A 224972-nucleotide genomic window follows, 5' to 3' on the forward strand; every position below is an offset into this window, starting at 1 on the left:
CGCTCCTTCGCTCAACTGCCTCTCCAAAGAATCCTTTCTCAGCCTAAACTCAACCCCAAAATCGCCATATGCGATTCCCCTGCCCCTCAAGGGGGGAGATCGTCAGCGTCGCGCGCTTACCGTCAGCTCCGGCTTCTGGCTGATGGTCTGGAACACGACGCAGTAGCGCTCGGTCAGCTTGAGCAGCGCATCGATGCGCTCCTGCGGCTCGTCGGTGTCGAGGCCAAATGTCAGCCGGATGGCGCGGAAGCCAACCGGCGCATCCTTTGCCACGCCAAGCGTGCCGCGAAAGTCTAGGTCGCCTTCGGCCTCCACCGTGGCGGCCCCAAGCTTGAATTCCAGCGCCGTGGCCACCGCCTTCAGCGTGACGCCGGCGCAAGCCACCAGTGCCTCCAGCAGCATGTCGCCGGAGCAGAGTTCGAGCCCGGTGCCGCCGGTCGCCGGATGCAGCCCGGCAATGGCGATCGCCCTGCCTGTCTCGACCTTGCAGGCGATCGATTGGTCGTCGATCGAGCCTTTGGCGCGGAGAGTAATCAGCGCGCGCGAGGCGTCGTCGCGATAGGCCACCTTCAGCGGCGCCTGCATGGCCTTCAATGCGATCGCGTCCATTTCGTTTCTCTCCCATAGTTGCCTGGCTTCGCCGCCTAACGGCGATGCCGTCTGCCCAAACGCAAGTCTCCACTGGCGTAGCGCTTGGCAGGGTTTCGCCCGTATAGCCTGACGATACGGGGAGCATCCAACGCCTTCACACCGTCTCTCGCAACACATTCGTAAGGCCGCCGGACATATGGCCGACATCGCCATCGTGGAAACCCGCGAACGGGTTCTTGCCGGAATCCTGTTCACCGGGGCTGCCTACCTGCTGTTTTCGATGCAGGACGCCTCAAGCTGACACTATGGTGTGTCAGGAAGGGGCAGCGTAGGCTGGTGAGATGACGGGATCGCTGGACATGCCATGCACAGTGGGAAGCGCCCGCGAGCGTACCCTCGGCATCATCCTGGTCTCGGCATCGGCGGCCGTCTTCGGCCTCACCGGCGTGCTGACCAAATCGATCCATGCCGACCCGCTGACCATTACCTGCTGGCGCGGCTTCGTCGGCTCGATCCTGATCAGCCTCTATGTCCTATGGCGCCGCCAGCGCTCCGGCGGTCGCGACAGCTTGCGGCTCGGCTGGCGAGGCTGGCTGCTGGCGATCGAGGGCGCGCTCGCGAGCATCGCCTTTATCTCGGCGTTCAAGTTCACCTTTGTCGCCAATGTCGCGATCATCTATGCCACGGCCCCGTTCGTCACCGCGCTGCTGGCCCTCCTGTTGGTCCGCGAGCCGTTCCGGCTGCAGACGCTTGCCGCCGCTGCTGTGTCACTATGCGGTGTGGCAATCATGGTCTGGTCCGGCTTCGGCACCGGCCATTTGTTCGGCGACGGGCTGGCGCTGCTGATGACGATCGGCAGCGCGCTCTACATGATCATGGTGCGCGCCTTCCGCGACACGCCGGTGGTGTGGGCGGGTGCGGTGTCGGCATTCCTTCTGTTCGTGCTCGGCTGGTTCGTCGCCGATCCGCTGGCTGTCTCGGCCAGGGACGCTGTGCTTCTAGCCACCTTCGGCGCCTCGTTCGCGCTGGCTTCGATCCTGTGGACGGAGGGCACCCGGCTTATTCCGGCGGCCGAGTCCGGATTGCTGGGTTCAGCTGAAGTGCCATTCGCGATCCTGTTTGCCTTCCTGTTCCTGGCGGAGATCCCGCCGGCAGCCAGCATGGTCGGTGGCGCCATCGTGCTTTGCGCGGTGTTCGCTCACGCCGGCCGCGACTGGCTGATGGCCAGGCAGCGCGCAGCGGATGCATGACCAATCCTCGCCGCGTCCGAGCGCGAGTTGGTGGTCCGATCACGAGAAATCCGGTCCTGAAAATTAATTTGAAAAGTCATGGAACCATCATAGGGCTCAGGCATTATGGCTGCGACGGGCCACCCCAAGTCCCCCCAAACCCCTCGGCCCGTCCTACTCAGAAGCCGACCGCAAGGTCGGCTTTTTCTTTGCTGGCTCAATTGACCAAGGCCAGGTTGCCGCTGAACAACGCGGCCAGATCCTGCGCCGGCCGGTCGGCATCCTCACGCAAGCGGACGGCGAATTCGGCGACCGGCACCGGTGGCAGATCAAGATCGCGCGGCGCCTCGACGATGCCGGAATGAGCGAAGCGCGCCGTCCTCAACGTCAAGGCGATGCCGGCGTGCACCGCCGTGCGCAGGCCGGCAAGGCTGGCACTGCCGGCAGCAATGCGGTAGCGACGGCCGGCCGCATCGAGTGCACTGGTCGCCGCTTCGCGAAACCCGCAATGGGGATCGAGCAGCGCCAAGGGCAGTTCGTCGTGGCGGGTGGCCAGCCCGTTCTGTGAGCAAAGCCAGATCATTGGTTCCTTGAGCACACCGACCTCGTCCCGTGTCGGCACCTGCCGCATGGCAATGGCCAGATCAAGGGTGCCGGCCTGCAAAGCCTGCGCCAGTTCGGCGGAACGGCCGACGCGCAGTTCGATCCTGACGCGCGGATGGCTGACAGCAAAAGCCCTGAGAAGCTGCGGCAAGCCGCTGTCGGCGAAATCCTGCGTGGTGCCGATGGCGACGCGCCCGTCGGCGTGCGCGCCTTTGAGGGCCAGCCACGCCTCGCGGTGCGCGGCAAGGATGCGACGCGCGTGAACGATCAGATCCTCGCCTGCCGGCGTCAGGCCGCGCCCTCGCCCCTGCGGCACCAGCAGCGGTTCGCCGACAACATCCTCCAGCCGCTGCATCTGCGCGGTCACTGCGGACGGCGAGCGACCGACGATCGACGCGGCCCGCGCCAGGGAACCGCCATCGACGAAAGCGAGGAAAGTCTTGAGGAGGTCGGGATCGAACATCTGCACAATTCGATACTATCAAAGTGTTTATCAAAAACAATTCGATTTTTTTGATCAAAGGACGATGGCATGATTTTCTCGACGGCGAAGAGGCGCCGCTTGAAACCGAGGAGAAGAAATATGCCGATCATCAATGTCAGCGTTACCGGCAAGCCCGATGCCGCTTTGTCCGCCGCCATTGCCAAGGAAGTGACCGAACTGACGGCCACGCATCTGCGCAAGGACGCGACGATCACAGCTGTTGCCATTTCCTATCACGACCCCGAGCACTGGTTCGCCGGCGGCAAGTCGCTGGCCGTGCATGGCACGAACACGGCCTGGCTCGACATCAAGGTTGTCGACGGCACCAACACCAAGCTCGAACTGGAGGCGTATCTGCAGGCAATTTTCGCGGCATTCGGCCGGCTGCTGGGTAAGGTGCATGAGGAAAGCTACGCCCTCGTGCATGAAGTGCCTGCAGCCGCCTATGGCTTTGGCGGCAAGACGCAGGAATTCCGCTTCATCAGCGGAAGGATGAAAGCGGCGTAGCTGCGATAGGCAGCCGAGCCGAATCAAACATAGGAGAGAAGGAAAAATGGAGCCGCATTGACGTTGATCCAACTTCGGCTAGGTTCTCACCCGAAGCGGCCACTGAAGAGCCGCGACGTGAGATCGTTGGGAGATGCGGCGATGATCCTGACACTGGCGCTGCTTGCGGGTCTTGTCGCGGCCTGGCTGCTGATCGGCGTGGTGGAGAAGTTCCGCCTCGGCCTGCGTTTGAGCCAGGCGCTGCTCTACGTGCCGTTCAAGCTCGCCTACCGGATCAGCGACGAGCGCATCAAGATTGCGCGCAGGTCGGTGGCCCCGGTCATCTATGTCATCTGGCATCAGTCACGCATCGAGCCGGCGCTGATGCTGTCGCTGCTGCCGGAGGACACGCTGCACATCCTCGACCAGGCTTCGGCCAGATCGCCGTGGCTGGAGCCGTGGCGCGAGCTCGGCCGCACCATCGCCTTCAACGCCGAGCATGTCTTCGTCAGCCGCAGATTGGTGCGGGTGCTGAAGGGCAAGGGCCGGCTCGCCGTTTACCTGCCGGATGCGGTCGAGCCAGACGTCAAGTCGTTTCGGTTGTTTCGCGCCATCACCCGTATCGCCATGCAGGCCGACGCCCGTATCGTGCCGGTCTTCGTTGCCGGCGCACGCAGCCTGCCGGCCTCGCTGACGCCGGCGGACAAGGCGCCGCGCCATTGGTTTCCGCAGCTGTCGATCAGCGCGCTGGAGCCGATGACCATCGCCGAGCTGGTGGCGCGGAACCCAGATCAGGCCTCCAACACCAATGCGCTGTTTGATCGCTTCGCCGAGGCCAGGCTTTTCGGCAGTGATCTCGACCGAGGGCTGTTCCTCGCCATGCGCGATGCGGCCGACCGTGTTGGCGCTTCGCACCCAATAATCGAGGACGTCATTAGCGGTGCCCTGAGCTACCGGAAAGTGTTCATCGGCGCCAGGGTTTTGGGCCGACGGTTCGAGGCAATAACAGCGCCGGGCGAAGCGGTTGGGCTGCTCCTGCCCAACGCCAATGGCGTCGTGCTGTCGTTCGTCGGACTTTTGTCGGCTGCGCGGGTGGCAGCAATGATCAACTATACCGCCGGCCCGGCCAGCGTCACCGCCGCCGTCCGCACGGCGATGATCCGAACCGTGGTCTCCTCACGCGCCTTTGTCGAAAAGGCCAACCTCGCCGACATCGTCGAGGCGGTGGAAAAGGGCGGGGCGAAACTGCTGTGGCTGGAGGATGTCCGCGCAAGCGTGACCGTGCTGGACAAGGCCGCAGCCGGCTTGCTGTGGCGCTGGCCGTTGCAGCGCCAGGACGCAGCCAAGCCGGCGGTGATCCTGTTCACCTCCGGCTCGGAAGGCACGCCCAAGGCCGTGGTGCTGTCGCACCGGAACCTTCTTGCCAATGCGATGCAGGCGGAAGCTCGCATCACCATCTCGCCGGCCGATATCCTGCTCAACGTGCTGCCGGTGTTCCACTCGTTCGGGCTGACCGGCGGCACCATCCTGCCGCTGGTCACCGGAGCAAAGCTGTTCCTCTACCCGTCACCGCTCCACTACAAACTTATTCCGGAGGTGGCGCGCAAGGTCCGGCCGACGGTGATGTTCGGCACCGACACGTTCCTCGCCAACTATGCCCGCACCGCCAAGGACGGCGATTTTTCCAGCCTGCGCTTCGTCGTGGCCGGTGCCGAGGCGGTGAAGCCGGAGACGCGCCGGGTTTACCGCGAGCGCTTCCAGGCTGAGATCATCGAAGGTTTTGGCTTGACCGAGGCCGCACCAGTGGTTGCCGTCAACACCGCCATCCACGGCCGCGACGGAACGGTCGGGCGGCTGCTGCCGGCCATGCGCATGAAACTCGAACCGGTCGAAGGCATCAGCGACGCCGGCCGGCTGTGGCTCGACGGGCCGAACCTGATGATGGGCTACATGACCGGCGACCGGCCTGGCGAGTTGCAGCCGCTCGAAGGCTGGCACGACACCGGCGATATCGTTTCGGTCGATCGCGAAGGCTTCATCACCATTCGCGGCCGCGCCAAGCGCTTCGCCAAGATAGCCGGCGAGATGGTATCGCTTGGTGCGGTCGAGATGCTGGTGCAGTCGCTGTGGCCGGAAGAGCATCACGCCGTGGTGGCAGTGCCGGACAAGCGGCGCGGCGAGCGCCTCGTTCTGGTCACCACCGCCGACAATGCCGACCCCGACGAATTGCGCGAATTCGGCAAAAAAGCCGGCGCGGCCGAACTGATGGTGCCGAACGACATCGTCAAGGTCGAGGAGATCCCTGTACTGGGCTCCGGCAAGACCGACTATGTCTCGACTAAAAAGCTGGCGCTCGAGAGGCTGGGACTGAGCGCAGCCGCCTGAGGTTTGCTGTCGAGAACTCTAAAGCGCGTCGCGTTCGACCGGCCTTGTGCGACGCGCTTTAGATTCTTGCTTTTATGCATGCCGTTATCGCAAAACCGCTGCACACTTTTGCGCGAATGCATTAGAAGACCACCACCGACAACAGCAGAATGGCGCCGACGCCCATCATCAGCAGGCCCGGCCAGTTCTGCGACAGGCCGAGAAAACGGAGCCCGCGCCGCCGCGGCTCCAGGGTCGGACCTGGTGTTGCGAGATTAGGCGTCGGACTATCCGGCGCGGTGGAGACAGCGGCCGGCTCACTAAGCCGCCCGCGCATGATGGCCGCAACCGCCATATAGACGAGGCCGGTGACAGTCAGTAACGCGCCGATGAGGATGACAGCCATTTCTCCTCGTTTTCCGATGGTTCTGCGTCCGATGCGGCAGCTTGCGCTACGTTGACGACGTATCACAAGCAGCCGCTCAAGCGGACCTACCAACACAAACGGTCTAGCCGCCCAGCAAGTTCCGAAAACGGGGTTTTTGAGGTGCGTTCCACAGCGCCGCGCGCTGTGTGAGCCGGTCCTGATTCTAAACGGACGACGCTTTTCGGAATCGTGCACTGCCAGGCGCAACGCGAACTGGCACCAAATCCGTCAGCCAATATCCGAGGACGGCACCTTCTCGCCTTCGCGCTTGGCGCGTCTCGAATAGGCCCGCACGCTGAACGGCAAGAAGACCAGATAGCCGGCAACCGAGGCCGTCAGTGTATACCAGGGATAGGTCATCAAAAGCAGGACGTAGAGGACGACTGCGAGGATGATCGGCAGCACCCTGTCGCCCGGTATCCTGACGCTCTTGCCGGAATAGACGGGCAGTCTGCTGACCAGCAGGAACGCCACCAATATTGTAAAGCCGGTGGCAATGAAGGCTGCCAGGCGGCTGGGTTCAAGCCCAAGCCTGAGGAAGAACAGATAGAGCGGCAGCATCACAAGCACCGCACCCGCCGGCGCCGGCACGCCGACGAAATATTCGGTCTGCCACTGCGGACGGTCGAGCTCTTCGTCGAGCACGTTGAAACGGGCAAGCCTCATCCCACAGGCGATTGTGAACAGCAGCGCGGCGATCCAGCCCGGCGAACCTGCCCTGTCGAGCAGAAAGGCATAGAGCACGAGCGCCGGTGCCACGCCGAAATTGACGATATCGGCCAGCGAATCCATCTGGGCGCCGAATTTGGAAGTCGCCTTCAGCATTCGCGCCAGACGGCCGTCGATACCATCGAGGAAGGCCGCGAGCAGCACCATCACCACCGCTGGCTCGAAGCGGCCCTCGAAGCCGAAGCGAATACCGGACAGTCCGGCGCAGATGGCGAGCACCGTGACCAGATTGGGCAGCACCATGCGCATCGGGATTTCGCGAATGCGCGGGCCACCGCCGCCATGCGCCTCGAATTTCTTGAACGGCGGCGCCACCGGTCAGGAGATCCGCACGAGCGGCGTTGCGGCAACGCCGCCGAATTCCGCCAGCACCGTCTCACCGCCAACCGCGGTCTGGCCGACGGCGACACGCGGCGTCGCGGTCGAGGGCAGGAATACATCGACGCGCGAGCCGAAGCGGATCAGCCCGAAACGCTCGCCGGTGCCGATGGCGCCGCCGGGCTCGGCCCAGCAGACGATGCGCCGCGCCACCAGGCCGGCGATCTGCACCGCGGCGACCGTTCCATTGGGGCTTTCGATGACCAGCCCGTTGCGCTCGTTCTCGGTGCTTGCCTTGTCGAGTTCGGCATTGAGGAATTTTCCTGGCCGATGCTCGATCCTGGAAATGCGGCCACGCACCGGAGAGCGGTTAACGTGGCAGGAAAAGACGTTCATGAATACCGAGATGCGGGTCATTTCGCCGCCGCCGAGGCCAAGCTCGCGCGGCGGCACGGCCGGGCCAACCGCCGAAACGATGCCGTCGGCCGGGCTGACAACCAACCGGTCGTCGATCGGCGTGACACGCTCGGGATCGCGGAAGAAATAGGCGCACCAGGCCGTCAGGATGAGACCGATCCAGAACAGGGTCGAGGAGAAGTAGCCAAGAAAGAGCGTCGCCGCGCCGAATGCAGCGATAAAGGGATAACCCTCGCGATGGATCGGAACGAACGCATTCTTGATCGTGTCAACGAGGCTCATGGGATGAGGGCAACCTTGGTTCCAAGTCCGGCCTCAATAGCGGAAACACCCCGCGGTCGCAACGCGACAATGAGAGCGCTCGTGGGGTGGCGGTCGCCGCCGTTTCAGGATGCCGTTAGCAGCATCCGGACTGCCGAAGCGATCAACCGGAAATGTTCATTGCGATTGTCGGAACGCAGCACTCTCGCCCGTCCTTGGCAAGACAGCGCCTCTCATCGGCCTTTCGGCCATGACGATTTGCGCAAACCCGGAGGTTCTCGGCCCATGCAGAAATCAGCAGCTAGGCAAGTGCAAGTGGTGATGAACGGCTTGGCCTTCGGCGAGTCACCGCGCTGGCACGATGGCCGGCTGTGGTTCTGCAACTGGGGCACAGGCCAGATCATCGCCGTTGACGCCCTAGGCAACAGCGAGATCGCGCTCACCGTGCCGGCCATCCTGCCCTATTCCATTGACTGGCTGCCGGACGGGCGCCTGCTTGTCGTCTCCGGCTGCGAAGGGCTGATCCTCAGGCAGGAGGCAGACGGGAGGCTGGTCACCCATGCCGATTTGAGACACCTGTCGAAGAGCCCGTGGAACGAGATCGTCGTCGATGGACGCGGCAACATCTATGTCAATGGTGGTGGGCCTGCTCCGGGTCCCGGCCAGCATTTCGGCCCCGGCGCCATCGTGCTGGTCGCGCCTGACGGCTCGGTTCAGCAGGTGGCTGAGAACCTCGCCTTCGCCAATGGCATGGCGGTGACGCCTGACAACAAGACGCTGATCGTTGCCGAGTCCCACGCCAACCGGCTGACCGCCTTCGACATCGCTGCCGATGGTGGCCTTTCCAACCGCAGGGTCTGGGCCGATCTCGGCAACGGTTTTCCCGATGGCATCTGCCTCGATGCCGAAGGTGCGGCCTGGTATGCCGACGTTCCGAACCGGCATTGCGTGCGGGTGCGCGAGGGCGGCGCGATGCTCGAAAGTGTCGATGTCGACCGCGGCTGCTTTGCCTGCATGCTCGGCGGCAGCGAGGGAAAAACGCTGTTCATCGTCGCAGCCGAATGGCGCGGCTTCGAACATATGATCAGCGATGCCCGTACCGGCCAAGTGCTCAGCGTCGACGCTACTGCGCCGGGCGCCGGCTGGCCGTAGAGAGCTTACATCCCGGGAATCCGCTGATAGTTGGCAATATCGGCCTTGACGCCAAGTCGCGAAATGGTCTCCTGAGGATTGAAGCCGATGCGCTCATGCGCAGCCTTGATGATCGGCACGACCTTGTCGACGGCGGCCTGCCCTTCCCATTCGACAATAGTCACGAGGTTGAACTCGCCCGGCCCCGAGAATTGCTCGAGCAGGAAATCCTGGACGAACCCTTGCTGCTGGCGCAGCAAATCATGCGTCATCCGGACCTTGGCAAGAATCTCCTCGCGGGCGTTGGCCGGAACGACAAACTTGTCCACCCGGAATACACTGCCGCCACTAACTGCCTGATTTATCCCATTCATATCGATTGTCTCCGTTTTTGAACGACGCATCTTGCTGCGATCCAAAACGGCCTACGATCTCAACTTAAGTTGAGGTCAAGCACGAATTTTCAGCTCACCTCCGAGGTGCGGCGGCGGACGACGACGCCGAACTCGTCGCTTTCGCGGGCAATGCGCAGCCGCTCCTCGGCCTCGCTTGCCTCGCGCTGGCGGTCCCACATCGATGCATAAAGGCCGCGCTTGGCTATCAAGGCGACATGGGTGCCGCGCTCGGCGATCTGGCCATCCTGCAGGACGATGATCTCGTCGGCCGAAATCACTGTGGACAGCCGATGGGCGATGACGAGGGTGGTGCGGCCCTGGCTGACCAGGTCGAGTGCCGCCTGGATCTCCTGCTCGGTGTGGCTGTCCAGTGCCGAGGTCGCCTCGTCGAGCATCAGGATCGGCGGTGCCTTCAAAATGGTGCGGGCAATCGCCACCCGCTGCTTCTCGCCGCCGGACAGTTTTAATCCGCGCTCGCCGACCATTGAGCGATAGCCGTCGGGCAGCCGCTCGATGAACGGTCCGATCTGGGCCAGTTCTGCCGCCTTGCGCACATCCTCCTCGCTGGCGCCGACGCGGCCGTAGCGGATGTTGTAGGCGATGGTGTCGTTGAACAGCACCGTGTCCTGCGGCACCATGCCGATGGCGGCGCGCAAGCTCTCCTGCGTCACGTCGCGAATGTCCTGGCCGTCGATCAGAATCTTGCCGCGCTGGATGTCGTAGAAGCGAAACAAAAGCCGCGAAATGGTCGACTTGCCGGCTCCGGAGGGGCCGACGATGGCCACCGTCTTGCCGGCTGGCACCTCGAAGCTGATGCCCTTCAGGATCTTGCGGTTCGGGTCGTAGGAAAAATGTACGTCGCGGAACTCGACCCTGCCGGCATCGACGACCAGCGGCTTGGCGCCCGGCCGATCAACGATCTCACGCTTGACGTCGAGCAGATCGAACATGTTTTCGATGTCGGTCAGGCCCTGGCGAATTTCGCGGTAGATCATGCCGATGAAATTCAGCGGCACCGAAAGCTGCATGAGCATGGCGTTGACGAAGACGAAATCGCCGACGCTTTGTGTGCCCGCCTTCACCTCGAGCGCCGACATCACCATGACGACGGTCATGCCGATACCGAAGATCACACCCTGGCCGAAGTTCAGCCAGCCAAGCGAGGTCCAGGTCCTGGTCGCCGCCAACTCGTAGCGCGCCGTGGACCGGTCGAACCGCTCGGCCTCCATGGCTTCGTTATTGAAATATTTGACTGTTTCGTAGTTGAGCAGCGAGTCGATCGCCTTCGTGCTGGCTTCATTGTCGCTTTCGTTCATCTCACGGCGGATCGAAATACGCCAATCGCTCGCCCTGACGGTGAACCAGACATAGAGCCAGACCGTGACCGCGATCACCAAGACGTATAGCCAGCCATAGGTGACGGCGAAGATGCCGGCGGTGAGCGCGAATTCGACGATTGTCGGCGCCGTCGCCAGCATGGTGAAGCGGACGATCGTCTCGATGCCCTTGGTGCCGCGCTCGATGACGCGCGACAGTCCGCCGGTGCGCCGTTCGAGGTGGAAGCGCAGCGACAGTTCGTGCATGTGCACGAAGGTGCGGAAGGCGAGCCGGCGCACCGCATGCTGGCCGACCCGTGCAAACAGGGCGTCGCGCAACTGGTTGAAGCCGAGCTGCACCAGCCGCACGGCATTGTAGGCGACGACCAGCATGACCGGCGCCAGCAGCAGGGCGGGCAGCGGCGGCGGCGATTTGCTATCGCCGGCCAGTGCGTCGGTCGCCCATTTGAAGAAATAGGGTCCGGCCACCAGGGTCAGCTTGGCGACAACCAGCAGTACGGTTGCCCACACCACGCGCGCCCTCAGGTCGGCGCGGTCGGCCGGCCACATATAGGGCCAGAGATTGCGCAACGTTCTGAAGGTCGAGCCGGAATCTGCGGAAACGGTTTTCTCGGCCATTCTTGTTTACCTTTATGATTTTAGCGGCCGGAGCAGCAGGAATCGACCAGCGCGGCCAGCGATGCCGAAACATCGGCGAGCGCGGCGCGGTCGAGCTCATAGCGCGAGCGCTGGCGGTCAGGCTCGAAGCGGATCAGCCCGGCCTCGACCAGGATCTTCAAATGCTGGGAAACGGTGGACTGCGCCAGGTCGAGATGCTCGACGACCTCGCGACAGCAGCAGGAACGGCTTGCGGAAAGGTGTTTGAGAATTTCGATCCGCGCTGGATGCGAAAGGGCCGCGAGCCGGACAGCGACAGCGCGGCTATCCGGCGTGCAGTTGGCCGGCGTGCAGTTGGCCGGCGCGCGTTCATCTGCCGCGCGGCTTCGGTCCGTTACGAGGGGGGATTCGGTCATCGTCCATCGGCGATAAACGATGACTGGCGCTGCCGCAAGCTATCCTGATGGGCAGAACGGCTACTCGGTCTTGACTGGCGCCGTCGTCATCTGGTCGCCCATTGCCTTGAGATCGGCGGGCTCGCCTTCCTTCGATTTCTCCGGCACCTTGAACACCTGCCCCGGCCAGATGCGGTTCGGATTGCTGATCTGGTCCTGGTTGGCGAGATAGATGGTCGAGTAGCGCATGCCCTGGCCATAGACCCGCCGCGAAATCCGCCACAGCGTGTCATGGCGGCGGATGATGACTGCGCCATCGGCATGTTCGAGCTTTGGCGCCACGGTCTCGGGAGTTTCGCCCGGAGGCGTTGCGACAGCCATTTCGGCCGGGGCCTCGGTTGCAGGAGTGGGGGCAGTTGCGGGCGTTTCGGTGGCCGTTGCCGGTGCGCCTTCGGTCGCCGGAGCATTCGGCTCGGCTGGTTTTATCCCGGCAGGCTTCTGCTCGGCCGGCGCCACGGCCGCAACCGCCTCACCAGGCTCGCGCTCGAACGGCACAGCCGCACGGGCAACCACCGTCACGCCGTCGGCATCGAGCGCATCGACGTGGATGGTGTAGGTGCCGACCGGGATGTCGCGTGTCGCTTCGACCAGGAAGTGGCGGTCGGGCGAGGTCTTCGCGTCACCGAGCAGGATATCGTTGGCATACGCACGCACCTTGCGGCCGGGATCGGCGACGCCGGCAACGAAAATCTTGTTGCCGTCGATTTCGACAGCTTCGACGACGATCTTCGGCTCCGCCGCGGAAGTAGCGGGCGCTGCCGGTGTGGCGGGCGCTGCCGGAGCCGGCGCGGCTTCAACAGCGGCCGGCGCGGCAGGAGCAGACGCTGCTGGAACATCAGCCGCCGGGGCGGCTGGCGCCGGCGCTGCGGCAGCCGGCAATTCGGTGCCGGTTGCGGGTGGCTGAACGGCCGCCTGTTCGCCGACAGGCGGCGAGGCGTCAGATTTCGCCTGAGGGGCCGGAACAGTGAGCAGTTCGGACGGCTTGCCCGGCTCCTCGACCATTGCCAGCACTTGGCCGGTGGAATTCTGGGGGATCGAAACGACGGCGGTCTGCGCCGAGGCGGTCACGACATTGCCAGCCGTCGAGCGCAGTGTGATCGTGTAGTCGCCGGGCTTCAGCGGATCGTCGAGAATAATGGCAAAGGCGCCGTCAGGGCCGGCGACCGTCGAGCCGAGCACAGCCGAACCGTTGAGAATCTCGACCTTGGCGTTGGGCGCCGAATTGCCGGCGACGACGATCGAGCCGTTGCTTTCGACGCGCACGATGTCGAAGGTCGGCACGATTGCACCTGCTGCTGCCGGCGCGGCGGGCGCTGCGGCATCGGTGGACGCGGCGGGCGCAGGCGGCAGCCGGCCCTCGGTCGCCGGAGCGGCCGGTTTCGAAGCCGGCGGCGTCAGCGCCGCGACCTCCGCAGGCCGGGTAGAATTGAGATACGGGTCGAGCGCGCCCGATACATAGGCGGTTCCCGCCGCGGCGACAGAGCCGCCAGCCGCGAACAAAAACGCCTTCAATGGATTAATTGCCATGTTTCCCTGCCCCTTAGCCACCTAATTTCGGTCTAGCCTGTTTTACCAAAGCCGACAAGAAAAAGCCCGCCCCAGGGCTTGACCATGCCAATAGTCCCTATCACCAGTCATAACATGAACACGATTCGATCTGTCTGCGTCTATTGCGGCTCGTCCCCGGGCCGAGATGAAACCTATATCAAGGCCGGACACCTGCTTGGCCGCTCGATCGCCAAGTCCGGCCTGCGTCTGATTTATGGCGGCGGCACTAAAGGTATCATGGGTGCCGTCGCTGAAGGGGCATTAAAGGCCGGTGGCAAGGTAACCGGCATAATTCCGCGTTTTCTGATCAACAGGGAGGCGACCGAAACCGCGCTTAACCGGCTCGACGAGCTCGTCATCACCGACAACATGCACCAGCGCAAGCACAGGATGTTCGAGAAATCCGACGCCTTTGTGGCGTTGCCCGGCGGCATCGGCACCGTCGAGGAGATCGTCGAGATCATGACTTGGGCGCAGCTCGGCCATCACCGCAAGCCGATCGTCTTCGGCAACGTCGGAGGGTTCTGGGATCCGATGCTGGCGTTGCTCGACCACATGGCAGCGGAGGGCTTCATCCACACGGCGCAACGGGTCAAGCCGCTGGTGGTCGAGGATCCGGAAGCAATCGTCGCCGCTATCATGGTGGCAGGATCCTCCGTCGATGCACCGACGGAGGGCGTGCAGTCGGTGATTGATAAGATGTAGAGTGAATGGTGAATGGTGAAGTAGAAGACTTTCCAAACCGGCGCCTGTCTATTCACTATTCACTATTCACTCCTTCCCTACTGCCTTCCTCAAGTCTCCGATGACCGCACGCTTGTCCTGACGCCGCCAGGCGAGATGGATCGAGACGGTGCGTTCGAACCACAGCAGATCGCGAAACACGATCTGAGGCGGCGCGGCACTCCGCAGGCTGGCCTGCACCGTCGCCAGCCCAAGCCCGGAGCTGACCAAGCCCAACGACGTCAACGGATCGGTCGTCTCATAGGCTATGTCGGGCAGGAAACCGGACTTCGCACAGGCGGCGAGAAATTGGCTGCGGTTGGTGTCGTCAGGCTGGCGCACCACCGTGATCCAGGTACGGCCGTCCAGTTGCTGCGGCAGTATCTCCGCGATTTCTGCCAATGGATCGCCTTCCGGCATCGGCAGAACCAGCGGCTCGCGCATGATGAGCATGGCGGCGATGTCGGGATCGTCGGCAGAAGGAGGCGTGTAGACAAGGCCCAGATCGAGCGATCGTTCGCGCAGCGCTTCGATCTGAGCGGCGGAACGCTGACCCTTCAGTTGAAGATGAAATTCGGGCCGGTCGCGGCGAAACTGGCGCAGCATCCGAGCGACAAGCCCGGCATGGACCGCACCTTCCACATAACCGATGGCGAGACGGCCGACCGTACCGCTGGCGAGATTGCGGCCGAGCTCCTCCAGCCGTTTTGCATGGGCCAGCAGCGCACGCGCCTCGGCAAGAAAAGCGCGGCCCTCGGCATTGAGATGAACACGCTGCCTCGCCCTCTCGAACAGTGCGACGCCCAGCTGCTCCTCCAGCTGAATGATCTGACGGCTGAGCGGCGACTGCGAGATGTGCAGCAATTCGGCGGCACGCCCGACGTTGCCGGTTTCGGCCACCGTGATGAAATAGCGGAGCTGGCGCAGGTCGAACATTGTTGCTTCGATGCTCAAGTCCCGTGAGGTCTCAAATTTAGCCTAATCAGTCTTGGACTGTCTGGCCAGGGAAGCGAATATTTCCGCCATTCCAACGGCCAACATCAGGAGATTCCGATGCAGTTCTTTGCCCTTCTTGCGCGCAACACCGAAAAGTTCACCGACGCCGATTTCGCGCCGCTGCTGCCTGGCGAGGCCGAGCAGCGCCGCACGCTCTATGCCGAAGGCGCCGTGCGTCAGGTCTGGAATCGAGGCGACATTCCCGGCAGCGGCATGATGTTCGAAGCCGGCAGCGATGCCGATGTGCGCCACCATCTTGCAACTTTACCGCTGGTCAAGGCCGGCATGATGGATATTGCCGCCGTCGTGCCGCTGCAGCCATATCCCGGCTTCGGGCCGAAGCGCTGAGCGCTCGTGAAAGACGCGGCTGCCGGCATTAAGACCGGCCAGCCGCCTTTCTTCGTTACGCGGCTCGAGCTGATGCGGAAACGGTCTTGCGCGCCGAAGAAAACATCGACCAGGAGTACATCGCCAGTGCCGCCCAGATCAGCCCGAAGGCTATGGCCTGAACACTGCCGAAGGGTTCGCCGAAAATCAGCACCGCGATCAAAAAGACGATCGTCGGCGCGATATATTGCATGATGCCGATGGTGGAGAGGCGCAGCAGCCTGGCGCCGAACGCAAACAACAGCAGAGGCACGGCGGTGACCGGACCGCAGCCGATCAGCAACGCGGTGTCGTTCAGCGAGCTGGAGACGAAATGATCCTGTCCTGTGGCGATCAGGACGATGATGTAGCCGAGTGCCGGCACCGACAGCAGCAGCACTTCAAGCAGGAAGCCCTGGCTCGGGCCGATTGGCAGCGTCTTGCGGAAGAAGCCATAGGCGGCAAAGGAAAAGGCCAGCACCAGCGACACCCAGGGCAGCTTGCCGGCGTCGATGGTCAGCACCGCGACCGCGATTGTCGCCAGCACCACCGCCGCGATCTGCAGGCGGTCGAGCCGCTCGCCGAGGAGCAGCGCGCCGACAACGACGCTGACCAGCGGGTTGATGTAATAGCCGAGCGCGGTCTCGATGGTGCGGTCGACCGCGATCGCCCAAACATAGATGCCCCAGTTGACCGAGATCAGCGCCGCCGTCAGCACCGCCATCGAAATGATGCGCGGCGAACGAACTGCCGCTTTGAAATCGGCAGTGCGGCCGGCCCAGACCAGGACAGCGGCCGCGATCGGCACCGACCAGACGATGCGGTGGGCAATGACTTCGGCCAGCGGCAGATGCGCGACAGCCTTCATGTAGAAGGGCAGCAGCCCCCAAAGCAGGTAGGCGCCGAGCGCCAGCAGGAAGCCGCGACGAGCTTTGGTGTCGGCCTCGATGTGAAGTGCTTGGGTAGTCATGGCCCAAGGCTATGCGCCAGCGGCTTGCCCAAAACCATCGCAAATTGCTGATGGATCAATGGAGTCTCGCTGATGGTTCAACGCTACTCCGCCGCCGCCAATCCCGCCATGTCGCGGTTCTTCATCAGCTTGTAGACGATCGAATCCATCAACGCCTGGAAGGAAGCGTCGATGATGTTTTCGGAGACGCCGACCGTCCACCAGCGCGCGCCGGTGCCGTCATGCGATTCGATCAGCACGCGGGTGATCGCCTCGGTGCCGCCGTTGAGGATACGCACCTTGAAGTCGGCCAGCTCGAGATCGGCGATCTCGCTCTGGAATTTGCCGAGATCCTTGCGCAGCGCAATGTCGAGCGCGTTGACCGGGCCATGGCCTTCGGCGACCGACATCTTCTCCTCGCCCTCGACCAGCACTTTCACGATCGCCTCCGAGACCGTCTTCAGCTGGCCGTTGGCATCGAAGCGGCGCTCGACCATGCAGCGGAACGAAGTGACGCGGAAGAATTCCGGCAGGCCATGCAGCATCTTGCGCGCCAGAAGCTCGAAGCTGGCGTCGGCGCCTTCGTAAGCGTAGCCCTCCGCCTCACGTTCCTTGACCACGGCGATCAGCGCGTCGAGGCGATGGTCATCCCGGGGCATGTCGATGCCGCGCCGCTTCAGCTCGGCGAGGAAATTGGCCTTGCCACCCTGGTCCGAAACCATGACGCGGCGGCGGTTGCCGACAGTCTCTGGCGGCACATGCTCGTAGGTCGCCGGCTCCTTGGCCAGCGCCGAGGCATGGATGCCGGCCTTGGTGGCGAAAGCGGAGGCGCCGACATAGGGCGCCTGCGCTTCGGGCGCGCGGTTCAGCAACTCGTCGAAGGCGCGGGACAGGCGCGATATACCGGTCAACGCCTCTGCCGAAATGCCTGTAGCAAAGCGGCCCGAAAAGGCCGGCTTCAACGCCAATGTCGGCACGATCGAGATCAGGTTGGCGTTGCCGCAGCGCTCGCCGATGCCATTCAGCGTGCCCTGGATCTGGCGGACGCCGGCCTCCACGGCGGCAAGCGAATTCGCCACCGCCTGGCCGGTGTCGTCATGGGCGTGGATGCCGAGATGGTCGCCCGGTATGCCAGCGGCGATCACCTTTTCGACGATGACGCGCACCTCGGAGGGCTGCGTGCCGCCATTGGTGTCGCACAGCACCACCCAGCGCGCGCCGGCATCGTAGGCCGTCCTGGCGCAGGCCAGCGCATAATCGGGATTGGCCTTGAAGCCGTCGAAGAAATGCTCGCAGTCGACCATCGCCTCCTTGCCGGCAGTGAGCGCCGCCTCGACCGAGGCCTTGATCGCCTCGAGGTTCTCCTCATTGGTGCAGCCGAGCGCGACGCGGACATGGTAGTCCCAACTCTTGGCGACGAAGCAGATGGCGTCCGACTTCGACTGTACCAGCGCGGCAAGCCCAGGATCGTTCGAGATCGACACTCCTGCCCGTTTGGTCATGCCAAAGGCAACGAACTTGGCATCGGCCGTGCGACGCTCGGCAAAGAAGGCGGTGTCGGTTGGATTGGCGCCGGGGTAGCCACCCTCGACGTAGTCGATGCCGAACTCGTCGAGCAGCTTGGCGATGGCGATCTTGTCCTCGACGGAGAAGTCGATACCCGGCGTCTGCTGACCATCGCGCAGCGTGGTGTCGAACAGATAAAGGCGCTCGCGAGCCATGGTCATTTCCCGGCAAACATGTCCGTTGCGCGGATCAGCCTGTCGAGGATGCCCGGCTCCGAATAGGCGTGGCCGGCGCCTTCGATCAGATGGAAATCCGCTTTCGGCCACGCCTTGTGCAGCGCCCAGGCGTAGCGCGCCGGGCACGGCATGTCGTAGCGGCCGTGAACGATGGTACCCGGGATATCCTTAAGCTTCCATGCATCGCGCAGCAGCTGTCCCTCTTCCAGCCAGCCGGCATGGACGAAATAGTGGTTCTCGATGCGGGCGAAAGCCAGGGCATAATCATCCTGGCCGAAGGGACCGCTGGTTTCCGGTTCCGGCAGCAGCGTGATCGTCTCGCCCTCCCACAGGCTCCAGGCGCGGGCGGCCTCGACCTGCGCCACAGGATCGCTGCCGACCAGCCGTTTGCGGTAGGCGGCCATCATGTCGCCGCGCTCGGCCTCCGGGATCGGCGCCAGAAACCGCTCCCACTTGTCGGGGAACATCTCCGACACGCCGAACTGGTAGTACCATTCGAGTTCGGCGCGGGTCAGCGTGTAGATGCCGCGCACGACCAGTTCGCTGACCCGCTCGGGGTGGGTCTCGGCATAGGCCAGCGCCAGCGTCGAACCCCACGAACCGCCGAACACCAGCCATTTGTCGAAGCCGCACATTTTTCGCAGGCGCTCGATGTCGGCGACCAGGTGCCAGGTGGTGTTGCATTCAAGCGAGGCATTGGGCGTCGATTTTCCGCAGCCGCGCTGGTCGAACAGGATGACATCGTACAGCTTCGGATCGAACAGCCGCCGGTGCTTTGGCGAAATGGTGCCGCCCGGCCCGCCATGCAGGAAGACAGCCGGCTTGGCCCCTCTGGTGCCGGAGCGCTCCCAATAGACCTGATGGCCATCGCCAACGTCGAGCATGCCGGACTCGAAAGCCTCGATCTCGGGATAGAGGGTACGGAATTCGCTGCTCATAATTTCAGGCCCTGCTGCGGCCAGTTGGCCGTCTCGTGATCGGGATGCTGGAAGGAGATGATGGATTCCTGTCGCGCGTAGAAATCCGGGTCGTCATGGATCGGCGCGTCGAAGATCGTCTCGACCCAAGGCAGCCTGGCGGCGTAGTTAACCTGGATCTGCGGCGCCAGATCGGAACGGTCGTCGAAGGCGCCGATGGCGATCTCCAGCGCGCCGGGCTGGCGGTAGGTCAGCGGTGTGCCGCAGCGGGCGCAGAAGCCGCGATCGATGTTGACCGACGACTGAAAGTAACTCGGCTCCTCGCGCACCCATTCGACGCCGTCGCTCGGCACTGTCACCAGCGCGCCGAAAAACGACCCGAACTGTTTCTGGCACATGCGGCAATGACAAATGGACGGGCGGCCGAGCGCCCCGTGGATGCGGAAGCGCACGGCGCCGCACTGGCAGCCGCCAGTACGAACGGTTTCGGTCATGATTTTTCCTCCGGCGGCCATTGTTCGGTGTCGTGGTCGGGATGTTGGTAGGAGACGAGATCGGCGAGATAGGAGGCCGACGAGACGTCGGCCATCGTTTCCTCACCTGGCAATTCGTGGACGTGATCCACGTACGGGAGCTTGGCTTCGACACCCCATTGGATGGTCGGCGCGATCTCCTCGGGGTGGTCGAATGTGGCGATGGCGAGGGCCACCCCGTCGGGCGCTTCGAAGGTCAGCGGCGTGCCGCATTCGGCGCAGAAACCGCGCAAAGCCGCGTTGGACGAGCGGAAGCGTTTGGGCTCACCGCGCGTCCAGTCCAGCCTTGCGCCGCGCACCGAGACCAGCGGCAGGTAGAAATTGCCGCTCGCCTTCTGGCACATGCGGCAATGGCATACGGAAGCATCGCCGAGAGCTCCTTCGACGCGGAAGCGCACCGCGCCGCACTGGCAGCCGCCTGTATAGACCGGTCTGTTGTCGAGGCTCATCGCGCACTACTCCGGGGCATGGCAAACCGCCTCGACATTGTTGCCGTCGGGATCGAAAACAAAGGCGCCATAATAGTTCGGATGGTAGTGCGGGCGCAGGCCCGGCCGGCCATTGTCCTTGCCGCCGGCGGCAATCGCCGCGGCGTGAAAGGCATCGACCTCGGCGCGGCTGCGAGCGGTGAAGGCGACATGCTGATGATCCTTCGGCTTGTCCTTGCCGGCATGCAGCCAAAACACCGGCCGGTCGCGGCCGTAGCCGCCGACCTTGGCGCCGCCGGTATATTCCTGCGGCACCATGTAGAGCAGCGAGGCGCCGAGCGGCGCCATCGCCTTGTCGTAAAAAGCCTTCGACGCGTCGAAATCCGAAACGGTGATGCCGAGATGATCGATCATCTTTTTACCTCCCAGGTCGTGATGCGTTGGCCGGTGACGGGGTCCTTGCCGTCCTTCAACTGGATGCCTTGCGTCAGCAACTCGTCGCGGATGCGGTCGGCCTCGGCCCAGTTCTTGCCGGCGATCAGCGCGAGGCGTTTGGCGATCGCCTTGGCAATGGCGTCTTCATCCACCTTGGCTGTTGCGATGTCGAAGCCGAGGAACAGAAGCGATGCCTTCAGTGAAGCGGCAGCATCGTTGTCTTCGGCGGCTGCGTTGCCGCTACCTGCGTTAAAGTCAACAGCATCACCAGCCAACTGCGTCAGCAACTGGAATGCGGCGTAGGTGGCAAGGTCATCCGACAGCGCTTCGATCACATCCGCCGGCACCGGCTTTGCCGTCGGCGGCGCCAGATCGGCCGCCCGCTTCCATTTGCGCAGCGTATTCTCCGCCTCTTCCAGCTTGCGCACGGAAAAGTCGATCGGCTCGCGATAGTGCGTCATCAGCATCGCCAGCCTGAGCACCTCGCCCGGCCATTTGCGGCCGCCAAAGGTATCCGTCTCCAGCAATTCGGTGATCGAATAGAAATTGCCCAGGCTCTTGGACATCTTCTGGCCCTCGACCTGCAGGAAACCGTTGTGCATCCAAATCTTGGCCATCGTTTCGGTGCCGTGGGCGCAACGCGATTGCGCGATCTCGTTCTCGTGGTGCGGAAAGATCAGGTCGATACCACCGCCATGGATGTCGAACACCTCGCCGAGATAGGCGGCCGACATCGCCGAGCACTCGATGTGCCAGCCGGGCCGACCCCTGCCCCACGGGCTGTCCCAGCCCGGTTCCTCGGGCGAAGACAATTTCCACAGCACGAAATCCTGCGGGTTCTTCTTGTGCGAATCAACGGCGACGCGGGCGCCCGCCTGCTGCTCGTCGAGATTGCGCTTCGACAACTGCCCGTAGTCCGGCATGGAAGCGGTGTCGAACAGGACTTCTCCAGCAGCGACATAGGCATGGCCGCGTTCGATCAAGCGTTGAATCAAGAAGATCATGTCGACCTTGCCGTCGGGCCTGGGCTCGACGAACTCGGTGGCGCGCGGCTCGACCGTCGGTTCCAGGCAACCGAGCGCCGCAACGTCCTTGTGGAACTGGTCGGCGGTCTTTTCGGTGACCCGCCTGATCGCTTCGTTCAGCGACAGCCTGCCAGAGGCAATCTCGCCGCCGAAATCGCGCAGTGCGCGGGTGTTTATCTTGTCGTCGACGTCCGTAATGTTGCGGACGTAAGTGACGTGCGCTTGCCCGTAGAGATGGCGCAGCAAACGGAACAGCACGTCGAAGACGATCACCGGCCTCGCATTGCCGATATGGGCGAAGTCGTAGACCGTCGGGCCGCAGACATACATGCGCACGTTGCGCGGATCGATCGGGAAGAAATCGTCCTTGCTCCGCGTTAGCGTATTGTAGAGGCGCAGGCTCTTCGATGCGTCAGACATACGTGCGTTCCCGGTGCGTTACTTTGGCATGATCTTTTGGGATCGTGCTCTGGATGGAGTCGGTTACGCCGAGGCGCAAATCGGGGTCCAGCCTGCTGGCCGGGGCGTTTGTCCAATCTGGGAGGAGATGAGGCGAAAACGTCCAGGACCAGCGCGAGGCTAGCCGATAATGCAAATGCCACAAATGGCGAAAGACGTTTTCATGGCCGGCTTTATCGCCTTGCCCGGTGTTGCCGTCAAGTCGCTACCTTCGCCAAAAATATCGTTGGCTCACAGGAATTGAGCCACTGAAACATTTTATTAAACAGGTCGGCACTGTGATGAAACATTCGCCGGCTAGATCAGCAAGCGTCACGATTTGGTCGGATTCGGCCAGCAAACGCAGACATGAAGACGTTACCAGGGAAGAGAACAATGCCTAAGCAAGAATCCAACCGCGCCAAGCAACCGGCGCTCGCCAGCCATTACCGGGCGATCGGCCCGGCAGCAATCGTCGCAGCTCTTCTGCACACCGCGAAGAAGAAGAAGCCGGCGCAGAAGATCGTTTCGCCGCGCGCTGCCTGAGAATGCCGTCGGGAAGATTGAGGCGCTCACGGCGAACCAGTAATAGTAGCTTTTGCTAAAATAAACTCATCTGACTGTCGTTCGCGCCGGACTTCCGGCGCTTGACCTTGTCGGGCTCAAGCTCGACGACGCCCTTCTCCTGAATCTCCGGCCCGGTATTGGCGACCTTGTTGACGAGGTCGGAAACCGGGATCGCTTCGAAGAAATCGAGCTGGGCGGGTCTCAGCAGATCGGCCACGTCGCGCGGCTCGAGCGTGCGGCAATCCAGCCAGCGCGCGAAATCTTCGGGATGGATCACCACCGGCATGCGGTCGTGGATATGGGCAGTATCGGCATTGGCGTGGGCGGTCAGAATGGCGCCGGTGTCCATTTCCGAGCCGCCCGGCTCGGCATAGGTCTCAATCAGCCCGGCGAAGGCGACAAGCCCGCCACGCCTTGGCCGCACCCAATAGGGCTGCCCTCTTCTGCCACCGGTTTGGTGCCATTCGTAGAATCCCGAAGCCGGTACCAGAGCGCGGCGATGGCGCATGGCAGCGCGAAACGACGCCTTTTCCGAAGCCCCCTCAGAACGCGCGTTGAACAGCAGCGGGAAGTTACGCGTATCCTTGACCCAAGCCGGGATCAGGCCCCAGCGCACCAGCATCGAGCGGCGGTCGGGCAGGTTCGAGCCCGGCGCCTGCGGCAATCCGGCGAGCGCCATCAGCACCGGCTGCGTCGGCGCGATGTTGTAGCGGGCCGGAAACTCCTCAAGTTCCGCCAGGCTGAGAAAGGCGGCGGTCTGGTCCGGAGTGGCGGTCAAGGCAAAGCGTCCGCACATGAATTCAGCTCTCGAATTGGTGGCATGTGAAAGTGGCCATGGAACCCGCCTTTCGCAACCGCTAAAGCTGTTCGCCGACGGCCGGTCCACAACGGGCTATGCCAATCGAGCGATCCGAAGCCCATGGAAGCACGCAAGATCATTCCGGCAGTCTCGGTCTGCGTCGTGCGCGAGAACACGGTGCTGCTGGTCAAGCGGGCCAGGCCGCCCTCGCAAGGCCTCCATGCCTTTCCCGGCGGCAAGGTCGAAGCCGGCGAGACGCTGGAACAGGCAGCACGGCGCGAATTGCTGGAAGAGACCGGATTGCAGGCGCGCAGCTACCGGCCGCTGCGGGAAATCCACATCGACGGCAGCGGCGACGGGCATCCGGTCGACTACTGGCTGACGGTGTTTGGGGCCGATTATGCTGGCGGCGAGGCGGTGGCCAGCGACGACGCCGAAACCGCGGCTTTCTATACGCTGGCCGAAATGACAGCGATGCCGCTCGCCGATGCGGTGTTTGAAATTGCGGACGATCTACTCGGTCCCAACAAAGACGGCGAGACCTGAGCCAGAGAATCGCCTTGCAGGCGACAAATTGTTTCAGCACAAGGACTCATGAGCCGCACGTCTTCGTTTCTCGCCGCATGCCTCGCCGTCAGTGTGGTTGTCGGTGCGCGCCCGGCGATTGCCGCCGAAGCACCGTTCGAGCCCGGGCTGATGCGGCTGGCGGAAGTGCTCGGCTCGCTGCATTTCCTGCGTAATCTGTGTGGCGAGAAGGGCGATCGGTGGCGAGCCGAGATGGAAAAACTGATCGCATCGGAAAATCCGAACCCGGAGCGGCGCGCCCGCTTCATCGCCAGCTTCAACCGCGGCTACCGGTCGTTCGGCGGTACTTATACGCAATGCACCGCCTCGGCGACGGAAGCCATCAGCCGCTACATGAAGGAAGGCGAGACGCTGTCTCGCGACATCGCTTCGCGCTACGGAAACTGACGACGGCAGCCTGCTTTCCGGAAAAGCCGCATCAAGGGTCGGCGCCGTTGCGGCGGACGCGTTCGACACTTCTCCGCTTGCCTCGGGTGAGGTCTTGGTGCAAACCTGATGTTGCACTTTTGCAACTATGTTAACGAAACGTTAGCGTGCGAATGTGAAATTAACTCAAACTGAAGGTTTCCGTCCCCTTGGCCGGCCTAATCGGCTAAGTTTGAAACGGATCGGACGCAGGTTTGCTGGACGCGACGGAATTTGTAGAAGACGACCAAAAAAATGTCGCGTTTACAAATACTTACTGCGCCTGCGTGTAAAAGGGACAACTCAAGCTTGATCCCTGTCCAACGGATCACCGCTTGAAAGGGTGGAAATCGCAATGGAACATGGCGTCAACGACATCGACGCGCTGGTCAGGGAAGAAAAGCGCCTGACCGCCGTGGAAAGCCACAGCGAAGCCTGGGCAGAAGGATTGTCGGCCGGGATCGAGCCGGAAATCATCGCCGAGGCAGCCCTCGAAACGGCATTCGGCGAAATGCTGCGCACCAATGGCGAGACCTCGGCGCTTGCCCTGCTCGATCGCATGCGTGAAAAGGTGATTGCCGGGGCCTTCGAGCCCGAAAGACTGCGGCACTGACCCCGGTTCTTTGACGACGGCGCGCCGCCCGGACATCATATCCGGGCACATGGATGGGCTGGAACCAGGGAGTAGCAGGCGGTGAATTTTTCGATATCAGGCAAGCAGAGCGGCCTGGTCCTCGGCATTTGGCTTACTGCTTCCTGCGCCACGATTCCCCTTGCACTGTTCCTTGCGAGCAGTCCCGCTCACGCCCTCAGCGAGATCAAGCGCGAAGACCTGCCTTCGCCGGTCACGCCGCCGCCCGACGGTGACATGTCGCCGCCTGGAAGTACCGTGCCGATGCCCGGCCCGCTCGGCACGACGCCACCACCGGCCAGCCAGCCGACGCCATCCGACGAGCCGGAACAAACCGAACCGAAAGGGCCGGCCAATGATGGCGGCGTGGCCAATCCGCATGTCGATCCCGACGCGCCTGTGCCCGAAGTCGTCTACGACCTCGCCAAGTTGCCGGAACCGGTCAGGCGCATGCACGATCTGATAGTCGAGGCGTGCAAAAGCGGCGACATCGAAAAGCTTCGGCCGCTGATCGGCACGGGAGACACGATGACCCAATTGTCGCTGGGCGACATGGAGGGCGACCCGATCGCCTTCCTGAAGGGCCTTTCGGGCGATACGGAAGGCCAGGAGATCCTCGCCATCCTGGAAGAAGTGCTCAGTGCCGGTTTTGTCCATGTCGATGCCGGCACGCCGCAGGATCTCTATGTCTGGCCCTATTTCTTCGCCCTGCCGCTGGACAAGCTCGACGCCAGACAACGGGTCGAGCTGTTCAAGATCGTCACCGCCAGCGACTATGACGACATGAAGCAGTTCGGTGCCTACATTTTCTACCGCGTCGGCATCACGCCGACCGGACAATGGACGTTCTTCGTCGCCGGCGATTAAGTGGCTAAGCATGGTCTCTTGGAGACAGGAGCTTAGCCCGCCAACGCCTCGGAAAACTCCACCGCCCTACCCTGGCCCGGCGTGACGATCTCGCCTTCCCACATCACGCGCCGGCCGCGCACGATGGTGCCGACCGGCCAGCCGGTCACCTGCCTGCCGTCATAAGGCGTCCAGCCGGCCTTGGAGCCTTGCTGGGCGTTGGCGATAGTCTCGCGGCGCTTCAGATCGACGATGGTCAGATCGGCATCGTAGCCGGCGGCAATGCGGCCTTTCCTGGCGATGCCGAATATGCGTTGCGGGCCGTGGCTGGTCAGGTCGACAAAGCGCTGCAACGTCAGCCGGCCGGCGTTGACATGATCCAACATGATCGGCACCAAAGTCTGCACCCCGGTCATGCCGGACGGCGATGCCGGATAAGGCTTTGCCTTCTCGGCCAGCGTGTGCGGCGCATGGTCGGAGCCGAGCACATCAACGATGCCTTGCGCAACGCCGTACCAGACCCCGTCGCGATGGCGCGTGGCGCGCACCGGCGGGTTCATCTGGATCAGGGTGCCCAACTGCGCATAGTCATCGGCGCTCAGCGTCAGATGATGCGGCGTCGCCTCGCAAGTCGCGACATCCTTATGCTGTTCGAGGAAGCCTATCTCCTCGGCGGTCGAGATGTGCAGCACATGGATCCGGGCGCGGACCTGGCGCGCGATTCGCACAAGGCGCTCGGTGCAGCGCAACGCAGCGATCTCGTCGCGCCACACCGGATGTGAGGACGGATCGCCCGCGATGCGCTCGCCAAGCCGCTCGCGCAGCCGGAACTCGTCCTCGGAGTGAAAGGCGGAGCGGCGGCGTGTGTTCCTCAGGATCGAGGCAACGCCTTCGTCGTCCTCGACCAGTAGGTCGCCGGTGGACGAGCCCATGAAAACTTTTATGCCGGCCGCACCAGGCAGCCGCTCGAGATCGCCAGCGTCTTTTGCATTGTCGCGGGTCCCGCCGACCCAGAAGGCAAAGTCGCAATGCATGCGGCCGGTGGCACGCCGCACCTTGTCGGCAAGGGTTGCCTCACTGGTGGTCAGCGGATTGGTGTTCGGCATCTCGAAGACGGCGGTGACGCCGCCGAGCACCGCTGCCCGCGAGCCCGTCTCCAGATCTTCCTTGTGCTCCAGGCCCGGCTCGCGGAAATGCACCTGGCTGTCGACGACGCCCGGCAGGATGTGCAGCCCACGGCAGTCGATCGTCTCACCGGCCGACGCCTCGCGGAGTTCGCCGATGGCAGCGATGCGCCCACCATTGATGCCGACGTCGCGAAAACCCTGGCCGTCGTGATTGACCACGGTGCCGCCTGTCAGGATGAGATCGTAGATGGGGGCCATACGGATCCGGTCTCTTGCGGGGGAAGTGCCAGCGGCTTACGTAATGGCCGATAGTTTTGCAAGATCAGGCTCGTTTTCCTACCATGCCCTTTGCCTCGCTCAGAGATCGCGCACTCGTTTCCGTGTCCGGGCCGGATGCCGAGCACTTTTTACAGAACATCCTGACCACCGACCTCGACGTGCTCGGCAGCAGCGAAGCAAAGCCCGGCGCGCTGCTAACGCCGCAAGGCAAGATCCTTTTCGACTTCCTGATCTCGCGCGCCGGCGAAAATGCTTTCCGACTTGAATGCCGTACCGAGACCGCCGATGATTTCATGCGACGGCTGACGCTCTACAAATTGCGCGCCAAAGTCGAAATTGCCAAGCTGGATCAGCCGGTTGTGGCCGTCGCATGGGGAAGCGATTCAACCACTTCGCAATTTGAATCAGCACCGTTTGCTGATGCGCGGTTTGTCGATACTGCCGTCAAGCGCTTCTACGATCACACCGCAGATGGCGGCGACCTTGCCACATGGCAAGCCTTTCGCATCGCCCATGGCATTGCCGAAAGCGGTGCGGACTACCAGCTCGGCGACGCTTTTCCGCATGACGTGTTGCTCGACGAGATCGGCGGTGTCGGCTTCAAGAAAGGCTGCTACGTCGGCCAGGAGGTCGTCTCGCGCATGCAGCATCGCGGCACTGCCAGGCGTCGGGTGTTGATTGTCTCGGCCGAACGCACCCTGCCCACTTCGCGCGCAGAGTTGACCGTGGAGGGGCGACCGGTCGGCACGCTTGGCTCGACCGCGGCCAGGACAGGCCTTGCCATTGCCCGCATCGACCGGGTCAAGGCAGCGCTCGACGCCGGCCTGCCGGTCCTGGCGGAGGACGTCGCCGTGTCGCTCGCTATCCCGTCCTGGGCGAAATTCAGCTTTCCGCAGGAAGCCATCGGCGCGGAGGATGCCTGATGGCTGCCGATCGCGCCGGGGCGCCGCCGCGCGCCTGGCAGCGCATGCTGTCCGGCCGACGCCTCGATCTGCTCGATCCCTCGCCGCTCGACATCGAGATCTCCGATATTGCCCATGGCCTTGCCCGCGTCGCACGCTGGAACGGCCAGACCAGAGGCGAGCACGCCTTTTCTGTCGCCCAGCATTCGCTGCTGGTCGAAACGCTTGTCGGCGAGCTGATGCCGGATGCCGACGCCGACGCGCGGTTGGCGGCGCTGCTGCACGACGCGCCGGAATATGTCATCGGCGACATGATCTCGCCGTTCAAATCCGTGATGGGCGGCAGCTACAGAGATTGCGAGATCAGGCTGCAGCGCGCCATCCATCTGCGCTTTTCACTGCCGGCCGAACTCGACGCGGGACTGCGCAAGGAGATCAAGCGAGCGGATCAGATCGCCGCTTATTTCGAAGCAACGCTGCTTGCGGGTTTTTCGACGGCAGAGGCGACGGAGTTCTTCGGGCGGCCGCGCGGCTTCAACGCGGAGCGCTTCGACGTCACGCCGCGCTCGGTGACTTGGGCGCAGAATGCCTTTCTCAAACGCTTTGCGACGATCGAAAAGTCGCGACGCCAGACTGCCGTTCCAGCCGGCTGAAAACGGTAAATTAACCGGCAGGGACAACAGTGCCATGGTTAACCATGGTCCATAGGCTTGCCTCATGCCCGTCGCCGGTATCAAGGCTGGTTCGTCCGTCCGCCGACGGAGGGCCAAAGGCGTTGGTCAGCCGCAACCTATTGAAGACGAGCTACGCGAACAGAACGAGCGTTTTTCGGCAGCGGTCGAGAACATGTCGCATGGCCTGTGCATGTTCGATGCCGATGAACGGATGATCATCTGCAACAGGAACTACATCAGCATCTTTCGGCTCGACGCCGAAGTGGTGCGGCCCGGCATCCGGTTTTTCGACATCCTCCAGCACAGCGTGGATATCGGCATCGCCTCGCAAAGCGCTGAGCAACTCTATGCCATCCGCAAGCCCTATATCGACCAGGCAAAACCTTCCACCTATGAGGAAACGCTTGCAGACGGGCGTATCGTCAACATTTCGCACCGGCCGCTGGCGTCAGGCGGTTGGGTATCGATCTACGAGGACATCACCGACCAACGGCGCGCCGAGCAGGAGTTGAAGGAGCAGCACCGCCGTTTCGACGCGGCACTTGCCAACATGTCGCAAGGCCTTTTGATGTACGATGCGGATGGCAAGCTGATCGTGCGCAACGAACGTTTCCTGGAACTTTATCATGTCAGGCCGGCCGACTTCCCGCTTGGCATGAGTCATCATGATGCGTTCAAGCGGCTGCTGGAACTGGGCATTTATACAAAGCTCGACCCCGACAGCGAAATCTCGCAAATCGAAGCCTGCCTGCGGGCGGGGAAAACACACGTAACGCATCGCCATCTCGCTGACGGCAGGACGCTGCTGGTTGCGCGGCGGCCGATGAGCGGCGGCGGCTGGGTCGCGACGTTCGACGACGTCACCGAGCGCAGGCGCGTGGAAGAGCGCATGACCCATCTTGCGCACCACGACACACTGACCAACCTGCCCAATCGCTCGATGCTTCGCGAACGGCTCGACCAAGCCCTGAGTGAGACGAGAGACGGATCGCTGGCGATATTCTCGCTCGACCTCGATCACTTCAAGGCGGTCAACGACACTTGGGGCCATCCTTCCGGCGACTGGCTGCTGAAATGCGTGGCCGAACGGCTGCAACGGTGCCTGCGCAATGAAACGGACGTTGTCGCCCGCTTCGGCGGCGACGAATTCGTCATCATCCAGTTCAATCTCAAAAGCCCGGGCGACGCGGAAAAGCTGGCCAAACGCATCGTCGAGATCATCGGAAAGCCGTTTCGCGACAAAAGACACGACATGCGTGTCGGCATCAGTCTCGGCATCGCGCTGTTTCCGAATGACGGCAAGGACGCCGACACTTTGCTGAAAAATGCCGATATGGCGCTCTATCGGGCAAAGAGCGAAGGGCGCAACCTGTACCGCTTCTTCGAACCAGCCATGGACGCGATGGTGCGGGCACGCCGGGCGCTCGAAATCGATCTCAGGGCCGCGCTGTCGCGCCGGGAATTCGAGCTGGATTTCCAGCCGATCATGAACATCGCCTCCGGCGAAATCGTCGGTGCCGAAGCCTTGATGCGCTGGCGTTCGCCGGTGCGCGGCCTGGTACGGCCGGACGACTTCATTCCGGCCGCCGAGGAGACTGGGCTGATCGTGCCGCTTGGAGAATGGGCGCTGCGAAAAGCCAGCACGACCGCGGCAGGCTGGGCGGCTTGGCGCATCGCAGTCAATGTCTCCGCCGTGCAGATCAAAAGCGGTACCTTTGCCCGCAGCGTTATCTCGGCACTGGCGTTCTCGGGCGTGCCGGCCAACCGGCTTGAACTGGAAATCACCGAAACGGTGCTGATGGACGAGAGCGATCTGGTGCTCAAGACACTCAGGCAGCTACGCGATCTGGGCGTCCGCATCGCGCTGGACGATTTCGGCACCGGCTATTCGTCGCTGGGCTACCTCAGGCGCTTTCCCGTCGACAAGATCAAGATCGATCGCTCTTTCACCCGTGACATCGACAGTCGCGATACCGCGGCGATCGTGCGCACCATCATCGGGCTTGGCGCACAGCTGGGCATCACCGTCACCGCCGAAGGTGTCGAGACCGAAGCGCAGCTTGAATTCCTGCAAAAGGAGGGTTGTGTCGAGGCCCAGGGCTATTTGATCGGGGTGCCGTCAAAGGCGTCGGACATTAATCGGCTGCTGAAGTCGAGCGCGACGATCCGGCAGTCCGGCTAAGTGCGACAGTCTCGCGGAAGCGCGGGCAACCGGCTTAGATCTCCTTGAGATGACGCTCGATCCGCGTGTTAATTCCTTGATAGGAGAAGGCGGCATTCAGGTGTGGCGAACCAGGAGGTTCCCAACGGGTCAGAGATGTTCGCTCAATGCCTCCACCATCTCCTTGTTCGTCGCCACGGGAACGATCTCGAATTCGACCAGATCCGCCCATTCGATGACCCACCGCTGCAGGAGCGTGACGTCATCGGCCTCCACCAGCAGGAAGCAGCGGCTCATATCCGCTGCGATCCAGCTGTGGTGCACCAGAAGCGCGTCCGGCTTCAGGCGGCCCTGGTCGCGGAAACGGCGGTAGATCTCCTTGCGGTCACAGCCGCGAAAATCTTCGGTTACGAAGAACAGCATCTTTTTCCCCTCAGTTCGGATATTATCGCCCCGGCCGGTCCAGCCGCTCCAGGAACCACTGCGTCAGCCGCACCCAGACCTCGTCTTTTTCGCCGGAGTCTTCCCAGCCGTGGTCGAGGTTGGGGTTGTCGTTGACCTCGATGACGAAGACGCCGTCCCTGGTTTCCTTGAGGTCGACGCCGTAGAGGCCGTCGCCAATGCAGCGCGCCGCGCTCACCGCCGTCTCGACGACATGGGCCGGTGCTTCCTTCAGGGTGAAGGTCTTGATGCCGCCCTGGTCGGGCTTGCCGTTGGCCTTATGATTGACGATCTGCCAATGTTTCTTGGCCATCAGATAATGGACGGCGAACAAGGGCTGGCCGCCGAGGACACCGACGCGCCAGTCATATTCCGTCGGAATGAATTTTTGCGCGATCAGGAGGTCGGAATCCTCCAGCCATTCGGTTGCGAGCGTCTTCAACTCTTCAAAGGTGCCGCATTTCTTGACGCCGCGCGAAAACGAGGAGTCCGGGATCTTCAGCACCAGCGGGAAGCCCAGCGTCTGTGCCGCAACTTCCAGGTCCGAGGTGCCGGCAATCATCACTGTCGGCGGCACCGGTACCTTGTTGTAGGTCATCAGCTCGTTGAGATAGACCTTGTTGGTGCAGCGGATCATCGACAGCGGATCGTCGATGACCGGCATGCCTTCCTGCTGGGCGCGGCGGGCAAAGCGGTAGGTGTGGTTGGAGATCGAAGTGGTCTCGCGGATGAACAGCGCGTCGTAGTTGGCGAGCTTGGCCAGATCCCGCTTGGTGATCGGCTCGATTTCGACGCCCATCTTTTCAGCGATCTTGGCCCAGTGGCGCAGCGACGAAATCTCCGACGGCGGCAGTTCCTCATGCGGATCGACCAGCGTTGCGAAAGTGTAGCGCGCCGGCGTGCGGCCCTTGGTGTCGCGCCACTCGCGATTGGTGTAGGTCTCCAGGCACTGGAGAAAGTGCGTTTCCTCGTCCTCGGTCATCCTGGCCAGGGGATGGAACCCGATCTTGCGGATCGAGGCCCATTCGGCGCTGTCCCTGATGTGGAGCTCGAGCGCCGGGGCACGGAACCAGTCGAACAGAAGTTTTGCGAAGCGGTCCCAGATCCTGGATGGTCCGATGCCGAAGAAGATGCAGACCTTCTGCGGGAAAGCGCCGCCCAGGTCCTTGCGGCACTTGTTGAGTGCGAGTTCGAGTTCCGGCAACGCGTGCTCATAGAGCTTGCGTTCTGACAGGTCGATCATCGTTTCGACCGTCGGGATGACCTTATGGCCGCGCGAACCGGCAAGGAGCGACGCGTAATAGCCGCGGCTCTGGTAGCCATAATTGTTCGACAGGTTGATGACCTTCGGCCGCTGACCGCGAAACAGTGCCGGATGGGCAAGGTAGTCGCGATTGGTGATGATCTTGTGCGGCGTCGCCACCTGGTCGAGATCGTTCTGCCGGCCGGTAAGGATGACCCAGGTCATTGGCTGTCGCGCTTTCCGAGAGTGATGGCGGCGCGCAATCCGTCGCGGCCGAATTGCGCCATGTTCATGAAGATGCCGTAAGGCACGGGAATGTTGGCAGCATCGAGGATCGTCTCCTGCCGCTCGTCCTCGACCCAAGGGTCGTGGATCAGGATATGATCGCCGTCGTCACCGATGGCCAATACCCAGTGCGGAACCTTCTTGCCGAACATCAGGAAGCCGCTGATCAGGACCAGCACCAGTTTTCCCTCTGCGATCGCGGTGCGAATGTCGTCAAGCCCGAATGAACGGTAATTCACCGGGATGCCGTAAAGTTCCGCGCGGCGGCGAAAGTCGACCTGCGCCAGCTCCATGACCCGGCGCTTGTCCTCGCTGCGCACCGACTGCAGGAACAGCGCGCCGTAGAAGGAGACATAGATCTCAGCAGCAAGCCCGCTCTCATAACCGGCGACGGCCAGCCCGAACGGTTCGCAGCCGCCCGGCCCCGACATCATGAAAACAGTCGTCGCCTCACGCCACAGCCGGATTTCCATCACCGGATCCGGCACGAATCCGGGGTCGAAGTTAGCCATCGCCATCATCAGGCAGCATGGTCCGCAGGTGAATTCGCAAGTCTGCTGATAAAACGGCACTTCGGTGGCGACCGGAATGTCGCCGCGCAAGGTCTTCTCATAGCGCAGCGCCGTGGCGCCGTCCTCGTAATAGTCCGGTTCACGGCCGATCTTACGGTAGCCGCTCTGCTCGTAGATCTGGATGGCGCGCGGATTGTCTTCGCGGACTTCCAAACGAAGCATCATGCGGCCGTGCTCGAAAGCGGCGGCTTCAGCCTCTTCCAGCAGCAGGCGGCCAACGCCACGGCCGCCGAAAAATGGACCGACGGCGATCGAATAGAGTCGCGCGACGCCGCTGCCCTTGCGAAACAGCACGACCGCATAGCCGGCGACGTGGCCATCGTTCTCGCCAACCAGCAGTTCGGCGGTGTCGCGTTCGATCAGTTGGCGAAAGGAGCGGCGAGAAATGCGGTCGCTCGAGAAAACAGCTTTTTCGATGGCGGCGAGGTCATCGACGTCGGACGCGCGGGCCTTGCGAATCTCGGCAGGCATGCGGGCTCAGAAAACCTCGATTGGGTTGTGGAAACGGCCCTAGTCTAAACATCGGTCACACCAGCCGAAGTGCCAGCATTCAGCAAGCGCTATCGCACCTCGATTAGGGCCGAATTGTGACAGTTTTCAAGGCAGGCAGGTCGCGCAAAGGCTTTGAAACGACCTTCGTGTTTCGGCATCGGCGCGGCTATAGAAAAACGAGCTCCTGCTCAGCTTTTCAAGCCCGCCAGAAGCTGGCCATAGGCGCTCTTGGCCACCGCAGCCAGCTGCTCGCGCGGCAGCGATCCGACGACGGCGCAGCCATAACCCTTGTCCAGCCAGTAGACGGCCTCAGGACCATTTTCCTCGGACCCATAGGTGCCCTTGGCCTTGGCCGCCGATTCGGCGATTACGAAGAGCGAAATGCGCTCGCCCTTGTCGTCCTCGTAAAGCAGCATCGCGGCCTTGCCCTGGCCGGCAGGCAGCAGCCGGCCACCGACCAGTTGGAATCCCTGCGCCGCCAGATCTGGCGCGACGAGCTTCAAACCTACCTGGTTCGACAGCCAGTTCTGCAAATGATCCTTGTCGCTTGCCGGCACTTCCACAGCATGCCGCTTTTCAGCGGCATAGATGACGTGGGCGGCAATCGCCTCTTCGGCAAGCTGGTCCTCGGCCGTATTTTCCAGGCCGAGGCCGCCGATGCCGGCAAGATAGCCGCCAGCACCGCCAATCACCAGCATGGCGGCAGCGGCGGCCGCAAGCCACCAATGCGAGCGCGATGGCGACACTCTGACCACCGGCGCCTCGCCAAGCACCACCTTGCTCAGCCGCACCGGGACGGGTTCGTCCAGCACGCCGTTAAAGGCTGCGCGCAATGCTGCCCGGTCGGCGGCGTAGCGTGCGCTCTTGGCCTTCATCTCGGCATTGGCCTCGAGCCATGCCTCATAGGCCGTCCGCTCATCGCCGGGCAACTCGCCATCGAGAGCCATGTGGATGTCGCGTTCGGAGAAATCGCGCCGGCTCATTTCTCGACGATCCTTATCGATCGGCGGCGCGCGGTATCATCCAGCAGCGCGCGCAGTTCCTCACGCCCGCGCGCGATGCGCGACATCAAGGTGCCGGCGGGAACCCCAAGGATGTTGGCGGCTTCGGCATAGGAAAACCCTTCGATGGCGACCATCACAAGTGCCGCGCGCCGGTCAGGGCTTATCGCCTGCAGCGCGTCGACGATCTCGCGCGAAGCGATGCTCTCGATCTGCTCGGCGGGTGCTGCCTGCGCCTCGCTTGCCTCGAGCGGCAGCATCGCCGCCTCGCCGCGCCGGTTCACCTTGCGCATCTGATCGATGAACAAATGATGCATGATCGTAAACAGCCACCTCCTGGGGCTTTCCCCTGTCTGCCAATTGTCGAGCCGCACGAGTGCCCGCTCGAGACAATCCTGGACGAGATCGTCTGCGGAATCGCGGTCGCGCAACAGTGAGCGTGCATAGCGGCGCAGACGCGGTATTTCGCCAAGGATTGCTGCCTTCTTTTCGTCCATGACCGCTGGTTCTGGAGCCCTGTCCGTGGTGATTGAACGCGCCTTCGCGGCGCGGCGCAAGCGGCCAGCGCGAAGCGGTCCGCCGCCCCGGTCACCCAAGCAACTGAATAACGCTGCCAGCGGCAGGTTTATTCCCGGCCGATCCCCACCTGAAGACCCCTCTACAAATTCCCCTTCGAGAGGTGCTGAACTTCAAATTGCAATCCGGCCTTTTCGACTGATACCGCAGCTGCGGTAAAGAACCATTGTACCTCGGCTGGCATAATAGACAACAATGCCACCGAAATCATAACGGGTCGCCCCACAGCATCCGGATGTTCTTTGTAGCCCATCTAAAACGAAAACACAATATAGATTCAGTTTATTCTCTAGAAGCACAAGATGATTTTCTACATCATCCCAATCGAGATCATCTACAATGCTGAGCAAATATTCACCATTTTTGCCTTTTGCGACAATATCCACGACGTCCGTATGCTGAACAGCCATCTGTCAATAGCCTTTTCCCGTGATCATAGACTCACACTAATTTACCTCTCTCGCCGCCCTTGTCAGCAGCCGCTGATAGAACAGGCCGATGCCGATGAGCACCGCGCCGAGGCCGATGAAGGACAGCGCCCGCAACACGCCTTCCAGTTCGGACATGTCGAAGATGAAGACTTTGAGCACGGCGACCGAGATCAGCGCCGCCGACGCTATGCGCAGCACCTGGGACTTCAGCCAGACACCGGCGGTGAGCAACATCACGCCGATGACCAGCCAGAGCGCCGAATAAGTATAGGTCTCGAGCTGGCCGAGACCGCTCCAAAGGCCGATGAACTCGCCCTTGAACAAGCGCCTTACCGACAGCGTAGCATAGGCGAAGCCGAGCACCGCCGCCACAACCGCCAGCATGGCCGCATACCATTTCGGCCGCTTGTCGCGGGTATAGAGCGCCAGTGCGCCTGTCGCGACCGCCGGCAAGAGGTAGGCGAGCAACAGAAGGTTGAACACCGGAATGCTGCCGGTCGATTCGTCCGTCAGCAAGGGGTTCAGCGCCAGAAAATGCTGGAGGACGATGAACGCGACCGAGACCACGCCCGCTGCAATCGAGCCGTAGCGCAGCACCGAACTTGGCGAGCGCATGTCGATGGCGACCAGGATGGCACCGGCACCGATGGCGATCAGCGTGTAGATCGCCTGTTCGGCAAGCGTCGCAGCAGCCGTATCGATGACGCCGCCATGCATGGCATGGCGCACCAGCATCGCGACGGTGAGCAGGGCAAACAGCGCGGCGCCGGCCTCCATTGCGAGGCGCGGTCGGCCGTTGGTGGTTCGGGCAAGCTGCCAGGCGGCAAAACCGAAAGCGAGCGCCGGCACGCCATATCCAAGCAGCAGCCAGTTGAACACCGGCGTCTTCGACAGGAACTCGGCACCGACGATGGTCGGGTCGAAGGCAGCGCGGCCGAGCACTGCAATCACCGCACCAACGGAAATCCAGCCAAGCACCGGATAGCTGCGCCAGCGCGTCGCCAGCGCCGGCACGACGGCGGCTGCTCCGAGCAGGATGGTTGTCCAGCCTGAACCGAAGGCCATGTGCAGCATCAGCAGGCCGGCAATCGCCGCGCCGCCGAGCGCGAAGGAGACGGCAGCGCCGCCGGTCAGCGGCGGCGCTTCGCCGCGCGCTATCCATTCGCCGCCGGCGACGAAGACGCCGACCAAAACGGCTGCGACCGCCGCATAAGCAAGGTCACGGTCGAGATTGCCGAAGGCAGACCAGAGCGCCAGCAGGATGACCAGTGGCGCGACAGCGCTCCAGGCCGCCCATGCGGCGGCGCGCAGCCAGCCAGAGGCCGCAAAACGGCGCGCCGCCCAAAAGCCGGCGCCGATGAAGACCAGGCCGAGAGCGATGCCGACCCTGAACATCAAGGCATCGGACGCCACGACCGGCATGCCGTCGACGCCGAGAGCGCCACCCGAAAAATCTGAAACGATCGTGGTCGGCGGAATGATGCCGAGATAGACCAGTACCGTCGCCAGCCCGGCGGTGTGCAGCAGTGCAAGCGCCCGCGGCCGGTAGAGCGCCACCGCCACCAGGGCTGCGACAAGGGCGGCCCCCGGCAATGCACCGCGGATGGCGACGAAGGCCGGATCGACAAACAGGGCCAGCGCCGAAAGGCCGACGAAGAAGCCCGGCGCGATCGACGGCCAGTCGAAGCCGCTGCCGGCGCCCGCATCGTCGCGGCGGCCAAGCCAGACGAAGGCGAGCACGGCCAGTGTCACCCCGTCGATAAAGAGGATGACGGCAAGGTTCGCCCCCGGCGCGTCGGTCATATAGAAGATGGTCCAGATCCCCGTGGCGACGAAGGCTGCGGCCGTCAAAAGCCTCCAGTCGCGGATGCGGGCAATGACGCAGGTGGCGGCGAGCACGATCGCCAGATAGCCGAACAGCGCCCACGGATTGGGCGCCTGCGAGGCGACCAGCAGCGGCGTCACCATGGCACCGAGCAGGCCGACGCCGGCCAGCGCCTGACCGTGGACCAGGCTTGCCGCGATCGTCGCCACCCCGATGGCGCCGAGCAGCGTGAAAGCGAGCGTCGGGCCGATGAAGCCGTAAATGCTGTACGCGGCGTAGACGGTACCGAACAGGATGAAAGCGCCGGCCGCCGTCAGGATCGCCGGGATATAGGCACCGGCAGCACCTTGCACCGGCACCCTGAAGCCGGTGCGCCGGATGAACTCGCCGCCGGCGACCAGCACCAGCCCGAGTGCCGCCGCCATGACAAGCCGCACGCGTGGCCCGAAAATGCCGGCCTCGATGGTGTAGCGGATCAGAAACAAGCCACCTAGCGCCAGCGCGATGCCGCCGACCCAGACCGCCCAGCGGGTACCGAGCGCCGTTTCGACGTCGGACTGGCGAGCTGCCTTCGCCGCTGCCGCCGGTTGCGCCGACTCCGGCGCGGACGGCGCCGTTCTATCGGCATCGGCCTCTGTAGCTGACACGACCGCTGCGGGCCGTGGCGATACGGCCATGTCGGCTGCGACCGCAAGCGGGATTGCGGCATCCGCCGGTTTGCTGTCGTTTACAGCCGGTTCCTTGGCTTGCGGCGGCAGCGCAGGCGTGCCCGAAAGCACAAGGCTGCGCAAGGCGCCAAGCTCGCGCTCGATCAGGCCGATGCGGCTCTGCTGGCGTGAAATGATGACGAACAGCGCGATGATGGCGACGAGGCCAATCAGGCTTTCAAACATGGCGGTTCCCCCAAACCAGGCCAGTTGTCACTGACATTCAATGTTCAGTGACATTCAAATGCGGCGGCCAAACGGCCGGTCCATTCAACGTGCCGCCAGATTGGCCGGAAAGATCGAGCATGTTTCGGTGCCGAAAGCCAGGAGCTTGCCGTTGGCGTCCTTCAGCGCCGCTTCCGAAACCGTCAGCGTGCGGCCCTTGTGCACCACTTTGCCGTCGCACACCACCTCGCCCGTCCTTGGCGTGATCGGCCGCGTCAAATTCACTTTGAACTCGGCCGTCGCATAGGCCTCGCCCACCTGCGAAATGGTGCCAAGGCCGAGCGGCGAAACGTTTTCGGGATCAGGTTCAACTTCGCTCATCTGGTGGTTTCCCCGGTGGCGGCTTCCCCGGCGCTTGCCTTGCCGGATTCACGGCCGGGTGAATGATGCCTGCGCAAGGCGGCGAGAAACCCGGCGCGGGCGCCGGGAGGCTCGATGCCGCGCGGTTCGTAGACATGGCGGGTCAAAAAGAAGCCGGTCAGCCGGAAGGCGTCCTCGATCGCCGCCGGATCGGCGCGCAGCCCGGAGCCGCGCTGCAGGAAGGCAGGCAGCGCCAGCATCTTGTCGCGCCACGGCGCGCCCGCCGCGCGCGACACGGCGCGGCCGGATTTCGGCGAGACATAGGCAAGGTCCTGCCTGGTGCCGGTCGCCGCACACTGGCTGAGATCGAGGCCGAAACCGAGTTCGTCGAGTACCAGCAGCTCGAAGCGGGCCACCAGCTCGCCGGCGGCATCGGCATCGTCGAGATGAGCGATCATCACCGCAAGCGTCTCGTAAAGGCCGCCATGGGCGTCACGCTCAGGCAGAAGACGCAAATGCGCGGCCATCGTCTGCAGGCCGTAGACGGCAACGGCGCTGTCCATCAGCCGGGCGGCGTTCATCTCGATAGCCTCGACCTGGAAGGTGCCGAGATGCTCGTCGAGCCGCGCCCGCCACAACAGGTCGACGCGATTGCCGGGCTGCAAGACAGGCTGCTGTTTGCGCGAACGGCCGCCGCGCACGAGACCGAGATGGCGGCCATGCGCGCACGTCATCACCTCGAGAATGGCGCTGGTTTCGCCATGCTTGCGGGTGCCGAGAATGATTCCCTCGTCGCGCCATTCCATTACGAGAGCTTGTCACCGGTTGGATGGCGAAATCAAGATGTGCGACGTATCCGCCGCCAAACCAAAACGGCCCGTAGCGTATCGCTACGGGCCGTTTTTTGCGAGATCGTTGTTTGATCAGAACGAGCGCTGGAAGCGGAAGATGCCGCCGATTGTGTCGGCATCGTCGGCATCGAAATTGTCGTAATAATCGACTTCGGCGGTGATCGTGTAACCAGGAACGATGGTGTAGGCGACATTCGCCGCAACGGCGAAGTCTTGGTCGTCGGTATAGGAGACCTGGGCGTTCAAAGACGTCTTCTTGTTGACGGCATAGCTGCCGCCGCCCCAGACGGCAAAGTTGCCAGTCCACGGCTTGTAGAAGTTCTTCGCGAGGTTGTCGTCGCTGCCGTAGCCCGCCATCACGAACAGGGTCAGGTCAGTAATCGGCTTGACGTCGAGGCGAGCTTTGCCGGCCCATTCTTCCGACGTGCTGTTATAGGCGCCGACCGCGGTGATCGCACCCCAGTCGCCCTTGTATTTCACGCCGCCGACGACAAACGGAACGTACGTCGATCGACTGGTCAGCGCCGGAGCCCGTTTCGACCGAGGCGACTGCCGTAAAGCCATTACCGCCGTCGAAGTAGTAACTGATCAGGTTGGTGTCCTTGGTGCCGTAAGGAATGATAGTGTCCTGGACGACGTTGCCGGCGTAGCCGATGAACGAATCATAGACAGTTTCATCCTTACCGACGCGGAAACCTCCAAGCTGGATCCAGGCGAAGTTCAGGGTAACCGCCTTGTTGTCCTGCACGCTGAAATCAACACCGCTCACGGTGCGTTTGGTATTGCCGAAGTTGAAACGGGTCTCGGTATAGGTCTTCAACGTGCCGAGCTCGGTTTCCTGGCCGGTCCACGTCTTCAAATTGAAGCGGGCATTCTTGTTCCAGGTCTGCTGCTCGTCACCGTCCAAAAGGTCGTGTGTCGTCGCGCCATCGAAAACGCGGCCGGCGTCGCCGAAGCTGGCGTCATAGCGGACATAGCCGCCGATGCGCAGGCAGGTCTCGGTGCCGGGAATGTAGAAGTAGCCGGCGCCGTAGACGTCGCAAATCTTGACGTATTCGGCGGGTTCCGGCTCGGCGACCACAACAGCGTCGGCGGCGCGCGCACCGGAGACCGCGACGAATGCCGCGGCTGAGCCGAGAAGAAGGCTCTTGATATTCATTTTCTGACCTCTCCAGTCAAAGTTAAAAATGGCTTTGGATTCATGGGTTGAACGGCTGAACGCCTCACCCACGTCGAAAAAGGCGCGCACCGCACCCCCTCTTCAGGCGGCGAACATACTCATCCGCATTCCAGTCTCAATGACGATTACAAAAATAATCAATGTTTGTATAACAGAATAAATCCATGTTGCACAAATATCACTTCATATTTGCTTCACATTTGCCATCGGCACAAACGAGACACTGTCACAATTGTACAAAAATATACTTATGCCATTAGCCGGCAAACCGATCGGCACCCGACATACATTCCTTCTACGTGTTCTTTTTTTGGAATAGACTTCTAACGTTGGCAGCGAGATCAAGCCGACTTCGCCATCGCTGCGTTCTGTGCGGCAAGAACGACTTCCGCCACCAGATCCCGTTTGAGCATTTCAATGGGAATACGTCCGGCGAGGCCGGGCGCGGGGCCGATCAGCCACGACCAGGCATGCCGTGGATCGGGCATCGCGGATAACACTTCCTTGACACCCGGCGCCGGCCTGCCGTCGATGAACTGGGCCAGGGGAAATACATGTTTGCGGCCACCGGTGCGCAACGCAACGACCGTGCCGCTCCGCTGCCAGCGATGCAGGGTCGAGCGCGATATGCCGAGATTTTGCTGCAGGAACGTCGACCCGGCGACCCGACCGGCCCAGTCCTCGACCCGCATCGCGTCGAGGTCGCCCGTTCCGGCCAGGCGTTGGATGTCTGCCCCTTGACCTTCGTGCGCCGTCGACAGATGCGTCCGGGCACGGCGTTCCGCAGCTTCGGCTGCCAATATCCGCACGAAACGCGACGCCATGCCGGGTAATCTTTCCTGCATGGTGTCGATCGCACTGATGTCGGTCGGCGCAAGCAAAGCGACGGCGGCGGCAACGGCGCCGGCGACCCTGCCCGCTGCAACGACCGCATCGCTGTTCGTCACCTTGCCTTGCCGCGCCAGCACGCGCTCGATCTCAACAGCGACGGCGTTTGCAAACTCGATCTGACGGATGGGGTCGATGCGATTCCAAGTCCCGGTCATGTCCTGATCTGGCTGTTTGCCTGCCGGTTCCGGTTTGCTCGGAAGCGGGTCTTTCGCACAGCCTATAGGCAGGGTGTATGACGGAGAGACGACAAACGGGAACCACGCACGGTCGCAGTATCGGCAGGAGTTCCATTCGATCCACTGGACGATTTTGCATGAAATATCGGAAATTTCTCAGAACCCGCTCAGGATTTCCCGTCGCGCCGGTACCAATAAGGAACGGGTCGGCTCGACATGGCTGGCGCATGGCCTCCCGGATTGATTCGGCGGCTGTTCAAGATGCAAGTCGACCGATCGGGCACCCCGGCGACCGCTCAGAATCCTGAGGCGGCCAACAGGCCGCTCTGCGGATCGCCCAAACAGGCTCAGTGCGGAAATTCGAGCCCCATTTCACGGTAGCGCTCGGGATCGTCGCCCCAGTTCTCGCGCACCTTGACGAACAGGAAGAGGTGCACCTTCTGCTCGAGTATGCCTGCGATTTCCATGCGCGCGGCCTGGCCGATGGCGCGGATCGTCTCGCCCTTATGGCCGAGCACGATCTTCTTCTGGCTGTCACGCTCGACATAGATTGTCTGGTCGATGCGCACCGAGCCGTCCTTCTTCTCTTCCCATTTCTCGGTCTCGATGTGGGAGGAATAAGGCAGTTCCTGATGCAGCCTGAGATAGAGCTTTTCGCGGGTGATCTCGGCCGCGAGCTGGCGCATCGGCAGGTCGGAGATCTGGTCCTCCGGATAGTACCAGGGGCCGGCCGGCAAGGTCTCGGCGAGATAGTCGAGCAGGTCCTTGCAGCCGGACCCGGTCAGCGCCGAAACCATGAAGGTGCGCTTGAACGGCACCCTTTCGTTGGCTGCCGCCGACAATGCCAGCAACGTCTCGTGCTTGACCCGATCGACCTTGTTGAGGATCAACACCATCGGCTGCCGGACATCCTTCAGCCGCTCGAGGATGGCGTCGGCATCGCCCCGGATGCCGCGCTCGGCATCGATCAAGAGAAGCACGATATCGGCGTCCTTGGCACCGCCCCACGCTGTGGTCACCATCGCGGTGTCCAGCCGGCGCTTCGGCTTGAATATGCCCGGCGTGTCGACGAAGACGATCTGCGCGTTGTTGTGGGTGGCAATGCCGCGCACGATAGCGCGCGTGGTCTGCACCTTGTGCGTCACGATCGACACCTTGGCGCCGACCAATTGGTTGACCAGTGTCGATTTCCCCGCATTGGGCGCGCCGATCAGCGCGACGAAGCCGGAGCGGGTAGCGGGAGCTTCTGTTGCCGGAGCTTCGGTGGCGGTCATGCGGCACTCCCTTGATTGAGCCAGACGCCTTCCCGCTGCAGAAGTGCCGCGGCTGCAGCCTGCTCCGCCTCGCGCTTGGAGCGCCCGTTGCCGGTCGCCGGCGGATAGGCGCCGACCTTGACACTAACGGTGAACAGCGGATCGTGGTCCGGTCCCTCGCGGCTGTCGATTATGTAAACCGGCACTGCGCCTGCCGCCTGATGCGCCCATTCCTGGAGTTCGGTTTTCGCATCGCGACGGGCGGCGTCAATGGCTTGCGAGCGCGGCTGCCAGTATTTGTGGATGAAGGCACGGGCCGCTTCCAACCCTCCGTCGAGATAGAGCACGGCGATCAGCGATTCCAATGCATCGGCGCGCAGATTGACGCGCTTGCGCCCGTCGAGGCCGCGTACGTCCGAACCGGCGCGAATAAGTTCCGGCAGGCCGATCTCCTCGGCAATTTCCGCCAGGGCTTCAGCGTTGACCAGAGCGTTCAATCTCAGCGACAGCTCACCCTCGGCTGCGTCGGGAAATGCCGCCAGCAGCATATCGGCAACGACAAGGCCGAGAACGCGATCGCCCAGGAATTCGAAACGTTCGTAGTCGATGCCGGCGTGACTGCCGCGAGCGCTGGCATGGGTCAGCGCCCGCTGCAGGCGCTGATGGTCGCCAAAACTGTGGCCGGTGCGCTCCCTGAGCGCCTCGGCGAGCGCATCGGCGGTCAGCCGTTTCGTCGCCGCCATGGCCCTAATTGACGAAATGGAACAGGCGCGAGGCGCGCATCAGTGACGGCCATTTCCAGATTTCGAGCGGGCTGGCGCTGCCGCCGATCGAGAAGAAAATGAGGTTGGCGCGGCCGACCAAATTCTCGTCCGGCACGAAGCCGACGGTGAAGCGGCTGTCCGACGAGTTGTCGCGATTGTCGCCCATCATGAAATAGTGACCGGGCGGCACCTTGAACTCTTTGGTATTGTCGCCGATCGAAGCCTGCGTCAGGTCGAGCGTGTCGTAGCTGACGCCGTTCGGCAGCGTCTCGCGATAGACATCGACCGGCCCGTTCTCCTCGGTGATGTCGTGGTTGTCGATCTGCCCGACCTTGACGCGCGGCACACCCACATCGTTGATGAAGAGCTGGCCATCCTTGACCTGGATCTTGTCGCCCGGCAGGCCGACGACGCGCTTGATATAATCGACAGAAGGATCCGGCGGAAACTTGAACACCACCACGTCGCCGCGCTTCGGCTCTGAGCCCCAGATGCGGCCCGAAAAGATGTTCGGCCCGAACGGCAGTGAATAGCGGGAGAAGCCGTAGGACCACTTGGTGACGAAGAGATAGTCGCCTTCGAGCAAAGTCGGCCGCATCGACCCGGACGGGATCGAGAACGGCTGGAACAGGAGCGTGCGGATGACCAGCGCAAGCAGCAGGGCCTGGACTATGACGCTGACGGTTTCGCCAAGTCCGCCGGATTTCTTCTGGGTTTTTTCAGCCACGCTCATGTCGTCCTCGATTGTGCGTTGGATGGTATAGAGTCTCGGCGCGCGCTGGGCAACGTCATGCCGGTGGTCAGATGCAATCAATGTGGCGCTTCTTCGACCGGCAACGCTTCAATGATCACAAAGGCTTGAGCGAGCGGAAAATCATCGGTGATGGTGAGGTGGATCACCGCGCGGTGCCCTTCAGGCAGAATTTCGTCCAGCCGCGCTGCCGCCCCATTGGTCAGCGCCATGGTCGGCTTGCCGCTGGCCAGGTTGACGACCCCCATGTCGCGCCAGAACACACCCTGCGCCAGACCGGTACCCAGTGCCTTGGCGCAGGCTTCCTTGGCAGCGAAACGCTTGGCGTAGGAGGCCGCACGCGCCGCGCGGTTTTCGGAGCGCGCCTGTTCGATCTCGGTGTAGATGCGCTGGATGAAGCGCTGGCCATGGCGTTCCAGCGACTTCTCGATGCGTCTGATGTCGATGAGGTCGCTGCCTATACCGATAATCATTCGGCAGGAACTTCCGGCCCGGTTTTTCCAGCCTTTGCCGCTCTTTCGGCCAGCCGCTTGCGGCGCTGCTCGTGGAAAGTGACCATGCCCCAGCGGGTGATGCCGTAAAACAGCAGGCCGAAAACCAGGCCGAGCGGTATTGCGCCGATCGTCATCGGCTTCAGCACCGGTCCCCACAATTGCGCAAAGGAAAGATTATGCAGCATGTCGCCGAGATGCGCGGGCGGGCCATGCGCCGGCAGGTGTTCATGCAGGATCAGCTTGCCGACCTCCCAGGAGGCGGCCCATAGCAGCGGAAAGGTCAGGGGGTTGCCGAAGACCGTGCCGAGTGCTGCCGCGACCAGATTGCCGGCGATCAGCCAGCACAGGATGGCAGCAATGATGAAGTGAAAGCCAAGCGGGAAAAACGACGCAAATACGCCCGCCGCAACACCTGCGGCCACGGCATGCGGCGTGGCCCTAAGCCGCAGGATGCGCTTGGAAAAATACCGCAGCGAGCGCGAGAACGAGCGGCGCGGCCACAAATAAGTGCGCACCCGCTCGAAAAAACCATCAGGCTTGCGCCGTCGAAAAAGCACTCTGTTCCTGTTCCTAGTTCCGTCAATAGCTTCACGCCGGCTTCTCCAGCCGGGCGCGACAGCCCCATGCTGCGCTCTGCGGTCGCCGAAAAGCAACTACGACTTTGATATAGCGATGCGCTGGCCGAAGAACAACGAGGCCGACGGCATCCGCTCGGTGGCCGCTCGCGCCGGCCCTGGGTGTCGCCGTTCTGAACAGGGCATGATCGCGGCGAATTTAAGGAGCGTCACTTAGGATCGATATTCGCTGACCTCGACGAGGTTGCCGTCCGGATCGCGGAAATAGACCGACATCATCGCGCCCCGAGCGCCGACACGCTCGACCGGGCCGACCTCTATCACCACACCATTGGCGGCGAGGTTGGCACATATCTCGGCGAGCGGCCGGGCAGCAATCAAGCAGAAATCTCCGGAGCCCGGCGTCGGCGCCTTGGCCTTCGGCTCGAAGGTACGCCCGACCTGATGCACATTGATCTTCTGCGTTCCAAACAGCAGCGCCGTTGGTCGGTCCGGCTCGTCGAGGCGCTTGAAGCCAAGCACGCGCTGATAGAAGGCGCAGGTATCTTCCACCGAACGAACTGTCAGCACGAAATGATCGATGCCGGCAATCACGGCAGCGCCTCAGTCATATATTGCGGCTGCCCGGCTTGATCGCCGGTATGGCGGCGAGCTCGGGCGGCAGCATGTCGGCAGGATAGGCCGGAACTTCATATTCGGCGAGCGCGATCAGCGGCACGCCGACATCGGTCTTGCCGGCCGAGCGGTCGATGATGCATGCGGCGGCAACGACTTCGGCGCCAAGGCCGCGCAGGCAGTCGATGGTCTCGCGGATCGACAGGCCGGTGGTGACGATGTCCTCGACAATAACAACGCGCGATCCCTTGGCGATCTCGAAACGGCGCAGCCTGAATTCGCCCCCTTCCCGCTCGACCCAGATCGCCGGCGCACCAAGATGGCGCGAGGTCTCATAGGCCGGGATCAGCCCGCCGATCGCCGGGCCGACGACGTAGTCGATCCTGCCGGGCACGCCAGTGCGGATCTTTTCGGCGAGCGCCTTGCACAAGCGCTCGGTCTTGTCGGCATGCATGAAAACGCGCGCCTTCTGCAGGAAGACCGGGCTGCGCAGGCCCGACGTCAGGATGAAATGCCCTTCGAGAACGGCGCCGGCCTCGCGGAAAATGCCTAGCACTTCATCGGTGTTCATCGTTCACTCCATGTCCATGGTGAATGGTGAATGGTAGTGAGAGCACCCTCTTCACTATTCACTATTCACTATTCACTATTCACTATTCACTATTCACCCATTCACGCGCCTTGCATCGCTGACGCTCGAATTGTCCTTTAGCTGCGACAGCAGCCGGTTCAAGTGCTTGAGGTCCCACACTTCAAGATCGATGAGCATTTCGGTGAAATCGGGCGCGGTGCGCACCATCGACAGAGTGTGGATGTTGGCGTCGTTGGATGCGACGACCTGTGCAATGTCGGCCAGCGAACCCGGCGCGTTGATGGCGGTGACCGAGACGCGCGCCGGGAACCGCTCCTTGGTGCGCTCGTCAATATCCCAGCGCACGTCGATCCAGCGCTCGGGCTGGTCGTCAAAGGCCTGCAGCGCCGGCGACTGGATCGGATAGATGGTGATACCGGTTCCCGGCTGCACGATGCCGACGATGCGATCGCCTGGCACTGCCCCTTCCGGCGCGAAGCGCACCGGCAGATCGCCGCGCACACCGCGGATCGGCACCGCGTCGTCGCGCGGCTGGTTCTTGTCCTTGCGTGCGGCGCGGCCCGGAATCTGGAACAGCATGCCGGCGGCGTTGCGGATCTTCGACCAGCCCTCCTCGCGCTGCTTGGGCGCGACCAGCGTGACACGCTCGTCCTTGTAGTCGGGAAACACCGCCTTCATGACATCGGTGGAGGCAAGTTCGCCTCGGCCGACCGCGGCCAGTACATCCTCGATGTCCTTGCGCGCCAGCCGGTGCAGCACCGGCTTCAGGCTTTCTTTGGTGAAGGTCTTGCCAGAGCGTTCGAAGGCGCGCTCCAGAATGCGGATACCGAGACCCGAATATTGCTTGCGAATGGCGTTCTTGGTGGCGCGGCGGATGGCCGAGCGTGCCTTGCCGGTAACGACCACCGATTCCCACGCCGCCGGCGGGACCTGCGCCTTCGAGCGGATGATCTCGACCTCGTCGCCGTTCTTCAGCTCCGTCATCAGCGGCATGATGCGGCCATTGACCTTGGCGCCGACGCAAGTGTCGCCGACGTCGGTGTGGACGGCATAGGCAAAGTCGATCGGCGTGGCGCCGCGCGGCAGCGCGATCAGCATGCCCTTCGGCGTGAAGCAGAATACCTGGTCCTGAAACAGTTCCAGCTTGGTGTTTTCGAGGAAGTCCTCGGGATTGTCGCCTTCGGCAAGCTGCTCGATGGTGCGCCGCAGCCAGGCATAGGCATTGGTTTCCTTCGAGATCGCATGGGCGGCACCATTCATCTTGCCACCGGTATCCTTATAGATCGAATGAGCCGCGACGCCGTATTCGGCGATCTTGTTCATTTGATAGGTGCGGATCTGCAATTCGACGCGCTGGCGCGACGGGCCGACGATGGTGGTGTGGATCGAGCGGTAGTCGTTCTGCTTCGGCGTCGAGATATAATCTTTGAAGCGGCCGGGCACCATCGACCAGGTGGTGTGGATGGCGCCGAGCGCGCGGTAACAGTCCTCGACCGTCTCGACAACGACGCGGAAGCCGAAAATGTCGGACAGCTGCTCGAACGACAGTGCCTTGGCCTCCATCTTGCGGAATACCGACCACGGCTTCTTCTGCCGGCTCTTGACCTCGGCCTTGATCGAATATTTGTCGAACAGCGTGGAGAGCGCCTTCTCGATCTCCGACAGCACGCCCTTGTTGCGCTCGAAGATTTCGGCCAGCCGTGCGGTGACGGCGCGGTAGGCTTCCGGATTGATGAAGCGGAAGGCAATCTCCTCCAGCTCCTCGCGCATGCCTTGCATGCCCATGCGGCCGGCCAGCGGCGCGTAGATGTCCATCGTCTCTTCGGCGATGCGCAGGCGCTTGGCTTCCGGCACATGGTCGAGCGTGCGCATATTGTGCAGGCGGTCGGCGAGCTTGACCAGAAGCACGCGCACGTCTTCCGAGATCGCCAGCAACAGCTTGCGCAGGTTCTCCGCCTGCTCGGCCTTCTTCGAGACGAGGTCGAGCTTCTTCAGCTTGGTCAGGCCCTCGACCAGCTTGCCCATTTCCGGGCCGAACAATTCGTCGATCTCGGCCCTGGTCGCCGTGGTGTCCTCGATCGTGTCGTGCAGCAAGGCAACGGCGATCGTCGCCTCGTCCATGTGCATTTCGGTGAGGATGGCGGCGACTTCGAGCGGATGCGAGAAATACGGGTCGCCGGAGGCGCGTTTCTGGTGGCCATGCTTCTGCATGGCGTAAACATAGGCCTTGTTGAGCAGCGCCTCGTTGACGTCAGGCTTGTAGCGCTGCACGCGCTCGACAAGCTCATACTGACGCATCATGGGCGGGATCTCGCAATGCTGAAATGAATCATGCGCCGCACTGGCGTACGGCGCATGTCATAGATAGCCACGAAACTGCCGACGCGAAAGTGTCGGCAGTTGTCGGTAAGATCAATAATCGTCGCTTTTTTCCGGCGGCACCAGGCCTTCGATGCCGGCCAACAGGTCTTCTTCGGTCATGCGATCGAAGGTGACGTTGTCCTCGGCGTCGTCGGCATCGGTGGCTGCAACGGCGCTGCCGGTCTGGTCGGCAATCGCCTCGCCATCGGCTTCCGGCTCATCGACCTCGACATGCTTCTGCAGCGAATGGATGAGATCTTCCTTGAGGTCGTCCGGCGACAGCGTCTCTTCGGCGATTTCGCGGAGCGCAACGACCGGGTTCTTGTCGTTGTCGCGCGGTACGGTGATCTGCGCGCCCTGGCTGATCTGACGGGCGCGGTGGCCGGCCAAGAGCACCAGCTCGAAGCGGTTGTCGACCTTGTCGATGCAATCTTCAACGGTTACGCGGGCCATGAGTTGCCCCTTTCATGCCTGGATTTGATGGAAAACAGGCGCGGTCCATAACCCGAACGCCGCCAAAATACAAGCTTTTATGGCGGTGCGCAGCTCTGACGCGGGCCGCCTGCGACGACACAGCGCCGATCACAATTGCTTGCGGTGCGGCATGGTGCCTTGGATTGCCGTAAAACTGGCGTTATCTCGAACGATGAAGGCGAACAGGTCTATTATCAGACCGGCCGATAGTCGCCACCCATTTAGACGACCGCTTATTTCGAAAAAGGACATTTTCCATGTTCGATCCTCGTGAAAAAATCGCTCTCTTTATCGACGGTGCCAATCTCTACGCCACCTCGCGCGCGCTGGGCTTTGACATCGATTACCGCAAACTTCTGGCGAGCTTCCAGAAACGCGGCTATCTGCTGCGCGCTTATTACTATACCGCGCTGGTCGAGGATCAGGAATACTCCTCGATACGGCCGCTGATCGACTGGCTCGACTATAACGGCTTCAAGGTGGTGACCAAGCCGGCCAAGGAATTCACCGACTCGACCGGCCGGCGCAAGATTAAGGGCAATATGGATATCGAGCTGACCGTCGATGCGCTCGAGCTTGCCGATGTCGTCGACCATTATGTCATCTTTTCGGGCGACGGCGATTTCCGCACGCTGGTCGAGGCGCTGCAGCGGCGCGGGCGCAAGGTGTCGATCGTCTCGACCATGGCTTCGCAGCCGCCGATGATCTCCGACGATCTGCGCCGCCAGGCCGACCATTTCATTGACCTGATGACACTCAAGAACGAAGTCGGCCGCGATCCGTCGGAGCGGCCGGTGCGCCGGCCCGAACCGGCCGAGGCCGACGAGGAAGACTATTGACGATCGTCGCCTTGACCGCGCCGCCGGCCGTCTCTCCCGAGCCCGATCGCGACTGCCCGCTCTGTCCGCGGCTGCATGATTTCAGAGCCGAATGGCGGCAGCGTGAGCCGTCCTGGTTCAACGCGCCGGTGCCGACCTTTTTGCCGCCGGAAGGCGAGGATGCGGTGCGGTTGCTGATCGTCGGGCTGGCGCCGGGCCTGCGCGGCGCGAACCGGACGGGACGCCCCTTCACCGGCGATTTTGCCGGCGACCTGCTCTACAACACGCTGATCGCGCACGGCTTTGCGCGCGGCGAATTCAAAGCGCGACCAGATGACGGGCTGGAGCTTGTCGGTACGGCGATCACCAATGCGGTGCGCTGCGTGCCGCCGGAGAACAAGCCGGTTGGCGCCGAGATAGCGACTTGCCGGACGTTCCTGGTGCCGACGATCGCACGGTTTTCAAATCTGCGCGCGGTGCTGGCGCTGGGCTCGATCGCGCACCAGTCGACCGTGCGGGCGCTCGGCCAACGCGTTGCCGCCTATCCGTTCCGGCATGGTGGGCAGCAGCAGGCCAATGGCATCGCGCTGTTTTCCAGCTACCATTGCTCGCGCTACAACACCAATACCGGCGTGTTGACGGAAGCGATGTTCGTCAACGTCTTCAGTCAGATAGAAGCTTTTCTGAAGACATAGAGTCGGACGACGCCCGCCAGGGCACGAGCCCTAGATTCGGGCGATCGCGAACAACCAGGCGAGGAGATCCAGCAACCACAGAAACAGTGCAAGCTGCAGCGCGACGCGCAGGCGTTGGATGATCCGCCAATTGCTGGCCATGTCGGATTTGATGCGCAGCGCAAGCGCTCGGTGCATCCCGTCCAGGGTTGCGGGAGGGTGCTGATCGACGAAGTCCTGGAGCAGCTTCTCTGGATCGAAACGGAACGTATAGTTATAATACGGCCACACCATAATCGCGACCAGCAGCCCGATAAGAAAAAGCAATGTCAGCGCCAGCCAGTCCCAAGGCCCTACGCCATCCAGGAGCGCCCTGCCTCCAAGGAGAGAACTCGCGAACGCGGTTGCAAAAATCAGATTTCCAGCGCGCGTATTGAGACTTTCAACCACGCCCTGCTGGTGCTGGAGGCCACGCACCGCCTCCGCATAGACAAATGCCAGGCGGGGGTCGCCGCCGTCCATCGCAGCAGGCGGGGCGTTGCTGTCATTGGTTGATGAAGGTCGCTCCGGCATCAAATGTACTTAGCACGGCGCCGCCTGCGATATGAATAGCCACATGGGGAACGCTTCGTCGCTCTGTCTTCGTGCCATCGAGGGTGTTTTGGTGGACAGGAATAGCATCAATCCGATGCTGTCGCTTCAGGCGCTGCGGCAAACAATGCGGCCAGCGTCGCAGGTCCGCCCTGGAGAACATTCAGGTCGACGTCGCCGCTGATGCCGTCGACGCGGCCCCGGTTGTGATACTGCCAGTAGATCCAGTTGTCATGGCCCGGCCGCAGCGCCAGCGAACGCAGCCAGCGCGGGCGGCTGGCTAGCTGCCCGGCATAGGCTTGCGCCGCCTCGTCGGTCACATAGAGGATCGCCGTCTTGCCGAACGCCGCCTCGACCGGGCCGAGGAAGGCGGAAAGCTCGGCGTTCAGCTGTTCGGGAGTTGGCCGCTGCGGGCAATTGCCGCCGAACTCGATGTCTACCACCGGCGGCAGCAAAGGCTGATCGTGCGGCACCACCGAGATGAAGTTGCGTGCCTGATCCGCACCCGGTCTGCAGAAGGTGAAGAAATGATAGGCACCGACGGCAAGACCGGCGGCGCGGGCCGCGCGCAAATTGGCGGCGAAGGCATCGTCGACATGATCGCCGCCTTCCGTCGCCTTGATCACGGCGAAGGCGACATCGTCGGCGGCAACACGCCGCCAGTCGATCTGCCGCTGATGATGGGAGACGTCGATGCCCCTGACCGGATATTTGCCGCGGTCCGGAGAAAACGTCTGGAAGTAGGTATAGCCGCCGGCCAGAACGAGGCCCGCCACGAGCAGACCGGCCGCGCCCCATAAGACGATCCGGTTTTTCAAACGAGACCTATCCCTTTTGGTCCGCCCTGCCCGCCGCTATGGCTCCGGGCGTTCGTCGCTCGAAAAGCCAAATCGCTGGCTTTTCCTCCGCTTCGCGGACCGCTCCTCACCCTCGCTCCTTCAGCAGCCGGCCCTTCTCGCGCGACCAGTCGCGCTGCTTTTCGGTCTCGCGCTTGTCGTGCAGCTTCTTGCCTCGGCCAACGGCGAGCAGCAGCTTGGCACGGCCTTGGTCGTTGAAGTAGATCTTCAGCGGCACCAGCGTCATGCCTTCGCGGTCGACGCTTTGCGCCAGCTTGGCCATCTCGCGCTTGTTGAGCAGCAGTTTGCGGCGGCGGCGCGGCTCATGGTTGAAGCGGTTGGCCTGCAGATACTCCGGCAAATAGGAGTTGATCAGCCAGATCTCGCCGCCCTCGACCGAGGCGTAGCTGTCCTGGATGTTGGCCTGGCCCTGGCGCAGCGATTTCACTTCCGTACCGGTCAGCACCAGGCCGGCCTCGATCGTGTCGAGCACCTCATAGGAAAACCGCGCCTTGCGGTTTTCCGCAACGGTCTTGTTGTTGGGATCGGCTTTTCTGACTTGATTCATGATGCGGAGAGGTGGCGCCTCATCCCTAGTTTATCAAGCCGGCGTGCTTCATCGCCGCGTCGATCTTCTCGGCGGTCGACGGCTCGACCGTCATTAGCGGCGAGCGCAGCACGTTCTCGACCTTGCCCAGCTTCGACAGCGCATATTTCGCGCCGGAAACGCCGGGCTCCATGAAAATCGCCTTGTGCAGCGGCAACAGACGGTCCTGCAGGTCGAGCGCCTTGGCGCAGTCGCCGGAAAGCGTTGCCTCCTGGAATTCAGCGCAAAGCCTGGGTGCGACATTTGCCGTCACCGAAATACAGCCGACGCCGCCATGCGCGTTGAAGCCGAGCGCCGAGGCGTCTTCGCCGGAGAGCTGGATGAAATCCTTGCCGCAGGTGGCGCGCTGCTCCGAAACCCGCTCGACCTTGCCGGTGGCATCCTTGACGCCGACGATGTTCTTGAAGTCGTGCACCAATTGCCCCATCGTCTCCGGGCTCATGTCGACCACCGAGCGCGGTGGAATGTTGTAGATGATGATCGGCAGGCTGGTCGCCTTGGCGACGGCGGCGAAATGCGCATAGAGGCCGCGCTGCGTCGGTCTGTTGTAATAAGGCGTGACGACAAGGGCCGCGTCGGCGCCCGCCTTCTCGGCATACTGGACCAGGCCGACCGCCTCGTCGGTGTTGTTGGAGCCGGCGCCGGCGACGACCGGAACCCGGCCCTTGGCGACCTCGATGCAAACCTTGACGACTTGGCGGTGCTCGTCATGCGACAGCGTCGGCGACTCGCCGGTGGTGCCGACCGGGACCACGCCCGTCGTGCCTTCGGCGATCTGCCAGGCGATGAACGCGCGAAAGGCTTTCTCGTCGAAACGGCCGCTCTTTTCGAACGGTGTGACGAGCGCGGTCAGCGAGCCTCTTAGCATGTCGTCCAACTCCTTGGGACTAGCGCATGACCCCGAAAATCGCAGTCGATTTCGGAAAGGATCATGCGCCAAATTTAAATTGCTACAGCGTCCTTTGCGCGTCTGAGAAGACGCGCGGCGCTGTAGGTGTTTGTCGTGCGCGCCTTCTAGCCGAAAGCGAAGCGGCGCACCATAGTCTCGACATTGTTGCGCGGCAAGCATTGCGCCAGCAATTGCAATTCGAACGACCTCGATAAGGTTTTCTTTACGGGCCCTTCATCACAGACGAATAGACTGCAGTTCATCTGTGCCCGTGGTAGCATCGAAGAATAGGAAATGACCAAATCCATGCCGACCAGGCGGCTTCATCTTTTCGCGCTTCTCGGCGCGATCGTTGTGCTGATCCCCGGCGCGGCGATCGGCGGCAGCGTCGATGGGCAGGTCACGTCGGCGATCCCGATGACGGAGCCGCAGAACGATGCACTGCAGCAGTCCCCTTCGCCATCCGCCAGCGTCGCGGCGCTGAAGAGCGGTCTCGATGCGCTGGCGGCAAACGACATTCAGCGCGCGCGCCAAGTGCGCGAAACGCTGCCGGCCAAATCGCTCGATCGGCACATCCTTGCCTGGGCGATTGCGCTCTATGGCGGCGACCAGGTGCCGAGCGGCGAAATCGCCGATGCCGCGAAGATGCTGCCGAACTGGCCGGGCACGATCGCCTTGCGCAAGAACAGCGAGCGCGCGCTCTATCGCGAGAACCCCGCGCCACAGGTCGTGGTGCGGGCGTTCGACGGCAGCCAGCCGCTGACCTTCGAGGGCGTGGTGATCCTTGCCCGCTCCTATGTAGCGCTGGGCGATACGAAGGCGGCGCGCTCGGTGCTGTCGCCATTCTGGCGCACCGAAAAGCTCGAAGCCACGGACGAGGCGGCGGTCATCCGCGAGTTCGGCGCGCTGATCCCGGCCGCCGACCATCGCTTCCGCATGGAGCGCATGTTCTATGCCGATCGGGTCGCTTCGGCGCTGCGCGTCGCCGGTCTCGCCGGCGCCCAGCAATTGGCCGATGCCTGGGCGGCAGTCACCAAAGGCGACAAGAACGCGGCCAAGCTGCTGAAGGCGGTGCCGGCAGCGCAGCGGGCGGCCGGCTATCTCTTTGCCGAAGCCGAATATCTGCGCAAGCAACAGAAATTTTCAGATGCCGCCGCGCTGGTGCTGAAGGCGCCGGGCGACCGCGACGCTCTGCTCGATCCGGACGCCTGGTGGGTCGAACGCCGGGTGCTGTCGCGCGAGCTGGTCGACCAGGGCGACATGAAGACCGCCTACAGAATAGTCGCCGCGCATGCCGCCGAAAGTCCCGCCAATGCTGCCGAGGCGGAATTCCATGCGGGCTGGTACGCGCTGCGCGGCCTCAACGACCCGAGCACCGCCGCCAAGCATTTTGCGCAAATCGCGGAGCTCGCCCAAGGGCCGATGTCGCTGTCGCGCGCCTATTACTGGCTCGGCCGTGCCGCCGAAGTCGGCGGGCCCGGCAGTGCCAAGGATTATTTCAGCCGCGCCGCCAGCTACGGCACGACCTTTTACGGCCAGCTCGCCGGCGAGCGCGTCGGCCGGCAGATCCTCAACATCGTCTACCCGCAGCCAAGTGCCGCCGACCGCCGGAATTTTGCCACCCGCGAGGCGGTCAGCGCCATCAAGCGGCTGCAGGAAGCCGGCTATGACCGCTATGCCGAGACGCTCTACCGCGACCTTGCCGGGCAGCTGAACAGCCCCGGCGAAGTTGCGCTGCTTGCGGCGCTGGCGGAAAGACAAGGCAACCATTTCATGGCGCTGAAGGTCGGCAAGATCGCCGGCGCACGTGGCATCGATGTCGGCGCGCTGTTGCATCCGCTCGGCGTCATTCCCGACACCGCCAACATTTCCGGCTCGGGCAAGGCGCTGGCCTATGCGATTGCCCGCCAGGAAAGCGAGTTCAACATCGGCGCCGTCTCCAGCGCCGGCGCGCGCGGGCTGCTGCAACTGATGCCGGGCACGGCCAAGCAATTGGCGAAGAAGGCCGGCATGACTTTCTCGCAGGCGCGGCTGACCACTGATGCCGGCTACAATGCGACGCTGGGCGCCGCCTTTCTCGGCGAGCAGCTCGGCCGCTTCGACGGCTCCTACGTGCTGACCTTCGCCGGCTATAATGCCGGCCCCACCCGCGCCGCCCAGTGGGTGGCGAAATACGGCGACCCGCGCGGCAAGGACGTCGATGCAGTCGTCGACTGGATCGAGCGGATTCCCTATACGGAAACAAGAAGTTACGTTCAGCGCGTGATGGAGAATTACGAGGTCTACAAGATGCGTATCTCCGGCAAGTACGATATTGTCGGAGATCTGGTGAACGGCCGGGGTTAGCCTTTCCTTCTCTCCTTGTGGGAGAAGGTGGCGGAGCGAAGCTCGGTCGGATGAGGGGTGCTCCAGCTTGGTTCCGACAGCGCTCCGTCCAACACCCCCAACCGTCTCGGCGCTAACGCGCCGATCCACCTTTTCCCACAAGGAGAGAAGGAAGAGCCCCCGATTTGACCGCCCCTGCCCTCGCCTGTAGCAGTCGCAAACGATCTGGCAGCAGCACGGAATCGAGTGTACATGCCAAACGACGAAGGCTTCTCCGATTTCTTCTACGCCGCGCCGGACGGGCTGTCCCTGCACGCCCGCATCTACGGCGAAGCGAATTCCGGCCACTGGCCAGTCGTTTGCCTGCCCGGCCTGACCCGCAATTGCCGTGACTTTCACGAATTGGCGCTTTATCTGTCGACGCAGGCGAAGCGCAGGGTTGTCGCCTTCGATTATCGCGGGCGCGGGCAGTCCGCCTACGATGCCGATATCGCCCATTACAATAACGGCAGCGAGGCGGGCGATATCCTTGCCGGGCTGGCGGCGCTGAACATCGAGAAGGCAGCCTTCATTGGGACGTCGCGCGGCGGACTGATCATCCATGTGCTCGGGGCGATGCGGCCGGCCGTGCTGAAGGCCATCGTCTTCAACGACATCGGCCCGGTGATCGAGGCGCAAGGTCTCGCCCATATCCGCTCCTATCTCGACCTCGCGCCCAGGCCGAAGACGTACGCAGAGGTGGTCCGCGGCCTGCGCAGCACCCATGGCGCGGATTTTGCGGCGCTGACCGATGCGGATTGGGAGCGGATGGCATCAGCCCTCTACCGCGAGACCGAGGAGGGATTTCTGCCCGATTTCGATCCGAAACTGGTCGAGACGCTCGCGGGGCTCGATCCCAGCCGGCCGCTGCCCGATCTTTGGCCACAGTTCGACGCGCTGGCGGCCATCCCGATGCTCGTCATACGCGGCGCCAATTCGAAGCTGCTGTCCGCCGAAACGCTCGAGCAGATGCGGACGCGCCATACCGATATCGAGACGATCACCGCCGACGGCCAGGGCCATGCACCGTTTTTGGAGTCCGGGATCCTGCCGGGCAGGATCGCTGGTTTTTTCGATCGGGCGGAGCGGCGGGGTGGCAGGAAGTAAAGCTCGACCGAGCGAAGTAATTCACGCGCAGGTTTTGCGTCGGTCAAAGCATTCCGACGGCCGTTGACAGTTCCGTTGGAATTAGCGGTGAAATACTTTTTATCGATGTCGGCGCTGCCCCTCATCCGCCTGCCGGCACCTTCTCCCCGTATAGCGACGGGGAGAAGGGAGGTGTCTGCAACGCTGGGGATTAGCGACTCTTTCGCAAGGACGCCTTTCTCCCCGTCGCTATACGGGGAGAAATGCCCGGCAGGGCAATGAGGGGCAGCGCAACCCTGAGCGGGCTGATGTCTCACGTCAGATCCGTCAGGACTTGGCGTTTCTCTTTGCGGGCTTTGGGGCCTTGCTTCCGGCCGGCTCGCTTTTTGGCTCTCGCCTCGCCGGAGGTGGAGAAGACAAAGCGCTTGCACCGCCTCTGTCCGCGCCACTGCACCGCGGCGTTTCCAGCACGGTGACGCAGCCATCGAGATCGTTGGTGGCCAGATGGGCGTAGCGCATGGTCATCGACAGCGTCTGGTGACCGAGCCACATCTGCACACGCCTGATGTCGATGCCGCCCTGGACGAGACGCGAGGCGCAAGTATGGCGCAATATATGCGGCACGACCTGATCGTCGGCGCCAAGCCCGACTTCGGCCTTGGCATCGTTCCAGATGGCGCGAAACTGCGCCTGGCTGAGCTTGGTGAACGGGCCTTTGGGCCGGCGGCCCTCGGTGGCCGGCAGCTTGATCACCTCTTTTACCCGCTCGGTCATCGGAATGGTGCGGCTGCGGCCGGATTTGGTGATCCAGAAACTGACGCGGTGCTCCTGGATATCGTTCCAGATCAAACCCAGCGCTTCGCCGAGGCGGCAACCGGTGTCGACGAGAAAGACGGAAAGCCGATAAGCGTCCTCGCTGCGGCTCTTGATGGCAGCGAACAGCCGGGCCTCCTCGTCCCTTTCGAGGAAACGAATCCGTCCCGCCCGCTCCTTCTGGCGGCGGAACTCGGGCAGGCTGTGGATATCTCCCATCTTGTGAGCCTTGCGCAGCAGTTTGCTGAGGGCAGCCATCTTCCGATTGATGGTTGCGTTGCTGTTGCCGCGCTGGCGCAAGGTGCCGATAAGATTGTCGAGGGTGCTTTGGTCAAAGGCGCTGAAACGCTCCCCAAGGAGGATCTCGTCTATTTCGCCGATGAAGGAGCTGACATTGTATTTATGCCGCCCGTCATCCCAAAGTATGTCCCGGTATGCTGAAAAAAGTTCTCCGATCCTGTGCGACTTTACTTCTCGTATCTTGTTGTAACTGTATTTTATTTTTCCAGTTTGAGAAGAAAACATCGAAAAATGATCAGAGGTTCCTCCCTCTTGAATCGCATCGTTCGTCATTATTCGCCACACCCCCGAGTGGATAGGCCTAGACCTACCTGCTTGGCGGTGCCCTTTCAAGAGTTTTAAGCGTTGTGGCCGATTTCATCCACCAGTGGCGGATCCCAACGACATCGTTCCACAACCCTGTTCAGCTACCGAACCCCCTTTCCTTCTGTTTGCGACCAGTCGCGAAAACAAAAACAGCCCGGGCGTTAAGGCGCCCGGGCTGGATTTCACTTGCCTTAAGTCCAGCCCTTAGAACGAGCGCTGGAAGCGGAGGAAGCCGCCAACGGCGTTTTTCTTGTCGCCCGGGATGCCGGTCCAGTTGTATTCATAACCGGGCAGCGAGTCGCTATCGATGTGGTGGCTGTTATGAGCCCAGTCCACTTCGGCCGTGATCGTCATGCCGGGAACGATATCGTAGGCGATATTGGCCGCGACGCCAGCTTCCTTGGCTTCGTCATACGACGCCTGCAGGTTGAACGAGGTCTTCTCGTTGATGGTGTAGGTGCCACCACCCCAGACTGCCCAGTTACCGCCCCACTGCTTGTAGAAGTTGCGCGGGAGATTGTCGTCAGAGCCGTAGCCGGCCATCAGGAACAGCGACAGGTTCTGCATCGGCGTCACGTCGAGGCGAACCTTTCCGGCCCATTCTTCCAGGCTGCTGTCATAGGCAACAACACCGCTGATGGAACCCCAGCCCTGCGTGTACTTCACGCCGCCAACGAGATACGGAACATAGCTGTCGACCGAGTCGTGACCGAGAGTGATGGCAGTATTGGCGCTGTTAAGGATAAAGCCTTCACCGGTTTCCAACGACGCCACGGCCGAGAAGCCGTTGCCGGCATCGAAGTAGTACTGGACGACATTGGTGTCGAAGCCGCCGTAGGGAACGATCGTATCCTGGATGACGTTGCCGGCGTAGCCGGTGAACGTGTTGAAGGCTGTTTCGTCCTTACCGACGCGAAGACCACCGAGCTGGATCCAGGCGAAATTCAGCGAAACGCCTCTGCTACCAAACCTGGAAAAGTGCTCGTCGAACCCAGGCACGTCTTGATAACCGGTTCCCCAGTTGAAGCGGGTCTCGGTGTAGGTCTTCAAGGTGCCCATCTCGGTTTCCTGGCCGGTGTAGGTCCTCAACGTGAAGCGAGCCTGCTTGTAATAGCCGTCGTTGACGTTGTCTTCACCATCCAAGGCATCCGACAGGTCCTGGTACCTGGCGCCGTCGAACGAGCCAGCCTGGCCCACGGAGATGTCATAGCGGACATAGCCGCCGATGCGCAGGCAGATTTCGGTGCCGGGGATGTAGTAGTAGCCAGCGCCGTAGACGTCGCAGATCTTGACGTATTCAGCGGGTTCCGGCTCGGCGACGACGACGGCGTCGGCGGCGCGCGCACCGGAAACTGCGATCAGTGCCGCAGCGGAGCCGAGAAGAAGGCTCTTGATGTTCATTTTCTGACCTCCAGTCAGAATCGGGACGGTGGCCGGCGAAAAGCAGCTCGTTGGGTCCGTTTTTATTTATATTTCAAATAGATAGTCCTAAGGCCGTCAGTGAGGCCCTGTCGGCCAAAAACGTTTACTCGCAAAGGCCTTGGCCCGAACCGGTCTTGAAATATCGCTCGAGTTGCCGCGCGTTGGCCTCGGTTTCAACCCCGATGTAGGCCTTCAAGATTACAGGCAGATAAGCCTTAGTCGAAGTCACATAGCCTGATCGGTGCGAATCAAAACGGCGTCGAAGATCGTTGGTCGATCCGACATCGCCGTTACGGAGTTGCAGAAATTAGACGTACCACATGGTCCCCCTACGCTACTTCGTAGCTTCGGGCGACACCCTACGCCCAAAATGCGGTTTCGGGTGGCCTGCCACCCAAAGCCCGCAGGGCGTAGGGTGGCGGAGAGGATGGGATTCGAACCCACGAGAAGCTTTTGACCTCTACTCCCTTAGCAGGGGAGCGCCTTCGACCACTCGGCCACCTCTCCGTTGCGCCGGTGGATAAAGAAAAGCGCCGGCACAATCAACAAGCTGACGCTATTATCCTTGAAAAATCGACCCTTCGCCAAAGCGCCGCGCGGCGATATGGCGATTCTGCGGCAATTCCCCGGTTCGCGACTCGGGCCATGGTCACATTTCGGGCCGACCATCGCCGGAATCCGCCGTTTGCAACGGCTTGCGAAGGGCTGTTGGTTAACGGGAGCTTTCGGAGTGAGGCCAAATCGTGTCATTTGTGCAACAACGCTGGGGTATAGCGCCAACACAAACCTTTTGCCGGTACGATCGTGGTTGAACGCCGCCGTCTCATGGGTAATGTCGGGTTTGAAGGAGCGGCGCGGTGCGCATCTTTTTCGGTAGTGGGGATGGGGCAGGGAACGCTGTCCTTCAGCAAAGAATACCCAGACCCGTTTTTTAACTTTTGACTGGAGGTCAGAAAATGAACATCAAGAGCCTTCTTCTCGGCTCCGCTGCGGCACTGATCGCAGTTTCCGGTGCGCGCGCCGCCGACGCCGTCGTTGTCGCCGAGCCGGAACCCGCTGAATACGTCAAGATTTGCGACGTCTACGGCGCTGGCTACTTCTACATCCCCGGCACCGAAACCTGCCTGCGCATCGGCGGTTATGTCCGCTATGACATCGGCATCGGTGACGTCGGCTCATTCGACGGTGCAAAGACCACCGATCAGCAGGACGGCGACTCGCAGGATACCTACTACAAGCACGCCCGCTTCACGCTGAAGACCTGGACCGGCCAGGAAACCGAGCTCGGCACCCTGAAGACCTACACCGAGACCCGCTTCAACTGGGGTAACCACAACGATTACCTTGATGACAACTTTAACGGCGGTACGAGCGTTTCGCTGAACTTTGCCTGGGTCCAGCTTGGTGGTCTGCGCGTCGGCAAGGACGAATCGGCCTTTGATACCTTCATCGGCTACGCCGGCAACGTCATTCAGGATACGCTGGTCCCCTACGGCGGCTTCGACACCAACGTCGTCCAGTATTACTTCGATGCCGGAAACGGCTTCTCGGCCGTGGCATCGTTGGAAACCGGTTCGGGCAGTGCCGCTGCGGATCCTGGCATTTTCCAAGACAGCAACAGCGGCAATGATTCCATCGACAGCTATGTCCCGTATGTCGTCGGCGGTATCAAATACACGCAGGGCTGGGGCTCGATCACCGGTGTCGCCGCCTATGACAGCACCTGGGAGGAGTGGGCCGGCAAGGTTCGCGTCGACGTTACGCCGATACAGAACCTGACACTGTTCCTCATGGCCGGTTACGGTTCGGACGACAACATCGACCGCAACTTCTACAAGCAATGGGGCGGCAACTGGGCAGTCTGGGGTGGTGGCACTTACACCATAAACGAGAAGACCTCGTTCAACCTCCAGGCGTCGGCTGACGATGACAAAAACTACGGCGTCGCCGCGAACATTGCCTACGATATCGTTCCCGGTCTCACGATCACTGCCGAAGTCGATTGGGCCCGCGACGGCCAGTTTGACAAAGCCTACGATCGCAACTGGACCAATGCCGACGACAAGGACAGCGTCGGCGGCATGCTCCGCTTCCAGCGCTCATTCTAACAGTCCGAGCTAGATTGAGATTGAACCCGGCGGGCAACCGCCGGGTTTTTCGTATCGGCGCGACGCAGCTGTCAACTCTCGATGCATAATGCAGGCTGCTGCTGAGCAGCCGATCGCAGGGCTGGTCGAATGCAATGCTCGCTCCGCACGCTTGTTCGTGCAAAAGAAAAACTTGGGCCGATCTGAAGAGCTGGCCTACCGGATCAATGTATCTCGACAGCAAGTCACGATCGACCTCGGCCGATCGGGCGCATCCTACTTGTTCAAATTTCAGCCAGATCGCCCAAGGCGTCAATCAGCGGCTGAATTGCGCTCTCATACTTTTTCCAGCGTTTGACGGATGAACTATAGATCGGCTGCCGGACCTGCCAGCGGCTGGGGGTATTGACCGATCCGCTCCTCTCGAAAAAGCGCAGGCAGGAATCGTCCCAAAGCAAGCCGAGATGATCGATGAGACGGCGCGATTGCGTCTCCTGATCCGCAACCAGCGTCTCATAGCGGCTTTCGAAAATACGTCCGGGAAAGACCTTGTCCCAGTGCCGCATCAAGCGATCATATTCGCGGTAGTACAACCCGAGTGTCTCAAGGTCGGCGTTGTAGCCGTGGTCCTTGGTGAAATGCAAGACGAAGCAGGAGACGCAATTGTCGATGGCATCGCGCCGGCAATGAATGATGCGTGCGTTGGGAAAGAGAATTCCAATGACGCCGATAAACTCGAAGTTGTGCGGCATCTTGTCGACGATGCGGGGCGCGGCAGGCGCGTGCTGGCGCAGATAAGACAGGTATTCTTCGGCCAGCGCCCTCGACTGATCCCTCGTCATCGACATAATCGAATTGCGCAGGTCTTCATCCGACAGTGTTCTAAAGCCCATCGAGTTCGCGATTCGCCGCAGCTTCGTAAGCTCCCCGGCGCCATGGACATCCGGATGGCTCGCGCAGATCTGCTCCGTCAGCGTCGTCCCCGACCGGGGCATGCCCAGCACAAACACAGGCACTTCAGACGGACTGCCGTGGCCAGCCTTGGCTTCCAATAGTGATGGGCTGAATATCTCGATCATGGAATCGACGCTTCGGCGGTAGTACTCCAGGTCGAAATCGTGACCAGCGGCCTTTTTCGCCCTCTTGAAGTGGTCTATCGCCTCTTCATAGCGCTGAAGATCGTTCAGCACTTTGCCTGCCGCGTGGTGGAGCTGCGATGCAGCAACGGGTTCGAGCCTGGGATTGGAGAGTTCGCGCAGGATAGAGTCGAGCTCGGCAGGTTTTTCGGTGAACTTTTGCGTGTCGACCAGGTAATTGTAGGCTGCCCCAACATCGACGCGACGTTCTATTGCCTGATCGAGATAGGCTCTGGCTTCGTCCATGCGGCCGAGGCTGGTGAGCGCACCAGCCAGACCAATCCGGACCATGGGATGGTCGCCGTTGATCTTTAGCGCCTTCTCGTAAAGGGGCAAAGCCATCTCGGCCTTGTCGAAGTTGACGTAGGCACGCGCCAGTCCGCAAAGCGCTTCCACCAGATCGGGTTTCAATTCGCAGGCGCGCTGCAGGTGCCTGATCGCAAGCAAGCTGTCGCCAAGCTTCAGACCGGCCTCTCCCAGGCTAAGGTGGAAATATGGATTCTGAGGCGTCTGGCTTACTGCCCGCGCAAAATATTTGAGAGCCAACTCGTCGTCGATACCGAGCCCCAACGTGCCGAGGATGTAGAGCGAAAGCGGGTGGTTGGGCGTGCGGGCGAGAACGCGATGGCATAATTCCTCCGCCTCCGGGAGCCGCTTGGCTTGCTGAAGTTCGAGCGCCTGTCGCAGCAGCATGTCGTCAGCTTGCGCGCGCGAGGGCGATTTCACTTTCGACGGCTGCACTTTCGGCGCCGAGCGGGACTTTATGTGTTTGGACCAAGCGGGCGGCAGTCGGTTGCTCATCATGTCTCGCTAGCAAAATGGTCCGGGAGAATCCAGCCTGGCCTGAAGGGCTGGCCTATCCTGTCGGGCGCCCTCCTTGTTCAAAGTTCGGCTAGGTCGCCCAAGGCGTCGATCAGCGGCTGGATCTTGCCCTCATAGTTTTTCCAGCGCTTGACAGATGACCTGTAGATCGGCTGCCGGACTTGCCAGCGACTGGCCGTGTTGACCGATCCCTCCTTGTCGAAGAAGCGCAGGCAGGCATCGTCCCAGGGCAATCCAAGATAATCGATAAGACGGCGCGATTGTGCCTCCTGATCCGCAACCAGCGTCTCGTAGCGATTTTCGAAGATGCGTCCTGGAAAAACCTTGTCCCAATGCCGCATCAGGCGATCGTATTCACGGTAGTACAGCCCGAGCGTCTGCAGGTCGGCGATGTAGCTGTGTCCCTTGGAGAAATTCAGGAAAAAACATGAGAGGCAATTGTCGATGGCGTCGCGGCGACAGTGAATAATCCGCGCGTTGGGAAAGAGAAGGCCTATGAGACCGATCAGTTCGAAATTCTGGGGCATTTTGTCGACGACGCGAAGTGCGGTCGGCGCACGCTCACGAAGGTAGGACAGGTGCTCCTCGGCCAGGATTTTGGACAGGTCAGGGGTGATCGGCACTATCGATTGGCCCAAAGCCCGTGCCGAAAGCCTGGTGAGGCCGGTAGCATTTGCGGCTCGCCTTAGCTTGCTCAGTTCTCCTGCGCCGTGAACATCCGGGTGGCTCGCGCAAATCTGCTCGGTCAGGGTGGTCCCCGACCGGGGCATTCCCAACACAAACACGGGCACTTCCGATGGGCTTCCATGACCCGCCTTGGCAGCCACCATGTCCGGGTTGAAGAGTTCGATCGTAGAGTCGACCCAGCGGCGATAGGCTTCCAGGTCAAACTTATAGCCTGCGGCCCGCTTGCCTTTCTTGAAATGATCTATCGCGTCTTTGTAGCGCCCAAGGTCGTTCAGCACCTTGCCGGCTGCGTGATGAAGTCTCATCGCACTTTCGGGGTCAAGTTTTGGGTAGCCCAGTTCGCGCAGAATGGACTTAAGTTCGGCCGGCTCTTCGGTGAATTTGCGCGCATGCACAAGCTCGTTATAGGCAGCGGGCATCGCGATGCGACGTTCGATCGCTTCTTTCAGATAGACTTCGGCTTCGTCCACGCGACCGAGACCGGTGAGTGCGCTGGCCAGTCCTGTCCGAACGCGAGGATGATCACGGTTGATCTTGAGCGCTTTCTCGTAAACCGGGACAGCCATGTCAGCCTTGTCGAATTCGACGTAAGCGCGTCCCAATGCGCAAAGCGCCTCCAGCAAATCGGGCTTCAACTTCAATGCTTGCTGAATATGCCTGATTGCGGGCGAATATTCGCTGACTTTTAGATAAACTTCACCCAGACTAAGGTGATAAAAGGGGTTTTGAGGCTCCTCGCCGACGGCTCGGGCCAAATATCGCAGCGCCATTTCATCGTCGAGCCCGACGAATAGCGTGCCCATGATGTACGAAGCCAAGGGATGGTTGGGCGTGCGCTCCAGCACGCGACGGCACAGTTCCTCAGCCTCGGCCAACCGCTTGGCCTGCTGCAAGCCATACGCCTGTCGCAGCAGCGCATCGTCGGCCTGCGCGCGCGACGGCGGTTTCGCTTTCGGCGGTTGCACGTTCGGCGCCGGGCGGGACTTTATGTGCTTGGACCAAGCGGGCGGCAGTCGGTTGCTCATGATGTCTCGCTAGCAAAATGATCCGGGAGAATCCAGCCTGACGTTCCCGCCTGCCGCGGAACTTGCGCAGGCCAAGCCGGCAGGCTAGCAAGAAGGCCCCTTTTCGAATGAGCCTTTGCCATGCGCCCTCCCCTTACGCCGCTCATCGCCGCGCTTCCCTCCACGGTGCCGTTTGTCGGCCCTGAGGCGCAGGAGCGCGACCGCGGCCGCGCCTTTCGCGCCCGTATCGGCGCCAACGAGAGCAGCTTTGGCCCTTCGCCGCGCGTCGTTGCCCGTATGGCCGAGATTGCCGGCGACATGTGGATGTACTGCGACCCTGACAATCACGATTTGAAGGTAGCCGTAGCTAGGCATCTCGGTGTCGGCGCCGAAAACGTCGTCGTCGGCGAAGGGATAGACGGGCTGCTCAGCCTGGTTGCGCGCATGTATGTGGCGCCGGGCGATGCGGTGGTGACCTCGCTAGGCGCCTATCCGACCTTCAACTTTCATGTTGCCGGCGTCGGCGGCCGGCTGGTCGCAGTGCCCTACGAGAACGATCGGGAAAACCTCGACGGCCTGCTGGCGGCAGTGGCCAGGGAAAAGGCGCCACTGGTGTACCTGTCCAATCCGGACAATCCGATGGGCAGCTGGTGGGAAGCCGCCGAGCTCAGCCGCTTCATCGAAGCCTTGCCGGAGACCACAATGCTGGTGCTCGACGAAGCCTATGGCGAATTAGGGCCAGCCTCAGCGCTGCCGCCGATCGATGTCGCGCGGCCGAACGTCATCCGCATGCGCACCTTCTCCAAGGCCTATGGGCTGGCCGGCGTACGCTGCGGCTATGCGGTGGCCGAGGCCCAGGTGATTCGGGACTTTGAGAAGATCCGCAACCACTATGGCGTCAGCCGCATGGCGCAGATCGCCGGTGTCGAGGCGCTTGCCGATCAGGCCTGGCTGGATAGCGTGGTGGCGCGGGTCGCCGCCGGCCGCGGGCGTATCGCCGCAATAGCCGAAGCGAACGGGCTGAAGCCGCTGGCTTCGGCGACCAATTTCGTCACCATCGACTGCGGCCGCGACGGCGCCTTCGCACTGAAAGTGCTGCAGGCGCTGTTGTCACGCGACGTCTTCATCCGCAAGCCGATGGTGCCGGTTCTCGACCGCTGCATCCGGGTCACTGTCGGCCTCGACCACGAGCTCGACATCTTTGCCGAGGAACTGCCTGGCGCACTGGCGGCAGCGCGGGGGAACTGAAGAGCGCAACGCCGGGATTCCAGTGCTGCCCGCTATTTCTCCCCGAGCAGGCGCATGACGCGCTTCAAGGTGTCCGATAATTCGGCAGCCGCGTCATCGGCGAGGCCGGCCGTCAGCCGGGCGAGGTCGCGATCCGCCGCAGCCTGAAGCCTGGCGAGCTCAGCACTTCCGCGAGCGGTCAGCGACAGGATACGTCTGCGCCGATCGGCTGGGTCAGAGCGTGTCTCGGTCAGGCCAGCGGCGGCGAACCTCCTCAGGACGCGTGTGACATAGGCCGGATCGAGCCGGAGTTCGGCAGCGATTTCGGAGGCCGCCGGCCGGAGATCGAGGTGGAACGCCCGTGCAAGAAACCCTGCCTCACCGCCGCTATTGGCGACAGCGCGGGATCGGCCGCCCAATTCGAACAGCAGCCGCGCCTCGCCCAGCGTATAGGCGCTGTGCGTGAAGGTCAGGTTGAGCAGCCCGATCAGGCGCGTGTAGAAGCGATTGAAGCCACGTATCTCCGCGACAAGGGCATTCCGATCGGCCGGCATGTCGACCTCCTTCTGACGGACCGCTCCGTCAGGGCCATGATCGCCTATTATTTGACTTAGTCAATCATTAATGGAGACGCCGCCTATCTCGCACGTGAAGCTGGCCGATAGCGACCGGAGAGAGACCTTCGATGCACGTTGCGCGGTTGAATTTGCACGGCGATGCGCCAGACTCGACTCAGAGGATGGAGAGCGCGATGACCGATCGTACGGTGCAGGTACGCATATACGGCAAGGTGCAAGGCGTCAGCTACCGGGTCTGGGCGCGGCGCGAGGCGTCGGCGCTTGGCCTTGCCGGGTGGGTGCGCAACGAAGTTGACGGCTCGGTGACAGCCTTGATCGCAGGGACCGGTGCGGCGGTCTCGACAATGATCGAACGGCTTTGGCAAGGGCCGCCGGGGGCAGCGGTTTCGAAGGTCGACGTCGAGGAGATCGAGGTTCGCGATATGTCCGCGGGTTTCAGGATTGTTGCCTAGCAAGGCATGATCCTGCTCATTCGCTTCCATCGCACAAAATTCTCCAGGGCGCAGATAGAGCAAATCTGAAGCCACCCTGCCCGGACATGCCTCGGTCCTTGAATTAATTGAACGTTTGTTTTATTGTCCGCGAAAAGGCGGCTTGTCATGGCGCGTACGACCGGTTCCGACGGAGAGAAGACCGAAGCTGCGGTCCGCGAGGCGGCGGTCAGCCTGATTGCGCGTCTCGGCTACGAGGCGATGTCGATGCGCCAGCTGGCGGCCGAGGTCGGCGTCCAGGCAGCGGCGCTGTACCGCTACTTCCCGACCAAGCAGGATCTTCTGTTCGTGCTGATGCATGAGCATATGGAAGGCTTGATCGAGGCGTGGCGCGCAACACGCCCTGTCGGTGCCGATCCGGCAGCGCGGCTTGCCGCTTATGTGGAAAACCACATCGCTTTCCATATCGAACGCCGCCACTCCACCCATGTCTCGAACATGGAGCTGCGCAGCCTGTCGCATGAAAAACTCACGCAGATCCTGCGCATGCGCACGGCCTACGAGAAGGAGCTGCGCGCCATCCTGCGCGACGGCGTCGAAGCGGGGTTATTCAGCATCGAAGACACCGGGCTCACCGCCATGGCGCTGATCCAGATGATGACCGGCGTCATCGTCTGGTTCCGGCCGGGCGAACGGCTGTCGATCGCCGAAGTCACCGCTACATATCTAGCAATGACAATGCGCCTTGTTGGAGCAAAGAGCGATGGCGCGAGGACGAGCCACGGCGCCGTGCGTCCATTCGAGCGCGCAACGGACGCTGCAGCACTTTGATTTCGCGCATGATCCCGATTTTCGCGGTCGTGCGCCGGGAGGAACGGCATGTACACGCATACGCTCAACTTCGGGCTTGACGAAGACATCGAGGCGCTGCGCGACCTGGTGCGGCGCTTCGCCCAGGAAAAGATCGCACCGATCGCCGCCGAGATCGACCGCTCGAACGAATTCCCGGCACATCTGTGGGCGGAGCTCGGCGGGCTCGGCCTGCTCGGCATCACCGCCGATCCCGATTTCGGCGGCAGCGGCATGGGCTACCTCGCCCATGTCGTGGCGATGGAGGAGATTTCGCGCGCCTCGGCCTCGGTCGGCCTCTCCTACGGCGCCCATTCCAACCTCTGCGTCAACCAGATCAACCGCTGGGCAACGCAGGCGCAGAAGGAAAAGTATCTGCCTTCGCTCTGCAGCGGCGAAAAAGTCGGCGCACTGGCGATGTCGGAATCGGGTGCCGGCTCCGATGTGGTGTCGCTGCGCCTGCGCGCCGAAAAGCGCAACGATCGCTATGTGCTGAACGGCACCAAAATGTGGATCACCAACGGGCCGGACGCCGAGACGCTGGTCGTCTACGCCAAGACCGATCCGGAACTCAATTCGCGCGGCATCACCGCTTTCATCGTCGAAAAGGCTTTTGCCGGTTTTTCCGTGGCGCAAAAGCTCGACAAGCTTGGCATGCGCGGCTCGAACACCGGCGAGCTGGTGTTCGAGGATGTCGAAGTGCCGTTCGACAATGTGCTGCACGAGGAAGGGCGCGGCGTCGAGGTGCTGATGTCGGGCCTCGACTACGAACGCGCCGTGCTGGCCGGCGGCCCGATCGGGCTGATGGCTGCGTGCCTCGACGTGGCGATCCCTTACGTGCACGAACGCAGGCAGTTCGGCCAGCCGATCGGCGAGTTCCAGCTGGTGCAAGGCAAGCTAGCCGACATGTATGCGACGATGAACGCGGCGCGCGCCTACGTCTATGCCGTGGCCGCCGCTTGCGATCGCGGTGAGACGGCCCGCAAGGATGCTGCCGGCTGTATTCTCTTCGCCGCCGAAAAGGCAACGCTGATGGCGCTCGACGCCATCCAGCTTTTGGGCGGCAACGGCTACATCAACGACTACCCGACCGGCCGGCTTTTGCGCGACGCCAAGCTCTACGAGATCGGCGCCGGCACCAGCGAAATCCGTCGCTGGCTGATCGGGCGGGAAATCATGGTGGAGGGCGCCTGATGGCGTCTTTTTGAGATTTTGCCAGAAGCCGCACGATGTGGCACACTTCGGAATATGTGCCACAACACGGGCGAGACGGACCATGGCTGGCAAAACGGGAAAGTCCGGATTTGACGAAGATCCGCAGGCACGGTTCGATGCCGGCGCTCGCCAACCACAGCTTCGTGCTCCGGCGAAACGCGAGCGTGTCAAGCTTGGCGAGGGCGGGCGCTTCGTCATTCCTGCCGCGATGCGCGAGGAGATGGGCGTGAAGCCTGGCGAGGACATGATCCTTCATGTCGAAAACGGCGAGCTGCGGGTAAGATCGTGGCTGCAGAATCTGCGACGCGTCCAGGCCGAATTGTCAGCGTTGAAACAGCCCGGTGAAAGCGTCGTCGACGAATTTCTGAAAGAGCGACGGGAAGAGCAGCGTCGAAGCGACAAGCGTCTCGACCGGCTTCACGCCGAAGGGACAACGGGAAAGCGGACGAAATGAAGCCCTACGTCATGGACAGTTCGGCGGCGCTCGCAATCCTGCTCAACGAGCAAGGCACCGACAATGCTTTGGGGTTCGCGCCGGACGCACAATGCAGTTCAGTCAATGCGGCCGAAATCATCGCCAAGCTGATCGACAAGGGACGCAGCATGGAACAGGCCGCGGACGACCTCGCCAGTCTCGGCATGCCGATCGCCGTTTTCGACGACGCGATGGGCATCGCCGCCGGGCAGCTTCGCCAATTGACGCGGCATCGCGGCTTGTCGCTGGGCGATCGGGCTTGCCTGGCGCTGGCAATTCGCGAGAATGCCATTGCCGTCACCGCTGATCGCGATTGGGGCGACCTCGATGTCGGCTGCAAGATCGAGCTGATCCGGTAGCGCCATGGCCCCCCTCACCTCTCAGATGTTGTCCGCCTCCGATTTCTTCCGCACCAATGCCGAGCGCATGCGGGCGCTGGTCGCCGATATTGCTGAAAAAGCCGCCGCCATCGAGCGCGGTGGCTCGGAAGAGGCGCATGAGCGGCACGTCTCCCGCGGCAAGCTCCTGCCGCGGCAACGCCTAGCCCAATTGCTCGATACAGGCTCGCCCTTCCTCGAAATCGGCCAGTTCGCGGCATGGTCGATGTATGGCGAGGACATCCCTTCGGCCGGCCTCATCGCCGGCATCGGCCGCGTCGAAGGCACCGAAGTGATGGTCGTCGTCAATGACGCCACGGTGAAGGGCGGCACCTATTATCCACTGACGGTGAAGAAGCATCTGCGTGCACAGGAGATCGCATTGCAGAACAATCTGCCTTGCGTCTATCTGGTCGACAGCGGCGGCGCCAATCTGCCCAACCAGGACGAGGTGTTTCCCGACCGCGATCATTTCGGCCGCATCTTCTACAACCAGGCCAACATGTCGGCCGCCGGCATTCCGCAGATCGCCTGCGTCATGGGTTCGTGCACGGCCGGCGGCGCCTATGTGCCTGCGATGTCGGACGAGACAATCATGGTGCGCAACCAGGCGACCATCTTTCTCGGCGGGCCGCCGCTGGTGAAGGCGGCCACCGGCGAGGACGTCACCGCCGAGGACCTCGGTGGCGCCGACGTGCACACAAGGCTTTCCGGCGTTGCCGACCACTATGCGCTCGACGACGAGCATGCGCTGGCCATATGCCGGCGTATCGTCAAAAACCTGAATCGGAACAAGACTGTAAGCCTTGCCTTACAGAAATCGATTCCGCCGCTTCACGATCCACATGAACTCTACGGCATCGTGCCGACGGATCTGCGCCAGCCCTACGACGTGCGCGAGGTAATCGCCCGCACCGTCGACGGTTCCGAGTTCGATGAGTTCAAGCAGAATTATGGCACCACGCTGGTCACCGGTTTCGCCCATCTCAGCGGCATGCCGGTCGGCATCGTCGCCAACAATGGCGTGCTGTTTTCGGAAAGCGCGCTGAAGGGCGCGCACTTCATCGAGCTGTGCTGCCAGCGCAAGATCCCGCTGATTTTCCTGCAGAACATCACCGGCTTCATGGTCGGGCGAAAATACGAGGCCGGCGGCATCGCCAAGGACGGCGCCAAGCTGGTCATGGCGGTCGCAACGGCCAAGGTGCCGAAGGTGACCGTGATCATCGGCGGCTCGTTCGGTGCCGGCAATTACGGCATGTGCGGACGCGCCTATTCGCCACGCTTCCTGTGGATGTGGCCGAATGCCCGCATTTCGGTGATGGGCGGCGAGCAGGCGGCAACGGTGCTTGCCGTGGTCAAGCGCGAAGGCATCGAGCGCAAGGGCGGGGAATGGAGCGCCGAGGAGGAAGCGAAATTCAAGAAGCCGATCCTGATGAAGTACGAGCACGAGGGACACCCGCTCTATTCGTCGGCAAGGCTCTGGGACGACGGCATCATCGACCCGGCCAAGACCCGCGAGGTGCTGGCGCTCAGCCTTTCGGCCGCGCTCAACGCCGAGATCGAGGAGACAAAATTCGGCGTGTTCAGGATGTGAGATGAGCGAAATCGGCCAGAGGATTCGCATTCAAACCGGCGACATCACGAAGCTGGCGGTCGATGCCATCGTCAACGCCGCCAACACCTCTCTTCTCGGAGGCGGCGGCGTCGACGGCGCTATCCACCGCGCGGCCGGCCCCGAGCTTGTGGCAGAATGCCGGACCTTGCATGGCTGCAAGGTCGGAGACGCAAAAATCACCAAGGGCTACAGGCTGCCCGCGCGCTACGTCATTCATACGGTCGGGCCGGTCTGGCAAGGTGGCAGCAAAGGAGAAGCCGAACTGCTCGCCTCCTGCTATCGCCGGTCGCTCGAAATCGCCGCCGCAAAGGACTGCCGGACGGTGGCGTTTCCTGCGATCTCGACCGGGGCCTACCGCTATCCGAAGGATCAGGCGACGCAAATTGCTGTCGGGACCGTGAGCGCCTTCATCGGCCAGAACATCGTTCCGGAAACCGTCATTTTCTGCTGCTTCGACGAGCCGACGACCGAACTGTATCAGCGGGTAGTTGCTGCACTCGGCAGGGTGTGACCCTGCGCGGGCGACAACCCACCACATCTCCAGACTATTTTTTGCTTCTCGATCTGGCCAGACGAAAGAATAACGGCTATTGATCATCGCAAATACCAATGGGGATTGGGCGAAGATGAGGCGGCGGGTTTTTCAGAGAACAACTGGGCATATACTTGCGGCGTTGCTTATATTAGCGACGCCTGGCATCAGTGCGGCGGAGTCGCTGGCGGGAAGCAAGGGCGAGACACGTTTCTATCCCTATTTGCCGCAGAGCCCGAAGGATCCGTGTACCAGGGCCTACAAGGCCTATGTAGCGGCCGGCGGCCATTCAGCCTATGCAACCACTCCGTATTCCCGGGTGCGTTTTCTGTACATCATCTGCGGCTCGCGCTTGAATGCACCGTCACAGCAAGCTGCCGAAGAATTGGCGTTGAAATCCTGTCAGGCCGCCCGCAGCAGTTACAGAGTTACAACAGGCGGCGGCTGCGAAATCGCTGCCTCCAAGTAGGCGAATATATTTCAGTGTTTGGGGTTTAAATGGGTTTGGCAATGAAATCTTTATCAATCAAGCGAGCAACCATGTCGGTGCTTGCACTGCTTGTGGCTTCTGCACCGAATGTCGGCGCCGCCGAATCGCTGGCTGGAAGCAAGGGCGACAGCCGCTTTCCGGTCTATTTTGCGCCGGGTACAATCGGAGGCTGCGGCCAGAATTACAAGGACTATGTGGCGGCTGGCGGTCACTCGGCCTATGCGATGACGCCATTCAACTGGGCAACCGAATTCACTATTTGCGGTGCTTATCTGAATGCAACATCCCAGAAGGCTGCGGAGGCGCTGGCGTTGAAATCCTGCCAGTCCGCGCGCAGCAAGTACAAGGTCACGACTGCAGGGGCCTGCGCCATAGCTGCCTCCAAATAGACCGACACTCGTCGGCCTTCGACGTATTCAATGGGTGGGAAAGATGAAATCTATAAGCGTCAAACAAGCAGTCTTCTCGCTGATAACCGGGTTGCTTCTAATCTCGAGCCCCAATGTCGGCGCGGCGGAATCGCTGGCTGGAAGCAAGGGCGACGTCCGCTTCTACCCGTATTTTCCGGCGACCGCGGATCGGCCATGCACCAAGGCATATAAGGCCTATGTGGCGGCCAGCGGCCATTCAGCTTATGCGACCACTCCGTATTCCCGGGTGCGTTCGTTGTACATCCTGTGCGGCTCGCGCTTGAATGCGCCCTCGCAAAAGGCTGCCGAGGATATGGCGATGAAATCCTGCCAGGTCACCCGCGACCGTTACAGGGTCACGACCGGGGGAGCTTGCGAAATCGCGGCCTCAAAGTAGGCAGGCCTCGCTTGCCTACCCTTTGACCGCCAGACTACAAAGCAGGGCATTGCCGCAGTTCGCGTGACGAGAATTCGCGCCGTTGGCGGCAGCTCTGCCTGTGGAGGCCCGATGTTCGCCAAGATCCTGATCGCCAACCGTGGCGAGATCGCCTGCCGGGTGATCCGCACGGCACGCAGGATGGGTGTGCGCAGCGTCGCCGTCTATTCCGACGCCGACGATCGCGCCTTGCATGTCGAAATGGCCGACGAAGCGGTGCATATCGGCGCCTCTCCCGCCAACGAAAGCTATCTGCGCGGCGACAAGATCATCGCGGCGGCCTTGGCCACAGGTGCCGAGGCCATCCATCCGGGCTACGGCTTTCTTTCGGAAAACCCCGAATTCGTCGACCAGGTCGCGGCGGCTGGGCTGATCTTCATTGGGCCGTCGGCGGCCTCGATCCGTGCCATGGGACTGAAGGACGCCGCCAAGCGGCTGATGGAAAAGGCCGGCGTGCCTGTCGTTCCGGGCTACCATGGCGAAGCGCAGGAGATCGTGTTGCTCGCCTCCAAGGCGCGCGAGATAGGCTACCCCGTCCTGATCAAGGCGCGCGCCGGCGGCGGCGGCAAGGGCATGCGGCGTGTCGAGCATCCCGATGATTTTTCTGAAGCACTGTCGGGCGCGCGGCGCGAGGCGAAAGCCGCGTTCGGTGATGACCGCGTCTTGGTTGAAAAATATGTCGACAAGCCGCGCCACATCGAAGTGCAGGTGTTTGGTGACAATTTCGGCAACGCCGTGCATCTTCACGAACGCGACTGCTCGGCGCAGCGCCGCCATCAGAAGGTGATCGAGGAAGCCCCTGCCCCCGGCATGACGCCGGCACTGCGCAAGGCGATGACGGAGGCGGCGGTGAAAGCCGCCAAGGCAATCCACTATTCCGGCGCCGGTACCATCGAGTTCATCGTCGATGCCTCGCAAGGTCTGAAGGCCGACCGTTTCTGGTTCATGGAAATGAACACCCGTCTGCAGGTCGAGCACCCCGTCACCGAAATGGTTACCGGCATCGACCTGGTCGAGTGGCAGTTGCGGGTAGCCGCCGGCGAAAAACTGCCGAAGACGCAGAGCGAGATCGCGCTCTCCGGCCACGCCTTCGAGGCGCGCATCTATGCCGAGGACGCGGCAAGAGGGTTTTTGCCGGCGACCGGCACCTTGCACCATTTGAAATTTCCGCAGCCGGCACCGGAGGGTGCGACCATGCGCGTCGAAACCGGTGTACGCGCTGGCGATGCGATTTCGCCGTTCTACGATCCGATGATCGCCAAGCTGATCGTTCATGGCAAGGACAGACGGACGGCGCTCACAGCGCTTGGCGCGGCACTGTCGCAGACCGAAATCGCCGGCTCGACGGTCAACACTGGCTTTCTTGCCGCGCTGGCCGCTGATGCGGATTTTGCGGCGGGCGATGTCGATACCGGCCTGATCGCCAGGCACCAGCAGGCGTTGACGGCGGTTCCGCCGCCGAGCGGTGAGACGATTGCCGCCGCGGCACTTGCCGCGTCCGGTGCGCGCGACTTGCCGTCCTCGGACGATCCCTGGTCGTCACTGGCCGGCTATGCGCATTTCCACGCTGTAGCGCGGAGCACCCTGCTGAAGTTTGGCGAGCAGGAGATCGGCGCGCGCGTGTCGGTGCGGCCGGACGGGCGGTTCGAGGTGGCGCTGGATGCGCCCTATGACAGCGTCAATTCGCGGGATCTCCGCGCGGCGCCTCGCCTCGCCCGCTGGCCGGGCCACGTCACGGTCTTCGATGGTGCAATCGGCTACGGTTTTGCCGTGCCGGATCCGCTGGCCCGAGCCGACGAAGCCGCCGCCGCTTCCGTCAGCCTGCGCGCTCCAATGCCCGGCCTGGTCAAATTGGTGCGTGCAGCCAAAGGCGAGTCCGTGATCAAGGGCCAGCCGCTGCTGATCCTGGAGGCGATGAAGATGGAGCACACCATTGCCGCGCCCCATGACGGGGTTATCGCCGAGATTGCTGCCGAAGGCGCGCAGGTAACCGACGGCACCGTGCTGGTTCGCTTTGCCGAGGAATCTCAGTTGACTGCTGTTTCCCTATCCACGAAGTGATCTCGAACGCGTGACAAAGGCGTCGCCAAAAACAATATGGCCGGGTTTGACCCCGGCCATGTTCGATTACAGCAGCGCGTCTTACGGCGCCGCGGCCATCACGGCTGGATCGGCGCGTATTTGCCGTCATGCCACTGGTTGATGTCGTAGCTCGCGTTCTTGAGGTCGCCCTTCTCGTCGAAGGTGACCGAGCCGACAACCGTGCTGATCGGCTGACCGTTCTTTAACGCTTCGGCGACTCTTGCCGGATCGTCGCTGCCGGCGCGTTTGATGCCTTCGGCGAAGGCCTGGATCACCGCATAGGAAAACAGCGTGAAGCCCTCCGGCACGAAGCCGCCGGCCTTGATCTTGGCGATGGCTTCCTTGGCTTCGGGCTTCGCCTGCGGGTCCGACGGGAAGACGAACATGGTGCCTTCGCCGGCCGGACCGGCAACCTGCCAGAATTCCGGCGAAGCGATCGAGTCCGGCATGATCAACTGGAACTTGAGGTTCTGCTCCGCCGACTGGCGCAGGATCAGGCCGGCTTCGGGGTGATAGCCGCCGAAATAGACGACGTCGGCTTTCAGCTCCTTGAGCTTGGTAACAAGAGCGGAATAGTCCTTCTCGCCGGCGTTGATGCCCTCGTAGAGGATCTCTTTGAGACCGTTCTGGTTCATCGTTGCCTTGACGGCATCGGCCACACCCTGCCCATAGGCGCTCTTGTCGTGCATGATGACGACGTTCTTGCCGGCATATTTCTTGGCGATCCATGGACCGATGAAAGCGCCCTGCGCATCGTCGCGCGTATAGAGGCGCATGATCGTCGGCCAGCCGGCCTTCGCCGCTGCGTCGGTTAGTACCGGGTTCGAGGAAGCCGGACTCATCATAAGCGCACCGGCTTCGGCGTAGACGGCGGAGGCCGGGATGCTGGAGCCCGAGCAGGCGTGGCCATCGATGAACTTGACACCATTGGCGATGATGCGGTTGGCGACCGAAACCGCCTGCTTCGGATCGCACTGGTCGTCCTCGATGTCGAGCTTGATCTGGCGGCCGTCGACGCCGCCCGCCGCGTTGATCGCGTCGGCGGCGGCTTGCGCGCCCTGCTTGAACTGATCGCCGATGGTGGCAAGCTGACCGGTCATCGGTCCGACCACCGAAAAGGTGATGTCGTCGGCGAAGGCGACCGGCGCGGTCATCATCAGGCCAAATATGGCTGCGCTCAAAATACTGAATTTCTTCATGGTGACACAACTCCTCCATTCTCGCGCGACCATCCCGGCCGCGCCTCTTCCAGAGTGGCGGGAGAATTTCATCCTTCACCGGGGCTGTCTAGACGCATCGTCGGCACTCGATTGGGCCTGCAATACGCAGTCCCAAAGACAAAGCCGCGCCAGCCTTGTTCCGGCCGGTCGCGGCTTTTGCCATGAGCTTCCCAACGCATCGGCGCCAGGACCCGCTCGCCTTCCCTGTCTATTGCACAGCTTGCCGCCGTGTTCTTGATCTTGTTGGCTCAGCCGTCTTGCGCCGCCTTGATTTTTCGAGCCCGGCCCTCTGCGCGGCCTTGACCCGAAGCGTCCCTGTTGTGAGGTCAGTACCCTTGTGAAGTCGATGCCGGCGAATTCAGTGCATCGTCATCCATTCGCGAGCTTCGCGCAGCGCCTTGGCGATCTCGACCTTCGACATGGCGGCAGACAATTCGGAGCGCAGTTCCGCGGCGCGGGCCGAACCCTTGATCGCGGCGATGTTGAACCATTTGTGGGCGGCGACGACATCGGTCTCGCAATCGCGGCCAGTCGCATACATCATGCCCAACTCGAAAAGAATATCGGCCTGGGCAGTTGCCCCCATGGCGCCGAAGCCGGCTTCAAGCATTTCAAAACGTGCCATTTCAAATCCCCTGTTCTGGCTCCCGAGAGCTGTCTCCGTCTGTCCCTCGGTGTCCTTGATTACCGTCGGGGGCGGCCGCTCTTTCGATGCTTTCGAGAATGCCCCGGAGGCTTGAATCCGTCGTTAAATGGCGTGCTTAATTTGAGGAAAACAAAGCTAAAACAAGAGGTAAACGCGAAAATTCGTTAAGGATACAAAGCCAGCAATCGCGCCGGTTTGCACAAGATTTGAAGAAAACTTGCGAGGCGCGGATCAAGACTCCGCTAACCACAGAAGACAAAGACGTGTGCGGCCCGTTTCATTTTTCGCCGGCGCGGCCGTTCGGGAGCGGGCAAAAACCCGCAACCCTTCCGTCGCGGCACCGCTTTTGTTTTTCCAGGAGCTGGACTAGCTTACGTTTGCGTAAGGGGCAGACACCCGGGACGGAGCCCGATTGGACTTACCTGAGGGAGGAAAGACATGTTTCGACAAGTGAGCCTGGCCCTCGCGGCCGCAATAATGATGACCGGCGCGGCATGGGCCGATCCGATCGAAGGCAATTGGAAAACGCAAGCCGGATCGACTGCCGCCATTTCGGGTGGCGGCGGGGCATTTTCGATTACGCTCAAATCCGGCAAATTTGCCGGCAAGAACATCGGTTCACTGAAGGTTGCCGGCGACAACAAATATGCCGGCACCATAACCGACCCGGAAACCGACAAGACCTATTCGGGCAAGGCTTCGCTTTCCGGCAGTTCGCTCAAGATGAGCGGCTGCGTGCTCGGCGGGCTGATCTGCAAGAGCCAGACCTGGCACAAGCTCTGATCGTGCCCTTCCTGCCGGGGTGAGCGGGGCCAGTCGGCCCCGTTTTCATGTTATCGGTCTCGCAGCCATGGCGTCGCCATGGGTCGCTGCACTCAAAGCGGACCCTCTCAGAGATCATCAGCCATTTTTGAACCGCAGATGAACGCCGGGATCAGAGCCGGTTCAGCCGGGGCAAGGCATTGTCATGCGTGTTGAAGGAGACACCGCGCAACGCTTGCCCGCCGCTTCACCATCGTCTGCCTGCTGATGAGCCTGTTCGGCATGTTGTTCGCCGTCCTTGTCGCCGAAGCCGGCCGGCCGTCCCGCTCCTGGGACGTCGCCAGTTCCTGCCGACTCGGTTGCTTGAACCATCTTCACCACTGAAACGACAAAGAGCTGAACCTTTAGAGAAAAGCAAAACGCCAATGAACCGCCTCGCCGCCAACACCCTCAAGACGCTTCGGCTGCTGCCGCGCGCGGCGCTCATCGTGACTGTTCTTTCGGTACCGGTACTGGCCGTGCCGACGATGCGCACCAATGCCGGCTCGACGATCGAGGCGCCTGCGTTGAGGAAGTCAGGCCTCGGCTTTGTGCTGCTGGTTAGCCTGCAGCGCGGTTAGCAGACCGAAAAACGCCGACAGCGCGTATTGAGGCCGCCTTACCCCTCCCAACCGCGCGTCCAACTCTCTATATTGGGTCATGGAAAAGCGAATCTATCCCCAAGCCATTGAATCGGTGGTCACGCCGGAGCCGTTTGGCCGGCAGAGCTTCAACGACGCCAAGAAGGCCGTCGCGGCCCTACAGGTGCTTTACGACCGCAACACCAAGTTCCTGCGCGATTCATTTGCCGCGCTCGCCGCGGGCGGCGACAACAACAAACGCTACCGGGCTTTCTATCCGGAGATCGGCGTCACCACGAGTTCCTTCACGCAAATCGACTCGCGGCAGGCCTATGGCCACATGCCGACGCCGGGGCATTTCTCAACCACCGTCACCCAGCCTGCTCTTTTCGAAAGCTACCTCACCGAACAGCTTCGGCTGATCATGCGCAACCACGGCGTTCCCGTCACGGTTTCGGAATCGACCACTCCCATCCCGCTGCATTTCGCCTTCCTCGAAGGCACGCATGTCGACGGCACTGCTGCCGAGCGCATCAAACGGCCGATCCGTGACCTGTTCGACGTGCCGGATCTCGACGGCACCGACGACCAGATCGCCAACGGCACGTTCGAAGTGGCATTGGGCGAGGCACGGCCGCTGGCGCCGTTCACCGCGCAACGGATCGACTATTCGCTGCACCGGATGTCGCATTATACGGCGACCAGTCCCCAGCATTTCCAGAACTTCGTGCTGTTCACCAACTACCAGTTCTACATCGACGAATTCGTCGCCCGTGCACGCGAATTGATGGCCAATGGCGGTGACGGATATGTCGAGTTCGTCGAGCCGGGCAACATCGTGACCAAAGCAGGGGACGGTGCGCCCGGTGAGGGTGCTGCGCCCCCTCGCCTGCCGCAGATGCCGGCCTATCATCTGAAGAAGCCGAATCATGGCGGCATCACCATGGTCAATATCGGCGTTGGGCCTTCCAACGCCAAGACGATCACTGACCATATTGCGGTGCTCCGGCCGCATGCCTGGGTGATGCTCGGCCATTGCGCCGGCCTGCGCAACACGCAGGCGCTCGGGGATTATGTGCTGGCCCATGCCTATGTACGAGAAGACCATGTCCTCGACGACGATCTTCCGGTCTGGGTGCCGATCCCGCCGCTAGCCGAAATCCAGGTGGCTCTGCAGGAAGCGGTCGCCGAGGTCACCGGGCTTTCCGGATATGATCTCAAGCGCATCATGCGCACTGGCACCGTCGCCACTATCGACAACCGCAATTGGGAGCTGCGCGACCAGCGCGGGCCGGTCCAGCGGCTGTCGCAGTCGCGGGCGATCGCGCTCGACATGGAATCGGCGACGATCGCCGCCAACGGCTTCCGCTTCCGGGTGCCCTATGGCACGCTGCTTTGCGTATCCGACAAGCCGCTGCATGGCGAATTGAAGTTGCCGGGCATGGCGACCGAGTTCTACAAGCGGCAAGTAGCGCAGCACCTGACCATCGGCATCAGGGCGATGGAGAAGCTGGCTGAAATGCCGATGGACCGACTGCATTCGCGCAAACTCAGGAGCTTTTCGGAAACTGCCTTCCAGTAAATGCCGAATCGCATGTGTCTGTCCAGGTCAGGACATTTCGTCATCTTGATTGAGCCGCACTTCTGCCGATAGACAAAGCGATGGCACGTGTTCGGGACATGACGGTTGCGCTGGCATTCGTCGCAATGCTTGCACTCTCGGCCGCTCTGGTGGCCGGGTCCTTCGGATCGCTGCATCCGGCCCTCGATTCCTTTGCTCATTTCCGCGTCCATTTTTCGGTGCTGATGGCGCTTTGCGCGCTGCCGCTGCTCGCCACCTCGTTTCGCCTGCAGGCCGCGGCCGCATTGCTGTTTGCGATAGCCTCCTTTGCCACCACGTCGAATGCCTTGCCGCTTTCGCGGCTATGGCAGGTGCAGGCCGCCTACGAAGCCAAACCCGGTGACGAGCCAGTCTACCGCCTGCTGCAGATGAACCTCAGGTTCAACAATCCAACGCCTGAGAAGGTGCTGTCGCTGATCGGCCGGACCCAGCCTGATGTGATCACCCTCGACGAGGTGTCCGAGATGTGGAAGGCAAAGCTTGGGCCGCTATCCGGCGCCTATCCCCACCGGATCCTCTGCCCATATCCCAATGGCGTGTTCGGCGTTGCGCTGCTGTCCAGACGACCGTTTGCCATAGGCACGGAGCCGCACTGCGACAGCCGCGGCGCGATGGCGATCGCCACGGTCGATTTCGGCGGAACCGACGTCGATGTCGCCGCCATCCACCTCACCTGGCCATGGCCGCACAACCAATCACGGCAGATTGGAGGGTTGTCTGACGAAATCGCCTCGCTTGGCGAGACGTCGATCCTGGCAGGCGACTGCAACGCAGCGCCATGGAGCGCCGCCGTCCGACGCGTCGCATCGCTTGGCAAGCTGACTGTAATGCCATCGGTCGGGCCGACCTGGCTCTACAGAAGGCTGCCGGATTTCCTGCGCTTCGCCGGACTGCCGATCGACCAGGTTTTCAGCAAGGGTGCCATCGTTATCCGTTCGGCGTCGACCCTTGAGGACACCGGCTCAGACCATCTGCCGGTGCTGGTGGAGTTTTCGCTACGGTCGGATGAACAAAAGCCGCTCGACGAGCACCAGACGGCGACCGCGCTTGCGGCGCTGCCTGGCGGGACGCGAAGCTGAAAATCGGCAGTCCAATCTCGACCTGGCTTATTACTGGCCCACAAAAGCGCGGATGAGGTGCTCGACAGGGCCGCCGTCGCGATGCTCGTGCGCATCGAAGGCGATCTGCTTTGCCTCGTATTCGGCATAGATGGCATTGATCCGGCGCTTTGCCTCGCGACGTGCCTCGAAACAGTGCGGGTCATCACCGACTGTCAGCCCTCGAACCGACTTTTCGGTGGCCCGCATCATCTGTCTGGCGATGCGGCCATGGCTCTCTTCATGGGCGCGGACGCCAGCGAAGAACCGCTTCCAGCGCTTCTGCAGCGCAGGCGACGTGGCTGAGACTAGTTTGGGATAGGTATAGAAGAGATTGAGCGTCCCGTTGGCCTGGCGCAGGCGGCAGACGCCGTTTTCCCGATGGGCGTCGAAGGTCCAATCATCGACGCTGTAGCCGGTCTGCGCGATGGCGTGGGTCATGAAGCCGTGCTTCGGCCCACTGCGATCCATGGCCTCGATCAGGGCCGCGCCGGTGGTTCCGGCAATGCTGTAAGTTCGTGTCTTGACCAGCACCTTAGTGCCGGCCAAGGCTGCAGGGGCGCACAATGCCCCGATCGCCACAACGCTCGTCAGAACTGCCAGGCGCATTTTTCCTTCCTCCCTGTCGCCGCAGAAAGGAAACACAGGCAGGCGGTTTATTCAACAATCCTACGGTTGCGCTGCTCCTCATCTTGTTTAGTCCGGAGCAAACCTTGTGACTTACATGTTCTGGTAGACCGGGCCCTCGCCGCCCTGTGGCGGCACCCAGTTTATGTTCTGGTTCGGGTCCTTGATGTCGCAGGTCTTGCAGTGCACGCAGTTCTGCGCGTTGATGACGAAGCGCACATCCTTGGCTGCGGGATCGGCGGCGGCATTGCCGTCCTTGTCGACCCATTCGTAGACTGCGGCTGGGCAATAGCGGGTCGAGGGCCCGGCAAAGACATCATGCTCGGAGCGCTTCTGCAGGTCCATGTCGGCGACGAGCAGGTGCACCGGCTCGTTTTCCTCGTGATTGGTGTTGGACAGGAACACCGAGGACAGCCGGTCGAAGGTCAGCACCCCGTCCGGCTTCGGGTAGGCGATCTTCTGGTGCGCGGCGGCCGGTTCCAGCGTCGCGTAGTCGGCCCTGCCGTGCTTCATCGTGCCGAAGGGCGAGAAGCCGAACAGCGTGTTCAGCCACATGTCGAGGCCGCCAAGGCCGACGCCGACAATGGTGCCGAAGCGCGACCATAGCGGCTTGACGTTGCGCACTTTCTTCAGGTCCTTGCCGATATCGGTGGCGCGCCAGGTGGCCTCGTAGGAGGCCAGCTCGTCATTGGTGCGGCCGGCGGCTATCGCATCACAGACATGCTCGGCCGCCAGCATTCCGGAGAGCACGGCATTGTGCGAGCCCTTGATGCGCGGCACGTTGACGAAGCCGGCCGCGCAGCCGATCAGCGCACCGCCGGGGAAGGACAGTTTCGGCACCGACTGCCAGCCGCCTTCGGTGATGGCGCGGGCACCATAGCCCAGCCGCTTGGCATCCTCGAACGTGCCGCGGATCGCCGGATGGGTCTTGAAGCGCTGGAACTCGTCAAAGGGCGACAGATAAGGGTTCTTGTAGTTCAGGTGAACGACGAAGCCGACTGCCACCTGGTTGTCCTCGAGATGGTAGAGGAAGGAGCCGCCGCCGGTCTTCATATCGAGCGGCCAGCCGAAGGAATGCTGGACAAGGCCCGGCCGATGGTTTTCCGGTTTGACCTGCCAGAGTTCCTTGAGGCCGATGCCGTATTTTCCGGGCTCACGACCGTCGGAAAGGTGGTATTTGGCGATCAGTTGCTTGGCCAGCGAGCCGCGCGCGCCCTCGCCGATCAAGACATATTTGCCCATCAGCGCCATGCCCGGCGCAAAGCCCGGACCGTGCGTGCCGTCCTTCTCGACGCCCATGTCGCCGGTGACGACGCCGGTGACCGCACCGACCTCGTTGTAGAGCAGGCCGACCGCGGCAAAGCCCGGATAGATCTCGACGCCCAGCGCCTCGGCCTTGGTCGCCAGCCAGCGGCAGACATTGCCGAGCGAGACGATATAGTTGCCGTGATTGTTCATCAGCGGCGGCATCAGGATATTGGGCAGACGGAACGAACCGGCGGGGCCGAGAACCAGGAAATGGTCGTCGGTGACCGGTGTCCTGAAGGGATGACCCTCCTCTTCGCGCCAGCCGGGCAGCAGCCGGTCGATGCCGATCGGATCGACGACGGCGCCGGACAGGATGTGCGCGCCGACTTCGCCGCCCTTTTCCAGCACGACGACGGAAAGCTCGGGATTGACCTGCTTGAGACGGATCGCGGCGGCGAGGCCGGCCGGGCCGGCGCCGACGATGACCACGTCGAATTCCATGCTTTCGCGTTCGATATCGCTCATCGATCCCTCACTGGCTCGCTATTCCCGGCATCCTGCTGGCTCACGCGCTGCATAGCGCATCAAATAGCGACGGGAAACCGGCGCGGACGTGACAATACCGATTTCGTCAAAAAGTCGCGTCCTGCCGCACAGATTCGCGGTGACGAGCATCAATCTTCAATCCTATTCCGTTTGCACAGATATGTCGCACTGATGTTTTTAATTGTTCGACGGCTTGCTTATCGGCCATACTTCCCGCCATGCGCATATTCGGGCCGGCTGGCTTTTCATCGACGCGCTTTTTTTTCACGCCCGGCCGGTTTTGCCGTGCGGCGCTCTTGGCGCTTCTGCCACTGATGGCCCTCGATGCCCGTGCCGAGCAGCAACTGGTCTGGGCGACCGGCGCCTATTCCTTTTCCGACGAGCGCGGCGGTTTCCGCATCACCGGGGCTTCCGGCATCGGCACGAAGGAGGATCCGCTGGTCATCACCGAAGAGCTGAATTCAGCGACGCCGGTAACGCTGGCCATTCGCACGACAAGGCCGATCCAGCCGTTCGGCAAGGCGGGAGACTTCGCCAATGGTCTGATGTATATGCGCATCGACGTGCTCAACAATAGCGGCCAAGCCTGGGTCGAGTTCCAGTTCGAACTCCAGGAGATCCTCGACCAGCCGAGCGTGTTCGGCGACGGCCTGTCGTTCGACCAGCGCAACAAAACGCCCGAAAATATCTGGTCGAGCAGCTACGCCGATTTCGACCGCAATTTCGAACCGTACGACCGCCTGCTGTTCAAGAACGGCAAGATCGACCCGCTGAAGACCGCCAGCTTCTATTTCCTGATCACCGACTACACGCCGCGCTGGACGTTCTATCTGGTGCAGGATCCGCGCATACCGTCGAGCTGAACTTGCAAATTCAAGCTCCGCGGCCGAATGTGAAACCATGACTGCCGCCCCCCACACTAGCCGAGCCGATCTCGCCGAGCTGCTGGCCTTCTACGCCAGCGCCGGCGTCGACGAGGCACTTGAAGAACAGCCGGTAAACAGGTTTGCAGAAGCCAGGCCGCCGGAGCGGGTGCCTGCGGCGGCCGCTCTGCCGGCCGGTGAAAATGCATCGCCTCATCGCTCGACGAGCGTGTCGCGCGCCGAAATGGGCGAGAGACCGAATACGGCACCGGCAGTGCGAACGTCCCCGGCCATGTCAACGGTGCCCGACGAGGCGCAGGCGGCATTGGCGCGGCAACTGGCGAGATCGGCGGCAAGCCTCGACGAGCTTCGCCAGCACATGGCGGCATTCGACGGCTGCAATCTTAAATTCACCGCCAAGAACCTGGTGTTCGCCGACGGCAATCCGACTGCCGCGGTGATGCTGGTCGGCGAAGCACCGGGCCGCGACGAGGACATAGAGGGCTTGCCGTTCGTCGGCCGCTCGGGCCGGCTGCTCGACCGCATGCTGGCCGCGATCGGTCTTGACCGGACATCTGCCTACATCGCCAACGTGATTCCCTGGCGGCCACCGGGCAACCGCACGCCGACGCCGCACGAGACCGAGATCTGCCGGCCGTTCATCGAGCGGCAGATCGAACTGGTCAATCCGAAGGTGCTGGTCAATCTCGGCGGCCCGTCGGCAAAGACCCTGCTCAACACCTCCGAAGGCATATTGCGGCTGCGCGGCAACTGGCGCGTCCACACGACCCCGTCTGGCGTCGCCATTCCCGCCATGCCGACCCTGCATCCGGCCTATTTGTTGAGAACGCCGGCGCACAAGAAGCTGGCGTGGCGGGATTTCCTCGAAGTGAAGGCGAAGTTGCGGGCACTTGGGTAACGGTGCAGAACGCGTCTTCCGTCCTCTCCTTGCGAGGAAGGAAGGGCGGCATCATGACCTAGCAGGTAATTGAAATGCGCCCACTTCCGGCCTAGTCATCTCGTCATGACAGCAGCCCAGATTTCCGCCGGCAGTCTCATTCGCGAATGGCGTACACGCCGGCGCATGAGCCAACTCGACCTTGCTATGGAGGCCGAGATCTCGCAGCGGCATCTGAGTTTCGTGGAAAGCGGCCGCGCCGCACCCTCGCGTGATATGGTGTTGCATCTGGCAGAGCAGCTCTCGATCCCGCTCAGGCAGCGCAACCAGCTGCTGCTGGCCGCCGGCTTTGCCCCGAGCTTCAGCGAACGACCACTTGACGATGCCTCGATGGCACCGGCGATGGCGGCGGTCGAGACCGTGCTCAAGGCGCACGAGCCGTTCCCGGCGCTTGCCGTGGACCGGCATTGGGACCTGGTGTCGGCGAACGCCGCCATCGGCCCGTTCCTCGCCAATGTCGCCGACGCCTCCCTGCTGAAGCCGCCGGTCAACGTGTTGCGCCTCAGCCTGCATCCCGGCGGCATCGCGCCGCGCATCGTCAACCTTGCGGAATGGCGGACGCATCTTCTGGAGCGGCTGAAGCGGCAGAACGACGCTGCCGCCGATCCGGTTCTGGTCGAGCTCGAGCGCGAGCTTCGGGCCTATCCGTCCGGCCTTAAAAGCAGCCGGCCGGCGCCGGTCGAACCGAACGCGATTGTCCATCCGCTCAAGCTTGCCCATGGCGACGCGGTGCTGTCGTTCATCAGCACCATCACCGTGTTCGGCACGCCGCTCGACGTGACGCTGTCGGAGCTGGCGATCGAATCTTTTTTCCCCGCCGACGAGCAGACGCGGGCGGTGCTGATGCGGCTGGCGAAAGGGCGGACCGACGCAGCGGGCTGATCACCCTTCCGGCGCGACGGCCTTGCGGGCGCGGGTGCGTTCGAGACCCAGCTGGCGCTCGCGCCAGATGATGAAAATCCCCGCCGCAACCACGATCACGCCGCCGACCAGCATGTTGATCCTGGCGACGTCGCCAAAGACCAGATAGCCGACGACGACGCCGAGGATCATCGAAGTGTATTCGAAAGGTGCTACGACGGAAGCCTCGGCATGGCGATAGGCCGAGGTCATCAGGATCTGGCCAAGCCCGCCGCAAAAACCCGCGGCAATCAGAAGCACCGCCTGTGCTGGCGTCAGCGCCTGCCAGCCGAATGGCAACGAAAGCAGCGCCATGACGCTCGCGGTTACCGAAAACCACAGCACGATGGTCGCCGTCCGCTCGCTCTGGACGAGGTTGCGAACCAGGAGCATGGCGATGGCCGAGATCGCCGCGGCTATGAGGGCGGCGATGACGCCAAGCACCTCCTGATCGCCAAGGGCAGCGCCCGAACTGAGCAGCGTCAGTTCCGGCCACGAGATGATCAGCACCCCGACCAGGCCGACGGCAACCGCACTCCAGCGATAGATGCGGATGGCTTCGCCGAGGAAGATCGAACTGAACACCACGACCAGCAGCGGCTGCGCGTAGTTCAGTGTGATCGCCTCCGGCAGCGGCAGCCGCGTCAGCGCGAAGAAGCCGAGCCCCATGGCACAGACACCGACGACGCCGCGCGCAATGTGGTTGAGCGGGCGCTTTGTCGAAAAGGCGGTTCCGAGTTTTCCCTGGAAGGCGAGGAAGGCGATGATCGGAAAAATGGCAAAGAAGGAGCGGAAGAAGACGATCTGGCCCGCCGGCACGGTGCCTGCCGCCTTGATGCAGGACGACATGCCGACGAAGACCGCCACCGATACGATCTTGAGCAAGATCCCGGTCAGCGTGCTGTGCTCGCCTGCAAGGTCGCCAGCTGCAAGCACTGGCAAATCCGGTCTGGCTGTCACGCCCCTTTTGCTTCCTCGATCGCCGCCCAGATGCACGCCGGCGTTGCCGGCATGTCGATATGCCTGATGCAGTAGGTGCGGTAGTGCGCGTCGGTCACCGCATTGAGCGCGGCAGGCGTCGACCCGATCGTACCCGCCTCCCGCGCGCCCTTGATGAAGGCCACATCCTCGCGACGCAACACAGAGGCGCTCGTTCCGAATTTCGGCGTGACGACGGTCATGGAAGCCTCGCGATAATGCTTGGGAAATGATCGCCTGAAATAGACGTCGCTGCAGTTTTGTCGAGGGAACGTTTCGTGTAAAGAGCGCAGACTTCAAATTATTTGGACCAGCGGACCGCCCGCCGCTCCCGGATCGACAGGAAAAATCAAGGAATGCGCACAGATACCGGCCAGGTCTTCAAGCTCGAAGACTATCGCCCCAGTGATTATCTCATTCCGGAAACCAGCCTGACTTTCCGCCTTTCGCCTGAAGCAACGCATGTGACCGCCGTGCTGACGGTCGAACGCCGCGACGGGATTGCGGCGTCGGTGCCACTGGTGCTGGATGGCGACGGGCTGACGCTCCGCAGCATCGCCATCGACGGCCAGGAACCGAGCCCTGCGGATTTTCTCGCCACGCCCGATCAACTGACAATCATCAGCCCCCCTGCGACAAGGTGCTTCCAGCTGAGAATTGAAACCGTGTTGGCGCCGGCGCAGAACGAAGCGCTAATGGGCCTCTATCGCTCGAGCGACGTCTATTGCACACAATGCGAGGCCGAAGGCTTTCGCCGCATCACTTATTTCCTCGACCGTCCCGACATCCTGTCGGTCTACACGGTCCGCATCGAAGCTCAGCGCCGTGAGGCGCCGCTGCTTTTGTCCAACGGCAACCCGGCCGATGGCGGCGAGCTTGCCGGCGGCTGGCACTATGCGGTCTGGAACGACCCCTTCCCCAAGCCGTCCTATTTGTTTGCGCTGGTGGCGGGCGACCTCGGCAAGATCTCGGACAGTTTTGTCACCCTGTCTGGCCGCAAGGTCGAGCTCGGAATCTATGTCGAACCGGGCAAGGAGAGGCTCGCCGGCTACGCCATGGACGCTTTGAAACGGTCAATGAAATGGGACGAGGAGGCATTCGGCCGCGAATACGACCTCGATGTCTTCAACATCGTCGCCGTGTCCGACTTCAATATGGGCGCAATGGAGAACAAGGGCCTCAACATCTTCAACGACAAGTACGTTCTTGCCGACCAGGAAACTGCGACCGACGCCGATTTCGCCAATATCGAAGCCATCATCGCGCATGAGTATTTCCACAATTGGACAGGTAACAGAATCACTTGCCGCGACTGGTTCCAGCTTTGCCTGAAGGAAGGGCTGACGGTTTTCCGCGACCACGAATTCTCGGCCGATCAGCGCTCGCGCGCCGTCAAGCGCATCGCCGAGGTGCGTACGCTGCGCGCCCATCAGTTTCCCGAGGACCAAGGGCCGCTGGCGCATCCGGTCCGGCCTCGCCGCTACCGCGAGATCAACAATTTCTACACGGCGACGGTCTACGAAAAAGGCTCGGAAGTCGTGCGCATGATCCATACCATCCTCGGCGCCGAGACGTTTCGCGCCGGCATGGACCTCTACTTCGAACGTCACGACGGCCAGGCGGCGACGATCGAAGACTTCATCAAAGTGTTCGAAGACGTCTCAGGTCGCGACCTGTCGCAGTTTTCGCTGTGGTATCATCAGGCCGGTACGCCGAACCTGACCGTCAGTTCGGCGTATAATCCGGCGGCGCGGGAATTCACGCTCGAAATCGAGCAGTCGGTGCCGCCAACACCGTCAGAAAGCCGCAAGCGGCTGATGCACATTCCGCTTGCCTTCGGCCTGGTTGGCGCCGGTGGCGAGGCAATAGCCCACAGCGGCGCCGAAGGGGCGAATGTCGAGGACGGTGTCATCCATATCCGCAAACGCCGCCATGTCGTCAGGTTTTCCGGGATTGCCGAGCGTCCAGCCATGTCGCTCAACCGCGGCTTTTCGGCGCCGGTGACGCTTTCGGTCGAGCAGCGGCCCGACGACCAGTTTTTTCTGGCTGGCCACGACAGCGACGCCTTCTCGCGCTGGCAGTCGTTCAACACTCTTTTGACCGATGCGCTGATTGCAGCCTTCCGCCAGATCCTGGACCACAGGCAACCCGAGTTCAGCGCCCGGCTGACCGGGCTTGCCGGCAAGACAGCCGGCGACGAAGCGCTCGAACCCGCCTATCGGGCGCTGGCGCTGGCGCTGCCCGGCGAGGCCGATATCGCCCGCGACATCGGCAAGAACATCGACCCCGACGCCATTTTCGCGGGGCGCGAGGCGCTGGCGGTTGCGATCGCCGAGGCCAACCGCGAGATATTCTCCAACCTTTACGATCGGCTCGCCGACAATGGCCCGTTCAGCCCGGACGCGGCCAGTGCCGGGCGGCGGGCTCTGCGCAATGTCCTGCTGGACTATCTCTCCTTGCTGCCGGGAGGTGCGGGACTCGCTGCCGGGCACTTCCAATCGGCGACCAACATGACGGATCGTGCCGCGGCGTTGACCGTTCTTGCGCACCGTCACCATGGCTCACCTGAGGCGACCAAGGCACTGGCCGATTTCGAGGCGAAATATGCAACCGATCCGCTGGTCATGGACAAATGGTTCCAGACCCAGGCCAGCGTGCCCGGCCCGCAAACCGTGGACGCGGTGCGCGCCTTGACCAGCCACCCGGCGTTCTCGATGGCCAACCCGAACCGGGTACGGGCACTCATCGGTACGTTTTCCAGCGCCAACCAGACCGGCTTCCATCGCGCCGACGGCCAAGGCTACCGGCTTTTCGTCGAAACGGTGCTGCAGGTCGAAAAACGCAACCCGCAGGTGGCCGCCAGGCTGGCGACGGCGCTCAGGTCGTGGCGCTCGCTCGAACCGGTGCGGCAGGCCAAGGCAAGGGAGGCGTTGCTTTCGATCGCCAATACCGAGAAGCTGTCGGCCGATTTGCGAGACATCGTCGAGCGCACCCTGGCGTAAGCGACCTCCCGTTCTCCCCTTGTGGGAAAAAGGGAAGACCACCCGAAAACCCCATTATTTTAGTCGATTTTTAATCTTTTTTCGCCGCGCCTCTGGACAAGGCGAATCACCTTTGATTCTTTAGGGACGATTCGGAAGTGCGGCGTTGCCGGATCGTCAAGCGGGACAGAAAATCGGGGAGTGCCATTTATGGCGAAGGCGGACGCGTGGGGCGCGCCCGGTGGGACGGCGTTTGAGCGTCGCGAGGCGCGAAGCGACGGTCTCGCGGGCAATACGCGGCTCATTGCCGAACCTGCCTACCGACGGCTGCTGGCAGCCGAGCCGCTGTTGCGGCGATCGATCCCGGCCCTCATCATCATGTTTCTGTTGATCATCGCAGTACTGCGCTTTCTGTCGCTGATGAACGAGCGCGACGAGATCGAGCGCGACGCCAAGGCGATCCTTGCGCTGGCCGCCGGCCACCTGGCCAGTTCGATCGCCGACGCGACCATGATTTCCGCGCCCGGCGCGATCCAGGACCTGCTGGAGAGCACCGGTCGTCAGGGCGCGATGGGCCGAAGCCACGTACTGGCGATCACCGATAGCGCCTTCAAGATCATTGCCGTATCGCCGCAGTCGATGCACTGGGAGGGGCGATCGCTCGATGGCGTCGTGCAGGGCGGGCAGCCGCTGTTCATGTTCGGCGACCGCGCCGGGGTAATGGAGGTCAACATCGGCGGACAGGACTGGTACGCGGCAGTGAGCCTGGCGAATGGCCGAAGGGGTGCCGCGGCAGCGTTCGTGCCGCAGGAGGCAGTTTTTGACGCCTGGCGCAAGACGGTCTCACTCAACGTCACGCTGTTCGTGCTGACGGCCGGCGTGCTGATCATCATCCTCTACGCCTATTTCGGCCAGGCGGCGCGCGCCCAGGCCGCCGATCGCATCTATCTCGAAGCCCACCAGCGCATCGACATGGCGCTGGTGCGCGGCCGCTGCGGCCTGTGGGATTGGGACATGGTGCGCGGCAAGATGTACTGGTCGCGCTCGATGTACGACATGCTGGGCTACGAGCCTTGTGACACGATGCTGTCGTTCGGCGAAGTCGATGAAATCATTCATCCCGAGGACGGCGATTTGTTCGAACTCGCCAACAGGATCGTCGCACGCGAGATCGACCATATCGACCAGGTGTTCCGGATGCGCCATGCCGACGGGCAATGGGTTTGGATGCGCGCAAGAGCACACGTTATCGACCCGGAAGCGCCGGAGATCCAGCTGATCGGCATCGCCGTCGACGTCACCGAGCAGCGGCATCTGGCGCTGCGCTCCGAAGCGGCGGACCTGCGCCTGAGGACGGCCATCGAAAACATCAACGAATCTTTCGTGCTGTGGGATTCGTCCGAGCGCCTGATCATGTGCAATTCCAAATACCAGCAGGACAACGGCCTGTTGGATCGCGACGTGATGCCGGGCGCTCCGCGCGCCGTTCTGGAGGAACGCATGCTGGCCTTCGCCTCGGAGCGGCGGCTTGCCAACACCAACGGACCGCAGGGAGGCGTGACCTTCGAGCGCCAGCTTGCCGACGGCCGCTGGCTGCAGGTGAACGAGTTGCGGACAAGGGACGGCGGTACCGTCTCCGTCGGCTCCGACATCACCCAGATCAAGCTGCACCAGGAGAAGCTGGTCGACAGCGAGCGCCGGCTGATGGCGACAATCCATGACCTCAGCCTTGCCCGCCGCGCGGAAGAAGAACGGGCTCGTGAGCTCGTCGAACTCAATCGCAAATACATGAAGGAAACCGAGCGCGCCGAAGCGGCGAACCGGGCCAAATCCGAATTCCTGGCCAACATGTCGCACGAGTTGCGCACCCCGCTCAACGCGATCATCGGCTTCTCGGAACTGATGGAACGGGGGCTGTTCGGGCCGCTGGGTTCGCCGCGCTACGAAGAGTATGCCACCGACATCAACGGCAGCGGCAAATATCTTCTCGGTGTGATCAATGACATCCTCGACATGTCGAAGATCGAGGCCGGCCAGTTCGCCCTGGATCAGGAAGAAATCGATCTCTGCCCGCTCATCAGGGAGACGGTTCGCGTCGTTTCTCTGCAGGCGGCGGAAAAGTCGATCACCGTCGAAACCCGCATCGCCGATTCGCTGACGCTGTTCGCCGACCGCAGGGCGATCAAGCAGATCCTCATCAACCTTCTGTCCAATGCGGTGAAGTTCACCGGGCAAGGCGGCCACATCTCGGTCAGAGCCCGCAGCATTTCCAGCGCGCTGATCCTGACGATCGAGGACAATGGCTGCGGTATCCCGAAGGCGGCGCTGAGCAAGCTCGGGCGGCCATTCGAACAGGTGCAAAACCAGTTCTCCAAGAGCCATGCCGGCTCCGGGCTCGGCCTCGCCATCTCGCGCTCGCTGGCCGAGCTTCAGGGTGGCGCGTTGAAGATCCGCTCGACCGAAAGCGTCGGCACGATCGTCTCGGTACGCATCCCGATCAAGAAAGCCGCGCAGGCGGTCAGGGCGGCTGCCTGAATGACAAAATAAGTCTCCGGCGGCTCGCACCGCCGGAGCGTTATCAATTCTCACTGCATGCCGTCAGTGCCATCATTGCCCTCGCCGTCCCATTGGCGGTGACCGCCGGGACCCTTCGGCAGTTCGTTCTTCTCGATTTTCCCGTCATTGTCACGGTCGAGCATGGCGAAGACCTTCTTCTGGCGGCTTGTGATGTCGTCGGCGGTCAGCGTGCCGTCGCCCTTGGTGTCGTAACGGGCGATGATGCGCCTGGCCATCTGCTCGAAGCGTGCTTTCTCCAGCGCGTCGGCGAGCTGTGCCACGGTCAGCTTGCCGCCATTGTCGGCGACCATCTTCTTCAGCCGCGCGTTCATGGCGTCGGAGAACTGGTCGAAGGTGATGATGCCGTCATTGTCGTTCATGACCTTGCCGAGGCGCATCATCATGCCGTCGCGCGGCCCGGCCCCGGAGTGCTCGTCTGCATAGGCAGCGGTGCCGACGGCGCCGGCCAGGGCTGCGAAAACGAGTGCAAGTCTGGTTGTCTTTCTCATGGTCTTCTCCTGTTGCATCGTCACCCCCGATGCTAGAGCGGCGGACCTTCAATCCCCCGCTCTATCTCTTTGATTGAACATCGGAACCTCCCAAAGCAGGTCGCAATTTTGGGTCCGATGCTCTCGCCCGTACGGCTGGTTGCCGTCACGGTTGTTTCGCACGAAGCAGAAGGTCGAAATCCTTTCTGACCTTCTGCGACGTCTCCTTGAGGTGCGCTTCAAGCACCCCGAAATCCGGCAGGTCGGTGACGGCCAGAAGCAGATCCGAAAGCCCTGGCGGAACGTCGTCGCGTTCGAACGCGCCGGTGAGGCAAAGCCGTATCATCTGGGTCAGCGCCAGATAGAGCGAATAGGCATCCACCAGTTCCTGCCTGACCTGGGCGCTGGCGAAATCCGGCGCCAGGCGCGACAGGACCTCAGCCGTGCCGGTGGCCCTGCGGCCTGCCTCGATCTTTCCGGTGATCAGCGCAACCTGGGCAATGAATTCGAGATCGATGAGGCCGCCCGGGATCAGCTTGATGTCCCAGGGATCGCGCGGCGGCTTCTCCTTGTCGACCATGGCGCGCATCTCGGATGCCTCGGCCATCACCTTGGCTGGATCGCGCGGCAGAGCGAGCACTGCGGCAACCTCTCCCTCGACCTCGCGGCAGAGCTCGGCATCGCCGCCGATCGTGCGGGCGCGCGCCAGCGCCATGTGCTCCCATGTCCAGGCGTCCTGGCGCTGATACTTCTTGAAGGCGTCGACATGGGTGGCCACCGGCCCCTTGTTGCCGGACGGCCGCAGGCGAAGGTCGAGCTCGTAGAGCACGCCCTCGGCGGTCGGCGCGGAAACGGCGGCGATCAGCCGCTGTGTCAGCCGGCTGTAGTAATGCGATGGGGCAAGCGGCTTGTCGCCGTCGGACTCCTCCGCATCGGCGTCGTGATCGTAGAGCAGGATGAGGTCGACGTCGGAGCCCGCCGACAGTTCGCGGCTGCCGAGCTTGCCCATGCCGAGCAGCGCGACCCGGCCGCAGGCAATATAGCCATGACGCAAAGCGAATTCCGCCATCACCGCCTGCGATGCCGCCTCGATGGTCAGGTCGGCGAGATCGGAAAAAGCGCGGCCGGCGCGCGGCGGGTCGATCGACCCGGCAAGCAGCCTGACACCGATCAGGAATTTTTGCTCCGAAGCAAAGATGCGCAGCCGGTCGAGCACGTCTTCATAGGCTCTGTCGCCTTCGAGGAAGGCGGCAAGGCGCGCCGACAGATAGGCGCGGTTTGGCAGTTCGCTCAGCAGCGCCGGATCGAGCAGCCCATCGAAGACATGCGGCCGGCGCGTGATGATGGCGGCCAGCCGCGGTGCCGCGCCCATGATAGTCGCCATCAGCTTCAGCAAAGCCGGATTCGACTGCAGCAGCGAAAACAGCTGGATGCCGGCAGGCAGGCCGGCAAGGAATTCGTCGAAGCGGATCACTGCCTCGTCCGCCCGCCGCGTCTGGCCGAACGCTTGCAGCAGCGCCGGCGTCAGTTCGGTCAGCCGCTCGCGCGCTTCCGCCGACCTGGTGACGCGGTAGCGGCCGAAGTGCCAGCCGCGGATAACCCGGCAGATGTCGCTCGGCCGCTGGAAGCCGAGCCGCTGCAAGGTCTGCAAGGTATCGGGATCGTCGACGTCGCCGGTAAAGACCAGATTGCCGATGCCGGCCGAAAGCTCCGGCGCGGTCTCGAACAGCGCTGCATAGTGGCGCTCGACCTGGTGCAGCGCCGCGCGGAACGTTTCGGCAAAGCCTGCCGCATCGGCAAAGCCCAGCATGCGGGCGACGCGCTCCAGCCCCTCTTCGTCCTCCGGCAGGATATGCGTCTGCTGGTCGGCAACCATCTGGATGGCATGTTCGACGCGGCGCAGGAACCAGTATTGCCTGGTGAGCGCATCGCGCGCGTCGGCGGTGATCCAGCCGCGCGCGGCGAGCTCGCCGAGCATCGGCACGGTCTCGCGGCCGCGCAGTTCGGGAAAGCGGCCGCCGGCGATGAGTTGCTGGGTCTGGACGAAGAACTCGATCTCGCGGATGCCGCCGCGGCCGAGCTTGACGTTGTGGCCTTTGACCGCGACCTCGCCATGGCCCTTGTGGGCGTGGATCTGGCGCTTGATCGAATGGACGTCGGCAATCGCCGCGTAGTCCATGTATTTGCGCCAGATATAGGGCTGCAGTTCCTTCAGGAACGCGGCGCCGGCGGCAACATCGCCGGCCACCGGGCGCGCCTTGATCATGGCGGCGCGCTCCCAGTTCTGGCCGCGCGCCTCATAGTAGCGCAGCGCCGCCTCGACCGGGATCGCCAGCGGCGTCGAGCCGGGGTCGGGACGAAGCCTGAGATCGGTGCGGAAGACGTAACCGTGCTCGGTGCGGTCCTGCAGAATGCGGACCAGCCGGCGTGTCAGCCGCGAAAACAGCTCGGTTGCATCGAGCGGATCGACGACAGCAGGCGCATCGGGGTCGAAGAAGGCGATGAGGTCGATGTCGGAGGAGAAGTTCAGCTCATGCGCGCCGAGCTTGCCCATGCCGAGCAGAATCCAGCCCGAGCGTCGCGCCGGATTTTTGGCATCCGGCAATCGGAGCTTGCCCTGCTCATGCGCGTCGCGGAGCAGGAAATCGACGGCCGCACGCGTGCAGGCGTCGGCAAGGTCGCTCAGTCGCTGCACCGTCAGCGAGGTCTCGGCTTCGCCGGCGAGATCGGCCAAGGCGATCAGGAAATGCGCCTCCGCCTTACATTGGCGCAGCTCCATCATCAGGCTGCTTTCGGAGACGGCCTCTGCGCGTGATGCCTTGTCGACCACGGCGCCGATCGATGACAGCCGCGCCTCGATGGTCTCGTTGAAAAGCGCATCGAGTATCCGCGGCCGGCGGCGCGCGGTATCGCGCAGGAACGGCGACAGGTCGAACACGGCGGCGAGGAAATCCTGGACGACCCCCTTGCCGGCGAGAAATTTCGCCAGTCGCGGCAGTTCCTTTTGCCGCGCGGCGTCGGCGATCTCCGACAATTCCTGCCTGGCGCGGCTTGCATCCAGCGGAACGAGCTCTACCGCCGGCTTCAACAGCCAGTCCGTTTCGAGGCGTCGCACTGCCATCCTCGCTACCATCAGCGATCCTCCCGCCCGGGAAAACTCATGACGACCGACAATCCGGGATTGCCGGGCAGAAGCTCAAGCCGTCCATTGTGGAATGTCATGATGGCCTTGGCGAGACTCAAGCCAAGGCCGGATCCCGGCTGCGAGCGGCTCTTTTCCAGCCGCACGAAACGTTCGGTCACCCTGGCACGGTCGACATCGTCGGGAATGCCCTGGCCGTTGTCGGAGACGGCGAGTCTGATCTCGCTACCGACACGCTCCAGCGTCACGCGAACCATAGGCCTGGAGGTCGAGTCGGTCGAATATTTGATCGCGTTGTCGACGATGTTGGACAGCGCCTGGCCAATCAGCTCGCGATTGCCGTTGACGGCGAAGGAACCTTGCACCGAAGTTTCGAGCGTCACGCCCGCCTCCTCCGCTACCGGCTCGTAGAGTTCGACGACGTCGTGCACGGCAGCGGCCAAATCAACCCTGGTGGTGCTTTCCGAGGAATAGCCGGCTTCCAGTCGCGAGATCATCAGGATGGCGTTGAAGGTCTTTATCAGCTGATCGGATTCGGCGATCGTTCCTTCCAGCGCCTGCCGGTAGTCGCTGGTGTTGTGCTTGCCGGAAAGCGTCGCCTCGGCGCGATTGCGCAGCCTGGTCAGCGGCGTCTTCAGGTCGTGGGCGATGTTGTCGGAGACCTGCTTCAGGCCCTCGTTCAGCGTGGCGATCCTGGCCAGCATGGAATTGAGGTTTTCCGACAGCCGGTCGAACTCGTCGCCGGCGCCGGTGACCGGCAGCCGGCCGGAAAGATCGCCGCCCATGATACGGCGGCTCGCCTCGGACACGCTGTCGATGCGCTTCAGCGCCGCGCGCCCGACGAAGAACCAGATCAGCAGCCCACCGACGCCCATCATGCCGAGCGCCAGCATCAAGGCGCGGCGAATGACGGCGCGGAAGCGCTCCGGCTCGCCGAGGTCGCGGCCGACCAGCATGATCATCTGGTTGGGCAGGCGCAGCACCAGGGCAATGGCGTTGTGGCCTTTCTCGCCTTCGGCCTGGACTTCGCTCTGGGCGGGCTCGTTCGGGTCGGAGATCGGGTTGCGCTGCCGCTCGAGCTCGCCCTCGCCGAAGCGGCGGTAGGAGAACGGTTCGGTGATCCAGCCCTCGGCCTCGATCACGCCCGGCTCCAGGCTCTGCACGTTGCCGGTCAGGATCTGGCCGTTGGCATCGGCGATCAGATAGAGATTGGCGCCGGGCTGGCGGGAGCGCTGCTCGACGACACGGACCAGCAGCGGCAAGCCGCCGCGCTGATAGGCGCGGGCGAGGCCGAGCACCTCGTCGTTGATCGTGTCCTGGGTCTGGCCGGTCAGCATGCGCGCCGACAGCGAGGTCATGTAGAACACGAGCAGCACCGCGCAGATGGCGAACAGCAGGAGGTAGAGCGCCGAAAGCCGCGCTGCCGTCGTCTTCATGATGGCCGGCACGGAAAGAGTCATGGGGTTCTAGCCGCTTTTCAGCATGTAGCCGGCGCCGCGAACCGTGTGCAGGATCGGCTTGTCGAAGCCCTTCTCGATCTTGCCCCGCAGCCGCGAGATATGAACGTCGATGACGTTGGTCTGCGGATCGAAATGGTAGTCCCAGACATTCTCGAGCAGCATGGTGCGCGTCACCACCTGGCCGGCATGGCGCATCAGATATTCGAGCAGGCGGAACTCGCGCGGCTGCAGCGTTATCTCGCGCCCGGCGCGGCGCACCGAGTGCGACAGCCGGTCGAGTTCGAGATCACCGACCCGGTAGACGGTTTCGGCTTCCCTGGCGCTGGCGCGGCGGTTCAGCACCTCGACGCGGGCGAGCAGTTCGGAAAAGGCGTAGGGTTTGGTCAGATAGTCGTCGCCGCCGGCGCGCAGACCGGTGACCCGGTCGTCGACTTCGCCGAGCGCCGACAGGATCAGCACGGGCGTCGTATTGCCCCGGGACCTGAGCCCGGCAATGACGGACAGGCCATCGCGGCGCGGCATCATGCGATCAACGACCATGACGTCATAGTCGCCGGAATCAGCGAGTGCGAAGCCGGTTTCGCCGTCGCCGGCGACATGGGCGGTATGGCCGGCCTCGGCGAACGCCTTCTGCAGGTAGTCGGCCGCCTCGCGATCGTCTTCTATGACGAGAATCTTCATAGAACCGTTATACGCGATTTCGCTGGAAGATTGAGTGGCCGGCATATGCATCGTGGCCTTCTCCATGGCATGTCGCGAACAAAGTGATTCAGGGATACGCGGTAAGTCTTTGTTTTAGCATGTCGTTGGCCTAAAACCGCTTCACGCCTTGAGCGGCATGTTCGAGCGGCAGCGGCGATGGGAAGCCCGCTGCCGCTGGGGCGGAACACGATGACTGACTAACGTATTCAGGCCCCGTGCTTTCCCGTGCGGCGGCTCGGGGGTGTTGAAAACCGCCGCACCGGAAAAGTCGACCACTAGAGCGCCGCGCGTCCTCTTGGACGCGCAAAGGACGCTCTAGCACCTTGAATCGGCGCATGAGCCTTTCCGAAAACGGAATACGTGTTCGGGGTCATGCGCTCAGCCCTTGGCGACAGGCAGTGCGACGAAGCGGTTGCTGTCGTCGCGGGTGATCTGCATCAGCACCGCCTTGCGGCCGGACTTCACCGCGTCGGCCATCGCCTTGTCGACGTCGCCGGTGCCGGTCACTTCCGCCGAATTGACGGAGGTGATGACGTCGCCGGGCTGGATGCCGCGATCGGCGGCATCGCTGTCGGGGTCGACATCGGTCACCACAAGGCCCTTGCCATTGTCAGACTTGGTGACGGTCAGGCCGAGATCGGCGAGCGTGTCGGTCTTCGGCGCGGGGGCAGGCTGCTGGTCGGCCGAGGCCTGCTTGTCGCTCGACGGCAGCTTGCCGAGATCGACCTTAACCGCCTCGCTCTTGCCGTTGCGCCACACCGTGACGTCGACAGATTTGCCGGGCGGGTAAGCGCCAATCAGGCGGGCGAGTTCCTTGGGCGAAGCAACGTCCTTGCCGTCCACCTGGGTGATCACGTCACCGGCGGTGATGCCGGCCTTCTTGCCGGGACCGTTGTCCTGCGCGCTGGCAACGAGCGCGCCCTTGCCGGACCCAAGGCCAAGCGACTCGGCGATTTCGGGGGTGACCGGCTGGATCTCGACACCGAGCCAGCCGCGCTGCACGGTGCCGTTCTTCATCAGATCCTGCACGACCTGCTTGGCGGTCGAAGCGGGAATGTCGAAGGCAATGCCGACGCTGCCGCCCGAGGGCGAGAAGATCGCGGTGTTGATGCCGACAACCTGGCCGTTGAGGTTAAAGGTCGGGCCGCCCGAATTGCCGCGGTTCACCGAGGCGTCGATCTGGATGAAGTCGTCATAGGGACCGGCGCCGATATCGCGGCCGCGGGCCGAAACGATGCCTGCGGTAACCGTGCCGCCGAGGCCGAACGGATTGCCGACAGCCACCACCCAGTCGCCGACGCGAACCTTGGAATCGTCGGCGAAGTCGACATAGGTGAACTTGCTGCCGTCATCGACCTTGAGCACGGCAAGATCGGTGCGCGGGTCCGTGCCGATCAGCTTGGCGTCGAGTTCCTTGCCGTCATTGGTCACCACGGTGAAGGCGGTGCCCTCCTCGACGACATGGTTGTTGGTGACGAGATAGCCGTCATCGGAGATGAAGAAACCGGATCCCTGCGCCACCGGCCGCGGCTGGTCGTTGTTGCGGTCACGGTGTCCAAAACGGCGCATTCCGTTCGGGCCTTGATCGCCGCCTTGATCGCCAAAGCCGCGGAATTCGCGGAAGAACCGGCGCAGCTGCGGGTTGTCGGGAAGATTGCCTAAGCCGTCCTCGTCGTCCATCTGGCCGGAACCGTCATCGGCCGTCGACTGGATCTTGGCCTTGACGCGCACGCTGACGACCGCCGGCGAAACGCGATCGACCACATCGGCGAAGCTCGGGACCTGCGGTGCCTCGACACGCACGGCGTCGGCCAGCACCGGGGCTGTCCCGGTGGCAACAGCACCAAAGCCGATCGCGCCGGCAATGGCCAGGGATGCGGCTGCGGCCAGAAGGCGTTTGCGGGTGCGTAGATATGAATTGGGGGCAACATTCATGGTTCTCGTATCCTCTTTTCAAGGGACGCCCCTTGATTGGCATCCTCGACAAAGGAAATAGAGGGCCGCACATTACGGCGCCATTTCCGGTACATGAAACTTTCGTAATGTATCGATCAATCGCGGCGGAGCATCTTGTCCAGCGCCGCCTGTTCCTCGGCAGTTAATGCAGCGGTCACCGTCGAACGGCGCGAACGGGCGGCCAGCAGGATGAATGTCCCGCCAACGAGCAGCAGAAGAACTGGCGTCCCCCAGAGCAAAACATTGCGCAGATTGAAGCGTGGCTTCAGCAGCACGAATTCGCCGTAGCGCGAAACGACATAGTCCATCACCTGCCGGTCGGTATCGCCGGCGACCAGGCGCTGGCGCACAAGGATGCGCAGGTCGCGGGCGAGGTCGGCATCGGACTCGTCGATCGACTGGTTCTGGCAGACCATGCAGCGCAGGCCTTCCGACAAAGCGCGCGCCCTCGCCTCGAGTGCCGGGTCGGCGAGCACCTCGTCGGGCTTGACCGCCTGCGCGGCGCCGGCGAACAACAGCGCCAGCAGCAGGACCAGCGAGGCCAGCGTGACCCTTTTCATTGCGGGCTCGCCGATGGCACGCCGGCCGCAGCCTTGCGGCGCGACGGTGCGCCGACGCGCAGGCGGCGGTCGAGCAGCGACATCGCCGCGCCCGCCATCATCACCAGTCCGCCGCCCCAGATCAGCGTCACCAGCGGCTTCCACCACAGACGAACGACCACAGAGCCATCGCTGCCCTCGTCGCCAAGCGAAAGATAGAGCTGGCTGAAGCCGATCGTCCTGATGCCGGATTCGGTTGTGGTCATCTGGCGCACCGGATATGAGCGCTTGGCCGAGGTGATCTCGCCTGCGACGCTGCCGTCGGCGCCTAGCAGGGCGAAGCGGCCGCGATCCTCACTGTAGTTAGGCCCCTGGGCCGGATAGAGCCCCTCGAAGCGCAGCTTGTGGCCGGACAGTTCGACGGTCTCGCCGGCATGCATCGCCAAGATTTTTTCGGTGCCGAAGCAAAGCGTGCCGACAATGCCGAGCGTTGTCAGCCCGAGGCCGAGATGCGCAAGCGCTGTGCCGAAGACCGAGCGCGGCAGGCCGGCGAAGCGCCTGAGCATGGTGGCGGGCACGACGGTGCCGAAGCCGGATTTGACGGCGAGATCGGTGAGCGCGCCGCAGATCAGCCAGAAGGCAAGGCCGACACCGAGTGCCGCCAACACCGAAGCGCCATCGATGAACAGGGCCGTCACCAGCACGGCGAGCAGCGCCGCCGCGAAAGCCGCCATCAGGCGCTGGGCGACGGCGAAAATGTCGCCGCGCTTCCAGGCGAGGAGCGGCCCGAACGGCACGACGACCAGCAACGGCACCATCAGCGGGCCGAATGTCAGGTTGAAGAACGGCGCGCCGACCGAAATCTTGTCGGCAGACAGGGCTTCGACGACGAGCGGGTAGAGCGTGCCGACCAGCACGGTGGCGGTGGCGGTGGTCAGGAACAGATTGTTCAGGACCAGCGCGCCTTCGCGCGAGATCGGGTGAAACAGGCCGCCGGCCGTCAGCCGGGAGGCGCGCAAGGCAAATAGCGCCAGCGAGCCGCCGATGAACAGCGTCAGGATGCAGAGGATGAACACGCCACGCGTCGGATCGGTGGCGAATGCGTGCACCGAGGTCAGCACGCCGGAACGCACCAGGAAGGTGCCGAGCAGCGACAGTGAGAAGGTCAGGATCGCCAGAAGCAGCGTCCAGATCTTCAGCGCCGAGCGCTTTTCCATGACGATCGCCGAATGCAGCAGCGCCGTGCCCGCCAGCCACGGCATGAAGGATGCGTTCTCGACCGGATCCCAGAACCAGAAGCCGCCCCAGCCGAGCTCGTAATAAGCCCAGTAGGAGCCCATGGCGATGCCGCCGGTGAGGAACATCCAGGCAACCAATGTCCACGGCCTTACCCAGCGCGCCCACGAAGCGTCAATGCGGCCCTCGATGAGGGCAGCGACAGAGAAGGAAAAGCAGATCGAGAAACCGACATAGCCGAGATAAAGCAGCGGCGGATGGATGGCGAGGCCGAGGTCCTGCAGGATCGGGTTGAGATCGCGGCCCTCGATAGGCGCCGGATTGAGCCTGACGAACGGGTTCGACGTCGTCAGGATGAACAGGAAGAAAGTGGCGCCGATCGCTCCCTGCACGGCAAGCACATTGGCCCGGAGCGTCGCCGGAAGATTGCCGCCGAAGACGGCGACGAGCGCGCCGAAGAAGGTCAGGATCAGCACCCAGAGCAGCATCGAACCTTCGTGATTGCCCCAGGTTCCGGTGATCTTGTAGATCAGCGGCTGCAGCGAATGCGAGTTCTCCCAGACGCTCTCAACCGAGAAGTCGGAGCCGGCGTAGGCGGTTGTCAGCGCCACGAAAGACAGCGCCGTCAAGGCAAAGCCGGTCAGCGCGGCCGGTGCGCCGACGGCCATCATCTTGTGGTTGCCGGTGCGCGCACCGAACAGCGGCACCATCGTCTGCACCAGGGCCAGCGCAAACGCCAGGATCAGGGCGAAATGTCCGGTTTCAACCATTGTCACCGCACCCGCTAGTCACTCTTGCTCTCCTGCCATACGCCCTTGGCCTTGAGGCCGTCGGCCACTTCCTTGGGCATATAGGTCTCGTCATGCTTGGCCAGCACGCTGTCGGCGACAAAGATTCCGTCAGGGCCAAACGAGCCTTCGGTGATCACGCCCTGTCCTTCCCGGAAGAGGTCGGGAAGAATGCCGGTATAGGTGACCTTGACGTCCTTCTGGTTGTCGGTCACCGAAAAGGCGACGGTGGCGCCTTGGCTACGCTCGACCGTGCCTTTTTCGACGAGACCGCCGAGCCTGATGCGCTGGCCCGGCTGAAGGCTGGCGGTGGCCAGATCGGCCGGCATGTAGAAATAGGAGGCCTTCTGGCCAAGCGCATAGAAGGTCAGCCCCGTGGCAACACCGAGAAACCCCAGCCCCGCTGCGATCACCGACAGTCGTTTCTGCTTGCGCGTCATCGTCTACTCCGTCGCCGTCACGCCAAGCGAGGCGGCAAAGGCGGTGAATTTCCTGGCCTGGTCGCTGTCCGCGCCAAAGACGGCGATACCGCGATTGAGCGCATCACGCGCCTGATCTGTCTTGCCCAGCACGGCATAGGAACGAACGAGCTGCATCCACCCTTCCTCGTCGCGCGGATTTTGCCGAAGCCTTTCGTCGAGGCCGGCAACCATGGTGCTGATCATGGCTTGCCGGTCCTGCGGCGACATCGAGGAGGCAGCATCGATATCCTCGGCGGTCGGCCCTTTCGCGGGCGCCTCCGAAGCGACGCTGCGGGCGGCGGATTCGGCCAGCGCCTGCTCGACGGCGCCGCGCCACGGCGAGCCCTGCGGCAAGGCGGCAAGCATCTTTTGCCAGGCCGCCGTGGCTTCAGCTATGCGGCCTTCCTGTGCCATGCCCATGGCGAGATAGAACGAGGCCTTCGGATTGGCCGGATCGAGCTTCAACGCCGCCTCGAAAGCCGCCTGCGCTTCGGCGGAGACAATGCCGCCGGCCGCATTGGCGATCGCCTCGCCAAGACCCGCCTGGCGGGCGGCGCTGTCGCCGTCGAGGCGGATGGCGTTGCGATAGGCGGTCACCGCATCGGCGTATCGCTGCATGCGCAGATAGACCGGCGCCAGCACGTCCCAGCCGCGGCCATCGGATGGGTTGGCCGCCAGGTGCGCCTCGGCGCGGGCTATCAGCTCGTCGACCGAGCTGTCGGCGGGGTTCTTGGCCAGGCGTTCGCTGAGCGGCTGCGACGGCAGGTCGGGTGAGCCGAGCTGGCCATAGAGGCCCCAGCTGACCAGCGGAACCAGCAGCACGGCCGCTGTCGCCACCAGCCTTGTCGACCGCGACGGCGGCGTCGCCGTGTCGTCGGCGTGGCCGGCATTGCTCAGGCGAAGGATGCGGCGGGCGATTTCGGCGCGTGCCTCTTCGGCCTCCATTGGCTGGATCAGGCCACGCGCCATATCGCGGTCAAGCTCGGCCAGCTGGTCGCGATAGACTTCAAGGTCGTGATCGCCAGCAGCGGACGCGTTCTTCGATCCGCCGGCCAACGGCAGCAGCACCGCCAGGCTTGCGCCCAGCGTCAGGATTGCGGCTATGACCCAGAACAGCATGGCTCTTCCAATAGAACGAGACCCTTGCCCTGCCAACACAAGCGTGCTGCGACGCTTTGGCGGGGCCGCTCCGATCGATAATGCATGTCGCGCAAAAGTGTGCAGCGGTTTTGCGACAACGACCATGCATCAAAACAAGAACCTAAAGCGCGTCGCATGAGGCCGGTCGAACGCGACGCGCTTTGGTGCCGGACCGGAATCGGCGGATCGACGACCGGCCAGCTACGTCAGAGGCGTCCAGCTGCCGTCGGCATTGCGGCAGGCGGTTCCGCGCGCGGTGGCGCCGGCGGTGCCGGTAAACACCGTATGGGTGTATTGCCGGCAGTCCTGCGAGCCGACGCGATAGGGCTGGGCGGCGACCACTTCGCCGCGATGGGCCGAACCGTCGCTCTTCCAAGCCACTTTCTGGCCGCTCGCCGTGTATTCAAGCGCCTTGTATTCCGCCTCGAGCGCGCTGCGCTTCTCGGTCTCGCTCAGGCCGGCGCCGATAGAGCCGCCGACGAGGCCGCCGCCCATGGCGGAGATGATCGTCGTCGCCACCTTGGCGCCGCTGGGGGGCGTCGCGGCCGGCGTCACCGTAACGGCCGGGCCCTTGCCGAGCGTTGTGCAGCCGGAGACGGCGAGCAGGGCGGAAACGAGCGCGACGCGAATCTTCATGCCAATACCGGCTTTCTTGAGCTGGACCGCCGCGCTGTCAGCAGCTGGCGCGGCCATAATGTCGATGTTTGTCGGAAATTTGGCCGCAGCCGGCCACCTGGAAAAGCAATCTGGAAAAGCATTACTGAAGGCTCCGCAATCGAACCATCGCCTTCAATCCACCCATGACGGATCGTTCCAGCGCCAGAGAGCCTCCATACTCGTTGACAAGGTCGGCGACAATGGCAAGTCCGAGCCCGCTGCCCGGTTTTGTCTCGTCGAGACGCCGGCCGCGCTGCAACACCTCGCGCGCCTTGTCGTCGGGAATGCCGGGGCCGTCATCCTCGATGCTGATCTCGAACAGGCTGGCTGCGCCTTCCGTGCCAGCGCCACCCTTGCTGGAGATTGGCTTGACCGAAACGGCGACCGCGCTCCTTGCCCATTTCATCGCATTGTCGAGCAGATTGCCGAGCAGCTCCTCCAGGTCCTCGCGTTCGCCGGCAAAGACGATGTCGGTGGCCGGCAGTGAGAGCGACAGCGCCGTCTGCGGGTTGAGCTTCTGCAGCACCCGAACCATGCGCTGGACCAGCGGCGCCACCGGCGTACGGTAGACGAGGCTGTCGCGCTGCGCGGCGACGCGGGCACGTTGCAGATAATGGTCCACTTGCTTTTGCATGGAAGCGGCCTGCTCGGCGATCAGCTGGCCCTTGGCGCCACCCAGCGCCCGTCCCTCGTTGAGCAGCACGGCAAGCGGCGTCTTCAGCGAGTGAGCCAGGTTGCCGACCTGCGTGCGCGACCGCTCGACGATACGCCTGTTGTTCTCGATCAGCGCATTGGTCTCGTTGGCGAGCGGCTCGATCTCGGCCGGGAAACGGCCGTCTAGGCGCTGCGCGGTTCCTTCGCGCACCATGGCAAGCGCATTCCTGACCCGGCGCAGCGGCTGCAGGCCGAGCAGGATGGCAATCGCATTGATGGCGATCATGCCGACGCCGAACAGCGACAGATAGGTCAAAAGGCGCCGCTGGAAGGTGGCGATTTCCTGCTCGAGCTCGGTCTGGTTGCCCATGACGCGGAAGCGCGCGGCGCGGTTTTTCGCATCGAGCACGAACTCGCTCTCGAACACCTCCAACTGCTCGCCTTCGATGCCGTCCGCTGAATAGCTGCGCTGGAAGCTGGCATTGAAGGGCACCTCGGCAACGCTTGGCGACGGGATCGCCTTGGTCATCGACGACGAATGGAGATCGCCGTGCACGCCTTCCGAGGCAGGCTCGACCGACCAGTACCAGCCGGAATTCGGTTCCGAGAACCTCAAATCACCAAGGTCGGGGGCGCCGGTCAATTGGCCGCTTTCAGAAACGCCGACCGAGCCGATCAGGTTGAACAGATGCGCCGAAAGCAGGCTGTCGAAACCGCGCTCGCTGGCCTGGCGATAGAGCGTGGTGATCAAGGTGAAGATGACGACCAGAGTGAGGATCGCCCAGACCGTGGAAAAGGCGATGACGCGAAACGCCACCGAACGCGGCCATGACCGCAGCGACGGCGTGTTCGAGACGGCGGGTTTTGTAGGCAGCGGTTCCGCGTTACGCCTCCGGCTTACGCATGCGGTAGCCCATGCCGCGAACGGTTTCGATCATGTCGATGCCCATCTTCTTGCGAAGCCGTCCGACAAAGACCTCGATCGTGTTGGAATCGCGGTCGAAATCCTGGTCGTAGAGATGCTCGACCAGCTCGGTCCGGGACACCACCTCGCCCATGTGGTGCATCAAATAGGCAAGCAAGCGGAATTCGTGCGAGGTCAGCTTCAGCGGCACGCCGTCGACGTCGGCCTTGGAGGCCTTGGTGTCGAGGCGGAGCGGCCCGCAGGTCAGTTCGGACGAAGCGTGCCCGGCAGCACGCCGGATCAAGGCCCGCACCCTGGCCAGGATTTCCTCGATGTGGAAGGGTTTGGTGACGTAGTCGTCGGCGCCGGCGTCGATGCCGGCAACCTTGTCGCTCCAGCGGTCGCGTGCCGTCAGGATCAGCACCGGCATCTTGCGGCCGCCGCGCCGCCAGCGCTCGACCACGCTGATGCCGTCCATCTGCGGCAGGCCGATGTCGAGCACCACGGCATCGTAGGGCTCGGTGTCGCCGAGAAAGTGCCCTTCCTCGCCGTCGAAAGCGCGGTCGACGACATAGCCGGCATCGACCAGCGCGTCGCCGATCTGCCGGTTGAGATCCTTGTCATCTTCGACGACGAGTACGCGCATGCGGAAGGCCTGTTGAAGCTGTTCAGATATAGGCCGATTCCGGCAGACTGGGAAACGGCACGGTTCAGTTCAGCGGAACGACGATCTCCGAGCGACGGGGACGCTGCCCGTCCTTGCCCGGAACGAGCACGACGATGACGCAGACCGGCTGGCCGCCGCGTGTCGACTGCGAGGCCTTGGCCAGGGTGCCGCCATTCTGCTCGGCCACCTGCTGGCCGATCGCGTAGCAGTCGGACGCGGCGAGGACGACCGGCTGAGTCCACTCGGGCACGACAGCGGGGATCGCCATCGCCTGCGACGCAAGCAGACCGGCGGCTGACAGCGCCAGTGCCGCGGTCCGGAAGTGGGAGCGAAGGGTTTTCATGGTCAGCGTTCTAACGCGCCGGTGCTGAACGTGATATGAACGGTGAACGCTCGAATGCATGCCCGCCACACCCCTGAAGCGCGAGATTACCGGATTGCCATTTCGCCGCCCGGCTCCGCGAAATCGCCAATGTTTAACCTAGCCCTCCAATCCTTCGCCGACAACCGGGCATCGTTTGGCGGTGAAAGGCAATCGCTTCAGGTTTGCCCCGACTTCGACAATCGATCCGGCAACCGAAGGCAGATTCAGGCGAACCGACCGGAAATAAAAACCCGCCTCTGCGGCGGGTCGCTGGCGCCATCAGCACCATAGGGAATTAGTAGCATAGCTGCCGGCACAAAGCAAGAACAAAATTGCCCGATTTGCAAAAAGTGCCCGGTGGTCAGCCCTCTTCCTTGATCACGGCACGGAAGCGCAGCAGCCCGTGATGGGCCGAAAGGTCCTCGTCGTAGCGGGCTTCGGCGAATTCGAGCTTGAGGTAGGCGCGGCGATGTTCGCCGAGCGAGAGAGCCGTATCGCGCAGGCGGGTGCTAACAAGGTCCATGATGTCATTGGTTTCCTTGCTGGCCTCTGATTTCGACCAGACATGCAACGTCAGCAACTGTTCTGCGTCGTTCTCCATCCCCGTTGCCCAATCGTAGACGCTGGTGCGGCCGAAGGTCATGTGGGGGAACGCAACATTTTCCGGCGCACGGTCGAACAATCTTGCGTCGCCCAATGCCGCCGATAAATCGGGATCGCCATTCACAGCATCGAATATGGCCTTCTGCAATTCGACGGCCGGCGCGGTCATCGCCTTTCCCCTCGCCCGTCGCGTCGACCTCCCGGCTGCGTAGCTGCGTTGCATGAAGACATCCCGGCAAAGCGCGAATCAGCGCGTCTCATGCGGATTATGAACCTTCATGATCTCGGCAATAAGCCCTGCTCCTGGGATGCGCGACACCGCGGCAGACGAAGCGGATGCGTTTGCTTCCTAGCTGCGGCTAGGGTTGGGAAGTGTCAGGCTCATGATTTCGCCTGCGTCGATGCGGAGACGGCCTGCTTGAGTGCCCGCGACGCCCGCTTCTTCTTCGGGGCGACCGGATTCAGAGCTGCCGCCGCGCGGTCCGCCTCTTCCTTGGCCAGTCGCAATTCCCTCAGCCTTGCCGTCTTGATGGTCCTGGCCTTCGCCTCCGAGAGATATTCGGCAGTTGCTTTGTTCCGCTCCGCCGTCTTCTTTTGATTTTCCATGAAGCGAGCCTCAGATTTTCCCATGATGTTCTGATTGCCTTGGGCCATCCGTAAAATCTCCTTGCAGCTAAAGTCGAAAACGTGAATTTCACTGTAAGATAGGTGTTTCACAGCGGAAATTCAATTCTCAGGCATTTGGCATGACCCAACTGTGGTGAGAGACCTGGCGGAAATAATACCTGTTAATATTATCACGCAAGATTCTCTGGCGCTCCCGCAAATCGAGTATCCAGCGAGTCTTCCGAGAGAACCAACGCCGGACGATACGGTGCGACCCGCAAAGAGCGGGACAAGCGTCCCGTGTGACGACTGCCAATCCTCGGCACCTCGCGCAAGCGGCTGCACCATGCCCCTACTGCGTCTCGCCGCTGATCACCTCGGCATGGTCCTTGATGATGGTAGAAACGAAGCGGATGACGGCGCGCACCGGCGCCTCCGCCCCGATTTCACGGCGATAGACGAGCGACACCGGATGACTGCCGAGAATGTCGGGGGCAAGGCGCACCATCCGCGGTTCAGCTTCGGCCAACATGCAGGGCATTACCGCCAGACCGGCGCCACTCAGAGCCGCCGCCAACATTTCCGTCATTTCGGCAACGCGAAGGACAATTGTCGCGCCGGCGCCGTGCGCCTCAACCCATTTGGCGCCGGGGACGCCGGCAAGGCTTGCGTGAAATCCAATGATCTCGTGTCCGGCCAACTGGCGAGGGTCGATGGGCATTGGGTGATGGTCGAGATAGCGCTGGGACGCATAGATCGACCAGCCCGCAACACAAAGCTTCTGCGCGATCAAATCGTCTGCGGCGACGGTGCCGATCCGGACCGCAAGGTCGGCCTCGCCGTGCTGCAGGTCCACTGGCCTGCTGCCGCTCGTCAGTTCCAGGTTGATATCTGGGTGGGCCTTATGGAACCCGGCCATACGCTCGGCAAAAAGGGGGCTGAAGCCCGACGGCAGTGCCAGCCGAACGCTATTCTTGCCCGAACGCACAAGCGCCGTCAGTGCTTGCATGGTACGTTCAAGCTCATCACCGAGCGGCAGCAATGTCTGGCCAAGCGGCGTGATCTCGATACCTTGCCGCGTGCGCACGACAAGCGAAACCCCGAGTGCCGCCTCAAGAGCAGCCAGGCGCCGGCTGATCGTCGTGTGACGCACGCCGAGCACGCGCGCTGCTCCCGACAACGTTCCCGCGCGGGCGGCAGCGAGAAAGTAGCGCAGATCGTTCCAGTCCGGTTCGCCGGTCTTGGTCACGAATCTAGTCTAGATCAATTCCTCGCCGCGCACCTGTGCAGTTTTGCACAAGCATGCGCGGAAATTGCAAATCGCCTGAATTTGACGTCCGCGCGAGAATAGGCCTGATCCAATTCAGGGAAGCGATCGATGGATATCGAAGGTTTGCGAACGGTGGTGGCGCGGCACGCGACGTCGGCCAATGCGTTGGTGGCGCTCGGTTTGGCGATGGAGGCGCGTATTTCCGGCACGCCACTCGAGGGCAGTGTGGCCCGGCGCACAGGGGCCGTGCTTGCCGAACTCGGCGCCTCCGACATCGTGGCAAGTGCTGGCGTCATCGAACTTACGCCGGTGCTGGCCAGCATCCGGGTCGACCTGCTTTCAGGTGGCAAGCTGCTGTCGCGCTCCTCCGAAAGCGTCGAGGCCCTGGAAGCCCGTTTACGCCAGGCCTTCGGCGACGTTTCATCTGGCTTCCCGGCGTTGCTGAAGCGGCTGATCGCGCCACAACTGGCCGGTTTGCCGGAGAGGCTCGCCGCACCGGGCGCAGCCTTCCTGGATATCGGCGTCGGCGTCGGCGCCCTGTCGGTGTCGATGCTGCGGCAATGGCCCGGCCTGAAGGCGGTCGGTGTCGATCCCCTGCCTGAGGCCATCGCGCAGGCCGCTGCCAACGTCAAGGCAGCCGCGCTCGAACATCGCATCGAACTGCGCACCGGGCTGGGCCAGGATATCGCGGACACGGACGCGTTCGACCTTGTTTTCGTACCAAGCGCCTTCATCCCCGAGCCGGATGTCAGGGCCATCGTCAAGCGCAGCCACGCCGCGTTGCGGCGCGGCGGCTGGCTGCTGCTGGCAATGGTCAATCCTGGACCGGATGCACTGGGAGACGCCCTCGCCCGCTTCCGCACCACAATGTGGGGCGGCACGGTCTTTGAAAAGGGCGCAGCCCAGGACCTGGTCGATCAGAGCGGCTATGCCGACAGCCGGTTGCTGCCCGGCCCGACCGGGGCGCCTGTCGCCTTCGTCGCCGGGCGTAAGCGGGGCTAACGGTTTCCAGGAGCGGACGATGAAACTGCTGATCTTCGGCGCTTCCGGTGCGACGGGTCGACTGCTTGTCTCGGCGGCGTTGGCGAAGGGCCATGCGGTGACCGCCTTCGTCCGCACGCCGGGCAAGCTTGCCATCAGCCACGAAAATCTGAAGGTGATCGTCGGAAACGTCGCCGATCGGCAGGCAGTCGAACGCGCCGTTGTTAGGTATGATGCGGTTTTCAGCTGTCTTGGGGTGGGCGTGCCGCTGAAACGCGATCCGGCCGTCGTTGCCGGCATCGGCTTCATCGTCGCGGCGATGCAGCAGGCCGGCCCCGAACGGCTCATCTATCTTTCATTCCTTGGAGTTCGCGACAGCCGGCGACAACTGGGCCCCCTGTTGGGCAACATCATCGCCCCATTGGTGCTGCGCAATGAGGTGGCGGACCACGAAGTGAAGGAAAGCCTGATCGTTCAATCCAATCTCGACTGGACCATCGTGCGGCCGCCCAAGCTGAGCAATGGAGCGGCAACGGGTGAATTCCGCCACGGCAATGGCATCCGGTCGGCGTCGTTGCTGCCGACACTGGCGCGGGCCGACGTAGCGGCGTTCATGCTCGCCCAGCTCGACGACACCACCTACTCGCGCAGGGCAGTCAGCATCCTGCGCTGACGCCGCACGGGAGCCGTCTTCCCCGCGACAAACCTCCCGCTTATCTTCATCGCCCTTATCTTCATCGCCCCTATCTTCATCGCCCTTGTAGGCAGCGCCAAAATGGACGAATAGTCATAGTGGCGCGCCGCCGTGAGATTGCCGGTGTGCGGTTTCTCAGTTGGCGGCATCGCCGCAGCCGGATCCTGGAATGGCCAGTCCTTTGGAACCACGCAAGAGAAGAGGTCCGGTCGCCGCAAGGCTGCTGGCGGTGGATGCGTGGATCGATTCCTCGGTCTACGAAATCGGCTTCAGGGCGCGCCAGTTCTGGGAGGCGGCGACCATCTTCTCGCGGCGTTTCCGCGTCGTCGGCTGGCGCCGCGGCATGATCGAACTGTTGAGCGAAGGGTTTACGCTCGGTGCCGGCGGCATCGTCGTCCTTTTAGCGCTAGCCTTGCCGGCCTTCCAGATAACCGCCGGCGACTGGCGCACGCAAGGCGACTTCGCCGTCACCTTCCTCGACCGCTACGGCAACGAGATCGGCCAGCGCGGCATCATCCAGCGCGATTCGGTGCCGGTCGACGAGATGCCCGACCATGTCATCAAGGCGGTGCTGGCGACCGAAGACCGCCGTTTCTTCGACCATTACGGCATCGATGTGCTCGGCCTGTCGCGCGCCATATTCGAGAATGTGCGGGCAAATTCCGTCGTCCAGGGTGGCTCGAGCATCACCCAACAGCTGGCCAAGAACCTGTTCCTGACCAATGAGCGGACATTCGAGCGCAAGATCAAGGAAGCGTTCCTGTCGCTATGGCTCGAAGCCAATCTGTCGAAGAAGGAAATCCTGCAGCTTTACCTCGACCGCGCCTATATGGGCGGCGGCACCTTCGGCATCGAGGCAGCGGCCGATTTCTATTTCGGCAAGAGCGTCAAGGACCTTAACTTAGCCGAGGCGGCGATGCTGGCCGGCCTGTTCAAGGCGCCGACCAAATATGCGCCGCACATAAACCTGCCCGCCGCCCGGGCGCGGGCCAACGTGGTGCTGTCCAATCTGGTCGATTCCGGCTTCATGACCGAAGGCCAGGTGCTGCAGGCAAGGCTGCACCCGGCCGAAATCGTCGACCGCGGCGAGCAGAAGAGCCCCGACTATTACCTCGACTGGGCCTTCGACGAGGTCAAGAAGATCGCCGCCAAAGGCGGCCCGCACTCGCTTGTCGCCCACACCACCTTCGATGCCAACATCCAGAAGGCGGCCGAAGAATCGATGGAGTTCCACCTCCGCCAGTTCGGCAAGGAATACAACGTCACCGAGGGCGCCATCGTCGTCATCGAGACCAATGGCGCGGTCAGGGCGATCGTCGGCGGCCGCGACTACGGCGCCAGCCAGTTCAATCGCGCCACCAAAGCGCTTCGCCAGACCGGCTCCTCGTTCAAGCCCTATGTCTATGCGACGGCGATGGAGCATGGCTTCACGCCGGATTCGGTGGTTTCCGGCGGACCCATCTCCTGGGGCAGCTGGTCGCCCCACAATTACAATGGCGGGTCGGCCGGCAACGTCACGCTGATCACGGCGATGGCCAAATCGATCAATACGGTGCCGGTGCGGCTGGCCAAGGATTATCTCGGCATCAAGCCGATCAAGGCGATGGCCGAGGCGATGGGCATCGAGTCGCCGCTGGAATCGCACAAGACCATGGTGCTCGGCACGTCGGGCATGACCGTGATGGACCAGGCGACGGGTTACAGCGTATTTGCCCAGAACGGCCTTGCCGGAACCCGGCACGGCGTCAGCCAACTCTTCACCCGTACCGGCGAGGTGGTCTACGACTTCGCCAAGGATGCGCCGCCGCCGCATCGGGTGCTGTCGGAGCTGGCGCTCAAATACATGAACACCATGCTGGCGGCGGTGCCGGTGATCGGCACTGCCCGGCGCGCAGCCCTTCCAAACATCGTCGTCGCCGGCAAGACCGGCACGACCCAGTCCTACCGCGATGCCTGGTTTGTCGGCTTTACCGGCAACTACACGGCCGCCGTCTGGCTCGGCAATGACGACTTCACCGCGACCAACAAGATGACCGGCGGCACGCTGCCGGCCATGGTGTGGCAGCGGCTGATGGTCTATGCGCACCAGAATATCGACCTCAGACCGATCCCCGGCCTCGATCACCCCTTCGTCGATGCCGAAATTGCCGCCAAGGCCGAGGAAGCGGAAAAGAAGAACGCCGAACAGGCAGCAGCCGATGCCGCCGCCGAGCGTCCGCCGGTGCTGTCCAGCCGGACCACCCAGACCCTGAAGGAACTGACCAGGCTGTTCCAGGCGGCACCCGTGCTCGACGCGCCCGCTGCGCCGGAGACCCTGTCGGCGCTGTGACGGCCAATTGCGCGGGGCCGCTTGCCACAAGGCCCTGCGCCGCGATATCCCCGAGCGGCAATCTTTCAGTCCCGGCCTTCGGTTCCCTGCCTCCTCATGCTCAAGAACGCCTTCCTGACACTGCTTTCGCTTGCCATCGCCGTCGTCGGCGGTGGCGGCAGCGTCTGGTATGCACTGAAGCTGCAGGATGGCGTCGGCGCCATCAGGATCGGCCAATGGACCGCCTTCCCCGATATCGGCACGCCGACGGCAGATCCCTATTCGAAGGCCCGCGTGGCTCGCGAAGGCGTGCTGGCGCTCGGACAGGCGGAAGGACTGTCCTTCATAGCCGAGCGCGATTCCGGCGGCGAACAGCTCAAGCGGCAATGTGCCTACAAGATTGCGGGCGGCTTTCCCACCGCCCGGTTCTGGACGCTTTATGCCGCCGACCAGTCGCTTGGCGTGGTCGAGACCGGCAAGCCGAGGCCGGCTGCGCTGCAGTCCTATCAAGTGCTGCGCCAGGCCGACAATTCGGTGGTCATTTCCGTCGGCAGCCGCCCTGCGCCCGGCAACTGGCTGCTGACCAGCGGCGCCGGCAAGATGTACTTGGTGCTTACGTTCTACGACACGCCGATCGCCAGCAGCACCGGTCTCTCGGACGTCACGCTGCCGCAGATCCAGAAGGTCGGCTGCAATGCGTAGCCTGCTGCATGCCGTGCTGCTCGGCCTGCTCGGCGCCGGCATCGTGCACATCATCGTGCTGCTGCTCGTCCCCGAGTTTTCCGAACGCGACGCCTGGTCGCGATTGGCCATGGCTTCGGATCTCTACAAGATGACCCGGCTCGACGCGGAAGCCGGCGGCGCGCCGGTGGTGAAATCGGTCGATCCGCTGTTTTATGCGGCGGCATGCCGCTTCGATCTTGCCGAGGGGATGGTGCGGGTCAAGGCACCGGGAAAGGTGCCGTTCTGGTCGATATCGGTCTACGACCGCGGCGGCCACAACATCTACTCGTTCAACGACCACAGCGCGACCGCAGGCGTGCTCGACACCGTTGTACTGACGCCGGCCCAGATGATCGAGGTCCGCAAGGATATTCCCGAGGAACTGCAAGGGGCCATCTTCGTCGAGGCGCCGATAGAGGAAGGCGTATTCGTCATCCGTTCGTTCGTGCCCGACGACAGCTGGAAGCCGATCGTCTCGCGGTTTCTCGAACAGAGTTCCTGCGAACTGCAGGATTTTTAAGCCGGTTCCGATGCTCAGTGATGCGGTACCGGCAATGTTCCCGAAGGTCCCGGCTTGTCGGGGCCGGCCGGCCGCGTTTCGCCCGTCAGCGGCCGCTGCTCGTAGCGCACCCCGGGAAAGATGATCACTGCCGCCGGCGCGGCTTGTTGTGCTCGATTGGTTGCCGCCGTTCGCGGCACGAAAGACAGTACCATGCCCATGGTTCGCGTATTCCTCTCGGTTGCCCCGGAGCACAACGCAACGCCTCCATAGTCGATTAAGAAGGCAGTAGGTTAACGGAGCGCTAACGGATCGCCGCTAAATTGATCTTTGTTCTTGGGAAACGCGAAACCGGTACAGCCCGGCAGAGCGCTGTCCAGATCGTGTCGAGTGTCGGGCGTATCCTTCGTGTCAGCTTCGGATTTCAGGCAAATCGCAGCAGGAGCTGAATCGGGAAAGGCCGAAAGGCTGTTTCGCGCCGCGGTATCGGCGTTCTGCTCGCTCACCCGGCCTTCGCGCCGGGAAATCGCGCAGCTCGAAGACCTGACGCTGCCGCTTTTCGAGAATGTCTCGGTCGAATCGCGCCGCTACGTCGCGGCAGCCCTTTCCGAATGCGAATATGCACCCGCCGCGCTGGTGCGGCGGCTTTGCCAGGAGCGGGTCGACATCGCCGCTCCGCTGCTCATCCGCTCGCGCGCCCTCAGCGACGTCGACCTGATCGCGCTGATCGGACGTCACGGCCTGCCGCATGCCCGTGCCATTGCCCGCCGCAAGGATCTCAATCAAACGATCGCGGATCTCATCAAAGTGCTCGAAAGGCCGACGCTGGTGCGGTCGCAGCAGCAGCCGGAAACAACCGCCAAAGCCGCGTCCGAAAACGCCGAAGTGGTTGCGGGCGAGGTCAACAGGCAAGAGGCTTTCGATGCCGCTGAAACTGTACGCCGCCGGTTGCGATTCATGATGCGCGCCGAGAGCGGCGGCGCTATCGGTCCGTTCGTCGAGCCACAAACCTATGTCAAGCTGCGCGAGACCGCGCTGACCGGCAATGCGGCATTCTTCCAGACAGCGCTCGCCGATGCGCTCGAAGTCGATTTTTCAACGGCGCGGACGCTCACCGCGAGCCACAATTACACACCGCTGCTGGCCGCCTTGCGCGCGCTCGACCTCAGCGAAGACAAGGCGTTCCTGATCACGGCCGCCATCTATCCGACCGAGTTTCCGCACCCGCAGGCGATCCGCATCTTCCTCGACCGCTACCGCCTGCTGCACCGCGACGCGGCGTTGGACAGGCTCCGCGGCTGGAAGGCCGACACCGTGTCGAAAATCGTTCGCAAGCCTGGGCGCGTCGCCGCAAACGCCGACCTGCGCAAGCCGAACAGCGCCGATATGACCGCCAGCCCAAAGGCGCGTCGCATCTGAGGCTTGCCGTTACGACGCCTTGACCGAGATAAGCTCCTCGACGGGAATGGCGCCCGCCTCGATCTCGACCACCCAGATATCCGGATCGAATCTCTTCTCGCGCTCCAGCCGCGCGTCGAAGATGGCGGCATCGTCGCCTTCGCCAAGCAGGCTGAAAAAACGGTCGTCCGGCCTGGCTGAATCGTAACTCGTCTGCGGCGCCGGCCCGAACAGCGCCATCTCCCCTTGCCTGCCCCGCGCCAGCACGAAAACCGCGCCGGCTTCCGTCGCGCCGCGCTTGACCACGGCGGCAAAGCCGCCGGCGCTGAAAACCCGGCGCAACAGCGCCGACACCCACAGATCGGTGGTTACCCGCATGGCGCGACCCTGCACGATTTCGGTTTTGTGGCGTCGAGATTGTCACTTATTCGCGAGCAACGGTTGGCTATCATAGCGAGTCCCGGAATGCGACGATCTACGCCAAGACCTAACAAATCTTGTTAGCCCCTATGAAAAATGCTATAGCGTCCGGTATGAAAGCCCAGCCCATGCGCACTCTTACTGTGTCGCTTACGCCCAAGCAGGCCGCCCGTCTACAAGACGCCGTGAACAGCGGAGACTATGCTTCCAACAGTGAAATTGTCAGGGAAGCACTACGTCTATGGGAGCAGCGCGAGGAATTCCGCACTCTTGAACTGGAACGTCTCAAAAGGGCGTATGACGAAGGGATGGCAAGCGGCGAGGGCCAGCACGTGGATCGCACGGCTTTCTTACGCGCTCTGAAAGCCGAACGCACAGCCCGTGGCTGAATACCGGCTCACCCCCCGAGCTTCTCAGGATTTGCGAGATATTTGGCACCACATTGCCGTCGATAACGAGAAGGCGGCTGACAAGCTGATCGGACGCATTTTCGACAGGCTGGAATTGGTTTGCGAGCACGCCAAAATGGGCGCAGCTCGACCGGAATTGAGCGCCACCGCCCGCATTCTAGTCGAGGGACGCTACATCGTGATTTATGAGCCTGTGCCCTACGGCGTGTTAGCCGTGGCGATAGTCCACGGAATGCGTGACCCGGAGCAATGGCTTAAATAGACCGGGAGACTGGGGTTCGACCCTCAGTTGGTCAGGCCGATCTCGCGCATCTTGACGTAGACGATCTCGTCGGGCTCGCCGGTCTCCGGCAAGCCGAACAGCGCCTGGAATTCTTTGATCGCGGCCTTGGTGCGCGTGCCGACGACGCCGTCCAATTGCATGTCGTCATTGCCGAACGCCTTCAGTCCGGCCTGGATCTTGACGATGCGGGGATCAGGCGTTTGCGCCACCGCATTTGCCGGTGCGGACGCTGGAATGGCGGCCGGAACAACGGCCGTTTCGACCGGCCGCGGCACCGGATGCGGCACTACGGCCGCGGTCTTTGGCGTGGCGCCCAGTTGATCCAGCAGGACGCTGTCGATCTCGCCGGAGGCATTCAATCCGACCTTCTGCTGATAGGCCTGGATGGCCTTGCGCGTATTCGGTCCGGGAATCCCGTCGACGGTGCCGGAATAGAAATCGAGATCCTTCAATATGCCCTGGACCTGCTCGACGACCGGGTCGCTCTTGATCGGCGCAGCGGCCGGACGCACGATATTGATGGTGGTTTCGGGCTCGTCGCTGTCCGCCCGCGGAAAGCGCTCGATGCTCCTGGTGGCGAAAAACGCGCCGGCATGCGGAAAGGGCTGGTACCAAAGCGCGTTCGCCGAGACGTAGAACAGCGTCACCAGGAACGCGGTGGAGCCGCCGACCACAACAGGATTGCGCGAGATCAGGCTGCCCAGCGCCATCGCTCCGTGCTCGAAGGCATTGCCGCGGCGTTTGACCGCCCTAGGCTGTTTTGCGGAGCGACCCATTGCTCTCCCCTTTGCCACCGTCCGCCTTGGCTTTGACTGCGGACATCGGCACCACGCCGGCCTTCTCCGCCGAGCGGCCCGTCGGGCCGTTCACGGGAAGGCTGATCGTCACCGTGGTGCCCTCGCCCGGCATGCTTTCGATCGACATGGTGCCCTCGTGCAGCGCCACCAGCCCCTTCACCAGCGAAAGCCCGAGCCCGGTGCCTTCGAAACGGCGGGTATAGTCGTTCTGGATCTGCATGAACGGCTTGCCGAGATTGGCGAAATCTTCCTCGGCGATGCCGATGCCGGTGTCCCGGACCCAGAAATGCAGCCGCGAGCCGATCCGCTTGGCGCCGATGACAACATTGCCGCCTTCGGGCGTGAACTTGATCGCGTTGGAGACGAGATTGATCAGGATCTGCTGCACGGCGCGACGGTCGGCATTTATTTCGCCTGCGTCCGGCGCGATCTGGGCCTGCAGATCGATGGCCTTTGCCTCGGCTTGCAGGCGCATCATCGATTGGCACATCTCGACCGCTTCGCGGAAGCGGAACGGTTCCGGTTCGGTCGCGTAAGCGCCCGATTCGATCCGCGATACGTCGAGTATCGAAGTGACGACGGCAAGCAGGTGCTGGCCAGAATCCCTGACCAGCCCGACATATTCCTTCTGGCGCGGATCCTTGAAGCTGCCGAACATCTCGTGCAGCAACATGTCGGAAAAGCCGATGATGGCATTGAGCGGGGTGCGCAACTCATGGCTGACGACGGCAAGGAAGCGTCCTTTCGCCACCTCGGCGGAGGCAGCCGCCTCATTGGCAGCGGCAAGCTCCTGGCGCAGTCCGGCCAGTTCGTCGTTCTCGCGCAGAAGAAGCGTGAAGACAGTCTCCTGCCCCGGCGCGCGCATCATCTCGAGCGAGAACGGCCGGTAATTGTCGGCCGTCACGCCGCTGCTCTGCGGCAGCCGGACGCGAAGGTCGAGCCGGCGCGACAGGGTGCCATCGCGCATATCGGCCAGCGCACTGAGATACGGGACGCGGTCGGACAGATGGATGCGATCGAAAAGTCCGGTGCCGAAAAGCAGCTCCGGCGGCAGCCTCAGCATAGTGCGTGCCTTAGCCGAGACGTCCAGAACCTCGCCATGCGCAGCGATTCGCAGCACGACGGCGTCGATCAGGTCTTCGAGCCGGTGGCTGCCGGCCGGATCGAGCTGTGCGTTGGCGGCGCCGCGAAGTGGAGCGACACGCGGAATGAGCGTGAGTGCCCAGGCCAGCGGTACCAGCCAGTGCCATGCGGCGATTTCGGTCTGGCCGAGCGGCAAGACCGAACCGGCGAAAGGCTGCAGCAAGACTGCGACCAGGGCCGATATGGCGCCCCAGATCACGGCACGGCGCGACTGGCCGATCCACCAGGCTTCAAACGGCAGCGCCACCGCAAGCAAGGCAACCGGCGAGGCCACACCGCCGGCGGCAGCGATAAGGGCACCGAGGGCAACGCTGCCGACGACCAAGGCGAGTTGGCCGGCCAGGGTCATCTTGCCCGATGCCGCCACCAGCAGGGCGGCGAACCAGCAAAGGCCAAACGCCGCAAAAATCGCAGCCACAGTCAAGGCGGCGCCCATGCCCGACGTGACCAGCGTCACCGCTGCACCCGCGCTGAAGAAAGGCGCCGCCAGCATGACGCCAATGAACCGGCTGTGGCGGCGACGATCGCTCTGGCCGAGCACGGACGGATGAACCATCCGTTCGCAACCGGCGGCTATCGCGCCCGGCAACTCGGCGTATCTGGCCTTGATCGCACTCAACTCAACGCACCCGGTCGTGAACGGCCCTGCTTTGCAGGCGGCTTTTGTCGATCCGAAACTCGCATCCAGCGTTTAAGGAATGGATAAGGCTGGGCCGATCGTCCCCCCGGCAGGCTGCAAATATCGGGATACCGGCGGGGAAAAACCGGGGCAATTGCCGCCATAGTAAACGGAGCGTTATCCACACCGCCCGCGCCTGCACCTACGACCGATGGCATCAACCTGTCGCCGATTAAGAAAATGATCATGAAAAACAATAGGTTGGATGGTTATTATTTGCTGAATAAAATCTGAACCATTCGAGGCAAATGAACTTCAAACGCTTCGTTTCGAATCTGCCTAAAATTTGAGGAAAACTGTTGCTTTCGGGACAAGCCGTCCTTTGCCCGTCTGTGTCAGTATCGCGGTACAAGGGCGTGCGGTTCGGATGCATGACGTCATGAAGGACAGACAGATGGGCTTTCTGATAAGAGCTGCTTTCTGGTTTTCGCTGGTGCTTCTGGCGCTGCCGCTGGGTGTCGGCGCCGATGATGCGGGCCGCGAAAGCGTCGGGCCGCTCCAGGCGCTGTTTGCGGCGCGCGAAGCCGTCGGCGATATCGCCGGCATCTGCGAGCGCAAGCCGGACGTGTGCGAGACCGGCAAATCGGCAATGCACACCATCACCGCCCGGGCCAGGGAGACCGCCAAGATCGCGGCCGCCATGCTGGACGACAAGGCCGCTGAACCCGATACGGTGACGACCACCGGCGGCGTGCCCGGGGAAATCGTCTTGCCGGCGAAAGTCGATCTGCCGGCGAAAGTGCACTTGCCGGCGAAGAACTGAGACTGTTTCGGCCGAATTCATCGCTAAACCGCAAGGCTCTCGCTCTCGGCACCTGCGGCGTTTCTCCTCTTTTTCCGTGACGTGGCAGCGCCGGATGACTATATCCGGGGGAATGACGACGACGATCCAGACCATCCGCGACGACTTTTCCCTGCTCGACGAGTGGGAAGACCGCTATCGCTATGTGATTGAACTGGGTGAAGCGCTGCCGCCGTTTCCCGACGAGCAACGCATACAAGCCAACAAGGTGCCCGGCTGCGTCAGCCAGGTCTGGCTGACCACTGAGCAAGGCGGGGGTGTCGACCCCGTTATCACCTTCAAGGGCGATTCCGACGCGCATATCGTGCGCGGCCTGGTCGCCATCATGCTGGCGCTGTTTTCGGGACGGCCGGCCAGCGAAATCCAGAGGACCGACGCAGAGGCCACATTGAAGGCGCTCGGACTTGACGAGCACCTGTCGCCGCAGCGCGCCAATGGTCTTCGCTCGATGGTCAAGCGCATCAAGCGTGACGCCGAGGCAGCGCTGAAGCAGACCGCCTGACCGCACGGCAGTTGCTGGCGGCATGAAGAACTAGCGGCCTGAGCTTGGTCTCCCCACAATGCGAAAACGGCGCCTGCAGGCGCCGTTTGAGTATCAAACCGGAAGAGCCGCTTGTCAGCGTCCCTTGCGCTTGCGGCCGAGACCCATCTTCTTGGCGAGCTGCGAACGGGCGGCCGCGTAATTGGGCGCAACCATCGGATAGCTCGGGTCCAGGTTCCACTTTTCACGATACTGGTCGGGCGTCAGATCATAGTGGGTCATCAAGTGACGCTTGAGCGACTTGAACTTCTTGCCGTCCTCGAGACAGATGATGTAGTCGTCATGCACCGACCGCTTCGGATTTACCGCCGGCTTCTGCTTGTCGGCAGGCGGCTGCTCGGCGGCCCCGCCGACACGCCCGAGAGCGGCATGGACATCGGCGATAAGGTTCGGCAGTTCGCCGACCGGTACGGGATTGTTGCTGACATAGGCAGCCACCACGTCGGCGGTGAGCTCGATCAGCGCGTCACTGTTTCTGGAAGGTGTTTCGGTAATATCCATGGCGTTCAGGTCCCAACGAGAATTGTTTCTGTCTACGCCCTATTTTTGGCAGGCAGGGCATCGCGCGAACTTGTGCAGGAAAAAGCCTCCGCGATTCGCGTCGCGGCATCTTAATGAGCCTGAGCGCCAAGTAAGTCAATTCGCTTCTTGCGGTCTATTCAGCGATACAAGTCAAATATTCCTCATTCAGCTTCACTCTTTCGTGCAAAGTGTAACCTTGCCGTTTTTTCTGGTCAGACCAGCATCGACTGACGCGGCGGCAAGCAGCCATTACACAAACGGCAGCAGGTAAATAGAGTTCGATGCTTGACCCTGCCGGCGGCATTACAGCCTGGATGATCGGTGGATTCAGTAAAATCATAGGTTGCGAAGCGTTACTGTTGCTCGCGAGCCGTCGCCGGAGCGGTGCGCTGTGTTATTGAAATGGGGTAATGTATTTCCGTAGACCCAGCCATATCGGCCACTTGCCAAGCCGCGAAGGCAGTTGCATGAGATTGACCGGCACTGGCAGGGTCATCGCAGCGACGGCGAGAACCGCGGCAGTCCGAGAAGAAATATTCGTTATCCGCTCCTCCAGCCCGTCCTCTCGAGCCACCACGACAATAGATCATAGCCCTTGAACCCGCGCTGCTCGGCGTGTTCATTCGCCATTCAAGTAGCTTCCACAGCGAGACGCAATGACCAGAACCCCAGTGTTTCCGACCGCCACGCCGCCGCAGCCGGAGAAGCGGCCGATCTTCGACACGCATCACGGCATAACGCGGACGGACGATTATGGCTGGCTGAGGGCCGCCAATTGGCAAGAGATGTTCAGGGATCCGTCCCTGCTCGACGGCCAAATCCGCGCCCACCTCGAAGCCGAGAATGCTTACCAGGCGGCGCTGATGGCCGATACGGTCCAACTGCAGAAGCAGCTTTTCGCGGAAATGAAGGGACGCATCAAGGAAGACGATTCTTCCGTGCCGATGAAGGACGGACCTTACGCCTACGGCTCCTCCTTCAAGCTTGGCGGCCAGCAGCCGCGTTATTTCCGCACGGCGCGTGACGGCGGCGACAAGCAGATATTGCTCGACGGCGATGCCGAGGCCGAGGGCAAGCCCTATTTCCGCCTGGGCGGCGTCGATCATTCGGACGACCACAGCAAGCTGCTCTGGGCCTTCGACGACAAGGGTTCCGAATTCTACACGCTGCGCGTCCGCGATCTGGCCGGCGGCAACGATCTGGCGGACAGGGTCCCGGACACCGGCGGCGGCGGTGTGTGGGATGCCGGCAATGACGGTTTTTTCTACACCCGCCTCGACCCCAACCACCGTCCTTCCAAAGTGCTGTTCCATGCGCTTGGCGACGGTCCTGAAAACGACCGGCTGATCTACGAGGAGACCGATCCCGGCTTTTTCATGGATGTCGGCGGCACGCGCTCCAACGAGTGGATCATGATCGGCATCAACGACCATGAGACCTCGGAATACCGTATCATGAGCGCCAACGATCCGTTCGCAGAGCCGAAGCTGGTTGCGGCGCGCCAGACGGGCCTGCAGTACGAACTCGAGGAAGGCGGCGACATCTTCTTCATCCTCACCAATGCCGATGGCGCCAAGGACTTCAAGATCATGACTGCGCCGGCCCATGATCCGGTGCGCGCCAATTGGCAGGAACTAGTGCCGCACGAAGCGGGCCGGCTGATCCTTTCGGTGATCGGCTTCAAGGACCACATGGTCCGGCTCGAGCGCAAGGAAGGCCTGCCGCGCATCGTCGTGCGCGACCGCAAGAGCGGCGAGGAGCACCTGATCTCCTTCGACGAGGAAGCCTTCTCGCTCGGCCTGTCCGGCTCCTACGAATACGACACCGAGATCATGCGCTTTTCCTATTCGTCGATGACGACCCCCGCGCAGGTCTTCGATTACAACATGCGCACCCGCGAGCGGGTGCTGCTCAAGACCCAGGAAGTGCCGTCCGGCCACGACCCGGAGCACTACGTCACGCGCCGGCTGATGGCGCCTGCCGCCGACGGCGAACTGGTGCCGATCTCGCTCCTCCATCACCGCGACACACCGCTCGACGGGTCCGCCCCTTGCCTGCTTTACGGCTACGGATCTTACGGCATAGCCGTACCCGCCGCGTTCAACACCAATCTGTTTTCGCTGGTCGACCGCGGCTTTGTCTACGCGATAGCCCATGTTCGCGGCGGCAAGGACAAGGGCTATGGCTGGTACGACGACGGCAAGCGGGCGAACAAGATGAACACGTTCACCGATTTCATCGCGGTCGCCCAACACCTCGTCGCCGAACGCTATACACAGCATGACCGCATCGTTGCGCAGGGCGGTTCGGCCGGCGGCATGCTGATGGGCACGGTCGCCAACATGGCGCCGCAATGCTTCGGCGCCGTCGTCGCCGAGGTTCCCTTCGTCGACGTGCTCTCCACCATGCTCGACGCCAGCTTGCCGCTGACGCCGCCGGAATGGCCGGAATGGGGCAATCCGATCGCGTCGGCGGAGGATTACCGGACCATCGCCGCCTACTCGCCCTACGACAATGTCGCCGCACTCGACTATCCGCCGATCCTGGCACTGGCCGGCCTGACCGACCCGCGCGTCACCTATTGGGAGCCGGCCAAATGGGTGGCGCGGCTGCGCGACCGCAAGACGGGTGAAAATCCGGTGCTGTTCAAGATCAACCTGGATTCAGGCCATGCCGGCGCCTCCGGCCGGTTTTCAAGACTGGAGGAAATCGCCTTCACCTATGCCTTCGCGCTCAAGGTGACGGGCAAGGCCGAGCTTGCGGCGTGAACATCGGCGGATGAGCGGTCATTGTCTTCCGTTCCGCGACGTGGCTTCATTGGCGGTGAGAGTTGCGGAGCCCACCAATGATCGATCTCGCCACGTTGATAGCTTATGTCGCGGTTGTGCTTGGCTTTGTCTTCATCCCGGGTCCCGCCACTCTTCTGACGGTGGCGCGGGCAACCAGTTCCGGAACCAGGGTGGGCATTGCGACCGGCGCCGGGATCGCGGCCGGCGACGTGGTTCACACCTTCATGGCGATCGTCGGCATTTCGGCGATCATTGCCACGTCGGCGGCGCTTTTCAGCATCGTGAAGTACATCGGCGCAGCCTACCTCATTTATCTCGGCATTCGCGCGATCATCGAGAAAACGCCGGCCTATCCGGCCGCCGGCGCACTTGCGATCCCCGCTGCCAAAGCATTTCGGCAGGCTGTTTTGACCGAGGTTCTCAATCCCAAGACCGCGCTTTTCTTCCTCGCATTTCTTCCGCAGTTCGTGCGGCCTGAAAACGGATCGGTGATGCTTCAACTGGCGATATTGGGCGTCATCTTTGTTCTGTTGGGCCTCGTCAGCACGGTGGTTTTCGCCGTGGCTGCGGGCGGCCTCGGTGCATTCCTGCGCCGAAACCCGACGGTGCTGAGATGGCAAGGCAAAGCTGTCGGCGGTATCTATTGCGCCTTAGGCATCCGGCTGGCGCTGCAACAGCGCTAGGGTCTCGACAGGCGACGAGCCGTACGAGGCTTCGGATAATGGGCAGGCACAGCTGATTTTCCGCTCGCAATTGCAAAGGCCGCGCGCTACCCAGTGCGCGGCCTTTTCACAGCCGCGCCAACACACAATCACCCAAGGATCTGCCATGTTGCTCGTCGATGTCTATCTCGACAAATCGCCCATCCAGGGCATCGGCGTCTTTGCCAAGAACCACATTGCCCGCGGCACGCTGGTCTGGAAGCTCGACCCGAAATACGACCGGCGCATCGAGGTAGCGGCCTACGAGCGGGAAACCGGGCCGGTCAGAACCTATCTCGACCGCTACGCCTATCCGGACCGGCGCGACCCGAACTACATCGTCTTCGAAGCCGACGATGCGCGTTACATGAACCATGCCGACAGCCCGAATTGCGACGTCTCGCAGCCGGAGGAGACCTATGCCTTGCGCGACATTGCGCCCGGCGAGGAAATGACCTGCGACTACAATCACTTCTTCGAAACCGGCTTCGACTTTCTCGGCGACCGCTGACGCAACGGCCGTCAGCTCGACGGCTTCTTGCGCGCCGGATAGCCGTTGGGGTGCGGCGGCACGGCTTTCAGGTAGGCGGCGATCGCTGCGCGGTCCTCCGGGGTCAGCACGGCCATGTTCCGCTGCACGTCGACCATTGCGCCGCCGACCGTATCGAAATCCGGCGTGAAGCCGGTTTCGAGATAGTTGGCGATGTCGGCCTCGGACCAGTTCGCGATGCCGCCCTCGCCCGACGTGATGTTCGGCACGATGCCGCTGCCTTCGGCGGCGGCCGCCCCTGCCAGCCATTGGCGCTTCCTGGTGCCGCCGGCAAGATCCCGCGGCGTGTGGCATTCGCCGCAATGGCCGGGGCCTTCGACCAGATAGCGGCCTGTCACCACCGGATCCGGTGTGCCGTCGGGAAAGGAAACGACCGGCTGGTCACTCAAATAGAGCAGCTTCCACAAGCCAAGACCGCGTCGGACGTTGAAGGGAAACCCCAGCGAATTGGCGGGCGCCTTGCCGGCGACCGCGGGTAACGTCTTCAGGAATGCATAGAGATCGGCAATGTCGGCCGGCTTCATGCGCGCGTAGGAAGTATAGGGAAATGCCGGATAGAGATGCTCGCCCGACGGTGACACGCCCTTCAGCATGGCGTTGGCAAGATCCTCGACCGACCAGGCGCCGATGCCGTCCCTGGTATCCTGCGATATGTTCGGCGGCACAAAGGTGCCGAATGGCGTCTTGAGTTCAAGGCCGCCCGCCAGCTGAAGGCGGGCGTCGCCTTGCGAGCCAGGCTTGGCATGACAGGATGTGCAGCCGCCGGCGTAGAAGATGCGCTTGCCCCTGGCGGCGTCGCCGGGACCAAGCTCAGCCAGCGTTGCGGCATCGAGCCTGACCGGAGCCGACAGGAACCAGCCGGCAATCGCGGCCGCCCCGCCCAGAACGAGGGCGCCGCCGACAAGTTTCTTCAGCAAGCGCATTGCCCGCTATCAGCCTTTTTTCACCCTGTAGTTTTGATGACAGTTGCCGCAGCCGCCGCCGATGGTGTTGAACTGCGCCTTCAACGCGTCGGCATCCGCAGGTGCTGCGGCGACCGCCGCCTTGACGTCGGCGAGGTACTTGCCTTCAGCCGTCTTGAAGCCGGCCATGTCCTGCCAGATTTTTGGGGACGCCGTGGTGTCGCCGGTGTCGCTGCCCGCCGGGAAAAGCGTGTCGACGCCGGCATGGAATTTCTCGGCATTGACCTGCAGTGCCTGCAACGCCGTCAGCACCGAAGCTGCGTCGTAGGGCGTCTCGCCCTTGACCACTTTCGACAAGCCGGCGGCGATCTTGCCACGTTCCTTCATCAGGGCCTGCCGGTCGGCTACCGGGTCGGCAAATGCCGCCGAGCCGGCGAAGGCGAGCATCGAGATGGCGAGGATAAGCTTTCTCATTCACTTGGCTCCATGTTGAAGGCAATTCAGGATGCGGCCCCACTCCGATGACAAACGGCAAGGATGGCTTAAAAATTCCGACGCTTCGCCTCACGCTTGCGTGAAATTTTTGCAGCTGTCGTTCTGATGCTGAAAAAGAAAAGCCCCGGTTCTGCCGGGGCTTTCTGGAACGGATCAGGCCTTTTCGTAGAGCTCGAGCACATAGTCCCAGTTGATGAGACTGTCGACGAAGGCTTCGAGGTATTTCGGCCGGGCGTTGCGGTAATCGATGTAGTAGGAATGTTCCCAGACATCGACGCCGAGGATCGGGGTCGCGCCATGGACGAGCGGGTTCTCGCCGTTCGGCGTCTTCGAGATCGCCAGCTTGCCGTCCTTGACCGAGACCCAGGCCCAACCCGAACCGAACTGGGTGGTGCCGGCGGCGATGAAGTCGGCTTTGAACTTGTCGTAGCCACCAAGATCGCTGTCGACCGCCTTTTGCAATGCGCCCGGCAGCTTGTTGCCACCGCCGCCCTTCTTCATCCATTTCCAGAAATGGATGTGATTGTAGTGCTGGGCGGCATTGTTGAAGAGGCCCGCATTCTTGCCGAAGGACTGTTTGACGGCCTCTTCGACCGACAAATCGCCCATGCCCGCCTCGGCGGCCAGCTTGTTGCCGTTGTCGACATAGGCCTTGTGGTGCTTGTCGTGATGATATTCCAGCGTTTCCTTGGACATGTAAGGCTGCAAGGCCTCGTAATCATAGGGCAAGGCGGGCAATTCAAAAGCCATCGGTCGTACTCCCTCGTGGAAAAATCCGGTGTCGATACCGGACTAACATAGGACTGGATTGGTCTGGAACAACTCCGGAAACGAAGCGCCGGCCGCTTTTTAGCGGGTCAGCCGGGCGAAGTCGAATGCGCCCATTCCCAATAGAGTTCGCGCGCCTTCTTGGCCACCGGTCCGGGCTGCAGATTGCGATCCTCGATACGGGTGACCGGCACGACTTTCGAGTGGTTTCCGGTCGAGAAGATTTCGTCCGCCTCCAGGAAATCGCGGATCGACAGCGTCTTTTCCGTCGTCGTGAAACCGTATTCGCCTAGCAGGGCCATGGTGCGCGCGCGGGTAATGCCGGACAGGAAGGTGCCGTTCGGCGCCGGCGTCAGGACATGGCCGTCCTTGACCAGAAAAATATTCGAGGTGCCGGTCTCGGCGACATTGCCCAGCATGTCGAGCACGAGCGCATTGTCGAAGCCGCGCATCTTGGCTTCGAGGATGGAACGGCCGTTGTTGGGATAAAGGCAGCCAGCCTTGGCGTTGGTCGGCATGGTCTCGATGGTCGGGCGCCGGAACGGCGAAACCGTCACCGAAAACCCCGCCGGCGAGATCATCGGCGATTCGTAGAGGCAAAGGCAGAAACGCGTCGAGGCCGGGTCGGCCGGCACGCCCATATAGCCGCCATGCTCGGCCCAATACATCGGCCTGATATAGACCGCCGTGTTGCCGTCGAACTTCTTCAGCCCGTCCCAGGTCAGGCCGACGATCTTGTCGGTGCTCATCGTCGGTTTCAGGCCGAGCGCGATCGCCGAGGCATTTACCCGCGCTGCATGGCGATCGAGATCGGGAGCGACGCCCTCGAACCAGCGGGCGCCGTCGAACACGCTGGTGCCGAGCCACATGGCGTGGCTGCGCGGCCCTAGAATGGCAACGTTGCCCTCGTACCAGTCGCCGTCGACGAAGGTCCATGTCGCGGATTGCGCCGCAGTCGCCAGTGTCATTGCCAGGTTCCGTTCGATGCTTGTTGCGGCGCATTGGAAGATGCTTTGGCGGCCGCCGTCAACCGGCTTGGCTGAGATTTGTTGAGGCCAGCGGGCTGGCGGACTGCAATCAGCGCTTGCGCCATGCCTTACGCGGCCTCAAAACTGTCGAATGCAGTTCGCGGCTTACGTTTTCGACGCCTATGGCACGCTGTTCGACGTGCATGCGGCCGTGCGCCGTCACGCCGACCAGATCGGGCCGGACGGCCAGTTGCTGTCCGATATCTGGCGCGCCAAGCAGCTGGAATATTCCTGGGTCAGGACGCTGATGGGGGCCTATGCCGATTTCTGGCAGCTCACCGAGCAGGCCCTCGACTTCGCCCTGCGCAAGGTTCCATCCGCGGATGCCGGGCTGAGGGCGAAGCTGCTCGAGGCCTATTGGCGGCTGGACTGCTATCCGGAGGTGCCGGCCGTGCTCAAGGCGCTCAAGGCATCGGGGGCAAGGCTGGCGATCCTGTCCAACGGTTCGCCTGAGATGCTGCAAGCGGCCGTCAAATCCGCCGCGCTCGACCAGGTCCTGGACGACGTCTTTTCCGTCGACAGCGTCAGGCGCTTCAAGACCGATCCGTCGGTCTACGACATGGTCACCACGGGATGGCGCCTCTATCCGGGCGCTGTCTCTTTCCAGTCATCCAACCGCTGGGACGTCGCCGGCGCCACCAAATTCGGCTTCAGGACGGTGTGGATCAACCGCGCCAATCAGCCAGAGGAATACCGGGATTTTCCACCGGCCCTGATCCTGCCGTCCCTTGAAGGTCTGGTCGCCGGGGGGTGACACCGGAAATGTTGCGTCGGCGCAACAGTGACGATCCAGTCACAGCTTTGCCTTTGTTTGTCCACCCTGCGGCCAGAATTGGAACCGCCTATCGCGCCGAGCATTGCTCGGGCAACCGCGCGCAACCGGACGCATTTATGCTTTGTTGCGATTTGAGACTTAAAAAAGGCAATCATGTTCACACCCCCATCGTCCTCTTTTCGCCTGAGCCGTCGCGGTTTTCTCAACGCAGCAGCCCTTGGCGCCGCCTCGGTCGCGGTCTCCAGTTGCACCACGCTGTCGCAACAACCGGTCGAGCCGCCGCCGCCGACCTATGTCGAGCCGGCGCTCGGCGACTATGTGACGATGTATGGGCCGATGTCGGATGGCGGCTTCGAGCTGCCGGCCATACCGGTCGACAAGATCGACCCGCAGTTCCTGCGCCAGATCGTGGACGATCCGACCGGGCAGCAGCCGGGTACCATCGTCGTCGACACCACCAATCACTTCCTCTATCTGGTGCGCCCGGGCGGCCAGGCGATCCGCTATGGCGTCGGCCTCGGCCGCGCCGGCTTCGAATGGTCGGGCGATGCGGTGGTCCAATGGAAGCAGAAATGGCCGAAATGGACGCCGCCGGACGACATGATCGCCCGGCAGCCGGAGTTGAAGCCGTACAGCGCCGACAATGGCGGCATGCCCGGTGGGCTCAAGAACCCGCTTGGCGCACGGGCGCTTTATCTCTTCCAGGGCAACCAGGACACGCTCTACCGCTTGCACGGTTCGCCGGAATGGCGGTCGATCGGCAAATCGGTGTCGTCGGGCTGTGTTCGCCTGATGAACCAGGACATTATCGATCTCTACGACCGAGTGCCGAACAAGACCCCGGTCGTGGTGACGGCCGACATCGGCCAGCCGATGGTGGCGACAGCAAACCGCAAAGCCATCCCGATCGACGCCGGCGTGCCGGAAGGATCGATCCTGCTCGGCCCGATAAAATCGGTGACCAACTCGATCTTCTGAGCTGGGCGAAAAGCGCGGGGGCGGAATTGCTCACGGCTCCTGCTGGTTTTGCCGAGCGTCGGCTTGCCCGTTCCGGTGCCCGCCTTCAGGTGCGGTGTTTAAGCCAAGCAGCGGATTTTGCCGCGCTCTGTGCAGACGCCGCCGGTGGACAGATCATGACCCAAATCCGTCTTCCGAAGGCCAAGCGGTCGGATGACCGCTTTGCGCCCGATGTCGGACGTTGAGGTTGGCTTGTGCGTGAGCTGAAAGCGGACATTCTGATGGGGTCGAAGAACGCCCGAAGGGCGACCCCTAGCTGACATTTGCCTCAGATATTTTCCGGCGTGACTATTTCGAAAGGAATTGACCGCTGAAGGGTGGCGAACGGTGCTTGTGGTCCAATGACATCAATCATGGTTTGGACAAGAAAGGCCGAGGTTGCGTCGAGCGGATGACAGAGAGCTGCAGTGATCAACCCTTCAGACAGTCCCTTTCGGGTTTCGGGTCCAATATCACGGCAAACCAGCTTGATCCCCGAACGCTTCTCGAGAGTTGCCTCCCTTAGCGCACGGAGGACGCCGGTTATTCCGCCGCCGACGATCAGAATGCCCACAAGGTCGTCAGTCGCCTTCAGCAACTCGGCCACCATGCGGTACGCCTCACTCGATTCCTCATGGGTCGGACGACTTTCCTCCACTGTTAGCCGCGGAGCATGCTCGCGCAAATAGGACCGGAAGCTGGCGTCTGCGACGTCCTGGCATTGATAGCGGTGGTTCCCTATGAACACCGCAATGCGACCAGGGCCATGTGTGGTCTGGGTGATCAGGAAGGCTGCGGTGCGCCCCAGCTTCCAGTTATCGGTGCCTACATACGCCGCCCGTTCCGGCGCTGATTGGTCGGTAATGTAAGAGACGACGGGTTTCCCGATCTCCTTCAGAGAACGGATGGCCTGGCCAATGATCGGATGATCTGCGGCGACCACAGCGACAGCGTCGCACGACTCGCCGAGCGCGACGAGGCGGCTCGAGATCGTCTCCGGTGTCAGCAGATCCACAAAGTCGATAACCGGCTCGATCACCTCGTCCCGGCGATCGCGACAGGCGGCAACGATTTTCTTGCCGAACAGCTGGTAGAGATCGCGAGTGGACTGCTGAAGTAGGAAACCCAACCGATAATGCGGCGATATCTGACGGGCTCGGTTATCAATCGCGCCGATGCCGTAGAACCCTATTTCTTCAGCCGCGCTTTGAACGCGCTGGATGGTTTTCGGACGTACGGAAACCGAGCCACTCAGAATTCTGTTTACGGTCGCTGTGGATACGCCTGCGGCAATAGCGAGATCGCGAATTGTCGGCCGAGTCATGAACCTCACCTTCGTTTGTATCATGATGATTGAGCCGAAATGATACAAATGTCATTTTGATATTATTTTCGACTACTACAAATATCAACCCTCCGATATGAAATGTGCCAGCTAGGGATATGATCTGATGATGGCTCCCGGCGGCTAGACCCACACGCTCAAGACTGATCCGGGCACGGAGGTGCTGTTACGATGGATGACCTTCAGTATGGGACACGCGACAAGCGCGGCAATTGGGCGCCGCACCGCCGCGCCGAACCGGCGCCGTTGTGGCATCGTCCGTTCAATGCAAGAAAGGTCATCGCCTGGCTCCCTGATTTTTTTTGGCCGTGGAATGCTTTCCACATCGCCACATCGCTCCTCTGGGTGAATTTTCTCATCCCGAACTGGCAGAGCCTGGCAAGCTTGTCGGTGCTCAACTATTTTTGGCTTTACGGTCTGAACGCCGCCGGCATTTTCCTGTTTTATGGCTTCTTCGAGCTGCGCTTCTACGTTCATCGCCGGCAGGGCACGCGCTTCAAATACAATGCCAAATTTCCGTCTGATGTGCCGTCCGATGTTTTCTGGTTCCAGCGCCAGAACCTAGACAATTTCCTGCGGTCCTTCTTTGTCACCATTCCGCTGTGGACGGTGGTCGAAATCGTGATGCTGTGGGTCTACGCCAACAGCTGGGCGGTCTGGCTGCCCTGGACGACCAATTGGCTCTACTTGTCTTTCCTGGTGTTGCTCGCGCCGTTTGTTCACGAGGTTTATTTCTTTCTGCTGCACCGCGCGATCCACTGGCCACCTGTCTATAAGTGGGTCCATTCGGTTCACCACAATTCGATCAACCCCAGCCCATGGTCGTCTCTTTCCATGCACCCCGTGGAAGGCTTCCTGTATCACGCCGAGGCGTGGCTGCACCTGCTGATCCCGTCCAACCCGGTCTGCGCCTATTTCACGCTGCACGGCGCCGGCTTTGGCGCGGTCAACGGTCATCTTGGCTTCGAAACGTTTGAACTGACCGACAAGTTGAATCTCGATAGCCACTCTTATGTGCATTACCTGCACCACAAGTACTTCGAGGTGAACTATGGCGGAGACGGTCTCGTGCCGCTCGATAGGCTGTTCGGTACCTGGCACGACGGCAGCAAGGAGGCCGACGACGCGATGAAGGCGCGCTTCCTCAAAAAGAAAGAGAAGCTACGCGCCAAGCAGCAAGCCCCTGGGGCAGGCTCGGGTATGCCGGCGGAGTGACGAAAGGCATCAGCGCCTATGAGGAGAGGGCGCGGGGCAGCAGAACTTAATTTGAACAACTGCAGAGCGGGTGAAACCTGGGAGGACTACTGTGAAGCTTTTAAAGACACTCATATCGGCAACGGTTCTGACTGCATTCAGCACCGGGGTGACACTTGCCGCCAACATCTTCGTGATCGGCGGCAAGCCGGACGATCCGTTTTGGTCGATCGTCAAGCGGGGCGCCGAAGACGCCGGCAAAGTGGTCGAGGCCCAGGGCGGTAAGGTCACTTGGCTCGGTCCCCAGAACTATGACAATCTGGGTGTGGATGCTGCCGAGCTGATCCGGCAGGCCATCGACCAGAAAGCCGATGCCATTGTCGGTCCGGACTGGGTGCCAGAAGCAATGGATCCTGCGTTCAAGGCCGTCAAGGATGCCGGCATTCCACTGGTCATCTACAATGCTGGCGGGTTGAAGGCGGCCGATCGCCTCGGCGCGCTGAACTACGTCGGCTCTGACGACTACAAGGGTGGCGTCGCGGGCGGCGAGTACCTGGCCAAAGCCGGCAGCAAGAAAGGCGTCTGCATCAACACCCTCCCGGGTGCCGCCAATATCGAAGCTTATTGTGGTGGCTTCAAAGAGGGGATGAAGAATGGCGGCGGCGAGGCCGACGTGTTGCCCTTGCCCGCCACGTCGTTCGGTTCAGCTACAGCTGTTGCGCAGGCTGTGAAGGCCTATTTGCTGCAGCACTCGGACGTGACCGCCGTGTTCACCATCGGTAACGTTGACGCCAACTCCGCCATGAACGGCCTCACCCAGGCCGGAAAAAGTGATAAGGTTCATCTCTGCGGCATCAACTTCGACGAGACCATCCTGAACAACATCAAGGATGGGAAACAGGCCTGCGCGATTGATCAGCAAGGCTACCTGCAGGGCTACCTCGCCGTGGCGATCCTGAACGGCAATGTAAACTACGGCCTCACCGTGCCCACTCGTGAGATCCTGACTGGACCCGGCATCATCGATAAGGCTTCCGTAGATGCTACCATCGCTGGTGTGAAAGCCGGGACGCGATAGCCCTTTGTTCAGTGCCGCCCTCGCATGGAGCGGGGGCGGCCATTCCATCTCCCTGCGGCGGCCTCATCGTGGCTGGCCGCCCGCTCGCGGATTACCCAATGGCACATCCCGTGACTTCCACATCGATCCCGGCGGCGGACCCCACGCGGTCCGGACTCGCCCTCGGCCGGCTGGCGCGTCGACCAGAGTCGGGCTCATTCCTCGGCCTGGTCGCGGTTCTGCTTTTCTTTGGCCTGTTCGGCGGAAGCGGCTTCCTATCGGCAGCCGGCACGGCCAGCTGGTTGAACATCGCGTCCGAGATTGGGATCATCGCAATGCCGATAGGGTTGCTGATGATCGCCGGGGAACTCGACATCTCGGTCGGCGCCGTGATCCCCGCAGCGTCGCTTACCGCTGCCATCATCTCGGGTCACTATGGGCTGCCCGACTGGCTTGGCATAACGGCCGCGCTTGGCCTCGGCCTCGCTGTCGGCCTCCTCAACGGGCTCTTCGTGACGAGAACGACCATCCCGTCACTCATAATCACAATCGGCACCATGTTCCTCACGATGGGCCTGACGCTAGGTCTCACCGTCAAGATCGCCGGCAGCACCGGCGTGTCACTGGTGCCAGACCCGCTTACCAAGGCAATCTTCGGCGACTATCTCGGCGGCATGTTCCAAGTCACGATCCTGTGGTGGGTGCTGTTCGTGATTGGCCTGTTCTGGCTGTTGCACATCTCCCCACTGGGCAACTGGATCTATGCACTCGGTGGCGACAAGGAAAGTGCGCGCAACGTTGGCATTCCGACCAAACGGCTGACCATCGGCCTGTTCATGCTATCCGGCTTCAATGCCGCTTTCGTCGGGGTCAGCGAGGTGATGGTCTATCAGAGTGCGCAGGTTCTGGCTGGTCAGTCCTTTATCTTCAATTCCATCATGTGTGTGGTCATCGGGGGCGTTCTGCTCACGGGTGGCTTTGGCTCGATCGTTGGCATCGTGTTTGGCACGATTACCTTCTCGATCGTGAACCAGGGCATCTACTTCACCAGCCTGGATCCCAACATCGGAAGCATCATAATCGGCGCGCTTCTTTTGATCGCGGTGCTGACAAACGACACCTTCCGGCAATTGGCACTCAGCTATTCTTCGAAGAGAGGAAAGCAGCCATGATGGACGTGATCAAATCCGTACTGCGTCGTCCCGAAGCCGGCTCGATCCTCAGTCTTATTGGCGTGGTGTTGTTCTTCGTTCTATTCGGCGGCGCCCACCTGGGTACGCTCGTTGGCGCGGCGAGTTGGGTCAATTTCGCGGCCAATCTCGGCATCGTCGCCATTCCCGTCGGGCTGCTGATGATCTCAGGTGAACTAGACATTTCCATCGGCGCTCTGATCCCAGTTGGTTCGATGACAACTGCCATACTCACCGGTTACTACGGACTGCCAATAGGGGTAGGGATAGCTGGAGCGCTGGCAGTCGGCGTGGCGGTAGGCCTGGTCAACGGTCTGCTGACGATCCGTACCTCCGTGCCCTCGCTCATCATTACTCTGGCCACCCTGGTCGCCATGCAGGGGGTGGTGCTCAGTGCTTCGGTGCTTCTGACCGGTAATGCCAGCGTTGCCCTGACCGCACCGGATTGGGCCAAATTCCTCTTCGGCCAGTTGATCGGCGGCAGTCACCAGGTCATCATAATCTGGTGGGTCGCCTTCGCTGTTGTCACAGGCTTCGTTCTGCACAAGACCCGTTACGGGAACTGGCTATTTGCAATGGGCGGCGACCGCGTCAGCGCCCGCAACGCCGGCATTCCGACAGACCGCGTGACCATTGCGTTGTTTGTGTTGTCCGCGGTCAGCGCCACCTTTGTCGGGATCTGTCAGGCGATCCTGTTCAATTCCGCCCAGGTCTCCGGTGGCATGAGCTTTATCTTCAACGCCATCGTGTCCGTGGTCGTGGGCGGCGTGCTGCTGACCGGCGGTTTCGGGTCGGTCGTGGGTATCTTCGTCGGCACCATCACCTTCGCCATCGTCAGCCAGGGCATCTATTTCACCCAGATTGACCGAAACTGGTCGAATCTGATCATCGGCGTGATGCTTCTGGTGGCGGTGATGATGAACCAGTCCTTCCGCGACCTGGCTCTGTATTTCAGGCCGCGGCGCGAGCGAAGCGTGCCGCGGGAGCCAGCAAACCCATGAAAAATGATCTGCTACAGCAGCTAAGCAATGGGCTCGCATCGATTAACGAGCATCGACCTTCAATTTCCTCGCCGATCAACAGTGTCAGGCCAGCCGGATCGCAGATGGGAGATGTGCCCGCCATGAACGACAAACCTGCCATTCTAGAACTGAGGAACGTCAACAAGTCCTTCGGACCAATCGACGTCCTGCACGATATTTCGCTGAGGGTACGCGCCGGCGAAGTGCTTTGTCTGCTCGGTGACAACGGCGCCGGCAAATCAACTCTCATCAAAACGCTCGCCGGTGTCCACAAACCCACCAGCGGCCAGATACTGATGGACGGTCAGCCGGTTACCTTCTCTGGACCTCGGGAGGCCCAGGCACAAGGAATCGCCACAGTGCACCAGTTCGGCGGCACCTTCCCGCTGATGAGCATCGGGCGGTCCTTCTTCGTCGGCGTAGAGCCGACCAAAGGCTGGGGACCGTTCAAGATCTACGACCGCAAGCGCGCCAACGAAATCGCAGTGAAAGCGGTACGCGATTTCGGAATCACCCGCATCGATGACGGTGACCGCCTGGTTGGGGGACTGTCCGGCGGCGAGCGCCAGTCGCTCGCCATTGCCCGTGCTGTGTATTTTGGAGCGCGCTTACTGATCCTGGACGAACCGACCGCAGCGCTCGGCGTCAAGCAGGCCTCGCACGTGCTGCGTATCGTCAACGAGGCGAAGAGGCGCGGCCTGGCCGTGGTCTTCATCACCCACCAGGTCATGCACGCCATGGCCGTCGGCGATCATTTCGCGGTGCTGATCCGCGGCGCCATCGCCGCCGATTTCCGCAAAGGCCAACGGTCCCGCGAGGAGATCACAGATCTGATGGCAGGCGGCGAGACCATGGCCGACCTCGAAGCCCAGGTCGAGGGTTACATGGCCGAGCATGAAGGCCATCCGCCGTCCCTCCAGGTGTTGGGAGGCCCAGCCGCTCAGTAGATTTCTTAAAAGGCGCCAACCAGGCGTGGCTCCATGCCGCTGAGTTGGCCGTTGCCCTAATCCGAAGAGCAAAAGCAGGACACAAATGACAATCCGCATTGCAGTGATCGGCGCCGGTTTGATGGGCGCGGATCATGCCAAGATAGTTGCCGAGGAACTGCCCGGCGCAACCCTGCAATTGGTCTGCGACATGGATGAGCAGCGCGCTCGTTCTGTTGCCGGCGCGTATGGCGCTATCGACATTGCCACTGACCCCCAGTGCGCCATCACGCGGCAAGACGTGGACGCCGTGATCATTGCGAGTCCCGATTTCACGCATGCGCCGCTTTCGATGGCCTGCATAGCCGCCGGCAAGCGCGTCCTATGCGAAAAACCGCTGTCACAAGCATCGGCTGACTGCATCGCGGTGATGGAAGCCGAACAGAAAGCGGGGGCGAAATTCGTCCAGCTCGGCTTCATGCGGCGTTACGACCGCTCCTATCAGGAAATGAAGCAGGCGCTCGATAATGGTCATCTCGGTCGGGCGCTGATGATGCACAATTTTCACCGCAATGTTGAAACGCCTGCGGCCGACTTCACCGGCGCGATGGCTATCACCAATTCGGCCCCGCACGAATTCGACGTCGTGCGTTACGTGCTCGGCACCGAATATGCTGCCATCTCTGCATTCCAGCCAAGCCGCTCGGACGCGCGTGTGGCACCTGTCGTCATGGTGCTGGAAACGGTGGATGGGCAGCTCGTCAACATTGAGATCAACAACAACGCCGCCTATGGCTATGACGTTCGCGCCGAGCTGATTGGCGAGAACGGCGCCGTGGCAACCAACAACGTTGCCTACACCCGCACGGAGGCAGCGCTTACCCAAAGCACAAGCTACGACGCCGACTGGCGCACCCGCTATTACGATGCCTATCGCCGCCAGAACCGCGACTTCCTTCGCTTCGTCATGACTGGTGAGTTCCCCGCGACCGCCTCGGACTGCTGGGACGGCTACTGCGCCGCCGTCGTTGCCGAGGCCGGCGTGGTAGCGCTGAAGGAAGCCCGTCGTACGCCTGTCCAGATGATTGCAAAGCCGGAGTTCTACGCGTGAAGCTGGGTTTCGTTTCAGACAGTCTCGGCAATCTGCCGTTCGACGCGGTGCTTGATCATGCGCAGCGCATGGGGGTATCCGGCATCGAGGTGAACACTTGCGGCTGGTCGACCGCCCCGCATTTCCGGCTTTCGTCCATGCTGGGTAACAGGGAAGCGCAGAAGCGGATTGCTGCAGCCTTCGAGGAACGCGGCCTGGAGATCATAAGCCTCAACGCCAACGGCAATCCGCTGCACCCAACTGATCCGGCCCAGGGCCAAGGGTTGAAAGACACGATCCGCGTGGCCGGCGAGATGGGCATTCGCACCGTCTGCACCATGAGCGGTCTGCCGGCCGGCAGCGCTAGCGACAGCATGCCGAACTGGGTCGTCTCGTCCTGGCCGCCGGAAACGCAGACCGTCCTGAAATATCAGTGGGAAGAGAAGCTGATCCCGTTCTGGACCGGGATCGTGGCGCTGGCGAAAGAAAACCGCGTCGAGCGCATTGCGCTCGAGCTGCATGGCAATCAGTGCGTGTACAACGTGCCCTCGCTCCTGAAGCTTCGAGCAGCGGTAGGACCTGTCGTGGGCGCCAATCTGGACCCGTCGCACCTGTTCTGGATGGGTGCTGATCCCCTCGCTGCTGCCGAAGCGCTGGGCGCGGCCGTTTATCATGTCCATGCCAAGGACACGATGCTGAACCGGCCAGTCCAGGCAACGACCTCGCTGCTTGAGAATGGCAACCTGATGGACATTCCGGCCCGCTCGTGGAGCTACATCACGCTCGGGTTCGGCCATGGTGAGGAGTGGTGGCGGCAATTCTGTTATCGGCTCAAGATGGCTGGCTACGACGGCTGGCTTTCCATCGAGCACGAGGACGTATTTCTGAACTCGCTGGAGGGGCTCGAAAAATCCGTCGCGCTCCTCCAGAGCGTGATGCCGTCAGCTCCCGCAGACTTCAAACCGCAAGATATCTGAGGAGGGATTCAATGCCCTGGGTTGACGCTTGTGCCGCTGACGAAATCGAAGCCGAGGAAGCCAAGCGCTTCGAGAATGGCGGCCGTACCTTCGCGATCTTCCGCAACGACGCGGATGAATACTATTGTACAGACGGGCTTTGCACGCATGAGAAGATCCACCTCGCCGACGGTCTTGTCATGGGTAATACGGTTGAGTGCCCCAAGCATGCTTCCGTTTTCGACTTCACGACTGGCGAAGTAGAGACGCCCCCGGCCTGCGAGAACCTCAAAACTTACAAGACGAAGGTCGAGAACGGCCGCGTCATGGTCGAGGTTTGAGCCATCATGAGCCAACCCTTCCAGTTGGCCGCCTGCGCCGAGATGCTTTGGCTTGATCGTCCGATGGCTTGGCGCGTCGCACGTCTGCATGAGATGGGTTTCGGCGTCGGATTGTGGAATTGGCCGGACCATGACCTCGCAGCGCTCGAGAAGTCGGGGGCGACCTTCACGATCATGAACGGCTACCTCGAAGGAAGGCTCGCCGACGACGAGGGCGCCGACATGCTCTTGAAGTCCGCCCTGGAGACCGCAAGAGTCGGAAAGCGCCTCGGCATTGCCAGGCTCAACCTGCACGGCACCGGTCTCGGCGAAGGCGGTATTCCTATTGTGAAGTCCGAACTCGAGACCGGCCTCATGTGGCTGAAGGCGCGGGACACCTTGAACTGTATCTGCGACATGGCCGAGGCCGAACATGTCGTCTTCACGCTTGAAAACCTGAACCTGCTTGACCACCCGGGCTGCCCCTTCGGCTCGACGGCAGCGGTGCTGGCATTGGTGTCATCGATCAATAGACCCCAACTGCGGATCAATCTCGACCTCTATCACACTCAGATCGGCGAGGGCGATATCGTGCGCTGGTGTCAGAAATGCCTGCCCTTCATCGGCGAGGTGCAGGTGGCCGATAATCCGGGTCGTTGCGAGCCGGGAACAGGCGAGATGAACTGGCCCAACATCGCGAGAGCTCTGTTCGACATGGGGTATCGCGGGCCGGTGGGTCTGGAAGCCTTTGCCCAAAACGATCCGGAGGCAGCGCTGGTCGCTTTCCGGCGGGCTTTTACGGTGTGAGCCATGCGGGGATGCTCATCGGCGCGATGCGGGGCGGGCGTCATGATCAAGGGCGGCCCTGTCCGACCATGCTTTCCGATCGAGCGCTGCTCGCAGATTCCTTTCAAGTCCACCTGACCTGCAGTGGAGGCTGATTATGGCCATGTATCACAACCGTCCTCATGTCGAGGATATCCGAAAGATGAAGAGGAATGGACAGAAGATATCCATGCTCTTCGTCAGCACGCCCGACGAGGCAGCCGCCGCTGCCGCGGCAGGCATTCACATGCTTTCCATCGAGGGCCGATACTTTGACCAGGAAATGCGACAGGCAGCCGGCGACTGTTTCGTTCAAGTCGGTCTGCCTTACGGCGGCTGGGGCAGCTTTGCTGGCCGTCCGCTGGCTACGGCAGAAGACTATCTGCGTGCGGCTTTCCACTTTGCCGGCATTGGTGGCGACGCCTTCTACTGCTCCGCGTCCTACGACATCCAGAAGGCGCTCTGCGACAACCACCTCCCTGTCGTCGGGCATATCGGCCTGATCCCTTCGTACATCACCTGGACCGGTTGGCGCGCAGTCGGAAAGAGCGCGGAAGAAGCGATACGCCTCTGGCGGCACACCCAGAAACTCGAGGAGATTGGTGTCTTCGGGGCGGAACTGGAAGTCGTCCCCGACCGGGTGGCGAAATTCCTGACCGAAAACTCGTCGCTGGTCATGCTTGGCATGGGCGCCGGCAAGCATGCAGATGCGCAATACCTCTTCACAGAGGATGTCTGCGGCTATGGCAAGAATCATAAGCCGCGGCACGGAAAGATTTACCGCAACCTCGGCCCTGAGCTGCAGAAGATCCAGGACGAGCGCGTGGCGGCGTTCAGGGAATACAAAGCCGACGTCGATTCCGGGCGATACCCCGGTTACGAGCACACAGTTCCGATTGGGGGCGCTGACTTCGACAGCTTCATGCGAGCAGCCAAAGGGTGACAACCATGCGTGCGGGGCTATCCGATTCCTCAGGAGCGGGTGTTAGTCAAGTCGAAGTCCGCAACACGAAGGCGCCAACGCTTGCTGAACTCAAAATGCTGATTGCCAAGAGGGAGCTGATCCTTCCGGCGAAGTTGGAAACTCTCGCTCGCGTGATGTTTGCAGAGCCAGACTGCGTTGCCTTCGAAAATTCCGCCTCGATCGCTCGCCGGTGCAACGTGTCAACGACAACCTTATCTCGCCTCGCTCCGCGCCTTGGCTTCAGGTCTTTTAAAGAAATGCAGAACTGCTTCCGAAATCACATCCTTGATCGAAAGGCCCAGCGCAAGCCGAGTTGATAACGCGGCACATCGATCACTGAGAACTCAGATCCGCGCCTCGAGCAAGCCCGCGGGCCAAAGTTCAGTTTTCTAGCCCGGTATTCCCGGAAGCTGCCTTTCCGCTTGCGGCCCAGATCAGACGTTCGGCGCATCGCCGCCAAGCGGCCGCTCTTTCCGCATAGCCGCCGTCCGCTGTCCTCCAGATCTGGCTACTGGCGCTTGATGCCAAGACAGAATTGCCAACACCGATGCCCGCCCTTCGGTCCGATGCCCCTCACCGCCCTCTGGACAGACTGCCCAGTATCCCGCGGACGATCGCCCGTCCGACCGACGAACCGACCGAGCGCACGATGGATTTGATCGCCGCCTCCGCCACGGTCTGACGGTTGGAGGGGCGCGGCGCGCGGCGGCCGCCGGTCGGCTGAGGATCGTCATTGCCGAAGCCGGGAATGGTCCAGCGCGAACGGCCTGCGTCCTGTTGCTGCGCCTGTGCCTCCTGGGCGTCCTTGGCCTTCTTCTGCAGCATCTCGAAGGCCGATTCGCGGTCGATGGTCTGATCGTACTGTCCGGCAACCGGGCTCTCGGTGATCAGCTTGCGGCGCTCGTCGGGCGTGATCGGGCCAAGCCGCGAGGACGGCGGGCGGATCAGCGTTCGCTGCACCATGGAGGGCACGCCCTTGGCTTCCAGCGTCGAGACAAGCGCCTCGCCGGTGCCGAGCTGCGTGATCACGGTTGCGCAGTCGAAATCGGGATTGGGCCTGAACGTCTCGGCCGCCGTCTTGACGGCCTTCTGTTCGCGCGGCGTGTAGGCACGAAGTGCGTGCTGCACGCGGTTGCCGAGCTGGGCCAGCACCGTTTCAGGGATATCCAGCGGATTTTGCGTGACGAAATAAACGCCGACGCCCTTCGAACGGATCAGCCGGACCACCTGTTCGACGCGGTCGATCAGCACCTTCGGGGCGTCGTCGAACAGAAGGTGCGCCTCGTCGAAGAAGAAGACCAGCTTCGGCTTGTCCGGGTCGCCGACCTCGGGCAGTTCCTCGAACAGCTCCGACATCAGCCATAGAAGGAACGTCGCATAGAGTCGCGGATTCATCATCAGCTTGTCGGCGGCGAGCACGCTGATGGCGCCGCGTCCATCGCGCGTGGTGCGCATGATGTCGGCGATCCGCAATGCCGGCTCGCCGAAGAAATTGGCGGCGCCCTGCTGCTCCAGAACCAGCAGCGTGCGCTGGATCGCGCCGACCGAAGGTTTCGTCACATTGCCGTAGCGGGCGCCGATCTCTTCGGCGCGGTCGGCGATATTGGCAAGCAGTGACTGCAGGTCCTTCAAATCGAGCAGCAGAAGGCCTTCCTCGTCGGCGATGCGGAAGGCGATGTTCATGATGCCTTCCTGCGCCTCGGAGAGGTTCATCAAGCGCGACAGAAGCAGTGGGCCCATCTCCGAGATGGTTGCGCGGATCGGGTGGCCCTGCTCGCCGAACAGATCCCAGAAGATGACCGGGAATTCCTGGAATTCATACGGATCGAGCTTGACCTGCTCGGCCCGCTTGACCAGGAAATCCTGCGCTGTGCCCATCATGGCGATACCCGACAGGTCGCCCTTGATGTCGGCGCAGAATACCGGCACGCCGGCATTGGAGAAACCCTCGGCCAATATCTGCAGGGTCACCGTCTTGCCGGTGCCGGTCGCGCCGGTGACCAGGCCGTGACGATTGCCATATTGCAGCAAAAGCTGTTCGGGCCGCTGATAGCTGTCGTCCGGCTTGCGGCTGGCCCCTATGAAGATACTGGTATCGTCGGCCATGTGTCCGGTCTCCGCAAACCTATAGGGTTGAATGCCCTGATCCCTTGAAGAAAAGGGAGCCCCGCCGCAGGTATAGTGAGGCCATTGCGCAGCGACAATGGGCGTTGTCGAAAATGGCTTTTGGAGCTTGCGGAACCTGCCCATGTTTGGCAATCGGTTGACGGTCACAATCACGGAAGGCGCGTTGCACGGGCGTGTGCTGCATTGTGATATCGGGCCGGGGACCGTAGACTGACATAGTCGGCCGCTGCGGCCGCTAGAACGAGGAGAACCGATGGGCGCCGGTGCCTTGACCCAGGATGCCGAACTTCCGAACGTCGACCGGCAACGATGGCTGGCGCTGGCGGAGAAGGCGCTGGCCGGCGGGTCCTTCGAGGAAAAGCTCGTCTCGCATACGGACGACGCCATCCGCATCGAGCCGCTCTACGAGCGTTCGGTAACCGCCGAGCCTGTCGTGCGCGCCAACCCGGGATCACCGTGGATCGTCAGCCAGCGCATCGACGATCCGGACATAGGCCGGGCCAGTGCGCAGGCGCTGGAAGACGTCGCGCAGGGTGCCACCGGACTGTCGCTTGTCTTCGAGGGTGCGCCGAACGCCTTCGGCTATGGCTTGCCGAGGACGGCGGAGGCGCTGGAGGGCGTGCTCGACGGCGTGCCGCTCAACCGCATCCAGATCCGCATCGACGCCCATCCCTGGAGCCGTGCCGTGGCCGACTGGCTGGTGGCGTTTTTGACCAAGCGCCGCTCCGACCCGGCAAAGCTCAACCTCTCCTTCGGCATCGATCCGGCGGCGATATTTGCCGGGACCGGCAGGCTGCGCATGTCGATCGAGGCTTTACAGGCTTCGATGCCGCAATCGCTGGCGCATTTCTTTTCGATGGGTGTGCCCGGCGTGCTGCTGGAAGCCGACGGGCGGGTGTTCCACAATGCCGGCGCCACCGAGGCGCAGGAGCTTGGCACCATGCTCGCCTCGGCCGTCTCCTATTTGAGGCTGTTCGAGAAGGCGCGCCAGCCGCTCGTCTACGCGGCGCCGCATATCGGTTTTGCGCTGAGCGTCGACCAGGACCAGTTCGTGTCGACGGCCAAGGTCAGGGCGTTGCGCAGGCTGTGGGCGCGTGTCCAGGAGGCCTGCTCGATACCGCCCTCCACCGCCAGCATCCATGCCGAAACCTCCTTCCGGATGATGACGACGGCCGACCCGGAAACCAACATCCTGCGCACCACCATCGCCGCTTTCGCGGCTGCCGCCGGCGGCGCGGATTCGATCGCCATCCTGCCGCACACGATCGCGCACGGCCTACCCGCGGGCTTTGCCCGCCGCGTTGCCCGCAACGCGCAACTGATCATGGCCAGCGAAAGCCACGTCGACCACGTCGCCGATCCGGTTTGCGGTTCGGGCGCCGTCGAAGCGCTGACTGCGGAGCTCTGCGCGGCGGCCTGGCAGGAGTTCCAGCAGATCGAGGCGGAAGGCGGCGTGCTGACCAGCCTTGAGCAAGGCCACATCCAGAGGCGCGTCCAGACAGCTTCCGCCCGCCGCAACGCAGCCTACCAGGCGGGCGAACGGGCGATCGTCGGCACGACGCTGCACCCGTCGAAGACCGAGCGTCCGGTCGAGACGCTGGCGGCGGAGCGGCGGCCTGCCTTCACCGAAGGCGTTGCGGTGTGCGAGCCGCTATTTCCGATCCGCATCGATCAGTCGATCGGAGCCGCGCCATGATCCCGGATTTCAGCCAGATCGCCTGGTCGCCGCCACGGCGGGCGCCGGTCGAGATCAAAGGCCAGCGGATGACGCCGGAAGGCATCGCCGTCAAGCATCTCTACAACCAGGGCGATCTCAAGGGCTTGCCGCACCTCGATACCTATCCAGGCCTGCCGCCTTTCGTGCGCGGCCCCTATCCGACGATGTATGTCCAGCAACCCTGGACGATCCGGCAATATGCCGGCTTCTCGACTGCCGAAGAGTCCAACGCCTTCTACCGTCGCAACCTTGCCGCCGGCCAGAAGGGCCTGTCGGTCGCCTTCGATCTCGCCACGCACCGCGGCTACGACAGCGACCATCCGCGCGTCGCCGGCGATGTCGGCATGGCCGGCGTCGCCATCGATTCCATTCTCGACATGCGCCAGCTGTTCGACGGCATCCCGCTTAACGAGATGACGGTATCGATGACGATGAACGGCGCGGTGCTGCCGATCATGGCGCTCTATATCGTCGCAGCGGAGGAACAGGGCGTCGCGCAGAAGGATCTCACTGGGACCATTCAGAACGACATCCTGAAAGAGTTCATGGTGCGCAACACCTACATCTATCCGCCAAAACCTTCGATGCGGATCGTGTCGGACATTTTTTCCTACACGTCGAAGCACATGCCGAAGTTCAATTCGATCTCGATCTCCGGCTACCACATGCAGGAGGCGGGAGCGACGGCGGACCTCGAGCTCGCCTACACGATTGCCGACGGTATCGAATATGCCCGCGCCGGCGTCGCGGCCGGCCTCGACATCGACCGTTTCGCGCCGCGCCTTTCCTTCTTCTGGGCGATCGGTATGAATTTCTTCATGGAAGTCGCGAAGCTGAGAGCAGCGCGCCTTTTGTGGGCCAGCCTGATGCTGAAGAACTTTTCGCCGAAAGACGAGCGCTCGCTGTCGCTGCGCACCCATTGCCAGACTTCGGGCTGGTCGCTGACGGCGCAGGACCCCTACAACAACATCATCCGCACCATGATCGAGGCGATGGCCGCCACTCAAGGCCATACGCAGTCGCTGCACACCAATTCCTTCGACGAGGCAATGGCGCTGCCGACCGACCATTCGGCCCGCATCGCCCGCAACACACAGCTCATCCTGCAGAAGGAATCCGGCACGACGCGCATCATCGACCCGTGGGGCGGCTCCGCCTATGTCGAACGGCTGACACATGATCTGGCGGCGCGTGCGCTTGCGCATATCGAGGAGGTCGAGAGCCTCGGCGGCATGGCCGCGGCGATCGAAAAGGGCCTACCGAAGCTGCGCATCGAAGAGGCTGCCGCGCGCACCCAGGCGTGCATCGATTCCGGCAAACAGATCGTGGTCGGTGTCAATGCTCACCGTCCCGGCACGGACATCGAAGTCGACGTGCTGAAGATCGACAATGCCGAAGTCAGGGCGCGGCAATTGTCGAAGCTGCAGCGGCTGAAAGGCACGCGTGACGTCGCCGCCGTCGAGAGCGCGCTCGATGCGCTGACCCGTGCTGCCGGGAGTAACGCAAACCTGCTGGAATTCGCCATCCGGGCCGCACGCGCCAACGCCACGGTCGGCGAGATTTCGCTGGCGCTGGAAAAGGTTTTCGGCCGCCATGTCGCCTCGGTGCAGACGATCTCCGGCGTCTATCGCAACGCGCTCGGCGACAATCCAGTGGTCGACCGGCTGCAGGACAAGATCGTCGCGTTCGAGGAAAAGTCCGGCGGCAAGCCGCGCATTCTGGTCGCCAAGATGGGCCAAGACGGCCATGATCGCGGCCAGAAAGTGATCGCCACCGCCTTTGCCGACCTAGGCTTCGACGTCACCGTCGGGCCGATGTTCCAGACGCCGGACGAGATCGCCAGGCTGGCCGTCGAGCATGACGTGCACATCGTCGGCGCCTCGTCGCTGGCTGCGGGCCATTTGACGCTTATTCCCGAACTCAAGCATGCGCTGAAGAAGCTCGGCCGCGACGACATGCTGATCGTCGCCGGCGGCGTCATCCCGCCGCAGGATTACGACGCCGTCCGGCAGGCAGGCGCCACTGAAATCTTCCCGCCTGGCACGGTCATCCCGGAAGCGGCGGACCGACTGATGGATCGGCTGCTGCAGGCCGGCTGACGCTGTTGTAACGAGAAACACGCTGAGTTATAATCAGCGTTGCAACAGGATGCCTCACGATGAACACGACCATTCGCAAGATCGGCAATTCCGAAGGCGTGATCCTGCCGAGGGAGCTTCTCGATCGTCTGAACCTGAAGGCCGGCGACCAGCTTCAAATCGTTGAAACAGGTGACGGTCTTGCGCTGAAGCCGGTGGACGACAGCTTCGAGCGGCAAATGAAAGCTGCCCGCGAGGTCATGGACAAATACAAGGTCGCGCTTCAGAAGCTCGCCGAATGAGCTGGGAGTTTCTGACGCGGCGTGCAGTCGAAGCCATGCACGCGGAGCAGTTGCGCCGACACGGCGGAGCACAAGGCTTGAGGGATGAAAATGCGCTCGAATCGGCGCTCGCTCGCGCCGAAAACAAGGCCAACTACGGAGACCCGTCGGTTGAGGAACTCGCAGCCGCCTATGTCTTCGGCATTGCCAGAAATCATGCCTTTGTCGACGGTAACAAACGCACGGCCATTGTCGCTGCCGGCGCATTTCTGATTGTGAATAGTTATGCCCTGACGGCCAATAACGGCATGCTTTACGAATTCGTCATGGGCGTCGCCGCCGGCGAAATCGACGAAGCTGGTGCCGCGGCGTTCTTCCGCGATCATGTCGTCAAGCTCGAAGACTAACTGTCGGAGAGCTTGACGATCTCCCATTCCTTGCCGTTGACCACGGCAATTTCGCCGATCTTCTTGCCGAACAGCGCCATCGCCATCGGCGACATATGGGAAATTGTCCCTTTGCCCGGATTGGCTTCGTCCTCGCCGACGATCTTCCAGTGCACCTTCTTGCCATCGTCGCTTTCCAGGGTGACACCCATGCCGAAACGAACCAGGTCGCTGCCCGGTTCCGGCACCGAAAGCTCGGCGCTTTCCCGCCGTGCAGTCCAATAGCGGAGATCGCGCGAGACCAGCGCGATGCGCTCGCGGTCGGCCCTCTTCTCGGCTCTGCCCAGTTCGTCGCGCAGAGCGGCCACCTCGGCATCGATCAGCGCCATGCCGCGTTCCGTGACCAGATTGCGGTGATGGCTGATCGGCCGCTCGCCGATGCCGGCAATGGCGTTTTCGCTGTCTTCCTCGCGGGTGAAGGCCCTGCTCATCTGACGAACTTAGGCTTGGAATGGCGACTTCACAAGCCATTGCTGATGAAGAGGCTAATGGTGAAGATCTGGGTTCAGTACCCGAGATTAGACAGCTGCTTGGGGTGTAAAGCTGACCATGCGAATGCCTCAACTTGGCGCACTATCGCGCTTCGAGGGCCGCAAGGCTAAGGTCCGGTTGCGCAACTAGGTAGCGGAGCCCCTTGGTTCCGACGTCGCCTTGCTCAACGATATTGAAGCCGTGCCGGCCGAGATCCGCTGCAACTTTGTCCAAATCGACGTAACCATGCCGGTGGAGCCGAAAGGTGCTCTTCCGGCGCGGCGGTTTCGCAAAATCGACGATAAGCACACGACCGCCCGGCCTCAGGACGCGGAAGGCCTCTCTGCCGAATTCCTCGCGGCCCTTCTTTGGAAGATGGTGGAACATCAGCGTGCTGAGGACGACATCAAATTCCCCATCCTTGAAAGGCAGTTCCTGAGCGGTGGCGGTCGAGAACCCGACTTGTAGCCCGGCTCGCCGGGCCTTTGCCGTCGCGCGCGCAACCATTTCGGCTGAGGCGTCGACGCCGTCCACACGCCCCTCCGGCCCCACCTTCTGTCTGACGAGGAGCGCGGTGGTGCCGGTGCCGCACCCGACATCCAGGACCACTTCTCCCGGTTTCAGCTCCGCAAAGCTTAATATCCTTTCGCGAAAAGCACGTTCGCGACCGAAGGTCAGAAGCCACGCCAGCATATCGTACAGGGCGGCGGAATGAAGCGTGATGCCGACATGCGGCGCCTTCTCCTCGCCGGCGGCCGGTCTGCGGTCCTTGGCGGACAGCCGCCCGTGAGCGCTTTGCCATATCAACAAGCTCGCGACTACGACGAGTGCACCAGCATGAAGCAGGAGGACGGGAACTCCCAAGGAAAAGACCGCATTTGCCTGTCCCAACGAGAAAAATGCCGCGAGCACCACGGCCACTTTGACGAGCGCGACTAACGCATGCCCTCCGACTATTGTTCCGAAAAGACGTTGGTGCATTGCTTTATCTCCGGCCAGCCGGGCATCGCGCTGGGCCTTCCGCAAGAGCATAGGATACTGGACAGTGTGTCCAGTATCAGTTTTACTGGCCACGTCGCACCGGCGCGCCCAATACTGGACGGTTTGGTGTCCTATGACCGGAAAAGGACGTTGCCGATGCCAGCCGGATCGATCGATCGGCGGGTCGCCAGAACCCGCAGCCGACTGCAGCAGGCGCTTTTCAGACTGACCGCCGAGAAGGGGTATACGGCGATCACGGTCGAGGATATCTGCAGGGAAGCCGATGTCGGCCGCTCGACTTTCTACACACACTATCCCGACAAGGACCGCTTGAGGAAAGCGACGATCGACGACCATCTGAAGACCTTGCAGGCGCACGGTGCCGAACGCTATTCGCAGCGAAACGCCAAGGGCTTTTCCTTCAGCGGTCCGGTGTTCGAGCATGCTCTTGCCACGCGGGAGATGCACCGTGCGCTGATGGGCGGGAAAAAGCGCGAAATGCCAGAAGAGATCCGCGGCTGGATAAGCAGGCAGGTTCGCCATGAATTGGCGAATATCCAAGGTGATCAAGGCGGGGCCAGACTTGAGATCGCCACACGCTTCATCGTTGGCGCGTTCTTTGAAGTGATGCACTGGTGGCTTGAGAGGGATACGAAGCTGTCCCCCGCGGAGATCGACCAGACATTCCTGCAACTTGCCTTCAACGGGGTAAATGCGGTGATCGCTGAGCCAACGAGGATCGAAGAGAGGCTCAAGAGGGGCTTCGTTTGATCGCCCACAGAAGGGCCGAAAGCGATATTCCGTCCTGGCTGGCAAGCTTCAGATTTTCACCACGGGTTCGACCGGGCTAGTCTGGCACGAATCCTGCGGCGTGAGCGTTGGCCGCAAGGGATCTGTGCCGATGTTGAACAGAAGAACGCTGCTTGCGCAGACCACCGGCTTTGCCATCATGGGGCTTTCGCTTGGCAAGGCAGCGGCGAAGAACCTGCCCGGCATCGAGAAAGCCGCGATGCGTGGCGCGATCAACGCGACCGAGCGCGGCGTCCGGCCCGGCGCGCTAGACGATCAGAGCAAGGCTTTCACCAAGCTGCTGCGCGACGCGCACGACCGCGACATGCCGGTGTTCCTGCCGCCGGGGATCTATATCGTTTCCAACCTGTCACTGCCCGGCCGGGTGCGCCTGTCCGGCGTGCCGGGCGCATCGCGGATCGTCTATGGCGGCAATGGCCATCTCATCATGGCCGAACGGGCCGAGCATATCGAACTCAGCGGGCTGGTGTTCGATGGCAGCAACCGCTGGATGGGCGACTACACGCAAGGCCTGCTCGATCTGCGCCGCATCGCCCATCTGGTCGTCGACAACTGCCAGATGACCGGCAGCGGCAAGAACGGTCTGGCGCTCGAACAAACCTCGGGCCGCATCCAGCGCTCGGAGATATCCGGTGCGGCCGATGCCGGCATCTATTCGGTCGAGGCCGATGGCCTGGAAATATCAGGCAATAGCGTCTCCGACTGCGCCAATGGCGGCATCCTCGTGCACCGCTGGCGGGCAGCGGAAGACGGCACCATCGTCAGCGGCAACCGGATCGAACGCATCCAGGCGCGCGGCGGCGGAACCGGCCAGAACGGCAACGGCATCAATGCCTTCCGCGCCGGCAACGTCATTATCTCCGGCAATATTGTCTCGGATTGCGCGTTCTCGGCGGTCCGCGCCAACAGTTCCAGCAATTTGCAGATCACCGGCAACACCTGCTCGCGTTCGGGCGAGACGGCCGTGTATTCCGAATTCTCGTTCGAAGGGGCGATCATCGGCAACAACATCGTCGATGGTGCTGCGAACGGTATTTCGATCGTCAATTTCAACGAAGGCGGCCGCATGGGCGTCTGCTCCGGCAACGTAGTCCGCAATCTGGCGACCAGCGGCCCCTACCCTGCGGACGCGCCCGGCTTCGGCGTCGGCATCAGCGTCGAGGCAGACACCACAGTTTCCGGCAATGTCGTCGAGAATGCACCGCTCTACGGCATGCAGATCGGCTGGGGACCGTTCATGCGCAATGTGGTCGCCACGGGAAACGTCATCCGCAAGGCGGGGACCGGCATCGTCGTGACCGTGGTCGAAGGTGCCGGGACGGCAATCATCTCCGACAATGTCATCGACGGAGTCCAGAACGGCGCGATCGTCGGCCAACGCTGGGCCGAGCCGGTGACCGGCGACCTCGCCGCATCAGGCAATGCCGGCTACGCGCATTTGACCGTCGAGCGCAACCACGTCAGTTGAAGGTGGCCGTCGGCCGGAGCGCGCCGACTTTGGCACCGATCCGGCTTTCGATGGGCGGATTTGCCTGTTCGATCAATTTCGCAGCGAGCGCCTGGTCGGCGTGCAGCAGCTTTGCCAGCACGGCCGCGACCATCACTTCAGCGGCGCGGCCGGCGCCATCGTCGCATTTCAGCGCAATGCCAAGGCCGAGCTCCGGAAGGGCGGCGCAAAAAACACCTTCGGCGCCTCCCTTGACGAAAATCCGGCCCGGCGCGGCCTCCATCATCGCTACATCGGACCTGCCCGTGCCGGCGACGAAAAACGGCTCGGCCATGCAGGCGGAAAGCAGCCGCTTCGCCGCCCGGGCGCGCACCGGCTCGAAGCCGGCACCTGTCGCCATGCGGGCAAAGCCAAGGGCAAAGCTGCGCAGCGGCACGGCATAGGTCGGAATCGAGCAGCCGTCGGTGCCGCGGTGATCGGCGTCATGGGCAGCACCGGTCACCGCCTGCATCGCTTCGCGCACCATCTCCTGCGAAGCATGGCCAGCCTTGACGTAACCACGATGGGCGATGCCGCTGTGAACGCAGGTGCATAGGAAGCCTGAGTGCTTGCCGGAACAATTGTTGTGCAAGGTGTTCGGCGCACGGCCGGCGCGGGCAAGCGCCAGCGTCGCCCCGTGGCTCGACGGCCAATGCGCGCCGCATTCGAGTGCCGTCTCGTCGAGGCCGGCTTTCGCCAGCATGGCGCGCGCCAGCTCGACATGCGGCGGCTCGCCGGAATGGGAGGCGCAGGCCAGCGCCAGCTCCCGGTCACCGAAGCCGTAGGCATCGGCAGCGCCGCTCTCGACCAGCGGCAACGCCTGGATCGCCTTGACCGCCGAGCGCGGGAACACCGGCTGTGCCGTGTCGCCGATCTCCCAGACGGGCTTGCCGTCGGCGTCGAATACGGCAACAGCGCCGCGATGGGCGCTCTCGACGAGAGCGTCGCGCAAAACTTCGACCAGAACCGGATTTGTCATGTCACCTCCCGCAAATGCGGGCGGGTTTATCTGATCCGGTCGAGAATGGAAACGTAGTTGGCGACCGCGGCACCACCCATGTTGAAGATGCCGCCGAGTTTTGCTCCCGGCACCTGGATGCCGCCCGCCTCGCCGACAAGCTGCATGGCGCTCAGCACATGCATCGATACGCCGGTGGCACCGATCGGGTGGCCCTTGGCCTTCAGTCCACCGGACGGATTGACCGGCAGCCTTCCATTTTTCGCCGTCTCGCCATCCAAGGCCAGCTTGGCACCCTCGCCCGGCTTGGCCAAGCCCATCGCCTCATACTCGATCAGTTCGGCGATGGTGAAACAGTCATGCGTCTCGACGAAGGACAGGTCGCCGAGCGTCACGCCCGCCTGCTTCAGCGCCTGGTTCCAGGCCTGCTCGCAGCCTTCGAAGGCGAGAATGTCGCGCTTCGACATCGGCAGGAAATCCTGAACATGCTCATTGGCGCGGAAGGCGACGGCGCGGCGCATCTTCAGCGCCGTGGCCGTGTCGGCAAGGACAAGCGCGGCGGCACCGTCCGACACCAGCGAGCAGTCTGTGCGCTTCAGCGGACCGGCGACGAAGGGGTTTTTTTCGCTTTCCTGCCGGCAGAACTCGTAGCCGAAATCCTTGCGCATCTGCGCGTAGGGATTGTCGACGCCGTTCTTGTGGTTCTTGGCGGCGATCATCGCCAGCGCATCCGACTGGTCGCCGTAGCGTTGAAAATAGGCTTGGGCGATCTTGCCGAAGACGCCGGCGAAGCCTGCCGGCGTGTCACCGTCCTCCGGCAGATACGAGGCCTTGAGCAGGTTCTTGCCGATCTCGGGACCGGGCGTCGTCGTCATCTGCTCGGCGCCGACCACCAGCACGATACGGGCGGCATTGGCGTCGATGGCGCGGATGCCTTGCCTGACCGCCGCCGAGCCGGTGGCGCAGGCGTTCTCGACGCGGGTCGCCGGCTTGAAGCGCAGCCGGTCGTCGGCCTGGAGTACCAGGCTCGCGGTGAAATCCTGGGCGGAAAACCCGGCGTTGAAGTGGCCTAGCACGATCTCGTCGACGTCATCCGGACCGATGCCGGCATGATCAAGCGCCTCGACTGCCACCTTGGTGATCAGGCTCTCCAGCGTCTCGCCTTCGAGCTTGCCGAAGCGCGAATGCGCCCAACCGACGATGCATGCTGTCATGGCGATCTCCATCCTGTGGACCCGGGCTACGCGATACAGCGCGCGCATCCGCATTGTTCAAGCATGAACCGTTTCGCCGGCCTCGTGAAGGGGCCAGAACCGCACAATCGCTTGATCTTGATCATCTGGTCATAGTGCCTGGCTTTTGCCAGCAAATCAGGCCGGATTTTTGTTGATTGATGCGTCAATAAAAAATAATCTTGTCGCAACAGGCCGGAGCAGGAATGCCGAAACTCGGAATGGAGCCGTTGCGCCGCAGGGCGCTCATCGACGCAACGATCTCGGCGATCGGCGAGCGCGGTTCGCTTGATGTGACGATGTCGGAAATCGCCGGCCGCGCCGGCGTGTCCTCGGCGCTTGCCCACCATTATTTCGGCGCCAAGGACGAATTGCTGTTGGCGACGATGCGGCACATCCTGAGCGAGCTCACCGCCGATACGCGCCGTGCACTTCGCGCGGCCGGCACGGCGCGCCAGCGCGTCTCGGCGGTGGTCGCGGTCAACTTCTCCGACATCCAGTTCCAGCCCGAAACGATCGCCGCCTGGCTCGCCTTCTATGTCGAGGCGCAGAAATCGGCAGCACTCCGCCGGCTGCTCAAGGTCTATGCGCGCCGGCTGCATTCCAATCTGCTCAGCGGGCTGGCCGGCATCCTGCCGAGAAGCGAGGCCGACCGGGTCGCCGAAGCGACCGCGGCGCTGATCGACGGGCTCTATATCAGGCGCGCGCTGAAGGACGGTGTTCCCGATGCCGCGACCGCGATTGCACTGGTCGAGGACTATCTCGAAACGAAGCTCAGCGGACGGCAGAAGCAGTGACATCCAAGCGACCCAACATCCTGATCGTCATGGTCGATCAGCTCAACGGAACGCTATTTCCAGACGGGCCGGCAGACTTCCTGCACGCGCCGCATCTAAAGGCGCTCGCCGCGCGTTCGGCGCGTTTTTGCAACAATTACACCGCGTCACCGCTCTGCGCGCCAGGCCGGGCCGCATTCATGAGCGGCCAATTGCCGTCACGCACCGGGGTCTATGACAATGCCGCCGAATTCACCTCGTCGATCCCGACCTTTGCTCATCATCTGCGTGCCGCCGGCTATCACACCTGCCTTTCCGGCAAGATGCATTTCGTCGGTCCGGACCAGTTGCACGGCTTCGAAGAGCGGCTGACCACCGACATCTATCCGGCCGATTTCGGCTGGACACCCGACTATCGCAAACCCGGCGAGCGCATCGACTGGTGGTATCACAATCTCGGCTCCGTCAGCGGCGCCGGTACTGCCGAGATCACCAACCAGCTGGAATATGACGACGAGGTCGCCTTCCATGCGGTGCAGAAGCTCTATGATTTTGCCCGCGTCTCCGACGATGCCGCACATCGGCCCTGGTGCTTGACGGTTTCCTTCACCCATCCGCACGATCCTTACGTCGCACGGCGGCAATACTGGGACCTTTACGAGGATTGCCCGGCGCTCGAGCCCGAGGTCGGCTTCATTCCTTACGACAGGCAGGACCCGCATTCGCAGCGGCTCTACCGCGCCAGCGACTATGACAGGTTCGACATCACCGCTGAGCAGATACGCCGCGCACGGCGCGGCTATTTCGCCAACATCTCCTATCTCGACGACAAGCTCGGCGAATTGATGTCGGTGCTCGAGCACACACACATGCTCGACGACACGGTCATCCTGTTCTGCTCGGATCACGGCGACATGCTCGGCGAGCGCGGCCTGTGGTTCAAGATGTGCTTCTTCGAAGGTTCGGCGCGGGTGCCGCTGATGGTCGCCGGCAAGGGCATCGCCGCCGGCCTGATCGACACGCCGGTCTCCAATCTCGACGTGACGCCGACGCTTTGCGACCTCGCCGGCATCGACATCAGCGCGATTGCGCCGTGGACTGACGGCCAGTCGCTGCTGCTGTTGCTGAACGGAAAGAAACGCTCCGCGCCGGTGCTGATGGAATATGCCGCCGAAGGCTCCAACGCGCCGATGGTGGCGATGCGCGAGGGCCGCTACAAATTCATCCATTGCGAGATCGATCCGCCGCAACTGTTTGATCTTGAATCGGATTCGCAGGAATTGACCAATCTCGCCGCCGATCCGGCCAATGCGGCATTGGTGGCCGCTTTCACCGACAAGGTGCGGGCGCGCTGGGACATGGCGGCCTTCGACGCGGCGGTGCGTGCCAGCCAGGCACGCCGCTGGATGGTCTACCCGGCGCTGCGCAACGGCACCCATTATCCCTGGGAATTCCAGCCGCTGCAGAAGGCATCGGAGCGCTACATGCGCAACCACATGAACCTCGACCTGCTCGAAGAGCAGAAGCGCTTTCCGCGAGGCGAATGATGGCAGATAGTCTCGTCCCCTCGCTCGACCATCTCAGGCAGGCCTATGCCGTCACCTCCAAGGCGACGCAGGTCACGCCGCTGCTGGAATCGGCGGCACTCGCGCGCGAGACCGGCGCCGCCCGCGTCTTCGTCAAGGCCGAATCGCTGCAATGGGCAGGATCGTTCAAGGTGCGCGGCGCCTACTGGCGGCTGAAGAAGCTCTCGCCTGACGAAGCCAAAAAGGGCGTCGTCGCCTACTCCTCCGGCAATTTTGCGCAGGGGCTAGCGGCGGCTGGCCAAGCGCTTGGCATTCCCGTCACCATCGTCATGCCGATCGACGCGCCGGCCGCCAAGCGCGACGCCACATTGGGTTACGGCGCGCGCGTGGTGCTGACTGACCATGGCGAGCGCGCGCGTGAGGAAGTCGCCGCCGCCAAGGCGCGCGAGATCGCTGCGAGCGAAGGCCTGGCGCTGCTGCACCCGTTCGACGATCCGGAGATCGTCGCCGGCCAGGCCGGTGCCGGGCTGGAGGCACTCGACCAGATCGCCGCCAGGCAAGCGGAGGCCGATCTCTTGTTCTGCTCGGTCGGCGGCGGCGGCCTGATCGGCGGTGTTTCACTGGCCTTTCACTACCTGTCGCCAGCCACGAAGATCATCGGCGTCGAGCCGGAAGGTTTTGACGGCATGGGCTCGTCGCTGGCGCATGGCGCCATCGAAACCATGCCGATCGGGCCGAAATCGATCTGCGACGGGCTGATGTCGCGGCGGCCCGGCGACGCGCCGTTCGCAGCGGTGAAGGCCGCCGGCGTTCGCGGCGTCACCGTCGACGATGCTTCGGTGCGGCGCGCCATGCGCCTCGCCTTCGAGCGGCTGAAGCTGGTGCTCGAGCCATCCGGCGCTGCTTCGCTGGCGGCGTTGCTCGGCGGCAAGGTCGACGTCACCGGCAAGACCGTTCTCGTAATGGCAACCGGCGGCAACGTCTCGCTGGCCGATTTCATTGCGCATATGAACCACGGGCGCGCATGAACCATGCTTGAAGCGGATTTCGTCATCATCGGCTCCGGCTCGGCCGGTTCGGCCATGGCCTACCGGCTCTCGGAGGACGGCAAGCATTCGGTGATCGTCATCGAATATGGCGGCAGCGATATCGGCCCGCTGATCCAGATGCCGTCGGCACTGTCGATCCCGCTCAATATGAGCCTCTACGACTGGGGCTTTGCCAGCGAGCCGGAGCCGCACCTCGGCGGCCGCGTGCTGGCGACGCCGCGCGGCAAGGTCATCGGCGGCTCGTCGTCGATCAACGGCATGGTCTATGTGCGCGGCCATGCCCGCGACTTCGACCATTGGGCCGAACAGGGCGCGACCGGCTGGGGCTTTGCCGATGTGCTCCCGTACTTCAAGCGCATGGAGGACAGCAATGGCGGCGAGAATGGCTGGCGCGGCCATGGCGGCCCGCTGACTGTGCAGCGCGGCTCGAGGACGAACCCACTCTACGGCGCCTTCGTCGAGGCAGGCCGTCAGGCCGGTTTCGAGCTGACCGACGACTATAACGGCGCGAAGCAGGAAGGCTTTGGGCCGATGGAGCAGACCATCCGCGGCGGCCGTCGCTGGTCGGCCGCGAGCGCCTATCTGAGGCCGGCGCTGAGGCGGAAAAATGTCAGCCTGGTCAAGGGTTTCGCCCGGCGGGTAATCATCGAGAATCAACGCGCCACCGGCGTCGAGATCGAAGTGCGCAAACGGATTCAGGTGGTCAGAGCGCGACGCGAGGTGATCGTTGCCGCGTCCTCGATCAACTCGCCCAAGATCCTGATGCTGTCCGGCATCGGCCCCGGCCAGCACCTTAGGGAGAACGGCATCCCGGTGATCGCCGACCGGCCCGGAGTCGGCCGCAATCTGCAGGACCATATGGAACTTTACATCCAGCAGGAATCGACAAAGCCGATCACGCTGAACTCCGTCTTGAACCCGTTCTCGAAGGCGCTGATCGGGGCACAATGGCTGTTCTTCAAATCCGGCCTCGGTGCCACCAATCATTTCGAGGCGGCCGCCTTCGTGCGCTCGCGCGCCGGCGTCGACTATCCCGATATCCAGTATCACTTCATCCCGGCCGCGGTCCGCTATGACGGCAAGGCGGCGGCCAAGGCGCATGGTTTCCAGGCGCATGTCGGGCCGATGCGGTCGAAGTCGCGCGGTTCAGTCACGCTGCGCTCGCCCGATCCCAAATCGAACCCGGTGATCCGCTTCAACTACATGTCGCATCCGGACGACTGGATGGAGTTCCGCCACTGCATCCGGCTGACCCGCGAGATCTTCGGGCAAGCGGCCTTCGATCCGTACCGAGGCAAGGAACTGTCGCCGGGCTCGCATGTACAATCGGATGAAGAGCTCGACGCCTTCATTCGCGACCACGCCGAAAGCGCCTACCACCCTTGCGGCACCTGCAAGTTGGGCCGTGCCGATGATGCGATGAGCGTCGTCGATCCGGAATGCCGCGTCATTGGCGTCGAAGGGCTTCGGGTCGCCGATTCCTCGATCTTTCCACGCGTCACCAACGGCAATCTCAACGCGCCGTCGATCATGACCGGCGAGAAGGCCGCCGACCACATTCTCGGGCGTACGCCGCTGCCACCGTCCAACCAGGAACCATGGATCAATCCGCGCTGGCAGGTGTCGGACAGATAGGCCATGATCCGGCGGACGCATATTCCGCATGCCGCGACAAGACGATTTGGAGAACAGTCATGCGCGCCCAGCCAACGGCATCGCATTATGTCAACGGCCGCTATATCGACGACGAGCGCGGCGCAGCGCTGCCGGTTATCTATCCGGCAACCGGCGAGACCATCGCCATCCTGCGCTCGGCGACGCCGAACGTGCTGGAGCTCGCGATCGAGGCGGCGCGTGCAGCACAACCGGCCTGGGCGCGGCTGAAGGCGGTCGAACGCGGCCGCATCCTGCGCCGCGCCGCCGACATTTTGCGCGCGCGCAATGCCGATCTGGCGCGCATCGAGACGCTGGATACCGGTAAGCCGATCCAGGAGACGCTGGTCGCCGATGCCCCGTCGGCGGCCGACTGCCTGGAATATTTCGGCGGCGCCGTCGCCGCCTTTAATGGCGAGGCCGTCGATCTCGGCGGACCCTTTGCCTATACCAGGCGCGAGGCGCTCGGCGTCTGCGTCGGCATCGGCGCCTGGAATTACCCGATCCAGATCGCCGGCTGGAAGTCGGCGCCGGCCCTCGCCATGGGCAATGCGATGGTGTTCAAGCCCTCGGAGAACACGCCGCTTTCAGCGCTGGCGCTCGCCGAGATCTACACCGAGGCCGGGCTGCCCGACGGGCTGTTCAACGTCGTGCAGGGTTTTGGCGATGTCGGCGCCGGTCTTGTCGGACATGATGTCGTCGCAAAGGTCTCGGTGACCGGCTCGGTGCCGACCGGCCGCAAGGTGCTGTCGCTCGCCGGCTCGAAGATGAAGCACGCGACGATGGAGCTCGGCGGCAAGTCGCCGCTGATCGTCTTCGAAGACGCCAACCTCGAAAATGCCATCGGCGGCGCGATGCTCGGCAATTTCTATTCGACCGGCCAGATCTGCTCCAACGGCACGCGGGTCTTCGTGCAGAGCAGCATCCATGACCGTTTCGTCGAGAGGCTGACCGAACGGACGAAGAAAATCCGCATCGGCGATCCGCTCGATCTGGACACGCAGATGGGGCCGCTGGTCTCGAAGGCGCAGCACGACAAGGTGGTCTCTTACATCGAGGCCGGCAAGCAGGATGGCGCGGTGCTCGCCTGCGGCGGAAACGTGCCTTCGCTGCAGGGCTTCCAGGGCGGCTTCTTCGTCGAGCCGACGGTGTTCACCGGTGTCACCGACACGATGCGCATCGCGCGCGAGGAGATTTTCGGGCCGGTGATGAGTGTGCTGAAATTCGACAGCGAGGACGAGGTGATCGAGCGCGCCAACGATACCGAATTCGGCCTCGCCGCCGGCGTGTTCACGCGCGACCTGGCGCGCGCCCATCGTGTCATCGCCGAACTGCAGGCCGGCACCTGCTGGATCAACGCCTACAATCTGACGCCGGTCGAAATCCCGTTCGGCGGCTTCAAGCAGTCCGGCATCGGCCGCGAGAATTCGCTCGCGGCACTGGCGCTCTATTCGCAGCTGAAGTCGGTCTACGTCGAGACGGGTGATGTCGCCAGCCCGTACTGATCCTTGGGCGCAGTGCCGTCCAGATACTGCGTCAGCGCGCAGACGAGATGATAGAAGATGCTGGCCGGCACCTCGCTCGCCAAGGAGCGGCCACGCTCGTCAATGCGGTCGATCCACAGGCCGAGCGGTGCCGGATTGATGTGCCAGCGGAACAGCCGGCCGACACGCGCCTCGATTTCCGGCTTCAGGTCGGGACCGCCCGAACCGTCCAGCGCGATCGCCGCCTTGATCGCTTCGGCCTGCGGCCAGCTGCGCGAGACGCGGTCGAGCGGCAGTCCTTGCCGCGAGACGGCGCCGTAGGCGAGGCCCGTGGCGCGGTTCAGGCCATTGGCAATCGCCGACGCGTAAAGCTTCCGGGCAAGACCGGTCAAGCCGCTCTGGCCGCTGCGCCCGGCGAAGTCGACCAGCAGCGAGGCCCATTCGAAATGATGGCCAGGTTCGGTCCACGTGCCCTTCTCGCCAGGGGCCGGCCGCCATTCATGGTCGAAATACTCACCCAGCGTCCAGCTTTCCGGGTCGAAGAAATGGCTGCGAAACAGATCGACGATGCGCGCGGCGCGACGAAGATAGGCGCGCTCGCCCGTCGCCTGATGCCAGGCCAGGAATGCCTCGAGCAGATGCATGTGCGGGTTGGAGCGGCGCTCGCCCTCGCCGCTCGAGGTCTCGCGGAAGCCGGTCAGGCGTTCGTCCTCGAGATGCGCGTCGATGAACGCAAAGGTCTCCTGGCCAAGCCGCAACGCATCGGGATTGCCGCACATATGGGCATGCGCCAGCGCCAGGAGCACGCAGGAATGGTCATAGGCATCCTCGGCGGCGTCGGCGACGGTGCCGTCGACGTTGAGCGTGCGTACCCAGCCGCCATTGTCGGTACGTCCGTGCCTGGCCATGAATTCGAGGCCGTGGCTGATCAGCCGATCGGCCGGGCCGTTCCAGCCGCGCGCCTTGGCGACGGCGAAGGCGTAGATCTGCCTGGCCTGCGTGCGCATGCGCTTGGGTTTCATCAGCGGGGCGGCATCGAAGCCGAGCGCTTCGTGGAAACCGCCATGGCGCTCATCGACGCCGACCGTCGACCACAACGGCACCGTCTCCTCGAACAGCCAATGGTGCACGCGGCGCTGCCAGGCGCCGCTTTCGATGACGCGGTCGTCGGCGGGCGTGAACCTGGTCTCAAGGCGGCCGCTTTTTTCGAGCTGCTCGACTATCTTCTTGACGTTCTGGCTGTGGCTGACCGGAGCAACGAAAGTGGCGTCGGCGGTCGACACGATGGCGACGTCCTTCAGGCCTATGGCCGACAGCAGGCGGCCGTCGCTGCGGATATAGGAGTTCTCGCAATCGATGGCAACGACATCGCCGACAATGACATTGCCCTGCGTGTCGGAGGGGCCGACGTCGAGCAGCGATTGCCAGGAGCCGAGATCATTCCAGCGAAAGCCGGCCGGCACCATGGCGATGCCGCTGGCGCGCTCCATGATCGCATAGTCGATCGATGTCGATGGGATGGCGGCATAGAGCTCCAGAGGCATGTAGAGGCCGGAAAGATCCGATGTCGCAGCCTGGTAGGCAGCCTCTGTGGCGCTCCAGATGTCGGGCTGGAAGGCCATGAACGCGTCGCGCATGGCACTGGCGCGAAACAGGAAGATGCCGGTGTTCCAGTAGAAATTGCCGGCCTCGAGATAGCTCTGCGCCGTGGCGAGATCGGGTTTTTCGACGAAACGCGAGACATCGCAGATGCCATCGCGCTCGCCGGCCACCTCGATGTAGCCGTAACCGGTCTCGGGTTGGGCGGGCTTGATGCCGAACACCACCAGCCTGCCTTGGCGCGCGGCCGCAGTGCCAGCCTCGATGCTCCGCCAGAATTGCTGTGGCGTCGCGATCTCATGATCGGACGGCACCACCAGCACCAGGCTGTCGCCGAATTCCGACAGCGTGCGCAGGCTTGCCAAGGCGACGGCCGCGGCGGTGTTGCGTCCGGTCGGCTCGAACAGCGGGCCGCCGCCGGAAAGCTCGTGACCGGCAATGTCGGCATGAACGCGGTCGGCATGCCTTTCCGAGGCAATCAGGAAAACCGGCGTTTCGCCTTCCAGCCGCGCGGTCAGCCGGCGCAGCGTCTTGGCCAGCATTGAGCCATCGCCGGAGAAATCATGGAACTGCTTGGGATTGTCCTCGCGCGACAACGGCCACAGCCGCGAGCCGACGCCGCCGCTCATCACAAAACTGACGATCCGTTCGGTCATGAAAACAAGCCTCGTGCTCAAAAGGTCTGATTGTAGGCGCCGACTTCGGGGCTGCGGCGCAGCACCGCATCGACGGCTTCGAACATCTGCCGGCGCCGCTCGGACGATACCGGGCTCTCCACCACCACCACAAGCTCCGGCTTGTTCGATGATGCGCGCACCAACCCCCAGGTACCATCCTCCGCCACGACCCTGACGCCGTTGACGGTGATCAGTTCGGCGATCTTCTGGCCGGCGAACACCGTGCCCTCGTCCTTCATCTTGCGAAAGTCGCCTACGACGCGCTCGACGACGCCGTATTTGAGCTCGTCGGCGCAGTGTGGCGACATGGTCGGCGTGCCGAAGGTCAGCGGCAGATCGCGATAGAGGTCGGCCATGCTGCTTTGCGGGCTGCGATCCAGCATCTGGCATATGGCGATGGCCGTCACCAGGCCATCGTCATAGCCGCGGCCGATCGGCGGATTGAAGAAGAAATGGCCCGATTTTTCGAAACCGGCGGCGGCGCCGAGTTCGGCGACGCGCCGCTTGATATAGGAGTGACCGGTTTTCCAATAGTCGGTGACCGCGCCATTTTCCCGCAACACCTTGTCAGTCATGAACAATCCGGTCGACTTGACGTCGACGACGAAAGTCGAGCCGGGATAGAGGTGCGAAATGTCGCGCGCCAGCATGACGCCGACCTTGTCGGCGAAAATCTCGTTGCCTTCATTGTCCACCACGCCGCAGCGATCGCCGTCGCCGTCGAAGCCTAGCCCGACATCGGCGCCCGTTTCCAGCACCTTGTCGCGAATGGCGTGCAGCATCTGCATGTCTTCGGGGTTGGGATTGTAATTGGGAAACGTATGATCGAGCTCGACGTCGAGCGGGATCACCTCGCAGCCGATCCTTTCCAGTGCCTCGGGAGCGAAAGCCCCGGCGGTGCCGTTGCCGCAGGCGGCCACCACCTTGAGCTTCCTGGAGATACCCTTTCCCGCTGTCAGATCGTCAAGGTAGGTTTTGCGGAAGTCCGCAACGAAGTCATAGGAGCCGCCACCGACAAGATCAAAATCGCCTGAGAGCACGATTGCCTTCAACGCGCTCATCTCCTCCGGACCAAAAGTCAGCGGGCGCGCCGCGCCCATCTTGACGCCGGTCCAGCCATTCTCGTTGTGCGAGGCAGTGACCATGGCGACGGAGGGCGTGTCGAGCGCGAACTGGGCGAAATAAGCCATCGGCGACAGCGCAAGCCCGACATCCTTGACCCGTGCGCCGGCCGCCATCAGCCCGGAAACCAGGGCCAGCTTTATGGCAAGCGAATAGGAGCGGAAATCGTGACCGGTGACGATGTCGGGTCCGGCACCCAGGCGACGGATCAGCGTGCCGAGCCCCATGCCGAGCGCCTGGACGCCGATCAGATTGAGTTCCGGCGTTTCGTTCGAGCCGGGATGGCCGAACCACCAGCGCGCATCATATTCGCGAAACCCAGACGGCTTGATCAGCGCCGAGGTTTCAAACTCAAAAGTGTTTGGTCTGACATCGCTAACGATCTTCATCGACAAGGCTGCAAACTCCAGGCGGCTGAATCAGGTGCTTCGAAGCAAGTGGACGGTTACCCAGAAGCCCTTTAAGCCGTGTTTGTGCGACAGGAAACTGAAACCTGTATGACGTGGCGGCGAAAGCGAAAGAAATGCGACAGAAGCGCTGCCATTGGCGCTTGCAGTAACCAAACGCGGCGGCTATAAGCCCGCGGTCTGGTCACGGAGTGTAGCGCAGCCTGGTAGCGCACATCGTTCGGGACGATGGGGTCGCAGGTTCAAATCCTGCCACTCCGACCAGAAAAAACAGCGGCTTAGCTGTTTTTGTTCCCGGAACAACCACCATCCGCCGCAGTTCTGACCAATCGCGCTATGCGCTCAGGCGAAATCGCGTCACGTCGATGGCCGCGGCCATCAGTGTCTGCGTATAGGTTGCCTGCGGATTGCTGAAGATTGCCTCGGCCGGTCCCTCCTCGACGATCTTGCCCTGCTTCATGACGATGATGTAGTCGGCCATGGCGCGCACGACGGCGAGATCGTGGCTGATGAACAGATAGGACAGCTCGTGGTCGGCCTGCAGCTTGCGCAGCAATTCGACGATCTGCTTCTGCACGGAGCGGTCCAGCGCCGAGGTCGGCTCGTCCAGCACCACCACTTTCGGCTTCAGTATCATGGCGCGCGCAATGGCGATGCGCTGCCGCTGACCGCCGGAGAATTCATGCGGATAGCGGTTGCGCGTGTTCGGGTCGAGCCCGACTTCGAGCAAGGCATCGACCGCGCGGAGATCGCGCTGCCTGCCCGACAGATTGGGCTCATGGACCAGAAGCCCCTCGGTGATGATCTGGCCGACGGTCATGCGTGGCGACAGCGAGCCGAACGGATCCTGGAAAACCAGCTGCAATTCGCGCCGCAGCGGCCGCATCGCCTGGCGGTCGGCGTGGGAAATGTCGCGGTCACCAAGCCGGATGATACCGTCGCTGGGCAGGAGCCGCAGCAAGGCGCGGCCGAGCGTCGATTTTCCCGAGCCGGATTCGCCGACGATGCCGATCGTCTGGTTGCGCTTCAGCCGTATCGAAATGCGATCGACGGCGCGCAGCAGCAGCGGCTCGCCGCCAAGAAATCCGCCGCCGATCTTGAAGGTCACCTCGACGTTCCTGCCTTCAAGCAGGACAGGGGCATTCGGAGGCGGCGGCGCCTTGGTGCCGGTCGGTTCGGCGGCAAGTAGCATCTTGGTGTAGCCGTGCTGCGGGTTGGCGAAGATCGCTTCCGCCTCGCCCTCCTCGACCACCTCGCCATAGCGCATCACATAGACCCGATCGGCAAAGCGCCGGACGATGCCGAGATCGTGGGTGATGAAGACGATCGCCATGCCGAGCTTGCGCTGCAATTCGGCGAGCAGCATGAGGATCTGCGCCTGGATGGTGACGTCGAGCGCGGTCGTCGGCTCGTCGGCGATCAGTATGTCGGGGTCGTTGGCCAGCGCCATGGCGATCATGACGCGCTGGCGCTGACCGCCCGATAACTCGTGCGGATAGGATTTCATCCGCCGCTCCGGATCGGGAATATGGACCAGCCGCAGCAGCTTGAGCGCCTCCTCGCGCGCCGCGGCGGCGCCAAGTCCGCGATGCTTGCGGATCGGCTCGATCAGCTGGTTGCCGATCGAATAGAGCGGGTCTAGCGACGTCATCGGCTCCTGGAAGATCATGCTGATCTTGCGGCCGCGGATCTTGTTGAGCTCGGGCTTGCTCAAGGTCAAAAGATTGCGGCCGCGATAATCGACGGTGCCGGTGGCTTCGCCGTTCGAGGCGAGCAGGCTCATCGCCGCCATCATCGTCTGGCTCTTGCCGGAACCGGATTCGCCGACGACGGCGACGGTTTCGCCTGATTTGACGTGGATATTGATGCCCTTCACCGCCTCCACCACACCGTCGAGGGTGCGGAAGCGGACCCGAAGGTCCTTGACGCTGAGGATGGTTTCGGAAGCGGCCATCTCAACGATCCTTCGGGTCGAGCGCGTCGCGCAGCCCATCGCCGACGAAATTCAGCGCGAACAGCGTGGAGACGAGAAAGAAGGCCGGGAACAGAAGCAGCCAGTTGGCCGAGCCGATGTTCTGGGCGCCAACCGAGATCAGCACGCCCCAGCTGGTCATCGGCTCCTGGACGCCGAGCCCGAGGAACGACAAAAAACTCTCCAGGATAATGACCTGCGGCACCAGCAGCGTCATGTAGATCACCACCGGCCCGAGCAAATTGGGGATCACATGGCGCAGCAGAATGCCGCGCTGGCCGACGCCCATCGCCTCCGCCGCCTGGACATATTCCTGCCGGCGGATCGACAGCGCTTGTCCGCGCACGATGCGCGCCATGTCGAGCCACAGCACCGCGCCGACCGCCAGGAACATCAGCACGAAGTTCCTGCCGAAGAACACCACCAGCATGATGACGAAGAAGATGAACGGCAAAGAATAAAGCACGTCGACGACACGCATCATCACCTCGTCGACCCTGCCGCCGGCAAGGCCGGCGGTGGCGCCATAGAGCACGCCGATGACCACGGCCACAATGCCGGCAAGCAGGCCGATGGCTAGCGATATGCGCCCGGCCATCAGCGTTCGGGACAGGAGATCGCGGCCGGTATTGTCGGTGCCGAACAGGAAATATTGCTGCTTGATCGAGGCACTCATCACCATTTCGAGACCGTCCGGCGATTTGCTCTCGATCTTTGTGTCATCAAAGGTATCGGAACGATCAAGGTAGCGAATATTGCGGTCGTCGATCGGCTTGGACGATTTGACGGTAACGAACACACGGCTGCCCTCCTGCCGCCACTCCTTGATGTCGACGCGCATACGCCTGATCGCCTCATCGAGAGCGCCTTCGATCATGTCGGCCTTCGGATAGGCGGAGAAGCTCGGCGGCGTACGGACATAGTCGGCATAGATGGTGGTGTATTGGTGCGGCACGAGATAGGGCCCAAACACGCTGATGACGGCGATGAAGGCAAGATAATAGAGGCTGAACATGGCCGCGCGATTGGCCTTGAGGCGCGCCCAGGCGTCACCCCACAGGGACCGGCCGACGACCGGTGCGGCAACTGCGATATCAGTCATAGCGCACCCTCGGATCGACGACCCCATAGAGGACGTCGACGATCAGGTTGAAGACAATGGTGAAGAGCGCGATGACCACCACCGTCCCCATCACCAGTGTGTAGTCGCGGTTGAGTGCAGCAACGACAAAATGACGGCCGATGCCCGGGATAGAGAAGATGGTCTCGACGATGACCGAGCCGGTGAGAAGGGCTGCGGCTGCCGGACCGGTGAAGGAGACGATCGGCAGGATGGCGCCGCGCAGTGCATGCTTGACGATGACCGACCAGTCGGACAGGCCGAGAGCGCGCGCGGTGCGGATGTGATGCGAGTGCAGCGATTCGATCATCGAGCCGCGCATCAATCGGGCGACGATGGCGATCTGCGGAAGAGCGAGCGTCAGCACCGGGCCGACCTTATTGATGAGGGCTCCATCGCCCCAGCCGCCGATCGGCAGCAGCCTCCAGGTCAATCCGAATGCAAGCTGGATCACCGGGGCGATGACGAAGGTTGGAATGGTGCTGCCGGCGGTCGCCAGCGCGATCACCGAATAGTCGGCAAGCTTGTTCTGGTTGAGCGCGGCAACAGTGCCGAGCACGCTGCCGAGGAGCAGCGCCAGAACGAGCGCCGAAGCGCCGAGCTGGATTGAGATCGGCAGGCCCTCCTTGAACAACTCGCCGACGGTGAAATCCGGCATGTTGTAGCTGGGGCCGAAATTGCCGCGCAGAAGATTGCCTAGATAGTGGAGGTACTGCAACCAGAGCGGATCGTTGAGGCCGAACTGGGCTTCGAGATTGGCCCTGATCTCGGGGCTCAGGCCCCGCTCCTGGTTGAACGGGCCGCCCGGCGCGACGCGTATCAGAAAGAACGCCATGGTCACGATGACGAACAGCGTCGGAATGGCGGTCAGAAGCCGCCGGAATACGTAACGCAGCATCGGTGCCCCGCTTGATCCAGAACAACGCGCGTCCGGCTGGACGATTGCGCTCTAGCCTTCAAATCTTCGCATCGGGCTTTCCGAAAATCGATCCGATTCACGGAGGTCCGATGCGACGGCAAGCCACCGCGCATTCGATGCGCGGTGGCCCGGCCAGGGATCAGTCCTTGCTGATGAAGCGGGACGGGTGGATGTCCATCACATTGTCGTCGAAGCCATGCAGCTTCGAGGAAACGATATCGTGGTAGCTGTAGTAGAGAAGCGGGATCTCGCCGACGTCATCGATGAGGATGCGCTCGGCCTCGGCGAGTTCCTTCATGCGTTCTGCAGGGTTGCCGCCGGCGGCCGCCGCCTTGTCCATCGCCGCCTCGTATTTTGGGCTGTTGTAGACCGAATAGTTGTTGCCGCTGGCTTTGCGGGAGATGCCGAGGAAGGTTTCGGGATCCTTGTAGTCGGCGATCCAGGCGGCGCGCGCCACGTCATAGTCTCCCTTCTGCTCGAGGAAGGAGTAGTGGGTCTTGGTGTCGGTATTGAGGAGTGTGATCTCGACGCCAAGCGGCTTCAGCTGTTCCTGGATCGCGACTGCCGTATTCTTGTGGTTCTCCGAAGTGTTGTAGCGGATCTGCATTTTCAGCGGATGCTCGGGTGTATAGCCGAGTTTCTCGAGGATCTTCTTGGCAGCGTCCTCGCGGTCGATCTGCGGCATGTCGGCGTATTTGGCCATTGCCGGCGTATAGCCCTCGATGCCGGGAGGCACCATGGAATAGCCGGGCAGCATCGAATTCTGCCAGACTTTCTCCGCCAGGAAGTCGCGATCGATCGCCATCGAGATGGCGTTGCGCAGCTCGACATTATCCCACGGCGCCTTATCGGTCTTGATCGCATAATAGTAGATGCCGAGATATGGCCCGACACGGACCTGGTCGCCGAATTTGGCCTTAAGGTCGCCGAGCTGTTCCGTCGGCAGGTCGCCGTAACTGTCGAGTTCGCCGGCCTCGAAGCGCTTCATCGCCGACGAGCGATCCTCGGTCGGGATGTAGTTGACCACGTCGAACTTGACGCTCGCGGCATCCCAGAATTTCGGATTCTTGACCAGCTTCAGATGGTCGTTGGGAATCCACTCCGCCGCTGTAAAGGCCCCGTTGGAGACCAGCTTGCCTGCCTTGATCCAGTCGGCGCCAAGCTTTTCGATAGACGCCTTATTGACCGGATAGGTCGCCTGGTGGGTCAGCATCTCCAGGAAATACGGCGTCGGCGCCTTCAGCGTCACTTCCAGGGTGTTAGCATCGATCGCCTTGACGCCCATGTCCTCCGGCTTGCCCTTCTTGGTATTGACCTCCTCCGCATTCTTGACGGGATAGAGCATGGAAGCGTATTCGGCAGCGGTGGCCGGATCTTCTAGCCGACGGAAAGAATAGACGAAGTCGTCAGCCGTCACTGGGCTGCCATCCGACCAGAGGCCGTCCTTGCGCAGCTTGAATGTATAGACCTTGCCGTCGTCGGACACCGTCCAGCTTTCGGCGGCGCCCGGAATGAGATTCGTCTTCTGGTCATGCATGACGAGGCCTTGGAACAGGTCGCGTATGATATCGGCTTCGTAGACCGTCGAGGTCTTGTGCGGATCGAGCGTCTCCGCTTCGGCGGCGGATCCGCGGTTATAGACGGTCTCGGCGAAAGCCGGCGTGTAGAACGTACCGGCGGCCAAGACCATGGTCGTGGCGAGTACCGTCGCCTTCAGCACATGTTTCAGCATGGAGTTCTCCCTAATGACGTCGCCCTTCGGCCACGTCTCTAAGTGTTGACGCCCCGAAACCGATTGGTTGGTTCCTTTCGAGCGCGCAGCCGGTTCCCTTTCCGGCAGCTGGTGGCCAAACAGTAACGTGGAGATTTTTTATTTCAACAGACTCTCGGGGTCACCCAAAGTAAGGGGGCCGGGGCAGTCGTTTTGCGGGCGGCCAATCAATGGTCGAAACCATGAGTTTGACTGGGTTTCCTGGCCAGAACGCCGATCTGGGAAATAATCTGGCCGATCATTTCAGTTTACCGGATTGTATTAATTGGTTCTTAGGCAACCAAGGGTTACAAATTTCGATGGGATCGGCACATCGACCTTGGGTTCCAACGGGCAAGGGCAATGAACAAGATAGACAGTAATACTGTCGCATTGAAGCGTAAAATATTGCGCCAAGTACGGACGAATCTACGCAAGATTGGAGAAGAGTCCGGAACTTCCGCGGTCGAGTTCGCCCTGCTTTCCCCAATCTTTATCCTTCTTTTGCTCGGAATGGTTGCATATGGTATCTATTTTGGTGCAAGCAACTCCTTGCAGCAAATCGCCGCCGATGCCGCACGCACCGCAATTGCCGGATTGAATCAAACCGAGCGCCAGGCGCTGGTGGCGAGTTTCGTCAAAAACAATGCCAGTGGATACCCGTTCGTCGATTCCGGCAAGCTGACCTATCAGGCGACGGACAGCACGGCCGACGGAAATCAGTTCGTCGTATCGATCCAGTACGATGCCAGCAACCTGCCGATATGGAACCTGTTGCCCAGCCTTGCGATGCCGCAAACCACGATGTCACGCAGGTCGACCATCAGGATTGGAGGCATTTGAAATGTCGCAGTTCTTGCTGAGGGGCATCGGGCGGATCGCTCGCTCGATGGTTGGCGACGAGAAGGCGAACTTTGCCGTCATGACGGCGCTGATAGCACCGTTCGCGCTGGGGTTGGCGGCCTTCGCTGTCGACGAAGGTTCGATCTACACGGAGCGCAGGGAAGCCCAGGCGATGACCGATCTGGCGGCGATCACCGCGGCGTCGAACATCAACAATATGGAAGCCGCGGCGGTAACCACGCTCAGTGACAACCGAATGCCCGGCATCATTGTTCAAAAGGCAGGTCAGACAATTGTTCCCACGGTTGGCAAAACCGTCGTGTCGATCACCGGCGGCCGATACTCAGCGGCGTCCTCCGTTGGTGTCGACAAGCGCTTCGAAGCCGGCAAAACGCCTTACAATGCCGTTCGCGTCACTCTGCAAAAAATCCCCGCCCGCTATTTCGCCAGTTCGCTCATCCCTACTCCGGTTGTCGGCACCGAAGCCATTGCCAGTGTGACCCCGCAAGCGATGTTCTCGGTCGGGTCCAGGCTCCTCAGCGTCAATGGCGGCATCCTCAACGCGCTTCTCAGCAAGTTGCTGGGCGCCAACATTTCGCTCAGCGTCATGGACTACAACGCGCTGATCTCGGCCGATGTAAACGTGCTTTCGTTCGTCGATGCCCTTGCCGTACAGTTGCAACTGACAGGTGTCAGCTATTCCGACGTGCTGGCGTCAAAAGCGACGGTAGGCCAGATCGCGACCGCCATGGCCAATGCGTCCGGGTCGGGCAGCGCCAGCAAACTTGTGCTGCAGACGATCGCGTCGAGGGCCACCAACACAGTCAAGATACCCCTCAGTCATCTTATCGATCTTGGCTCGATCGGTAAGCTCGGCCTCGGACAAAAGTCTCCCGGCTTTTCCGTCGACGCAAGCGCGATGGGCATGCTGGGTGCCGCCGCCTCGCTGGCCAATGGGTCAAACCAGGTCCAGGTCGATCTCGGCGCCACTATTCCGGGACTTACCTCCACCACGCTCGCCATCGCCATCGGTGAACCGATGCAATACTCACCCTGGCTGGCCGTCGGGGAAAAAGGCACCGTGGTGCGCACCGCGCAGACGCGCATCAAGCTGGTCACCACAGTGGGCATCGGCAATTCCAATCTCGGCGGCGGCATCAGTCTGCTGTCCGTCAACCTGCCTCTGCATGTCGAAGTCGCCTATGCGGAAGCCAAGCTAACCGACATCAGCTGCCCGACGGGCCGGCCGGATAGCATCAAGGTCTCGATCGCCGCGCAGCCTGGCGTGGCCTCGCTGCACCTTGCCACCAGCGACGCCGACAACAACCCATCGGCCTTCGCCGATTTCAGCAATCCGCAATCGTTCTCCGATGCCACGATTGCACAGGTAAGCGTAAAGCTTCTGCTGCTCACCCTCAATCTGCTCGATGTGAAGGGTTCGTCATCACTTGCCATCACCAACAACGATCCGACCGCATTGACGTTCGACAGCACCGATATCGCCAACAAGACGATAAAAACTGTCGCCACAAAAAACCTGACGCAATCACTCACGACATCGCTGGTCAGCGGCCTCTCGCTCTCGGTCAATGCACTGGGCCTCGGGCTGGACGTGACGGCCCTGCTCGGAACGGTTAAACCGGCGGTGGTAACGGTTCTGAACGGCGTGACGGCGCCGGTCGACGAACTGGTCTATAACGTGCTTGCAGCTGTGGGCGTGCATGTCGGCGAGGCTGATGTGCGGGTTGTCGGCGCGACTTGCGGGCGCTCCGTGCTCGTTCAATGAGATAATGAAATAGAGTTCAGCCGATCCGGCCGAGGAAGCAGCCCAGCGGCGGCAGCGACAGAGTTTTTTCCTGCAAGACGCCGGCAGCACCGCCAAGATCTCTCGGCTCTATCGCTTCCAGATCCGGTGGCAATTGCCAGCCGGCCGGCACGTCGGCGAAATTGAAAACACACAGCAGCTTTTCGTCACCGCCTTCGCGAATGAAAGCAAGGACGTCGCCTTCGGCATCGAGGAACCGGATCGAGCCTCGAACCAGCGCCGGATGCTGCTTGCGCAAGGCCAGCATCGCCCGGTAGCTCGCCAGGACGGAGGTTTGCTCGCCGTCCTGGACGTCGACCGCCTGGGCGCGATGGCTTGCCGGGACCGGAAGCCACGGCTTGCCGGTCGAAAAGCCGGCATTGTCGGCGCCAGCCTCCCAGACCATCGGCGTTCGGCACCCATCCCGTCCCTTGATTGCCGGCCAGAAGCGGATGCCGAAGGGATCGCGCAAATCCTCGAACGCCAGTTCGGCCTCCTCCAGCCCGAGTTCTTCGCCCTGGTAGAGGCAGATCGATCCGCGCAGGCAGGAAAGCAGCACGATCGAGAACTTCGCCACCCTGTCCGGATCGCCGCCCGGACTTGTCCATCGACTGACATGGCGCACGACATCGTGGTTGGAGAACGCCCAGCAAACCCAGCCGTCGAATACCTTACTCTCGAAGGCCTCGACACAGCCACGCACATGCGACGCCGAGAATTGCGGGCCGAGCAGGTCGAAGGTATAGGACATTTGGAGCTTGTCGCCACCGCCGGTATAGGCGGCGAGTGTCTGCAAGGAACGAGTTTCGTCGCCAATCTCGCCGACAGCGACGCGGCCTTCATATTCGTCAAGCAAGGCCCGGAAGCGCCTGAGGAAAGCAAGGTTTTCCGGCTGGCTCTTGTCGAACAGATGCTCCTGATAGAGATAGGGGCTGGTTGCCGTATTGGTGCCGGCGACGCTTTCCGCCAAAGGCGGGTTGCTGCGCAGCCAGCGGTCGTGGACGTAATAGTTGACCGTATCCAGCCGGAAACCGTCGACGCCGCGCTCGAGCCAGAACCGCACCGTTTCCAGCAAGGCGTCCTGCACCTGCGGGTTGTGGAAATTCAGGTCCGGCTGCGAGGCGAGGAAATTGTGCAGGTAATATTGCCTGCGCGTTGCGTCCCATTCCCAGGCCGGGCCGCCGAAAAGCGACAGCCAGTTGTTGGGGGCGGTGCCGTCGGGCTTCGCATCGGCCCAGACGTACCAGTCGGCCTTGGGGTTGTCGCGGCTCGTGCGGCTTTCGACGAACCATTCGTGCCGATCCGACGAATGCGACAAGACCTGATCGATGATCACCTTCAGGCCGAGCCGGTGTGCCTCGGCAACCAGCGCGTCGAAATCCTCTGATGTGCCGAACATCGGATCGACGGCGCAGTAATCCGAAACGTCGTAACCCATATCGGCCATTGGCGACTTGAAGAAAGGCGACAGCCAAACCGCGTCGACACCGAGCGATGCGACATGGGCCAGCCTCGAGGTGATGCCGCGGAGATCGCCGCTGCCGTCGCCTGTCGTATCCTGGAAGGAGCGCGGGTAGATCTGGTAGATGACGCAGCCGCGCCACCATTCGGCATTGTCAGCCATCATGGCTCTCCCCTGCGCCCGCCCGCGCTGTCCTGCTTTCGATCATGAACAGGACCGTTCGCCCAGGCACCGGCCGCGAGATATCGCTACTATCCGGTTCGATAGCTGGGCGCCAAAGAAAACCCGCCCGTTCCGGCAGCGTGAACATGCAGGCCCGGCGGTCGCCGTTGATGATCACCGCAAGGCGACTGTTCTCACCGCTCCCGAGAATCATGACCAGCCGGTGCCGCCTGGCATCGTGCCAGGCGGCCTCGTCGAGCGGCATGCCGGTTTCCGTCAGCCAGGCTACGTCTGGGATTTCCGAGCCCGCAGGCGGTTCTCCGGTCAGGAATGTTGTGTCCAAGAGCGCCGGCACGGCACGACGCATCTTGGCGAGCAGAACCGTGTACAGCTCCAGCGCCCGGTCGCGCCCGGCCCAGTCGAGCCAGGTGATGTCATTGTCCTGCGCGTAGGCGTTGTTGTTGCCGCGCTGCGTGCGGCCGAACTCGTCGCCGGCCGTCAGCATGATCGTGCCGCGCGAGGCAAAGAGCGTCGCCAGCAGCGCGCACTGGTCATCGAAACGGGCCGTAACGATTGACTGGTCGCCGGTCTCGCCCTCGAGGCCATTGTTCCAGGACAGGTTGTCGTCGTGGCCATCGCGGTTCTGTTCGCCATTGGCCTCATTGTGCTTGTGCTCATAGGCAACGATATCGGCCAGCGTCATGCCGTCATGCGCGGCGATGAAATTGATGCTGCGGCTCGTTGTCTGGCCTGGTTTGGCAAAGACGTCGGACGAACCGGCAAGCCGCGTCGCCAAGGCACCGATAATGCCGCCGTTGCCGCGCCAGAAACGGCGGATATCGTCACGGCATTTGTCGTTCCATTCGAGGAAGGGCGGCGGAAAATTGCCGAGCTGATAGCCATCCGGTCCGATATCCCAAGGCTCGGCGATCAGCACCCGGTCGCCAAGAACAGGATCTTTGCGAATGGCGTTCAGCAGCGGCGCATCGGCGTCGAAAACGCCGTCGACGCGGCCGAGGATCGGCGCCAGGTCGAAGCGGAATCCGTCGACACCGGCGCGCTGGACAAAGTGGCGAAGCGTGTCGAGGACCATTTCCCGGACGACCGGATGCTCGCAGGCGAGCGTATTGCCGGTTCCGGTGTCATTGACCAGAGCGCCGTCCGGCTCGTGCCGATAATAGGCGCGGCTGTCGAGGCCGCGCAGCGACAATGTCGGGCCGAGCCGGTCGCTTTCGCCGGTGTGGTTGAACACCAGGTCGAGAATGGTGCCGATGCCGGCCTGGTGCAGCGCGGCGACCGTTCCGCGCAGCTCGGCCAGACCGCCGGGCGCCAGTCGCGGATCGAGCGCCATGAAGGTCACCGGATTATAACCCCAGGCGTTGCGCAGCCCGAGCGGCGGCAAATGCCGTTCGTCGATCGATGCAGTCACCGGCATCAACTCAATGGCTGCCACGCCGAGTTTTTGCAGATGCTCGACAACAAGGGGGTGAGCGAGCGCTGCAATGGTGCCGCGTTGCTTCTCGGGAATGTCCGAATGCAGCTTTGTGAAGGCGCGTACCGGCACTTCGTAGATGAGGCCGCCGGACCGAAACAGCGGCGGCAAGGCAGGCAAGGGTTCCGGCAAGGCGCCGGCGATGGCCTTCGGCATCAGCGACGCCGTGTCGGCCCCTGCGCCACGGCGCGCGGCTAGCCGGCCGTCATAGGCATAGGGCCTGTCGATCTCGACGGCATAGGGATCGGCCAGCAGCTTGTCGGGATCGAACCAGGAACCGTGTTCCGGCGCGTAGTCGCCATCGGCACGGAACCCGTATCGGGTGCCGGCGGCGAGACCGGCAACAAAAAGTGCGTGGACGCCCTCGCCTTCCGACTGGAGTTCCAGCCGGTCGATTTCGCGGTTGCCGCGCGCGTCGAAGATCGAGACCCAGATGCGCCGAGCCAACGAGGACCATGCGGCGAAGCGGATGCCGCCCTCCCCGGCAAGCCCGCCAAATCGCGGACGATAGCCGGCGGATAGTCCCGACGACATCAGGTGATGACGCTCGGCTTGGCGCGGCCGGCGTGGCTGCGAATCCCGGCAATGTCGTCGGCCGCCGCGATCAGATCGGCAAGCGCCTCCTGGGTGTCGAGATCGTGGCGGTTCGTGTCCGGCTCGTAGCGCTCGACATAAAGCCGTAGCGTCGCGCCCGAGGTGCCGGTGCCGGACAGGCGGAAGACGACGCGTGAGCCGCCTTCGAACAACACCCTGATGCCCTGGTTCTTGCTGACCGAGCCGTCGACCGGATCGTGATAGGCGAAATCATCGGCGCTGGCGATCGTCATGCCGCGCACGCTGGTGCCAGGCAGCGAGCCAAGCTTGGCCCGCAGTTCGTCGACAAGCGCGTTGGCACGGTCGGTCTCGACCTCCTCGTAGTCGTGGCGCGAATAGTAGTTACGGCCATAGGCCGCCCAATGCTGGGTGACGATCTGCTTGGCGCTTTCGCCGCGCACGGCAAGGATGTTAAGCCATAGAAGCACAGCCCACAGGCCGTCCTTTTCGCGGACATGGTTGGAGCCGGTCCCCGCACTCTCCTCGCCGCAGATCGTTGCCATGCCGGCATCGAGCAGATTGCCGAAAAATTTCCAGCCGGTCGGCGTCTCGTAGATGCCGATGCCGAGCTTTTCGGCGACCCGGTCGGCAGCACCGCTGGTCGGCATCGAGCGGGCGATGCCTTTCAGCCCGGCCTTGTAGCCCGGCGCCAGATGGGCGTTGGCGGCGAGCATCGCCACCGAATCAGACGGGGTGATGAAAATTCCCTTGCCTATGATCAGGTTGCGGTCGCCGTCGCCATCCGAGGCGGCGCCAAAGTCTGGCGCATCCGGCCCCATCATCTCGTCGTAGAGGTGTTTCGCATGCACCAGATTGGGATCGGGATGATGGCCGCCGAAATCCGGTAGCGGAATGAAATTGCGGGCGGTGCCGTTGGGCGCGCCGAGCCGGTTTTCGAGGATCTCCTTGGCGTAGGGGCCGGTCACCGCATGCATGGCGTCGAAGCGCATGCGGAAGCCCGACTTGAACAGCGCCCGCAATGCGTCGAAATCGAACAGGCTTTCCATCAGTTCGGCATAGTCGGCGACAGGATCGATGATTTCGACGGTCATGTCCCCCGTCTTGACCGTGCCGATCGTGTCGATGTCGACCTGCCCGATATCGGCGATCTTGAAGCTTGAAATCGCCTTGGTTTTTTCGAAGATCGCGTCGGTCAGCTTTTCCGGCGCCGGGCCGCCATTGCCGGCATTGTACTTGATGCCGAAATCCTCATGCGGGCCACCCGGATTGTGGCTGGCCGACAGGATGATGCCGCCAAAGGTCTTGTATTTGCGGATGACATGCGAAGCGGCCGGCGTGGACAGGATGCCGCCCTGCCCGACCATCACCTTGCCGAAGCCGTTTGCCGCGGCCATGGCGATGGCCTTCTGGATGACCTCGCGGTTATAGAAGCGGCCGTCGCCGCCGATCACCAGGGTTTTGCCCTCGAACCCGTCCAGCGCATCGAAGATCGACTGGACGAAGTTCTCGGCATAGTGCTCCTGCTGGAACACCGGGACCTTTTTACGCAGCCCGGAGGTGCCGGGCTTCTGGTCGGGATAGGGTTTGGTGGCGACGGTGCGGATCATCAGTCAGGCAGCCCTTTTCGAAAGCAGCAAGCGATAGTGTTGGACATATTTTTCGGCGCTTTTGTCCCACGAAACGTCGGCCTTCATGCCTTGCCGCTGCATCGACGTCCACACTGCGGGATTGGCATGCGCCTCGACAAGGCGGCGGACGGCGTGCAGCAAGGCGCCGGCATTGGCGGGCGCAAACTGGAAACCGGTCGCCACGCCGGCAGAGATGGCGGCTTCGTTGGCATCGATGATCGTGTCGGCAAGGCCGCCGGTGCGCGCGACCACCGGCACGCAGCCATAGCGCAGGCCGTAAAGCTGTGTCAGCCCGCAAGGTTCGAAGCGCGATGGGATAATGATGGCGTCGCTGCCGCCCTGCATGGTGTGGGAGAGTCCCTCGTCATAGCCGACGACGACGCCGATGCGGCCGCGATGGCGGGCTGCGGCGGCAAGCAACGCGCCTTCCAGCCCAGCGTCGCCAGACCCAAGGATTGCCAGCCGTGCACCTGCCGCGACGATGCCGTCGACGGCCGCAGCCAGTATGTCCATGCCCTTTTGCCAGGTCAGCCGGCTGACGACGCAGACGATCGGGCTGTCATCGCGATCGAGGCTGAAACGGTCCTCGACCGCGGCCTTGTTGGGCATTCGCGCCTTCAGCGTCTTTGCGGTGTAGTTGGAGGGTAGATGCTTGTCGGTTTCCGGGTTCCATATCTCAGTATCGATGCCGTTGACGATGCCATGGAGATCGACGGAGCGCATGTTGATCAGGCCGTCGAGGCCCATGCCGAATTCGGGCAAGCGGATTTCCTGCGCATAGGTCGGGCTGACCGTGGTGATCGCCCAGGCGGCCTGCAGGCCGGCCTTGAGGAAGCCGACGCCGCCGTAATATTCGACGCCGTCGAGCGCCATAGCCGCCGCCGGCAGGCCAAGCTCGCCAAAGATGCCGGCGCCGAACTGACCCTGGAAGGCGAGGTTGTGCACGGTGATCATCGACGGCGTGCCGACCGCCTTGCCGTAGCGCATGTAGGCAAGCGTCATTGCCGACTGCCAGTCATGGGCATGGACGATATCCGGCAGGTAGCCCGAGATCGCACCGCCGGCAATATCACCGCCTACCTGGCTCAGGGCCGCGAACCGCCGCCAATTGTCCGGCCAGTCGGCGCCTGTCGCGTTGCCGTATGGGCCGCCGGGACGGTCGAAAAGATGCGGCGCGTCGAGCACGAACAGGTCGAGGCCGGCGATCTGGACGGCGTGCACCGACGCCTTGCCGCCCTGCAGCAGCGGATATTGCTGAACCGCCTTCTTTTTCTTGAAGGCGCCCATCACCTGCGGGTAGCCGGGGACGAGCGTGCGCATGGTGACGCCCTTGCCGGCCAATGCCATGGGCAAGGCGCCGGTTACGTCGGCGAGCCCTCCGGTCTTGACCAGCGGAAAGATCTCGGGCGCCACCGACAGAACCTGCATGCACTACGATCCCAGCCTGTTGATCATGTCCTGCGTGACCAGGCAGATGCCTTTTTCCGAAACGCGGAAACGCTTGGCGTCGAGGACGGGATCCTCGCCGACCACCAGCCTCTCCGGAATCCTGACGCCGTGATCGATGACTACGCGCTTCAGCCTGGCGTTGCGGCCGACATGGACGTCGGGCAGCATGACGACTTCCTCCAGCGTCGAATAGGAATTGATGCGCGCGCCGGTGAAGATCAGGCTTCGCTTCAGCGAAGCGCCCGAAACGATGCAATCGCCCGATACGAGAGACGACACGGCCGACCCGCGGCGGCCATCCTCGTCATGCACGAACTTTGCCGGCGGCTTCAACTCGGCATAAGTCCAGATCGGCCAGTCGCGGTCGTAAAGGTCGAGTTCCGGCGTGATGTCGGTCAGGTCGATATTGGCCTCCCAATAGGCGTCGACCGTGCCGACGTCGCGCCAATAGGCCTCGTTCTCGGCGGTCGAGCGCACGCAGGATTTGGCGAAGCGATGGGCGATCGCCTTTCCGTGCTCGACGATGTAGGGGATGATGTCCTTGCCGAAGTCGCGGCTCGAGCCGGGCTCCGCCGCATCGCGACGCAATTGCTCCATCAGGAACTTGGTCTTGAACACATAGATGCCCATCGAGGCCAGCGCAAAATCCGGCTTGTCGGGAATGCCTGGCGGATCGGCGGGCTTTTCGATGAAGGAGATAATGGTGTCCTTGGGATCGACATGCATGACGCCGAAGCCGGTAGCTTCCATGCGCGGCACTTCGAGGCAGCCGACGGTGACGTCGGCGCCGGCCTCGACATGCTGGCGCAGCATCATTTCGTAGTCCATCTTGTAGATGTGGTCGCCGGCCAGGATGACCATGTATTCCGGCCCGTAGGCCTCGATGATGTCGATGTTCTGGTACACGGCGTCGGCGGTGCCCTCGTACCATTGCGTTTCCGACACACGCTGGCTGGCCGGCAGGATATCGAAACTCTCATTGCGCTCGGGCCGCAGGAAGTTCCAACCGCGCTGCAGGTGGCGGATCAGCGAATGCGCCTTGTACTGGGTGGCGACGCCGAGGCGGCGGATACCGGAATTGAGCGCATTGGACAGCGCGAAATCGATGATGCGGGTCTTGCCGCCGAAATAGACCGCCGGCTTGGCGCGGCGGTCGGTCAGTTCCTTGAGCCGGCTGCCACGGCCGCCGGCCAGCACATAAGCCATGGCGTCGCGTGCCAGCGGCTGTGTTCGTTTTATTTCAGCCATTCCTATCCTCCCAGGTTAGATGCTCCAGACATAGCTCAGTCCGGGACGAATTCGAGCATGATCGTCGACAGCGGCGGCAAAAGCATCGTCGCCGAAATGCCTCCTCCTTCCGCCTGAGCCTCGACGCCGCCGCTATTGCCCTTGCCGGAACCGCCATAATCCGTGGCATCGGTGTTGATGATCTCGCGCCATTTTCCGGCGTGCGGCAACGGCACGCGGTAATTGTCGCGCGGCACCGGCGTGAAGTTGGAAATGACGGCGACCGGGTTGCCGCCCGGCGCGCTGCGCAGCCAAGCAAATACTGAGTTCGCGCTGTCGTCGACGATCAGCCAGGAAAAGCCCTCCGGCTCGCAGTCGCGGGCATGCAGCGCGGGGCGCGAGCGGTAGAGATAGTTGAGATCGCGCACCGTCTGCCAGACGCCGCGGTGGAGCCGGAAATCGAGCAGGTTCCAGTCGAGCGCGCGCGCCTCGCTCCACTCGCGGCGCTGTGCGAACTCCTGACCCATGAACAACAGCTTCTTGCCGGGATAACCCCACATGAACGCGTAATAGGCGCGCAGCGTCGCGAATTTCTGCCAGTCGTCGCCGGCCATCTTGTTGAGCAGCGTGCCCTTGCCGTGCACCACTTCGTCATGGGACAGCGGCAGCACGAAATTCTCGCTGAAGGCGTAGACCAGACCGAAGGTGATGTCGTTGTGGTGATGCTTGCGGAAGATCGGCTCCTTGGAGAAATACTCCAAAGTGTCATGCATGAAGCCCATGTTCCATTTAAAACCGAAGCCCAGTCCGCCTTCATGCACCGGCTGCGAGACTTTCGGCCACGAGGTCGATTCCTCGGCGATGGTCATCACACCTGGATGGTGGCCGTAGACCTCCTTGTTCATACGCTGCAGGAAGCTGACCGCTTCGAGGTTCTCCCGCCCGCCCTTCTCGTTGGGAATCCATTCACCGGCCTTGCGCGAATAATCGAGATAAAGCATCGAGGCGACCGCATCGACGCGCAGTCCGTCGACGTGATATTTCTCGGCCCAGAACAGCGCATTGTTGACCAGGAACGAAATCACTTCGCGGCGCCCAAAATTATAGATCGCGGTGTTCCAGTCGGGATGGAAGCCCTTGCGCGGATCGGCATGTTCGTAGAGCGCGGTACCGTCGAACTTTGCCAGACCGTGTTCGTCAACCGGGAAATGCGCCGGCACCCAGTCGAGGATGACGCCGATGCCTGCACGGTGGGCGCCGTCGACGAAGCGGGCAAAACCGTCTGGATCGCCAAAGCGGGCAGTCGGCGCATAGAGACCCGTCGTCTGGTAGCCCCAGGACGGGTCATAAGGGTGTTCGGAGATCGGCATGAATTCGATGTGGGTAAAACCGGTCTCGACCACGTAAGGGATCAGCCTGTCGGCGAGCTCATCCCACGACAGGAAGCTGCCGTCGTCGTGAAGCCGCCATGACCCGGCATGGACCTCGTAGATCGATACGGCTTCGCGCCTGTGGTCGGCATTGCGCCAGTAGTTCCGGTGCGCCTCGTCACCCCATTCATGCGCCGGCGGCAATGCCGTCACCGAGGCGGTGGCCGGGCGCAGTTCGGACTTGAAGGCGAACGGATCGGCTTTGAGCGGCAATCTCACGCCATCCGGCCCGATGATTTCATACTTATACGGGCGGCCAGCGCCGATGTCGGGAATGAACAGCTCCCAGATGCCGGTGTCGCGGCGGACGCGCATGGTATGCCTGCGGCCGTCCCACTCGTTGAAGTCGCCGACCACCGAGACGCGCCTTGCATTGGGCGCCCACACCGCAAAATGCACACCCGATGCACCTTCATGGTCGATGAGATGGGCGCCGAGCTTGTCGAACAGCCTGAGATGCGATCCTTCGGCGATGTAATAATCGTCCAGCGGACCGAGCACGGGGCCGAAGGAATATGGATCGGTCAGCCACCAGTCACCGCCGGAATTCCTGGCGTGATAGCGCAGCGGCTGGCGTTTGCGCAGCGACAGTTTGCCTTCGAAGAAACCGCGGTCGTCGCGTCTCGACAGCTCGCCGGCCTTCTTGCCGGTCAGCGTATAGGCGGTGACCAACTCGGCATGAGGGACGAAGCAGCGGGCGACAAAGCCCTTTCCCGCCTCATGCACGCCAAGCACGGCAAACGGATCGCCGTGCGTGCCGGCGACAATCGCCGCGACATCGCCGGCTGGCGCCAGTCCGTCCGGCCCGCTTGTCGCAACGGTCGCGCGCGGCTTGCTCATCAGGCAGTGACCCTCCCCGGGCACCAAGTGTATGTTTCTAGTGGAGTTTTGAATTCGACATTCGTATGCCGCCTTACCCTCCAAGGGATGCGAGGGTCAAATCCACTCCACTAGGACCACATTGTTCGTGGCCACATGCAATCATATCAGGCGGGCACGTGCCATATGTCTTTCGCATATTGGCGGATCGTTCGATCGGACGAGAACCAGCCGACGCGCGCGACATTGCGGATGGCTCTGGCGTACCAGTCCGGGCTGTTGCGCCAGACGGCATCGACGTCGCGCTGGGTGGCGGCGTAGGCATCGAAATCCGCGGCGACCATGAACCAGTCGCTCTGGTAAAGACCGTTGATCAGGTCGCGATAACGGTCCGGATCGTCAGGTGAAAAGACTCCGGATGAAACCGCGGCCAGCGCCTGCGCCAATTCAGGCGATCCCTCGATCACAGCGCGCGGATCGTAACCATTGTTGCGTCGCTCGGCGACCTCATCGGTGGTCAGGCCGAAGATGAAGATATTGTCGTCGCCCACGCATTCCTTGATCTCGACATTGGCGCCGTCGAGCGTGCCGATGGTCAGCGCGCCGTTCAGCGCGAACTTCATGTTGCCGGTGCCGGACGCTTCCATGCCGGCGGTCGATATCTGCTCCGAAAGATCGGCGGCCGGCATCATGATCTCGGCAAGGCTGACATTGTAGTTCGGCACGAACACCACTTTCAGCAAACCGCGCACCGCCGGGTCGCGGTTGATGACCCGGGCGACGTCATTGGCAAGTTTGATGATCAGCTTGGCGTTGTGATAGCTGGGCGCCGCCTTGCCGCCGAAGAATTTGACGCGAGGCATCCAGTCGCGCTCCGGATGCGAGCGGATCTGGTCGTAAAGCGCGACCGCTTCGAGAATGTTCAAGAGCTGGCGCTTATATTCGTGGATGCGCTTGACCTGGATGTCGAACAGCGCCGATGGGTCGACCTTGATGCCGAGCCGGTCGGCAACGAGCTTGGCAAGCCTCGTCTTGTTCGCCCGTTTGACAGCGGCGAACTTGTCGCGGAAGGCTGCGTCCTCAGCGAAAGGATCAAGCCGCTTTATCTCGTCGATGTCGTCGAGGAAGCGGTCGCCAATCGCCTCTCGGGTGAGTGCAGTGAGGCCGGGATTGCACTGTATCAGCCAGCGCCGCGGTGTGATCCCGTTGGTCTTGTTGTTGATGCGATCCGGGTAGAGCCTGTGGAGGTCGGCAAACACCGTCTCCTTCATCAATTCCGTGTGCAGGGCAGAGACGCCGTTGATCGAGTGCGAGCCGACAAAGGCCAGATTGCCCATGCGCACGCGGCGATCGCCATTTTCCTGGATCAGCGAGATGCGGCTGATTTGTTCGTCCGAGAACTGGTCGGAGGCGCGCGCCTCGAGCAGCACTTCGGCGTTGATGGCGTAGACGATCTGCATGTGGCGCGGCAACAGCCGCTCGAACAGCGGCACCGGCCAGCTTTCGAGCGCTTCGGGAAGCAGCGTGTGGTTGGTGTAGCCGAAGGTGCGCTTGGTGATGCTCCAGGCCTGGTCGAAATCCATGCCGTGGACATCCATCAACAGGCGCATAAGCTCGGCCACGGCGATGGCGGGATGAGTGTCGTTGAGATGGATCGCCGCCTTGTCGGGCAGCGACTGCAGGTCGCCATACTGGCTGAGATGGCGCTGGACGATGTCCTGCAGCGAGGCGGTGGAGAAGAAATACTCCTGCCTGAGCCGCAGCTCCTGGCCGGCCTTGTGGGAATCGGCCGGGTAAAGGACGCGCGACAACGCATCGGCCTTGTTGCTTTCGGCGAGCGCGCCGATGTGATCGCCGGCGTTGAACTTGTCGAGCAGGATCGGATCGACCGGCATGCCGGACCACAGCCGCAGCGTGTTGACACGGTTGGCCCGCCAGCCAACCACCGGCGTATCGTAGGCAACGGCCAGAACATGTTCGGTCGGCTTCCAGACATGGCGCTCGAGCCTGCCGTCCTTCGAGGTAATCGATTCCACCGAGCCGCCGAAGCCGACCTCGAAGGAGCGTTCGCGGCGCTCGAACTCCCAGGGATTGCCGTGATCGAGCCACGTCTCGGGCAGCTCCACCTGCCAGCCGTCATGGATCTCCTGCCGAAACATGCCGTTGGCGTAGCGGATGCCGTAGCCATGCGCGGGGATATTGACGGTCGCCATGCTTTCCATGAAGCAGGCGGCGAGCCGGCCAAGACCGCCATTGCCAAGGGCAGCGTCCGGTTCGAGCGCAGCAATGATGTCGAGGTCGACGCCAAGCGACGACAGCGCCTCGCGCATATTGTCCATCAGGCCGAGATTGGAGAAGGCATCGCGCATCAGGCGGCCGATGAGGAATTCCAGTGACAGGTAGTAAACGCGCTTTTCCTGCTGGGCGTAGGCCTCTTGGGTCGCCTGCATCCAGTGATCGACTATGCGGTCGCGTACAACCTTGATCGAGGCGGTGAGCCAATCGTACTGGGTTGCAACGTTGGTGCCCTTGCCGACCCTGTATTTGAGGGCTTGCAAGACTTCCTCGGCGAGCGTCTTGGGATCCGGGTTTTTGAGCGTGGGCAGAGGAGCTTCGGTTGTCATCGCGCGCGTCATGCTGCCTCTCGTGACGTTGCCAGGATCATGCGGCTTTCACCATCTCTGCCAATGCTAGTGCATCCCACCGGATGTTCAATCGATTCGGGTGATCGCAAGCCGGGTTGCCCTGCGGCAATTTGGCATTTGGAAACAGCGCGTTCGGGTCCCTCGGCGATGGGCCTCAAGTTCTTGCTCAAGCCGCCAGCGCCGCTTCCGGCGGCACCTTGGCGCCAGTCATGAAGGCGACGGCGTCGGACATCGTATACTGCTTCGGATCGATGACACACAGGCGACGGCCGAGCCGATGAATGTGGATGCGGTCGGCCACCTCGAAGACATGCGGCATATTGTGTGAAATCAACACGATCGGCAGGCCTCGGCGTTTTACGTCGAGTATCAGTTCGAGCACGCGGCGGCTCTCCTTGACGCCGAGCGCGGCCGTCGGCTCATCCATGATGACCATCTTCGAGCCGAAGGCGGCGGCACGCGCCACCGCCACGCCTTGGCGCTGGCCGCCCGAGAGCGTTTCCACCGCCTGGCTGATGTTCTGGATCGTCATCAGGCCAAGTTCGGTGAGCTTGTCGCGGGCACGCTTTTCCATCGCCGGACGGTCGAGCATGCGCAGCCATTCGCCGAGGAACCCGGGCTTGCGGATCTCGCGGCCGAGGAACATGTTGTCGGCGATCGACAGCGCCGGCGATAGCGCCAGGTTCTGGTAGACGGTCTCGATGCCGGCCTCGCGCGCCTCCATCGGCGATTTGAAGGCAATAGGCTTGCCTTCAAGCCGTATCTCACCTTCGTCGGGGGTGACCGCTCCGGAAATGGCTTTGATAAGCGACGACTTGCCGGCGCCGTTGTCGCCAATGACAGCAAGGATTTCGCCCGGATAGAGGTCGAAGTCTGCGCTGTCGAGAGCGGTGACGCGGCCGTAGCGCTTGACCAGGCTGCGCGCGGTAAGGATCGGTTCGTGAGTCTGGTTCATGCCGAGATCTTCCTGATCCACTGGTCGATACCAACAGCGATGATGATAAGAGCGCCGACGGACAATTGCGTCCATTGCGGATCTGTCCCCCAAAGCCTGAGGCCGAGCGCGAACACGCCGACGATCAGCGCACCGAAGATGGTCCCGAGGATGGAGCCGCGGCCGCCGAACAGCGAAGTGCCGCCGATCACCACGGCGGTAATCGAATTGATGTTCTCGAACTGCCCGGCCTGCGGCGAGACCGATCCGATGCGTCCGATCAGGGCCCAGCCGGCGATGGCGCAAATGATACCAGTCAGCGTGTAGACCGCGACCAGCATCCGGCTGACGCGCACACCCGACAGCTCCGCGGCCTCCGGGTCGTCGCCCACCGCATAGACGTGCCGGCCCCACGCGGTGTGATTGAGCACATACCAGGCAATTGCCGCCATGATCAGCACCAACAGCACGCCATAGGTGAAGACGGCGCCGCCGATCCTGAACGATCCGCCGAAAAACTGCAGCAGCGGCGCCGTCGTCTCGAGATCCTGGCTGCGGATGGTCTCGTTACCGGAATAGATGAAGTTGATGGCAGCGTAGATCGACCAGGTGCCGAGCGTCACGATGAAGGGCGGCAGTTTCACCCAAGCGATGAGAATGCCGTTGATCAAGCCGCAAATCGCGCCGACAAGCAGCCCGACGGCAACGGCCACCGGCGCTGGAACACCGTAATGCATGGCAAACTGGCCCATGACGACCGAGCTCAGCACCATGATGGCGCCGACGGACAGGTCGATGCCGGCGGTGAGCACCACCAGTGTCTGCGCGATGCCGACCATGCCGGTTATCGCCACCTGCTGGAGGATCAGGGTGAGGGTGAAAGGAGAAAAGAAGCGTCCGCCGACGACCACTGCGAACAGACCCACCGAGATGATCAGGATGATCAGCGGCACCATGGCAGGGCTTTTGTGCAAGCGGTGCTGGATGCTCTCCAGCGTCGAGCGGGAATGCGTCTCGAATGAAGCGACGCTGGTGTCGCTAGTGGCCAGGACCGTCTCGAATTCCTGCGGTCCCTTGCTCCTGGTTGTTTCGACGCTCAAGTCGACCTCCCGCCTGTGATGTGGAGCGGCCGAAACCGCTCCACATTCTCTATTGTTCTTTTGAAGTTGAGCCGATCAGGGGATCAAATCAACCCCAGCACTTGCTGAGGCCTTGCTTCGTGTCGATGGATTCGATGCCGGCGGCAGGCTTGTCGGTGATCAGCGTCACGCCGGTGTTGTAGAAGTTCAGACCGGGCGACGGCTCAGGCTTCTTGCCGCTGTCGGCAAAGGTCTTGATCGCCTCGATGCCGAGCGAGGCCATGAGCAGTGGATATTGCTGTGAAGTGGCACCGATCACGCCCTCGGCAACGTTCTTGACACCCGGGCAGCCGCCATCGACCGAGACAATCAGGACGTCCTTCTCCTTGCCGACGGCCTTCAGCGCCTGGTAGGCGCCCGCGGCCGCGGGTTCATTGATGGTGTAGACGACGTTGATATCCGGATCCTTCTGCAGGCAGTTCTCCATGGCAGTGTGCCCGCCATCCTCATTGCCGCTCGACAGATCGTGACAGACATTGCGTGCGTCGGTTTCGTCGCCGATCTTGTTGGGGTCGCCGAGGTCGATGCCGAAGCCCTTCATGAAGCCTTGATCACGCTGCACGTCGACGGAGGGCTGGCTGGCGATAAGATCCATGTAGGCGATGTGCGCGTCCTTGGCCTTGTCGCCCAAGGTGGCCTTTGCCCAGGAGCCGATAAGCTCGCCGGCCTTGAAATTGTCGGTCGCAAACGTCGCATCGGCGGCGTCGGCAGGCTCGAGCTGGGTGTCCAGAGCGATCACCAGCACCCCTGCATCACGCGCCTTCTTCACCGCCGGCACGATGGCCGCAGTGTCGGTGGCGGTGATCAAAATACCCTTGGCGCCGTCGGCGATGCAGGATTCGATCGCCGCAACCTGGCCCTCATTGTCACCTTCCGCCTTGCCGGCGTAGGCCTTCAGATCGACACCAATTTCCTTGGCTTTCGCGGCGGCACCTTCCTTCATCTTGACGAAGAAGGGATTGGTGTCGGTCTTGGTGATCAAGCAGGCGCCGACCCCGGCGGCCGATGCCGTCGACGCAAAGGCCATCAGGCTCAGTCCGGCCGCGGCAAACACGGTGGATTTCAACAGTTTTGACGTGGTCACGATTTTCCTCCCATGGAACCATTTAGGACGCCGGCCAACCGGCATCTGCAGCGCGTCCGACGAAATCTCCCAGTGTCGACGCCGATCTCAAGAGACACCAGTCCGCCAGCACTGTCAATAATTAAATCACTCTTATTTATTATTGACATCGCAGGATTGTTCACCCACTCTAGACCAAAAGCATTGAGGGGAAACGACGGGAGGAACAAGGGTGGAGACCGGCGTTACGAGGCACGGTTCGCCCGATGCGGCCGAAAGCCGCCTGCACCGCGGCACCAATCAAAGCGGCATGCGGGACCACAATGAGCGGCTGGTGCTGTCGCTGGTGCGTCAGCACGGCAGCCTGGCCAAATCCGATATTGCGCGCATGACGGGCCTTTCGGCGCAGACAGTGTCCGTCATCATGCGCGAGCTGGAGGAGGACGACCTGCTCGTTCGCCAGGCGCCGTTGCGCGGCAAGATCGGCCAGCCCTCGATACCCATGGCGCTCAATCCCGACGGCGCCTATTTCATCGGCCTGAAGATCGGCCGCCGCAGCGCCGAGCTGGTGCTGATCGATTTCCTCGGCAATGTGCGCTCGATGCTGCAGCATTCATACCGCTATCCGGCGCCGCGCGAGACGGTGGAATTCGTCACAAGCGGCATGAAGAAGATGCGCGGCGAACTCACCCCGGCGCAGGACAAACGCATTGCCGGGCTTGGCATCGCCATGCCGTTCGAATTGTGGAACTGGGCCGACACCGCCGGCGCGCCGCGCGAAATCATGGACGAATGGCGCCATCGCGATATTCGCGCCGACATCCAGGCGCAATGCGAATTTCCAGTCTATCTGCAGAACGACGCCACCTCGGCCTGCGGCGCCGAGCTCGTGTTCGGCCACGCGGCGGGTGCGGCACGCGATTTCGTCTACTTCTATATCGGCGCCTTTGCCGGCGGCGGCATCGTGCTGAACGGCCGGTTGTTTGGCGGCCCAACCGGCAATGCCGGCGCGCTGGGCTCGATGCCGGTGCCAGGGCCGGACGGCAAGCCGACGCAGTTGATCGACGTGGCGTCTATCGCCATGCTGGAAAAGGCGCTCAACGCGCGCGGCATCGAGGCCTCGCATCTGTGGACATCACCGGGGGACTGGGGCGAGATCGGCGCCGAGCTTGACGACTGGATCGCCAGCGCCTCGCAGGCGCTTGCCTATGCCATCGTTTCGGCCTCGTCCGTCATTGACTTCGAAGCCGCGGTGATCGACGGATGGATGCCGCTTGCCGTGCGCAGGCGGCTTGTCGATGCCATTATCCAAGCCATCGGCCGGATCGACGGCGAGGGCCTGAGGCTGCCGGCCGTTCGCGAGGGAACCGTCGGCATCCATGCGCGGGCGCTGGGTGGCGCCAGCCTGCCGCTGTCGGAGCGCTTCCTCATCGGCTCGACCACGATTTCCCGGAGCTTCTGAGCATGCTGATCGGCATCCCGGCGCTGCTCGGCCCCGAGCTTCTGGCGATATTGCGCGCCATGGGCCATGGCGACGAGATCGCCTTGGTCGACGGCAACTACCCGGCCGAGCAGCAGGCACAGCGGCTGGTCCGCGCCGACGGTCATCATCTCGTCCCCGTGCTCGATGCGGTATTGAGCGTATTGCCGGTCGACGACGCCGTGCCGCAGGCGCTGTTTCGCGCCTCGGCCAAAGGCGATCCCCTGCTCGCCGATCCGGTTCACCATGAGATGGAAGCGATCTGCGCCAGGCGTGCGCCGGGCCGCAAGGTGGTTGCGCTTGCCGGTGCCGACTTCTATGCACGGGTCAAGGCCGCGCACGCGATCGTCGCGACGAGCGAGCCGCGGCTCTACGCCAACATCATCATTCGCAAGGGCGTGATCTATCCGCCGGAAAGCAAGACTTCATGATCCTCTGCTGCGGCGAAGCCCTGATCGACATGCTGCCGCGGACCACGACGGAGGGCGAGCCGGCCTTTGCCCCCTATGTCGGCGGTGCCGTCTTCAACTCGGCCATTGCGCTAGGCCGGCTCGGCGCGCCCGCTGCCTTTTTCTCCGGCCTGTCGTCGGATCTGTTCGGCGGCCAGCTCAGGGAGGCGCTGAAGGCCAGCAAGGTCAGTTCCACCTATGCGCACACCTCGCCGCGTCCGACTACTCTCGCCTTCGTGCGGCTCACCAACGGCCAGGCGACCTACACCTTCTACGACGAGAACACCGCCGGGCGCATGCTGACCATCGAGGACTTGCCGGAACTCGGCAGCGAGATCGAGGCCATGCTGTTCGGCGCCATCAGCCTGATCTCGGAGCCGGCCGGGTCGGCCTATGAAGAGTTCATGCGGCGCGAGCATGAGCGCCGCGTGATGATGCTCGACCCCAACATCCGGCCAAACTTCATTCCCGACAAGGCCAGGCACCTCAGGCGCATCCGCAGCATGATGGCGATGGCCGACGTCGTGAAACTGTCGGACGAGGATTTGAACTGGTTCGGCGAAGCCGGCTCGCATGAGGACGTCGTCCGCAACTGGCTGGATCGCGGCCCGAAGCTGATCGTCGTCACCCACGGCAGCGAAGGCGCGGTCGGTTACAGCAGCCAGCACCGGGTCACCGTCGTGCCGGACAAGGTCGAGGTGGTCGATACGGTCGGCGCCGGCGACACATTCAATGCCGGCATTCTTGCCTCCTTGCACGAACAGGGTCTGCTGTCGAAGACGGCAATCGCCAGTTTGCCGGAAGACGCCATCCACAAGGCGCTGACGCTCGGTGCCAAGGCGGCGGCGGTGACGGTATCGCGGGCCGGCGCCAACCCGCCATGGCGGCATGAAATCGCTTGACCGGCTGGTGCGCAGCCCATGGACTGCTCACCGACGATCACTTTATGTTTCGTCCAGCCTGGCGGGCGGGATGCGAAGCCTGTATCAGGCCGGCCGAAGCCCGGATTTCCCCGCGTTTAAGAGGGCAGATCGGAAATCAGAGGTAACAGGCTGCGACACTTGAGCAATTCAGGGTTTTTGCCCTGCGGCTTTCTCGGCCGTACCAAGTCTGCTACCAGCGGCCGGTTATCTGACTAAAACCGTTTGAGGCCGACATGCAGTTCATCGATCTTGGCGCGCAGCGCGAACGCATCCGCGACAGGCTGAAAGCGGCAATCGACCGGGTTGTCGACGAAGGCCGCTATATTCTCGGACCGCAGGTCACCGAATTCGAAAACAAGCTCGCCGCCTATATCGGCACCAAGCACGTGGTCGCTTGCGCCAACGGCACCGATGCGCTGCTGCTGCCGCTGTTTGCCGCCGGCATCGGCCCGGGCGACGCGGTGTTCGTGCCGAGCTTCACCTTCGCCGCCACGGCCGAAGTGGTGGCGCTGACCAAGGCCGAACCGGTGTTCGTCGATGTCGATGCCGACAGCTACAATATCGATATCGCCAGCCTCGAGGCGGCAATTGCCATGATCAAGGCGGAGGGCCGGCTGAGGCCGAAGGCAATCATTCCCGTCGACCTGTTCGGCCTCGCCGCCGATTACGAGGCGATCATGGCCATCGCCGATCGCGAAGGCCTGATGGTCATCGAGGATGCGGCGCAGGCGACCGGCGGCTCGGCTGACGGCAAGATGTGCGGCTCGTTCGGCACCGTGGGCTCGACCAGCTTCTATCCGGCAAAGCCGCTCGGCTGCTATGGCGACGGCGGTGCGATGTTCACCAATGACGATGCGCTGGCCGAACAGCTGCGCTCGTTCGCCTTTCACGGAAAGGGCGAAACGCAATACGACAATGTCCGCGTCGGCATCAATTCACGGCTCGACACGCTTCAGGCGGCGATCCTGATAGAGAAGCTGGCCATCCTCGAGGACGAGATGGTGGCGCGGCAAGCGGTCGCCAATCGCTATGCCGAAGGTCTCGGCGATATCGTCAAGGCGGCGCGCAATCTGGGCGGCGGCCGCTCGGCCTGGGCGCAATACGCCATCGAAACGCCGAAACGCGACGGGCTCAAGGCACATCTCGGTGAAAAGGGCATTCCGTCGGTCATCTACTATGTGAAACCGCTGCACAGCCAGATTGCCTATCGCGATTATCCGCGCACGCCGACCGGCCTTGCCGTTTCGGAAGAGCTGCCGAAGCGCATCCTGTGCCTGCCAATGCATCCCTATCTGAGCGAGGCTGACCAGGACCGGATCATCGAAACGATCCGAAACTATATCGGCTCGAATTCGGCGCATGTAGCGGCGGCATAAATTCGAAAGCTTCGAAGCATGGTCGCGGAATACATCGACGAGTTCATCATGTTCTGCGCCGGGTTGTGGATGGCTGGCGTCGGCTTCGGATTTCTCGCGGACCCGTTCCAAGCTCGCCCCGGCCAGCAGCAAGCATGGTGAACCAACTTTGGGACTCGCTTCAAATGGATGGGACCGCTGTTGATCCTCATCGCGATAGCGCTCGCATTCGCGGCACCTTCCTAGGCTGGCGTCCGACGGCAGCTCGGCACGGTCGGCCATCGTTGATCAACAACCGCCGATTCAAGCTTTGCGCGTCAAGGCAGGCGGCCATCGGCACCGATTTTGCGATGCTTTGCTGCGCGCCGCAGCATAGTCTGCACCTGGCTCCCCTTTAGGCTGGTTCTCATGAAGAAGATTGGTTTCCTCTCGTTCGGGCACTGGACGCCCTCGCCGCAATCGCAGACGCGGACGGCATCCGACGCGCTTTTGCAGTCCGTCGAGTTGGCGGTCGCGGCCGAGGAGCTGGGTGCGGACGGCGCGTATTTCCGCGTGCATCACTTCGCCCGTCAACTCGCCTCGCCCTTCCCGCTGCTGGCGGCGGTCGGCGCAAAGACCAGCCGAATCGAGATCGGCACGGCGGTGATCGACATGCGCTATGAGAACCCGCTCTACATGGCCGAGGACGCCGGCGCCGCCGACCTAATCGCCGGAGGGCGTCTGCAGCTGGGCATCAGCCGAGGCTCGCCGGAGCAGGTGATCGAGGGATGGCGCTACTTCGGCTACGCCCCGCAAGAGGGCGAGAGCGATGCCGACATGGCCCGTAGACACACCGGAGTGCTGCTCGAAGTGTTGCTGGGCAAAGGCTTTGCGCAGCCCAACCCGCGGCCGATGTTTCCCAACCCGCCTGGCCTGCTTCGCGTCGAGCCGCACTCGGAGGGCCTGCGCGAGCGCATCTGGTGGGGCGCCGCCACCAACGCCACGGCGGAATGGGCGGCGAGGCTGGGGATGAACCTGCAGAGCTCCACGCTCAAATTCGATGAAGGCGGAAAGCCGTTTCACATCCAGCAGGCCGAACAGATCCGGGCCTTTCGTGAGGCCTGGAAGGCGGCCGGACACACGCGCGAGCCGCGGGTGTCGGTGAGCCGGAGCGTTTTTGCACTGGTCGACGATCGCGACCGGGCCTATTTCGGCGGCAACCAGAGCGGAGATCATTTCGGTTACATCGAGGCAGACAGACGCGCGGTGTTCGGCCGCTCCTATGCCGCCGAGCCGGACATCCTCATCGAGCAGCTAAAGGGCGACGAAGCCATCGCCGAGGCCGATACGCTGCTGCTTACCGTCCCCAACCAGCTCGGGGTCGACTACAACGCCCATGTCATCGAGGCGATTCTGACCCATGTCGCCCCAGGCTTGGCCTGGCGCTGACGAGTTTGAACAATCGACGCCGCAGGCAGGAACCTGCCCCTCCTGACCTGCTCAGGAGCCGAACAGGCGACTGTCCCAATATACGGGTTGATGCAGGCTGGCTGTGATCAAGGCAAACTCCGGATGGGTCGGATTGATCAACACGTTGTTGTCGAGGCGAGCCACGACGTTTGGCACGATCAAGATCGCGCTGCGGCGCTCGACATACCACGTCTCGCCGAATTCCTTGCTCACCTTTGCCGGCATCATATCCCACCCCGGCAGCGACGGCTGCGAAAATATCTCGTAGCTTAGCCCGCGCGGAACCATGATCTGGACGTAGTGCTGGTTGGGCGGCAGTCTGCCGCTGCCGTGCACCAGCTTTTCCAGCAACGCTGTCGAATAGTGCTCGCTGGTGTAAATCACTGGGCTGCCAAGCGTGTTCCAGCGGCCGGGCGCGATCGTCGAGCCCGTCGCGTCAAAGATCGGATAGATGCCGGCAGGATCGCCGATCCTGAAGCACGGCAGCGTCCGATCGAGTATCTGCGCCGTCAAGCGGCAGTGCCGTATTTCAGGCCTGCAAGGATATCGATCACCAGCTCGGCGCCGATCTCGTTTTGGATGACCATTTCGATCGGGCGTCGGTCTTCCAGCATGGGATGAGGTCGAAATAGAAAGTCACGAGCCTGATCTTCGATCTTCCAGACGTCGAGGGCCAAGTCCCATGCGCGAGCCACCCGTGCTACCCGCATGCCCTCCTCCGAAGACAGTCGAAGAGCGCCCCTCTTGCGACGTTCATAGGTTGCCTTTGGAACGAGGCGGTATTTGAATTGGGCATCGGCCGGTGCCAGCAATTGTGAGACGCGTTCCAGCGCGCCGATTGGCAATCCGCCTTCAATTCGAGCCATCAGCCCGAATGGCGACCGTGCAGCCGTTTCCTTGGGCGACAGCCCCAGCACGTCGGCTATATTTCCAAATGCTAACATCTCTGCTTCCCATTCATATGAAGCAGTATATAGCCTCACATGAGGCTGAATTCAAGCGTTCTTGCGGTCTCACGGCTGCTTGCCGTCGGCTCGTTTAAGCATCGCAAATGCACGACTGATCCGTTGTAGCGCTGTGGCGTTGGCCAGCACTGCGTACAGCGCGAACCCACCCGCCAGAATCCAGGGCGAAGCCGCGCCCATGGCGGTAGCAACTCCGTCGGCGGCGAGCAGCACGCAAATGAACACCAGACGTTCCATCCGCTCGAAGAAATCCGGCCAACCGTCGTTTTTCACAGGGATTTCCAGCGCCGTCCGCGCCTTGGCGTAACTGGTGAGGATCCCGCCCGCAAATGCGAACATTGCGATCGCCCACAGATCGGCGACCCAGCCGATAGCCGCAAAGACGGCCAATTCTTGATAACGGTCGACGACGGCGTCGAAATAGCCACCGGCCTTGGTGCTCATATTTGTCCGGCGGGCGACCGCACCGTCCAGCGCGTCGAAGGTGAAGGCAAACGCCAGGCAAAGGCCAAAGGCAAGACTTGAATGGTGATAGACATAGGCGGCCGACGACAAGGCGACGAGCACGAGCCCGCTAGCCGTAACCTGGTTCGGCGTCATGCCGATCCCGATCAGCGGAGAGGCGGCCTGCTCCCATAGCGGGTCGATGCGACTTTTCATGAGACCGGCGATCATGGCGGCTCCTCTGATGATGTCGTTTCACCGAGCTTTACCAGCAATTTGCGGGTTTGTTCCACCGTCGCCACCGTTCGAGTTGGTCAACGCAGACGGAGAACTGGCTCAGCAACGTTCTCAACCCGCCGCAAACAGCGATTTCTTTTTGGCGGATGCGGCCGGCGGATTAAGGCGCTCGCCAAAGCTGACGGAGCAAATCGACCGGCGGTCTGGCGGCCGCACCCGAACGATGTGACTATGATTGCTTGCCATCCGTCGGAAGCCGGCCGAAACTCGATGCATAAATTTTCACCCAAGTTTGCCTACCTGCTCGCGACCTCTCTTGGCGCGGGATTATCTCCAATATGGCCGGGCACGGTCGGCGCAATGGTTGGAGTGGCTGTTGCCGCGGCTCTGATACCCGCATCACCTTGGCTGACGGTGCTTGCCTATGCGGCCCTGTTCGCCGTTGGCGTATGGGCGTCATCGCATGTTATCTCCGGTACCGGGACGGAGGATCCGCAGATCGTCGTCATCGATGAGACCTTCGGCGCCGCCGCGACACTTTCCATGCTTCCGATCGACCCACTCTGGTGGGCAGCAGGCTTCCTTGCTTTCCGGTTTTTCGACGTCGTCAAGCCTTGGCCCATCCGTATCATGCATGACAAGGTAAGGGGTGGGGCCGGCATTATGCTGGACGACGCGGCCGCGGCTGTCGTCGCTGGGGCGTTGCTGCTCCTGCTGAACGGTTTGATTGACCATTTGCGGTAATGGGGGCATTCGGCCCCACTGCCAAAGGCCAGCACGATGGTCCATGCGAGTTTAGCGCCACAAGAGGAGGACTGGACCAATGCGAAGCTATAGGATCGCGGCCATTCCAGGCGATGGGATCGGCAAGGAAGTCGTAGCGGCCGGCCTTCGTGCGCTGGCCGCCTGCGCCACGCGCGACGGCGGTTTCAGTCTCGAGGTGCAGCATTTCGACTGGGGCTCGGACTACTACAAGCTCAACGGCGTGATGATGCCCAAGGACGGCACCGAGCGGCTGAAGGCCTTCGACGCGATCTATTTCGGCGCCGTCGGCGCGCCAGACGTGCCCGACCATCTGACGCTTTGGGGGTTGCGGCTCGCGATCTGCCAGTCCTTCGACCAATACGCCAACGTGCGCCCGACCCGCATCCTGCCCGGTATCGAGAGCCCGCTTCGCGGCGTCACGGCAGGGGATCTCGACTGGGTCATCGTTCGGGAGAATTCGGAAGGCGAGTACGCCGGCCAGGGCGGGCGCTCGCATCTCGGCCTGCCTGAGGAAGTTGCAACCGAGGTCTCGATCTTCACCCGCGCCGGCGTCACGCGCATCATGCGCTTCGCCTTCGAGATGGCGCGGTCACGGCCGCGAAAGCTGTTGACGGTGGTCACCAAGTCGAACGCCCAGCGTCACGGCATGGTGCTCTGGGACGACATCGCGCATGAGGTCGCGGCTGATTTTCCGGATGTCGCATGGGACAAAATGCTGGTCGACGCGATGACGGTGCGCATGACGCTCAATCCGTGCTCGCTCGACACGATCGTCGCGACCAACCTTCACGCCGACATCCTGTCGGATCTTGCGGCCGCACTTGCCGGATCGATCGGCATCGCGCCGACTGCGAACCTCAACCCCGAGCGGCGGTTTCCGTCGATGTTCGAGCCGATCCACGGCTCGGCCTTCGACATCACCGGCAAGGGCATCGCCAATCCGGTCGGCACGTTCTGGTCGGCGGTGATGATGCTGGAGCATCTCGGCGAGCCGGCTGCCGCGGCGCGCCTGATGCGCGCCATCGAGCGCGTGACGGCGGACGCCTCACTGCACACGCCCGACCTCGGCGGAACCGCCACCACCGACAAGGTCACCGAAGCGGTTTGCACGGCCCTACTCGGCGACAACGAGTAGGAAAAGGAGCAAGCGCCTGGCATCGCTGTCATTCCGGCAAGGAAGTCATGCCCGAAGGCGGGAGGCATCCGCACTCGCCGCCGTTCACCGATAGTGTTCGTGCGCCTCCGTGCGGGAACCGAACCCATCAAGTGTTTCGATCAGCACCTGTACAGGATCAAGCACACCGTGCGTTGACCGCCACGCGACAAAGCCGTCCGGCCTGACGAAGGCGGCACCGCCGCTACGTATACTCGGAAGCGTATAAAGACTAAAATACGCTAGAGCGTATAATCTTAGATCCCCATGGACCTTCACAGCCATGCTTTCAGCTTGTCCGGCCGCCGCCGGCCAATGTGACCGAAGCGAATAGTCGGCACGCTCATAAAGCTCCAAGGCAAAGCGAGGTCAGTCCTAGCAGACTGAGGCAACGGATCGGTTTTTCAAACGGATCGTGCGGCACTCAGCCAATCGAGTCGTGCGGCAGGGACAAGGCCGTAATTGTAAAAATTGATGCCGTCGACATCCGGCGCCATCGCAGGTTTCACCTTGGCGGTGAGGATATCGGGGCCTGCCATTTCCGGATAGAACAGCCGGTAGCCGGCGCCGAGGAATTTTTCCGCGCCAAGGGCTGCGCGTCCGGCTGCCATCAGTCTGGCGACCTCGCCGGGCTGCATGTCGTAGGCACACAGGATTGCCCCGTCACAGACCTTGCCGAGCGCCGCGAGATCGCAGCCGCCAAGCCAACCGTCTTTCAAATCGATGATGACAACGCGGGTCGCCGGATTGGCCACCTCGCGCAGTTCGGCGACCAGGCTGGTCACCGGTTCGAACCGCCACTGCAGGTAGCCATGGAGTTCCGGCCATGGCAAAAAAGTGTCGAGGCCGCTCCCCGGAAAATCTGGAAAGCGCCGTTCGGGCACGGCGCGCTCGCAGGTCTCGACGATCCATTGCCCGACGAGCTTGCGCGCTACTTCGCCGTCGACGCGGGCCCCGGCCGCGCGCGCAAGGCAGGACGGACAAAAACATATCGACAACAGAAAATCGTCTTCCGGCGTCAGCCCGACACCATCTTTCTCATGATGGTATTCGTGGGCGAAGCCCATGAAGGAAGGGCTTTCAAGCTCGATCCGGTCTGGCCTGTAGCTGTGCGAGATATCGGCGATCAGCGCGCGGACATAGGCGCGCGCATCCGGATGTGATGGGCAGAGATTGTAGTAGTTGGGATCGCCGAAGGCGTTGCGGGTTACGGCCTGCGGATGAAGCATGCCGAGCCGGGTGTTGTGCAAGCAGACCGTCCAGCACGAAACGCCGAGCCCGCCCACCTCGCGCCGGCGGACAAGGTCGCCAAGCACATCGCCGCCTTCCATGATCACGTCCGCCACCTTGGGCTGGATGGCAAGGTCGGCCCAGCGTGCCGCATCTGGCTTGAAATAGATGGTTCCGTCTTCCGGAAAATAGGCTTTCCGGCGCGGGCTGCGCGGCTGCAGGAACCGGCCAGCGTGATACGAAGTCGCCAGACTGATCATGTTGAGCCCGGCACGCTCGACAAGATCGCGCTCGACCGTCTCCAAGCCCAGATCCTGGACATCCCAAGGATAGGTCCACATGGACAGTTGCATCCGGTTATCCTCAGTCTTGATCCCGATATGGGCGTATGGTCGGGAGGGCTTCTTATCAGTCGACCGGCTCGGCGACCTGAATGAGGCAGTCTCCCGCCTCGCACATCGTGTGCAGCCGGCGCGAAAGCACAATGCCGCTTTCGACGAAGTGCAGGGCTTGCTCGGCGAGGTCGAGCCGTTCGAGGTCGTGGTACCAGCCCGCCAGTTGGCCTGAAGTCACGCTGTCGCCCAGCCTGACTGCCGGCTCGAACCAACCACGGCTTGTGGCATAAAGGCCCTGACTGTGCCGAGACAACGAAAGAAGCCGCGTCGGCGCCGAAGGCCCGGTTGCCGGTGCAAGAACCGGCGCCTCAACCACTCCCAAGGCGGCCATCAGGGCGTCGAGTGCGCGGGCGGTAATCTCCATAGTATCGACCGTGACAGTGCCACCGCCGCCGAACTCTCCGCTGACGCCGATGGCGCCGGCCCGGCGCGCCGCACCCATGGAGGTCGGTGAGGCCTGGCCGTTGTCGGCCACGAACCCATAGGGCATGCTGAGCGTCCGCATCAGCTCCACACCGCGCCGGTGCCGGTCGGGATCGGTATTGTGCTCGACCAGCGCGGTCGGCAGATGCTCCATCGAGGTGCCGCCAGAATGAATGTCGAAGATGACGTCGTGGCGGGGAAACAGTTCCATCTCCAGGAAATTGGCAAGCCGGCTTGTTGGCGTGCCTGACGGGTCGCCCGGAAAGGCGCGGTTGAGATTGCCGCCGTCGAGTGGCGAGCAGCGCTTTGCGGCGATCACCGCCGGCACGTTCGCCGTCGGCAGGATGGTGACGCGACCCTTGATCCGCTTGGGATCGAGCCGGCGCACCAGCTTTGCCAGCGACAGCTCGCCTTCATATTCGTCGCCGTGACTGCCGGCCATCAGAAGCACCGACGGGCCTTCGCCGTTGCGGACAAGGCAGATCGGGACCTTGACCTGGAAATAGGGCGAACGGTCGATCGAAAACGGAATGCTGAGATGGCCGAGTGTCTTGCCGTCCCGGTCGAAGTCGAGCGTATGGCTGAGGCCGGTGTGCATGGCGGCGGCTCAGACAGCTGCGATCGCAGTGACCTCTATGCGGAGGTCGGGATCGGCGAGACGCGCCTCGACACAGGCGCGCGCCGGCAGGCGCGCAGGATCCACCCAGGCATCGTAGATGCTGTTCATGGCATCGAAGTCGGCGATCTGCGGCAGGAAGATATTGATCGCCACTAGCCTCGACTTGCTGCTGCCGGCCTCAACAAGGAGCGCCTCGACCTTGGAGAGCACGTCGTTCGTCTGACCCTCGATGCCGGCCTTGCGGTCGTCTGCCACCTGGCCTGCGATGTGCACAAGGCCGCCATAGACGACCGCCTGAGACATGCGGGAGCCGGACTGGAAGTACTTGATCATATCAGATCCTTTCGAGGTTCTCTTTTTTGGAAGTGGCCGCGATATCTGCTCAGCCGAAATAGGTAGGAAAGGCGTGGCGGACATACCCGGCCGCGTCGGCGCCGAAGATCACGCGATAGCGATCGAGGCAGGTGCAGGGGTGCGAGATGCCGAATTCAACGACGTCACCAACGGCAATATCGTCGCCCGACGCAATTGTCAGGAAGGCGTGCTGGTCGTTGAGCTTGAAGACCTCGGCACGCGCTTTCGGCAGCTGCTTGCCGGCACGAAAGATGGTCACGACCTTCGGAAAGCCCTGGTCGAACGACACGTCGCGCATGCCCATACCGCAGATAGCAAGGCCGGGCTCCGGCCGCGACAGTACCTCGGCCCACAGGCGCAAAGCCGGATGGAAGGAATTTCGTGCGGAAGCACTGACGCCGCCGATCGCAAAACCGTCGCGGGCATCGAGTGCGCCAAGCGACCTGTCGTAGACGCCATGGTCGTGAAAGAAGATGGCGCCGCTGCGCAGCACCAACGTGGCATTGCCGTCCCTGGAGACGAGGGGCGAAAGCGCTGCGACCACCTTGTCGAAGTACACCGAGCCGCCGGCGGTGACGATCAGCGGGGTGTCGCCGCCGACGCGGGCGCGGAGCCGCAGGAACATATCGGCTGTCATTGCCAACAGGGCGGATATCGCCTCATCGGTGCGGTCAGGATCGGCTTGCGCCGCGGCACCTTCGTAGGCTGCGACGCCGGCGATCAGCAGCCGCCCTCCGGCTGCTACAACCGCGTCGGCGATCGCCTCGGCTTCGCCGGTGGTCCGGGCGCCTGCCCTCCCCGCACCAAGTTCGACGAGCACGCGCAATGGCGGCAGCGTCGCATTGGCGCGCCAAGCTTCAGCAAGCGCATTCACGGCGTCGAAAGAGTCGGCAAAAACGTAGAACTCGGCGCTTGGCCAGGCGCCGACAAGGACAGCAAGTCGGTTCGCACCACCTGGTCCGCCGACCTCATTGGCGATGATCAGCCGAGAGAGCCCGGCTCTGAGCATCACTGTGGCCTGCCTTATGTCGGCGACGGTCGTGCCCCATGCTCCGGCCTCGATCAGCGACCGGGCAAGGTCAGGCGCCATCGGGGTCTTGGCATGCGGGGCGATCACGGCGCCCTGTTCTCGCGCATACCCCAGGAACAGGTCACGATTGGCGATGAAGGCCTCCTCGTCGAGGGTCAACACCGGCAACGACATACGTCCATGCGCTGGATGCCAGCGCTCAGATGCGACAAAGCTGCTGTCCAGCCCGAGGGTGCCAGGCGGCACGCCGCGGATACGATCGTCGAGCAGGAAATTTTCACGGGTCGCGAGCGACAGTACGGGTGAGTTTTCGGTCATCCGATGCTAGTCCTTTCGCTTTCGCAGGATGAAGTCCGGATCGATTTCCGATGCCGGCCACACCATGAGAGAGATGCGTGCCAAAGCGTTACTGCGGACCGATCATCGATGCCCACCATCACCTTTGGGATCTCGGCCTCGGCCGCCATCCCTGGCTCACGCCCACGGCTGGCGAACGCGGCGGTCTGGGCGAGCTTGGCCCCTTGCGGCGAAACTACCTTCCTGAAGATTATTTGCGCGACGCCGGCCAGCACGGTGTCGTCGCCACCGTCCATGTTGAAGCCGGTTGGGCTGGGGATGACTGCGTCGGTGAAACGCGGTGGCTTGAAACCCTCGACAAGTCGCGCGGCGTGGCCGCCCGTTATGTCGTTCACGTACCTCTGGCGAACCGCCAAGCGCCGGCGCTGGTCCAGGCGCAGGCGGCATTCGACCGTGTCGTCGGCGTACGCGACATACTGAGCTGGGATCCGGATCCCGCCCGTCGTTTTGCCGCCCGTGACGGCATCATGGACGATCCGGCCTGGCGTGCCGGCCTGTCCCTGCTTGGGCGTCGCCGGCTGGTTTTCGACCTGATGGTATTTCCGCGCCAGCTCACCGGCGCGGCGCGCCTCGCAGCGTCCTTTCCGGACCAGCTCTTTGTTCTCAACCATTGCGGCAGCCCGATCGATCGCGATGCGGACGGGATGCGGGTGTGGCGCGAAGGGCTGCGGCTTTTGTCGGAGCGCGAGAACGTCGCCATCAAGATATCGGATCTGGTCGCCTACGATCATGATTGGACGCTCGACAGCCTAAGGTCGGTTGTCATGCATTGCATCGACTGTTTCGGTACGCGGCGCGCGATGTTCGGCAGCGACTTTCCGGTCGCCGGCCTGCATGCATCGTTCAATGCGGTGTATGACAGCTTCAAGGCCATTGCAGGAGAGCTTTCCGCGGACGAGCAGACGGCACTATTCTATGGCAATGCACGGCGCATTTATCGGCTGGACGATATGTCATCGGCGGGCCTGCTCTCTGCCTGAGAGAAGCAGCAGCCCCAGGATCAGCGACCCGAACAGGATACTGCGCCAGCCGGGCGATGCGTTGACCACGGTGATCAGCGCCGTGATCGTAACCAGCAGGATGGCGCCGGGGATGGTGCCGGCATAGGTACCGAGCCCGCCGAGGATCGAGGTGCCGCCAAGCACCACGGCGGCAATCGAGGCGAGCAGATAAGGATCGCCGATACCGACATAGCCTTGTCCGTTCATGCCGAGGACCAACACACCGGCAAGTCCCGCACAGAAGCCGCTGATGCCGTAGACCGCCAGCGTGGTCGAGGCGACCGGAACCCCGGACAGCGCCGCGGCGAGCGGATTGGCGCCCATCGCGAATATCCGGGCGCCAAGGGATGTCGCATGCATCGTGGTCAGAACGATCACTGAAATGACCACCCACAAAAGCACGCCTGCCGGAATACCGACCGGCCGCGCATTGCCGAGCCAGCGGACCAGCGGGTTCTCGGCGGTCACGGCACTGCCGCCGGCGATGATGATCAGCAGACCTTGCAGGAATGTCGCCATCGCCAGTGTCATGATCATTGGATGAACGCGCAACAGCGCCACGCCCAGCCCGTTCACCAGACCGATTGCGCTCGTCAACGTGAGAACTGCAAGAACGGCGGTGAGCCCTGTCGGATCCGCCTGCCACGAAAGCAGCGGCAGGCTGACAGCGCTAACCGTGACGATCGCCGCGACGGAAAGGTCGATGCCGCCGGCAATCACCACGAAAGTTTGGCCCGCCGCGACCAGGCCGATCACCGCGCCCAATTCAACCAAATAGCGCAAATGCCCATAAGCGCCGAAGCCAGGTGAAGCGAAGCTCGCCGCGATCCATACCGCCGCAACTATAGCGATCGTAAGGAAGGGCCGGCTGCGCAGAATCGTCACGGCGCGCCTGCCGCTCACGCTGTCTTTCCGTGCTGTCATTGCTGCACCTTGCGGAATTGCGGGATGGCTACCGCCCCGATGATGATGAGGCCCTGGGCGACATATTGGGCGACCGGCGTGAAGCCGAGGAAGAACATGACACTGATCATCAGGCTGAGCAGCAGGCTGCCCGCAAGAGCGCCGCGCATGGTACCCTGGCCGCCGAGGAAACCGATGCCGCCGAGCACTGCGGCGGCAATGGAATTCAGCGTGAACGCCGTGCCGATGACTGGATCGCCCGAACCCGTTTGCGCGGCGATGAACAGGCCGGCGCCTGTGCAAAGCAGGCCGCTAATCGCGTAGGCGGCGATCCGGGCACCGTCGATCGGCACGCTGGAGCGGTAGGCGCCGACGGGATTTTCGCCTGCAGCATAGATGCTCAAACCAAGCGGCGTGGCGAGATAGAGTTTCCACAAAAGCACGATGAGTACCAGCAGCACGAATGCCGCCGGGGTGTTGCCGGCAAGCAGGTCCGACAGCCACTCGGGTATGGCGCCGCCCGGCCTCGGCAGGATGAGCAGCGCAGCGCCGCCGATAATGAAGGAGCCAGCGAGCGTCACCACGATCGCCGGCAACCGAAGTTTCACGACGATGAACCCGATCGCGGCACCGATGCCGAGACCGGTCAGCGCCACCGCAGCGGCACCGCCGGCTATGCCCAGCGGTCCGGTCATCGTCGTCGCAGCGATCACCGCGCCCAGGCTGACCATGGCGCCGATGGCCAGGCTTATGCCGCCGGTGAGCATGAGGATCGCCTGGGCCATGGCGACCAGCGCCAGCGGAAACCAGCTCTGGGTGAATTTGGCGAAACCGGACGCTGTCAAGAGGCCGGGAAACAGGAAACCGTAGGCAATGACGAACGCCAGGACCACAGCGAACAGGCTGCGCACGCCGACATTGCGGCGCAGCTGAACCGGCCAGTAGAGCGCGCCGGCTTGGCTTGAGGATGCTACCGTGCTCATGCCGCAACTTTCTGCTGTTCGGCGTCCATTGCGGCGGAAACGATGGCTTCCTCGCTCAGTGCCTCGCGCTTGAGCATGGCCACGATGCGGCCTTCGCGGACCACGCCGACGCGGTCGCAAAGGTGCACCAGTTCGGGTGTGTCGGAACTGAGCAGCACGATCGCCTTGCCGGCGGCGGCGAGTTTGCGAAGCATCATGTAGATCTCACGCTTGGTCTCGACATCGACGCCGCGCGTCGGGTCATTGAGGAGAAGCACAAGCGGCTCGTGTGGCATCCATTTCGCCAGCGCGACCTTCTGCTGGTTGCCACCTGAGAGTGCCTGCGCCGGGCGGTCGAGGTCGCCCTTGATGGCAAGCTGGGCGGCGAGGCCCCTTGCCATATTGCGCTCGGCGCGCCGGCTGCGCAGCTTCAGCGCCGGCAGCCTTGCGAAGGCGGGCAGCATCATGTTGGTGATGATGGGATGGATCAGGTGCAGGCCTTCGCGCTTGCGGTCAGCCGGGACATAAGCGAGGCCGAGCGCATTGGCTTTCGGCACGCCGCCAGGCAAACCCGAAACACCGTTTACCGTCGCGGATACCGTCCTGGCGGGGATCGCGCCGTAGAGGCCAAGCAGCAGATCTTCCTGCCCCTGCCCGACCAGGCCGCCAATGCCAAGCACCTCGCCCGTCCTGATGTCGAGATCGACGTCGCGCATCAGGCCGGCCGAAAATTTACGAACCGAGATGGCGTCGGCCGGCGATGGCGAAGGCCGCCATCGTGGAAAGAGATCGCCGGGGTCGCGGCCGACCATCAGCCGTACCAGTCCGGCGGCATCGGTTCCTTCCAGCGAGCAGTCCGCCGCGCAGGTCCCATCCTTGAGCACGGTGACATGCTCGCACAGCGTCATCACCTCGTTCAGTCGGTGTGAGATGTAGAGAATAGCGATGCCCTCGCCCCGAAGCCTCTCCAGCAGGTCGGTGAGGATTTTTGTCTCAGTTGCCGATAGCGATGAGGTGGGTTCGTCGAGAATGAGCACGCGCGGCCGGCGGTAAAGCGCCTTGGCGATCTCCACCATCTGCCGGCGGCCGAGGGACAGGTGCCCCACCGGCGTAGACAGCGGTTCGTAAAGCCCGACAAGATCGCATGCGGCCCTGGCCCGGACGGCAAGCTCGTTGTAGTCGATCAAGCCGAACCGCTTGGGATAGGCACCGAGCCCGACGTTTTCGGCAATGGACAAGCTGGCCGTCAGGCTGAGTTCCTGCTGGACAACGGCGATCCCGGCCTGTCGCGCATGAGCGGGGGTCATGCGCGAGACCGGGCGCCCATCGACCTCGATCGCCCCGCCGTCCGGGCGCAAGGCGCCGGACAAAAGGTTGATCAGTGTCGACTTACCTGCGCCGTTCTCGCCCAGCAGCGCATGCACGCGGCCCGGCTGGAGAGCGATTGAAACGTTGCGCAGAACGGGGTTGCCGAAAAAGGACTTCGACACCCCCAGCGCGGCGAGAAGCGGAGCCGTGGTTGTCAATGCTACAACCCTTCAGGCTTATTTCTGGGCCAGCAGCTTCTTGAATAGATCCTCATCGTACGGCGAATAGATGTAACCGTCAGCCGGGAAATCCTTCGCCCGGGCGAGGTATTCGTCGACGTTGGAATTGTCGATCACCGGCAACGGGATCTTGACGAAAGCCGGCACATCCTCGCCCTCCAGTGCCTGGACGGCGGTGTAGGTGGCGAAGGCGCCGAGCCAGTTCGGCTGCATCGTCGCCCAGCTCTTCAGGCCCTTTTCCTTCCACAGTTCGAGAAACTGGCGCGCATTCTCGCCGGTGATCGGCACCTGGTCGCGGCCCTGCTTGTCGAGCGCGAGCACGGCGCCTGCCGACAACGCGCCGCCCAGCGACAGGATGCCGTCGATTTCGGGGTTGGCGAAAAGCAGGCTGGTCACGGCCTCCTGGGCGGGCGCGACATTGTAGGCCGTGTTCGTCTCGGCAAGCACCTTCACATCGGGATGGGCCTTAAGTTCGGCATCGGCGCCTTTGCGCCGGTCGTCGCTGACCGAAACGCCGGCTGGGCCATTGAGGATGAGGATCTTGCCCTTGCCGCCGATGGCGTCGATCAGGAACTTGGCCGCCTGATCGCCCCACTGTGAGGAATCGGTGTTGACCTTGGCGGTCACCTGGTCGGTATCGACGAGGCTGTCGAAGTTGATGATGGCGATGCCCTTGGCGCAGGCGTCCGCCAGCACGCGCGCCGGCGCGGTCGACGAACCAGCGATCAAGATGATGGCATCGACATCGGAATCGATCATCGACTGGATCTGCTGAATCTGGACGTTGGCGTCGCCCTGGGCATCGGTCACGACGAGTTTGTCGACCAAGCCTTGCTTCTTCAAAGTCTCGACTTCGGCTTCGATCGTGCCCTGTGTCTGCTTCATCCAGGTCGGCACTGAATAGATATTGGCCCAGCCGATCGTATATGGCGCTTTGCGATCGCCCTTGATGCATTTAGCGGCGGCGTTGGCCTGCGACCCGGCGCCGAGGCTGAGGAGAAGGCCGAGGCAAAGGGCACTGGCGGATGCGAAAAACGATGATTTCGTCATGATTGTTCCCTTCTGAAGTTATGCCTGGACGTGCGGGATCGGGACGAGAAAACCCGCCGGTTGCCGCATCGGAAACCGCCCGTTTTTCTCGTCAGGACTTACTGCGCCTGGCTCGTTATTGTCCGATATTTCAGACAACAGGCCTGTATATCGGACAAATGGGATGCTAGACTGAGCCTTGACATCTTTCAAGCGTCTTGAGACGAGGGCCGAATGATTTTTGCGCGGGTGCGGCCTACATGAGCGATAGCGTCACTGGTCTAATTGAAACGGAAGCCGGCGCCGAGCCGCGCAATGGCGAACGGCGTCGCGGGATCGACCGCGTCATCATGCTACTCGAGGCCCTTCTGCGGCACCGCGCGCCGATGCGCGTCGGCGACATGGCCAAGATGATCGGCGCGCCGCGTTCAACCACTTATGAAATCGTCAACAGTCTGCTTGAAGCCGAAATGCTCGAAAATGTCGGAACGGAAGGCTATGTCTATTTCGGAAAGGCGATGCATCTGTTCGGCTGGGCCTACTCACATCATAATGCCCATTACCGGCGCATCATCGAAACCCTGGACAGACTAGGCGCGGAGACGGGCGAGACCGTCCAACTGTGCGGCTTGCGCGGGACCAAATATGTCGTCCTTGATTGCCGGGACTCGCCTGGCCCGTTCCGGATTTCAAGCGATGTCGGAGTCGAGGTGCCGATACCGTGGACGGCGTCCGGAAGGCTGCTGCTCGGCCATATGAGCGAGCACGAAATACGGGACTTCATTCCGCCTGGCGACTACACGCTTCCCGACGGCCGCGTCATTGCGCCAGCCGAGTTCTTCGGCGATGTCGCTCTGGCGCGCCAGCAAGGTTTCAGCGAGACCGCTGCACTGGCAGACCGTTTCACCTGGTGCATGGCCGCGCCCATCCGCGATGGCAACGGGGCCATCAACAAGACGCTTTGTTTCGTGTTGCCCGTCGATACGCCGGAAGCGCGGCGCAGCGAATTGCTCGCCCTGCTATGCGAGCGCGCCAGTGGGTTGTCGCTCGCGGGAAGCTAGTAAAAAATCGGCGCGCGAAGGTCCGGGGTAGGCTCCGTTCGTTCAGCCGCAGCAGCGAAGCCCGAAACTGGTACTCCGGTGAGTATGGCAAAGGCGGCAGCGCGCTCCTGCTATCAGATCATCGGATATTCGATCGGAAAGATCGGCAGTCGGCTTCGGCCTGGTTCAGACCTGCCTACGGAGTGTCGCCGACCATGCCTGAGAACAGCACCGAACCGCGCTGATCGAGAAGAGAAAGCGAAGTGAAGTCCAGTATCGAGAGCCCTCCGTCGGCGATCAGGGTTTGGCCCGTGACGAACGAAGCTTCATCACTCGCCAGGAACGCCACCGCCGCAGCGATTTCGGCCGGCGTTCCCATTCGGCCCAATACGCTTGGCGCCACCGTCCAATCGCCGGCGCTGCCCGACGCGGGCGTCGTTAGGTCGGTTTCGGTGGCAATCCAACCGGGGCTGACGCAGTTTGCTCTGATCCCGTGCGGAGCACCCTCGATGGCCAGCGATCGCGTGAGCGCTTCGACGGCCGCCTTGGCGACGCAGTACAGGCCCCAATTGCCGTGCAATGTGGCCGTGGACGATATGTTGACAATCGCACCTCCGCCTGAATCCCGCAGCAGCGGCAAGGCGTAGGATGATACAAAATAGGTGGAGTCCAGGTTGGCGCCGCGCACCTTGTCCCATCTCGCGCCGGGACGATCGCCTAGTTCAATTCCGCTTCGGCGCGAACCGGCGCCTGCATTGTTGACGACGACACTCAATCGCCCCCATTGGCCGATTAGGCCGATCAGGTCCTCTACTTGACGTTCCTCCGACAGATCGCACGGGAAAAGCGAGCGTCACCTTCAAGCGCCTTTCCGGCGAAAAGCTTACCCGCAACCTGGCGTTCGCCGGTGCCTTAATACCGATCGCCGAGCGTCACAGCACGAGCGTTGCCGCGGTTGCGATCGCCTGGACGCTGGCCTGGCCGGGGGTGACGGGTGCGATCGTCGGCGCGCGCAGCCCGGCTCAGGTGGATGGCTGGCTCGACGCGGCAAGGCTCGAATTGACCGGGCGGGATTTGGCCGAGATCGCTGCCGCCATTGAAGCGACCGGCGCCGGCTCGGGCCCGTTGCAGTCCGAAAAGTAATTGTACCGGTGACGATGATAGCAGCACGTAGTCAGGCGCGGCTCCTCGGCTTGCCGGGGAGCCTGCGCCGAGGCTCTTACTCCCTTGCTGTCCTGCGAGGCCTGCAGCCGGCGCTCAGTTCGGCGGTTGATCTCCAAATCGGCGATCTGCGGCTACCTCTTTACGAACAGGACGAAGACGGACCGTCGACACCGCAGACGGTGCAGGCGTTCAGGCAAGCCGTTGCGGAAAGCGACGGGATCGTAATCGCGACGCCGGAGTACAATCACGGCATCCCAGGCGTCCTCAAGAACGCGCTTGACTGGGCGTCGAGGCCACTCGGTCGGTCGGCGTTGACCGGCAAAGCGGTGCTCGTCATCTCCGTGTCGCCGGCCTTTACCAGCGGCGGTCGTGCTCAGGCACAGGCCAACGAGACGCTGCTCGCCATCCAGTCACGTCCCGTTCTCGGTCCGCAGGTCGTCATCGGCAACGTTGCCGACAAGATCAGGGATGGACGATTGACCGACGAGCCCAGCCTGCGCTTCGCCTTATCGGCGATCGATCGCCTGATCGCCCTTTGCCCAGCTGGTCATCAGGCCGAGTATGCGCAACCGTCGTTGAGCTGAGTCGAGATAATTTCCGAAAGTGCACTGCATGTTGGCAACCGCACGGTGATGGAGCACGTTCCAACGGGAACCGTATACCGCAAGACCTCAAGCCCAGAAGATCCAGCCAACCCGAGCGTCTGGATCGGGCGGATCGGCACGAGTGAGAAACGCGCGTTTCGCGACCCGCATGGAAAGGAGAACATCATGGATGTCGGCTTCATCGGACTGGGGCACATGGGGGCCGGAATGGCCACGAACATTCTCGAGGCAGGACATGCCATGACCGTCTACAACCGAACGCCGGGCAAGGAGGATGTCCTCGTCCGCAAGGGTGCGCGATCGGCGGCCAAACTTTCAGAAGCCTGCCGCGGCGAGGCAGTCGTCACTATGCTGGCAGACGATCACGCGGTCGAAAGCGTGGTCTATGGCGATGGCGGCTTGCTCGCGACCCTTCGCACAGGAGCGACACACATCTCCTTCAGCACGATCAGTGTCGCTCTGTCGGAGCGCATGGCGGCCGATCATGCCGCGGCTGGCCAGCGCTTCGTCGCAGCGCCGGTGTTCGGCCGGCCCGACGTGGCGGCTGCCGGCAAACTGTTCGTCGTCGCGGCCGGCGCGCCGGACGCCATCGCCGCCGTGCAGCCGATTTTCGACGCCGTGGGCCAGAAGACCTTTGTCGTCTCCGAGACACCGAAAGCCGCCAATCTGGTAAAGCTAAGCGGCAACTTCCTGATTGCCTCGGTGATCGAATCGCTGGGCGAAGCCATTGCGCTGGTCAGCAAGGGCGGCGTCGACAAGCAGCTATATCTCGACATTCTGACCTCAACGCTGTTCGGGGCTCCCCTCTATAAGACCTATGGGGCGCTGATCGTGGAGGGCAAGTTCAAGCCGGCCGGCTTCGCGGCGCCGTTGGGTCAGAAAGACATCCGGCTGACGCTGGCAGCAGCCGAGGATTTGCGCGTGCCGCTGCCGATCGCCAGCCTCCTGCGTGACCGCTTCCTCACCCTGCTCGCCCATGGCGGCGAAAAGCTCGACTGGTCGGCCATCGGCAGGCTTGCCGCCAGGGATGCCGGCATGGACGCACCTTCGGGGGCGGGCATGCCGTCATCGGAGGCATAACCAAACAGTATTCCGCTGCCCTGTCCCGAGCGGCCTCGCCGGCGTTCGTCGGAATAATGACAAGCTTTCCTCGAGGTGAGCGGCGATTCGAAACAACTAAAGCGGCAAATCGATAGAACTTCTTGGATATCCGTTGCATCCGCACACGCGTCACAAAGCATGAAATTACTTTTTATCCGCAAGCGGGAGGAATTGGCCGAAGATCCGACAATTTTGGTTATCTGTCTCGAATGGCGAGCCATTTTTCCGTCCCCAGCAGGAGTTCTACGCCTTCTATCTGCTCAGCCACGGCCTGATGGTGGAGGATCGTGCGACAGCGCAAGCCCCGCATGACAATGGGTTATCGCACCTCTGCTTAATGGAGTGGACGACTGACCAATAGAGGATTGCTCAGGCGAATCCCGCCTGAGGGTAGCTTGCGGCTGAGAGACGCTTTGCATTACGAAACCGTAATATCGGAGCCGCAACTTCGCCCTAATGCAGATAGCAACTCGGACGGTCGAAACCGGAGATGCCCTATGCCGACAGTCGGCTATTCCTCGACCCAGAAGAGTTTGCACTGGGCTTTGTTCGCGTTGGTTGTAGGCATGTATCTGCTGACCTTCGGCGATGATCTCTTCCAACGTGGCGATCCCGACCGAGCCCTTGCATGGTGGCTTCACATCTCGTTTGGCCTGCTTCTGGCTGCTCTCGTGCTCTGGCGGGTGGCCTTGCGGTTGGCAAGAGGCGCACCGACCCTGCCCGATTCCATGACAGGTTTCGAACGTGCCGTGGCCAAGCTTGGTCATCTCGCCCTGTATGTCCTGCTTGTCGCAATTCCCGCGCTTGGCATCCTGCTGACGTGGTTCAGAGGCGATGCGCTGACCTTTTTCGGATTGTTTACGATTCCGGCACCTTTTGCGCCGGATCGCGGCATCGCGGGCAGTATCAGAGAAGTTCACGGCCTTTGCGCTAACGCAATCTTGATCCTGGCTGGAGGACACGCGCTAGCCGCGCTCTGGCACCATTTCGTGAAGAAGGACGACGTGTTAAAGCGGATTCTGCCCCGAAGGGAACCAGTAACCTGCTTCGAACGCCGCTAGAATAGCTCCGCTGCAGGGGTAAAACCCGCATGGCATAAGTGATCTTACAGGAAACGCACAGCCAGCCCTTTCCAGAAGCATCATGAAGCCTCGTTGGTCTTCACCTGTGAACGGCAGCGCCATCCGACCCTTGTCGGACAAATTTGAAAGCCACCGTTCCGGCACGTGCGTCACTCCGGCAAAGGCGACCACAACATCGAGGTTTGGCAGATCAACTGCCTGCGTTGCATCACCGGATATCACTTCTACATGGGCATAATGAGCAAGATTGCTTTGCGCGCGCCGAGCGAGTTCTTCGTCGATCTCGTATGCAATCACGCGTCCTTCAGACCCCGTCAGTTCCGCGAGGATGGCGGTGAAATAGCCGACACCAGCGCCCACCTGAAGGACAGTCTGACCGGGAGCCATATTCAGATGGTCGAAAGCCAATGCCCAAAGTGACGGCAGGCCGCTGTTTAATCCGCGCTGTTCGTCAAGCGAGACCAGAACGTCGTGGTAAATCTCGTGAAGTGCGGTTGAAGGGCTGGTATGGACCGCCCCGATTTGCAATCTCGAATGGATACGCCATGGCCCGTCGCCAAGGTACTGTTCGCGCGGAACCTTTGCGAAGGCCTCGATGACCGCAAGATTGTGCAAGACAGGTGATGAGACACGCAGGTCTTCGGCAAACCACCGGCGCGCTTCACTGGCATCGATTCTTGTTGGCATGGAAATATCGGCTCGCGGATTGTGCGTACTTTGTCATGCTCTCAGAAAACCGAACGACGGCAAAGGGTCCCTATCCCCGCAAGACGATCCGCTCGCAGCTCAAGGAGCCGCTCCGAAACCAAGGGTTCGCAACGAACTCGGCAGACGTGGAAGCCGTCCTGCGGTCGGTCGGCCTGGATCCGGCCCTCAGTTACAGGTTCCCGCACCAGCTCTCTGGCGGGATCAGTTCCGGAACCTTATACCGCTACCGAAGGTTGATCTACCGAGCTGGGCCGGCGAATAAGCCAGAAGCCCAGCCAGAGCGGCAGATAAAATGAATGAGCCCAATCAAGTACAGTCCGAAATCATCACCGCTGACCTACTCTTCGCGAGGGTCATGCACGACTATGACTACCAAGCTTCGAGGCACAGCCAAGGCTCTCGCGAAAGGCCGTGGTGGGGTCCACGGTCAGAGGCCATCCCGTCCGCCCTGCTGTCGAGGTGCTTCGAAGCGTTGGACCAGGCAAGCTCTGACTTGAGCACGATCATTGCAAGCTCGCGCCAAGCTCGACATTAGGCCAAGACAGCGCCCGTGCATCCACGTCGGTGATCAGCATATGGCCCGGCGACACTGTGATCGAGATCGCGAGTTCGGCACGAGCAAGAGCGTCTTGGGCGGTCAGGCTGCTGGCCCAGAATACAGGCACCTCCCCTTCCAAGACTTCGACGGCATCGCCCCAGTCGGGAGCCATCAAATTTCGGATCCCGATCGTCGTGGGCTCTCCGACATGGATGGGCGACCCGTGCGCATGCAGAAAACGCGCGGTGAGCGCGCGAACCTTGTCGACGTCGCTATACCTTATCGGGCGCATTGAGACGACCATTTCGCCACCGAACGGTCCGACTTGGGACGTCTCGATCTTGGTGCGGAACTTGGGGGCGGTTTTTCCACGGCCGATGCGCCGGAATTTCACGCCCTTTTCGACAAGTGCGGCCTCGACGGTGAGCGAACTGCCGAGCGCGAAAGCCGAAAAGTCATCTCGCCATAGGTCGATGATGTCTGTGGTCTGCCGGATCATCTCGCCGAAGTAATAGATGCTGTACTGTGGCGCATCGGTACGGATATCGATATCGCCCAGCGCTGGCAGCAATGGGCTGCCCGCACGGCTCACGCCCACCAAAGGGCAGGGTTTCGGATTGCGGACGCAAAACTGATGGAAATCGGCGGCAAAGCTGCGGGGCACAATCACGACGTTGGCCTGGAGCTTGCCGCGCGCAAGCCCTCCTGTATGCCCCTCATAGGCACCCATCCTGACGAGCCTGCGTAGGCTGTCCGCATCGACCATTCGCAAATCCTCGTAGATCAATGAAGTGATCGGGCGAGCCATGGCTTCCAACGGATATGCACGTTTCAGAGACACGTCGAGAGCGCGTAAGATCATCGGCGGGTCGGTCACTTGTCAAATCATCAGAATCTTTTCTCATCGATAAATCGTATTTATTGGCTGGCGAAGGATGGCGCTTATTATTAGCTTTTGCTCATATTTGTTCTCATTGACAGCTGCGGCAGCCGATCGCTTTTATCTGTCGGCTCGCCTCGTGCAGGAAGCCAAGATCCCGGTTCATGTAGAAAAGCAGGAAAGCCGCATAGAGTACAAAGACAAGGCTGAAGACCAGCGTCTTGACGACCAGCGACAATGCAAAAACATTCAGGTGCGGAGAGGCCCGCGCCAGGAAAGCCAGCACAATGTCGGACAGGAGCATGCTGATAATGAGCGGGAAGACGAGGGTCAGCGCCATCGCCAGGATGCGATTGAGCAGACCGAGAAATATCCCCGCAGCATCCTTGCTGAATACAGGCAGAAGTTGATCGATCGGCCACAGGCCGTAGCTCTCGTAGAGACTGGTCAGGGAAAGCTGCACACCTCCGGCGGCCAGGTAGACCGTGACCATGATGACGGCGAGTAAGGTGCCGGTGGCACTCGTCTCATGCGTCATCATCGGGTCAATCAGCGTCCCCATCGTGGAGCCGCGCTGCAGGTCAAGGACATCGCCAGCGGCCTCCGCTGCCCAGAACGGTATACCCATTGCGAGCCCGAGCGTTACGCCGACCACCACCTCCTTGAGGATGTACACCACGATCATCGTGGTCGTGATATCGGTGTTCGTCAGCGTACTCACGATCATCGGAAGGACCGGAACCACCAGCGCCAGCGCCACGCCATTGCGCAAAAGACCTGACAACGGCACACGCGAAAAAAGCGGCATCAGAAGCATGAAACCGGTCATGCGAGCGAGCGCGAATGCGCCTGCCAGAAGATAGACCTGAAGCTCTTTGACGGAGGCGAAGAGTGGTTCGACCGGCATCCGCGTGCCTCAACGCGTGACGACGGGAAATTCGTCCAGCGCCGTCGAGGCCTGTTGCGCGATCTGTTGTCCAAGCAAAGGACCGAAGACGATGATGACCAGCAGGATCACGACCAGCTTGATGGTCTGCGGCAGCGACTGGTCCTGAATTTGCGTCAGCGCCTGGGCAAGACCGACGAGGACGCCGACCGCCAGCGCAGCAATGATCGCCGGGCTGGACGCGAACAGCACCGTGAGAAGTGCGCTTTGGACCTTTGCCAGGATGAAGTCATTGCCCATGCAACCCTCCCATCGGCGTCAGCCGTAACTCAGAATGAGGCCATGCATCAGCCGCGACCAGCCATCTATGGCAACGAAAAGGAACAGTTTCAGAGGAATCGATATGAGGACCGGCGAGACCATGATCATGCCGAGCGTCATCAGGATATTGGCAACAACGATATCGATGATGAGGAAAGGAAGATAAAGCAGGAAGCCGATCTCGAAGGCACGGGTCAGCTCGGATGCGACAAAGGCCGGAACAAGGATCGAGAGATCGTCGTCCTTCAGGTTCTGCCGCGCCTGTTCCGGCCACAGGCGGCTCGTTCCATCGAGAAAGAACTGCCGCTCCTGCGGCTGGGTGAACTTCATGAGGTGTCGCTGCAATGGTTCCCTGACCAGTTGCGCCGCTCTGGCGAGGTCGTCCGTGGTCTGGAACTGAACCTGCCCTTCCTCAAGTCGGCCCGACATCTCGCTCAGCAACGGGGTCGTCACATAGACCGTGAGCACAAGCGCTATGCCGTATAGCACTAGATTGGGTGGCATCTGCTGGACGCCGAGCGCGTTGCGGATGAGAAACAGCACGACCGAGATCTTCAAGAATCCCGTCATCGTGACGACCGCCAGAGGCAGCAACCCGACAAAGCCGACCGCGATCAGAATCCCAAGCAGATTGGGCGAATTCTCAACCATTATCGAACATGCGCACGATCCGCACGCCCAGGCTTTCGCCGATCCGCACGATCTCACCGCGGCCGACACGTTTGCCGTTGGCGATGATGTCGACAATCGCCTCGGTCACATCGGCGAGCGGAACAATAGTGCCGGGCGCAAGCTGCTTCACCTCCCCGAGAGGCATTGCCGTGCGGCCGATCTCGAAGGCAAGCACGACCGGCAACTCGTCCAGGGTTGATTCTTCCAAAGTCTGGCCGGCTGGCGGCGACGTGTTCTGGTTCATGGTCCACTCCCAATTCGATCCGGCGATAGCCGTCGGCGCGGCAAGCAATTGCGGCCCGGCGGCCGTCAGGGCGACCGGCGCATAAAGGCGCTCGGCAATGATGAGTGCCGCCATGCGTTCTTCCGCCTCATTCCTGAAAAGAACTACGTCGTCAGGCTGGAGGCTTTTAAGCTCGCCAAGGGTTAGGTTGAGTGCGCCACGCCGAAGGCAGATTGGCAGAGGAAATTCGGCCGGGATCGGCGGTCTGGCCTTGGCGATCTCGTCGAAAAGACGGCCGATCCGTACCGCCAGCCCGGCGTCATTCGTGTTCAAGACGCAGTCAATCGTTTCCTGACTGCCGGTCAGGACAAAAGCCAACGGGGTCTCGCCCGAAAGGGAAACGGCATCTGCTTGTGTGACCGAGGTGAGCGCGATGCTCTCGCCCAGTTTGGCCTCGACCCATTCGAGATCCTCTTCAAACGCGGATTCCAGCAGCAGTGCTGCGTGAGCGGGGGCCAGCCGCTTCATGTCGACCAGTTCGTCTGCCCTGGCGAAGCCCCGTTCGACCACAGAAAGCGGCAGGCGCAATTTGCCCATCGTGTCTCCGACGGAGAACGCAATGGTGCACCACCGCTGGTCGGCAGGGTTCGGCGCCGGCCAGACGGCGGCAATCGCCACGGCCTTGCCCGCGATCGTGATTTCCGCGGGCGCGCGCCGGCGGTAGAAGGCGTTCAATGCCTCAACGTCGACAGACGCAACAGAGTTCAGCACCAGCCGCTCGCCAACGCTCGACCGTGAGGCCTTGCGTTTTGCCGGCTTTACCTGCGCTCTCGTTTTTCCCGACGCGAAGGCTTGGGGCATCACATCCATATTCACGATCACAAACTGGGCTATCGTTCTGTGGACAGGCGCGTTGGACCGCGCTCCTCTTCCTCGGAAAGCTCGGCAAGCGCCAAGCAACGCCGTGCGGTGCGTTTGGTCAGATGCTGCAACAGCCTGTCCAGCTTCGTCACCGCCTTCATGGTTGCACGATGATCATTGCGGGCTTCCGACAGCTCCGCTTTCCGTTGCTGCTCGACAACGCCCGCCATCTTCTCGTTTTCCCGCAACTGCGCGGTTTTTCTGGCGGCGATTTCGAACCGTGCCTGTAGCCGGTGAAGACTGGCAGCCTTTATCGGATGCCCAACAAGCGAGCCGAACGCTGCGTCTTCGGCATCGATCGTGCGCTGGAGGTGCTCCGTGACCGCACCGGCCGCCTCCCGACCCTTCCTCGCGGCCCGGTCCACAGCAGCGTGCCTTCTGATCACCTCTTCCCTTGCGCGGTCTTCACGCCGGCGTCTGAGGTCGCGTAATCGAGCGATCATCTCACGATCTTTCACCGACGATCTCCCGCATGAGTTGGCGTGTCCTCTCGAAGCTCTCATGTGTGGCGGACGCCTGACGCAGGAAGGCGTTGATGGCATCGATCTTCGCCACCGCCTCGTCCGCCACCGGATCGCTGCCTTTTTCGTATTCACCGACGCGCAGGAGAAGCTCGATGTCGGCGTAGCGGGCAAGCAGCTCGCGCACGTGGCTGGCGTCGGACCGATGTGCGGGCTCCACAACCGCATCCATGAGGCGGCTTCGGCTGCGCAAGACATCAATGGCCGGGAAATGGTTGCGCTGCGCAAGCTCGTTCGACAAGAAGACGTGGCCATCAAGGAGCGCCTGAACTTCCTCGGCGACAGGATCCAGCGTACCGTCGCCTTCAAGAAGAACGCTGTAGAGGCTTGTGATGGATCCGACGCGACCGGGGCCTGACCGCTCGAGCAGACGCGGCAAGACCGCAAACAGCGAAGACGGAAAACCGCGACGCGTCGGCGGCTCGCCCGCGGCCAGGCCAATCTCTCGCTGCGCACGGGCAAACCGCGTTATGTTGTCCATTGCAAGCAACACATGCTTGCCCTGGTCGCGAAAATATTCGGCAATACTGGTCGCCACATAGGCGGCCTTGACACGCTCGATGGCAGGACGGTCGGAGGTCGCAACGACGACAATGGCCCTCGCCCGCCCCTCCGGCCCGAGCTGTTGTTCGAGGAATTCGCGCACCTCACGTCCGCGCTCTCCAACAAGGGCGACCACGGCGACATCGGCATCGGTGCCGCTGACGATATCGGAAAGCAGGATCGACTTTCCCACCCCAGGTTCGCCAAAGATGCCGACGCGCTGCCCGCGCGCGCAGGTGAGCAGCCCATCGAGGGCGCGTATTCCGAGCTGGATCGGCTCGGAAATCAAGCTGCGCTCCAACGGAGATGGCGGATAGGCATTGACCGGATAGCTGCCGATGATGCCATTCGGCGAAAGCGGCTTGCCGTCCAATGGCTCGCCAAGCGCGCTGATCACTCGACCAAGAAGGCTGGGACCGACTGGCACCTGCTGGTCTTTTCCGGTCGCCACGACCTCAGTCAGGTTTGAAAGACCGGCCAAATCGCCAAGCGGAACAAGGACCGCCATTTCGTCCATGAGGCCGACGACTTCCGCCTTGGTCATCCTGCCTGTCCTGGGGTCGACGAGTTCGCATATCTCGCCAATACGGGCCTCCTCCACAGTCGCATGAATGACCGTGCCGGCGACCCGCCGTACACGCCCCTTCCTGGGCCGGCCGGTATCGTCGCGCAGGCCCGAACGCAGATTCGGAATGATGGAGGCCAGACGGCTTTCGATATCGGCGGCGGGCGCGGTCATCGGACCTCCGTCTTCGACGCAATCGCGGCAGCCATGGCTTTGAGCTGCGCGTCGATGCTCGCATCGACGACGGCAAAGTCAGTCGAAACGATGCAGGCGTCGGCAACCAGCGCGTCATCCGCGTCGATCTCGACCGTCATCCCCAGATCACTCTGGCGCAAGACTGCGTCCAGCTCCTCGCGAACCCTGTCGACGGACGCGGGATGAACTCGGACTTTCAGGTATTTGGCGCGGCGAATTTCAGTCACCGCCTGTCTTGCGGCCTTGGCGACAAGCGCGCCGACGTCGAATTCTCCCAGAATTCGCCTGACGATATCGACGGCAAGGCCAACGACTTCGGATTCCAGCCCACCGAAATAGCGATCCACTTTGACCGCCGTCTCGCTGATTAACCGCGTGGCCTCCGCATCGCCTTGCGCCTTGCCGTCGTCATAGCCCTGCGCGTATTCGGCCGCATAGGCTCGCCGTGCGGCGTCGCGCAACTGCTGCGCATCACGCCTTGCTTCATCGAGAAATGCATGCCCATCCTGCAAAGCGCGCACCTCGGCGGCCCGCAGGATCCGGGCGTAAGGACGCCTCGGCATAGCTTCCACCGCTTTGCCCGATTCGATCATCTCGTCTAGCTCATCGCTCGTCGAACAATCGCGGGGCCGGCCTCGGCAAATGGTTCGGCTACCGGCTGGTGAATAAGCTGTTGCGGCATCAGCTTGAGACGCACCCGCATGCTCGTATCGCTCGGCATGGTCTGACACCAGGCGCCAAGGCAACTCAGGCCGTCGGCATAGACGCGACCGGAAATGTCTTCCAGCGGCCCCAACCGCTGCATCGGGCCGGCCAGGTCGCGGTTGGCTACGGCGAAAGCACATAGATCAGCGCCAAGCGCCGCCTGCAACGCGGCCGCTTCGCGCCCGACAATGACAGCGGCCAGACTCCCGGCCCAGTAGATCGCGCCCGAGCGAAGCGCAAGTTCCTCCAACTCTTCGCCAGACGACAAGGCGATCGCTCGATCCACCGCATCGGCCGGCTCTTCGACTGCTGGAGAGAGCCTATGCCGGTCGAGCAGAAGCTTCGACAGTCGCTCCTGCAGGCGTTGCGACCGCAGCATGCGCTCGCAGGCAGCCTCGCCGATGGCGCCGTCAAAGCACTCCGCGAGCCAAGCCGCATCCACATAGGATGCGGGGTTGGACATGAATGCCTGCCATTCCGGGCTGGCAGTTTGCTCCGAGCCGGGCTGGGTCATGTTTTCTTCACCGGCATTGCGGAAGCATCGAGCGCATAGATGCCGGGCCGTCGATACCACTGCATGTAGGCCAACCGACCAGCCAGCGCGAGTATGGCCGCCGCCATGCCGTAAAACAGCGACATCGCGGCGGCGACGCTGTCGGGATGTAGCCACAGGCCGAGGAAGCTGGTGAACCTGGCCTCGCCGGTTTCCTGCTCGGGGGCTGTCGCTGCAACCGGAATGAGGGTGACGGAAACATTGTCATAGGTCAGTCCGGCGATGCCCTTAGCCACCAGCATCTTGACCTGCGGGATGAGCTCATTCATCGGAACGGATGCGCGATGCCGGATGAACACGGAGGCGGAGGACGGTACCAGTTGCTGCCTCAGCGGATCGTTTTCGGGCAGGACGAGATGAACGCGCGCCGAAAGCACGCCGTCGATGTCCGAGATCGTCTGCGAAAGCTCCTGGCTCAGGCCATAGATCATCGTTGCCCGCTCTTCCACCGGCGAGGACACAAGCCCATCCCTTTTGAACACCTCGCCGAGCGTCTGGAATTCCTGTTTGGGCAAGCCGCTCTCGTCGAGAATGGCCATAGCTTCGGCGAAGCGGCCCTTCTGTACGGAAACCGTCATCTTGCCGTCCTTGCCGACCTCGCGTTGGGCCGGGATCCCGTGACGCATGAGCGTGGCCACGATCTCGTTGGCCTGCCGCTGGTTAAGGTTGGAATACAACTCCACCGAACACGCCTGGAGCACAAGCATACCCATGACAACGAGCGCAACGCGACACCGGACGCCGCATTGATTCAATCGCGTTGAACGCCGCAGCGAGGTTGGCATGGGCACGAACACTCCGCGGCGCTTACTGTTGTTTGATCAGCGTGCTGGTGGACGACGTGACGGCCGTCACGCTGCTCGTAACCACCTCGAGATTGGCGGCTGCCCACATCACCG

Annotated in this window: 219 protein-coding genes, 2 tRNA genes and 3 pseudogenes (1 of these 224 running past the window's edge); 96 read left to right on the forward strand and 128 right to left on the reverse strand. The window is 62.4% G+C overall.

Going from position 1 to position 224972, the window contains the following annotated elements:
• Nucleotides 1–102: 102 nt before the first annotated feature.
• Nucleotides 103–609: an OsmC family protein gene (locus tag NKJ55_RS05230; RefSeq protein ID WP_352448969.1), complete on the reverse strand. Its 507-nt coding sequence runs from the start codon at nucleotides 607–609 to the stop codon at nucleotides 103–105.
• A gap of 323 nt (nucleotides 610–932) precedes the next feature.
• Here NKJ55_RS05230 and NKJ55_RS05235 point away from each other — a divergent pair, with 323 nt between their 5' ends.
• The gene (locus NKJ55_RS05235) at nucleotides 933–1841 is read left to right on the forward strand and encodes a DMT family transporter (RefSeq protein ID WP_502904457.1); all 909 of its coding nucleotides are present in this window, start codon (nucleotides 933–935) and stop codon (nucleotides 1839–1841) included.
• 196 nt (nucleotides 1842–2037) lie between these two features.
• On the opposite strand, the gene NKJ55_RS05240 is transcribed toward NKJ55_RS05235, so the two are convergent.
• Complete coding sequence (locus NKJ55_RS05240; RefSeq protein WP_352448970.1) at nucleotides 2038–2892, reverse strand: LysR substrate-binding domain-containing protein; 855 nt, start codon at nucleotides 2890–2892, stop codon at nucleotides 2038–2040.
• Between the two features lie 114 nt (nucleotides 2893–3006).
• On the opposite strand from NKJ55_RS05240, the gene NKJ55_RS05245 reads away from it, so the two are divergent.
• Together NKJ55_RS05245 and NKJ55_RS05250 are read left to right on the forward strand one after the other, a co-directional pair.
• The gene (locus NKJ55_RS05245) at nucleotides 3007–3414 is read left to right on the forward strand and encodes a tautomerase family protein (RefSeq protein ID WP_352448971.1); all 408 of its coding nucleotides are present in this window, start codon (nucleotides 3007–3009) and stop codon (nucleotides 3412–3414) included.
• Between the two features lie 141 nt (nucleotides 3415–3555).
• Nucleotides 3556–5778 carry an AMP-binding protein gene (locus tag NKJ55_RS05250; RefSeq protein WP_352448972.1) on the forward strand — a complete coding sequence of 741 codons (2223 nt, stop codon included), beginning with the start codon at nucleotides 3556–3558 and terminating at the stop codon, nucleotides 5776–5778.
• Between the two features lie 121 nt (nucleotides 5779–5899).
• On the opposite strand, the gene NKJ55_RS05255 is transcribed toward NKJ55_RS05250, so the two are convergent.
• The 3 genes from NKJ55_RS05255 to NKJ55_RS05265 form a co-directional block, all read right to left on the reverse strand.
• Nucleotides 5900–6163 (reverse strand): hypothetical protein, encoded by a 264-nt coding sequence (locus NKJ55_RS05255; protein WP_352448973.1) that lies wholly within the window; start codon nucleotides 6161–6163, stop codon nucleotides 5900–5902.
• A gap of 249 nt (nucleotides 6164–6412) precedes the next feature.
• Nucleotides 6413–7228 (reverse strand): CDP-alcohol phosphatidyltransferase family protein, encoded by an 816-nt coding sequence (locus NKJ55_RS05260; protein ID WP_023677728.1) that lies wholly within the window; start codon nucleotides 7226–7228, stop codon nucleotides 6413–6415.
• A gap of 3 nt (nucleotides 7229–7231) precedes the next feature.
• Nucleotides 7232–7930: a phosphatidylserine decarboxylase gene (locus NKJ55_RS05265; RefSeq protein ID WP_023677729.1), complete on the reverse strand. Its 699-nt coding sequence runs from the start codon at nucleotides 7928–7930 to the stop codon at nucleotides 7232–7234.
• A gap of 264 nt (nucleotides 7931–8194) precedes the next feature.
• Between NKJ55_RS05265 and NKJ55_RS05270 the strand changes: the two genes are divergently transcribed.
• A complete protein-coding gene (locus tag NKJ55_RS05270; protein ID WP_352448974.1) occupies nucleotides 8195–9061 on the forward strand; it encodes an SMP-30/gluconolactonase/LRE family protein in 867 nt (288 codons plus the stop codon).
• A 5-nt stretch (nucleotides 9062–9066) separates the two neighbouring features.
• On the opposite strand, the gene NKJ55_RS05275 is transcribed toward NKJ55_RS05270, so the two are convergent.
• The 4 genes from NKJ55_RS05275 to NKJ55_RS05290 all read right to left on the reverse strand — a co-directional run bounded on the left by NKJ55_RS05275 (nucleotide 9067) and on the right by NKJ55_RS05290 (nucleotide 13351).
• Complete coding sequence (locus NKJ55_RS05275; RefSeq protein ID WP_352449213.1) at nucleotides 9067–9414, reverse strand: antibiotic biosynthesis monooxygenase; 348 nt, start codon at nucleotides 9412–9414, stop codon at nucleotides 9067–9069.
• A gap of 89 nt (nucleotides 9415–9503) precedes the next feature.
• The gene (locus tag NKJ55_RS05280; RefSeq protein WP_023677732.1) at nucleotides 9504–11390 is read right to left on the reverse strand and encodes an ABCB family ABC transporter ATP-binding protein/permease; all 1887 of its coding nucleotides are present in this window, start codon (nucleotides 11388–11390) and stop codon (nucleotides 9504–9506) included.
• 20 nt (nucleotides 11391–11410) lie between these two features.
• A complete protein-coding gene (locus NKJ55_RS05285) occupies nucleotides 11411–11785 on the reverse strand; it encodes an ArsR/SmtB family transcription factor (protein ID WP_023677733.1) in 375 nt (124 codons plus the stop codon).
• Nucleotides 11786–11845: 60 nt separating this feature from the next.
• Nucleotides 11846–13351 (reverse strand): LysM peptidoglycan-binding domain-containing protein, encoded by a 1506-nt coding sequence (locus tag NKJ55_RS05290; protein WP_352448975.1) that lies wholly within the window; start codon nucleotides 13349–13351, stop codon nucleotides 11846–11848.
• Nucleotides 13352–13465: 114 nt separating this feature from the next.
• Here NKJ55_RS05290 and NKJ55_RS05295 point away from each other — a divergent pair, with 114 nt between their 5' ends.
• Nucleotides 13466–14077: an LOG family protein gene (locus NKJ55_RS05295; RefSeq protein WP_352448976.1), complete on the forward strand. Its 612-nt coding sequence runs from the start codon at nucleotides 13466–13468 to the stop codon at nucleotides 14075–14077.
• Nucleotides 14078–14143: 66 nt separating this feature from the next.
• Here NKJ55_RS05295 and NKJ55_RS05300 read toward each other — a convergent pair whose 3' ends face one another.
• The gene (locus NKJ55_RS05300; protein ID WP_352448977.1) at nucleotides 14144–15049 is read right to left on the reverse strand and encodes a LysR substrate-binding domain-containing protein; all 906 of its coding nucleotides are present in this window, start codon (nucleotides 15047–15049) and stop codon (nucleotides 14144–14146) included.
• 99 nt (nucleotides 15050–15148) lie between these two features.
• Between NKJ55_RS05300 and NKJ55_RS05305 the strand changes: the two genes are divergently transcribed.
• Nucleotides 15149–15439: a muconolactone Delta-isomerase family protein gene (locus tag NKJ55_RS05305; protein ID WP_352448978.1), complete on the forward strand. Its 291-nt coding sequence runs from the start codon at nucleotides 15149–15151 to the stop codon at nucleotides 15437–15439.
• Between the two features lie 55 nt (nucleotides 15440–15494).
• On the opposite strand, the gene rarD is transcribed toward NKJ55_RS05305, so the two are convergent.
• The 7 genes from rarD to cysS all read right to left on the reverse strand — a co-directional run bounded on the left by rarD (nucleotide 15495) and on the right by cysS (nucleotide 21906).
• Entirely contained in the window at nucleotides 15495–16427 is a 933-nt protein-coding gene (gene rarD / locus NKJ55_RS05310; protein WP_352448979.1) for an EamA family transporter RarD, read from the reverse strand.
• Nucleotides 16428–16510: 83 nt separating this feature from the next.
• Nucleotides 16511–18133 carry a citramalate synthase gene (gene cimA / locus NKJ55_RS05315; RefSeq protein WP_352448980.1) on the reverse strand — a complete coding sequence of 541 codons (1623 nt, stop codon included), beginning with the start codon at nucleotides 18131–18133 and terminating at the stop codon, nucleotides 16511–16513.
• On the reverse strand, nucleotides 18130–19086 hold the full coding sequence (gene pip, locus NKJ55_RS05320) for a prolyl aminopeptidase (protein ID WP_352448981.1): 957 nt from the start codon (nucleotides 19084–19086) through the stop codon (nucleotides 18130–18132). The genes cimA and pip overlap by 4 nt, the downstream gene beginning before the upstream one ends.
• The gene (locus NKJ55_RS05325; RefSeq protein WP_352448982.1) at nucleotides 19083–19559 is read right to left on the reverse strand and encodes a GFA family protein; all 477 of its coding nucleotides are present in this window, start codon (nucleotides 19557–19559) and stop codon (nucleotides 19083–19085) included. Before NKJ55_RS05325 ends, pip begins: the two co-directional genes overlap by 4 nt.
• Nucleotides 19556–20047: a GFA family protein gene (locus NKJ55_RS05330; protein WP_023677742.1), complete on the reverse strand. Its 492-nt coding sequence runs from the start codon at nucleotides 20045–20047 to the stop codon at nucleotides 19556–19558. Before NKJ55_RS05330 ends, NKJ55_RS05325 begins: the two co-directional genes overlap by 4 nt.
• A gap of 6 nt (nucleotides 20048–20053) precedes the next feature.
• The gene (locus tag NKJ55_RS05335) at nucleotides 20054–20440 is read right to left on the reverse strand and encodes a VOC family protein (RefSeq protein WP_352448983.1); all 387 of its coding nucleotides are present in this window, start codon (nucleotides 20438–20440) and stop codon (nucleotides 20054–20056) included.
• The gene (cysS, locus tag NKJ55_RS05340; protein WP_352448984.1) at nucleotides 20437–21906 is read right to left on the reverse strand and encodes a cysteine--tRNA ligase; all 1470 of its coding nucleotides are present in this window, start codon (nucleotides 21904–21906) and stop codon (nucleotides 20437–20439) included. Before cysS ends, NKJ55_RS05335 begins: the two co-directional genes overlap by 4 nt.
• 414 nt (nucleotides 21907–22320) lie before the next feature.
• On the opposite strand from cysS, the gene NKJ55_RS05345 reads away from it, so the two are divergent.
• Nucleotides 22321–22470, forward strand: a complete 150-nt coding sequence (locus NKJ55_RS05345; protein WP_023677745.1) for a hypothetical protein — start codon at nucleotides 22321–22323, stop codon at nucleotides 22468–22470.
• A gap of 55 nt (nucleotides 22471–22525) precedes the next feature.
• Here NKJ55_RS05345 and NKJ55_RS05350 read toward each other — a convergent pair whose 3' ends face one another.
• Nucleotides 22526–23287 (reverse strand): SOS response-associated peptidase, encoded by a 762-nt coding sequence (locus NKJ55_RS05350; protein ID WP_352448985.1) that lies wholly within the window; start codon nucleotides 23285–23287, stop codon nucleotides 22526–22528.
• Nucleotides 23288–23410: 123 nt separating this feature from the next.
• Between NKJ55_RS05350 and NKJ55_RS05355 the strand changes: the two genes are divergently transcribed.
• The 4 genes from NKJ55_RS05355 (at nucleotide 23411) to NKJ55_RS05370 (ending at nucleotide 25778) form a co-directional block, all read left to right on the forward strand.
• Nucleotides 23411–23836 carry an NUDIX hydrolase gene (locus tag NKJ55_RS05355; protein ID WP_352448986.1) on the forward strand — a complete coding sequence of 142 codons (426 nt, stop codon included), beginning with the start codon at nucleotides 23411–23413 and terminating at the stop codon, nucleotides 23834–23836.
• A 48-nt stretch (nucleotides 23837–23884) separates the two neighbouring features.
• Complete coding sequence (locus NKJ55_RS05360; protein ID WP_023677748.1) at nucleotides 23885–24262, forward strand: TIGR02301 family protein; 378 nt, start codon at nucleotides 23885–23887, stop codon at nucleotides 24260–24262.
• Nucleotides 24263–24635: 373 nt separating this feature from the next.
• A complete protein-coding gene (locus tag NKJ55_RS05365; RefSeq protein ID WP_023677749.1) occupies nucleotides 24636–24893 on the forward strand; it encodes a hypothetical protein in 258 nt (85 codons plus the stop codon).
• A gap of 81 nt (nucleotides 24894–24974) precedes the next feature.
• The gene (locus tag NKJ55_RS05370; protein ID WP_352448987.1) at nucleotides 24975–25778 is read left to right on the forward strand and encodes a hypothetical protein; all 804 of its coding nucleotides are present in this window, start codon (nucleotides 24975–24977) and stop codon (nucleotides 25776–25778) included.
• A gap of 32 nt (nucleotides 25779–25810) precedes the next feature.
• On the opposite strand, the gene NKJ55_RS05375 is transcribed toward NKJ55_RS05370, so the two are convergent.
• The gene (locus NKJ55_RS05375) at nucleotides 25811–27142 is read right to left on the reverse strand and encodes a dihydroorotase (protein ID WP_352448988.1); all 1332 of its coding nucleotides are present in this window, start codon (nucleotides 27140–27142) and stop codon (nucleotides 25811–25813) included.
• An 83-nt stretch (nucleotides 27143–27225) separates the two neighbouring features.
• On the opposite strand from NKJ55_RS05375, the gene ygfZ reads away from it, so the two are divergent.
• The 3 genes from ygfZ (at nucleotide 27226) to NKJ55_RS05390 (ending at nucleotide 30921) form a co-directional block, all read left to right on the forward strand.
• Entirely contained in the window at nucleotides 27226–28086 is an 861-nt protein-coding gene (gene ygfZ / locus NKJ55_RS05380; protein ID WP_352448989.1) for a CAF17-like 4Fe-4S cluster assembly/insertion protein YgfZ, read from the forward strand.
• Nucleotides 28086–28718: a YfbR-like 5'-deoxynucleotidase gene (locus NKJ55_RS05385; protein WP_352448990.1), complete on the forward strand. Its 633-nt coding sequence runs from the start codon at nucleotides 28086–28088 to the stop codon at nucleotides 28716–28718. Before ygfZ ends, NKJ55_RS05385 begins: the two co-directional genes overlap by 1 nt.
• Before the next feature lie 64 nt (nucleotides 28719–28782).
• The gene (locus tag NKJ55_RS05390; RefSeq protein WP_352448991.1) at nucleotides 28783–30921 is read left to right on the forward strand and encodes a putative bifunctional diguanylate cyclase/phosphodiesterase; all 2139 of its coding nucleotides are present in this window, start codon (nucleotides 28783–28785) and stop codon (nucleotides 30919–30921) included.
• Nucleotides 30922–31050: 129 nt separating this feature from the next.
• Here NKJ55_RS05390 and NKJ55_RS05395 read toward each other — a convergent pair whose 3' ends face one another.
• From NKJ55_RS05395 to NKJ55_RS35585, 10 genes are all read right to left on the reverse strand, one after another.
• On the reverse strand, nucleotides 31051–31323 hold the full coding sequence (locus NKJ55_RS05395) for a DUF3303 domain-containing protein (RefSeq protein ID WP_352448992.1): 273 nt from the start codon (nucleotides 31321–31323) through the stop codon (nucleotides 31051–31053).
• A 22-nt stretch (nucleotides 31324–31345) separates the two neighbouring features.
• Nucleotides 31346–32809, reverse strand: a complete 1464-nt coding sequence (locus tag NKJ55_RS05400) for a RimK family ATP-grasp domain-containing protein (RefSeq protein ID WP_352448993.1) — start codon at nucleotides 32807–32809, stop codon at nucleotides 31346–31348.
• Entirely contained in the window at nucleotides 32806–33912 is a 1107-nt protein-coding gene (locus NKJ55_RS05405; RefSeq protein WP_023677756.1) for a peptidase C39 family protein, read from the reverse strand. The genes NKJ55_RS05400 and NKJ55_RS05405 overlap by 4 nt, the downstream gene beginning before the upstream one ends.
• Before the next feature lie 209 nt (nucleotides 33913–34121).
• Nucleotides 34122–34916, reverse strand: coding sequence for an anti-sigma factor family protein (locus NKJ55_RS05410; RefSeq protein WP_352448994.1), 795 nt, complete (start codon nucleotides 34914–34916; stop codon nucleotides 34122–34124).
• A complete protein-coding gene (locus tag NKJ55_RS05415; protein ID WP_352448995.1) occupies nucleotides 34913–35431 on the reverse strand; it encodes a sigma-70 family RNA polymerase sigma factor in 519 nt (172 codons plus the stop codon). The genes NKJ55_RS05410 and NKJ55_RS05415 overlap by 4 nt, the downstream gene beginning before the upstream one ends.
• Before the next feature lie 192 nt (nucleotides 35432–35623).
• A complete protein-coding gene (locus NKJ55_RS05420) occupies nucleotides 35624–35920 on the reverse strand; it encodes a DUF6572 domain-containing protein (protein WP_352448996.1) in 297 nt (98 codons plus the stop codon).
• Nucleotides 35921–35956: 36 nt separating this feature from the next.
• Nucleotides 35957–38659 carry a DUF2339 domain-containing protein gene (locus tag NKJ55_RS05425; protein ID WP_352448997.1) on the reverse strand — a complete coding sequence of 901 codons (2703 nt, stop codon included), beginning with the start codon at nucleotides 38657–38659 and terminating at the stop codon, nucleotides 35957–35959.
• 84 nt (nucleotides 38660–38743) lie between these two features.
• Nucleotides 38744–39019, reverse strand: a complete 276-nt coding sequence (locus tag NKJ55_RS05430) for a PaaI family thioesterase (protein WP_352448998.1) — start codon at nucleotides 39017–39019, stop codon at nucleotides 38744–38746.
• Entirely contained in the window at nucleotides 39016–39804 is a 789-nt protein-coding gene (gene recO / locus NKJ55_RS05435) for a DNA repair protein RecO (protein ID WP_352448999.1), read from the reverse strand. The genes NKJ55_RS05430 and recO overlap by 4 nt, the downstream gene beginning before the upstream one ends.
• Before the next feature lie 117 nt (nucleotides 39805–39921).
• Nucleotides 39922–40095 carry a porin gene (locus NKJ55_RS35585; RefSeq protein ID WP_502904459.1) on the reverse strand — a complete coding sequence of 58 codons (174 nt, stop codon included), beginning with the start codon at nucleotides 40093–40095 and terminating at the stop codon, nucleotides 39922–39924.
• Here NKJ55_RS35585 and NKJ55_RS35590 point away from each other — a divergent pair.
• Both NKJ55_RS35590 and NKJ55_RS35595 read left to right on the forward strand, forming a co-directional pair.
• A complete protein-coding gene (locus tag NKJ55_RS35590; RefSeq protein WP_502904460.1) occupies nucleotides 40063–40407 on the forward strand; it encodes a hypothetical protein in 345 nt (114 codons plus the stop codon). The two genes, NKJ55_RS35585 and NKJ55_RS35590, sit on opposite strands and share 33 nt — an antisense overlap.
• On the forward strand, nucleotides 40298–40981 hold the full coding sequence (locus NKJ55_RS35595; RefSeq protein ID WP_502904461.1) for a hypothetical protein: 684 nt from the start codon (nucleotides 40298–40300) through the stop codon (nucleotides 40979–40981). The genes NKJ55_RS35590 and NKJ55_RS35595 overlap by 110 nt, the downstream gene beginning before the upstream one ends.
• A gap of 389 nt (nucleotides 40982–41370) precedes the next feature.
• Here NKJ55_RS35595 and NKJ55_RS05445 read toward each other — a convergent pair whose 3' ends face one another.
• The 10 genes from NKJ55_RS05445 to rpoZ all read right to left on the reverse strand — a co-directional run bounded on the left by NKJ55_RS05445 (nucleotide 41371) and on the right by rpoZ (nucleotide 49954).
• Complete coding sequence (locus tag NKJ55_RS05445) at nucleotides 41371–42075, reverse strand: antitoxin Xre/MbcA/ParS-like domain-containing protein (protein WP_352449000.1); 705 nt, start codon at nucleotides 42073–42075, stop codon at nucleotides 41371–41373.
• 368 nt (nucleotides 42076–42443) lie between these two features.
• On the reverse strand, nucleotides 42444–43370 hold the full coding sequence (gene era / locus NKJ55_RS05450) for a GTPase Era (RefSeq protein ID WP_023677765.1): 927 nt from the start codon (nucleotides 43368–43370) through the stop codon (nucleotides 42444–42446).
• Nucleotides 43367–44092, reverse strand: a complete 726-nt coding sequence (gene rnc, locus NKJ55_RS05455; protein ID WP_352449001.1) for a ribonuclease III — start codon at nucleotides 44090–44092, stop codon at nucleotides 43367–43369. The genes era and rnc overlap by 4 nt, the downstream gene beginning before the upstream one ends.
• Before the next feature lie 4 nt (nucleotides 44093–44096).
• Nucleotides 44097–44846 (reverse strand): signal peptidase I, encoded by a 750-nt coding sequence (gene lepB, locus NKJ55_RS05460; RefSeq protein WP_352449002.1) that lies wholly within the window; start codon nucleotides 44844–44846, stop codon nucleotides 44097–44099.
• Nucleotides 44847–44923: 77 nt separating this feature from the next.
• Nucleotides 44924–45337: a holo-ACP synthase gene (acpS, locus tag NKJ55_RS05465; protein ID WP_023719885.1), complete on the reverse strand. Its 414-nt coding sequence runs from the start codon at nucleotides 45335–45337 to the stop codon at nucleotides 44924–44926.
• Nucleotides 45334–45915 (reverse strand): DUF2062 domain-containing protein, encoded by a 582-nt coding sequence (locus tag NKJ55_RS05470; RefSeq protein ID WP_023677769.1) that lies wholly within the window; start codon nucleotides 45913–45915, stop codon nucleotides 45334–45336. The genes acpS and NKJ55_RS05470 overlap by 4 nt, the downstream gene beginning before the upstream one ends.
• A 231-nt stretch (nucleotides 45916–46146) precedes the next feature.
• Complete coding sequence (locus NKJ55_RS05475) at nucleotides 46147–46527, reverse strand: VOC family protein (protein ID WP_352449003.1); 381 nt, start codon at nucleotides 46525–46527, stop codon at nucleotides 46147–46149.
• Between the two features lie 13 nt (nucleotides 46528–46540).
• A complete protein-coding gene (pyrE, locus tag NKJ55_RS05480) occupies nucleotides 46541–47119 on the reverse strand; it encodes an orotate phosphoribosyltransferase (RefSeq protein WP_352449004.1) in 579 nt (192 codons plus the stop codon).
• Between the two features lie 93 nt (nucleotides 47120–47212).
• On the reverse strand, nucleotides 47213–49441 hold the full coding sequence (locus NKJ55_RS05485) for a RelA/SpoT family protein (RefSeq protein ID WP_023677772.1): 2229 nt from the start codon (nucleotides 49439–49441) through the stop codon (nucleotides 47213–47215).
• Nucleotides 49442–49552: 111 nt separating this feature from the next.
• Nucleotides 49553–49954: a DNA-directed RNA polymerase subunit omega gene (gene rpoZ / locus NKJ55_RS05490; protein ID WP_023677773.1), complete on the reverse strand. Its 402-nt coding sequence runs from the start codon at nucleotides 49952–49954 to the stop codon at nucleotides 49553–49555.
• A gap of 278 nt (nucleotides 49955–50232) precedes the next feature.
• On the opposite strand from rpoZ, the gene NKJ55_RS05495 reads away from it, so the two are divergent.
• Nucleotides 50233–50814 (forward strand): LabA-like NYN domain-containing protein, encoded by a 582-nt coding sequence (locus NKJ55_RS05495; RefSeq protein ID WP_352449005.1) that lies wholly within the window; start codon nucleotides 50233–50235, stop codon nucleotides 50812–50814.
• Complete coding sequence (locus NKJ55_RS05500) at nucleotides 50811–51488, forward strand: uracil-DNA glycosylase (RefSeq protein ID WP_352449006.1); 678 nt, start codon at nucleotides 50811–50813, stop codon at nucleotides 51486–51488. Before NKJ55_RS05495 ends, NKJ55_RS05500 begins: the two co-directional genes overlap by 4 nt.
• A 30-nt stretch (nucleotides 51489–51518) precedes the next feature.
• Here the strand turns inward: NKJ55_RS05500 and NKJ55_RS05505 are convergent, their stop codons facing one another.
• From NKJ55_RS05505 to dapA, 4 genes are all read right to left on the reverse strand, one after another.
• A complete protein-coding gene (locus tag NKJ55_RS05505; RefSeq protein WP_352449007.1) occupies nucleotides 51519–52040 on the reverse strand; it encodes a hypothetical protein in 522 nt (173 codons plus the stop codon).
• A gap of 107 nt (nucleotides 52041–52147) precedes the next feature.
• A complete protein-coding gene (locus NKJ55_RS05510; RefSeq protein WP_352449008.1) occupies nucleotides 52148–52876 on the reverse strand; it encodes a GH25 family lysozyme in 729 nt (242 codons plus the stop codon).
• 106 nt (nucleotides 52877–52982) lie between these two features.
• On the reverse strand, nucleotides 52983–53462 hold the full coding sequence (smpB, locus tag NKJ55_RS05515; RefSeq protein ID WP_023768487.1) for an SsrA-binding protein SmpB: 480 nt from the start codon (nucleotides 53460–53462) through the stop codon (nucleotides 52983–52985).
• Nucleotides 53463–53487: 25 nt separating this feature from the next.
• Nucleotides 53488–54369, reverse strand: coding sequence for a 4-hydroxy-tetrahydrodipicolinate synthase (dapA, locus tag NKJ55_RS05520; protein ID WP_352449009.1), 882 nt, complete (start codon nucleotides 54367–54369; stop codon nucleotides 53488–53490).
• A gap of 327 nt (nucleotides 54370–54696) precedes the next feature.
• On the opposite strand from dapA, the gene NKJ55_RS05525 reads away from it, so the two are divergent.
• Nucleotides 54697–56736: a lytic transglycosylase domain-containing protein gene (locus tag NKJ55_RS05525; RefSeq protein ID WP_352449214.1), complete on the forward strand. Its 2040-nt coding sequence runs from the start codon at nucleotides 54697–54699 to the stop codon at nucleotides 56734–56736.
• A gap of 231 nt (nucleotides 56737–56967) precedes the next feature.
• Entirely contained in the window at nucleotides 56968–57861 is an 894-nt protein-coding gene (locus tag NKJ55_RS05530) for an alpha/beta fold hydrolase (RefSeq protein WP_352449010.1), read from the forward strand.
• A 306-nt stretch (nucleotides 57862–58167) separates the two neighbouring features.
• Here NKJ55_RS05530 and NKJ55_RS05535 read toward each other — a convergent pair whose 3' ends face one another.
• The 4 genes from NKJ55_RS05535 to NKJ55_RS05550 all read right to left on the reverse strand — a co-directional run bounded on the left by NKJ55_RS05535 (nucleotide 58168) and on the right by NKJ55_RS05550 (nucleotide 61188).
• Nucleotides 58168–59226: a tyrosine-type recombinase/integrase gene (locus NKJ55_RS05535; protein ID WP_502904463.1), complete on the reverse strand. Its 1059-nt coding sequence runs from the start codon at nucleotides 59224–59226 to the stop codon at nucleotides 58168–58170.
• A 237-nt stretch (nucleotides 59227–59463) separates the two neighbouring features.
• Nucleotides 59464–60660, reverse strand: a complete 1197-nt coding sequence (locus tag NKJ55_RS05540; RefSeq protein ID WP_352449011.1) for a porin — start codon at nucleotides 60658–60660, stop codon at nucleotides 59464–59466.
• 124 nt (nucleotides 60661–60784) lie between these two features.
• Complete coding sequence (locus tag NKJ55_RS05545; protein WP_352449012.1) at nucleotides 60785–60910, reverse strand: hypothetical protein; 126 nt, start codon at nucleotides 60908–60910, stop codon at nucleotides 60785–60787.
• 187 nt (nucleotides 60911–61097) lie between these two features.
• Nucleotides 61098–61188 (reverse strand) — tRNA-Ser (locus NKJ55_RS05550).
• A gap of 449 nt (nucleotides 61189–61637) precedes the next feature.
• On the opposite strand from NKJ55_RS05550, the gene NKJ55_RS05555 reads away from it, so the two are divergent.
• A complete protein-coding gene (locus NKJ55_RS05555) occupies nucleotides 61638–62789 on the forward strand; it encodes a porin (RefSeq protein ID WP_352449013.1) in 1152 nt (383 codons plus the stop codon).
• Between the two features lie 263 nt (nucleotides 62790–63052).
• On the opposite strand, the gene NKJ55_RS05560 is transcribed toward NKJ55_RS05555, so the two are convergent.
• Complete coding sequence (locus NKJ55_RS05560; RefSeq protein WP_352449014.1) at nucleotides 63053–64705, reverse strand: tetratricopeptide repeat-containing sulfotransferase family protein; 1653 nt, start codon at nucleotides 64703–64705, stop codon at nucleotides 63053–63055.
• 80 nt (nucleotides 64706–64785) lie between these two features.
• Nucleotides 64786–66438 (reverse strand): tetratricopeptide repeat-containing sulfotransferase family protein, encoded by a 1653-nt coding sequence (locus NKJ55_RS05565; RefSeq protein WP_352449015.1) that lies wholly within the window; start codon nucleotides 66436–66438, stop codon nucleotides 64786–64788.
• 120 nt (nucleotides 66439–66558) lie between these two features.
• Here NKJ55_RS05565 and NKJ55_RS05570 point away from each other — a divergent pair, with 120 nt between their 5' ends.
• Nucleotides 66559–67665 (forward strand): pyridoxal phosphate-dependent aminotransferase, encoded by a 1107-nt coding sequence (locus tag NKJ55_RS05570; protein ID WP_352449016.1) that lies wholly within the window; start codon nucleotides 66559–66561, stop codon nucleotides 67663–67665.
• Nucleotides 67666–67697: 32 nt separating this feature from the next.
• On the opposite strand, the gene NKJ55_RS05575 is transcribed toward NKJ55_RS05570, so the two are convergent.
• Complete coding sequence (locus tag NKJ55_RS05575; RefSeq protein ID WP_352449017.1) at nucleotides 67698–68198, reverse strand: MarR family winged helix-turn-helix transcriptional regulator; 501 nt, start codon at nucleotides 68196–68198, stop codon at nucleotides 67698–67700.
• A 197-nt stretch (nucleotides 68199–68395) separates the two neighbouring features.
• Here NKJ55_RS05575 and NKJ55_RS05580 point away from each other — a divergent pair, with 197 nt between their 5' ends.
• The 11 genes from NKJ55_RS05580 (at nucleotide 68396) to NKJ55_RS05630 (ending at nucleotide 77113) form a co-directional block, all read left to right on the forward strand.
• A complete protein-coding gene (locus NKJ55_RS05580) occupies nucleotides 68396–68674 on the forward strand; it encodes an acylphosphatase (protein ID WP_352449018.1) in 279 nt (92 codons plus the stop codon).
• A 147-nt stretch (nucleotides 68675–68821) separates the two neighbouring features.
• Nucleotides 68822–69484, forward strand: coding sequence for a TetR/AcrR family transcriptional regulator (locus NKJ55_RS05585; protein ID WP_352449019.1), 663 nt, complete (start codon nucleotides 68822–68824; stop codon nucleotides 69482–69484).
• Between the two features lie 48 nt (nucleotides 69485–69532).
• Nucleotides 69533–70696 (forward strand): isovaleryl-CoA dehydrogenase, encoded by a 1164-nt coding sequence (locus tag NKJ55_RS05590; protein WP_352449020.1) that lies wholly within the window; start codon nucleotides 69533–69535, stop codon nucleotides 70694–70696.
• Nucleotides 70697–70778: 82 nt separating this feature from the next.
• Nucleotides 70779–71171 (forward strand): AbrB/MazE/SpoVT family DNA-binding domain-containing protein, encoded by a 393-nt coding sequence (locus NKJ55_RS05595; RefSeq protein ID WP_352449021.1) that lies wholly within the window; start codon nucleotides 70779–70781, stop codon nucleotides 71169–71171.
• On the forward strand, nucleotides 71168–71551 hold the full coding sequence (locus tag NKJ55_RS05600) for a type II toxin-antitoxin system VapC family toxin (RefSeq protein ID WP_023677795.1): 384 nt from the start codon (nucleotides 71168–71170) through the stop codon (nucleotides 71549–71551). The genes NKJ55_RS05595 and NKJ55_RS05600 overlap by 4 nt, the downstream gene beginning before the upstream one ends.
• Nucleotides 71552–71555: 4 nt before the next feature.
• Nucleotides 71556–73163: a carboxyl transferase domain-containing protein gene (locus NKJ55_RS05605; RefSeq protein WP_352449022.1), complete on the forward strand. Its 1608-nt coding sequence runs from the start codon at nucleotides 71556–71558 to the stop codon at nucleotides 73161–73163.
• 1 nt (nucleotide 73164) lies between these two features.
• Nucleotides 73165–73695: an O-acetyl-ADP-ribose deacetylase gene (locus NKJ55_RS05610; protein ID WP_352449023.1), complete on the forward strand. Its 531-nt coding sequence runs from the start codon at nucleotides 73165–73167 to the stop codon at nucleotides 73693–73695.
• Nucleotides 73696–73810: 115 nt separating this feature from the next.
• On the forward strand, nucleotides 73811–74185 hold the full coding sequence (locus tag NKJ55_RS05615; protein ID WP_352449216.1) for a hypothetical protein: 375 nt from the start codon (nucleotides 73811–73813) through the stop codon (nucleotides 74183–74185).
• Nucleotides 74186–74214: 29 nt separating this feature from the next.
• Nucleotides 74215–74595: a hypothetical protein gene (locus NKJ55_RS05620; protein ID WP_352449024.1), complete on the forward strand. Its 381-nt coding sequence runs from the start codon at nucleotides 74215–74217 to the stop codon at nucleotides 74593–74595.
• 43 nt (nucleotides 74596–74638) lie between these two features.
• Nucleotides 74639–75013, forward strand: coding sequence for a hypothetical protein (locus tag NKJ55_RS05625; RefSeq protein ID WP_023677798.1), 375 nt, complete (start codon nucleotides 74639–74641; stop codon nucleotides 75011–75013).
• 111 nt (nucleotides 75014–75124) lie between these two features.
• On the forward strand, nucleotides 75125–77113 hold the full coding sequence (locus NKJ55_RS05630; protein ID WP_352449025.1) for an acetyl/propionyl/methylcrotonyl-CoA carboxylase subunit alpha: 1989 nt from the start codon (nucleotides 75125–75127) through the stop codon (nucleotides 77111–77113).
• Between the two features lie 98 nt (nucleotides 77114–77211).
• On the opposite strand, the gene NKJ55_RS05635 is transcribed toward NKJ55_RS05630, so the two are convergent.
• Nucleotides 77212–78333 (reverse strand): branched-chain amino acid ABC transporter substrate-binding protein, encoded by a 1122-nt coding sequence (locus tag NKJ55_RS05635; RefSeq protein ID WP_352449026.1) that lies wholly within the window; start codon nucleotides 78331–78333, stop codon nucleotides 77212–77214.
• Between the two features lie 379 nt (nucleotides 78334–78712).
• Entirely contained in the window at nucleotides 78713–78979 is a 267-nt protein-coding gene (locus NKJ55_RS05640; RefSeq protein WP_010915070.1) for an SEL1-like repeat protein, read from the reverse strand.
• Between the two features lie 459 nt (nucleotides 78980–79438).
• On the opposite strand from NKJ55_RS05640, the gene NKJ55_RS05645 reads away from it, so the two are divergent.
• From NKJ55_RS05645 to NKJ55_RS05660, 4 genes are all read left to right on the forward strand, one after another.
• Complete coding sequence (locus NKJ55_RS05645) at nucleotides 79439–79783, forward strand: DUF2147 domain-containing protein (RefSeq protein ID WP_023677801.1); 345 nt, start codon at nucleotides 79439–79441, stop codon at nucleotides 79781–79783.
• 404 nt (nucleotides 79784–80187) lie between these two features.
• Nucleotides 80188–80382: a hypothetical protein gene (locus NKJ55_RS05650; protein WP_352449027.1), complete on the forward strand. Its 195-nt coding sequence runs from the start codon at nucleotides 80188–80190 to the stop codon at nucleotides 80380–80382.
• A gap of 79 nt (nucleotides 80383–80461) precedes the next feature.
• Nucleotides 80462–81964: an AMP nucleosidase gene (locus NKJ55_RS05655; RefSeq protein WP_023677804.1), complete on the forward strand. Its 1503-nt coding sequence runs from the start codon at nucleotides 80462–80464 to the stop codon at nucleotides 81962–81964.
• Between the two features lie 80 nt (nucleotides 81965–82044).
• Nucleotides 82045–83082: an endonuclease/exonuclease/phosphatase family protein gene (locus tag NKJ55_RS05660; RefSeq protein WP_352449028.1), complete on the forward strand. Its 1038-nt coding sequence runs from the start codon at nucleotides 82045–82047 to the stop codon at nucleotides 83080–83082.
• A 30-nt stretch (nucleotides 83083–83112) separates the two neighbouring features.
• Here NKJ55_RS05660 and NKJ55_RS05665 read toward each other — a convergent pair whose 3' ends face one another.
• From NKJ55_RS05665 to NKJ55_RS05675, 3 genes are all read right to left on the reverse strand, one after another.
• Nucleotides 83113–83709: a DUF922 domain-containing protein gene (locus NKJ55_RS05665; protein WP_352449029.1), complete on the reverse strand. Its 597-nt coding sequence runs from the start codon at nucleotides 83707–83709 to the stop codon at nucleotides 83113–83115.
• A gap of 111 nt (nucleotides 83710–83820) precedes the next feature.
• A complete protein-coding gene (locus NKJ55_RS05670) occupies nucleotides 83821–85500 on the reverse strand; it encodes an electron transfer flavoprotein-ubiquinone oxidoreductase (protein ID WP_352449030.1) in 1680 nt (559 codons plus the stop codon).
• Nucleotides 85501–85606: 106 nt separating this feature from the next.
• Entirely contained in the window at nucleotides 85607–85789 is a 183-nt protein-coding gene (locus tag NKJ55_RS05675; RefSeq protein WP_198023574.1) for a hypothetical protein, read from the reverse strand.
• Between NKJ55_RS05675 and NKJ55_RS05680 the strand changes: the two genes are divergently transcribed.
• From NKJ55_RS05680 to NKJ55_RS05690, 3 genes are all read left to right on the forward strand, one after another.
• A complete protein-coding gene (locus tag NKJ55_RS05680; protein ID WP_352449031.1) occupies nucleotides 85740–86384 on the forward strand; it encodes a hypothetical protein in 645 nt (214 codons plus the stop codon). The two genes, NKJ55_RS05675 and NKJ55_RS05680, sit on opposite strands and share 50 nt — an antisense overlap.
• A gap of 37 nt (nucleotides 86385–86421) precedes the next feature.
• Nucleotides 86422–87303 carry a uracil-DNA glycosylase gene (locus NKJ55_RS05685; protein WP_352449032.1) on the forward strand — a complete coding sequence of 294 codons (882 nt, stop codon included), beginning with the start codon at nucleotides 86422–86424 and terminating at the stop codon, nucleotides 87301–87303.
• A 105-nt stretch (nucleotides 87304–87408) separates the two neighbouring features.
• Nucleotides 87409–88224 carry a helix-turn-helix domain-containing protein gene (locus tag NKJ55_RS05690; protein WP_352449033.1) on the forward strand — a complete coding sequence of 272 codons (816 nt, stop codon included), beginning with the start codon at nucleotides 87409–87411 and terminating at the stop codon, nucleotides 88222–88224.
• Here NKJ55_RS05690 and NKJ55_RS05695 read toward each other — a convergent pair whose 3' ends face one another.
• Nucleotides 88225–89202, reverse strand: a complete 978-nt coding sequence (locus NKJ55_RS05695) for a DMT family transporter (RefSeq protein WP_502904462.1) — start codon at nucleotides 89200–89202, stop codon at nucleotides 88225–88227.
• On the reverse strand, nucleotides 89199–89423 hold the full coding sequence (locus NKJ55_RS05700; RefSeq protein ID WP_352449229.1) for a hypothetical protein: 225 nt from the start codon (nucleotides 89421–89423) through the stop codon (nucleotides 89199–89201). The genes NKJ55_RS05695 and NKJ55_RS05700 overlap by 4 nt, the downstream gene beginning before the upstream one ends.
• Before the next feature lie 153 nt (nucleotides 89424–89576).
• Between NKJ55_RS05700 and pepN the strand changes: the two genes are divergently transcribed.
• Entirely contained in the window at nucleotides 89577–92222 is a 2646-nt protein-coding gene (gene pepN / locus NKJ55_RS05705; RefSeq protein WP_352449034.1) for an aminopeptidase N, read from the forward strand.
• A gap of 189 nt (nucleotides 92223–92411) precedes the next feature.
• Entirely contained in the window at nucleotides 92412–94736 is a 2325-nt protein-coding gene (locus NKJ55_RS05710) for a PAS domain-containing sensor histidine kinase (RefSeq protein ID WP_352449035.1), read from the forward strand.
• A 50-nt stretch (nucleotides 94737–94786) separates the two neighbouring features.
• On the opposite strand, the gene NKJ55_RS05715 is transcribed toward NKJ55_RS05710, so the two are convergent.
• From NKJ55_RS05715 to NKJ55_RS05790, 16 genes are all read right to left on the reverse strand, one after another.
• Complete coding sequence (locus NKJ55_RS05715) at nucleotides 94787–95266, reverse strand: EF-hand domain-containing protein (RefSeq protein ID WP_352449036.1); 480 nt, start codon at nucleotides 95264–95266, stop codon at nucleotides 94787–94789.
• 145 nt (nucleotides 95267–95411) lie between these two features.
• Complete coding sequence (locus NKJ55_RS05720; protein ID WP_352449037.1) at nucleotides 95412–98378, reverse strand: bifunctional [glutamine synthetase] adenylyltransferase/[glutamine synthetase]-adenylyl-L-tyrosine phosphorylase; 2967 nt, start codon at nucleotides 98376–98378, stop codon at nucleotides 95412–95414.
• Complete coding sequence (locus NKJ55_RS05725; protein WP_352449038.1) at nucleotides 98378–99847, reverse strand: sensor histidine kinase; 1470 nt, start codon at nucleotides 99845–99847, stop codon at nucleotides 98378–98380. The genes NKJ55_RS05720 and NKJ55_RS05725 overlap by 1 nt, the downstream gene beginning before the upstream one ends.
• Nucleotides 99848–99853: 6 nt before the next feature.
• On the reverse strand, nucleotides 99854–100528 hold the full coding sequence (locus tag NKJ55_RS05730; RefSeq protein ID WP_254819962.1) for a response regulator transcription factor: 675 nt from the start codon (nucleotides 100526–100528) through the stop codon (nucleotides 99854–99856).
• 399 nt (nucleotides 100529–100927) lie between these two features.
• Complete coding sequence (locus NKJ55_RS05735; RefSeq protein WP_352449039.1) at nucleotides 100928–102484, reverse strand: Do family serine endopeptidase; 1557 nt, start codon at nucleotides 102482–102484, stop codon at nucleotides 100928–100930.
• Between the two features lie 116 nt (nucleotides 102485–102600).
• Nucleotides 102601–103065 (reverse strand): cytochrome c-type biogenesis protein, encoded by a 465-nt coding sequence (locus NKJ55_RS05740; RefSeq protein WP_084641257.1) that lies wholly within the window; start codon nucleotides 103063–103065, stop codon nucleotides 102601–102603.
• Complete coding sequence (locus NKJ55_RS05745) at nucleotides 103062–105050, reverse strand: heme lyase CcmF/NrfE family subunit (RefSeq protein WP_352449040.1); 1989 nt, start codon at nucleotides 105048–105050, stop codon at nucleotides 103062–103064. The genes NKJ55_RS05740 and NKJ55_RS05745 overlap by 4 nt, the downstream gene beginning before the upstream one ends.
• A gap of 14 nt (nucleotides 105051–105064) precedes the next feature.
• Complete coding sequence (gene ccmE, locus NKJ55_RS05750; RefSeq protein WP_023677821.1) at nucleotides 105065–105508, reverse strand: cytochrome c maturation protein CcmE; 444 nt, start codon at nucleotides 105506–105508, stop codon at nucleotides 105065–105067.
• Between the two features lie 3 nt (nucleotides 105509–105511).
• Nucleotides 105512–106648, reverse strand: a complete 1137-nt coding sequence (ccmI, locus tag NKJ55_RS05755; RefSeq protein WP_352449041.1) for a c-type cytochrome biogenesis protein CcmI — start codon at nucleotides 106646–106648, stop codon at nucleotides 105512–105514.
• A gap of 222 nt (nucleotides 106649–106870) precedes the next feature.
• On the reverse strand, nucleotides 106871–107305 hold the full coding sequence (locus NKJ55_RS05760) for an RT0821/Lpp0805 family surface protein (protein ID WP_352449042.1): 435 nt from the start codon (nucleotides 107303–107305) through the stop codon (nucleotides 106871–106873).
• A gap of 121 nt (nucleotides 107306–107426) precedes the next feature.
• Nucleotides 107427–108854 (reverse strand): ATP-binding protein, encoded by a 1428-nt coding sequence (locus NKJ55_RS05765; RefSeq protein ID WP_352449218.1) that lies wholly within the window; start codon nucleotides 108852–108854, stop codon nucleotides 107427–107429.
• A gap of 10 nt (nucleotides 108855–108864) precedes the next feature.
• Nucleotides 108865–109530, reverse strand: a complete 666-nt coding sequence (locus NKJ55_RS05770) for a response regulator transcription factor (protein ID WP_023718390.1) — start codon at nucleotides 109528–109530, stop codon at nucleotides 108865–108867.
• Nucleotides 109531–109594: 64 nt separating this feature from the next.
• A complete protein-coding gene (locus NKJ55_RS05775) occupies nucleotides 109595–109894 on the reverse strand; it encodes a hypothetical protein (RefSeq protein WP_352449043.1) in 300 nt (99 codons plus the stop codon).
• Nucleotides 109895–110276: 382 nt separating this feature from the next.
• Nucleotides 110277–110687, reverse strand: coding sequence for a DUF3168 domain-containing protein (locus NKJ55_RS05780; protein WP_352449044.1), 411 nt, complete (start codon nucleotides 110685–110687; stop codon nucleotides 110277–110279).
• Nucleotides 110688–110899: 212 nt separating this feature from the next.
• Nucleotides 110900–111172, reverse strand: a complete 273-nt coding sequence (locus NKJ55_RS05785; protein ID WP_023677828.1) for a hypothetical protein — start codon at nucleotides 111170–111172, stop codon at nucleotides 110900–110902.
• 304 nt (nucleotides 111173–111476) lie between these two features.
• Nucleotides 111477–112373, reverse strand: a complete 897-nt coding sequence (locus tag NKJ55_RS05790; RefSeq protein ID WP_352449045.1) for a LysR family transcriptional regulator — start codon at nucleotides 112371–112373, stop codon at nucleotides 111477–111479.
• Nucleotides 112374–112502: 129 nt separating this feature from the next.
• Here NKJ55_RS05790 and NKJ55_RS05795 point away from each other — a divergent pair, with 129 nt between their 5' ends.
• The 5 genes from NKJ55_RS05795 to NKJ55_RS05815 all read left to right on the forward strand — a co-directional run bounded on the left by NKJ55_RS05795 (nucleotide 112503) and on the right by NKJ55_RS05815 (nucleotide 117620).
• Nucleotides 112503–113396: a class I SAM-dependent methyltransferase gene (locus NKJ55_RS05795; protein WP_352449046.1), complete on the forward strand. Its 894-nt coding sequence runs from the start codon at nucleotides 112503–112505 to the stop codon at nucleotides 113394–113396.
• Between the two features lie 19 nt (nucleotides 113397–113415).
• Nucleotides 113416–114048: an NAD(P)-dependent oxidoreductase gene (locus tag NKJ55_RS05800; RefSeq protein WP_352449047.1), complete on the forward strand. Its 633-nt coding sequence runs from the start codon at nucleotides 113416–113418 to the stop codon at nucleotides 114046–114048.
• A 190-nt stretch (nucleotides 114049–114238) separates the two neighbouring features.
• Complete coding sequence (locus NKJ55_RS05805; protein ID WP_352449048.1) at nucleotides 114239–116398, forward strand: transglycosylase domain-containing protein; 2160 nt, start codon at nucleotides 114239–114241, stop codon at nucleotides 116396–116398.
• Between the two features lie 96 nt (nucleotides 116399–116494).
• Entirely contained in the window at nucleotides 116495–117079 is a 585-nt protein-coding gene (locus NKJ55_RS05810; protein ID WP_352449049.1) for a DUF1214 domain-containing protein, read from the forward strand.
• Complete coding sequence (locus tag NKJ55_RS05815; protein WP_352449050.1) at nucleotides 117072–117620, forward strand: DUF1254 domain-containing protein; 549 nt, start codon at nucleotides 117072–117074, stop codon at nucleotides 117618–117620. The genes NKJ55_RS05810 and NKJ55_RS05815 overlap by 8 nt, the downstream gene beginning before the upstream one ends.
• Nucleotides 117621–117634: 14 nt before the next feature.
• Here NKJ55_RS05815 and NKJ55_RS05820 read toward each other — a convergent pair whose 3' ends face one another.
• Nucleotides 117635–117820, reverse strand: coding sequence for a hypothetical protein (locus NKJ55_RS05820; protein WP_023677835.1), 186 nt, complete (start codon nucleotides 117818–117820; stop codon nucleotides 117635–117637).
• A 187-nt stretch (nucleotides 117821–118007) separates the two neighbouring features.
• On the opposite strand from NKJ55_RS05820, the gene NKJ55_RS05825 reads away from it, so the two are divergent.
• Nucleotides 118008–119018 (forward strand): DUF2336 domain-containing protein, encoded by a 1011-nt coding sequence (locus tag NKJ55_RS05825; RefSeq protein ID WP_352449051.1) that lies wholly within the window; start codon nucleotides 118008–118010, stop codon nucleotides 119016–119018.
• Between the two features lie 9 nt (nucleotides 119019–119027).
• Here NKJ55_RS05825 and NKJ55_RS05830 read toward each other — a convergent pair whose 3' ends face one another.
• Nucleotides 119028–119375, reverse strand: coding sequence for a DUF1491 family protein (locus NKJ55_RS05830; protein ID WP_352449052.1), 348 nt, complete (start codon nucleotides 119373–119375; stop codon nucleotides 119028–119030).
• 170 nt (nucleotides 119376–119545) lie between these two features.
• Between NKJ55_RS05830 and NKJ55_RS05835 the strand changes: the two genes are divergently transcribed.
• Both NKJ55_RS05835 and NKJ55_RS05840 read left to right on the forward strand, forming a co-directional pair.
• Nucleotides 119546–119806 (forward strand): type II toxin-antitoxin system ParD family antitoxin, encoded by a 261-nt coding sequence (locus NKJ55_RS05835; protein ID WP_352449219.1) that lies wholly within the window; start codon nucleotides 119546–119548, stop codon nucleotides 119804–119806.
• Entirely contained in the window at nucleotides 119799–120089 is a 291-nt protein-coding gene (locus tag NKJ55_RS05840; protein ID WP_352449053.1) for a type II toxin-antitoxin system RelE/ParE family toxin, read from the forward strand. The genes NKJ55_RS05835 and NKJ55_RS05840 overlap by 8 nt, the downstream gene beginning before the upstream one ends.
• A gap of 23 nt (nucleotides 120090–120112) precedes the next feature.
• Here NKJ55_RS05840 and NKJ55_RS05845 read toward each other — a convergent pair whose 3' ends face one another.
• Nucleotides 120113–120886 (reverse strand): peptidoglycan-binding domain-containing protein, encoded by a 774-nt coding sequence (locus NKJ55_RS05845; RefSeq protein ID WP_352449054.1) that lies wholly within the window; start codon nucleotides 120884–120886, stop codon nucleotides 120113–120115.
• The gene (locus NKJ55_RS05850) at nucleotides 120861–122606 is read right to left on the reverse strand and encodes an ATP-binding protein (protein ID WP_352449220.1); all 1746 of its coding nucleotides are present in this window, start codon (nucleotides 122604–122606) and stop codon (nucleotides 120861–120863) included. Before NKJ55_RS05850 ends, NKJ55_RS05845 begins: the two co-directional genes overlap by 26 nt.
• 517 nt (nucleotides 122607–123123) lie before the next feature.
• Here NKJ55_RS05850 and NKJ55_RS05855 point away from each other — a divergent pair.
• Together NKJ55_RS05855 and NKJ55_RS05860 are read left to right on the forward strand one after the other, a co-directional pair.
• The gene (locus NKJ55_RS05855; protein ID WP_352449221.1) at nucleotides 123124–123492 is read left to right on the forward strand and encodes a DUF5330 domain-containing protein; all 369 of its coding nucleotides are present in this window, start codon (nucleotides 123124–123126) and stop codon (nucleotides 123490–123492) included.
• 112 nt (nucleotides 123493–123604) lie between these two features.
• A complete protein-coding gene (locus NKJ55_RS05860) occupies nucleotides 123605–124033 on the forward strand; it encodes a SufE family protein (protein WP_023677843.1) in 429 nt (142 codons plus the stop codon).
• A 114-nt stretch (nucleotides 124034–124147) separates the two neighbouring features.
• On the opposite strand, the gene NKJ55_RS05865 is transcribed toward NKJ55_RS05860, so the two are convergent.
• Entirely contained in the window at nucleotides 124148–124573 is a 426-nt protein-coding gene (locus NKJ55_RS05865; RefSeq protein WP_023677844.1) for a Ros/MucR family transcriptional regulator, read from the reverse strand.
• Between the two features lie 677 nt (nucleotides 124574–125250).
• Between NKJ55_RS05865 and NKJ55_RS05870 the strand changes: the two genes are divergently transcribed.
• From NKJ55_RS05870 to NKJ55_RS05880, 3 genes are all read left to right on the forward strand, one after another.
• Nucleotides 125251–127362, forward strand: a complete 2112-nt coding sequence (locus tag NKJ55_RS05870) for a S9 family peptidase (RefSeq protein ID WP_352449055.1) — start codon at nucleotides 125251–125253, stop codon at nucleotides 127360–127362.
• 77 nt (nucleotides 127363–127439) lie between these two features.
• Entirely contained in the window at nucleotides 127440–128066 is a 627-nt protein-coding gene (locus NKJ55_RS05875; protein WP_352449056.1) for a LysE family translocator, read from the forward strand.
• A 145-nt stretch (nucleotides 128067–128211) separates the two neighbouring features.
• Complete coding sequence (locus NKJ55_RS05880) at nucleotides 128212–128595, forward strand: SET domain-containing protein (protein ID WP_352449057.1); 384 nt, start codon at nucleotides 128212–128214, stop codon at nucleotides 128593–128595.
• Between the two features lie 11 nt (nucleotides 128596–128606).
• Here the strand turns inward: NKJ55_RS05880 and NKJ55_RS05885 are convergent, their stop codons facing one another.
• The 4 genes from NKJ55_RS05885 to NKJ55_RS05900 form a co-directional block, all read right to left on the reverse strand.
• Nucleotides 128607–129557, reverse strand: coding sequence for a cytochrome c (locus NKJ55_RS05885; RefSeq protein WP_352449058.1), 951 nt, complete (start codon nucleotides 129555–129557; stop codon nucleotides 128607–128609).
• Between the two features lie 9 nt (nucleotides 129558–129566).
• Complete coding sequence (locus NKJ55_RS05890; protein WP_352449059.1) at nucleotides 129567–130010, reverse strand: c-type cytochrome; 444 nt, start codon at nucleotides 130008–130010, stop codon at nucleotides 129567–129569.
• A gap of 174 nt (nucleotides 130011–130184) precedes the next feature.
• Entirely contained in the window at nucleotides 130185–130781 is a 597-nt protein-coding gene (locus tag NKJ55_RS05895) for a superoxide dismutase (RefSeq protein ID WP_023677850.1), read from the reverse strand.
• Between the two features lie 107 nt (nucleotides 130782–130888).
• Complete coding sequence (locus NKJ55_RS05900) at nucleotides 130889–131767, reverse strand: branched-chain amino acid aminotransferase (protein ID WP_352449060.1); 879 nt, start codon at nucleotides 131765–131767, stop codon at nucleotides 130889–130891.
• A 151-nt stretch (nucleotides 131768–131918) separates the two neighbouring features.
• Between NKJ55_RS05900 and NKJ55_RS05905 the strand changes: the two genes are divergently transcribed.
• Nucleotides 131919–132581: a haloacid dehalogenase type II gene (locus NKJ55_RS05905; protein WP_023677852.1), complete on the forward strand. Its 663-nt coding sequence runs from the start codon at nucleotides 131919–131921 to the stop codon at nucleotides 132579–132581.
• Between the two features lie 174 nt (nucleotides 132582–132755).
• On the forward strand, nucleotides 132756–133580 hold the full coding sequence (locus NKJ55_RS05910; protein ID WP_352449061.1) for a L,D-transpeptidase: 825 nt from the start codon (nucleotides 132756–132758) through the stop codon (nucleotides 133578–133580).
• 307 nt (nucleotides 133581–133887) lie between these two features.
• On the opposite strand, the gene NKJ55_RS05915 is transcribed toward NKJ55_RS05910, so the two are convergent.
• Nucleotides 133888–134922, reverse strand: coding sequence for a LacI family DNA-binding transcriptional regulator (locus NKJ55_RS05915; RefSeq protein WP_352449062.1), 1035 nt, complete (start codon nucleotides 134920–134922; stop codon nucleotides 133888–133890).
• Between the two features lie 192 nt (nucleotides 134923–135114).
• On the opposite strand from NKJ55_RS05915, the gene NKJ55_RS05920 reads away from it, so the two are divergent.
• The 10 genes from NKJ55_RS05920 to NKJ55_RS05965 all read left to right on the forward strand — a co-directional run bounded on the left by NKJ55_RS05920 (nucleotide 135115) and on the right by NKJ55_RS05965 (nucleotide 144466).
• Entirely contained in the window at nucleotides 135115–136158 is a 1044-nt protein-coding gene (locus NKJ55_RS05920) for a sterol desaturase family protein (protein ID WP_352449063.1), read from the forward strand.
• 112 nt (nucleotides 136159–136270) lie between these two features.
• On the forward strand, nucleotides 136271–137215 hold the full coding sequence (locus NKJ55_RS05925; protein ID WP_502901421.1) for a sugar ABC transporter substrate-binding protein: 945 nt from the start codon (nucleotides 136271–136273) through the stop codon (nucleotides 137213–137215).
• A 68-nt stretch (nucleotides 137216–137283) separates the two neighbouring features.
• Nucleotides 137284–138366: an ABC transporter permease gene (locus tag NKJ55_RS05930; RefSeq protein ID WP_352449065.1), complete on the forward strand. Its 1083-nt coding sequence runs from the start codon at nucleotides 137284–137286 to the stop codon at nucleotides 138364–138366.
• Nucleotides 138366–139385, forward strand: a complete 1020-nt coding sequence (locus NKJ55_RS05935; protein WP_352449222.1) for an ABC transporter permease — start codon at nucleotides 138366–138368, stop codon at nucleotides 139383–139385. Before NKJ55_RS05930 ends, NKJ55_RS05935 begins: the two co-directional genes overlap by 1 nt.
• 122 nt (nucleotides 139386–139507) lie before the next feature.
• Nucleotides 139508–140353 carry an ATP-binding cassette domain-containing protein gene (locus tag NKJ55_RS05940; RefSeq protein WP_352449066.1) on the forward strand — a complete coding sequence of 282 codons (846 nt, stop codon included), beginning with the start codon at nucleotides 139508–139510 and terminating at the stop codon, nucleotides 140351–140353.
• Between the two features lie 85 nt (nucleotides 140354–140438).
• Entirely contained in the window at nucleotides 140439–141443 is a 1005-nt protein-coding gene (locus tag NKJ55_RS05945; RefSeq protein WP_352449067.1) for a Gfo/Idh/MocA family oxidoreductase, read from the forward strand.
• Complete coding sequence (locus NKJ55_RS05950; RefSeq protein ID WP_352449068.1) at nucleotides 141440–142399, forward strand: sugar phosphate isomerase/epimerase family protein; 960 nt, start codon at nucleotides 141440–141442, stop codon at nucleotides 142397–142399. The genes NKJ55_RS05945 and NKJ55_RS05950 overlap by 4 nt, the downstream gene beginning before the upstream one ends.
• Nucleotides 142400–142410: 11 nt before the next feature.
• Nucleotides 142411–142719, forward strand: coding sequence for a MocE family 2Fe-2S type ferredoxin (locus tag NKJ55_RS05955; RefSeq protein ID WP_192180180.1), 309 nt, complete (start codon nucleotides 142411–142413; stop codon nucleotides 142717–142719).
• Between the two features lie 6 nt (nucleotides 142720–142725).
• Nucleotides 142726–143505: a TIM barrel protein gene (locus NKJ55_RS05960; protein ID WP_352449069.1), complete on the forward strand. Its 780-nt coding sequence runs from the start codon at nucleotides 142726–142728 to the stop codon at nucleotides 143503–143505.
• Between the two features lie 136 nt (nucleotides 143506–143641).
• Nucleotides 143642–144466, forward strand: a complete 825-nt coding sequence (locus NKJ55_RS05965) for a 3-methyl-2-oxobutanoate hydroxymethyltransferase (RefSeq protein ID WP_352449070.1) — start codon at nucleotides 143642–143644, stop codon at nucleotides 144464–144466.
• Between the two features lie 594 nt (nucleotides 144467–145060).
• Here NKJ55_RS05965 and NKJ55_RS05970 read toward each other — a convergent pair.
• Nucleotides 145061–146593: a helicase HerA-like C-terminal domain-containing protein gene (locus NKJ55_RS05970; protein WP_352449071.1), complete on the reverse strand. Its 1533-nt coding sequence runs from the start codon at nucleotides 146591–146593 to the stop codon at nucleotides 145061–145063.
• Between the two features lie 274 nt (nucleotides 146594–146867).
• Here NKJ55_RS05970 and NKJ55_RS05975 point away from each other — a divergent pair, with 274 nt between their 5' ends.
• Genes NKJ55_RS05975 through NKJ55_RS05990 form a run of 4 tightly spaced genes read left to right on the forward strand, consistent with a single transcriptional unit; the run spans nucleotide 146868 to nucleotide 151097 of the window.
• Nucleotides 146868–148310 (forward strand): methylmalonyl-CoA mutase subunit beta, encoded by a 1443-nt coding sequence (locus NKJ55_RS05975; protein ID WP_352449072.1) that lies wholly within the window; start codon nucleotides 146868–146870, stop codon nucleotides 148308–148310.
• A complete protein-coding gene (gene scpA, locus NKJ55_RS05980; protein WP_352449073.1) occupies nucleotides 148307–150430 on the forward strand; it encodes a methylmalonyl-CoA mutase in 2124 nt (707 codons plus the stop codon). The genes NKJ55_RS05975 and scpA overlap by 4 nt, the downstream gene beginning before the upstream one ends.
• A gap of 59 nt (nucleotides 150431–150489) precedes the next feature.
• Nucleotides 150490–150711: an AbrB/MazE/SpoVT family DNA-binding domain-containing protein gene (locus NKJ55_RS05985; RefSeq protein ID WP_095496758.1), complete on the forward strand. Its 222-nt coding sequence runs from the start codon at nucleotides 150490–150492 to the stop codon at nucleotides 150709–150711.
• Entirely contained in the window at nucleotides 150708–151097 is a 390-nt protein-coding gene (locus NKJ55_RS05990) for a type II toxin-antitoxin system death-on-curing family toxin (protein ID WP_352449074.1), read from the forward strand. Before NKJ55_RS05985 ends, NKJ55_RS05990 begins: the two co-directional genes overlap by 4 nt.
• Here NKJ55_RS05990 and NKJ55_RS05995 read toward each other — a convergent pair.
• A complete protein-coding gene (locus NKJ55_RS05995) occupies nucleotides 151094–151567 on the reverse strand; it encodes a GreA/GreB family elongation factor (protein WP_352449075.1) in 474 nt (157 codons plus the stop codon). The genes NKJ55_RS05990 and NKJ55_RS05995 overlap by 4 nt on opposite strands.
• Nucleotides 151568–151709: 142 nt before the next feature.
• Nucleotides 151710–152588, reverse strand: a complete 879-nt coding sequence (locus tag NKJ55_RS06000; RefSeq protein ID WP_352449076.1) for a class I SAM-dependent methyltransferase — start codon at nucleotides 152586–152588, stop codon at nucleotides 151710–151712.
• Here NKJ55_RS06000 and NKJ55_RS06005 point away from each other — a divergent pair.
• Both NKJ55_RS06005 and NKJ55_RS06010 read left to right on the forward strand, forming a co-directional pair.
• Nucleotides 152550–153359, forward strand: a complete 810-nt coding sequence (locus NKJ55_RS06005; RefSeq protein ID WP_352449077.1) for a TetR/AcrR family transcriptional regulator — start codon at nucleotides 152550–152552, stop codon at nucleotides 153357–153359. The two genes, NKJ55_RS06000 and NKJ55_RS06005, sit on opposite strands and share 39 nt — an antisense overlap.
• Before the next feature lie 130 nt (nucleotides 153360–153489).
• Nucleotides 153490–154866 carry a TIGR03808 family TAT-translocated repetitive protein gene (locus NKJ55_RS06010; protein WP_352449078.1) on the forward strand — a complete coding sequence of 459 codons (1377 nt, stop codon included), beginning with the start codon at nucleotides 153490–153492 and terminating at the stop codon, nucleotides 154864–154866.
• On the opposite strand, the gene NKJ55_RS06015 is transcribed toward NKJ55_RS06010, so the two are convergent.
• A complete protein-coding gene (locus NKJ55_RS06015) occupies nucleotides 154859–155863 on the reverse strand; it encodes an asparaginase (protein WP_352449079.1) in 1005 nt (334 codons plus the stop codon). The genes NKJ55_RS06010 and NKJ55_RS06015 overlap by 8 nt on opposite strands.
• 26 nt (nucleotides 155864–155889) lie before the next feature.
• Nucleotides 155890–157056, reverse strand: a complete 1167-nt coding sequence (locus tag NKJ55_RS06020) for an acetyl-CoA acetyltransferase (RefSeq protein ID WP_352449080.1) — start codon at nucleotides 157054–157056, stop codon at nucleotides 155890–155892.
• Nucleotides 157057–157280: 224 nt separating this feature from the next.
• On the opposite strand from NKJ55_RS06020, the gene betI reads away from it, so the two are divergent.
• The 5 genes from betI to betB are packed head-to-tail and all read left to right on the forward strand — an operon-like array spanning nucleotide 157281 to nucleotide 163583.
• Nucleotides 157281–157871, forward strand: coding sequence for a choline-binding transcriptional repressor BetI (gene betI / locus NKJ55_RS06025; protein ID WP_352449081.1), 591 nt, complete (start codon nucleotides 157281–157283; stop codon nucleotides 157869–157871).
• Nucleotides 157868–159397, forward strand: a complete 1530-nt coding sequence (betC, locus tag NKJ55_RS06030; RefSeq protein ID WP_352449082.1) for a choline-sulfatase — start codon at nucleotides 157868–157870, stop codon at nucleotides 159395–159397. The genes betI and betC overlap by 4 nt, the downstream gene beginning before the upstream one ends.
• Nucleotides 159397–160404, forward strand: coding sequence for a threonine/serine dehydratase family protein (locus NKJ55_RS06035; protein ID WP_502897384.1), 1008 nt, complete (start codon nucleotides 159397–159399; stop codon nucleotides 160402–160404). The genes betC and NKJ55_RS06035 overlap by 1 nt, the downstream gene beginning before the upstream one ends.
• Nucleotides 160405–160407: 3 nt before the next feature.
• Nucleotides 160408–162060 carry a choline dehydrogenase gene (gene betA / locus NKJ55_RS06040; protein ID WP_352449084.1) on the forward strand — a complete coding sequence of 551 codons (1653 nt, stop codon included), beginning with the start codon at nucleotides 160408–160410 and terminating at the stop codon, nucleotides 162058–162060.
• A 59-nt stretch (nucleotides 162061–162119) separates the two neighbouring features.
• The gene (gene betB / locus NKJ55_RS06045) at nucleotides 162120–163583 is read left to right on the forward strand and encodes a betaine-aldehyde dehydrogenase (protein WP_352449085.1); all 1464 of its coding nucleotides are present in this window, start codon (nucleotides 162120–162122) and stop codon (nucleotides 163581–163583) included.
• Here betB and NKJ55_RS06050 read toward each other — a convergent pair.
• Both NKJ55_RS06050 and NKJ55_RS06055 read right to left on the reverse strand, forming a co-directional pair.
• The gene (locus NKJ55_RS06050; RefSeq protein WP_352449086.1) at nucleotides 163547–165817 is read right to left on the reverse strand and encodes an AGE family epimerase/isomerase; all 2271 of its coding nucleotides are present in this window, start codon (nucleotides 165815–165817) and stop codon (nucleotides 163547–163549) included. The two genes, betB and NKJ55_RS06050, sit on opposite strands and share 37 nt — an antisense overlap.
• A 17-nt stretch (nucleotides 165818–165834) precedes the next feature.
• Complete coding sequence (locus NKJ55_RS06055) at nucleotides 165835–167349, reverse strand: phosphomannomutase/phosphoglucomutase (RefSeq protein WP_502902809.1); 1515 nt, start codon at nucleotides 167347–167349, stop codon at nucleotides 165835–165837.
• Between the two features lie 205 nt (nucleotides 167350–167554).
• Here NKJ55_RS06055 and NKJ55_RS06060 point away from each other — a divergent pair.
• Nucleotides 167555–167631, forward strand: a tRNA-Pro gene (locus NKJ55_RS06060).
• A gap of 70 nt (nucleotides 167632–167701) precedes the next feature.
• On the opposite strand, the gene NKJ55_RS06065 is transcribed toward NKJ55_RS06060, so the two are convergent.
• The 4 genes from NKJ55_RS06065 to NKJ55_RS06080 form a co-directional block, all read right to left on the reverse strand.
• Nucleotides 167702–169321 carry an ABC transporter ATP-binding protein gene (locus tag NKJ55_RS06065; RefSeq protein ID WP_352449088.1) on the reverse strand — a complete coding sequence of 540 codons (1620 nt, stop codon included), beginning with the start codon at nucleotides 169319–169321 and terminating at the stop codon, nucleotides 167702–167704.
• Between the two features lies 1 nt (nucleotide 169322).
• Nucleotides 169323–170441 (reverse strand): ABC transporter permease, encoded by a 1119-nt coding sequence (locus tag NKJ55_RS06070; RefSeq protein ID WP_352449089.1) that lies wholly within the window; start codon nucleotides 170439–170441, stop codon nucleotides 169323–169325.
• Complete coding sequence (locus tag NKJ55_RS06075; RefSeq protein ID WP_352449090.1) at nucleotides 170434–171357, reverse strand: ABC transporter permease subunit; 924 nt, start codon at nucleotides 171355–171357, stop codon at nucleotides 170434–170436. Before NKJ55_RS06075 ends, NKJ55_RS06070 begins: the two co-directional genes overlap by 8 nt.
• 160 nt (nucleotides 171358–171517) lie before the next feature.
• Nucleotides 171518–173110, reverse strand: a complete 1593-nt coding sequence (locus NKJ55_RS06080; protein WP_352449091.1) for a peptide ABC transporter substrate-binding protein — start codon at nucleotides 173108–173110, stop codon at nucleotides 171518–171520.
• 381 nt (nucleotides 173111–173491) lie between these two features.
• Here NKJ55_RS06080 and NKJ55_RS06085 point away from each other — a divergent pair, with 381 nt between their 5' ends.
• Nucleotides 173492–173971: a TadE family protein gene (locus NKJ55_RS06085; protein WP_352449092.1), complete on the forward strand. Its 480-nt coding sequence runs from the start codon at nucleotides 173492–173494 to the stop codon at nucleotides 173969–173971.
• 1 nt (nucleotide 173972) lies between these two features.
• A complete protein-coding gene (locus NKJ55_RS06090) occupies nucleotides 173973–175757 on the forward strand; it encodes a pilus assembly protein TadG-related protein (protein WP_352449093.1) in 1785 nt (594 codons plus the stop codon).
• Nucleotides 175758–175773: 16 nt separating this feature from the next.
• Here NKJ55_RS06090 and bglA read toward each other — a convergent pair whose 3' ends face one another.
• From bglA to NKJ55_RS06140, 10 genes are all read right to left on the reverse strand, one after another.
• Nucleotides 175774–177402, reverse strand: coding sequence for a beta-galactosidase BglA (gene bglA / locus NKJ55_RS06095; protein WP_352449094.1), 1629 nt, complete (start codon nucleotides 177400–177402; stop codon nucleotides 175774–175776).
• Entirely contained in the window at nucleotides 177392–179425 is a 2034-nt protein-coding gene (gene glgX, locus NKJ55_RS06100) for a glycogen debranching protein GlgX (protein WP_352449095.1), read from the reverse strand. Before glgX ends, bglA begins: the two co-directional genes overlap by 11 nt.
• On the reverse strand, nucleotides 179425–181053 hold the full coding sequence (locus NKJ55_RS06105; RefSeq protein ID WP_352449096.1) for an alpha-D-glucose phosphate-specific phosphoglucomutase: 1629 nt from the start codon (nucleotides 181051–181053) through the stop codon (nucleotides 179425–179427). The genes glgX and NKJ55_RS06105 overlap by 1 nt, the downstream gene beginning before the upstream one ends.
• Before the next feature lie 3 nt (nucleotides 181054–181056).
• Entirely contained in the window at nucleotides 181057–182502 is a 1446-nt protein-coding gene (gene glgA / locus NKJ55_RS06110) for a glycogen synthase GlgA (protein ID WP_352449097.1), read from the reverse strand.
• 3 nt (nucleotides 182503–182505) lie between these two features.
• Complete coding sequence (gene glgC / locus NKJ55_RS06115) at nucleotides 182506–183771, reverse strand: glucose-1-phosphate adenylyltransferase (RefSeq protein ID WP_352449098.1); 1266 nt, start codon at nucleotides 183769–183771, stop codon at nucleotides 182506–182508.
• 35 nt (nucleotides 183772–183806) lie between these two features.
• A complete protein-coding gene (gene glgB / locus NKJ55_RS06120) occupies nucleotides 183807–186020 on the reverse strand; it encodes a 1,4-alpha-glucan branching protein GlgB (RefSeq protein ID WP_352449099.1) in 2214 nt (737 codons plus the stop codon).
• Between the two features lie 146 nt (nucleotides 186021–186166).
• Complete coding sequence (locus NKJ55_RS06125) at nucleotides 186167–188635, reverse strand: glycogen/starch/alpha-glucan phosphorylase (protein ID WP_352449100.1); 2469 nt, start codon at nucleotides 188633–188635, stop codon at nucleotides 186167–186169.
• Nucleotides 188636–188810: 175 nt separating this feature from the next.
• Entirely contained in the window at nucleotides 188811–189599 is a 789-nt protein-coding gene (locus NKJ55_RS06130; protein WP_023679303.1) for an ATP-binding cassette domain-containing protein, read from the reverse strand.
• Nucleotides 189596–190678 carry an ABC transporter permease gene (locus NKJ55_RS06135; protein WP_352449101.1) on the reverse strand — a complete coding sequence of 361 codons (1083 nt, stop codon included), beginning with the start codon at nucleotides 190676–190678 and terminating at the stop codon, nucleotides 189596–189598. The genes NKJ55_RS06130 and NKJ55_RS06135 overlap by 4 nt, the downstream gene beginning before the upstream one ends.
• A gap of 88 nt (nucleotides 190679–190766) precedes the next feature.
• On the reverse strand, nucleotides 190767–191783 hold the full coding sequence (locus NKJ55_RS06140; protein ID WP_352449223.1) for a sugar ABC transporter substrate-binding protein: 1017 nt from the start codon (nucleotides 191781–191783) through the stop codon (nucleotides 190767–190769).
• A 229-nt stretch (nucleotides 191784–192012) separates the two neighbouring features.
• Between NKJ55_RS06140 and NKJ55_RS06145 the strand changes: the two genes are divergently transcribed.
• From NKJ55_RS06145 to NKJ55_RS06170, 6 genes and pseudogenes are all read left to right on the forward strand, one after another.
• A complete protein-coding gene (locus tag NKJ55_RS06145; protein WP_352449102.1) occupies nucleotides 192013–193242 on the forward strand; it encodes an ROK family transcriptional regulator in 1230 nt (409 codons plus the stop codon).
• Nucleotides 193243–193244: 2 nt separating this feature from the next.
• The gene (locus NKJ55_RS06150; RefSeq protein ID WP_352449103.1) at nucleotides 193245–193691 is read left to right on the forward strand and encodes an RbsD/FucU family protein; all 447 of its coding nucleotides are present in this window, start codon (nucleotides 193245–193247) and stop codon (nucleotides 193689–193691) included.
• Nucleotides 193688–194611: a carbohydrate kinase family protein gene (locus NKJ55_RS06155; RefSeq protein ID WP_352449104.1), complete on the forward strand. Its 924-nt coding sequence runs from the start codon at nucleotides 193688–193690 to the stop codon at nucleotides 194609–194611. The genes NKJ55_RS06150 and NKJ55_RS06155 overlap by 4 nt, the downstream gene beginning before the upstream one ends.
• A 254-nt stretch (nucleotides 194612–194865) precedes the next feature.
• Nucleotides 194866–196008 carry a DegT/DnrJ/EryC1/StrS family aminotransferase gene (locus tag NKJ55_RS06160; protein WP_352449105.1) on the forward strand — a complete coding sequence of 381 codons (1143 nt, stop codon included), beginning with the start codon at nucleotides 194866–194868 and terminating at the stop codon, nucleotides 196006–196008.
• Between the two features lie 18 nt (nucleotides 196009–196026).
• Nucleotides 196027–196233, forward strand: a pseudogene (locus NKJ55_RS06165) (hypothetical protein).
• A gap of 162 nt (nucleotides 196234–196395) precedes the next feature.
• Nucleotides 196396–197415, forward strand: a complete 1020-nt coding sequence (locus NKJ55_RS06170) for an LLM class flavin-dependent oxidoreductase (protein WP_352449106.1) — start codon at nucleotides 196396–196398, stop codon at nucleotides 197413–197415.
• A gap of 51 nt (nucleotides 197416–197466) precedes the next feature.
• On the opposite strand, the gene NKJ55_RS06175 is transcribed toward NKJ55_RS06170, so the two are convergent.
• The 3 genes from NKJ55_RS06175 to NKJ55_RS06185 form a co-directional block, all read right to left on the reverse strand.
• Nucleotides 197467–197949 carry an RES family NAD+ phosphorylase gene (locus NKJ55_RS06175; RefSeq protein ID WP_352449107.1) on the reverse strand — a complete coding sequence of 161 codons (483 nt, stop codon included), beginning with the start codon at nucleotides 197947–197949 and terminating at the stop codon, nucleotides 197467–197469.
• Nucleotides 197946–198380, reverse strand: coding sequence for an antitoxin Xre-like helix-turn-helix domain-containing protein (locus NKJ55_RS06180; RefSeq protein WP_352449224.1), 435 nt, complete (start codon nucleotides 198378–198380; stop codon nucleotides 197946–197948). The genes NKJ55_RS06175 and NKJ55_RS06180 overlap by 4 nt, the downstream gene beginning before the upstream one ends.
• A gap of 69 nt (nucleotides 198381–198449) precedes the next feature.
• Entirely contained in the window at nucleotides 198450–199076 is a 627-nt protein-coding gene (locus NKJ55_RS06185) for a CDP-alcohol phosphatidyltransferase family protein (protein ID WP_352449108.1), read from the reverse strand.
• Nucleotides 199077–199352: 276 nt separating this feature from the next.
• Here NKJ55_RS06185 and NKJ55_RS06190 point away from each other — a divergent pair, with 276 nt between their 5' ends.
• Both NKJ55_RS06190 and NKJ55_RS06195 read left to right on the forward strand, forming a co-directional pair.
• Complete coding sequence (locus tag NKJ55_RS06190; protein ID WP_352449109.1) at nucleotides 199353–199826, forward strand: phosphatidylglycerophosphatase A family protein; 474 nt, start codon at nucleotides 199353–199355, stop codon at nucleotides 199824–199826.
• A gap of 79 nt (nucleotides 199827–199905) precedes the next feature.
• Nucleotides 199906–200982: a tartrate dehydrogenase gene (locus tag NKJ55_RS06195; protein ID WP_352449110.1), complete on the forward strand. Its 1077-nt coding sequence runs from the start codon at nucleotides 199906–199908 to the stop codon at nucleotides 200980–200982.
• 422 nt (nucleotides 200983–201404) lie between these two features.
• Here NKJ55_RS06195 and NKJ55_RS06200 read toward each other — a convergent pair whose 3' ends face one another.
• The 4 genes from NKJ55_RS06200 to NKJ55_RS06215 are packed head-to-tail and all read right to left on the reverse strand — an operon-like array spanning nucleotide 201405 to nucleotide 205369.
• Nucleotides 201405–202583: a hypothetical protein gene (locus tag NKJ55_RS06200; protein WP_352449111.1), complete on the reverse strand. Its 1179-nt coding sequence runs from the start codon at nucleotides 202581–202583 to the stop codon at nucleotides 201405–201407.
• Between the two features lie 55 nt (nucleotides 202584–202638).
• On the reverse strand, nucleotides 202639–203646 hold the full coding sequence (locus NKJ55_RS06205; protein WP_352449112.1) for a succinylglutamate desuccinylase/aspartoacylase family protein: 1008 nt from the start codon (nucleotides 203644–203646) through the stop codon (nucleotides 202639–202641).
• Between the two features lie 9 nt (nucleotides 203647–203655).
• Entirely contained in the window at nucleotides 203656–204000 is a 345-nt protein-coding gene (locus NKJ55_RS06210; RefSeq protein WP_352449113.1) for a RidA family protein, read from the reverse strand.
• 49 nt (nucleotides 204001–204049) lie between these two features.
• Nucleotides 204050–205369, reverse strand: coding sequence for an alanine racemase (locus NKJ55_RS06215; protein ID WP_352449114.1), 1320 nt, complete (start codon nucleotides 205367–205369; stop codon nucleotides 204050–204052).
• Nucleotides 205370–205446: 77 nt separating this feature from the next.
• Between NKJ55_RS06215 and NKJ55_RS06220 the strand changes: the two genes are divergently transcribed.
• Nucleotides 205447–206388, forward strand: a complete 942-nt coding sequence (locus NKJ55_RS06220) for an amidohydrolase family protein (RefSeq protein ID WP_352449115.1) — start codon at nucleotides 205447–205449, stop codon at nucleotides 206386–206388.
• On the opposite strand, the gene NKJ55_RS06225 is transcribed toward NKJ55_RS06220, so the two are convergent.
• The 4 genes from NKJ55_RS06225 to NKJ55_RS06240 are packed head-to-tail and all read right to left on the reverse strand — an operon-like array spanning nucleotide 206362 to nucleotide 210871.
• Nucleotides 206362–207333, reverse strand: coding sequence for an ABC transporter permease (locus tag NKJ55_RS06225; protein WP_352449116.1), 972 nt, complete (start codon nucleotides 207331–207333; stop codon nucleotides 206362–206364). The two genes, NKJ55_RS06220 and NKJ55_RS06225, sit on opposite strands and share 27 nt — an antisense overlap.
• Nucleotides 207330–208295 carry an ABC transporter permease gene (locus NKJ55_RS06230; protein WP_352449117.1) on the reverse strand — a complete coding sequence of 322 codons (966 nt, stop codon included), beginning with the start codon at nucleotides 208293–208295 and terminating at the stop codon, nucleotides 207330–207332. The genes NKJ55_RS06225 and NKJ55_RS06230 overlap by 4 nt, the downstream gene beginning before the upstream one ends.
• Nucleotides 208292–209800 (reverse strand): sugar ABC transporter ATP-binding protein, encoded by a 1509-nt coding sequence (locus tag NKJ55_RS06235; RefSeq protein WP_352449118.1) that lies wholly within the window; start codon nucleotides 209798–209800, stop codon nucleotides 208292–208294. Before NKJ55_RS06235 ends, NKJ55_RS06230 begins: the two co-directional genes overlap by 4 nt.
• Before the next feature lie 18 nt (nucleotides 209801–209818).
• The gene (locus NKJ55_RS06240) at nucleotides 209819–210871 is read right to left on the reverse strand and encodes an ABC transporter substrate-binding protein (RefSeq protein ID WP_352449119.1); all 1053 of its coding nucleotides are present in this window, start codon (nucleotides 210869–210871) and stop codon (nucleotides 209819–209821) included.
• A 239-nt stretch (nucleotides 210872–211110) separates the two neighbouring features.
• Between NKJ55_RS06240 and NKJ55_RS06245 the strand changes: the two genes are divergently transcribed.
• Nucleotides 211111–211911 (forward strand): IclR family transcriptional regulator, encoded by an 801-nt coding sequence (locus NKJ55_RS06245; RefSeq protein WP_352449120.1) that lies wholly within the window; start codon nucleotides 211111–211113, stop codon nucleotides 211909–211911.
• A gap of 175 nt (nucleotides 211912–212086) precedes the next feature.
• Here the strand turns inward: NKJ55_RS06245 and NKJ55_RS06250 are convergent.
• Nucleotides 212087–212725: pseudogene (locus tag NKJ55_RS06250) on the reverse strand (SDR family NAD(P)-dependent oxidoreductase); the annotation flags it as partial.
• A gap of 59 nt (nucleotides 212726–212784) precedes the next feature.
• Between NKJ55_RS06250 and NKJ55_RS06255 the strand changes: the two are divergent.
• The 4 genes from NKJ55_RS06255 (at nucleotide 212785) to NKJ55_RS06270 (ending at nucleotide 215821) form a co-directional block, all read left to right on the forward strand.
• Nucleotides 212785–213033: an aldo/keto reductase gene (locus NKJ55_RS06255; RefSeq protein WP_352449225.1), complete on the forward strand. Its 249-nt coding sequence runs from the start codon at nucleotides 212785–212787 to the stop codon at nucleotides 213031–213033.
• Nucleotides 213034–213047: 14 nt separating this feature from the next.
• A complete protein-coding gene (locus NKJ55_RS06260; protein WP_352449121.1) occupies nucleotides 213048–213638 on the forward strand; it encodes an NADPH-dependent FMN reductase in 591 nt (196 codons plus the stop codon).
• A gap of 186 nt (nucleotides 213639–213824) precedes the next feature.
• Nucleotides 213825–214739, forward strand: coding sequence for an NAD(P)-dependent oxidoreductase (locus NKJ55_RS06265; RefSeq protein ID WP_352449122.1), 915 nt, complete (start codon nucleotides 213825–213827; stop codon nucleotides 214737–214739).
• Nucleotides 214740–215257: 518 nt separating this feature from the next.
• Entirely contained in the window at nucleotides 215258–215821 is a 564-nt protein-coding gene (locus tag NKJ55_RS06270) for a cytochrome b (protein WP_352449123.1), read from the forward strand.
• On the opposite strand, the gene NKJ55_RS06275 is transcribed toward NKJ55_RS06270, so the two are convergent.
• Entirely contained in the window at nucleotides 215768–216529 is a 762-nt protein-coding gene (locus tag NKJ55_RS06275; protein ID WP_352449124.1) for a protein-L-isoaspartate O-methyltransferase family protein, read from the reverse strand. The two genes, NKJ55_RS06270 and NKJ55_RS06275, sit on opposite strands and share 54 nt — an antisense overlap.
• A gap of 71 nt (nucleotides 216530–216600) precedes the next feature.
• On the opposite strand from NKJ55_RS06275, the pseudogene NKJ55_RS06280 reads away from it, so the two are divergent.
• Nucleotides 216601–216750 (forward strand): annotated as a pseudogene (locus NKJ55_RS06280) (ABC transporter ATP-binding protein); the annotation flags it as partial.
• Between the two features lie 303 nt (nucleotides 216751–217053).
• Here the strand turns inward: NKJ55_RS06280 and NKJ55_RS06285 are convergent.
• The 11 genes from NKJ55_RS06285 to NKJ55_RS06335 form a co-directional block, all read right to left on the reverse strand.
• The gene (locus NKJ55_RS06285; protein WP_352449125.1) at nucleotides 217054–217965 is read right to left on the reverse strand and encodes a D-glutamate cyclase family protein; all 912 of its coding nucleotides are present in this window, start codon (nucleotides 217963–217965) and stop codon (nucleotides 217054–217056) included.
• A gap of 94 nt (nucleotides 217966–218059) precedes the next feature.
• On the reverse strand, nucleotides 218060–218875 hold the full coding sequence (gene sctT / locus NKJ55_RS06290; protein WP_352449126.1) for a type III secretion system export apparatus subunit SctT: 816 nt from the start codon (nucleotides 218873–218875) through the stop codon (nucleotides 218060–218062).
• A gap of 9 nt (nucleotides 218876–218884) precedes the next feature.
• Nucleotides 218885–219154 (reverse strand): EscS/YscS/HrcS family type III secretion system export apparatus protein, encoded by a 270-nt coding sequence (locus NKJ55_RS06295; RefSeq protein ID WP_352449127.1) that lies wholly within the window; start codon nucleotides 219152–219154, stop codon nucleotides 218885–218887.
• A gap of 18 nt (nucleotides 219155–219172) precedes the next feature.
• Nucleotides 219173–219826: a type III secretion system export apparatus subunit SctR gene (sctR, locus tag NKJ55_RS06300; RefSeq protein ID WP_352449128.1), complete on the reverse strand. Its 654-nt coding sequence runs from the start codon at nucleotides 219824–219826 to the stop codon at nucleotides 219173–219175.
• A complete protein-coding gene (gene sctQ / locus NKJ55_RS06305; RefSeq protein ID WP_352449129.1) occupies nucleotides 219819–220931 on the reverse strand; it encodes a type III secretion system cytoplasmic ring protein SctQ in 1113 nt (370 codons plus the stop codon). Before sctQ ends, sctR begins: the two co-directional genes overlap by 8 nt.
• A gap of 29 nt (nucleotides 220932–220960) precedes the next feature.
• Nucleotides 220961–221449 carry a type III secretion system stalk subunit SctO gene (sctO, locus tag NKJ55_RS06310; RefSeq protein ID WP_352449130.1) on the reverse strand — a complete coding sequence of 163 codons (489 nt, stop codon included), beginning with the start codon at nucleotides 221447–221449 and terminating at the stop codon, nucleotides 220961–220963.
• On the reverse strand, nucleotides 221436–222794 hold the full coding sequence (locus tag NKJ55_RS06315) for a FliI/YscN family ATPase (protein ID WP_352449131.1): 1359 nt from the start codon (nucleotides 222792–222794) through the stop codon (nucleotides 221436–221438). Before NKJ55_RS06315 ends, sctO begins: the two co-directional genes overlap by 14 nt.
• Entirely contained in the window at nucleotides 222791–223408 is a 618-nt protein-coding gene (gene sctL / locus NKJ55_RS06320) for a type III secretion system stator protein SctL (protein WP_352449132.1), read from the reverse strand. The genes NKJ55_RS06315 and sctL overlap by 4 nt, the downstream gene beginning before the upstream one ends.
• A gap of 5 nt (nucleotides 223409–223413) precedes the next feature.
• Entirely contained in the window at nucleotides 223414–224034 is a 621-nt protein-coding gene (locus NKJ55_RS06325) for a SctK family type III secretion system sorting platform protein (protein ID WP_352449133.1), read from the reverse strand.
• A complete protein-coding gene (gene sctJ, locus NKJ55_RS06330) occupies nucleotides 224031–224858 on the reverse strand; it encodes a type III secretion system inner membrane ring lipoprotein SctJ (protein ID WP_352449226.1) in 828 nt (275 codons plus the stop codon). Before sctJ ends, NKJ55_RS06325 begins: the two co-directional genes overlap by 4 nt.
• A gap of 22 nt (nucleotides 224859–224880) precedes the next feature.
• Nucleotides 224881–224972, reverse strand: the 3' end of a protein-coding gene (locus NKJ55_RS06335) for a hypothetical protein (protein WP_352449134.1). The gene runs 538 nt beyond the window's last position; 92 of the gene's 630 nt are visible here — the last part of the coding sequence; its start codon lies off the right edge, out of view; its stop codon occupies nucleotides 224881–224883.

The organism is Mesorhizobium sp. M0106 (assembly GCF_040322715.1).
GTDB lineage: Bacteria > Pseudomonadota > Alphaproteobacteria > Rhizobiales > Rhizobiaceae > Mesorhizobium.

Excerpts from the sequence above, each read along its gene's own strand:
- NKJ55_RS05230 (WP_352448969.1), bottom strand. The coding sequence starts at position 609 with ATGGACGCGATCGCATTGAAGGCCATGCAGGCGCCGCTGAAGGTGGCC.
- NKJ55_RS05235 (WP_502904457.1), top strand. The coding sequence starts at position 933 with ATGACGGGATCGCTGGACATGCCATGCACAGTGGGAAGCGCCCGCGAG.
- NKJ55_RS05245 (WP_352448971.1), top strand. The coding sequence starts at position 3,007 with ATGCCGATCATCAATGTCAGCGTTACCGGCAAGCCCGATGCCGCTTTG.
- NKJ55_RS05250 (WP_352448972.1), top strand. The coding sequence starts at position 3,556 with ATGATCCTGACACTGGCGCTGCTTGCGGGTCTTGTCGCGGCCTGGCTG.
- NKJ55_RS05255 (WP_352448973.1), bottom strand. The coding sequence starts at position 6,163 with ATGGCTGTCATCCTCATCGGCGCGTTACTGACTGTCACCGGCCTCGTC.
- NKJ55_RS05265 (WP_023677729.1), bottom strand. The coding sequence starts at position 7,930 with ATGAGCCTCGTTGACACGATCAAGAATGCGTTCGTTCCGATCCATCGC.
- NKJ55_RS05270 (WP_352448974.1), top strand. The coding sequence starts at position 8,195 with ATGCAGAAATCAGCAGCTAGGCAAGTGCAAGTGGTGATGAACGGCTTG.
- NKJ55_RS05275 (WP_352449213.1), bottom strand. The coding sequence starts at position 9,414 with ATGAATGGGATAAATCAGGCAGTTAGTGGCGGCAGTGTATTCCGGGTG.
- NKJ55_RS05280 (WP_023677732.1), bottom strand. The coding sequence starts at position 11,390 with ATGGCCGAGAAAACCGTTTCCGCAGATTCCGGCTCGACCTTCAGAACG.
- NKJ55_RS05285 (WP_023677733.1), bottom strand. The coding sequence starts at position 11,785 with ATGACCGAATCCCCCCTCGTAACGGACCGAAGCCGCGCGGCAGATGAA.
- NKJ55_RS05290 (WP_352448975.1), bottom strand. The coding sequence starts at position 13,351 with ATGGCAATTAATCCATTGAAGGCGTTTTTGTTCGCGGCTGGCGGCTCT.
- NKJ55_RS05295 (WP_352448976.1), top strand. The coding sequence starts at position 13,466 with ATGAACACGATTCGATCTGTCTGCGTCTATTGCGGCTCGTCCCCGGGC.
- NKJ55_RS05305 (WP_352448978.1), top strand. The coding sequence starts at position 15,149 with ATGCAGTTCTTTGCCCTTCTTGCGCGCAACACCGAAAAGTTCACCGAC.
- rarD (WP_352448979.1), bottom strand. The coding sequence starts at position 16,427 with ATGACTACCCAAGCACTTCACATCGAGGCCGACACCAAAGCTCGTCGC.
- cimA (WP_352448980.1), bottom strand. The coding sequence starts at position 18,133 with ATGACCATGGCTCGCGAGCGCCTTTATCTGTTCGACACCACGCTGCGC.
- pip (WP_352448981.1), bottom strand. The coding sequence starts at position 19,086 with ATGAGCAGCGAATTCCGTACCCTCTATCCCGAGATCGAGGCTTTCGAG.
- NKJ55_RS05325 (WP_352448982.1), bottom strand. The coding sequence starts at position 19,559 with ATGACCGAAACCGTTCGTACTGGCGGCTGCCAGTGCGGCGCCGTGCGC.
- NKJ55_RS05330 (WP_023677742.1), bottom strand. The coding sequence starts at position 20,047 with ATGAGCCTCGACAACAGACCGGTCTATACAGGCGGCTGCCAGTGCGGC.
- NKJ55_RS05335 (WP_352448983.1), bottom strand. The coding sequence starts at position 20,440 with ATGATCGATCATCTCGGCATCACCGTTTCGGATTTCGACGCGTCGAAG.
- cysS (WP_352448984.1), bottom strand. The coding sequence starts at position 21,906 with ATGTCTGACGCATCGAAGAGCCTGCGCCTCTACAATACGCTAACGCGG.
- NKJ55_RS05345 (WP_023677745.1), top strand. The coding sequence starts at position 22,321 with ATGCCTAAGCAAGAATCCAACCGCGCCAAGCAACCGGCGCTCGCCAGC.
- NKJ55_RS05350 (WP_352448985.1), bottom strand. The coding sequence starts at position 23,287 with ATGTGCGGACGCTTTGCCTTGACCGCCACTCCGGACCAGACCGCCGCC.
- NKJ55_RS05355 (WP_352448986.1), top strand. The coding sequence starts at position 23,411 with ATGGAAGCACGCAAGATCATTCCGGCAGTCTCGGTCTGCGTCGTGCGC.
- NKJ55_RS05360 (WP_023677748.1), top strand. The coding sequence starts at position 23,885 with ATGAGCCGCACGTCTTCGTTTCTCGCCGCATGCCTCGCCGTCAGTGTG.
- NKJ55_RS05365 (WP_023677749.1), top strand. The coding sequence starts at position 24,636 with ATGGAACATGGCGTCAACGACATCGACGCGCTGGTCAGGGAAGAAAAG.
- NKJ55_RS05375 (WP_352448988.1), bottom strand. The coding sequence starts at position 27,142 with ATGGCCCCCATCTACGATCTCATCCTGACAGGCGGCACCGTGGTCAAT.
- ygfZ (WP_352448989.1), top strand. The coding sequence starts at position 27,226 with ATGCCCTTTGCCTCGCTCAGAGATCGCGCACTCGTTTCCGTGTCCGGG.
- NKJ55_RS05385 (WP_352448990.1), top strand. The coding sequence starts at position 28,086 with ATGGCTGCCGATCGCGCCGGGGCGCCGCCGCGCGCCTGGCAGCGCATG.
- NKJ55_RS05390 (WP_352448991.1), top strand. The coding sequence starts at position 28,783 with ATGCCCGTCGCCGGTATCAAGGCTGGTTCGTCCGTCCGCCGACGGAGG.
- NKJ55_RS05395 (WP_352448992.1), bottom strand. The coding sequence starts at position 31,323 with ATGCTGTTCTTCGTAACCGAAGATTTTCGCGGCTGTGACCGCAAGGAG.
- NKJ55_RS05400 (WP_352448993.1), bottom strand. The coding sequence starts at position 32,809 with ATGACCTGGGTCATCCTTACCGGCCGGCAGAACGATCTCGACCAGGTG.
- NKJ55_RS05405 (WP_023677756.1), bottom strand. The coding sequence starts at position 33,912 with ATGCCTGCCGAGATTCGCAAGGCCCGCGCGTCCGACGTCGATGACCTC.
- NKJ55_RS05410 (WP_352448994.1), bottom strand. The coding sequence starts at position 34,916 with ATGAGCCGGCGCGATTTCTCCGAACGCGACATCCACATGGCTCTCGAT.
- NKJ55_RS05415 (WP_352448995.1), bottom strand. The coding sequence starts at position 35,431 with ATGGACGAAAAGAAGGCAGCAATCCTTGGCGAAATACCGCGTCTGCGC.
- NKJ55_RS05420 (WP_352448996.1), bottom strand. The coding sequence starts at position 35,920 with ATGGCTGTTCAGCATACGGACGTCGTGGATATTGTCGCAAAAGGCAAA.
- NKJ55_RS05425 (WP_352448997.1), bottom strand. The coding sequence starts at position 38,659 with ATGTTTGAAAGCCTGATTGGCCTCGTCGCCATCATCGCGCTGTTCGTC.
- NKJ55_RS05430 (WP_352448998.1), bottom strand. The coding sequence starts at position 39,019 with ATGAGCGAAGTTGAACCTGATCCCGAAAACGTTTCGCCGCTCGGCCTT.
- recO (WP_352448999.1), bottom strand. The coding sequence starts at position 39,804 with ATGGAATGGCGCGACGAGGGAATCATTCTCGGCACCCGCAAGCATGGC.
- NKJ55_RS05445 (WP_352449000.1), bottom strand. The coding sequence starts at position 42,075 with ATGACCGGGACTTGGAATCGCATCGACCCCATCCGTCAGATCGAGTTT.
- era (WP_023677765.1), bottom strand. The coding sequence starts at position 43,370 with ATGACCGCCACCGAAGCTCCGGCAACAGAAGCTCCCGCTACCCGCTCC.
- rnc (WP_352449001.1), bottom strand. The coding sequence starts at position 44,092 with ATGGCGGCGACGAAACGGCTGACCGCCGATGCGCTCGCCGAGGCGCTC.
- lepB (WP_352449002.1), bottom strand. The coding sequence starts at position 44,846 with ATGAGCGTGGCTGAAAAAACCCAGAAGAAATCCGGCGGACTTGGCGAA.
- acpS (WP_023719885.1), bottom strand. The coding sequence starts at position 45,337 with ATGATTATCGGTATAGGCAGCGACCTCATCGACATCAGACGCATCGAG.
- pyrE (WP_352449004.1), bottom strand. The coding sequence starts at position 47,119 with ATGAACACCGATGAAGTGCTAGGCATTTTCCGCGAGGCCGGCGCCGTT.
- NKJ55_RS05485 (WP_023677772.1), bottom strand. The coding sequence starts at position 49,441 with ATGATGCGTCAGTATGAGCTTGTCGAGCGCGTGCAGCGCTACAAGCCT.
- rpoZ (WP_023677773.1), bottom strand. The coding sequence starts at position 49,954 with ATGGCCCGCGTAACCGTTGAAGATTGCATCGACAAGGTCGACAACCGC.
- NKJ55_RS05495 (WP_352449005.1), top strand. The coding sequence starts at position 50,233 with ATGTTCGATCCTCGTGAAAAAATCGCTCTCTTTATCGACGGTGCCAAT.
- NKJ55_RS05505 (WP_352449007.1), bottom strand. The coding sequence starts at position 52,040 with ATGCCGGAGCGACCTTCATCAACCAATGACAGCAACGCCCCGCCTGCT.
- smpB (WP_023768487.1), bottom strand. The coding sequence starts at position 53,462 with ATGAATCAAGTCAGAAAAGCCGATCCCAACAACAAGACCGTTGCGGAA.
- dapA (WP_352449009.1), bottom strand. The coding sequence starts at position 54,369 with ATGCTAAGAGGCTCGCTGACCGCGCTCGTCACACCGTTCGAAAAGAGC.
- NKJ55_RS05525 (WP_352449214.1), top strand. The coding sequence starts at position 54,697 with ATGCCGACCAGGCGGCTTCATCTTTTCGCGCTTCTCGGCGCGATCGTT.
- NKJ55_RS05530 (WP_352449010.1), top strand. The coding sequence starts at position 56,968 with ATGCCAAACGACGAAGGCTTCTCCGATTTCTTCTACGCCGCGCCGGAC.
- NKJ55_RS05535 (WP_502904463.1), bottom strand. The coding sequence starts at position 59,226 with ATGACGAACGATGCGATTCAAGAGGGAGGAACCTCTGATCATTTTTCG.
- NKJ55_RS05540 (WP_352449011.1), bottom strand. The coding sequence starts at position 60,660 with ATGAACATCAAGAGCCTTCTTCTCGGCTCCGCTGCGGCACTGATCGCA.
- NKJ55_RS05555 (WP_352449013.1), top strand. The coding sequence starts at position 61,638 with ATGAACATCAAGAGCCTTCTTCTCGGCTCCGCTGCGGCACTGATCGCA.
- NKJ55_RS05560 (WP_352449014.1), bottom strand. The coding sequence starts at position 64,705 with ATGAGCAACCGACTGCCGCCCGCTTGGTCCAAACACATAAAGTCCCGC.
- NKJ55_RS05565 (WP_352449015.1), bottom strand. The coding sequence starts at position 66,438 with ATGAGCAACCGACTGCCGCCCGCTTGGTCCAAGCACATAAAGTCCCGC.
- NKJ55_RS05570 (WP_352449016.1), top strand. The coding sequence starts at position 66,559 with ATGCGCCCTCCCCTTACGCCGCTCATCGCCGCGCTTCCCTCCACGGTG.
- NKJ55_RS05575 (WP_352449017.1), bottom strand. The coding sequence starts at position 68,198 with ATGCCGGCCGATCGGAATGCCCTTGTCGCGGAGATACGTGGCTTCAAT.
- NKJ55_RS05580 (WP_352449018.1), top strand. The coding sequence starts at position 68,396 with ATGACCGATCGTACGGTGCAGGTACGCATATACGGCAAGGTGCAAGGC.
- NKJ55_RS05585 (WP_352449019.1), top strand. The coding sequence starts at position 68,822 with ATGGCGCGTACGACCGGTTCCGACGGAGAGAAGACCGAAGCTGCGGTC.
- NKJ55_RS05590 (WP_352449020.1), top strand. The coding sequence starts at position 69,533 with ATGTACACGCATACGCTCAACTTCGGGCTTGACGAAGACATCGAGGCG.
- NKJ55_RS05595 (WP_352449021.1), top strand. The coding sequence starts at position 70,779 with ATGGCTGGCAAAACGGGAAAGTCCGGATTTGACGAAGATCCGCAGGCA.
- NKJ55_RS05600 (WP_023677795.1), top strand. The coding sequence starts at position 71,168 with ATGAAGCCCTACGTCATGGACAGTTCGGCGGCGCTCGCAATCCTGCTC.
- NKJ55_RS05605 (WP_352449022.1), top strand. The coding sequence starts at position 71,556 with ATGGCCCCCCTCACCTCTCAGATGTTGTCCGCCTCCGATTTCTTCCGC.
- NKJ55_RS05610 (WP_352449023.1), top strand. The coding sequence starts at position 73,165 with ATGAGCGAAATCGGCCAGAGGATTCGCATTCAAACCGGCGACATCACG.
- NKJ55_RS05615 (WP_352449216.1), top strand. The coding sequence starts at position 73,811 with ATGAGGCGGCGGGTTTTTCAGAGAACAACTGGGCATATACTTGCGGCG.
- NKJ55_RS05620 (WP_352449024.1), top strand. The coding sequence starts at position 74,215 with ATGGGTTTGGCAATGAAATCTTTATCAATCAAGCGAGCAACCATGTCG.
- NKJ55_RS05625 (WP_023677798.1), top strand. The coding sequence starts at position 74,639 with ATGAAATCTATAAGCGTCAAACAAGCAGTCTTCTCGCTGATAACCGGG.
- NKJ55_RS05630 (WP_352449025.1), top strand. The coding sequence starts at position 75,125 with ATGTTCGCCAAGATCCTGATCGCCAACCGTGGCGAGATCGCCTGCCGG.
- NKJ55_RS05635 (WP_352449026.1), bottom strand. The coding sequence starts at position 78,333 with ATGAAGAAATTCAGTATTTTGAGCGCAGCCATATTTGGCCTGATGATG.
- NKJ55_RS05640 (WP_010915070.1), bottom strand. The coding sequence starts at position 78,979 with ATGGCACGTTTTGAAATGCTTGAAGCCGGCTTCGGCGCCATGGGGGCA.
- NKJ55_RS05645 (WP_023677801.1), top strand. The coding sequence starts at position 79,439 with ATGTTTCGACAAGTGAGCCTGGCCCTCGCGGCCGCAATAATGATGACC.
- NKJ55_RS05650 (WP_352449027.1), top strand. The coding sequence starts at position 80,188 with ATGAACCGCCTCGCCGCCAACACCCTCAAGACGCTTCGGCTGCTGCCG.
- NKJ55_RS05655 (WP_023677804.1), top strand. The coding sequence starts at position 80,462 with ATGGAAAAGCGAATCTATCCCCAAGCCATTGAATCGGTGGTCACGCCG.
- NKJ55_RS05660 (WP_352449028.1), top strand. The coding sequence starts at position 82,045 with ATGGCACGTGTTCGGGACATGACGGTTGCGCTGGCATTCGTCGCAATG.
- NKJ55_RS05665 (WP_352449029.1), bottom strand. The coding sequence starts at position 83,709 with ATGCGCCTGGCAGTTCTGACGAGCGTTGTGGCGATCGGGGCATTGTGC.
- NKJ55_RS05670 (WP_352449030.1), bottom strand. The coding sequence starts at position 85,500 with ATGAGCGATATCGAACGCGAAAGCATGGAATTCGACGTGGTCATCGTC.
- NKJ55_RS05680 (WP_352449031.1), top strand. The coding sequence starts at position 85,740 with ATGCGCATATTCGGGCCGGCTGGCTTTTCATCGACGCGCTTTTTTTTC.
- NKJ55_RS05685 (WP_352449032.1), top strand. The coding sequence starts at position 86,422 with ATGACTGCCGCCCCCCACACTAGCCGAGCCGATCTCGCCGAGCTGCTG.
- NKJ55_RS05690 (WP_352449033.1), top strand. The coding sequence starts at position 87,409 with ATGACAGCAGCCCAGATTTCCGCCGGCAGTCTCATTCGCGAATGGCGT.
- NKJ55_RS05700 (WP_352449229.1), bottom strand. The coding sequence starts at position 89,423 with ATGACCGTCGTCACGCCGAAATTCGGAACGAGCGCCTCTGTGTTGCGT.
- pepN (WP_352449034.1), top strand. The coding sequence starts at position 89,577 with ATGCGCACAGATACCGGCCAGGTCTTCAAGCTCGAAGACTATCGCCCC.
- NKJ55_RS05710 (WP_352449035.1), top strand. The coding sequence starts at position 92,412 with ATGGCGAAGGCGGACGCGTGGGGCGCGCCCGGTGGGACGGCGTTTGAG.
- NKJ55_RS05715 (WP_352449036.1), bottom strand. The coding sequence starts at position 95,266 with ATGAGAAAGACAACCAGACTTGCACTCGTTTTCGCAGCCCTGGCCGGC.
- NKJ55_RS05720 (WP_352449037.1), bottom strand. The coding sequence starts at position 98,378 with ATGGTAGCGAGGATGGCAGTGCGACGCCTCGAAACGGACTGGCTGTTG.
- NKJ55_RS05725 (WP_352449038.1), bottom strand. The coding sequence starts at position 99,847 with ATGACTCTTTCCGTGCCGGCCATCATGAAGACGACGGCAGCGCGGCTT.
- NKJ55_RS05730 (WP_254819962.1), bottom strand. The coding sequence starts at position 100,528 with ATGAAGATTCTCGTCATAGAAGACGATCGCGAGGCGGCCGACTACCTG.
- NKJ55_RS05735 (WP_352449039.1), bottom strand. The coding sequence starts at position 102,484 with ATGAATGTTGCCCCCAATTCATATCTACGCACCCGCAAACGCCTTCTG.
- NKJ55_RS05740 (WP_084641257.1), bottom strand. The coding sequence starts at position 103,065 with ATGAAAAGGGTCACGCTGGCCTCGCTGGTCCTGCTGCTGGCGCTGTTG.
- NKJ55_RS05745 (WP_352449040.1), bottom strand. The coding sequence starts at position 105,050 with ATGGTTGAAACCGGACATTTCGCCCTGATCCTGGCGTTTGCGCTGGCC.
- ccmE (WP_023677821.1), bottom strand. The coding sequence starts at position 105,508 with ATGACGCGCAAGCAGAAACGACTGTCGGTGATCGCAGCGGGGCTGGGG.
- ccmI (WP_352449041.1), bottom strand. The coding sequence starts at position 106,648 with ATGCTGTTCTGGGTCATAGCCGCAATCCTGACGCTGGGCGCAAGCCTG.
- NKJ55_RS05760 (WP_352449042.1), bottom strand. The coding sequence starts at position 107,305 with ATGAAGATTCGCGTCGCGCTCGTTTCCGCCCTGCTCGCCGTCTCCGGC.
- NKJ55_RS05770 (WP_023718390.1), bottom strand. The coding sequence starts at position 109,530 with ATGCGCGTACTCGTCGTCGAAGATGACAAGGATCTCAACCGGCAGATC.
- NKJ55_RS05775 (WP_352449043.1), bottom strand. The coding sequence starts at position 109,894 with ATGAAAACCCTTCGCTCCCACTTCCGGACCGCGGCACTGGCGCTGTCA.
- NKJ55_RS05780 (WP_352449044.1), bottom strand. The coding sequence starts at position 110,687 with ATGACCGCGCCGGCCGTCGAATTGCAGAAGGCCATATTCGATGCTGTG.
- NKJ55_RS05785 (WP_023677828.1), bottom strand. The coding sequence starts at position 111,172 with ATGGCCCAAGGCAATCAGAACATCATGGGAAAATCTGAGGCTCGCTTC.
- NKJ55_RS05795 (WP_352449046.1), top strand. The coding sequence starts at position 112,503 with ATGGATATCGAAGGTTTGCGAACGGTGGTGGCGCGGCACGCGACGTCG.
- NKJ55_RS05800 (WP_352449047.1), top strand. The coding sequence starts at position 113,416 with ATGAAACTGCTGATCTTCGGCGCTTCCGGTGCGACGGGTCGACTGCTT.
- NKJ55_RS05805 (WP_352449048.1), top strand. The coding sequence starts at position 114,239 with ATGGCCAGTCCTTTGGAACCACGCAAGAGAAGAGGTCCGGTCGCCGCA.
- NKJ55_RS05810 (WP_352449049.1), top strand. The coding sequence starts at position 116,495 with ATGCTCAAGAACGCCTTCCTGACACTGCTTTCGCTTGCCATCGCCGTC.
- NKJ55_RS05815 (WP_352449050.1), top strand. The coding sequence starts at position 117,072 with ATGCGTAGCCTGCTGCATGCCGTGCTGCTCGGCCTGCTCGGCGCCGGC.
- NKJ55_RS05820 (WP_023677835.1), bottom strand. The coding sequence starts at position 117,820 with ATGGGCATGGTACTGTCTTTCGTGCCGCGAACGGCGGCAACCAATCGA.
- NKJ55_RS05830 (WP_352449052.1), bottom strand. The coding sequence starts at position 119,375 with ATGCGGGTAACCACCGATCTGTGGGTGTCGGCGCTGTTGCGCCGGGTT.
- NKJ55_RS05835 (WP_352449219.1), top strand. The coding sequence starts at position 119,546 with ATGCGCACTCTTACTGTGTCGCTTACGCCCAAGCAGGCCGCCCGTCTA.
- NKJ55_RS05845 (WP_352449054.1), bottom strand. The coding sequence starts at position 120,886 with ATGGGTCGCTCCGCAAAACAGCCTAGGGCGGTCAAACGCCGCGGCAAT.
- NKJ55_RS05850 (WP_352449220.1), bottom strand. The coding sequence starts at position 122,606 with ATGGTTCATCCGTCCGTGCTCGGCCAGAGCGATCGTCGCCGCCACAGC.
- NKJ55_RS05855 (WP_352449221.1), top strand. The coding sequence starts at position 123,124 with ATGGGCTTTCTGATAAGAGCTGCTTTCTGGTTTTCGCTGGTGCTTCTG.
- NKJ55_RS05860 (WP_023677843.1), top strand. The coding sequence starts at position 123,605 with ATGACGACGACGATCCAGACCATCCGCGACGACTTTTCCCTGCTCGAC.
- NKJ55_RS05865 (WP_023677844.1), bottom strand. The coding sequence starts at position 124,573 with ATGGATATTACCGAAACACCTTCCAGAAACAGTGACGCGCTGATCGAG.
- NKJ55_RS05870 (WP_352449055.1), top strand. The coding sequence starts at position 125,251 with ATGACCAGAACCCCAGTGTTTCCGACCGCCACGCCGCCGCAGCCGGAG.
- NKJ55_RS05875 (WP_352449056.1), top strand. The coding sequence starts at position 127,440 with ATGATCGATCTCGCCACGTTGATAGCTTATGTCGCGGTTGTGCTTGGC.
- NKJ55_RS05880 (WP_352449057.1), top strand. The coding sequence starts at position 128,212 with ATGTTGCTCGTCGATGTCTATCTCGACAAATCGCCCATCCAGGGCATC.
- NKJ55_RS05885 (WP_352449058.1), bottom strand. The coding sequence starts at position 129,557 with ATGCGCTTGCTGAAGAAACTTGTCGGCGGCGCCCTCGTTCTGGGCGGG.
- NKJ55_RS05890 (WP_352449059.1), bottom strand. The coding sequence starts at position 130,010 with ATGAGAAAGCTTATCCTCGCCATCTCGATGCTCGCCTTCGCCGGCTCG.
- NKJ55_RS05895 (WP_023677850.1), bottom strand. The coding sequence starts at position 130,781 with ATGGCTTTTGAATTGCCCGCCTTGCCCTATGATTACGAGGCCTTGCAG.
- NKJ55_RS05900 (WP_352449060.1), bottom strand. The coding sequence starts at position 131,767 with ATGACACTGGCGACTGCGGCGCAATCCGCGACATGGACCTTCGTCGAC.
- NKJ55_RS05905 (WP_023677852.1), top strand. The coding sequence starts at position 131,919 with ATGCAGTTCGCGGCTTACGTTTTCGACGCCTATGGCACGCTGTTCGAC.
- NKJ55_RS05910 (WP_352449061.1), top strand. The coding sequence starts at position 132,756 with ATGTTCACACCCCCATCGTCCTCTTTTCGCCTGAGCCGTCGCGGTTTT.
- NKJ55_RS05915 (WP_352449062.1), bottom strand. The coding sequence starts at position 134,922 with ATGACTCGGCCGACAATTCGCGATCTCGCTATTGCCGCAGGCGTATCC.
- NKJ55_RS05920 (WP_352449063.1), top strand. The coding sequence starts at position 135,115 with ATGGATGACCTTCAGTATGGGACACGCGACAAGCGCGGCAATTGGGCG.
- NKJ55_RS05935 (WP_352449222.1), top strand. The coding sequence starts at position 138,366 with ATGGACGTGATCAAATCCGTACTGCGTCGTCCCGAAGCCGGCTCGATC.
- NKJ55_RS05940 (WP_352449066.1), top strand. The coding sequence starts at position 139,508 with ATGAACGACAAACCTGCCATTCTAGAACTGAGGAACGTCAACAAGTCC.
- NKJ55_RS05945 (WP_352449067.1), top strand. The coding sequence starts at position 140,439 with ATGACAATCCGCATTGCAGTGATCGGCGCCGGTTTGATGGGCGCGGAT.
- NKJ55_RS05955 (WP_192180180.1), top strand. The coding sequence starts at position 142,411 with ATGCCCTGGGTTGACGCTTGTGCCGCTGACGAAATCGAAGCCGAGGAA.
- NKJ55_RS05960 (WP_352449069.1), top strand. The coding sequence starts at position 142,726 with ATGAGCCAACCCTTCCAGTTGGCCGCCTGCGCCGAGATGCTTTGGCTT.
- NKJ55_RS05965 (WP_352449070.1), top strand. The coding sequence starts at position 143,642 with ATGGCCATGTATCACAACCGTCCTCATGTCGAGGATATCCGAAAGATG.
- NKJ55_RS05970 (WP_352449071.1), bottom strand. The coding sequence starts at position 146,593 with ATGGCCGACGATACCAGTATCTTCATAGGGGCCAGCCGCAAGCCGGAC.
- NKJ55_RS05975 (WP_352449072.1), top strand. The coding sequence starts at position 146,868 with ATGGGCGCCGGTGCCTTGACCCAGGATGCCGAACTTCCGAACGTCGAC.
- scpA (WP_352449073.1), top strand. The coding sequence starts at position 148,307 with ATGATCCCGGATTTCAGCCAGATCGCCTGGTCGCCGCCACGGCGGGCG.
- NKJ55_RS05985 (WP_095496758.1), top strand. The coding sequence starts at position 150,490 with ATGAACACGACCATTCGCAAGATCGGCAATTCCGAAGGCGTGATCCTG.
- NKJ55_RS05990 (WP_352449074.1), top strand. The coding sequence starts at position 150,708 with ATGAGCTGGGAGTTTCTGACGCGGCGTGCAGTCGAAGCCATGCACGCG.
- NKJ55_RS05995 (WP_352449075.1), bottom strand. The coding sequence starts at position 151,567 with ATGAGCAGGGCCTTCACCCGCGAGGAAGACAGCGAAAACGCCATTGCC.
- NKJ55_RS06005 (WP_352449077.1), top strand. The coding sequence starts at position 152,550 with ATGCCCTCCGACTATTGTTCCGAAAAGACGTTGGTGCATTGCTTTATC.
- NKJ55_RS06000 (WP_352449076.1), bottom strand. The coding sequence starts at position 152,588 with ATGCACCAACGTCTTTTCGGAACAATAGTCGGAGGGCATGCGTTAGTC.
- NKJ55_RS06010 (WP_352449078.1), top strand. The coding sequence starts at position 153,490 with ATGTTGAACAGAAGAACGCTGCTTGCGCAGACCACCGGCTTTGCCATC.
- NKJ55_RS06015 (WP_352449079.1), bottom strand. The coding sequence starts at position 155,863 with ATGACAAATCCGGTTCTGGTCGAAGTTTTGCGCGACGCTCTCGTCGAG.
- NKJ55_RS06020 (WP_352449080.1), bottom strand. The coding sequence starts at position 157,056 with ATGACAGCATGCATCGTCGGTTGGGCGCATTCGCGCTTCGGCAAGCTC.
- betI (WP_352449081.1), top strand. The coding sequence starts at position 157,281 with ATGCCGAAACTCGGAATGGAGCCGTTGCGCCGCAGGGCGCTCATCGAC.
- NKJ55_RS06035 (WP_502897384.1), top strand. The coding sequence starts at position 159,397 with ATGGCAGATAGTCTCGTCCCCTCGCTCGACCATCTCAGGCAGGCCTAT.
- betA (WP_352449084.1), top strand. The coding sequence starts at position 160,408 with ATGCTTGAAGCGGATTTCGTCATCATCGGCTCCGGCTCGGCCGGTTCG.
- betB (WP_352449085.1), top strand. The coding sequence starts at position 162,120 with ATGCGCGCCCAGCCAACGGCATCGCATTATGTCAACGGCCGCTATATC.
- NKJ55_RS06050 (WP_352449086.1), bottom strand. The coding sequence starts at position 165,817 with ATGACCGAACGGATCGTCAGTTTTGTGATGAGCGGCGGCGTCGGCTCG.
- NKJ55_RS06055 (WP_502902809.1), bottom strand. The coding sequence starts at position 167,349 with ATGAAGATCGTTAGCGATGTCAGACCAAACACTTTTGAGTTTGAAACC.
- NKJ55_RS06065 (WP_352449088.1), bottom strand. The coding sequence starts at position 169,321 with ATGGCCGCTTCCGAAACCATCCTCAGCGTCAAGGACCTTCGGGTCCGC.
- NKJ55_RS06070 (WP_352449089.1), bottom strand. The coding sequence starts at position 170,441 with ATGACTGATATCGCAGTTGCCGCACCGGTCGTCGGCCGGTCCCTGTGG.
- NKJ55_RS06075 (WP_352449090.1), bottom strand. The coding sequence starts at position 171,357 with ATGCTGCGTTACGTATTCCGGCGGCTTCTGACCGCCATTCCGACGCTG.
- NKJ55_RS06080 (WP_352449091.1), bottom strand. The coding sequence starts at position 173,110 with ATGCTGAAACATGTGCTGAAGGCGACGGTACTCGCCACGACCATGGTC.
- NKJ55_RS06085 (WP_352449092.1), top strand. The coding sequence starts at position 173,492 with ATGAACAAGATAGACAGTAATACTGTCGCATTGAAGCGTAAAATATTG.
- NKJ55_RS06090 (WP_352449093.1), top strand. The coding sequence starts at position 173,973 with ATGTCGCAGTTCTTGCTGAGGGGCATCGGGCGGATCGCTCGCTCGATG.
- bglA (WP_352449094.1), bottom strand. The coding sequence starts at position 177,402 with ATGATGGCTGACAATGCCGAATGGTGGCGCGGCTGCGTCATCTACCAG.
- glgX (WP_352449095.1), bottom strand. The coding sequence starts at position 179,425 with ATGTCGTCGGGACTATCCGCCGGCTATCGTCCGCGATTTGGCGGGCTT.
- NKJ55_RS06105 (WP_352449096.1), bottom strand. The coding sequence starts at position 181,053 with ATGATCCGCACCGTCGCCACCAAACCCTATCCCGACCAGAAGCCCGGC.
- glgA (WP_352449097.1), bottom strand. The coding sequence starts at position 182,502 with ATGCAGGTTCTGTCGGTGGCGCCCGAGATCTTTCCGCTGGTCAAGACC.
- glgC (WP_352449098.1), bottom strand. The coding sequence starts at position 183,771 with ATGGCTGAAATAAAACGAACACAGCCGCTGGCACGCGACGCCATGGCT.
- glgB (WP_352449099.1), bottom strand. The coding sequence starts at position 186,020 with ATGAGCAAGCCGCGCGCGACCGTTGCGACAAGCGGGCCGGACGGACTG.
- NKJ55_RS06125 (WP_352449100.1), bottom strand. The coding sequence starts at position 188,635 with ATGACGCGCGCGATGACAACCGAAGCTCCTCTGCCCACGCTCAAAAAC.
- NKJ55_RS06130 (WP_023679303.1), bottom strand. The coding sequence starts at position 189,599 with ATGAACCAGACTCACGAACCGATCCTTACCGCGCGCAGCCTGGTCAAG.
- NKJ55_RS06150 (WP_352449103.1), top strand. The coding sequence starts at position 193,245 with ATGCTGATCGGCATCCCGGCGCTGCTCGGCCCCGAGCTTCTGGCGATA.
- NKJ55_RS06155 (WP_352449104.1), top strand. The coding sequence starts at position 193,688 with ATGATCCTCTGCTGCGGCGAAGCCCTGATCGACATGCTGCCGCGGACC.
- NKJ55_RS06160 (WP_352449105.1), top strand. The coding sequence starts at position 194,866 with ATGCAGTTCATCGATCTTGGCGCGCAGCGCGAACGCATCCGCGACAGG.
- NKJ55_RS06170 (WP_352449106.1), top strand. The coding sequence starts at position 196,396 with ATGAAGAAGATTGGTTTCCTCTCGTTCGGGCACTGGACGCCCTCGCCG.
- NKJ55_RS06180 (WP_352449224.1), bottom strand. The coding sequence starts at position 198,380 with ATGTTAGCATTTGGAAATATAGCCGACGTGCTGGGGCTGTCGCCCAAG.
- NKJ55_RS06185 (WP_352449108.1), bottom strand. The coding sequence starts at position 199,076 with ATGATCGCCGGTCTCATGAAAAGTCGCATCGACCCGCTATGGGAGCAG.
- NKJ55_RS06190 (WP_352449109.1), top strand. The coding sequence starts at position 199,353 with ATGCATAAATTTTCACCCAAGTTTGCCTACCTGCTCGCGACCTCTCTT.
- NKJ55_RS06195 (WP_352449110.1), top strand. The coding sequence starts at position 199,906 with ATGCGAAGCTATAGGATCGCGGCCATTCCAGGCGATGGGATCGGCAAG.
- NKJ55_RS06200 (WP_352449111.1), bottom strand. The coding sequence starts at position 202,583 with ATGCAACTGTCCATGTGGACCTATCCTTGGGATGTCCAGGATCTGGGC.
- NKJ55_RS06205 (WP_352449112.1), bottom strand. The coding sequence starts at position 203,646 with ATGCACACCGGCCTCAGCCATACGCTCGACTTCGACCGGGACGGCAAG.
- NKJ55_RS06210 (WP_352449113.1), bottom strand. The coding sequence starts at position 204,000 with ATGATCAAGTACTTCCAGTCCGGCTCCCGCATGTCTCAGGCGGTCGTC.
- NKJ55_RS06215 (WP_352449114.1), bottom strand. The coding sequence starts at position 205,369 with ATGACCGAAAACTCACCCGTACTGTCGCTCGCGACCCGTGAAAATTTC.
- NKJ55_RS06225 (WP_352449116.1), bottom strand. The coding sequence starts at position 207,333 with ATGACAGCACGGAAAGACAGCGTGAGCGGCAGGCGCGCCGTGACGATT.
- NKJ55_RS06230 (WP_352449117.1), bottom strand. The coding sequence starts at position 208,295 with ATGAGCACGGTAGCATCCTCAAGCCAAGCCGGCGCGCTCTACTGGCCG.
- NKJ55_RS06240 (WP_352449119.1), bottom strand. The coding sequence starts at position 210,871 with ATGACGAAATCATCGTTTTTCGCATCCGCCAGTGCCCTTTGCCTCGGC.
- NKJ55_RS06245 (WP_352449120.1), top strand. The coding sequence starts at position 211,111 with ATGAGCGATAGCGTCACTGGTCTAATTGAAACGGAAGCCGGCGCCGAG.
- NKJ55_RS06260 (WP_352449121.1), top strand. The coding sequence starts at position 213,048 with ATGATAGCAGCACGTAGTCAGGCGCGGCTCCTCGGCTTGCCGGGGAGC.
- NKJ55_RS06265 (WP_352449122.1), top strand. The coding sequence starts at position 213,825 with ATGGATGTCGGCTTCATCGGACTGGGGCACATGGGGGCCGGAATGGCC.
- NKJ55_RS06270 (WP_352449123.1), top strand. The coding sequence starts at position 215,258 with ATGCCGACAGTCGGCTATTCCTCGACCCAGAAGAGTTTGCACTGGGCT.
- NKJ55_RS06275 (WP_352449124.1), bottom strand. The coding sequence starts at position 216,529 with ATGCCAACAAGAATCGATGCCAGTGAAGCGCGCCGGTGGTTTGCCGAA.
- sctT (WP_352449126.1), bottom strand. The coding sequence starts at position 218,875 with ATGCCGGTCGAACCACTCTTCGCCTCCGTCAAAGAGCTTCAGGTCTAT.
- NKJ55_RS06295 (WP_352449127.1), bottom strand. The coding sequence starts at position 219,154 with ATGGGCAATGACTTCATCCTGGCAAAGGTCCAAAGCGCACTTCTCACG.
- sctR (WP_352449128.1), bottom strand. The coding sequence starts at position 219,826 with ATGGTTGAGAATTCGCCCAATCTGCTTGGGATTCTGATCGCGGTCGGC.
- sctQ (WP_352449129.1), bottom strand. The coding sequence starts at position 220,931 with ATGCCCCAAGCCTTCGCGTCGGGAAAAACGAGAGCGCAGGTAAAGCCG.
- NKJ55_RS06315 (WP_352449131.1), bottom strand. The coding sequence starts at position 222,794 with ATGACCGCGCCCGCCGCCGATATCGAAAGCCGTCTGGCCTCCATCATT.
- sctL (WP_352449132.1), bottom strand. The coding sequence starts at position 223,408 with ATGATCGAATCGGGCAAAGCGGTGGAAGCTATGCCGAGGCGTCCTTAC.
- NKJ55_RS06325 (WP_352449133.1), bottom strand. The coding sequence starts at position 224,034 with ATGACCCAGCCCGGCTCGGAGCAAACTGCCAGCCCGGAATGGCAGGCA.
- sctJ (WP_352449226.1), bottom strand. The coding sequence starts at position 224,858 with ATGCCAACCTCGCTGCGGCGTTCAACGCGATTGAATCAATGCGGCGTC.